This is a genomic window from Rickettsia endosymbiont of Rhinocyllus conicus (genome assembly GCF_964026465.1).
Taxonomy (GTDB): Bacteria; Pseudomonadota; Alphaproteobacteria; order Rickettsiales; family Rickettsiaceae; genus Rickettsia.
In genome coordinates this window covers 1,383,350-1,614,035 of the sequence record NZ_OZ032155.1, presented here as the reverse complement: position 1 = coordinate 1,614,035, position 230,686 = coordinate 1,383,350, and the positions used below count along the sequence as shown (strand labels likewise).

Sequence of the window (230,686 nt, the reverse complement as noted above, 5' to 3'; positions counted from 1 at the left end):
AACATTATAGTTAAAGGTAATACTAATCTTGGCCACAACTGGATTATCCGACTGTAACTAGGAAGACTAAAATATCCTCTATATTTACATGATAGATGATATAAATAATAATTCTTAAAATCTTTGCATGGAGATATATAAAAATATAATACTATAGTTATATAGTTCTGAAAGCCTTAAACTCCCTGATCTCCTACGCTTCCTAACGCTGGGTATTAATTTGCTTTCTTCCCATTCTTCGTAAACTTTACAATAATTATCTATTATACAAAATAGAGTTATGATACATCTTTTCATTGTTGAGTGCATATTTTTTTGATTCAAAATCTATGTAACTCAACACTCCTCTCTTGTAAATACCCTGCTTTATTATCTTTATTCCTTACACTCTTATCCTAAACTGGCGTTAGAAGAGCAAGTACGTAAGGATGCTGGGATACTTTTTAGGCTTATTACGGAAAGTTATAATGAAATTATCGGGAGAGGGAATTTAGATAAAGTATTGATGTTGTTTGGACTAGAAGAAGTTGGTAAAACAGTAATTGGGTGTCAATTAAGCGATTCTAAAACTGTAGAAAAATTTACAGTAACAGAATTAAATAAATTAAAACCTGTAGATTCTGAACATAATAAAAAGATAAGGCATAGCCAAATCATCGACAATAATCAAAATAACCCAGCTAATCAAAGCAGTCAAAATAATTTAGATAACCCAGCTAACCCAGATAATACAAATAAAGAAGATGATTATAAGCGTGTTAATAATTTTTTAAATAAAGATTTGGCAATAAATATTATGGAATGCTCTGGCATACATGGCGGGGTGATAAATCAAGTACAAGAAATTTTAGACTTATATTCTTATTGGCAAATAATTAAATTGGCAGCAAAAATTAAATTTGGAATAATTATCATAGATAACAGTTCGAAACCAATAATTACTGATACTATAAACGAATTTATCAAGTTTTTTAAAAATGAAACTAATGTATTAACTAAAGAAGTTCAAGAAAATCTCAATGATGCATTATTTTATATAGTAAATTTTGCAACTGATTGTGGAACAATAGAAAAAAAAGATAAGAAAGTTATAGAAATAAAAAAATATTTAGAAAACCTTATTAAGTACTCAAAAGATGCAGAGAAACTTGTAATATCCCAGTTAATTAAGTCTGTTCATTTATTCAAAAAAGCAACCTCTGAAGAACCATTTTCCGAATCACTGAATCTTAAGGATTTATTAGGAACAGATAAATGGTGGGGATTAAAAGAAGTATATATAAGTCCTATTTCGTATAAAAAAAGTGTAATAGAGTTACCAGAAGTTTTAGCTGAAATGATCAACTACAATATTGGGGTAGTAGGTAAAATTATCATAAAGTTTTTTAAAGCTAATAAAGAATTTATAGAGAATCCTATTTATTCGTTTTTCAGGCTTAATCTACAGCAAGAATTAGCTTCAGAAATGTTTTCCAAGCATTATGATTTGTTAAAAAGCTATCTACCAAAAACAATATTACCAGAAGCAATAAGCCCTATAGAAGTAGTTAATAAAAAAACTTTTTCAGCATTACAAGAAATAAAAGAATTGAAAGATGTTTATACTAACAACATTAATGAGCATTTTAAAATGATTTCTGCATTTCTGGAAATTATAAGGAAGTTTTATAATGTAAAAGGAACTACTAATGAAGAACAAAATCTTTTTCAAGAAAAATTAGGAAATTATGTATATTTTATAAAGCAGCAATTGGAAGCTCTATCATTCTGCAAAAAACTCTATAATGGTACCCAAAAACTGGACTACTAAAATGCTAGAATGAGATATAATTTTCAGATACAAAAGAGAAATTATATGTCCAAAAAAGCAAAACAATATAGTGCAGCAGAAAAAACAAAGATAGTTTTAGAAACAATAAAAGCTGAAATGACAATAGCTCAAATTAGTAGCAAATATGGAGTTCATCCGACACAAATACAAGCATGGAAGAAAAGAGGTATAGAAAATTTAATTAGTAGTTTTCAAATTAAGCCACAATCTAAGGATCCAGATCATCAGGATTTAATAAAACAATTGTATGAACAAATAGGCCAGTTAACTGTTGAACGTGACTGGTTGAAAAAAAAATCTACATTGTTTGGACTTGGCAATTAGAAAAAATATGGTAGATAAAGAGTGTAGTAATCTAAGTATCGCTAGGCAATGTACTCTACTGTTTATTAACAAATCTAGCTATTATTACAAGCCACAAGGCTTAACCCAAAAAGACTTAAAAATAATGCAAGTGATTGATGAAATATACACACAGCATCCTTACTTTGGAGCAAGAAGAATGTCTGAGCACCTTGTACCATTGGGCATCACAATTGGTCGCAAGGCAGTAAGTCGTTATTATAGAATAATGGCTATTGAAGCTATCTATCCTAAAATGAACTTAAGTAAGCGCAATCAAGCTCATAAAATATATCCATATCTTTTAAAAGGAGTTGAAATTATTAAAGTAAATCAGGTATGGAGTACAGATATCACTTATATTAGAATGGCACAAGGATTTGTATATTTGGTAGCAATTATTGATTGGTTTAGTCGTTATATTGTGAGCTGGAAGGTGTCTATTAGTTTAGAAAGTGACTTTTGTATTGATGCACTTGAAGAAGCAATAATAAAATATGGTCAGCCTGAAATCTTTAATACAGATCAAGGTTCTCAATTTACATCAAAAGATTTTACAGATAAACTAATTAAACGTGAAATCAAAATCAGTATGGATGGTAAAGGCAGAGCCCTAGATAATGTATTTATAGAAAGATTTTGGCGTTCATTAAAACAAGAAAAAATATATTTGATGGTTTTAAATACTGTCAAGGAGGCAAAAAATGCTATAACTGATTACATAAATTTTTATAATAGAAAAAGAATGCACCAGTCATTAGAATATCTCACTCCAGAACAGGTGTATTCTACAAAAATTATTGAGTAAAATTATAATACAATTTATATCTCATAAATCTTAATTTTTAGTCTAGACAAATTGGGCCACCTCACATCTGATTGTTTTTCTCCTTTATCAATTGCTCTTAATGCAACTTTTCTTAAAGCTGCTTGTGCACTCGTTGATAATGTCCTAAAATCTTCTTTTTTTAGCATTATTTCATTCTAACATTATATTTTAGTATTTGCAACTATTATGTCAGGTATTTAATTGGTGGGTTAATAGATATAAAATTAGAACCTTATAAAGCTACTAATAGCACAGAAAATAATCAACAGCAATTTGATTATTATGAAGAAGTGCTAAGTTGGCTTAATGATTTTAGTGCAGGCAAATTTTCAAAAACAGAACAATATAGTGCTAATTTTACTGCTAATGAAATGAAAGCTAAATCGCATTATTTTTTAGGTATGTTATATGAAAATAATATTGGTCTTGCGGGCAGTATTAAGGTTGATGATAAATATTTAGGCATATCATATAAAAATAATAATTGGCTTGCTGCAAACGAGAAAAAGCTATATTCGCTTTTAGCAGTTAGAGAATATATCGAAGCTTTAAAAATAGAACTAAAAGAATATTGTGAAAATACAAAAGCTGAAAAAGATTATAGTTTTATGTATGGTTCTGGGGAGTGTAAAACTACTTTTTCTGTTATTTGTTCAAAGATAGGTAATTTACTTTTAAACTTAGGTAAATCTTACGATAGCACAAATCAAAGCGAGCACTCCATCCCTTTAATTTTGGAAGCCATAAAATATTTTATGATAAGCGTAAATGTGCGTTATATTGAAGAATGCGATAAAATTCTTACAGGAATTTTCAATAAACAACCAAGAGATATAAAAGATGATTTTCAAAAACAATTATGCAAATTTTTAGGAGAATATTTATTAAAATTAGGTTTATTCAGAAAAGCAGAGTATAAATTTCAAGAAGCCCAGGGGCTTACTAACGATAGTAAAGAGCAAATAGAACTAGAAGTAAAAATTAATGAAATTAGAGGAATGGGGTCAAATCTTTCTTTCCTGAAAGCTAAACGTGAGAAAGGTGAGTTCGAAGATCTTAGTATATTTAAAGAGAAAACCTTAGGAAAGTTATTTTTGGTAGGAACTAAGAAGTTGCTTAATAATACTACTAAGATACCTCAAGAAACGCAATATAAAGATCTGTATGATGAAATTGATCCACCACAACCACAAGCAGTGATTCAGCCAGAGCCACAACCGCAGCAGTCACAAGCACCAGAGCCATCAGCACCAAATCCACCAGGAAATGAGAATGTACCACCACTTAATCCAAACGAAGTTGTGGCTTTAGGAGATAATAACGAAATACAGAGTCACATAGCTTGAAAAACACCCTTTGTGTCATGCCGTGGGAACCTTGTTGCGTGGATCAGTTTTCCAGTTGTCATCTAGCTCACTTGTAGCGGAATCCAGTTAAAAATACTAATAAAATTAGTATTTTTTATTATTTTTTGGATGCCGTGGTCAAGCAACTAGATGACATTGAAAGTGCTTTTCGATCCACGCGGGCAATGTCCCCCGTGGCTTGGGAACTAGGTCCAGCTAAAAAATACTAATAATATATTTTAGCTATATTCTTTTACGTATAAATAAATATAACCCTATTGATAAAGTAAAGAATATATTCAAGTAGCAAGCAGTAATAAAAGCTAAATTTTTTGAAGCAAAGTTTTGTAATGTAAAGTGAGCAGAAGTAGCTATTAATACTGATAAAGCAGCAAATAATATCGGCATGAAAGTTGTTTTTTTGCTGTAGGGATATTTTAAGAAAACTGCCAATGCTAAAAATGGTAATACAAAATTATATAAAGACCAGATGATTCGTTGGTGGGCTTCGGCAATTAATTTAATTTTTTTCATGGGATTTAAATCAACAGGAGGTTCAAGCAATTCTTCAATATAATATTCGTTTGCTTCCTTATTATGTGTTGTTCTTTGTGATATTAACGGATTATCATTTTGCAGCTTTATCATCAATGAATCAAAAGTTAGCTGCGTTATATTCCCATTTATGTCATATTCTTGCCTACTACCCTTACTAAGCTCAAAAATAGGATCATTCTCATACATATCAAGTATTCCAGAATTTGCAAATACTACAGATGGGTTATCAGCATTGCGGTTATCAAATATGATTACGCCTTTCATAACATTCCCTGCAGATTTTTTATCTATATAAACAGTAATATCTTTCGTTATTTTGTTAAAAGTTTTTTCCTCAATCATACTTGATATGTAGTTATTCTTTATAAAGCTTAAACGTGATTTTAAATTTATATGAGATAAAGGCATGACTGTAGAAGATATGTAGTAAGCAAGTAATGCGACTATCAATGCAACATATAAAGCAGGTAAGGCTAATTGTAGGTTACCTACTCCCGAAGTTTGTAATATAATTAATTGCCTCTCAATTTTTAGGTTATTATAAATATAAATTATTGTAATAACTGTTATGATGGGTAACAGAATAAATAGTAAGGTAGGCAGTACTAAAATTATTAAACTCAAGAAATCCATAACTTTTATACCTTTGTCAAATAAATATAAAAGCTTTAATACTTGAGTAATCCATACCAAGCTAGTCATTGAAAAAGTAATGACTATAAGCAGAGGTAGGATATTTTTTATAAAATATTTTCGATATAGTAACATATATACTTATTTTATTTGAAAATTGGTTGTGGTGTTATCCCCTGGTTTTTATGTCATTCCCGCATAGGCATAGTAGTGTCCGGAAAAAAATAAACGTTGTTATTATTAGGTTTTTTCGTCATTGCGAGGAAATTACGAAGTAATTGACGAAGCAATCCAGTAAAAAATGCTAACTTTATAACATTTTTTATTATTTTTTTCTGGATTGTCACGCTCCTTGCAGTCGCGTAGCTCAGACGATTTGGTATCCACGCAACAATACCTTGCGAGAAGCGTAGCGACGTGGCAATCTCATAAAGAAAAACTCCTGAGATTGCTTCGTCAAAACTTACAGTTTTTCCTCGCAATGACGAAGAATAAACCTGCCCACCCACTTTATTACATTATTTTTAAAAATTCGGTAAATTAGCTTACCAATTAATATTGTTATAAGCCCGGTGATAATACCATAAATTATATCGCTTGGATAGTGTATAGCAAGACTAATGCGAGATAGAGACACTAATATAATAACACAAATCATTAATATTTTAACTGGTAATTTTACATAATTCCAAATAAAATACGTTAATAAAACGCTAAGTGCTGCGTGACTACTTGGAAAACTCGATAAGCATCTTTCACTTGCAGTATTTAATATAGTGATAAAACTTCCCTCAGGTAGGCTACAATAAGGGCGTGGTAAATTAACAGTAAATTTAAGAGCAGTAAAGACCAAACCAAATACGCCATATACTATCCCGATTTCAACTAATTTATTATAATTATGCCAAAATTTATTTTGTCGCTCATTATCGTTTTTGATTTTCTTTAGTTGAATATAAAGATATATACAGTATAAAATATATATAATAGCAAAATTAGCGATATTAAAACAAAAAGAAAATATTCTTAAAAAATAGGCAAACAGCCCGATATTAGTAATTTTATTTAAGAATAAAAATATTTCTTGGTTTAAACCGCAAAAATTATAAAAAATTTCAAACATTATTTTATTAGTTTATGTTACAGGTGACAATACTGGGCTGCGGAGCATCTATAGGCGTACCGGTTATCGGATGCGGTTGCTCTGTATGTTTATCAGATTCAAAGTACAATAAAAGAACTAGATCAGCAATATATATCAACGATGAAAATAGTCAAATATTAGTTGATTTTGGCTTTGATATCAAAAATCAGTTAGTAAGAGAAAAGATAAATAAACTTGATTGTGCAGTATTAACGCATTATCATTCCGATCATGTTAACGGAATTGATGATTTACGAATATTTTCTTTTATGGAAAAAAAGGCATTAGAAATCTATACAGACGAGAATACAGCAGCAAATTTACATAAAAGTTTCGACTATTTATTTGGTTATAATTCATTTATGCAAGGTCCAGTTCTTGAAACTAAAAATATTGGTTTTTTTGATAAAATTAAGATTAACACAATTGAAATACAATTTTTTAGGCAAAATCATGGTCCTATCGATAGTTTAGGTTTACGGATAGGTGATTTTGTTTATTCGCCTGATGTTATTAATTTTCCGCCTGAGTCAGAGAAATTTTTGCAGAATATAAAAATATGGATTTTAGATTGTATGGATTATACTTCAAATAAAAACCATGCAGGGCTTGATAAAGTGTTAGAGTGGCGAGAGAAATATAAACCAGAGCAAATATTATTGACAAATATGCGTCATACTATAGATTATCACGAAATTATAAAAATACTTCCAGATAATGTTAAACCGCTTTATGACGGTTATAAGTTTAATATATGATTATTTTAGAAAAAGTTTGTAAGCGTTACGGCAAAAATTACGGCATTAAAAATATAGATTTAAGTTTTACTGCTAAAGAAACCACTGTAATAATTGGTCCGTCAGGAGGTGGTAAGACTACTTTACTACGTGTTTTAAATAATTTAGAAGAACCGACTAGTGGAACTTTGCTTGTAGACGGCAAAAAACTGCTGTCAAAAGATAGAAGAAAATTGCGGCTAAAGGTCGGGATGGTTTTTCAGAATTTTAACCTCTTTCCGCATTTAAGCGTAGGTGATAATCTGATTTATACACCGGTAAATGTTTTAAAAATTCCAAAAGATGAAGCTATATTAAAAGCAAAAGAACTACTTGAGAAATTTAGACTAAGTCAGAAATTTGACTCATATCCGGCAAATTTGTCCGGCGGGCAGAAGCAGCGTATTGCAATAGCAAGGGCTTTAATGATGAAGCCAGAAATTTTATTGTTCGATGAGCCAACATCGGCATTAGATCCTGAAAATATTAAGGATGTGATCGAGAATATTAATTTACTAAAAGAGCAAATGAGTATGGTGGTAGTAACCCATCACTTAAAATTTGCAAAACTGATAGCTGATCGTATTATTTTTATGGATCAAGGACAGATTTTAGCAAATCAGCCGGCACAAGAGTTTTTTAGCAAACCAGCTTCTCATAGGGCTAGGTTGTTTTTAGAGAATATCGGAGATTTTCTATAAAGAAGTGCATTTCTGCACCTCCTTATAGAAAAGAACAAATTAAAAAGTATCAAAAATAAAAGGCGGCTTCCACTTTTGATATTAATTGTTATACTTTCAATATGGACAGAAAATACATAAAACTTATATTTATAATTTGCAGTACTATATTTGTAACCGGCTTAGTATATAAATATATCAATCAGCACTATCCAAAGTTTTTCAAAGAGCCGCAAAATATCGGAAGTTTTTGTGCCTCATTACTAATATTATTTAGCATAATTTATAGCACTATAAGTCAAAATGAAATACGTAAATTTTGCTTGCAATTAGCAGCTTGGGCAGCAATTTTTTTAGTTATAATCATCGGCTATGCTTTTAGATTTGAACTAAATTATGCTTACCAAAGGGTAGCATCGGTGTTGATTCCATCATATAATTGGTCTACGGAAGCTGGCGAAATAATCATAGCTCGTAGCGGAGATGGACATTTTTATATTGATGCTGTTGTGAATAATGTTAAGATAAGCTTCATGATTGATACAGGGGCAAGTGATGTAGCTTTAACCAAAGAAGATGCTCAAAAATTAGGGTTTGATCTAACTCAGTTAAAATATACTAGAACCTATCTAACTGCTAATGGTGAGAATAAAGCCGCTCCTATAAAATTAGATAGTGTAATAATTAGGAAAAGAATTTAAGGATGTTAGTGGACATATCGGACTTGGTGATCTTGATGTTTCTCTTCTTGGTATGTCAGTACTTGAACGCTTTAAAGGTTTTAGAATTGATAAGGATCTACTAATTTTGAATTACTAGAATAAAGCTTATTTAAAGCCTATAATCCTCAAACTAATGGAATATGTGAACGATCCCACACCTTATAAGAATTACAAATTGATAGAGATAATTGACATTGAACATGAGAATATTAGTAACTGGAGCTAACGGTTTTATTGGATCATATATTACTGCTGCATTGTTAAAAAGTAATTATAAAGTAGTATGTGCCGTTAGAGATATTGAATCTACTAGAAAAAAATTCCCTACTGCAGAAATTATACATTGTGATTTTAATACAGATATTAGCTCCCAAGATTGGATAAATAAATTAGAGAAAATAGATATAGTAATTAATGTCTCAGGTGTGTTAACGTCTAGTCGTGCTAATAATATTGAAAATGTTCATATCAACGGTCCAAAAGCTCTATTTAAGGCGTGTACTCTTACTAACGTAAAAAGAATTATTCATATTTCAGCTCTTGGAATAGATGATGAAGAAAACACTGCTTATGCTTTAACTAAAAAAGCAATAGAAAGGTATTTACAAAAATTAGAAAATATAGATTGGGTAATTTTACAACCTTCTCTCATTTATGCGAGCGGTTGCTATGGCGGTACATCATTATTTAGGGCTTTAGCAGCATTACCGTATTTTATTCCTCTGATAGGTGATGGTTTACAACAATTTCAACCTATCCATATTGAAGATCTAGCGAAAGTAATCATTCATTGCGTAGAAAGAAAAGGAAAAATTTGTAGATTATTAAAAATAGTTGGACCTGATATAGTTACTATGAAAGACATCTTAATTGGATTTAGAAGATGGCTTGGAGTAGAACCTGCAAGACTAATAAAAATTCCTTTAATATTCATTAAAATAGCCTCTAAATTAGGGGGTTTTTTCAAAATAGGACCTATTAATTCTACAGCGTATAATATGTTGCTTCAACCTAATATTGCTAATAAAAAAGATTTTATTGATTTTACTTCTATAATTCCTAGAAACTTGCAGCAAGGTCTTACAACAGAACCTTTAACCGTACAATCTATATGGCATGCTAGGCTTTATTTTCTAAAACCTATAATAAAAATTGCCTTAGGGTTATTTTGGATAATGACAGGAATTATTTCAAGTATTTTTGCTTATGATGCTAGCAAGCAAATTATAATATCACTGGGTTTTAATAAGCAAATAGCACCTTACATATTATATGGAAGCTGCTTTATGGATATTATTCTGGGAATTTTACTAATTATCAAGAGTTAACCACCCTGCATTGCAAATGCAGGGCTTAAGATTATGGCATCAATGCCTTAGCTATAGCTAGTTTTCAACTTGAAAGTTTCCAAACTTATCATCTCTCGATTCATGTTTATCAATATAATCCTTGATCATTTGGTCAGTCACATTGCCTGTGGTTCTGACAAAATATCCAACAGCCCATAAGTGTTTACCCCAATACTGTTTCCGTAATTCTGGAAATTCCTGCTGAATCTTCCTTGAACTCTTTCCTTTTAGATACTGTACCACCTTACTAATACTTTGATAAGGTGGCACAGATACATAGATATGTACGTGATTTGAAGCTATCTTCCCTCTTAATATCTCTACTCCATTATCCTTACATATCTCTTGGGTTAGGTCCTTGACTCTCCTACCAATATCACCAACCAATATATTATATCGATATTTAGTCACCCATACTATATGATAAGTGCAATCGTAAACTGTGTGGCTTATCTTCTTGTAATACTGCATCTCTACATTCTATATGTTAAAACGACGCACTGCAAGTGCGGGGTTTTTCTCCCAAATTTGGGACAATAAAATTAACAATAAGCTTTATCAAAAGTATATTTATCCATTTTGTTATTTTAATCAAAAGCTTTAACATTATTCTTTTGATTCAGTTGAATCTGCTTTTTTTCTTGCTCTTGTTCCTTTGAACTCTTCATTAAGTCCTTTGCCTTGCCTAATAATGATTCAGGATGGTCTAGTGCCTCTTTCGCTGTATCTAATATTTTTTGCGTTGTATTTATTAGATTTTTTGCCCCTTCTAATAATGATTCTTTCGAATTATTTTCTGATTCAGACATAATATTTCTCCTTTGTTAGTTTGTGTTATGATATTAACAAAATATTTTTTAAATTCTAGGTAGAAATATTAAATTGTGTTAAATAAGTGATGTATAATTTATACCTTGAATATAAATTATATAGCTAAACCTAGATAAAATGGTTATACCGTTAATCTGTCATTCCGTGGCTACGACCACGGAATCCAGTGCTTTTAAAGGCTTTTCTGGATCCCGTGATCAAGTCACGGGATGACTGTCATTGTCAAATAAAAAGGGACCACTAAATTACGTAAAAAAGGGACCACTTTATTTAAAATTTTTTATGTCATATTACCTCCAGATTTATAGTTATTAATACGATAACTTTTACCTGTGATGTTTAGTATATGTGCATGATGTACTACTCGATCAATAATTGCATGAGTTAATAACTCATCAGCAAATATTTCATTCCATCTTTCAAAATCCTTGTTTGTGGTGATAATGGTAGATTTATTTTCATATCGTTTAGCAATAATATTAAAAAAATCATCTACTGAATGTTTTGGTAATTGCTTAAAACCTAACTCATCAAGAATTAATAAGTCAAATGATAAGAGTAATTTAACTTTTTTGTGATAGCTATTATCTGCTCTTGCAATATGTAAATTATAAAGCATATCCGATACCGTAGTAAAATATACAGAGTATTCTCGTGTTAAAGCTTTTAATGCTAATCCAATAGCAAGATGAGTTTTGCCAGTTCCAGAATTACCTATGAATATGACATTGCCCTTAGTATTAATATAATCACAAGTAGATAAATCACTTATTACTTTGGTATCAATACTTGGTTGGAACTGAAAATCAAAGTCTTCTAAATTTTTAGTTACCGGTAATTTAGCAGCATTTTTACGACGACGGTAATTATTATCCTTACGGTGAGATTTTTCATCTTCACATAATAGTGAGAGAAATTCTTTAAATCCTAGTTTATTATTTTGAGCATAAATAATCCTTTCATTTAAGCTATTGACTATACCTGATAATCTAAAACTACGTAGGTCATTAAGCAAGTTCTGCATTCTGACCTCCAAACTCTGGCAATGGTAAGTTTACTGCATTACTATTTAAGATATTCTTAATTTTAGAGTAAGAACTTATACCGTAATGTAATGCTCTATGACAGGCTTTATCTATTAACTCATCATTGTAAACCTTACGTAAAGAAATAATACCTCTGGCACAACGTTGCCAATCATTTACTCGTGTTTGTTGTAATAACTCTAATAATAAACTGCAATTATTGCCTATCTGCTGCATTTGTTGTTGATAATGTTCGCTATATTCTATAAAACCTGGGCATAGACGTTTATATTTGGCATAATGAGACGGATTAGTGGTAAATATTCCTTTGCCATCTACTCTAACGTGCCTTGCTATTAAATCATTTTGTATAGAAAATATTTGAACAAGGTTTGGTGATAATTGTACCAATACTTCACTGTATATATATTTTGCTGGTACGGAATAATAATTATTATCTATGGTGATATGACAATCTTTTGCTACTTTTCGATTATGCCACGATGATAAATCAAACGTTTCTAATGGTAAGGGCATTAAATTATTACTTTCTTCTTGCTCAAATAGTTCCTGAGGAATTTTTTTAGTAGTACCATGTATTCGGTTATTTGCTTTATTTAACCAGTTTGCAAGATCGTGTATTAATTCTTCATATCTATGAAATTTACGTCCAGCAAAAAAATTATTTTTGACATACTTTATGCCTGATTCTACTTTGCCTTTTTCTTGAGGTTGATATATACGACAAGGAGAAAGTAAAATCCCATAATGATCAGCTAAACGTTTGTATTCCTTCTGATATACAGGCTCATAGAAATTGCTATCTACCACCCCAGCTTTAAGATTATCAAGTTTTATTACTTTTGGACTACCAGCAAAATAATTAAATGCATTGATATGACATTGTATCCATGTTTTACAACTTTGATCAAACACTACTTCATAATAATCAAGGCGACTATAGCTTAAACGCATATTAAACACATATGCTTTAACTCTACGCCCTTGGGCATTATACTGTAAGCCTATGTCACCAAAATCTACTTGTGCTTCCTCTCCTGCTAAAGTATGAAAACGAATGCAACTGTTATTCTGAATCTTATATTTTTTGATATAACGGGTTAGCGAACCATAACTTTTTGTATAACCTTGAATTTTTAACTCTTCAAAAATTCTTATGTAACTTAGATTCTTTTCTAATAACTCAATTATTTGTTCGTGCCAAGAATCCAGTGCTGAAGATCGTTCATAGGGTGCAGGATATTCTGTACCAGACTCTACGTAACGATTTATTATTTTTCTTACTGTTTTACGGTCTATCCTTGTTAGTTTGGCAATATTTCTTTGACTGTTGCCTTGCTTATAAAGGGTGATAATTGTTGTGTACATATTTATTCTTATCATTGTATCACTAGATATTTATTTTAATTAATTATCTAGTGAATATTGCACATTATAACCTTATTAGGTTACACCAAATTCTCTGGTCCCTTTTTCGTGCAATTTAGTGGTCCCCTTTACTTTAGCAATGACATGACATACATATCCTTTTTATTCCGCTTCGGCTATACATTCTTAAACTTCTCTATCATGCGAGTAACGGAGCGTTCTAATTCTACACCTAGTTGTGGATAATCAGAAAAACTAAACCACTTTAGTTCATGTGATTCATTGTTTTTTATAAAATTATCATTATCTATTGTTTTTAATAAAAAACGTATATCATAATGATAATGAGAGGGATCTTTAGGCGTTTGGGGGATATAATGAACGTCTATATCAAAAATATTATTACTTACTGCCTCAATCTCATTAATGCCTGATTCTTCTTGTGTTTCTCTAATTGCTTCAGCTAGTATATCATCACTCTCACAATGCCCACCAAGTTGAAGCCATTTATTAAGCTTTTTATGATGCATCAATAGAAACTTAGTTTGATCATGATTGAGTAGGAACGCAGAGGCAGTAAAATGCCCTGCAACGTCATTCAAAAAGCTTGATACAAGCGAATTTTTTGATATTCGCCTTTGCTCACGTACCTTTGTACGCTCCGCAGGCTCATCTTCAAATTCATCTTGTCTGAAGCTTTTTGAATTTAGCTGCATTTTTAAGTCACTTGTAACCAAATTTAAGTGCTTATCCAAAAACTCTAGCATTTTTTCTTTGGAAAGAATTTCTTCGGGGTGGATGCTGTTATAGTTTTGTAATAAAGATTTAAGATGATTTAGCACGTTTTAAACTGTTCTTAAGCGTAATCTTGATTTGCTTTAATGAGCGAGGATTTGCATCCGTTACTTCAATTTCAATATTTTCTGAAACATTTATTTTAGTACCCACCGCTGGAACATTCCCCATTTTTGTCAGCACTAAACCACCTATAGTATCAAACTCATCATCATCTTTTAGCTTTTCGCCGATTATCTCTTCAAGCACCTCTACTTCAACACGTGCATTTGAAATAATTGTTGAGTTATTGATGACCTTATAGTTATCATACTCTGATTTCTGATCATGCTCATCATCGATTCGCCCAACTAATGCTTCCATAACATCTTCAATCGTAACTAAGCCATCAGTACCGCCATACTCGTCAATAACTATAGCAATATGGGTTTTCTCACGACGCATTTTTGCAAGCAAATCTAATAGCTTCATAGAGGGAGCAGCGATTATATGCTTACGTATTAGCTTTTTTAAGCGAAAATTTTGTTTCGTAACTAATGCTTTAAATAGATCTTTGATGTGAATAAAACCAACTATATTATCCAAAGTACCATCATATATTAGAGTTCTGGTATGTGGAATTTTTACTTTAATAGATTCGTTTAATTCTTCTATATTTGTAGTAAGTTTTATTGCTGCAATATCAGAGCGTGGTACCATTATGTCTTCAATGGTTTTGCCTTTTAATTTTAGCAAATTAGCTAAAATATTACGTTCATCTAAAGTCATTTTCTGACTATTAGTTTTTAAACGTTTTATAACGCTAAAGAAATCATCCGGTACTTTATTTGAAAATAAAGATTTTATCGGTGAGAATAATTTTCGTAAGTGAAAAATTGACTTATTATCGTGATTCTTTTTATTGTCATCTTCTTTTTTTGAAGATTTTAACATAAATTTTTTTATTTAGTTAATAAATAGGGCGAGGATATACCGAAATGTGCTAATATCTCGATTTCTAGATTTTCCATGATCTTTGTTTCTGTGTCATTTTGATGATCGAACCCGATTAAGTGTAAAATACTATGTATTAAAAGATGAATAAAGTGATTCTCAAAAGTTTTTTGTTGCTCGTATGATTCATTATATATTACATCATAGCAAAATGCTATATCCCCTAAATGCATATAATCAGAATCCCCTAAATTTTCAAGGATAATAGGCTGATTACTAGATACTACCTTGTTACCGCTAAAATGTAAATCTTGCCAATTTAATTCATTAGCAGGAAAAGAAAGAACGTTAGTTGCTTTTTCTATATTACGAAATTGCTTGTTTAAGGTCAATATTTCTTCGTTATTTGTCAGCAAAATCGATAGTTCGAATTGTTTTATTTCACTAAAATTTTCGAATTGCGATAAGGTTTTTTGAGTAATTTTTTTAATCAAAGCCTTATTTATTTGCTTATGCTCACGCCATTTGCTGTAGTTTTTTATAATCTCTACGTTTATCATTATTATATAATTTTTGTCGTCATTGCGAGGAAAATTACAAAGTAATTTGACGAAGCAATCTCAGGAACTTATACTGTTTTATGAGATTGCCACGTCAAGGCTTCGCCTTTCCTCGCAATGACGATGCCTATAATTTTCCTTTAACTTCTCAAAATCCTCGTCAGCATGGTATGAAGAGCGGGTTAGAGGGCTTGCTGAAACCATCAAAAATCCTTTTGTGCGTGCTACTCGCTCTAAATATTTAAACTCTTCAGGAGTAACATATTTTGCCACTTCTGCGTGATTCTTCGTAGGTTGCAAATACTGCCCAATAGTCAGGAAATCAACCTTTGCTTCCCTTAAATCATCCATAACTTGCACTACTTCGCTGATTTCTTCCCCAAGCCCTACCATCATACCGGATTTTGTAAAAACTTCCGGTGATAATTTCTTGATATTATGGAGTAAACTTAGAGAATTATAATATCTAGCTCCTGGTCTAATTGTCTTATATAAAGATGGGACAGTCTCAACATTATGGTTAAAAACATCAGGTTTTGCGTTCGCTATTATTTCAGCTGCTCCATCTTTTCTTAAAAAATCAGGGGTTAAAATCTCGATAGTAGTATTTGGTGAAGACTTACGAATTGCACTAATATACTCAGCAAAATGCGTAGCTCCGCCGTCCTCTAGATCGTCACGATCAACCGAAGTAATTACTACATGTTTAAGACCCAGCTTTTGTACTGCCTCCGCTAGTCTTTGCGGTTCATGCGGATCAAGTAAATCCGGTCTGCCAGTTTTAACGTTACAAAATCTGCAAGCTCTAGTACAAACCGAGCCGAGAATCATCACAGTTGCATGTTTCTTTGACCAGCATTCACCAATATTAGGGCAAGCAGCTTCCTCACATACAGTATTTAACTTGAGATTTTTTATTAAATCTTTTGTATTATAATATTCTGAAGAGTTAGGAGCTTTAACCTTAATCCAATCAGGTCTTTTAGACATCTTTCCAAATTCTACTTCTAGAGGTAATTTGGGCGTCAATCCGGTACTCGCATCCTCACGTACTTCTTTGTACGCTGCGGTGCTGCGTTCCGTGTTTCCTGCAAATTCCTCTCTATAAGCGAATTTGGAAAGATGTCTATCTAAATTAGTCATAAAATGGAAATAATTTAATTAATTTTGTTACTTCGCTTAATACTTTCTGCTCGGCTTTGCTATTATCTTCGCTATTCTTTAAGCCATCTAAAATATCAGCTATTAAATGACCAACTAGCACAAAATCTTTTTCCTTAAATCCTCTAGTAGTGCAAGCTGGTGTGCCAAGTCTAATACCTGAAGTAATAAAAGGCGAAGTTTCATCAAAAGGAATAGCATTTTTATTGCAAGTAATACCTGCTCTATCTAAAGAATTAGCAGCAATTTTACCGGTAATGCCGTCTTTTCGTAGATCCACCAGCACAATATGATTATCAGTGCCACCTGTTAATATATCATATCCTCGTTCTTGCAAACTACCAGCTAAAGCCTTAGCATTACTTATAACTTGTTTTATATAGTGTTTATATTCCGGCTGCAAGCTTTCTAAAAATGCTACGGCTTTTGCTGCTATTATATGCATTAATGGACCACCTTGCAAACCCGGGAATAAAGCAGAATTTATTTTTTTGCCGATCTCTTCATCGTTAGACAAAATTAAGCCACCCCTTGGTCCTCTAAGTGTTTTGTGGGTAGTTGAGGTAACAATATGAGCGTGCGGAATAGGGCTTTCATGCTCACCTGCCGCAACTAACCCCGCAATATGAGCGATATCAGCCATAAGATATGCTCCTACTTTATCAGCTATTTCTCTGAATTTAGCAAAATCAAGATTGCGTGGGTAAGCTGAAAAACCAGCTATAAGCAATTTTGGCTTGTGTAGCTCTGCTAATCGCTGAACTTCATCATAATCAATTAAGTAAGTCTCTTTATCGACGCTATAAGAAACTGCATTAAACCACTTACCTGATATATTAGCAGTTGAGCCGTGTGTTAAATGTCCTCCGCTATCTAAAGACATACCAAGCACAGTATCACCAGGCTGCATTAAAGCAAGATATACAGCTTGATTTGCTTGCGAACCGGAATGAGGTTGCACGTTGGCATATTTACAGTTAAATAGCTTTTTTGCTCGCTCTATCGCCAAATTTTCGGCTTTATCTACTTCTTCACAGCCATTATAAAAACGCTTACCTGAATATCCTTCAGCATATTTATTAGTCAGCACTGAGCCTTGAGCTTCAAGCACCGCAGGGCTTACGAAATTCTCAGAGGCAATAAGCTCAATCACACTATTCTGACGAGCTTTCTCGTGCTTAATTATTTCGAAAATTTCTTTATCTATTTCTTGTAACTTGTTATTAAAAATGTTCATTATGCCTCATGTATTTTTTGGTTCTGTTGTTGAGATATATAGTCGTCATTGCGAGGAAAAATTGAAAATTTTGACGAAGCAATCTCATGCCAAAGTCCTGAGATTGCCACGCAGCCTACGGCTGCTCGCAATGACATCCATTTACAAAATTAACGGCAATCTCAATCCCTTTACCATCTATTGAATGGCTAAGTCTTGTTAATTTATGCCCGCTATGAGGTATATGATATTTGGATAAATAGTGCGAGGCGTTATACATTTCATTAACGCTTACTACCTCATCTAGCTCTCCATGAATCAAACATATAGGTGTGGTCTTATTATTAATCTCAGCAGGCGGAATTAATGCACCCGAAAAACCTACAGTACAATAAAACGGGTCTTTTTGAATGAGAGTTAAATATAACCCGATCATAGTACCTTGAGAAAATCCAATAATTATCGTATCTTTATTGGTTAAATTTAGCTCTTCTTGTTTTTGCTTTATGATATCTTCAAGCTTAGAAATATTTTTTACCAGAAGCTTAGATATAATATCAGAGTTACGATCCTGTAAACTAAACCATTGTCTGCCATATGGAGCCATATCATAAGGCTCGATGCCATGTGGCGAAATAAAATGACAATCTGGTAAATCGTCTTTAATATATGGTACTAATCCTATTAAATCGTGACCGTCCGAACCGACACCATGTAGCAATACTACTAGCTTTTTTGCTGGTTGTTCTAAACTTGCTATTTCAGGATATTCAAAATTTTTGTTCATGATTCAAACCCGTCATACCGCGACTTGATCGCGGTATGACAATATTATTTCAGCATCTTCTCGAGTTCACCGCTATTATATAGTTCTGTTACGATGTCGCAGCCACCAACTAATTCGCCATTAACATATAATTGTGGGAATGTTGGCCAATCGCTAAAAATTTTTAAAGACTCACGCAATTCAGGGTCTGATAGAACATCAATATCACGAAATTCTGTTCCTAGCTTAGTCAAAATAGCAACTACTTTACCGGAAAACCCACACATAGGAGCTTCCTTAGTGCCTTTCATAAATAATACTACTTTATTATTTTTTATCTCATTTTCTATAAATTTAAAACTTTTATTTTCTAACATTAAAAACCTGATATGTTTAATTTTATTTGTAACATTATACACTATGCAAGCAGAAATAGTTAATAAAATCTTTGAAGTTTTTAGCAAGAATAATAAAAACCCAAAAACTGAGTTAGTTTATAAAAACGATTTTACCCTATTAGTAGCGGTAATATTATCAGCTCAAGCTACTGATGTGTCAGTGAATTTAGCGACTAAATCGCTGTTTGAAACTTATGATACACCAGAAAAAATTTTAGGGCTTGGTGAAGAGGGCTTAAAAAAATATATAAAATCTATTGGGCTATTTAATAGTAAAGCAAAAAATATCATCGCTTTATGTCAAATATTGATAAGCAATTATGATAGCAAAGTGCCAAATAATTTTGAAGAGTTAGTTAAACTGCCTGGTGTTGGAAGAAAAACTGCAAATGTTGTACTTAATTGTTTATTTGGCTTACCGACAATGGCAGTTGATACGCATGTATTTAGAGTAGCAAAAAGAATAGGGCTTGCTAAAGGTAACACTCCTGAAGCAGTTGAAAAGGAGCTACTGCAAATTATCGATGCAAAATGGCTAAGCCATGCTCATCACTGGCTAATTCTGCACGGCAGATATATTTGCAAGGCAAGAAAGCCCGACTGTGAAATCTGCCCTATCAAAAAATATTGTGAGTATTATAGATTAGCTGCTAAAATAATTTAGCAATTTGGGACATAGATAAAAACAGTTTATCAGGATTATCTAAAAATTCATTAAATCCATATTTTTTATAAAAGTTCCGTGCCTCTATATTTTTTGCTTCAACAATAACAGCAAAAGCTGCAATACCTGATTTGTAAGACTTATAAAGAGCATTCATTAAAAGTAACTTACCAATTTTGTTCTTTTGATATTTCTGATACATCAATTCTGTTAGAAGATAGAGTATAATAACCTATTACTTCTTTTTGATCTTCTGTGCTACAAATATATACCGAAGTTAAATATCTTTTTAAATCTTGAGAAGCATATTTTCTTAAATAATCATTTAGTATATTTTCCCCACAATCAAAATTTTTGAGATCAAAATTTTTATTAAAAGAAAATATTTTAAGTTCTGAAAGCAGTATCATTGTAGATTAGGTAATTTTAAGAATTCTTTTGCTGCTTTTTGTAATTCTTCACTTGGAGAAGAGTCGTTTATACAATTTTTAATTAAGTGTATTTTATCTTGTAATGTCAAATCGATTAATGTTTGCTGCTTAAAAGTTGCGTCTGCTTCTTTTTTAGCACTAGCAATGATAAAATTAGTTAAACTAGTACCTTGCATTTTTGCTGCTTTTGAAAATAAATTTTTTAACTCAGGGCTAATTCTAGCTTCTAATCGTGCTGAATGGTTGGTGTTACTATCACTAAATTCTTCTTTTATTTTAGCTTTCATAAATGACCTAAGAAACAATTTATACTTTTACAGTATACGGCAAATTGCCGTATTATTCAAGTGTATTTTAACTAAACCTATTATTCTTTGGGAAGCCCATAGGGGGTAGTTTACCGGTGCTACCTCGTTTACCTAAAAAGGCAATAATATTCTTCTCAAGTTTCACTTTCCCATTACTATTCCAGCTTAAGCCATCTGCCCTATTAAATATTTTAATATCTAAAAGCTTTGCGTTTTTAAACTTTTGTAGCGTTACGCCTTGTCCTTTCTTCATTTCCGGTATTTCATCGATATTAAACACCAACAACTTGCGGCTTTCACCAATGCAAGCAACGCTATCGCCATTAACCGGTAAACAGGCTATACATGTATGACCATCTGGCACATTCATAATTTGTTTACCACTTTTTGTTTGAGCCATTACCTCGTTTGAATTAACCACAAAGCCTTTACCTATGCTGCTTGCAAACAATAAAAGCTGATCTGGTTTATAGACTAAAATCTCAGTAATATCATTATTGCCTATATCTACAAGCAATTTTATAGACTCACCCGTGCCTTTGCCTTTAGAAATATTATCGGCAAGGAGGGTGAAAAATCTTCCTTCTGAGCTGATTATCAATATTTTATCGGTTGTGTAAGCCTCTAAAATAAACTTTTCTGCATCGCCCTCTTTATATTTAATACTAGATAAATCGTTATTATGACCTTTTAGCGAACGCACCCAGCCCATTTTCGAGCAGATAATAGTGATCGGTTCTTTAGTGATAAAAGCCGTTATGTCAACTACTTGATTCGTCAGCGTCACTTCTTCAAAACTAGTTCGCCTCGCTCCTATCGTAGTATTTAAGGCGAATTTAGCCTGCACAGCTTTTATTTCTTTTTTAACGACTTTCCATAGCTCTTTTGGATTATTTAAGATTTCTTCAAGTATTGCTTGTTGCTTTTGCAAATTACTATGTTCAGTTATAATTTCTTGCTCTTCAAGTTTACGAAGTGAACGTAGGCGAGTATTTAATATTGCCTCTACTTGAATTTCGGTTAGTTTAAAACGCTGCATCATTATCGCTTTCGGCTCATCCTCTTCACGGATAATTTTAATGATCTCATCAAGGTTCAGATAAGCTATTCGTAAACCCTCTAGGATTTCCAAACGATGCTTTATTTTGTTTAATAGATAAGTTGATCTACGAGTAATAATATTTTGTCTGTGGCTTAAAAACTCTTGCAGAACCTCTAAAATATTCATCACTTTCGGCACGTTATTACTACCGATGACATTCATATTTAGCTGGATACGGCTTTCAAGATTTGACAGCTTAAATAAGGACTCCATAACGATTTGCGGGTCACAGCTGCGATCTCTTGGCTCGATAACAAGCCTGATAATATCGGTTGACTCATCCCTGATATTGCTAACAAGCGGTATTTTTTTATCTTTTAGCAATATCGCAATTTGCTCTATAAGCTTTGACTTCTGAACTTGATAAGGTATTTCGGTTACAACTATCTGATATACGCCATAATTTAGCTCTTCTTTTTCCCACCTAGCTCTTACCCTAAAGCTACCGCGTCCCGTCATATAGGCACTAGTGATAACATCGCTTTTATCGATAATTATACCGCCGGTCGGAAAATCAGGTCCTTTAATGAAATTCATCATGTCGCTAATTTCGGCTTTCGGATGATCGATTAAATGCACTAAAGCATCACAAAGCTCATGCAAATTATGCGGTGGAATATTAGTTGCCATACCGACCGCTATGCCCTCTGAGCCATTAGCAAGCAAGTTCGGAAAGCTTGCCGGCATTATAACTGGCTCTAAATCGGAATCGTCGTATGTTGGACGGAAATCTACCGTATCCTTGTCAATATCTTCCATAAGAAGCGTACATATTTCCGTCATACGTGATTCGGTGTAACGCATCGCAGCCGCATTATCGCCATCAATAGAGCCGAAATTACCTTGTCCGTCAATTAATGGATAGCGGAGGGAAAAATGTTGAGCAAGACGCACTAAAGTATCATATACTGCAACATCACCGTGTGGGTGATATTTACCGATTACGTCACCGACTACCCTTGCACATTTCTTATAGCCCGAATTCGGTTCAAGTCTTAGCTGCAACATTGCGTATAATAACCGACGATGTACAGGCTTTAACCCGTCACGTACGTCAGGAAGCGAGCGGGACATGATCGTTGACAGTGCATAAGCAAGATAACGCTCGGATAAAGCACTACCAAAGTCAATATTTTCTATTTTAGCTTCTTTCATAATTTATTTAATTTTTTTGTTGCATGACTCTTAAAATTTCATTGCGAGCGACTATAAGGAGCGTGGCAATCTCATAAGGGTTTCTGAAATTGCTTAGTCGCTATGCTCCTCGCAATGACAGGAGGAGTTCCCCAAAAATCTTCGTGCTTTATCCAATGTTTAGTTTCTTCCAATCTTTTATCTGCGAGTTTTGAAAAATACATATCTTCTTCAAGTGTAATTTCATCAAAATCTTCTTCCTCTGTTGTCATAAATTATTCTTACTAAATATTAAATAAAGAGTTGGGTAGACGAGTATACTACTTCAACACACAGCTTTGTTTATTCTGTGCCAGTTTCTTACAAACTGCTTTTGCTTGACTAAGGTTATCATAGTTACCAGCTAATATTAAATAGAAAAATTTTCCATCGTCACATTTAACTTTTTGAGTAGTGATAACAGCGTTTTTTAGGATTTTTGGAAATTTCTTTTTTATTCTCTCACCTTCATTTATTGCATCTGCTTCCGATTTTACTGAGCCAAGCTGCACTTTATAGCTATTTGAATTATTAGAACTTTTTATATTTTTATTGCTATCTGTACTTTCTTTATCACGTTTTATTATATTTAAACCTGTATCCTCTTTTTGTGAAGTATTATTTGGTTCTATTAAAGAAAGTAGATTTGATATGTCATCCGAAGAATCTATATCAAAAGGGTCATCATTTTGATTGCGTGAATTTATATTAACAGGCTTTTCAGGTTCAGGAAGAAGTTTTGCATTTTTAGGGTTGGTATTTTTAGAAATAAGGTTTTCGTATATAGTGCTATGCACCGCAGACGGCATAATATCTTCTACTTTAGAGGGTTTTATTTTTGTAGGTAGTTCGTCTGCATAAATAGTAATTACCGGCTTGCTATCTTGATAATATTGATAAGCAAAATAAATAGCAGCAATACATATCAAAAACACCAAACATATTTTAGTAAAAATATTATTAATCATAATTAATTAGTAAATGATAAAGTAGGTACAGGTAGACGTCATTGCGAGCGACTGCAAGGAGCGTGGCAATCTCATAAAACCTCCTGAGATTGCTTCGTCTCTATGCTCCCCTCGCAATGACGATGGTATTACATCCTTTCCATCGGTTCTACGCCTATAACCTCAAGACCGCTAGCTATAATTTTCTGTATGGCTTTAGCAAGAGCAAGGCGTGCTGTTGTTAACTCTACATTATTTTCTATTATGAATCTATAATCGTTATTTTCCTTACCAAAGTTCCATAAAGCATGAAATTTTGAAGCTAGATTTATCAAATAAAATGCCACTCTATGTGGTTCAAAATATTTTGCTGCTGTTTCCAAAGTTTTTGTCCAGCTAGCTAAGAGCTTTATTATCTCAATCTCTTCTTCCGATGATAATAACGATAAATCATATGTGCCAGCTTCAAAGCTATTATAAGATTGCGGAATCGTTTCCATAGCTTTCGATAATATCGATAGCGTTCTAACATGTGCATATTGGACATAAAATATAGGATTTTCTTTAGATTGTTCTTTTACTTTTACTAGGTCAAAATCTAGCGTCTTATTATTTTCTCTTGTTAACATCATAAACCTTATAATGTCTTTGCCTACTTCATGATTTACGTCTTGCACGCTAGCGAAAGTTCCAAGACGTTTCGACATTTTAACCGGCACACCATTTTCAACAAAATTTACTAATTGGCAGATTTTAACATCAACTTTAACCTGCTCTTTGCCTAGAGCTTTAACAATCGCTTCAATTCTTTTGACATACCCGCTATGATCAGCACCAAGCACATAAATTAAGTGATTTGCTCCTCTATCTATTTTATCTTTTGCATATGCAAGATCGGAAGCGAAATATGTCCAACTTCCATCGGCTTTCCTTATAGGGCGATCTTGATCGTCACCGTATTTGGTAGACTTAAATAATTCTTGGGTTCTGTTTTCCCATTCTGCGTGGACTTTACCTTTGGGAGCAGGTACACTACCCTCATAAATTAACCCCATATCGGTTAGTAATTTAACAGTTTTTTCTATTTTACTATTATCGTGTAATGTCTGCTCGGAAAAAAATACATCGTGTTTAACGCCTAGCTCTTTTAAATCTTCTTTATTTAAATCTAGCATTTTTTGAATGGCAAAATTTTTAACTATTTTAAACCTTTTTGGCTCATCCATATTTAATAATTTATCACCGTATTCTTTAGCTAGGGCTTGCCCGACAGGAATTAGATATTCCCCTGGATATAACCCTTCAGTAATAGTAATTTTTTCGCCTAAAGCTTCCCTATAACGTAATATTACTGTGCTTACTAAATCATTTATTTGTGAACCGGCATCGTTAACATAATATTCTTTCGTAACAGGATATCCTACTTTTTTTAAGATATTTGCAAGCACATCTCCATATACTGCACCTCTTGCATGCCCTATATGCATTGGTCCGGTTGGATTAGCTGAAACATATTCGATATTGATATTTTTGTTTTTATCTATGTCAATTTCAAAAAATTTAGATTCGTTTTGTAAAATATCTTTAATTGCAGTGTGCCAGCTATCAGCTTTAATAGTAAAATTAATAAACCCGGGTCCGGCTATTTCTATACTTGCGATATATGGTAGTTCATTAAGAATTTCTTTGAATTTTAATGCAACTTCACGAGGAGGAACGTTTTCTTTGGCAGCAATAATCATTGCGATATTACTTGATAAATCGCCGTTAAAGCTATCTTTCGGAGTTTCAATACTAGCGTGATTTGCTATTTCAGAATTATTATATAACTGCGTACTTGCAGTAATTATATCGTGTTTTAGTTTGTTAAATATATTCATGATTAAGTTTTAAATATTATTAAAGTTCAGTGAACAAAGTTGGTTATACTCTTGAATAGCAAAGCGATCAGTCATACCGGCTATATAATCGGCAATAATTCTAGCTTTACTATTCAGATTGTTAGAATCTATTTGTATCTTCCAATTAACAGGCAGTAAATTAACATCTTCCATATAAACCTTAAATAAGCCTTGCACGATCTTAGTACATTTAAGGCTGATTGAAGTAATCCTATTACTTTTATAAACCCGCTCATGTAAAAACTTTTTAATCTCTTTAATACGCTCGTTAGTTTTTTCTGTAAAATCGACTATTTGATAATTTAGGTTACGTATTTCATCTATATGAGTAATTTTTTCTTTATTTATATTAGTCTTAGTTTGCCATAATAAATCGGTAATGAGTTCATGCATTAGCTTGCGTACTACTTCATAGATTAAGCAAGAGGAGCTTATATTTTTATATTTTGATTTAAGTTCAAAAACATGTTGGTCGATATATTTAAGCTCAGCAAGGTTATTAAAATCGATAATTTTAGCACCGATACTATCTTCCAAATCATGCGAAATATAGCTAATATCATCGGCGAGTGCTGCTATTTGAGCTTCAGCAGAAGCGTAAGTATTAAGCTCTAAATCATTTTGGCTATTATACTCTTCTATATACTCATTTACCTCGCCGCTTATAGGACCATTATGCTTTACTATCCCTTCTAAAACTTCCCAAGTAAGGTTTACTCCTCTATAAGCAGCATATCTTTTCTCAAGTAAAGTTAATATTTTCAGAGATTGAGCATTATGAGAAAAGCCGTTATGCTCTTTCATACACTCATTCAAAGCTCGCTCTCCCGTATGACCAAAAGGTGTATGACCAAGATCATGAGCAAGTGCTATGGTTTCGGCTAAATCACTTGAAAGATTTAAAGTGTTGGCAATCGAGCGAGCGACTGTTGAGACTTCTAAAGAATGAGTTAGCCTATTTCTATAATGATCGCCCTCATGGTTGATAAAAACCTGAGTTTTATACTGCAAACGCCTGAATGCGTTAGTATGGATAATACGATCACGATCACGCTCAAACTCGTTGCGGTAAGATGTCGGTATCTCTCTGTATAATCTTCCCCGACTTTTAAGCGGATCAGAAGCATATGAAGCTAGCATTGTTGTCCTTATCTCTATGTTATTTTATTGTGGTACTAGTGTTTCCTGCGTGGATCAGTTTTTCCGTCATTGCGAGGAAATTACGAAGTAATTGTACGTACGCAATCCAGTGAAAAATGCTAACTTATAGCATTTTTTATTATTTTCTCTGGATTGCCACGCTCATTTCATTCGCTCGCAATGACAACTCTCGATCCACGTTGGCAATGCCGCCACGGGATGACATCAAACATATTTCTTGAGCCATGCGGGCAAGACCAGTTCCTCGCAATGACGTTGAAGCTTAACCCACACAACAACGCTACCTTGAAAAAATATGAAATATTAGGTATATTATATAATTTATAAGATTTTTACAAGGTTATTTTAGTGACAATCACAATTACCGATAGAGCTTTTGAGCGGGTAAAGGAATTAATAGAGTTAGAAAAAGATAAGGATTTAGTGCTGCGAGTATCCGTTGATAGCGGTGGTTGCTCTGGGCTAATGTATAATTACGAACTAGTTTCCAAAGATACTATAGAAAAAGACGATTATGTTTTTACTAAACATAATGCTACTGTTATTATCGATCCTATTTCTCAAAAATTTATGTTAGATTGCACTCTTGATTTTATAGAAGAGCTAGGCAGTTCATATTTTAATGTTAGTAATCCGCAAGCTAAAGCAAAATGTGGCTGCGGCAATTCTTTTGCGGTGTAATGTTATCCAGTGGGTTGTTGTATAGATCAAGAATCGTCATTGCGAGGAGCGAAGCGACGTTGCAATCTTAGGAATTTTATACTACCTCATAAGATTGCCGCGTCGAAACTTGCAGTTTCTCCTCGCAATGACTTTTATTAGAACTTAAGTTTTGTACCAATCAGACCAACAGTACCTTTAGTTTTCTTGTTAGGAGCTTCAGGATAATATACTGGTTTACCTTTAGCTTGGAAATGTGAAATTTTTGCATATGGTAATAAACCTGGCATAATTTTATATTCTGTAGCTACAGTTATAGTATCCACAGTGTTCTTATATCTTGAAGATTTAAAATAGCTAAGGCTTGTTTTAATAGGACCTTGACCATAAGCGATAGCTCCGTTGTAATAATAAGTATTACGACCATTTTTATGGTATTCAGGAGTTGTTAAACTTTTTCCTAGATTGCCATAAGAAGCACCGCATGAGAAATTACCATATGTAAAAACTGCACCAAGATTATAAGCTTTTAAGTTAGATAGTTTATAAGGTTTTAATACAGTATATTTTTTACCTGTTCCTTTGGAACGAACAGCAAGGCGAGCAGGTTTACCATATTCACCGGTAACGGATAATTTTAAATCTGCATCTTCACCAAGTGCATGCTCATAAGTTAAACCACCAGATACTGAATCTGTAACATTTTGATTAATAGTAATAACTTCACTGTTTTCTACATTGTAACGCTTTATGCCAGTGTTAACTTTAGTAAGACCGGTAACTGAATTGTCAAATGCCACATTATTTATATTTTTATTACCACCTGTGTTAGCAGAATCAGGAGTATAAGATATACCGGCTTGAAAACCTTTCATTTTAGGGGTGTAGAAGCTAATCTTTCTAGCTGCCTCAGCTTTAACATTAAATTCATCAAAATTGTTAGAAAATGACTCTATATAAAAGCTAGGACTGGTATCAAAATCGGGTTTTAATTTTTCATATTGCATGTATTGACTACCAACGTTAATATATCTCCAATATCCACCTGTTCCAGCAGCTACTTGACCACCAGTAATACGAAGTTTATTACCTGCATCATAAGGAGAACCGAGTTCTACTTTACCGTAACTAGTTTCAATAAAGATGTGAGAACCATTATAAGATGTAGATGTTTTTGATCTTGTAGTAGGTTGTAATACTATTTTAACCCCACCTATTACATCATTTATAGTTTTAGTTATAGTAGCCGCAAATGCTGCCTCTGTATAAAACGCTGTTTTTTTCCTATTATCACTTAAATTTTCAAATTCACCTAAACGATTTTGATTCGAGAAACCACTTTCAAATAGATAAAAACCTTCTAATTTTATTTCAGAATCAGAACTAGAAATGACAGGAGTAGTACTTCCTGAGGCAAAACTGGTAGTAGATGCAAGACCAATAATACTTGCTAATAATAACTTTTTCACTTTAAAACCTCATATATTTGTGAAACTATATGCTATAATTAAGGTTATTATGTTATAGCGGCTAAATTAATTTATGCTAAGTATAATATAATTTTTAAAACTTACAATAAATAAACATATTTTAATTTGTAATTATTTATTTATAGATGTATAATGTTGTATTATTACAACTTATGTTATTATAAGTGGTTCAAAGTTAAAGCAATTACAATTTTAAATAAACATAATTACTTTGTATTAAAAATAATTATCAGTTATATTTTATAGTTTAACTAAATAATAAATTTATTATGTCTATAATGTCGGATAAATGGATAAGGGAAGCTGTTATAAATCATAAAATGATTGAGCCTTTTGCAGAAAAGCAAGTAAGGGTTAAAGATTCAGAAAAAATTATTTCATATGGTTTATCTTCTTATGGCTATGATGCTAGAGTATCAAATGAGTTTAAAATATTTACAAATATAAACTCTACTATGGTTGATCCTAAAAATTTTGATAAATATAATTTAGTTGATAGAGAAGTAGATGTATGCATTATCCCACCCAATAGCTTTGCACTTGGAAGAACTGTGGAATATTTTAAAATACCACGTGACGTATTAGTTATTTGTGTTGGTAAATCTACTTATGCAAGGTGCGGTATAATAGTAAATGTTACGCCTCTAGAACCAGAATGGGAAGGGTATGTAACGCTAGAGTTTTCAAATACTACACCGCTGCCGGCTAAGATTTATGCAAATGAGGGGGCTTGTCAATTTTTATTTTTAAAAGGTGATCAAATTTGCGACTTATCTTATGCAGATCGTCAAGGAAAATATATGAAACAATTAGGTGTAACTTTGCCCTTAACATAATTGTTACTTTTTTTGTTGCAAGATACATGTAAATTATTTTATATAAAAGCATGTTAATTTTTACTTTAAGATAACATAAAGTATAATTTTTTATAATATATTTAATAACCATTTTTCTTAATAAAGGATTTTATGAGTACAATAAATACCGATGCAAACGAGGCAATGCCTCATATTTCTGTTAATGCACAATATATAAAAGATTTATCTCTTGAAAATCCTGATGCTCCATCTTCTTTGGCAGCTTTAGAACATAGACCTCAAATTGATTTGTCTCTTGATATAAATATCACTAATCTATCAGAAGAAAATTTTTATGAAGTCGAATTAAATATTGAAGCAGTAGCAAGAAATGAGAAATATAAATTATTTCAAGTAGAGCTAAAATATGCAGGTGTATTTAACTTAATTAATATTGCTCCTGAGCAACATCAAATTTTGCTATCAGTCCATTGTCCGGCAATGATATTTCCATTCGCTAGAAAAATTATAACAAGTTGTACTCAAGATGCGGGATTTCAACCTTTAATGATTGATCCGATAGATTTTGGAGCTTTGTACCATAAGAAAATGTCTGAGCATCAGAACTAAGAACCTTTTAGTTATTAGGGAATCTTACCTTTTACTTAATTAATTGGCATGGTTTTTAAATCACAGATATACTTTAATAGTAAAAATTTTATCAATATAATTAAAAATTCTTTACTTACGTTGCTAATAAATGTATAAAGCACTAATAAAAAATTATAATTTAGTTAACAATAATTAACTGTAATTAAATTATAGCACGAACATAAAAATTGAATTTTAGGAGAAAATAAAATGAGAGTTTTATTAATTGAAGATGAACCAGAAATGGCTAATCTAATTGAGCTGACTTTAGCTTCAGAAGGAATAGTTTGCGATAAAGTTTCGGTTGGTTTAGAAGGTTTAAGATTAGGTAAACTTGGTAGGTATGATCTAATGATTTTAGATTTAATGTTACCTGATATTAATGGTTTCGAAATATTACTAAGATTGCGTGCAGCAAAAATAAAAACTCCTATCTTAATCTTATCTAGCTTAACTGATACAGATCAAAAGATTACTGGCTTTTCTTCAGGAGCTGATGACTACTTAACTAAACCATTTGTTAGAGAAGAGCTAATCACTAGAATTAAAGCTATAGTTAGACGTTCTAAAGGGCATGCTGCATCAGTATTTAGATTTGATAAAGTCAGTGTAAATTTAGATACTAGAAGTGTTGAAATTGATGGTAAAAAAGTACATTTAACCAATAAAGAATATGCTATTTTAGAACTATTAATATTGCGTAGAGGAACAATTTTAACTAAAGAGATGTTCTTAAATCATTTATATAGTAGTTTTGATGAGCCTGAAATGAAGATCATCGATGTATTTATCTGTAAATTGCGTAAGAAATTAAGCGATGCTGCTGGTGGTAAAGACTATATAGATACCGTTTGGGGACGTGGTTATATGCTAAAAGAGTATGATGAGAATGGACATAAGGAAGCTTTAGCCCAAGGAGCATAGTGTCTTTTCATTTAGAAATAGGTGTTGTTGTATGAATACTAAGTCGTCATTGCGAGCAGCTGTAGGCTGCGTGGCAATCTCATGAAGTAGTATAAAACTCCTGAGATTGCGGCATAAATGCTACGCATCTCCTCGCAATGACAAAAAAACTTTTCATTTACTTAATATATTATGACATTATCTAATTCCGCTCTTGGTAAAAAAAGTACTTATAAAGATACTTATGATCCAACCTTATTATTTAAAATCCCACGCATAGATAATCGTAAAGAATTAGGTCTAATTAATGATAAGCTTCCATTTTTTGGCATAGATATTTGGAATGCTTATGAGCTATCTTGGCTTGATAAAAAAGGTAAGCCTTGTGTTGCGATCTTTACTTTTTTTGTGCCAACAACTTCTTCTCATATTGTAGAATCTAAATCAGTAAAGTTATATCTTAATTCTTTTAATAATTTTGCTGTTGATTCCATCGATGAGTTAAAAAAAATTATTTTGCAGGATTTAAGTAATAATACACATGCTGAAGTAACAGGAGAAATATTTCCTATAAATACAAAAATAGAATTTGGTGAACCAAGCGGCATTAATATTGATGATTTAGATATAGAATGTAGTGATTATGGTCCACCTAATAATAGCTTGATTAAACATGAAGATGTTTTAGTAGAGGAAGAACTTAATTCTAATTTACTAAAATCAAACTGTTTAGTAACAGGGCAACCGGATTGGGGAACAATAATTATAAAATATAAAGGAAAAAAGTTAAAACACGATGCACTTCTAAAATATTTAATATCTTTTAGAAATTGTAATGAATTTGCCGAACAATGTGCAGAGCGTATTTTTACTGATATCAAAAATGCTATAAATCCTGAATTTCTTTCTATATATATAATATACACAAGACGAGGTGGAATTGATATTTGCCCATATCGTTCTACTGATTCAAACTATACTCTACCGAGTTCTAAAAGACTAATTAGGCAGTGATATAATAGTACCGGACAGTTTTTATTCTATGTCTCATTCCCGCTTCTGCGGGAAAGCATTACCCGTATGGATCGAAAAGTGTCCTAAGGTAGTCATCCCGTGGCGGCATTGTTGCGTGGATACCAAATCGTCTGAGCTACGCGACTGCAAGGAGCGTGGCAATCCAGAAAAAAATAGTTAACCACCCTGCATTGCAAATGCAGGGCTTAAGATTATGGCATCAATGCCTTAGCTATAGCTAGTTTTCAACTTGAAAGTTTCCAAACTTATCATCTCTCGATTCATGTTTATCAATATAATCCTTGATCATTTGGTCAGTCACATTGCCTGTGGTTCTGACAAAATATCCAACAGCCCATAAGTGTTTACCCCAATACTGTTTCCGTAATTCTGGAAATTCCTGCTGAATCTTCCTTGAACTCTTTCCTTTTAGATACTGTACCACCTTACTAATACTTTGATAAGGTGGCACAGATACATAGATATGTACGTGATTTGAAGCTATCTTCCCTCTTAATATCTCTACTCCATTATCCTTACATATCTCTTGGGTTAGGTCCTTGACTCTCCTACCAATATCACCAACCAATATATTATATCGATATTTAGTCACCCATACTATATGATAAGTGCAATCGTAAACTGTGTGGCTTATCTTCTTGTAATACTGCATCTCTACATTCTATATGTTAAAACGACGCACTGCAAGTGTGGGGTTTTTCTCCCAAATTTGGGACAATAAAAAATGTTATAAAGTTAGCATTTTTCACTGGATTGCGTACGTACAATTACTTCGTAATTTCCTCGCAATGACGACTCTCAATCCATGCAACAAAGCCTACTGTGGCTTAGGAACTAGATCCAGAAAATAATAAAAAATACTAATTTTATTAGTATTTTTAACTGGCTCTAGTTCATAAATCACGGGATGACAATTGGGAAACCGATCTATGAGGGCAAGCCTTAAGCGGGAATGACATAGAATAATATACCAATGATACCGGGTAATTACTTCCAAATTCGCTTGTATCGACCTTTATGGAATGCTATACTTTATCCATTAAATTCTTAGCTATGTCAGTTTCTGAGAGATTATTATTTTTGGTTGAGTGAAAATATTCTGAAACAAGTTTAACGACTTCATCAGAAAATTCATCTTGTAATTCTTTACTTGCTAATAATTTTTGGCTTTCAATTAATTTAATAGTTTCAACTTTCTTATGCTCTAAAAATTCTTCAATTTCTTTAGTTTTTTCTTGAACTATTTTTTCTGTGATTTCGTTATTTTCTTTTGTCATTTGAAGTTGCAAAGCTTCTAAATTTTTTATTTGCTCTTCAGTTTGTTCAAATAATAATTTTGCATCATCTTTTAATTTTTCAGCTTTTAGAACTCTCTCTTGTACTTCTAAAACTTTCGTATCCAAAGATTTTAAAATTGCTTTTTTTGCTGGTCTATAAATTAAATACACAAAAATTATAAAACTAATAGCAAGCCAAAAGCTTTCATCTAGAAAATGCATTATTATTGTATTTTTATATTTTTTAGTAAATTTATATCTGCTTTAGTGCCAGTGATTTTTTCGATAATACTAGCAGCAAGTATTATAGTCGCATCTACTTTACTAGTTCTAAATTTTTCTGCAACTAATTTTATATCTTTAATATTTTGATTTATCAGCTTTCGTAGGTTTTGTTCTAAATTAGTTTTTTTAATCAAAAATTCTGCCTCTAAAGAATCTATTTTTTCTTTTTTTAACCTATCTATTTCAGTACTTATTCTTGTTATTTCTTCATTATAGTATTTATTTAACTTTTCGATTTCTAAAGCTAATTCATCGGCTTTTGCAATATTATCTTGAATATTGGATTGTCTATTATTTAAAACTCTTTCAATTTTAGGAACTATAAATTTGTAGACAAAAATATATAATAAGCTAAAAGTAACTATTAGCCAAAAAATTTGTGAATAATATGTATTAATATCAAATTGAGGCATATTATTTAAAAGCAAATTTTAGGAAAAGATAAGTAGCATTGCGATTACAAAAGAAAACAGCCCCATTGCTTCAGCAAGACCTGCACCAATAAGTGCCATTCTCTGAAGCTGTTCGGTAGCTGAAGGATTTCTAGCTATTGAATTAAGTAGTGAACTAAATATATTACTGACGCCTAAAGCTGCACCAAGCATTCCAATAGCCATACAACCAACACCGATGAACTTTAAAGAAACCATATCCATAAAAAAACTCAACTTTAATTAATTAAAAAACTCTAGTGTAAATTAACTGCATCATTAAGATATACACAAGATAAAATAGTAAAAATATAAGCCTGAAGAATTGCAACAAAGATTTCAAACCCAATTAATATAACCATAAGAGGTATTGGTAGAAATTTCAAGTAAATCATCAATGTTACAACAAAGCTAGCAATTACTTTTAATAAAATATGACCTGCCATCATATTTGCCGCAAGCCTTAAGGATAAACTAGCCGGTCTTGCTAGATATGTAAATAATTCAATTATGATCATTAGTGGGGCAAGCCATAGAGGCGTACCGTGGGGCAAGAAAAGTGATAAGAAACGCATACCGTGCTTTACAAAGCCAACTATAGTCACCATTAAAAATACTAGAATTGCTAAAGCGAAAGTAATAATGATATGGCTGGTAATAGTAAACCCGTAAGGTATCATGCCAAATAAATTACAAAATAAAATAAAAACAAATAGAGTGAAAATTACAGGAACAAACTTGCGTCCTTTACTGCCTACATTCTGATTTAGCATATCAGTTACAAGGTTATAGATTATTTCGCCACTTATTTGTAACCTTGATGGTACTAACCTAGGATTTGAAAAAGCCAAGTAAAAATAAGTTAAAGCTAAAACACTAGCAAGTAGCATATAGGCAGCTGAATTAGTAAAGCTAATATCGAAATCCATAACTTTAATTTCTATCAGCTTTTTTATATCAAATTGTACTAAAGGATTATGAAGCATTTTGTTATTTCTTACTGATTAGCCTTTGCCTGACTATATTAAATCCTGCTATAATTCCGATTATAGTAAATATAATAATAAATAAAGGTTTAGAATGAAAGAATTTATCAGTTAATAAACCAATAACAAACCCTACCATTGTTCCCGAAACTAAGTCTATAGCTATAGTAAACGGACTTATTTCCTGTTGCAAGTTAGAATTAGGAGTTTTATCAATTTTTAACTGATTAATTCTTGTCTTAATATCTTTTAATTTATCATTATCCACTATAAATCTATTTTATTTTTTGATTCTTCTATGGCTTTATCTATTGCTGCTGAAATACTGTTTATGCTATAATTCTCAGTTTGTACTCCGTTAACAAAGAAAGAAGGAGTTCCTATAAATTTTGGTGCTTTTGTTATAAAATTAGTATTAGCAATTAAGGTTTCAGTAATTTTATCATCGCTCAAACATTTTTTATATTCTTCTGGAGTAACGCCGCCAAGCTGACCTATATCAGTTAATAACTCTCTATATTTATTGCTAACTGACCATTTATCTTGCTGCTTTAACATAATATCATGAAACAGCATAAAGCTATTTATATCACCTTTGCAACGTGCTAAAATAGAAGCATCTAAATCTTGTTTAGTAGCAATAAATTCTCTAGTAACATATGCTATTTTATTAGTATCTATATATTTTTGCTTAAGTTCAGGAAAAATTGTAGAGTGATAATAAGCACAATGTGGGCAAGTAGGAGAGAAATATTCAACTACAACTATTTTAGAGTCTTTATTCCCAAGAACCATATCATTTTCATCTATCTTAAAAGTAACCTTAAAAGTTTTTACTTCAGGCTTTTGCTCTATTTGTTCTTGCACAGCCGGAGTTATTACAGCTGGAGTTGTTGTTTCGGTTGTTTGATTGTTGTTTTCATCTGAAGTTGAAGCATGAGCTGGAGTTATGGATTCAGATGATTCTTGCTCTACTACTTTCTCTTTCTCTTCTGAGCAACCACTCAAAAGCAATAGAAATATTAACGTAATAAAACTATTTCGCATAATTTAAACCTTTATAATATTGATTTAACAATACAATAAGGTTTTATTTACTTTATTTCAATAGTAAATAAATTTGCTATTAACCCACCAATTAAATACCTGACTTAAGAGGCATATTTAACATCATCGGCTTGGAACAATTTTTGTATATGTTTAGGATTGTTCTGTAAGCAACGTAAATAAGATTTAAGATTGTATTTTAACTCATCTTTTGTAAGAGGTATATGTTTTCTACTTACATTTCTTTTTAAGTCATTATTTAAGTATTCATCTGGATTATGTTGTGGAGTATAAGGAGGCAAAAAAAACAAAGAAATTTTATCTTTATGCTTATTTGTCCAGCTGTATACTTTTTTACTATGATGTACTTTTAAATTGTCTAATATTAAAAAGATCTTCCTTCTTGCAGATTTCACTAATCTTCTTAGAAATTCTATAAATATATCTGTTTTTAGTGTATCTTCATATAACATGAACCTTAGTTTACCATTGTTCGTAACAGTTGATATCATATTTATAGTAAATCGTTTTGATTTATGAATAACTACGGGTGTTTTGCCTTTTAAAGAATAGCTCTGTAACACCTGACATTCTGATTTTATACCCACTTCATCACACCAGTGTATTTCAGCTTGTTCCATTTGTGCTTGTTTTACTATTGCGGGATATTCTTCATCTAGCCATACTTGAACTTGTTTTGGCTGTTGCTCATAAGCTAATTTCTTTGGTTTTTGTGCAGTATATCCCCATCTTCTTAAATATTCTCCAATCGTACTTAATGGCAAAAAGAAACCACAGCATTTTTTAATCAGGGCATTAATAGCTTTTCTTGACCATAGTGCAGATTTGATATTGTGATCTTCTGGTCTAGAGTGATTTATATAATCTTGTATTTTTTTACCCAGCATTTCATTTATTATTCTTTTCTCTCCTGTCTTTCTTCCTCTAGACTTGCCAGTTATTGCATATTTATCACCTCTTCTTCTTTTGTTAACCCAGTTACTAATAGTCTGACGTGTTACTCCTATAAGATTTGATACATCTGATTGTTTTTCTCCTTTATCAATTGCTCTTAATGCAACTTTTCTTAAAGCTGCTTGTGCACTCGTTGATAATGTCCTAAAATCTTCTTTTTTTAGCATTATTTCATTCTAACATTATATTTTAGTATTTGCAACTATTATGTCAGGTATTTAATTGGTGGGTTAATATATAAAATTATCTGCTTTATCATTTAAGCAAAATGTGTTATGCTAGACAGGATAATAGTCTAACATTGGATTCTTAAGCACTAAGAATTACTACGGAGGAATTAATAATGGTAAATATAGCACAATCCGAAGACAAAACAGAACAACAAAAATCTGAGTTTAAAATAGGACAAAGAATTGTTTATCCTGCACATGGAGTAGGTGAAATTACAAATATAGAGAACCATACTATCGCAGGTACTGAGATAAAGGTATATGTAATCTCTTTCCCTCAAGATAAAATGACTCTAAAAGTACCAGTTAGTAGAGCTACAGTTGTAGGACTTAGAGCAGTTGCGAGCAAAAAAGATCTAGATTTAATATATTCTACCCTTCAAGGCAAGCCAAAACAGGGTAATAGAATGTGGAGTAGAAGAGCTCAAGAATATGAAGGAAAGATTAATTCAGGTAATATTGTGGCAGTTGCTGAGGTATTACGTGACTTACATAAAAATGTCGATAATGACCGTTCTTATAGTGAAAGAACTCTTTATGAAGCAGCTCTAAATAGACTTGCAGGTGAACTTGCTATTCTTGAGAACATAGATTCATCTGAAGCTATTAACAAGTTAGTGGAAGTATTACGCGAAAAATTGGTGGCATAGTATACCTTTGATACTTCAAGATTTGGTAAGTCAAATTTCGGGATTCGTCTTTGCTCACGTATTAATATACGCCTAGCTTGACTCACCACTTATTTGACTACCAACTTTTGAAGTATCTGCGGTATATTCGATAAAATTGGCGTCGTCGTTTTATAAGTACTGCGGTACTCATGCCTTAAGTAACGGTTTCATTCCTCGTTTTATAAACGATAGTACCGGATAGTTGCTTCGAATGACATAGTAGCCATATAATAACATTAATTTTTCCTCGCAATAACGAAAAAACAATCTGATCTCGATTTGTGTAAGAAAAGCTTTTCAAAGAGTAGCTATTTCAAACAATCATTATCTATTCTTGCAAATGTTAAATAATCAAGTCATATTAAATAGTGAAGAAGAAACAAAAAATTTTGCTAGAGCTTTTGCTGCAACCTTAAAGCCTAATAATATTGTGTTATTAAATGGTGATCTTGGAGTAGGTAAAACATTTTTTTGTCGTGAAATTATTAAACATTTCTGTAGTGAAAACACCTCAATTATAAGCCCAACCTTTAACTTATTACAAACATATAAAGCACCTCATTTTACTATCTATCATTATGATCTTTATCGCCTAAAATCACCTGAAGAAATTTATGAATTAGGGCTTGAAGAGGCATTAAGCGGTAATTTAACCTTAATAGAATGGTCTAAAATTATTAAACACCTCCTACCTATGCCTTTAATTGAAGTAAATCTAGAACTATTAGATGATAATAAACGTTTATGTAATATATACCTTTGATACTTCAAGATTTGATACATCAAATTTCGAGATCCGTAGTAGCCACGTACTTCTGTACGCTGTGCAGGCTTACCGCTTATTTGACTTCTAGCTTTTGAAGTATTGCAGTATGATCATTTATACGGTATCAAATTTTATTTATTTCTTACAATTTATTCAGATGTAGGTGACCTTATATGTCATTCTTAGCAACGGTGCAGTAGTGTCCGGAAAAATTGGAGTATTATTAAAACCGTCATTGCGAGCGGTCGTAGACCGCGTGGCAATCCAGAAAAATAGTAAAAAATAACTAATTTTAGCATTTTTTACTGGATTGCTTCGTCAATTACTTCGTAATTTCCTCGCAATGACGACTCTCAATCCACGCAACAATGCCACGCGGGAATGACATAGAATAAAAACTGTCCGGTACTATTGGCTTGACCAAGGTATCTTATATTACGGACTGTGACTTAAGATCCCGCGATCAAGTCGTGGGATGACATTTTAAGGCTTCTGGCTCTAGTTCATAAATCACGGGATGACAGGGGAAAATGATCTATGCTGGCAATATTTTCTCGCAATGATGATTTTAATAATATTACAATTTTATCCGGACACTATCGTACTTCTGCGGGAATGTCATTGTAAGTATTTTTCGATTCGTACAACAAAAACAGGTGCTGCATGACAAAGGTAAGTATACTAGCCTTTCATTACAGCGGCTACTTCATCGGCGAAGTTTTTTTCTTCCTGCTCTATACCCTCACCAAGTTCATATCTGATAAATGTAGTAATTTGAATTTCTGCACCAAGTTCTTTAGAAGCATTTTTGATTACTTCAGCAACAGTTAGTTTATTATCAAATAAGAAATTTTGCTGTAATAGCACAACTTCAGCAAAGAATTTACGAATTCTGCCTTCTACCATTTTTTCGATAATATTGTCAGGCTTACCTTCTTCTTTTGACTTCTCAAAGAATACTTTTCTCTCACGTTCTACAAGGGCTTGATCTAAACCAGAATCATCTATACTTTGTGGATTATTTCCTGCCACGTGAACAGCGATTTGCTTAGCTAAAGCTTCTAGTTTTGCCGTATCTTTTGCACTTGATTGTAGACCTACCAATACAGAAATTTTACCTAAGTTTGGTGCAACTTCATTATGTACATAAGAGCCAATCGCTCCTTCAGATACTTTTAGTACTTCCATGCGGCGTAGTGTTAAGTTTTCACCTATTGTAGCAATATTTTCTACAACGTCTTCTTCTACTGATTTGCCGTTTGGCATTTTAGCTGCTTTTAGTTCTTCTACATCTTTAACATTTTTTGCAAGGTTAGCAATATTTATAACTAGATCTTGGAACTGCTCATTTCTTGCGACAAAATCGGTTTCAGAATTTATTTCAACGACAACTCCAGTTAATCCATCAACTTTAGCAGCTGTTAAACCTTCAGCAGCAACGCGTCCGGCTTTCTTTGCAGCAGTAGCAAGACCTTTTTTACGCAAAAAGTCAACAGCTTCTTCAAGATTGCCTTTAGTCTCGATTAAGGCTTTTTTACAATCCATCATTCCAGCACCAGTTTTTTCTCTGAGCTCTCTAACGTCACTAGCACTTATATTTACTTCACTCATACTTTATCTATCTCCATTTAATTATGCATTTTAAAAAGATGTCTAATTTTTGTCTTCATCAGCATCACTTAATGCTTGCTCAAATTCTGTATTTGCTTCTTCATTGATATTTTTTGTTTTAGAGAACTTTTTAGCTTGTTTCAATTTAGAAACATTTTTAGGAGCTAAATTTTTATCGCCATGTTCTTGGATGCTGCCTAAATCGACTCCTGATGCTTTCATTGATTCTTCTAAACCTTGTAGTGCAGCATCAGCAAATAAACTACAATAAAACCTAATTGATCTTATTGCGTCATCATTACCTGGAATTGGATAATCTATATGATCAGGGTTAGAATTAGTATCTACAACAGCCACGATAGGTATATCAAGTCTTACAGCTTCGCTAATCGCAATATGTTCTTTATTAGTGTCGATAATTACTATTAAATCTGGCTTAGAATGTAGTTCTCTAATTCCAGCAAGTGATAGAAGTAATTTATCTTTCTTGCGGTTCATATCAAGTATTTCTTTCTTAGTATAACCGATGCAAGCTTCTTCATTTTCTAAAGTTTGTTCTAATTTATTTAATTTCTCTATAGAACCTGAAATAGTTTTCCAGTTAGTTAGCATTCCGCCAAGCCATCTATGATTTACATAGTATTGTCCGCATTTTTCAGCATATTCTGCTATAATATCGCTTGCTTGTATTTTTGTACTTACAAATAATACTTTGCCATCATTTTTTACAGTTTCATATATTGCATTTAAAGCAACATTCATTAAAGCTGCTGTTTGTCTTAAATCAATTATATGTACCTCATCACGCTCACCATATATATAAGGTGCCATTTTAGGATTCCAACGTGAAGTCTTATGACCAAAATGCACGCCGGCATCTAATAAATCTTTAACATTAACTGGTGGTATTTTTGACATTTATTTCTCCTGATTATTGTTAGTTTATACCTCCGTAAAATTATTTTGTCATCCCGCGTGCTTGTAGCGGGATCTTGTATCACAGGCTATGTCCTAAGATCCCGCTACAAGCACGCGGGATGACATGCATGAACTAACATTTATCTTACGTGTGAATTTGCTTAAAAATATAAGCCTACAAATTATATACTTATATTCCGTAATTTACAAGTCCTTATTCTTTCCTCCATATAGTAGTGCCGTTTGGCTTATCTTCTAAAATTATTTTTTCATTTAATAATTTGTTACGAATTTGATCAGCTAATCCCCAATTTTTTTGCTTTTTTGCTTCTAAGCGTTCATTAATAAGATTATTTATATAATTTTCGTCTACATTTTTATTAAACCATTCATGTGGTGTTTCGTTCATTAATCCAATAAAATTAGCACAAGCAATAAGATTAGAGGCATTAAATTGCTTTTCTTCTTCGGTATTAGCTGTAAAAATGGCTTTGGCATAGTCGTTAATTATTTTAATAGCAAGCGGACTATTCATATCGTCAAGCAAGCTTTGCATAAAGTCGTTAGGCAGAGTATCTATTTTTTGTATATTTATATTTTGAATAGCTCTATACCAATAATCTAGAGTTTTTTTAGCATCCTCTATAGTCTTGTCGTTATAATCAAGAGGACGTCTATAATGGGCGGTTAATAAAAATAATCTTACTATTTCGCCTTTAATTTGTTTATCCATTAAATCCCTGACAGTAATAAAATTACCAAGAGATTTACTCATTTTTTCGCCGTTAACTGTTAAAAAGCCATTGTGAACCCAGTATTTTGCATAAGTGGAGTTCGAAAAAGCACATTTACTTTGTGCAATCTCGTTAGTATGATGTGGAAATATTAAATCAGCACCGCCGCCATGAATATCAAAATTTTTGCCTAAATATTTATAGCTCATTGCTGAACATTCAATATGCCAGCCGGGACGTCCTAGTCCCCATGGGCTTTTGAAGTTCATACGTACATCTTCATCTGGTTTTGCTGGTTTCCATAAAACAAAATCCTGTGGATGCTTTTTAGTTTTGCTATTTTCTACCCTTACACTCTCAAACATATCTTCTAATTTTTGGTTAGATAGTTCTGTATAATTAGGAGCTAATAAAACATCAAAATAAACATGATCATCTGCAATATATGCATGCCCAGATTTAATTAGCTTTTCTATTATTTCGATCATTACATCAATATGCTGCGTAGCCTTTGGTTCTATAGTAGGTGGTAAACAAAATAGATATTTCATATTCGTATGAAATTCTTTTGTAACTTTGTCTGTTAACTCGTTAATGCTAATACCTAAGTTTGCTGCTCTCTCAATTATCTTATCATCTACATCGGTAATATTCCGTACATATTTTACAGATTTAGCCTCAAATATATCTACAAGTATGCGATAAAGTAAGTCATATACCACTACCGATCTACTATTGCCAATATGTGGGTTATCATAAACAGTCGGACCGCATACATACATTTTTACATTAGTCTGATCTTCAGGTTCAAATAGTTCTTTGTTTTGGGTGAGGGTGTTAAATAAGTATATTTGCATAAGGTTTGGTTTATTTACAAAAAGTTAGATTTCCTCATATTATGAGGCTTTTTAGCCATAGTATAATTAAAAAATCCAATAGTTAATAGAAATTAATAATTTCTATTGACTCTAATTAACAAAAATTATATATTGCCACTCGTTTAAGTTAATATTAATGAGATAAATCTAATGAGTTTGAGATATAAGCTAAAATCTACATTGTTAAAATACTCTTTCGTTGTTGCCATATCAATAAATTTATTGGCAATTAATTCAGGAATATTATTGCTTACTTTAAATAATAAAGCAGAAGCTGCACCGCCGCCACCTCCACCGCCGCCACCTCCACCGCCGCCGCCGCCACCAAAAACACCACCTGTTGATCCTAAATCAGCAGCAAAAGATATTAATGCTGAATTAGGTGCAACATTTGATCCTTATGATACACTTAAAAAAAATAGGAAAAAAATAAAAAATAAAAAAGATAATTATGATTTAGAAGCCTTTTTAAATTTGAATGGAATAAGACAGATGTCTAAGCTATTTTCTATTGTTCTTACTCAACACACTGATAATGATGAATTACGTACAAGGTTTTTTAAAGATATTGTAAGGAATAATAAATTGTCTCCTACAGAAAAATTTAATTTGGCAAACCAAATTGCGGCTAATAATGGAATATATGAGAAAGATGATAAAGGTAACATTATAATTGATAATACAAACTTAAATAATAATATAATAGGTTCTACATCTTATATTTCTAATTTTAATCCAAATTATAGATATATAATTTTGTATAGTACGCCAACAGAGATTTTAGAAAAAGATCTCACCTCTGAAATTATCGATATTGCTAAAGGTTTTGAAAAAGATTCTAAAGGAAATTCTTATAGGAAGTTTGATGCAACAAAACTTAAGCAATTAGAACAAGAAAGAGTTTATAGTTTAATAAAATCAGAAGCTGAATCACTAATAAAATCAGCTTATGGTAATAATATAGATTATATTGACTATTATGATAATAATATAAGTAATAATAGTTATGAAAAATATTTTACAAAATATGAAAAAGACGTAATAACTAACGCTTTAGGTCATAAACGTGCCTATGAAGAAAAAAAAGAAGTATATAAAATTGAGGTAGATAAACTAGATAGATCGATCTTAAGTGAAGAAGAATATATTAAAAAGTGTGAAGAAATACTTGAAAAAATTGGAGAAAGTAGTTGGGCCACTTATCAAGTTTCTAAACCTGGTAGTAGCAGTAAAATAAGCTATGAAGAGTACGAAAAACTAGTGACAAATGAAGCAAAAAAACGAGCCGTAATCGCAAAATTTTTAATAGAAGATAATAATAAAATAAACGGAAAAAGACTAAAAATAGTAAAGGAAGATGGTTCTAAAGAATATGTAGATAATGCAGAATTTAATTTAATAATGGCTGAAAATAATTGGGATTTTACACCGGCAAATATACCACTTTCTCAAGTAATGAGGGCTGCAAGTAATTTATCTGAAAATGAAAGAATAAAAAAATTATTAGCTCGAATTGAATTTTTAGAAAATAATACTAATAACCTAGATATAATTAATGAGCTTGAAGATGCAAAAAGACAATTAGATGAATTAAAAAGTAAAAAAATTACTGGATTATTTGCTTTAAATAATAATGGTGAAAATGCATCAATATCTTTTGATCAAAATTTGATAGATATACTTAAAATTTTAAAAGAGGTCCCAGATTTTGTTAGTATAATAAGAGCACATCCCGATTTGTTTCCAACTATATTTAATGATCCTGATACTCTAGCATTTTTAGAGAAATGTTCACCAGAAGATTATGAGAATATAATAATAGAGTTAAGTTTATTAGATTCAAAATCTCAAGACCTAGAATCTTTAATTGTAAAAAAGCAAATATCTGAAGAAGTTACTTTGCATAATCAAGTAGCTTCTATTACTAATAAACCTATTCATATGGGTATTCATGGTAGATTGTTGTTGCCTACTGCTGCGATTACTGGCGGTGATGAAGAGGACGCAATAAATAGAGGAGTATGGATCAGTGGTTTATATGGAGTAAGCAATCAAAAAGCATGGAGAAGCATACCGAAATATCAAGGACGCACTAGCGGTGTAACTATCGGTATGGACACAGAGCTTAGTAATAGCTCTGACGTAATAGGTATAGCTTATTCAAGAATTGAGTCGCATTTTAAATATAATAAGAAGTTTGCTAAGACCGCACTTAATGGGCATTTACTTAGTATTTATGGTTTAAAAGAATTACCGAAAAATTTTTCATTGCAAGCTATAGCATCTGTTGGTCATAATTATATTAAAAATAAAGCTACAACTGCTAATAATATTATTGGTAAATATCAAAATAATAACTTTAATTTTGAAGCATTATTAAATTATAAATATCGTACAAATTATAATTTATACTTAATACCAAATATTGGATTAAAATACGATTATTCAAGAAGTAGTGGTTATAAAGGAAATAATTTTGTACAAAAATTAATGATTCAAAAGAAGTCAAATCGACTATTAACAACTAGTTTAGGCGGTAAGATAGAATTTAAATCGATAAAGGTTTTAAATGATATAACGCTGGTGCCGAGCTTGTATGGGAGTATAGAAAATCATTTTTATAATAAAGATACAAAAGTTAATGCTAAGGCAATTTTAAATAATCAAATAATAGAAGAGAAGATTATTATATCAAAACAGCCTAAATTTGCTTATAATATTGGAGGTAATGTTCTTTTGACGAAGAAGAATATAAATGTAATATTTGAGTATAATCATTACACCCATAAAAAATATAAAAGCCATCAAGGGTTAGTGAAGTTAAAAGTTAATTTGTAGAACAAAATAGATAAAGAGATAAGGCTTTATTCTCTTTATCTATTTGAATTTAAGTAAGTAATATTAGTAATTACTTCTTGACAGTATACAAGTATTACTTTATATTTTTTATCTATTATATAAGTTAAAGTTTGATAGGTTAAGCTTATGTCTCGTAAATGTGAACTCACTGGAGTGGGTGTTTTATATGGCAATAATGTATCGCATTCACAGCGTAAAACTAGAAGGCGTTTTGAGCCTAATTTAAGATCGGTTAAGTTTATAAGTGATATAACAACCGCAGAATATAGATTATCAGTTAGTGCTAGATGTATAAGTTCAGTTGAAAAAGCTGGCGGTTTTGATGCGTATATGTTAAAAGCTAATAATGATGCTTTATCCACTACAGCTAAAGCTATTAAGAAAAAAATAATTCAGACTAAGGTGGCAAAATCATTATGAAAAATGGGATACATCCAGACTATAAAAAGTTTTTAATTAAAGTTGGAAGTGATGTTTTTGAAACAATGTCAACTCATCCTGCAGGTGAGATTTTAATGGATGTTGATTTTAGAAAACACCCAGCATGGAATAAAGATATTGGAAATGTAGTAAATCAGTCTAACAAAAGCGTTAGTGATTTTAATAAAAGATTTTCCGGTCTTTCTTTCGGTAGTCAAAAAAAGGAAGCTAGTTAATTTCTATAATCGGGTGTAGGCATTTCCGCATAGATCAAGAACGTTTCCAGTGTGTCATCACGTTGGCGGCTTTTTTGCGTGGATCGAGAGTCGTCATTGCGAGTGAATGAAATGAGCGTGGCAATCCAGAAAATAATAAAAAATACTAATTTTATTAGTATTTTTAATTGGATCCCGTGAATAAATCACGGGATGACAGGGGGAGAATGATCCACGTAACACACATTACTATGGGGTAAAAACTTACTCTAATCATTTATGTCGCTAATCTTTGTTTATAATATTAATAAACAAAGTCATCAAATTTCTTTATTGCGGGGTGGAGCAGCTCGGTAGCTCGTCAGGCTCATAACCTGAAGGTCGTTGGTTCAAATCCAGCCCCCGCTACCATATATTTTATTTTAATTTTTTTATTGTTGCCTTGTAAATGAAGTTCTCGTGTGGATCGAGAGTCGTCATTGCGAGCGAACTTAAGTAGAGGGCGGCATCTCATGAAGTAATACAACATTCTTAAGATTGCTTCGTCGAAACTTACAGTTTCTTCTCGCAATGACGAAAAAACTGATCCACGAGGGTAATTTTGCTACAGGATGACACAGGACGTATAATATACAGGTTACAAAATTATGACTGATGAAAAAGTAATTAATAAAAAATTAGTAGGTGATAATAAGCTTTTTCGTCATCAAGCTAAATTTGTAGCTGGTGCTATGGATATAAAGCAACTTCCTAATTTTGCATTACCGCAAATTGCTTTTGTTGGTAAATCAAATGTCGGCAAATCAAGTCTAATAAATACTATATGTAATAACAAAAAACTTGCTAAAGTTTCTAATACCCCAGGGCGTACTAGGCAGATTAATTTCTTTAATCTTGTAGATAAACTTATAATAGTTGACCTACCAGGTTATGGTTTTGCAGAAGTTCCAAATCAAGTTAAAGATCAGTGGGAAATATTAATTAATCATTACTTACGCAAGAGTGATAATCTAAAATTAGTTAACTTATTGATAGATTCAAGAAGGGGAATTAAAGAGAACGATAAAAAAGTAGCGGAGTTATTACTTGCAAATAAGCGAGATTTCCAAATTATTTTTACAAAATCCGATAAAGTTACGGATCGTAAAAACCTTAACCTAGAAGCACAGAATTTTCTTGCAACTTTAAACTACTCATGTAATCTTATTTATGTAAGTAGTAGGAGTAAAGAAGGTGCAAGAGAACTTAAAACTAGTTTGGCAAAATGCATCAAACTTGAAAAGTAAAGAAATAGATAATATTTCTGAATTAGGCGACATTACTATAATTAGGGATATAATCACATGTAGTAACGAGCTTAGAAATCAAGCGATAGTTCTAAAGTTACCAATCAATATTATTATTAATGAGAAGTTGTTTGCTTCTTTTATAGAATCTATCAAACTGCTTGAGATGTGCGGTGCTAAAATCTATATAGTACATGACCATATAGATTTAGGTAATCTATCTTTAATATCACAATTAGATAAAAGTTTCAGTAAAAAATTTAATAAAGTAAGGGAAAATAGTTCCATAGATAATCCTATTATTATGGAAATTCTATCGAGTTATGTCAACAAACTTATTGTGACAAAACTTAGCAATAAAGGTTGTTATGCGGTTGGTATTTCAGGAAAAGATGCGAATTTACTACAAGCAAGAAAATCAAAATTATCACATAGAAGAGTTGCAAATCGTGACGTTATAGATATTGGCTTTGTAAGCGAGCCTATTATAGTTAACCCAGAAATTCTATTAAATTTTGAAGATAGTAATATTATACCTGTAATCACTCCTTTTGCTAATGATGACCAAGAAAAGACCCATTTACTAAATGTTAATTTAACTGCTGCGACAATTGCTGTTACTTTAGGAGCAGAGCATCTAATATTTCCATATGAAATGTCCCAGATATTTAGAGGATTTCAGTATAATATGAAAATACAAAATGCTAATTTGTTAAAATCAATGCTAAATGATAGTAATCATTATTTAGAAGAAGAATTAATCAAAATAGCAATTAAGGTGATTGAAAGTATAGGTAATAATGTGCATTTTGTTAATAGTAAGATACCAAACTCAATATTATTAACTATGTTTGCAAATAAAAATATAAATTTATATTAATAATTTTTAAGTTTATGTTTATTATTGAATAAAAAATATAAAAGAGGAAAAGTATATGGCAGGAACATTAGCAACCGATCTTTTATTCGTAGGGCTAACTAGACCACCCATGATATTTGGTGTGAGTATTAAATTTGCAGCATTAAATATGATCATGACTATGATAGTATTTATTTGGAATAACGGCATTATGATTTTATTCATCGCAGCAGGTCTACATTTAATAGCCTATATTATATGCTTTAAAGAGCCACGATTTATAGAGTTGTATATGAATAAAATGTCAAGGACTAGCCAATGTCCTAATAAATTTTATTATGGGGCAAATTCATACGGAATTTGAATTTGATATCATTCCTATTAGGGATTAGCCTATTGTGTGGATTATATGTCATTCCCGCTTAAGGCTTTGCCCGCGTGGATCGATTTTTCCCCTGTCATCCCGTGATTTATTCACGGGATCCAGTTAAAAATACTAATAAAATTAGTATTTTTTATTATTTTCTGGATACCGTGGACAAGCCACGGCATGACTACCTTAGGGTGCTTTTCGATCCAGGCGGGCAAAGCCTTAAGCGGGAATGACATTATAAGAACCAAAAATCAAAATAGTTAAGTTGAGTTACACAATGAAGTTATTTAGAACTAGAGCAGCTAATGAATTAAGAGCTAAACAAGATAGACCTACTTCGCATTTTATCCCTTATAAATGTCATTGGGATAGTAATACCATTTTAACTAAAGATAATTCGCTTCTACAAGTTATTAAAATAAATGGCTTTTCTTTTGAAACAGCCGATGATGAAGATTTAGATATTAAAAAGAATATAAGGAATGCCTTACTTAAAAACATGGCTTCAGGAAATATTGTTGTATATTTCCATACTATCAGAAGACGTAAAGCAGTAATATTTGACGATACTGAATTTACTTATGATCCTACTGTAAAAGTACCAAACGATTTTATTACGTATCTTGGAGCAGAATGGCGTAAAAAACACGCAGGTGCTAGATCGTTTTTTAATGAATTATATGTCAGTATTTTATACAAACCTGATACTGGTGGTGCAGCTATAGTTGAGTATTTTTTAAAGAAGCTTAGACAAAAATCTAATAAAAATGTTTGGGAAAATGACATGAAAGAGATGAAAGAAAATCTCCAAGAAATGTCAAACAGAATAGTTAATACATTTAGAAGTTATGGAGCTAGGATTCTTGGAGTTCGTAAAACTCCTACAGGTAATTATTGTGAAATGTTAGAATTTCTTTCATCTTTAGTTAATTGTGGCGACTCGCCAGGTCCAGTAGCATTGCCACGTAGTACTATAGATGAATATTTACCAACACATCGCTTGTTTTTTGATTCACGTACTATTGAGGCAAGAAGTTCGATTGGAACTAAATATGCTGGAATAATAAGTATTCTTGAATATGGACCTAATACTTCGGCAGGGATTTTTGATGGATTTTTGCAAATGCCTTTTGAGTTCGTAATGACTCAGAGTTTTATATTTGCTAACAGAACTGTAGCAATTGGTAAAATGCAATTACAGCAAAATAGAATGATACAAGCAGGTGATAAAGCTACTTCACAAATTGCTGAAATATCAACAGCACTTGATATGGCAACTAGTGGTGATATTGGCTTTGGAGAACATCATCTATCACTTTTATGTTCTGCAAATAGTATTAAAGCTTTAGAAGATATATTATCAATGGCATCTGTTGAGCTTTCTAACTCAGGAATTCAGCCTGTTAGAGAAAAAATTAATATGGAGCCTAGCTATTGGGGACAGTTGCCGGGAAATATGGAGTATATAGTTCGTACATCCACCATAAATACCCTTAATATGGCTAGTTTTGCCTCTCAACATAACTACCCTATTGGAAAGGTGAGAGATAACCATTGGGGCGAATATGTCACAGTGCTAGATACAACTTCAGGTACTCCGTTCTATTTTAATTTCCATGTAAGAGATGTTGGGCATACTTTAATCATAGGTCCGACTGGTGCCGGTAAAACTGTTCTTATGAATTTCTTATGTGCTGAAGCACAAAAATTCAAACCACGTATGTTCTTTTTTGATAAAGATCGTGGTGCTGAAATATTTATCAGAGCTTTAAACGGTGTTTATACAGTTATAGATCCAGGTTTAAAATGTAACTTTAACCCATTGCAGCTTGAAGATACTAGTGAAAATAGAACGTTTATTCTAGAGTGGTTAAGGGTGCTTGTAACTTCTAATGGTGAGAGTATAACAGCACAAGATAATAAAATATTATCGCAAGCAGTGAGTGGTAATTTTAGACTAGAAAAAAAAGATAGGCGGCTTAGTAATGTAGTAGCGTTTCTTGGAATCGATACACCAGATAGTCTAGCAAGTAGAATTGCGATGTGGGTTGGAAATGGTTCTCACGCTAAAGTATTTGATAATGAAGTAGATGATATTGATTTGCAAAAAGCTAGAGTGTTTGGCTTTGATATGACTGAATTACTTAAAGACCCAATAAGCCTTGCTCCGGTATTGTTGTATATTTTCCATCGCATAAATATTTCTTTGGATGGGCAAAAAACTATGATAGTACTTGATGAGGCTTGGGCTTTAATCGATAATCCAGTATTTGCTCCTAAAATCAAAGATTGGTTAAAAGTGTTGAGAAAACTAAATGCTTTTGTTATATTTGCTACTCAAAGCGTAGAAGATGCAGCAAAAAGTAGAATTAGTAATACGTTAATTCAGCAGACGGCTACGCAAATTTTCCTACCTAACCTTAAAGCTACCGATATTTATCGTAGTGCTTTTATGTTAAGTCAGAGAGAATATATTTTGATTAAAACTACCGACCCTACGACGCGTTACTTTTTGGTAAAACAAGGAGTAGACGCAGTAGTTGCTAAAGTGAATTTAGACGGTATGAATAATATAATTAGTGTTTTATCGGGTAGAGTGGAAACTGTTATACTACTCGATCAAATTAGGGAAAAATACGGGAATGATCCGGAAAAATGGTTGCCTATATTCTATGAAGCAGTTAAGACATTGTAGATTTAATGGATTATGGTTACTGGTTGTTGTAAGCCTAAAAAATCGTCTGAGCTACGCGACTGCAAGGAGCGTGGTAATCCAAAAAAATAATAAAAAATGCTATAAGTTAGCATTTTTTACTGCATTGCTTCGTCAAAATTTTCAATTTTTCCTCGCAATGACGTTTATCACACACGAGGCAAGTAGCTAGTCATGAAATTATTTCCTCGTACTTTACTTAAAATTTTAGTAGTCAGTTTTATCCTCAATTTTGGGGTTACAAGCAAGTCATATGCCGATGATACCCTTGATACTATTGTTAATACACTACAGAATTTAACTTGTGAAACACAAGGAGTCGGTGACTTATTACGTACCGAATTTTCTCAAACTTGCATTGTCGCTCCCTTTTTTACTTTTGCTATAATGAATCTTGTATCTCCTGTTTTATACATGAATACATTCTTAAAGCTTAGAATAAATGACAATGAATTATTTGGTACAAAATTTCCGGGAGGGCAATGTACGCGTGAAAACAGAGCTGACCCTGACCCTAAAAAACTTGAATTAACTTTTGGTTTATGTAGTAATGCAAAACTTACAGTAGTTAGAGCAAAAGCAGTTGCAGAATCAGCACTTGCTATTGCTAAAGCTGTATTAACCGGTACTGATCCATGGGATGATATAAAGGAAGCTTGGAAAAATAAGAAAGAAGATTATTATAATATATATACCCAAAAGCCTGAAGATAGCGGTACAATGTGGGATATGGGGGTGCCGATTTTTTGGAAAGTTGTTCAAGATAATGATCGTATATGTGTCGGAACATATGGTTTTACAGGTATAGTACCGGTGGGATGTAAATATATAAAAGAGCCATTTCCAAAATCTATGTATAATAGCTTTATGGATGTAAACGATACAGATTTTATTGACGATCCTAATAATAAAGCTGTTGATCCTTTAGCATTGGTTTCTTGTAGTGCAGCAGGTGGGGGGTGCTATCAAAAAGCTTATAACGCTTCAAGAACTGCAGTAGTTATGACTTCTCCGCTCATAGAATGCATAAGACAAATGATTGCAAGGCTATTAATCAGTCAAGATGTATGTAGCTTTGATGATGTAAACTCAGTAGTTAATTCAGCTTCAAGGCAGACTAGTGCTTTATTCCAGTTTCAAGTAGGAATGTATAGAATAGTTACGGCTTTCTTAACTTTATATGTTATGCTTTTTGGTGCTAAAATACTTCTTGCAGGTCAAGTTCCTCCAAAAAATGAGTATATAAACTTTATATTAAAAATAATATTTGTAACTTATTTTTCAATAGGATTGAACATAACGCCAGGTAGTACTTCCCCTTATGACCGTATGGATGGGATGATTCAATGGGCATTTCCTTTCTTGCTTAATGGTATAAACGGATTAGCAAGTTGGGTTATGAATGCTGCACCATCTGGGTTATGCAAATTTAATGGTCCGGATATTTCATATGACAATAGTGTTGCATATATTGCCTTATGGGATGCTTTAGATTGTCGGGTAGCCCATTATTTGGGGCTAGATATGTTATCTACACTATTAGTTGAGAATACTTATAGAAGCCATAATTTTGCAAATTTTGACTTTTTTAGCTTTAGTGCTCCTCCATATATCTACCTACTAATACCCGCTATAATATCTGGTAATATGATGCTAGTATCTCTAGCTCTTGCCTATCCGTTGCTTGTGATCTCAGTGGCTGCCTTTATGGTTAATGCCACTGTTATGTGCATGGTATCTATAGTAATACTTGGTATTTTAGCACCTCTTTTCGTACCGATGTTTTTATTTGATTATACACGAAATTATTTTGATAGCTGGGTTAAGCTAATGATTTCGTTTTTACTTCAGCCTATGGTAGTAGTTACTTTTATGATTACTATGTTTGCGGTTTATGATTTTGGTTTTTACGGAAAATGCCAATATGAAAGTAAATTGATTCATAATAGTGTAGAGGGTGCCTTACAGGGACAAACTTTTAAAAGGGATGTTTTAGTATTTTTTGTTGATAATGATTGGACAAAATATAGTAAAGAAGATGCAGAAAGTTGTCAAAATAGCTTAGGCTATATGTTAAATAATCCGATTTCAACAGCTTTTAACTTTGCCAAAGACAGTGTAGAACAAATAGTTAGTAGTAAACCAAACCAGACTTGCGATCCAAAGGCAGCCGATGCAGATACTAAATGTAATCCAAAACCTGGAGATAGTAGTACAAGTAGTTTCCTCTCTAAATTCCAGTTTTTATCAGGAGTAATTTTAGGTCCGGGAATGTTCTTTGTTTCTCCTAAATTACTTTTTGAGAAGATTAAAGATATTTTACTTGCTCTAGTTACAGCCTGTTTTACCTTATATTTAATGTATAATTTTAGCAGCCAGCTAGCTAATTTTGCAGCAGATATGACGGAAGGGGTAGCTCTTAGCAGCGTTGCCATAAAACCGCAAGCGATATTTAAAGCCGCAATGGCAGGGCTTGCTGCTGCAGGTGCTGCAACCAAAGGTCTTGACCAATTCGCTACCAAAGGTGGCGGCGGTGGTGATTTACTCAGCACTAAAGGTGGAAGAGCCGGTGATTTAGTAAAAGGTAGCGGTGGTGGTGGTGGTAGTGAAGGAGGTGATTCTTTCACATCAGGTGGTCTTAGAGAACCGTCTAGTACGGCTGCAACTCCATCTTCTGCACTAAGTTCTGTTGGTAAAAGTGTAGGCGGCACAGCAACACCAAGTAGTGCTTCTGAAGAAATGCTTGATACTAGCTTTAGCAATAGAAAACCTATAGAAGCACCTGTGTCTCAACCAACGACAGTTTCAACGCAAATTGATACTGCTATTAAAACTGAGCCACCGAAAGTAAGTGCAGCAGAAGTTGTAAGAAGTACTGCAGAAGATAAGCTTGAAGATTTATCAAGTAAGCTTAATGTTACAAAAGAAATTAAAGAAGCTGTGCCTGAATCTCAGAAAGAAGAACAAAAAGAGCCAAGAGTAAAACATACTACTGAGGTGGAACCGGAACTTAATTTAGACGAAAACCTTGGAGTTACACGTACTATCAGAGGGCTTGATAAGGACAGAAAATTTACCGAACAAGAAAGTCACGAATTAAAGATAGGTGAGGCAGGATACGTAAAGCAAGAGATGAGAAATGCTCAAATTCGTGATAGAAGAGCAGCATTTGAGAAAGAAACGGAAGAATTATATCGTAGTGGGGGTGGTAGAGCAAAAGATAAAGCAACCGAGCGAAATGATGGAACGATTGAAAATAGAAGCAAGAAAATAGATAGCGGTTCCGATGAAAATCCATAATATTATAAAAATTATTATTGTCGTTTGTTTGGAAGGTTTTGCTTTAACTAGTTTTGCCGGCTTTGGAGATTCTTGTGCCTCGTTGCCAACTACTACAGATGGGTATTTAGAATCTGATACGGCATATGGTTACATAATTCGTAGTATTGATATGAAAGCACCCGGAGGGAATTGTGATGCAAACAAGCCGGGTATAACTTTTTGCTTTAAGAATAAAGATGGTAGTAGTGACCCTTGTACTATGTATACTTTAAATCAAGGTGATTCTAAAAAAATTAGCGATTTAAGCAAGGATAATAATCCTGATCTTGGTGCAAATCCTATATTAAAAAATATAGTCTTAACAGTGCAAACATGGCAAAATGATATATGTTTGCTTATGCCAACGTCAAGAGGACCAATGCCGGTGGCATGTAAAGCATTAAGTAATACTCCTGCTCCTCCCACTGTTGATCCTGGCTGTAATAATATAGGGCAAAGTTGCTATACTGGAGCAAATTATAGTCAATCATTAATTAACTTTTCCGGTCTTGCTGTCCAGTGTTTAAAAGAAACTCTTGATAAAATATTTTTTGTAGGAAATAGTTGCGGTTCACAAAGTCAAAGTTCTGAAATAACTAATCTTACTGCTTTCCCTACCTTTCAAGGATATTTAAAAAATGCTATTGGTGCTGCTCTGATTCTGTACGTAATGTTTTTTGCATTTAATATGGTGCTTAATAAAGAATATGGCAACCCAGATAAAATAGCCCTTTTTATAATAAAACTTTTATTTGTTACTTATTTTTCTATAGGGCTTGGTCCTCTGAATTTTAATAGCAGTCAGCCAACTCAAGAGAATGGTATGTTAAAATACGGGTTACCTCTCTTAACAGGAATAGCACCGGAATTTGCACAAATTATTTTTAATGCTGCGGGTTCAAAAGGATTATGCGTATTTGATACTTCAAAATACCAAAGTGGGTATCAATTTTATGCTTTATGGGATTCTATAGATTGCCGTATAGGTTATTATCTTGGTTTAGATTTGCTTTATAATATAGATAAAAATGGCATATTGAGCAGTTTTGCAAGAGGTGATGGTGGTAATAGTAGCGGCAGTATACCTATACCAAATCTCGGAACTCCTGATAAAAACAGTCCAAATGCTTTAACTTCAGTAGGGTCTTTAAGGTTTTTTACTGTTATGTTTGGTTTCTTTATGGCAGGAAACGTCATTATTCTTATAAGTGGTTTAGTATTTGCGGTAATATTCCTTTCTATACTTTTATATTTTATCACACATTATTTAGTTTGTATGATTACTATTTATGTGATGACATATGTTTCGCCAATATTTATTCCTATGATGTTATTTAATCGTACAAAGGGTTATTTCGATGGATGGTTGAAAGTATCATTGTCATGTGCATTACAACCAGCTGTAGTAGCAGGCTTTATAGCTTTATTAATTACCATGTATGATTCAGCGATATTTAAAAATTGTGAGTTCTTAAGGTATGATTACGAAAAAAATAATGTAAAATTTAGTACTTTTGAACTAAGGTTGCCAGCTAGTAGTGCAGAGGTGTGTCAAGAAAGCTTTGGATATAAAATGCTAAATTATTATGCTGGTAAAGGTTGGGAAGAACATTTAGTCATACTTTTCCCTATAAAATCAATTGCTAAAGATGTTGTGTCCATTCTTGCTGAGCTGTTGTGCGTTTTGGTATTTTCGGTAATTTTCTATTATTTCTCTAAATCGATAAGTCAATTTGCTGCTGATTTAACTAATGGTCCAAAAATGGATGCGGTAACAGCAAGCCCAACTAAAATTGTTGATTTAGTAAAACAAGGAGCAGCTTTTATTAAGGATGCCGCACAAGCAACGCAAGGTAAACCTCCGGGTGGTGGTGATATGCCAGGCGATGGAGGAAGTAAACGGTCAGAAGGACAAAAAGGTGATGATTCATTTATCTCAAGCGGAGGAAATAGCAGCGGAGATTCACTATCATCGAGTGGAGGTAAATAAGGTAATATGCAAAGTAGCTTAATAAAAATTTTAGGTGTGCTTGCTATAGTAGCAACCCTTGTTTGCTTCGTTTTTGCAGCCCTTGGAATGATAGGAGCAGTAAGCGTTGGTAATGGTTGTTATATGAGGTATGCTCCAGGTGGTAAAGGAGGGTCAGATTCTATAACTAGTACAATTACTCTTAACGCTAATGCTAATTATGTTAATACCTCTACAATGTTACCAGATGGTACTATGCAGCTTACTCCTGATCCTGCTCATTATGGTGAGTGGTTAAATACCCAAGTAGAAGTAAAAGATAAGCAAGCAGTATCATTACAAGTAGTTGGTCAGATTAGTTTATGTCTTGCTTATGTGCCGAAAGATAATTTGCAATTTACTGAAAGTACAAGACCAGGTAAGTCTAATTTAGACGATAATGGCAAGATGATTCCTATTCCTCGTGTTACAGATGTTAATAAACCGCCGCTTTCCTTGATAATGGATGCAAAAAATAATGAGTGGCGTAATATTACTGAAATGTATGCTAATGATAGAATATTAGTTTCGGTGACGCCTAATTATTCTCCTGGGGCAGGTGGGACAGTAGGGGTTACGGATGCTTTTAAAGGCACTAATGTTACGGCTGATTGCTCAGAAAATAAAACTACCTATAGCCCAATTTGTGGAAGATACTCTATTTACTCAGGACCATATGTAAATGCTTGTGAATTAAAGCAAAATTATTGGCAAGGTAATAAAAAGCAAAAATGTCCAAATGGTTGCGTTTGGGGAACGATAGATTGGTGTTACACGGCCCCCTCAGCTTGGTGTACTTATTATTATGTATGCGATTCCTTACCGGCTTGGATAAATAATTATGGAACAATGCCGGAACCTTATAAGGATGATGGCACTTTTACTTTTAGTTGGGCAAGTAATTCTGGGGGTATATTTATTGATTATGCTAATCTTCAATGTTCTAATAATGTTAATATTCCGCCAAACGGCAAATGTCCTGATAGTGTAGATGATCGTAGTCCTAAAGATAAAGATTATATAGGCGGAGCTGGGTGTACTTCAGGTGTATGTAATGGAGGGGAATTTCAATCACAACGAAGATTTTGGTATACGTCAGATGGTAATGGTGGTAAGGGTCCAACAGGCTTAATATGGCAAATAAGTAATACAAGTAACGTAGATTCAACCCTACCTTCCACCTTACAATTTGCTCAATTTGTAACAGCTTCAGATCAGCCTACCGAATATGGTAATAAATATAAAGTAATATATAATATACCATTTAATAGTAATACTGATAAAGGCTATTTACAGTATAGGCTCTGGTGTCCTACTTCTCAGGATGCAAGTAAAAATACTGGTGGTTATGTTATGAACATCAAACAAACTAAATGCTATAGAGAAAATGGCAATAGTTTAACTGATGTTTTTAATAATCGTGGTCAGGTACAATATTTAGTAGTACCAAGTGCAGAAAATCCAAATACTAGCGGTAAGAATTATTCGCCTGAAGCTGCTATAGTAGATAGTAAGGGTAAAGCTAATTTTAATGCAGCTGGTGAAGGGTATATATGGATGAGAGTTCTAAACGATCAGAATGATTATAAAGATAGTGAGGGTAGTTATAAAGTACATTTTTCAACTTCTCAGTCAGTAGGAAGCTTTACTATTAAAGTAATGAATCCTCTACTTCAGTTATTTAAAGGTAAAGTTAAAGGGGCTGCTGAGTCTATTTTCCGAAATATAGTATGTTATGGAGGGGATACGTCTTCTTGTACTAACTTTTTTAATTATATTAAAGCACTTCTAATTCTTTATGTTATGGTTTACGGGGCAATGTTTTTACTGGGCTTTGCAAAAATAAACCAAAAAGATTTAGTAGTTAGAATAGTAAAAATAGGTATTGTTAGTGGACTTATGAATGGCAATACGTTTGAGTTTTTTAATAATTATCTATTTGACACTATTGCTAACTTTTCCGATGAAATTATTTCTAATATGAGCGGATATAGCTTATTTACTTCCACTAATGCGGTTTCAAATCCTTTCATGTTTTTAGATGCCGTAATGAGTAGAATATTGTTTAGCCAAACATTTATGGCACAATTACTTGCATTATTATCTTTAGGTCTTAGCGGTATTATATATTTTATAATTGCTGTTATTGCAGTAATGATTGTAATTATAACGGCATTTAGAGCAGCTGCCGTTTATATTATGGCATTTATGGCAACTTGTATACTAATTGGTATAGCACCTATATTTATTAGCTTCTTATTATTTGATTTTACTAGGTATTTATTTGATAATTGGGTTAGATTCACAATTAGATATATGATTGAGCCGGTTGTTTTAATGGCTGGTATTATCGTGCTGACTCAATTATTTACGATATATTTAGATTTTGTTTTAGGTTATAGCGTTTGTTGGAAATGTGCACTACCTATAAAAATTCCATTTATCGGTACTATTTTACCGGTTGCATTACTTAATGTACCAATCTTTTGTATAAACTGGTTTGCACCTTGGGGCATGGATTATATGTCGGGTATGATGGGTGTGAATATGCAAAATATAGTTGCATTAGTTATTATAGCTTATGGTATGTATGGTTATGTTGAGTTTTCCGGTAATATGGTAGCAAGACTGACAAGTGCGGCTGGTCCTTCAGCTACTAGTATGGGTGGAGCAATGTCAGGTGCTGCAGAGCAGGGAGCATTGAGCCAAGTAGGTATGGATGAAAAAACAAGAAAAGGTATTACTGGTAGAGCAAAAGAACGATTAAAGCAACGTAATGAAACTTTAAAGCAAGCTGAGAAAACTAGAAAAAATGCACCAAAAGAAGAGCCGCCTAAAGCGGAAATACCAAAATAAAAAATTATGAAAATTATTAAAAGTTTAATTTTATTAGTTTTATTTATGGCGTCGCCTGCCAAAGGTGATGACTTTACTTGGATGTCAAGTGGGCTTAGCGGTCTTAAAAGCATTTTTGGTTGTTTAGAAGTACCTACATTTACAAGTTTCCAAGAGGGTAAAATAGGTATTAGTTTATCGACTGCTGGAGATTGGCAATCAACTGGTAGTGTAGTTGACAAAGGTAAGCTGCTTAAGATTAAATGGTCTACTGCAGGTCTTACCCCAGAGCCTCGAAAATATCTAGTATTATATAGAATTGACCCAAGGTTTAGTGTTCCGCAAGTCTTTATAAAAACTTATAATTACAAAAACTCACAGTTTGAAGTTGCAGGATTCCCAGGTTTTAGTACAGCAAATGATGGTGTTATACCTCCTGATAAAAACCTTGATGCATTATCATTTACTAAGATGAATAATTATGTTAACTACTTTAATTATGCTAATGGTAATCCAAAAATTCAGGTTAATGTTGGTGATATAGTAAATATTAGTCTAGCTGATAAAGATGATTTTTTTAATCCAAGTACATCAAAAACTCCAAGCACCTTAAATAATATACTAGCTAAAGAACTCGATAGTTCTGTATTTGCCGCTTCTGCTCTTTACACTGAAAGCAATCTTGGTAATTTTGAAAATAGGATAGTTTACTCAAGTGCAGAGCAAGTTTGTAATATTATAGATGCCCAAAGAGCAACTTTATGTACTGGTACAGGTTCGGCTACAAAATATACTAATGTTAGTAATGGTGCATTAGTTGGTAAGCCAATGGCTGTAACTACACTACAAAATTTTATGAGCATGATTAACTCTTGCCCTGCTAATTCTAATTTAAATGCTAACCCTTCTTGTTATTATGATCAAGGTAGAGGAATGGTTATTAAAATAGGTGGACAAGTTATTAAAAATCGTGATCAAAGTTTTGTTAATAATGATAATACACAGAATGGTTTTATGTATTATCAAGCAACTAGCGGTGGTGCTATGGATTTTAGTAGCGATTGGCAGCCTACCGGTATGTTTAATAATTCTTTTTCAATGAGTGATTGGAGTAGAAATTTTTCTAATTATACTGATTTTGCAACTTATATAACTAATGGTAATTGGGCAACTAATTTTTTATATTTTGGTCGTTATGCAATGATTGTTGAGATAGGTAACGGTACAAACACCATCAGCCCAGGTGATCAACAAAATATAACTTTAGAGTATTTAATAACAGCTGATGGTACATTACCTAGTTCATCTACTCCCGGCACTACAGTCGGTTATGATTTTTCAGGTGATGCACCACAAGATGGATATTTATGGTTAAGAGTAAAAAATCCTAATAGTAATATACAGGGAACAATTAGTGTAGATTATGCTAATTATACTGGTACAACTTGGTTTTCAAATATAGTTTATAATGGGGCAATTAAACCTATTACAGATCAATTTAGAACTTATAGCGAGGATTTTTATTTTAAGTTAGTTGCAAATTCTGCAATACAAAATATAGCTAAAACCGCATTAACGCTTTACGTTACTATATTTGGTTTAATGTTTGTTTTGGGGGCTTTGAAATTAACTGCTGTAGAAGTAGTAACTCGTATATTTAAAATAACTATAGTAGCTATTTTACTTAGACCTGAAAGCTGGAGTTTCTTTAATAACAATTTCTTTAGTGCATTTATTAATGGTATAGATTTCTTTGCAACGAATGTTGTAGGTGCTACAAGCTCTAAATCTAATATTTTTGGTTTTATTGATCCTATATTTGATAAATATACTAATGGTAGGATTTGGGGATTACTGTTTATTCAGCTATTGCAAATACATAATGGTTTAGCATTTATTGCTATTATAACCATTTACTCACTTATTACTTATTTTAGAGCAGTACTTGAAGTAATTATAGGTTATGTTATAGCCTTTATAGGCTTGACAGTTATGATTTCATTAGCACCATTTTTTATAATATTAATGTTGTTTGAAAAAACAAAAACTATGTTTGATAGTTGGATATCAATTCTATTTAGCTATGTAGTGCAGCCAACGATATTATTGGTTTTCTTTTTATTAATAGATCAAATTTTATCAGAACAGCTATTAAAAGTAATTGTTAGAGCTTGCTGGGATACGCTCATACCGATTAAAATAGGGCTTGATTTGTCAAACCTTGGTATTCCGTTAAATTTTTCTTTTACTTTACCGTTTTTACCAGGAATACCTTTTTTTGTTCCACAAGTTCCAGATATTACTAGTTCTAATATTTTAACAAATGACACTAATACATTTTTAGTATTGTTCACTACAGCTTTATTATTTTATTCATATTGTCTAATGTCATATGGTTTAGTAAGTTTTGTAACTATAGTTGTTGGTATGTTAACGCAGGTTACTCCTGCACGAATAGAAGGTAATTATCAAGCTCCTTCTAATCCTACAGAATCTATTATGAAAGATATAGGTTCAGTAGCAGCCCCAATTAAGAAAGCTGCCCTTGCTCCAGCACGGGTTTTTAAAGATAAGGTAATTGATCAGAATTATGAAGCTAGAAAGCCGCAAGGTGGTGGGGAGCATACAGGTAAGTTTTTTCAAAATCGTAATGATGCGAAACCTGAGCAGACGGAAAGGAACGATTAGTGTCATTGCAAGGAGCCGTAGGCGACGTGGCAATCTTATGAAATATTTAAGAATCCTAAGATTGCTTCGTCAAAACTTGTAGTTTCTCCTCGCAATGATGTTGAAATTTAAAATAATAAAATTTTTATGGATTCCGTGGACAAGCCACGGAATGACAAATCGATTTAAAATGAACAGAAATATTTTTATTACATTATTAATATCGTTATTAGCACTGTCGGGGTGTACTGGGGATACTTGTATCGATCCGGATGATTTCGGTTTTATAAAATTTAATATTTCTTCTAGATATGATCCATCTGAAGTTACTTCAAGACAAGAGGGGGACCAGGTAGCACCATGGCGGGATAGTGCTTATAAAGTAAATGGTTATCCTTTAACAATTATGGTAAGACCTTGGGATTATATGTCTGGGGACAAGAATACTTCAGGGATGTTATCAGCATGGTGTCCATGGTATGGGCAGCAGAATAATTTTACTACCTTAGCTGAGTTTTGTGTTAGACTGCGACCATGTCAATTTACTGACGGTAAGATGTGTCCAACTCCTACGCCAAGAGATGCACCTATTAATAATGCTCCTTGTATACTTACAAACGGGGTAGGGCTTTATTTTTTAATTGCTGATAAAGGTTCTAATCCTAATATGTCGCCAGATTCACAGCGTAGCCCGAAAGGCATAACGCAGCATTTAGGTGAACCAGTTACAAGCCAAGGTTATGAATTTTATAGTATTAGCAGTACTGGAAAGTTTTTACAAGCCGGTGGTATAAATTACCAATATGGTTGTACTAGCTTACCTTGCGATCAAGCTTCAAATTATGCTCAATCTCCTCTATATTTTAAAATTTTAGACAAATTTTATGATGATAATAGTGGACAATATAGGGTAGTAATAAAATCCGGAGTCAGCGATACAAGACCTGATCCCCTACAATTTTTAACAAATTTAATAAAGAATGAGTTATTTGGTACTAGCGATAAAGATCCTGGAATTGTAAGACAAACTTATCAGCAAATAATTGAAACACCTGGCTATAGATTAAGTGTTTCGGCTCTTTTAACTCTTTATATAATGTTTACTGGATTTTCCTTTTTAATAGGAAACATAAACATGACTCATGTTGAGCTGGTAGTTAGAATACTAAAAGTCAGTGTAGTTTCAATATTATTAAGTACAAGTAAAGCTTGGACATTTTTCCATGATTATTTATTTGTATTTTTTGTTGAAGGGCTAGCACAGATATTACAGATAGTACAAGATGCTTCAACAGGTCAAAGTTTACTAAATCTTCTTATTTCCCCGCAAACTTTATCTAAGCTATTTTCTTTATTATTTGTAGACCCACTTGGGTTTATTTATATCATATTATATTTAATAGCTCTGTATTTTATTTTCTTACTTATATTCAAAGCTACAATTATTTATCTTACGGCACTAATAACTATTGGTATGATTATAACAATGGCACCGATATTTATTTGTTTCATGTTATTTAATATAACTAGATCATTATTTGAAAATTGGTTAAGGCAATTAATATCATATGCTATACAACCTATAATTTTATTTGTCGGTATTGCTTTTATCGGAATGATTATTAAAACGGAAATACAATCGACATTAGGTTTTGCTGTCTGTAAGAAAGATTTTCCCGATTTAGGACCTATAAATCAAATTTTTGGTAGTTTTACAGAAGATTTAGATTCAAGTATTGGTAATTCGATATTTTATTGGTGGTTTCCGGTACCAATGAAAGGAGGAATTAAGAATTTCACTCAAGCAGATATATTAGTTCCTGAAGATTATACCAAAAATGATGGTACTAAGTGTTTGGCATATCAATGTATAGATAAACGTTATATTCAATTACCGTTTTTAGACTTAGTTAAAGATGCAAATAGAATTAGTAATTTTATAAATGGTAAATTCGTCCAGCTTGATGGCTTGTTATTGATATTTGTTTCTATTTATTTGCTTAGTAAATTTAATGATACTACTATATCGACGGCTAGTTTTATTGCGGGTACTTCGGGTAATTTAACATCGATACAGGCTGTTAACCAGCAATCTTACGATTCTATCATGAAGCAGGTCAATAGACCGATAAATTATGCAACAGGAGTTATTAGTAAGCCGATAAACCGAATGCAAGAGCAAACGAGTATGTTTTTTGCTGAAAAATATCAAGGGCTTATGATGGGTAGGCTTGAAAATAAAGCCCTCAGTTCTTCAGCTAACAAAGCGGTGCAAAATGAAGTTAAAAGAAATTATGGTATAGACTATAAAGACGTTAATATGCAAGCTGGAGCAGATTATAAAAACGGCATTTCTAAATTGCTAGATAATAAAGCGTTTTTACCGAAAGGTGGTGATTTGGATGTGAAAAAACTAGCAACTATGAATTTTGCACGGCTTCGAGATGAATTTGCCAAAAATAAATATGGTGCAAAAAATTATAGCTCTTTAACTAGTGAACAAAAACTAGAGCTTGATAAATTCATGAAATCCGATTTAGGTGAGAAAGGTAAATCAGCAAAAAGCTTACGTGAGCTTGCAAGTGATGCAAACTTTACTAGAGATTATCAAAGTGCTTATAAATATGCTCATAAAGAAATGTCAGGAAGAGGAGTTGGGCTATTTGGTAAAAATATAGGAGTGCTTAGAAGCTGGCAAGAAATGGAAAATCGCGTAAAAACTAAACGTGAATTAAAAGAACAAAAACGTGTAGCTATAGGTGAGAAAATATATGCCGGCTATACAGGATTAAAAAGAGAAGCTCTTACTGCAATAGTTGGTAAAGATTTACGTGATAAATATGAGGGTAATCTAACTAGTGCCGAGTGGCATGACTTTGACTATAACGATCCACAGCTTAGAACTTATAGCGAAAGTCTAAAAGATAAAGAAAGAGCACGAGAAGTCAAAGAGCTTCAAATGCAGATTAATAAAGAAACGCTTGCTGTTCAAGAAGATATATTATCGCCTGAATATTTAGCAAGATTAAAAAGACCAAGTGATGTAGAATATTATCAGGAATTAGGTCAAAGAAGGCTTATTCATGAAGTGCGTGATAGATTATCTGAAGGAAGTGATCCAGTGATAATGGGTGATAGATTTATGCAAGAAAAAGCTACCGATGATCAAATGCGGACTATGATAGATAATGCTCATCAAAAACATGCAGAATTTATAGATCAAGATCGATATACTCGTCGTCAAGAGCATTACGATATTATGCATGAAAAAGCTCAAGAAAATATCGACAGAACTTATAAAGAGATTAAAGATCATTTCAAAAGAGAGGATATTAAGCTTGAGGAAATGCCAGCTTTAATAGCACAATATGAAAGAGAGAAACCAATAGAATCTTTTGATAGTAAGACAGAGCCTTCTCTAGATAAAAGGATTGAAGAAGCAGTTAGTAACTTTAATATCAACGCTAAAAATTATGAATATAGTGCATCGGTGCTTAATAATATAGAAGAAAGAAAGCAGGCTATTACTGATGAAGTAAATGCTCAAATTGATCGAATTAATAAATATAGAGAAAATGCTAAAATGCCGAAATACCAGAAACCGGTAGAGAATTCAGGAAGAAAGCTCAGAAAATTAGAAGACCATTTGAGAAATATGAAGTAAAAAACCGTCACCCCGTGGCGGCATTGCCCGCGTGGATACTAAGTCGTCATTGCGAGCGAATGAAATGAGCGTGGCAATCCAGAAAAAATAATAAAAAATGCTATAAATTAGCATTTTTTTACTGGATTGCTTCGTCAATTACTTCGTAATTTCCTCGCAATGACGGCAAAACTGATCCACACGGGCAATACCATCACTGGCTGACACCGAAAGCGTTTTCGGTTCTTGTCATCCCATAGCTATTACCAATTTCTATGATTTACCAAATATTGAAGTATCAAAGGTATAATTATATTTCTTCTAAGCTCCATCTAGCTTTAGGACAGAAATTTAAAGGCGTAAATAACCCATTATTATAACGCTCAAGCCCAGCATAAGCAATCATCGCAGCATTATCCGTACATAGCGTTGTGGGCGGATAAATAAGCTTATAGCCATGTATTTTGGTACGATTACTTAATATTTCTTGCAAATATTTATTAGCGGCTACTCCGCCGGCTATTACTATATTTCTATTAAAATCATTTGTTATTCGTTCATAAACTTTAATAGCTTCTAGTGTTTTGCTGCTTAAAATTTCCCCTATTGTAAACTGAAAGCTTGCTGCTATATCGTTAATTATAATATCGTTAATCTCTTGTAAGCTCATTATTAGAGTACGCACTGCCGTTTTAAGCCCTGAGAAAGACATATTACAATTACCGCTATTAATAATCGGTTTTGGGAGTTTATATTTATAAGGATCGCCCAGCTTTGCCCTTTTTTCGATTTTAGGACCACCTGGGAAAGGCAAGTCAAGCATCTTAGCCACTTTATCAAAAGCCTCACCTACTGCATCGTCTATAGTACTACCAAGAATTTTGTATTTTCCAAGCCCAAGTACTGCGACAAATTGACAATGCCCACCGGAAGCTAATAAAAGCAAATATGGATATGGGATATTATCGGTTAATCTTGCAGTTAATGCGTGTCCTTCTAAATGATTTACTGCAATAAAGGGCTTATTTAAAACGCTAGAAAGAGACTTTGCAAACATTGAGCCGACTATAACGCCGCCAATTAAACCAGGTCCTGAAGTTGCTGCTATTGCCGTAATTTCATCTAAGCTAGTATTGCTCTCAAGTAAAGCCTGCTTCATAGCTTTTTCGAGATTAGCTAAATGAGAACGTGCGGCTATTTCCGGCACTACTCCTTTATAGTCCGCATGTTCTGTATTTTGTGATATGACTATATTCGATAAGATTTCCCTATCTTCAGTTATTATAGAAACACTAGTATCATCACAACTTGATTCAATTCCTAAAATTTTTTTCATCTTGGCTTCACTCTTGTCATCCCGTGGCTTGTCCACGGGATCCAGTAAAAAAATTATAAATATAGTAAGTTTTTAAAGTTAAAAGCTCGATTTATCTCGCTTTATGCTGGATCCCGTGGACAAGCCACGGGATGACATCAAGATTTTTTACAATCTTCACAGTATAAAACTACGCAATAAAATCAAAATCTTTACCTAAGGCAATATACTCTCTAATACGGCTCATTAGGTTCTGAAAATATGTAAGATTATGCCAAGTCATTAGCATCGCTCCGAGTATTTCGCCTATTCTAACCAAATGATGCAAGTAGGCTTTGCTATAATTTTGACAAGCAGGGCAAAGGCAATCAGTTTCCAAAGGCTCGTTATCTTCAGCATATTTACTATTGCGGATATTTACCGTGCCATATTTTGTGAAAGCCTGACCATTACGACCTGACCTAGTCGGGATTACGCAGTCAAACATATCTACCCCTCTGCTGACTGCTCCAATAATATCAGCAGGCTTTCCTACCCCCATCAAATATCTAGGTTTATTTTGCGGTAGGAAATCAGGGGCATAATCCAGAACTTTAAACATAAGCTCTTGTCCCTCTCCAACTGCAAGACCGCCTATAGCATACCCTTCAAAATTAAGCTCTATTAAATCTTTAGCCGATTGCTTGCGTAACTCTTCGTAAGTGCTACCTTGAATAATACCAAACTGTGCATAACCATCTCGTTTAACAAATGCTTCTCTTGATCTATATGCCCATCTAGTTGTGAGCTGCATAGAGGTTTTTGCTTCTTCAAACGTTGCAGGGTAAGGAGTACATTCATCAAAAGCCATAGTAATAGTACTGCCGAGTAAATGCTGTATTTCGGTAGAACGTTCAGGTGTCAGCAAATATTTATCACCATTAATATGCGAGTTAAAACTTACTCCCTCTTCCGTTATCTTACGCAACTTCGATAGAGACATTACTTGATAACCACCGGAATCGGTTAGTATTGGCTTATCCCAATTCATGAATTTATGCAAACCACCAAGGCGTGCGATACGCTCAGCACTTGGTTGTAGCATTAAGTGGTAGGTGTTACCGAGCAGAATATCAGCCCCTGTTTCGCCTACCGATTCAGGCAGCATTGCTTTAACAGTTCCTCTTGTTCCGACCGGCATAAAAGCAGGAGTACGAATATTGCCGTGAGCAGTAGTAATAATCCCGCTTCTTGCTTTTTTATGTTGATGATTGATATTAAAGGAAAATTTTGACACTAATAACTGCCTTTTTATTTAAAGTATTAAAGACAGCATTTTAGCATAATATAGATTACAGATAAAGATTTATTGCCTGCGTGGCTTGTTTTTCCCTTATTACAAGGAAAAATTAATGTTGTTGTATGGTCCAGTTCAACCCTTGTCATGCCATGACGGCATTGCCCTAGTGGATCATTTTTTCCGTCTGAGCTAAGGAAATTACAAAGTAATTGTACGTACACAATCCAGCTAAAAAATGCTAACTTATAGCATTTTTTATTATTTTTCCTGGATTGCCACATTCGCTTCGCTCATTCGCAATGACAGCTTGGCATTCACGCAACAACGCCATCACTGGATAGAATCGATTCATGCCACAACGCTTCCTCGCAATAAGCAATGCAGAGTAACAGGAAAATACTTATACGCAAATAGCGAGTGATCTAACAAGCTCAATTATATTATTTTTCTAACATCTGGATTCTGTATTTTAGTAAACGCTCTAGTTAATGATAAAATTTCTCTCTCTAAAGTTCTAGTTAAGTCTTCTCTACTAAAAGGAATGTTATATTCATAATCTTCGTCTTCTTCAGCCACATTATTTAAAAGATGCTCATCTATTTCGTTAGATAAATATTCAATTTCATTATCAAAAATATTATCGTCAGTATTTAACCTTTCTTCTTCAGAAATAGAAGCGTTGAAAAAATGCTTTAACGGCGTATTTAAAATTTTTGCTAAAACATATAATCTACTTACTGGTATAGTACTTATTCCCTCTTCATATTTTTTTATTTGAATAGCACTAATGTCTAAAGTTTCGCCGAGTTCTTTTTGACTAAGACCTATTGCAATACGACGTTGCTTTAAGCGTTCACTTGCGATTTTATCTATGTGTTTTATTGTATTCATAATTAATAATAGGCTTAATATTAAAAATTGGTTATTGCAAAGTATATTCAACTTTAAATATACATTATACACATAGCACGTATTTAATCAAGCAACTTTATTAAAATTTAATACAATTAAACTAATCCCTTGAGTTAATAAGCTTTTTATCTAATAAATAGTTAACTAAAAATATAAAAAATACGATTAGCAGAATAGTAATATTTCCGAATTTCGAAAAAATTGTGGGAGAATCTAGTTTTTTAGGAATTAAACCATCAATATAATTTGTTTCATTTAAATCTAATTTTTTTATTACCCTACCAAGAGGATCTATTATTGCAGAAATACCATTATTTGCTACTCTAACCATCGGTAAACCATTTTCTACAGCTCTACTTTTGCTAATATGAAAATGTTGATATGGTCCGCTAGATTTTCCATACCATGCATCATTTGTAACGTTAATTAGTACACCAGCTGTTTCATTATTTGTTCGGACAAAATCAGGGAAAATAGATTCGTAGCAAATCAAAGGTTTTATTTTTAGGTCATATTTATCAAGATAGACAAGCCCGCCATTTCCTTCAGTATAATCAATAAAACCATGAGTTAGCTTTTTAAAAGGTAGTATTTTTTTAAATGGCATATATTCACCAAAAGGCACTAGATGAGATTTATGATATTCAAATAATTTATTGCCGTTCTTTTCAAGAGCATACATAGCAGTATAAAGTTCAAAATCCTCTCCCCGTTTTTTATTATCTGATATCCCACCTGTAATTAAAGTAGCATCTACCGAATTTAGTAGCCCTAACAACTCTGATTTAACCACAGGTATATCATAAGGTACTACTAAAGCTGCCTCCGACCAAATAACTAAGTCAATTGATTTAGGCTCGCTGACGATGTCACTCGTCGCTCTCCTATTACCTATAGGCTTCGCTCCTTGCTCCTTGTATCCAAGCCCAACTGAATTGACTATAGATTCTGAATTTTTCGATAAATTAATATGCAATATTAAATTATGCCAAAATTCTTCCTCATTCCATTTATCGGTTTGAGGGATTGATGGTTGCACTAAACGGACTTTTATATCAGTAAAATTTGTAGGATAATTATATAGCCTTACACTGCCATAAGTAATTATCACGGCTAGGGTTATGCTTGAAGTCAGTAATAAAACTTTTAGCTGATCAAATTGTTTAGTAAAAAACGGATAACAAGAAGTGGAAATATAGATTACTATAAAACTAAGCCCATATATTCCAATTATATTTAAAGGTTGGATTAAAATATCTGAGAATGAAAAAGCATAACCTATTAAATTCCAAGGAAGACCGGTAAATATCCACGATCTTACCCACTCAAATAACACCCAATATAAGCAAAATATAAAATGATCATATTTGTTATTTCTAACAAAAAAACTAAACACACAACTTGCAGATACGAAAAAAGCTAAAATTATAGGTAAGCCAAATAATGCGAAAGGAATAGCCCACCAGAAATCTGATATATAAACGCTAACACCGATGCTAATCCAATATATGCCACTTAAAAAATGCCCAAAACCGAATATATATCCAAGCTTTGCTGCCTCTTGCCAGTCTTTAGATTTTTGTACTAAATAACACAGATAAGATAAGGTTAATAATGCAGGTAATAGAAAAGTCGGAGCAAAAACCAAGCCGCTTAATAGACCTAATAATAAACAGCTAATCTTCGGTTTATACATTTTTTTATCAAAATTATTTTATTTACAAAATAATACATCATGCTATCATCCAGGCAAGTTATATTTAGCATTGCTGGTATGGATCATTTCCCCCTGTCACCCCGTGGCTTGACCACGGGGTCCAGCTAAAAAATACTAATATTATTAGTATTTTTTATTGTTTTTCTGGATCTAGTTCTCAAGCCACGGAATGACGGTGTGGGATTTTCAATCTACGCAAGCAATGCCATCTCATTTTATATTTATTTAGGAGCGTGTTTAATGACTACAGGATTATTACAGGGGAAAAGGGGTATAATTACCGGTATTGCAAATAATATGTCTATATCATGGGCGATAGCACAGCTCGCACGCAAACATGGTGCTGAACTTTGCTTTACTTATCAATCAGAAATCTTAGAAAAAAGAGTTAAACCTCTTGCTGAAGAAGTTGGTTGCAATTTTGTTAGCGAGCTTGATGTTACAAATCCAAAGTCAATTACTGATTTATTCGCTGAAGTAAAAGAAAAATGGGGAAGTTTTGACTTCTTACTGCACGGCATGGCTTTTTCCGATAGAAATGAACTTAAAGGACGTTATATAGATACTAGCCTTGGCAATTTCAATAATAGTTTGCATATATCATGCTACTCTTTAGTTGAGCTTGCAAGAGAAGCTGAAAAGTTGATGAATGATGGCGGTAGTATAGTAACATTAAGCTATTACGGTGCTGAGAAAGTTATACCAAATTATAACGTTATGGGCGTAGCTAAAGCGGCATTAGAGGCGAGTGTTAGATATTTAGCAAATGATATGGGTGAAAATAATATCCGTGTAAATGCTATTTCAGCAGGTCCTATTAAAACTCTTTCAGGTAGCGTTATTGGTGACTTTAATACTATGCTTAAATCTCATGCGGCAACTGCTCCGCTAAGACGCAATACTCTTCAGCAAGACGTGGCAGGAGCGGCGGTATATTTATTTAGCCAACTTGCATCCGGTGTTACAGGCGAAATTCATTATGTAGATTGCGGCTATAATGTTATGGGTAGCAATAAGATAGTGGGTTAGTTGCCACTCCATGGTGGCGTGGATTAAGAATTGTCATTGCGAGGATAAACTGTAAGTTTTGTACGTGTGCAATCTCAGGATGTTTGATGAGATTGCCACATCGTTTCGTTCCTCGCAATAACGTTTTTTAGCTCACATGGAATAAGAAAGAACTACTCTATAGCTTTTTCGATATTAACTATTATTGCAGGGGATTTATTAATTTCTTGTTTAAGAGTTTTTCGTATCGTAGATTTTATTTTTTCTTCTATCTGTTCCTTAGATAAAGCTTTTTTAGCTTGGCTCTGCTGAGTTTTAATAAGCTCTGCGATGTCATTTTTAATTATATTAATCAATTGCATATCTTCATTTGCGTCAAGTAAACCTGGCATAGATAATATGGGTTTTGCGGCAAGCAAGCCTTTTTGATCAATTACAATCGAGGCTATTACTATACCAGACTCACGCATACGTCTTCTAGCTTTAAAAATAGGTGATTCTACAGGGAGCAAATAGTTACCATCAACAGCTAAATAACTGCTTTCAACTTTTGCAATCACTTTAGCATTATTAGGTTCAAGTAGCACCACGCTACCATTCTCAACTTCCACTGCATTAGGTATGCCGTTTTTCTTAGCAAGTTTAACATGCTCATAAATATGTACTGGCTCACCATGTACAGGTATACAAATATTTGGTCTAATTAAAGAATACATTTTTTGTAGCTCATCAACAGAAGGGTGACCTGATACATGCACGAAATGATCACGTTCGGTAATAACTTCCACACCACTTTTAACAAATATATTAAACAGCCTAAATATTTTCTTTTCATTACCAGGAATAATTTTTGAAGAAAAAATCATAGTATCTTTAGGAGCAAGCTTTATTGACTGGTGAGAGTTAGAGGCTAGTTTTGCAGTAGCAGCTAGCGGCTCACCTTGACAACCAGTAGCAATTATTAATAGCTCTTCTCTTCTGAATCTACTAACATCACGTTCACTAATTAAAGGTGCAATATCTTTAAAATAACCGCTTTCTTCGGCTACAAGCTTAATGCGGTGCAAGCTTCTACCAGTTAGGGCTACTTTTCTACCTGCAAGTTGAGCAGCATGAATTATGGTATCAAGGCGGGCTAGATTAGAAGCAAAAGTTGAAACTACTACCATTTGCGGGCAGCCAGCTATAATATCTATTAAACTTTTTCTAACATCCCCCTCAGAACCGGAGCTTCCTTTATTAAAGACGTTGGTAGAATCACAAACTAACGCAAGTACTCCCTCGTCCCCGTAAGATTTTAAAAGCTCTTCATCGGCTTTTTTGCCTAGCACCGGATCGTTATCAAATTTCCAATCTCCTGTATGTAAAATATTACCGGCTTCCGTGCGGATCATAATTGCTTGCATCTCAGGTGCTGAGTGAGTTAATGGTACCATTTCCAGCGAAAAAGGAGATAAATCTATTTTACCTCCTGCTTTTACTTCATGAATTTTAATATTTTTAGCAAAATCATATTCGCTTAAATGAATTTTTAAAAAATTTGCTGTGAAAGTAGTAGTATAAATAGGACATTTGAGGCTATTCCATAGATATTGTACTCCGCCCAAATGATCTTCATGAGCATGAGTTATGATCATTCCGACTATATCTTTTTTATGTTTTTCAATGAAACTGCTATCTGCAATCATCATATCAACGCCTGGTAAATAATTATCAGCAAAACCGCTACCACAATCAATAATTAGCCATTTACCTTTATAATGATACAGATTAAAATTCATACCTATTTCGTTAGAACCACCAAGAGGTATAAATAGTAAATCATTTTTATGATTTTTGATATTGAATGACGACATATTAATTTCTATAATTATTATACTTATATATTTATCCTTATAACTTATTATTGCTTAAGCGTCTATCTTTAAAAAAGAAATTCACAATGAATATGAATAAAATAGCATTAGTTTATAACCAAAATTCTAAATCTTCAGATAATATAGAGGAAATAAAAAAACTTTATACTTATTGTGACGTAGAAGATGCGGACGTAATCATGGTAGCTGGAGGGGACGGGGAGTTATTGCATAATATACATCGTTATATGCATTTAAACATACCTTTTTATGGTGTTAATTTAGGCAGTCTCGGCTTTCTGATGAATCATTTGGATATTAAAAATATACTACAAAATATTCAAGAAAGTACTGCTTCTACTCTTAATCCTCTTTTAATGCAGGCTGAAGAAGTAGATGGTCAAATACATAAAGCTCTTGCGATTAATGAAGTATCAATATTTCGTAAAACTAATCAAGCAGCTAAATTTAAAATTGAAGTAAACGGCGTAGAGCGAATGAGTGAGCTAGTAGCAGATGGAGCTTTAGTTGCAACACCGGCAGGTAGTAGTGCCTATAATTTATCTGCTGGTGGTCATATTCTCCCTCTAGAGTCGAATATGCTATGCCTAACCCCTATATGTTCATTTAGACCGCGTAGATGGTATGGGGCATTATTGCCGTCTTCAGCTTCCATTAAATTTGAAATACTTAATACAAATAAAAGACCAGTAAACGCCACTGCTGATTTTCAAGAATTTAGTAATATAAAATCAGTTACTATTAAATCGACTAACGATAAATCTATCAAATTGCTCTTTAATAAGAATCATACTTTAGAAGATCGTATTATTAAAGAACAGTTCGGTGGATAGACTCGTTTTATTTGAAAAATTGGCTATCTGTATTAGACACCTAATAATTCTAACTCATGCTGAGTTGCTTCAGTATAGCTTATAGGCGGTTCTTCATTTGGTAAACCAGTATTATAACGTGTATTAAATACTTGAACAGCTTGAGCAGTGAATTTATCGAATATGCCAGTAGACTGTACTCCATAACCATATGCTTGTAAATTTCCTTGTAAAGCTTCAACCTCTGCTCCTGAGTCACCAGATGTTAATAATTTTTTACTTTTTTGTTCATCTGTAGTTTCAAAATATTTTCCAAAATCAGAATCTGCCAAATCTTTCCAAGGGAAAAATTTGCCTGGAGCTATATGATTATTAACCTCTCTATTTACAGTTATTTCACCCAAACCAACTAAATTTGCTTTTAGATCTATTTCTGGATATCTTTCTTGTATATCAGTAAGAAGATTTTTTAATTGAGAAATTTGTATAGTGGAAAATTCACTTTTTGCATCGTTAATAAGCATTATACCAATGCCAAAATCATTGACACTATCTGTTCCTTTCCAGCTACTTTTACCTGCAAAAAAAGTTTTATCAGTTAAATCATTATGATATTGATACTGTTTTCCATCTTGATCGATAATATAATGTACGCTTGTGCCGTTTTTTTTGTAGTGCGTTAATAGTTTGCTCTAAATTATTGCAGACAGAATAAGTAATTACTACGGTTGTAGGTTTTACTCCTTCTGGTCGTGGAGCCATAAATTTACTTTTATTTGAATTGCTTATACCATTGTTATTTAGCATAATGTCCCTCATATTTTTTTAATAAAAGTCCAAACTTGAATTGTATAAATTATTAACATTCTTTAACTTTTCAGTCAAGTTACTTTAGAGCTTATTAAAAAATATTAATAAAATCTTTACAAAAAAATAAATTACTATATACTATGCGTTCAAAAAATTTTAATGTAAAAAAATATGGAAGGAAAAATAAATTCTTTTAGACTTATTCAAGAAAAAGATTTTTTATGTTTACCTAATCAAGATAATAAAGCTCAAATATTCAAAAGCAATTTGCAAAATAAATTTATAGAATTATATAAATGTATGTTAAAAGAAATTGATTTTAAAGATTATTTGAGAATAATCCAAAACTTAAATGCTCCAGAATTAGCTTTAGAATTTGCTAATTTAGCTATTACAAGAATAGCTAATAAAAAAAATAATCTTCTAAAATGTTTATTAGAAAATTACCCTTATGAAAAACTTAAAAACCATAAATTGTTTATAGATTATGAAATTAGTGAAGATGGTTCATATTTAGAACATAAATTTTCTAAATCAGTTATATTTTTTGAATATAAATTTTTTTCTAATTCTTCTTGCTTACAAGATAAAATTTTTAACAACTTTCTTGCTAAAAAAAGCAGTTTTTATTTAGCCGCTATAGAACAAAATATTCAATTAATGGAAGCAGTATCTGTAGATATATTCAAGACGGGACATATAGTTTTAAATTTATTAAATACTATAGATCAAGAGAAATATAAAACAGCGTTTCATTTTATTATAGAAATTGTACATTTTATAAAACCTGAATTTCAATTTGATATTATTAAACAATTAGCAGATACAATAGCAGAAGATTTTAATGTTCTAGCCACTCTTACTAAACGCCAGTTTAGGATAAGAGTGTAAGGAATAAAGATAATAAAGCAGGGTATTTACAAGAGAGGAGTGTTGAGTTACATAGATTTTGAATCAAAAAAATATGCACTCAACAATGAAAAGATGTATCATAACTCTATTTTGTATAATAGATAATTATTGTAAAGTTTACGAAGAATGGGAAGAAAGCAAATTAATACCCAGCGTTAGGAAGCGTAGGAGATCAGGGAGTTTAAGGCTTTCAGAACTATATAACTATAGTATTATATTTTTATATATCTCCATGCAAAGATTTTAAGAATTATTATTTATATCATCTATCATGTAAATATAGAGGATATTTTAGTCTTCCTAGTTACAGTCGGATAATCCAGTTGTGGCCAAGATTAGTATTACCTTTAACTATAATGTTACAATTATTTACAGGAGATGAGACTGGTATATATTTTGTTGATTCAACCAAATTATCGATATGTCATGCAAAACGTACAAATAATAATAAAGTGTTTAGTGGCATTGCTAAAATAGGTATGAGTAGTTACGGATGGTTTATGGGATTTAAATTACATATTGTAATTAATAATAAAGGTCAGATTATGGCAATTAAAATAACAAAGGGTAATGCTAGTGATTTATCTGCTGTAGACTCAATTACCAAAGGATTATGGGGTAAATTATTTGGAGACAAGGCTTATATTTCTAAGGAAATGTCCGCTAAATTATTTAGTCGTGGGCTACGGTTATTTACTGGGATTCGCAAGGATATGAAAAATCATTTATTAGATATAGAAGATAAAATACTCTTAAAAAGCAGATCAATAATTGAATCAGTATTTAATGTACTAAAAAACAGCATGAACCTTGAACATTCAAGACATCGCTCCCCTATTAATTTCTTAGTTCATATACTTTCTTGCGTAAATGCTTTTAATTTCAATAAATCTAAAAAATTTCTAACACTACTTGCTTATCCTCAGACCTCCTTATCCTAAACTGGCGTTTCTAACGCAGAACGGGTTGTATTAACTCGTAAATTTTCATTTTCAATAGTATAGTCTAAATTTTTTTCTTGTAATTTTTTTAAATAAGCATTTATGGCTTCTTTATCAAAAATATTTATCGCCTTGCCGCTACTAGTTTTTATTTCAATTTTATCTGCAGCATTTTCCGTATAATGAAACTCCATGAGATTTTCATATTGACCTGGAAGATAAACTAATAATTCTTGTAATACCTTATTATATTCTTTTATATTTAATAAAGTTTTGATTCCAAACGCAGTTATTTTTTCATTATCTGCTAAAGAAAAATGCCTTATCTTATCATTATACCAGAAAATATTTGCAAAATATCTCGCATCTACATCATCAAAATCACAATATTTTAGCAATATTTTTTCAATAGTTATATCATTTCTTAAACAATCTGCTAAAAATTCTCTATCTTCTTTTTTTGAAAAATTATAACTAAACTCAAAAGATTTAGCAGGAATAAACTTTTCAATAGCACCAGCTGGCTTTTCTAATTTTTCATTGAACTTATTACGGAAATTATTAAATAGATAAGCAAAAACTTCTTTGTATGCAGGAGGGTTATGAGATTCTGATTTAGGGGTTAATATTTTTCCAATATTAATATGTTCTATCTTGGACTGAGCTGTAGCATCCTTACTTTTTTCTTTGCTAAATAAATCATTAAAATATTCTGGAAATTCATCTATATTATTTACTGTTTTCTCTATTTCTGTTTTATGTTCTTGCTTAGGACTTCCTACTATACTATTAAGCCACCACATAATATTTTACCTATGATATTTATTTCATTACAAATAAAATCATCTTTGATCTGTAAGTTGAATAAATAAATATTAACACTACTTAAAAAATTTTCATAAATAAGTAAATTTACAACAAGAATTAAAAGGATGTCATTGCGAGGAAAGTTTGTTGTCATCCCGTGGCTTGGGAACTAGATCCAGAAAATAATAAAAAATACTAATTTTATTAGTATTTTTAACTGGCTCTAGTTCATAAATCACGGGATGACAGGGGGAGAATGATCCACGCGGGTAATGTCTCCTCACAATGACAATTAATCCTTAATAGTCTGAAGGGCTAGTTTGATTATTTTTGTGATACCAGTATTGGTATAGGTAGAGATAGGGAAAATTTCTTTACCGGTGATTTTTTGCAACTGAGCTGTTTTTTCTTTTATTTCCTCATCAGTTAAAACATCGATTTTATTAAGGCAAATAATTTGGGTTTTATCTTTTAAATAATCTGAATAAGATTCAAGTTCTGTGCGTACTATATTATAATCAGCAACAACGTCTTCGCTACTGCCATCTATTAAATGAATCAGCACGTTACATCTTTCAATATGCTTTAGGAATTTATCGCCCAAGCCATGACCTTGACTAGCTCCCTCTATTAAGCCTGGAATATCGGCTATAACAAACTCTTCATCATCAATATATACTACTCCAAGATTCGGCACTAAAGTAGTGAAAGGATAATCGGCAATTTTAGGTTTAGCTGCCGATACTACTGATAAAAAGGTAGATTTACCGGCATTAGGCAAACCCACAAGCCCAACATCGGAAAGCAGCTTTAGGCTTAGCTGAACCCACATTTCTTCAGCAATTTCGCCCTCTGTTCTATGTCTTGGTGCTTGATTGACTGATGTTTTGAAATGGCTATTACCAAGACCGCCATTTCCGCCTTTAATTATTTCAAAAGTCTGATCATCTTCGGTAAAATCATGCAGCAATATATCGCTATCTTCTGCAAAAATTTGTGTACCGATCGGCACATCAAGAGTTAAAGATTTACCCGATTTACCGCTTTTATTTGAGCCTTTACCATTTTCACCACTATCTGCAATAAAATGCTGCTTATATCTATAATTTACTAGCGTATTAAGATGGTGATTGCTTCTAAAAATAATACTACCGCCACGTCCGCCGTCACCACCATCAGGACCACCTCGGTCAATAAATTTTTCACGGTGGAAACTAACGCAACCATTGCCACCATTCCCACCTTTTATATATATCTTAACTTCATCAATAAAATTCATATGCTCTTATTTTTTTGTTTCCAACGTCATTGCGAGGAGAATTACAAAGTAATTCGACGAAGCAATCTCAGGATGTTGGACAAGATTGCCACGCAAGCGATGCTCGCTCGCAATGACTATACGCTGTTTAAAAACGCATTATACCAAAATTTATCTCTCTTTAATAGTCTTATATTCTCTATGAACTTGACCAGTATAAAGCTGCCTTGGTCTGCTGATTTTCTGCTCAGGGTCTTCGTGCATCTCTTTCCATTGTGCCATCCAGCCTACTGTTCTTGCTGTGGCAAAAAGCACTGTGAACATCTGCGGGGGTATACCCATCGCTTTATAAATAATACCCGAATAAAAATCAACGTTTGGATATAATTTTCTCTCAATAAAATACTCATCTTTAAGAGCGATAGCTTCAAGCTCTATAGCTATTTGTAGTAATGGGTTGTTATCTAGCTGCCCTAATTCTTTTAACACCTCCTTGCAGGTCTCTTTAAGCACTGCAGCACGCGGATCATAGTTTTTATATACACGATGACCAAAGCCCATTAGCCTAAAATTATCATTTTTATCTTTAGCCTTCGCTATATATTTGGGTATATTCTCTACACTGCCTATTTCTTTCAGCATATTTATCACTGCTTCATTAGCCCCGCCATGAGCAGGTCCCCAAAGCGATGCAATACCAGTACTGACGCAAGCAAAAGGGTTAGCTCCCGATGAGCCGGCAATTCTAACTGTTGAAGTAGAAGCATTTTGCTCATGATCAGCATGTAAAATAAATATCTTGTTTAAGGCATTTTTTATTACTGGATTTACTTTATATTTTTCACAAGGTGTGGCAAACATCATATGCAAGAAATTTTCAGTAAAATCTAAAGAATTATCGGGATAAACAAAAGGCTGACCTATAGAGTATTTATAAGACATTGCAACAATAGTTGGTATTTTAGCTATCATTCTAATAGCTGTAAGTTCATAATCTGCTTCTTTAAAAAAATTCAGCAAATCAGGATAAAATGCCGAAAGAGAACCAACCGCCGCAAGCATAATAGCCATAGGATGCGAAGAGCTACAAAACGTTTGGAATAAATAATGTAATCTTTCATTAACTAACGCATGATGAGCAACCTTTTTAGTAAAATCATTATACTGCTTACTATTTGGTAATTCCCCATAAATCAATAAATATGCCACCTCTAAAAAATCGCTTTTTTCGGCTAAATCTTTTATATCATAACCACAATGCCGCAAAATCCCTTGATCACCATCTATATAAGTTATAGTTGATCTACACGAAGCAGTAGACATAAAACCCGGATCGTAAGTAAAGCAATCCGCTTCAGAATATACTTTACTAATATCAATTACATCCTGCCCAATACTTGCTTTCAGTATGGGTAATTTGAATATTTTATCTCTAATCTTTAATTCAGCAAATTCGGAATTAGTGTTTTCACTGGTCATATATCCATACCTCAATATATTTTTGTATACTAGAAGTATAAACCTACTTTAAGAAAATGAGAAATTATTTTTATCTTTATGGGATTCAAGCATTACTTTGTTGTGTGTATTAAGGATCGTCATTGCGAGGAGCATAGCAACGAAGCAATCTCAGAAGTCTTATAATACTTCCTAAGATTACCGTATCTATACTTTTCTTAGAAGTGTCATAAAGCAAGCAGTTAGGCACTTAATATATTCGTTTAAAGCTTTTTTAACTATTCCGTTTAAACTATCACCATGTTGCATAGCATATAAACTTACTTCTTTATGTAACTCAGGATCAATTCTAACATTAAAACTGCCTTTGAAAGGTTTATCCGGAGCTTTACCTAATATATTACAATCTTCTAGATAACTATCCACGGCTTCATGAAATGATTTTATTAAAGTTTTAGCATCTGAGGCTTCGTAACTTACTAAATCTCTTATAAATTCTATTTTACCAAAAAATATTTCTTCCGAAGCATTAAAATGCACTGACCCAAAATAACCTTTATAACTTATAAAATCGTTTTTTGTCATATTAACACTATTATTGTTATTATTGTCACCCCGTGGTGGCATTGCCTGCGTGGATCATTTTCTCGTCATTGCGAGGAAAAACTGTAAGTTTTGACGAAGCAATCTCATCATTATTTCCTGAGATTGCCATGTCGCTTCGCTCCTCGCAATGACGACTTGGCATCCACGCGGGCAATGCCTCCCGTGGTCAAGCAACTAGATGACACATCTATAATCAAAAGTTGAATATACACACCAATTAGTATAAAGCAACTAAAATTAACCAGTTACCAAATTCTTACTTTCAAGATAATCTTTGATCTTTAGCAAATCATACCAAGAGGTGCGTTTTTGGCTAGGTTGGCGGAGTAAATAGGCGGGGTGGAAAATTGCCGTAGTCTGGATAGGAGCGGTTAGATATTTATTGGTGTAAAAATAATATTCTTGTCTAATTTTAGTAATACCGGCATTTTTCCCAAGTAGACTAGTTGCAGCAGTGCTACCAACTAAAATAATGAGTTTTGGGTTAACTAAAGCAATATGTTTCTCAACAAAAGGTCTACAAATATCTACTTCCTCTAAAGTCGGCTGTCTATTAGCAGGAGGACGCCAAAACACTGTATTGGTAATATAAGCATTATCTTTTCGTGAAATCCCGATTGCACGCAGCATGTTATCAAGTAAATTACCGCTCTCACCACAAAATGGTATACCTTTTAAATCCTCATTACTGCCAGGAGCTTCACCTATTAACATGATCTTAGCTGCCGGATTACCATCACCAAATACAGTATTAGTCGCTAACTTCTTCAGCTCACAGCCATTAAAATTTAGTAGAGATTCTTTTAGTTCTGCTATATTATTTGCTTTATCGGCAAGTGATCTTGCAAGGCTTATATTATCATGTGTTTTATCGTTCATATTAAACCCGATTTCTTTTTGAGGCGTAGGTTTTGCTTGTGGCTTTTCGACCGGTTTGATATTATCACTTACTTTTAATTTTGGCGGATGCTCTGAGCAATAATATTCAACCCCAATTGCATTTAGCCATTTAAATGTATTATTCATTAAATAAATTAAATATGTTAGAATATTCTGTACCTACTGAACTAAGCGGCTTAAGGCTTGATAAAGCTTTATCTCAGCTTCTTGAAAATGTCTCACGCAACCAGATTCAAAAAGCAATTAAAAGTTCTTGTGTACAAATTAACAATGTGATTATTCTCGATTCTGATATTTTGGTCAAGGAGAATGATATTATATTATTCTCTTTCAAAGAACCAGAAGAGTTAACAATAGAAGCAGCTGACATAAAACTTGATATAGTTTATGAAGATGAAGATTTAATAGTTATCAACAAAGCTGCCGGTATGACTGTCCACCCAGGGGCAGGACATCATGATGATACGCTTGTTAATGCCCTACTCCACCATACAAAAAACCTATCCGATATCGGTTCATCAGAAAGACCTGGAATAGTGCATCGTTTAGATAAGGACACGACGGGCTTGATGGTAGTTGCTAAAAATAATAAAGCACATATGTTGCTTGCCAATCAGATTGAACAAAGGCAGGTCGTACGGAAATATAAGGCTTTAGTTTGGGGAGTAATTAATCCGTTAGAGGGAACGATTAAAAATAATATAGGTCGCAGTCGAAGCGATCGGCAAAAAATGACGATATTGAAGTATGGTGGGAAAGAAGCCGTAACTTACTACAAAACTCTAGAGCTATTTTATGGAGGTAGCATTAGTATGGTAGAATGTAAGCTTGCTACCGGCAGAACTCATCAGATTAGAGTGCAGCTAAGCCATTTAAAGCATTCAGTGGTTGGTGATCAAACATACGGCAATAACGACCGAAAAATTAACCATGCTCCACCTGAACTAAAGGCAAAGTTACTAGACTTCAAACGCCAAGCTTTGCACTCTTGGTATTTAAGCTTTACTCATCCAACCAGTAATGAAGTTATGGAATTCTCTTGCGATTTGCCCGAGGATATGAAAGTGGTTATATCTACTGATGCATTACACAAATTTATTGAACTTAAAAAACGAGCTCCTTTGGGTAATGAAGAAGATATTTTAGAAATGAAAAATCTAGGTAGAAAATAATTTCCATGCAATATTCTATACAAGAGTTTCTTAACGAAGGAGCTTATAAATTACAACAAATTGGGGTTAGTAATCCAAAATTAGAAGCACGAATTTTATTGCAGCATACTATCAATAAATCATATGAATATCTGCTTGCTAATCCTGAAAAACAACTAAACCAGCTAGAAATGGAAACTTTCGAAAAAGCATTAGAAAGAAGACTAAAGCACGAGCCGATAGCCTATATTTTAGGGAACAAAGAATTCTACTCACGTGAGTTTATCGTTAATAAGCACGTATTAATTCCAAGAAACGATACGGAAATTTTGGTGGATGCTGTTATAGGTTTATTCAAACCGTCATTGCGAACGAATGAAATGAGCGTGGCAATCTCAGGCAAAATTCCTGAGATTGCTTCGTCGACGCCTATAGCGTCTTCTCGCAATGACAATTTTCATATACTCGAACTCGGTATGGGTAGCGGTTGCATCTCTATCAGCTTATTACTCGAACTACCGAATAGTCAAATAACCGCAACTGATATAAGTGCTGATGCGATAGAGGTTACAAAAAGTAATGCCATAAAGCATGATGTAACGGACCGTTTGCAAATTATTCATAGCGATTGGTTTGAGAATATTGGAAAACAAAAATTTGATCTTATAGTTAGCAACCCGCCATATATATCTATAAACGAAAAGCCTGAAATGGCAATTGAGACAATAAATTATGAGCCATCTATTGCTTTATTTGCCGAAGAAGAGGGCTTGCTGAGCTATAAAATCATAGCAGAGAATGCTAAAAAATTTCTAAAGCAAAATGGTAAAATTATATTAGAAATAGGATATAAACAAGCAGATCAAGTTAGCCAAATCTTTTTAGATCATGGTTATGTTATTGATAATATCCATCAAGATTTGCAATCTCATAATAGAGTAATAGAAATATCTTTAATTCAGCTAAATCGCTCATATGCAAGACGCATCGGGAAGAGCCTGTCAGGAATACAACAAAATTTATTAGATAACGAACTGCCAAAATATTTATTTTCAAAAGAAAAGCTTATTAGTGAAAAACGTCAAATTTTTCTCGAGATTGGCTTTGGCATGGGCGAGCATTTCATCAATCAAGCTAAGATGAATCCAGATAAGCTTTTTATCGGCGTGGAGGTATATCTAAACGGTGTTGCGAATGTTTTAAAACTTGCAGAAGAGCAGAATATTACAAACTTCTTATTATTTCCCAATAATTTAGATTTTATATTACATGATTTACCAAATAATAGCTTAAACGGAATTTATATTTTATTTCCTGATCCTTGGATAAAAAATAGGCAGAAAAAGAAACGTATTTTAAATAAAGAACGCTTAACGATTCTACAGACTAAGCTGAAAAATAAAGGTAGCTTGATCTTTACTTCTGATATTGAAAATTATTTTGAGGAAGTAGTAGAATTAATTAAACAAAATAGTAATTTCCAAATTACTAATGAGGATAATTATTCAAAACCACACGATAATTATATAATAACCAAATACCACCAAAAAGCTATTAATGAAAGCAGAACACCCCAATTTTTAAAGGCTATATTTTCAAATATTATTTCTATAAATAGTAAAAAATACTAATAAAATTAGTATTTTTTATTATTTTCTGGATGCCGTGGTCAAGCCACGGCATGACATCGAGGGCGTTTTCCGATCTACGCAACAATGCCGCCACGGGGTGACAAGGGAAAAACTGATCTATGCAAGAACGCATAGACAAATTTTTATGAACGGCTTTGTAGGCTTTGCACTAAAGCATCAAAACCTTGGTCTTTTAAAGTCGAAGTAAAATCTTGTTGTTGAGCACCAATAAGACTTACACCTTCTGTAATAACGTCGGAAACTTTGAATTTTCCATTTTCCATTTTACGCACTAAATATTCTACTTTAATATCCTGTCCTTTATTATTAATATTCATGCTAACCATAGAATCTTTTGGGCTTAAAACACGCACTCCTGTTACTTGAGGCTTTTCACCTTTGTAATCTTTTATTAGATCAGTATAAGCTTTAGTAACATATTTAGAATAAACTTCTGTAAACTTTGCGATTTGTTCCTTAGATAAAGTTTGTACCCCGTTACGTCCTAATGTATACCTAGCCATCCAATCAAAATCTAGATTATTGTGCATTAGTTCACGTGCTTTGGTAACTTTTGCATCTTGGGATAGGTTAGGATTATTTAAGGTAGTAGAAGCTTCATTTACTAAGTTAGTAACATAATCATTTAAACCTGCGGGGGCATTATCGTCTGCATCATTATCGTCTGCATAAGAAGAAAATGTAAAAATCAATAAAAATAAGCTAGTAATAATTTTTTGCATAAGAACCTCTTTTAATTAGAATTTACGTTTTTAGGTTTAGGGCATTTAAAGTTTTTAGGATATTGAACAGATGCTTCACGAGCTTGGTGTAATGCCGATCTGATAGTAGCATAAGGGTCTAACGAATTCTTCATAACATAATCACTAAATGATAATACATTATATCTATCATTTATTTTACTCACTGCTAAAACACTTAATTCAAAATCTTTATGGGTATAATACATTAAAGGATTAAGTGCATAATTAGTAAATATTGGATCAGTCATATCCCTTGCATTAGTACTACCTATTATCGGTAACACCAAATAAGGACCTGGACCTACTCCATAATGTGCAAGAGTATTACCAAAAGTTTGACGATCTGATGGTAGCCCTACTTTACTAGCCACATCAAATAACCCACCAACGCCAAGCGTAGTGTTAATAATAAACCGCCATACGCTTTTCATAGTCTTATCATAATTTAGCTGAAGCCCATAATTTACAGCAGTAAGTGGCATATCAATATTACCAACAAAACTATTAACCCTTGCTTTCATATAATCATTTGTAAGGTTTTTATACCCAACAGCTAAAGGACGCAAGAATATATAATCTAATACTGAGTTAAACGCAAAAATTTTACGGTTAAATTTTTCGTATGGATCGTAAACTTCTCGACAACCATTAATATTACTGCTACCATTATAGTTATATATGTCATCATCTACATATTCAAGATCAGCTTTTGCAAATAATGAACATAGGATAATCGAAAGTATAATTAGTATTCTCATGATTTATTTTCAGTTTTCTTACAAATAATAATACCGTATTTATTATTTTCCGCTAGTATTATTTCTTCAGAAGTTAATATAACGAAATTATTTTTTTGTAAAATATTATTTATTTCATTTAAATTAAAAATAAATTCTTTACGTTTTATTGAAAAATGCGTATTCGAATTAGTAGGTAAACAAAAAGAAAAATACCCATCTTTGTTAAGCGATGAATATATTGCATTGAAATATGTAGAAAGATCTCTAGTAAAAGTTAATCCACAAAAGCTTAAAATAATATCAAATTTATTTGAATTTTGTTTCAGAAACTCACTTATGGAAACATTATATATCTGATCATAAATTTTAAGGTTAGCATAATATTCTTCTTGAATATCATTCATTAAATTAGAAATTTCTACAGCTGTTAAAGTAAAGCTTTCTGGAAAACGCTTTTCTAATTCGTATCCGACAAGTCCTATATTACTACCAAGCTCTAAGATAGAATAATCATCTGGCAGGTCAGTTATTTGCTTCAAGCTCTCATTCACAAATCTATAAGGCAAATGAATATTTTTATCATTGTTAAAAATACTTGGATAATTTTTTGCAGTTAAGTCCCTGTATTTTCCCCAAATTTCCACAGGTATTTCGGTAGCATTTTTATAATTTTTCAAAAAATTTACAAAAATTGTTTTATATTTTTCATTTGATTTTTCTAAATATTTTATGGCTTTTGGATAGTCATTTTTTAAAAAATAAGTCCAACCTAATTGGTAATATACTCTAGAATCATTAGGACTAAAAAAGTTATCGACTAATTTAAATCTAAGTAATGCATCGTTTAAATTACCTCTATATAAATGTTCAAGTCCAAGCTCATAATTGGTTTCACTTAAATGATTCATTTTATATTTACAATCATTTAAATATTTTTTAAATTCTAGAATTTTGTTTTTAATAAAATTTGGTATATTTATTATCGTTAAGCAAAAATGTTTGATTTTATCCTTTATTTTACTAAGCATAGCTATTTTTAAATTAAATATTATCTAATATAATAAAGCATATCTTTATAAATTTTAAAATCAATCACTTTCATCTGAGAGATGAAAGTTTGTCTATAGCGACTAGAAGTCGAGAATCAAGCTAAAGCTTATTCCAGTCTTATATTAGTAGTCATTGCTGGTTCATGAGCATCAGTATGTCTATTAATATATTCATTAATCATGTCATCAGTCACATTGCCACTAGTCGAACTAAAGTATCCTCTTGCCCATAAATGTCTACCCCAATACTTTTTTCTTAATATTGGAAATTCTTCTTGTATCTTTTTTGACGATCTTCCTTTAGCTTTTTGCACAAATTCACTTACTTTAATATGAGGTGGTATATTGGCAAATATATGTATATGATCGCTTGATATTACTCCATTTTCTATTTTAATATTGAGCTCTTCTGCAACTACTGCAATAATTTCTCTCACTCGCTTTTTGATATCATAGGTTAACACCTTGTATCGATATTTTGTAATCCACACTATATGATAGCGATGATAGTAAACTGTGTGTGATTTGTTGCTGTATTGAGTCATGGTGCTTATGATGCTAACGCATCATGGCGCACATGGCAAGCTAAAGCTTTTCCATCTGGAAGATGGAGGTTTTAACCACCAAAGGGACTATAAAATAATACTCTTATGCTTAGTTTTACTTGTAAATCAGTGAAATTTGTAGTAATGTGTACATGAAACATGTACAATATAGGTATTTTATGAAATCAATTAGTAGTTCTTCATTTAGAAAGAATCTAAGCACTGTCTTTGATACGGTGGAACGTGACCATATCCCTTATCTCGTAAAAAGAAGAAACCATACAAATCTTATTATTATAACAGAAGAAGAGTATGAATCTACAAAAGAAACATTATATTTATTATCTAATCCAGCTAATGCTGAATGGCTGCAAGAATCCATTGAACAAGCAAAAAGAAAGGAGTTCGTTGAAGTTAATTTAGATGACTAAAATTATATGGACATTAAATGCAACAAAGGACTTAGAATATTGGAAAAAATATGACATTAAAAAATATAAACGGATTAAACTCTTAGTAAAAAATATTCAGGAAACACCATTTAGTGGTATAGGTAAGCCAGAGCCTTTAAAATACTCAATGACTAATTTATGGTCTCGAAGAATTACTCATGAACATAGATTAGTATACTCTATTGATGATATAGAAATTATAATATACTCTTGTAGATTTCATTATAAAAAGTAAAAATTTTTCAAGTATCAGCTTGTGAATATGCTGCTAATAAATCAAGAGTTGGGTAGACGAAGTTTTATTGGGAAAAGAGGAATCGATCTTGAAGCTGATAACCGCAGCGTATTTTTAACATACGTGAGGATTATCAGCAAAAGATAACGCCGCCAATTTTTCAAATAAAACGAGTATACAATTTAAAACTTACTATATTATCATTTTCATCAATACGGACTAATATTATGTCAATTATTTCTACGCGATTAAATGCTATAAAACCGTCCCCTACTCTTGCAGTTGTTAGGAAAACGCTTGAGCTTAAAAGAGCGGGCATTGATATTATTGCACTTGGGGCAGGTGAGCCTGATTTTGATACGCCTGATAATATCAAAGAAGCGGCGATCAAAGCTATTAAAGATGGGTTTACTAAATATACAAACGTTGAGGGGATACCAGCTTTAAAAGAAGCAATACAAGCTAAATTTAAACGAGAAAATAATATAGATTATGATCTTGATGAAATAATAGTTAGCACCGGCGGCAAGCAAGTTATATATAATTTATTTATGGCATCTTTAAATAAAGACGATGAGGTTATTATTCCTGCTCCTTATTGGGTGTCCTATCCAGATATGGTTTTACTTGCTGAAGGTACTCCGGTTTTTGCAAATTGTGGTATTGAAAGTAACTTTAAACTAAGCGGTGAGGCTTTAGAGCAGTTAATTACACCTAAAACTAAATGGCTTATTATTAATTCGCCTAGTAATCCAACAGGTGCAAGCTATAGCCATTCAGAGTTAGAAAATATTGCTGAAATTCTAAGAAAGCATCCGCATGTAAACGTCATGTCTGATGATATTTATGAGCATATTACTTTTGATGGTTTTAAATTTTATACTTTAGCAGAAATAGCACCTGATTTAAAAGATCGGATATTTACTGTTAATGGCGTATCAAAAGCATATTCTATGACAGGTTGGCGTATAGGTTATGGTGCAGGTTCGAAAGCTTTAATCAAAGCTATGACTATTATTCAGTCACAAAGTACTTCAAACCCGTGTTCAATAAGCCAAGCAGCAGCCGTTGAGGCATTAAATGGCGTGCAAGGCTATATTGCACAAAATGCTTTAAATTTTGAGAAAAAACGTGATCTTGCTTTATCGATTTTACAAAGAGTGAAATATTTTGAATGCTATAAACCTGAGGGGGCTTTTTACTTATTTATTAAATGTGATAAGATTTTTGGAGCTAAAACTAAATCAGGAAAAGTAATTAATAATAGTAATGATTTCGGTGAATATTTACTTGAAGAAGCAAAAGTCGCTGTAGTCCCTGGTATTGCTTTTGGCTTAGAGGGATATTTCAGGATTTCCTATGCTACTTCTATGGAAGAGCTGGAAGAGGCTTGTTTGCGGATTGAGCAGGCTTGTAATTCTATAGCGTCATTGCGAGGAGATGTGTAACATCGACGCGGCAATCTTATCGAACTTCCTGAGATTGCTTCGTCAAATTACTTTGTAATTTTCCTCGCAATGACGTTACAACTACTAAACTAATAAAAAAACTAATGCGTAAAGCTTTTAAAAAATTTTTAAAACGTAATAAATTTGTCCTTAGTTTAATTACTATTTTACTATATTGGTATTTGCGGTTTATTTATTTTACTTCAAAGCAAAAATTTATATTTTATGATAATGGCAATAAGGAAAAGTTTTTAAATGAGCAAGGCGTAATTTTTGCATTTTGGCATAATATGCTTGCATTAAGTCCTGCTATGTTTAAAGGAATGCCAGATGTCTACGCATTAATATCTCCCCATTTAGACGGTAAGATTTTAAATGATTTAGTCGATAAATTTGGCTGCAAAGTTATAGTCGGTTCTAGCAATAAAAATCCACTTGGAGCATTACGGAGTATTATCGAAAAGCTTTCTCAAGGTGCAAATGTAATAATTACGCCTGATGGTCCTAAAGGTCCTGTATATAAAGTAAATAGCGGAATTACTGAAATTGCTTATAAATACAATAAAAAATTAATTCCGGTAGTTAGTACTACTTCTAGATGTTTTAGATTAAAAAGCTGGGATAAGTTGATAATCCCTTTGCCATTTGGTACGATTAAAGTAATAATAGGGTCACCTTTAGAGCTGACCGACAATAAAGTACAAAATCATATGAATCTTGAAAAATATTTAGTTAATTTAACTGAGAACTTAATAAAATGATGCGTTTATATTACTTTTTAAGTTTTTTGTTATTACCTATTTATTTTGTTATAATTTTCATTCGCTTATTAATAGGCAAAGAAGACATAAAGCGTGTTAAGGAGCGTTTTGCGATTGGTAAACACAGGCAAGATAATGGATTTTTAATTTGGATTCATGCGGCTAGCGTCGGCGAATCTATGATTGCTTTAAATTTAGTTGATAATATAAGCAAACATTTTCCTGAAGTCCGTTTTTTAGTCACTTCTTGGACACAATCTTCTGCTAAAATATTAAGCACTAAATTACCTAAAATAGCTACTCACCAATTGCTTCCGATAGATAATATTATTTTTACCAAAATTTTTCTAAATAATTGGAAGCCTGATTTAGGTATTTTCATAGAATCGGAATTATGGCCAGGTACTATTAATGAAGCAGCAAAGCAGTGTAAATTATTGCTTGTGAATGCCCGCATGTCTGATAAATCCTTTAAATCTTGGAAGAAAAGAAAAGGCTTTTTTCAGCTCATTGTTAAAAATTTTAGCGAAGTTATTGTGCAAAGTGAGCGTGATTTACAGAAATTTAATGAGCTTGGAATATCAAACACAACTAATTTAGGAAATATCAAATTTGCTAATGAAAAGCTTCCAGTTAATCAAGAAGAGCTTGTAAAGCTAAGTGAACATCTAAAAAATAAGCAAATTATCGTATTTGCTAGCACCCATCCGGAAGATGAGGAGATCATTTTACCTATTATAAAAAACTTAAAAAAACAAGTTACAGATTGTTATATTATCTTAATCCCAAGACATCCCGAGCGAGTTAAATCAATTCTTGATAATTGTATAGCACAAGATTTATCAGCTAATGCCAAATCACAAAATGACTTACCGATTTTAACCGATGATCTTTATATAGTTGATAGATTCGGTGAAATGGGTTTATTTTTCTCTATAGCATCAATTTCATTTATTGGCGGCTCTTTCAAACAAGGCGGACATAATATTTCAGAAGCGGCACATTTCTCTAATTGTATTATCTTTGGTCCTGATATGAGTAAAAACACTGATATTGCTAAAGGCGTGTTGCAAAGTAAAGCAGCTATTCAAATTAAAAGCGGTGAAGAGTTATTAAATATGCTGGAATATTTGCTTGATCCTAATAATTCTAGAGAATTAAAAAACTATCAAGAAAATTCACTAAAATTTGTTGAAGAAAACCAGAAAATACTTGATAAATATCTTCAAATAATTACAAAATTTTTCCCATAAAATATAACAAAAGTAGAATTTCTAAAAATAATATTTGGCTTTTGATTGTAAAATGATTAAATAGCTTTACTTGAATTACAAGTAATTTATTATTTTAAAGGAGAGCATTTTATGAATAGTGATGAAATGTGGGAACAAGGAAAAATTATTCATGCTGAAGCATACAGACAACAAGAATATGAAAAACAAAGAAGAAATGGCGGCAATTCTTCTAGTAATGATGGAGAACTACTTGGGACATTAATAGTAATTGGATGTTATGCAGCATATCAAGGAGCAAAATTCGCTGGAAAAGCTGCTATAGCAGGTGGAAAAATGGCTGTGGAAGGAGGAAAGATAGCAGGTAAAACGGTAATAAATGCTCGTAAATTACATAAAGGAGAAGTAGAAATTGTAAATACCGATAACCAAGGTAATATTATAGAAAAAGCTCCTGAATATGGTCCTATACTTACTGAGTCTCAAGAAAGCCCTACATTTTCCAAAAGAGAAAAAGTAAAAGAATGGATTGGAAAAGGAATTAAAAAGAGTCGATCAGCTAGCGAGCTATTGACAAGTGCTTATAAATTAACTACTAGCACAACAGAAGAAGTTGTGACAGATGCAGGAGATAAAACCAAAGTTATTATTAAACCTAATACTAGTAATACTGTTAATACTGAAGACCATAAGATTAGACCTCTTATTAATAAACAAAATAAATATTATGGCGAAATACAAGAAGATACTATAAATACTATGCTGAAATATAGATTTAATGGTAAAAAAATTGTTGAGGTAACAAAATATAAATCATTTACTATTCCGAGTACCATACTACCAGGGGAAAAATTTGAGCTAAGATTTGAGCTAAATTGTCCTAATGGTGAAAAAATACGTGCAGATGATACTGCTTATCTTCAAGTTAACTATGATATAAGCGGTAAATTAGTAAAATTAGCTATACCTAACCAACCTGTAGTTTGTCATAATCCTAGTTATCCTGCACTAATTGCTTATCATAATGAATTATATGTTCTACCGGTAAATAGTGGGCATTATAATTATTTAACGCGTGAAGTTTACGAAAATGGCGGAGTATTAAAAATAGGTAATGCCGATCCTAGCTATCATATAGAAGCTATCTCATAATAATATTAGCTATTTATTTAAAATCTGAATATAAAAGGTGGAAACCGCTTTTCGTCTTTTATATTCAATATTTCTAACCGAATAGCGGATTATTTAATAATATAACTAACTTAGTATGAAAATAATAGCCGGCAGTAATAATAAGCTACTTGCAACTCGTTTAGCTATAACATTAAATATCAAATATATTGAACCTAAAATCACTTATTTTAGTGACTCAGAAATAAAATTAGAAATTCAAGAACCGCTACATAATGAAGATATCATCATAGTACAATCCACTTCAAAACCTGTTAATGATAGTTTAATTGAGCTATTTTTACTTATAGATACTGCAAAAAAAGCAGGAGCAAATAAAATAATTTTAGTAATGCCTTATTTTGGTTATGCAAGGCAGGATAAAGCATCAAATCAAGCTGCTATCCAGCACAATTAATAGCTAATTTTCTAGAAAAATTAGGAGTAACTCACTTAATTACCATCGATTTGCATTCTGATAAAATAGAAAAACTTTTCAACATCCCTATTTCTAACGTCAAACCTATCAACTTATATTTACCATTTTTACAAAATTATAAAAATTGTATTATAGTTGCCCCTGATAAAGGAAGCACAAATAAGGTAGAAACCATTGGAAACTTGTTAAACATAGATTTAGCCTATATAACCAAAGAAAGAGATATTAATAATAGCTGCAATATGGTAGAAATAACAGGGAATGTTGAGGGCAAAAATTGTATATTAATTGATGATATTATAGATAGCGGTGAAACTATTTATAACGCCAGTTTAGGATAAGGAGGTCTGAGGATAAGCAAGTAGTGTTAGAAATTTTTTAGATTTATTGAAATTAAAAGCATTTACGCAAGAAAGTATATGAACTAAGAAATTAATAGGGGAGCGATGTCTTGAATGTTCAAGGTTCATGCTGTTTTTTAGTACATTAAATACTGATTCAATTATTGATCTGCTTTTTAAGAGTATTTTATCTTCTATATCTAATAAATGATTTTTCATATCCTTGCGAATCCCAGTAAATAACCGTAGCCCACGACTAAATAATTTAGCGGACATTTCCTTAGAAATATAAGCCTTGTCTCCAAATAATTTACCCCATAATCCTTTGGTAATTGAGTCTACAGCAGATAAATCACTAGCATTACCCTTTGTTATTTTAATTGCCATAATCTGACCTTTATTATTAATTACAATATGTAATTTAAATCCCATAAACCATCCGTAACTACTCATACCTATTTTAGCAATGCCACTAAACACTTTATTATTATTTGTACGTTTTGCATGACATATCGATAATTTGGTTGAATCAACAAAATATATACCAGTCTCATCTCCTGTAAATAATTGTAACATTATAGTTAAAGGTAATACTAATCTTGGCCACAACTGGATTATCCGACTGTAACTAGGAAGACTAAAATATCCTCTATATTTACATGATAGATGATATAAATAATAATTCTTAAAATCTTTGCATGGAGATATAGCTAACACGGGAAGGTTTGTACCATTGCTGCTGTTATTGCATCACGAAAATCTTTAAAGTTTTTAATAATTTTTCTCAGGTAATTTTTAAAATTAGCCCAACAGTGTTCGATAGAATTTAAATCTGGAGAATAGACCGGTAGATAAATAAGAGTACAACCCGCTTTTTCTATTAATTCCTTTACCAACAGTGACTTATGAATACTCGCATTATCCATTATTACAAATTGTCCAGGTTTGAGTGATGGGCATAATAGCTCACCTACCCACTGATTAAATAATTGCTTATCAATATAACCGGAATGCTCTAATGGAGCAATTAATTCTTTGGTGCCCTCATTATAACCAGCAACTATATTTACTCTCTCAGTAGCAAAACCTCCTTGCTCTGCGTAAGATCTGGCTCCTCTCTCTGACCATCCGTACAACATGGTTATATTATTACTTACCCCCATTTCATCACAATACACAAGTTTGTCAGATGCTATTTTATCAATATATTCTACAAATTGTTTTCTGGCTTCTTCATTCCTGCCTTTGTATTTTGGCTCTTTTTTTTATATGTAATCTTCATTCTATGAAGCGTGTCATAAAATGTGCTCATTGGTAGCTCGGGTGCTACTACATCTCTTATATCTATAGCTCGGCTATCAGGATTCTTTGCTAAAAATTCAATTATATGCTCCTTATTAGTAAACCTAGCATCACGTCCACTTTGCATATGTTGTCTTGAGCTGTAGTCTCCATTTTCTTTATAACGTCTAATCCAATTTGATATCGTATGACGCTCTATACCCAATAAGTCTGATATTGCTTTTATTCTATATTTAGAAGTATTGTGCAGACTGATTACCCTATCTCTTAAATCCTGACTGTATGCTTTCATCTCTACCATAATTAAAAGCTTTATCTTATATGATTCTAAGGAATAATGCTAGTCGCGTTAGCTATATATAAAAATATAATACTATAGTTATATAGTTCTGAAAGCCTTAAACTCCCTGATCTCCTACGCTTCCTAACGCTGGGTATTAATTTGCTTTCTTCCCATTCTTCGTAAACTTTACAATAATTATCTATTATACAAAATAGAGTTATGATACATCTTTTCATTGTTGAGTGCATATTTTTTTGATTCAAAATCTATGTAACTCAACACTCCTCTCTTGTAAATACCCTGCTTTATTATCTTTATTCCTTACACTCTTATCCTAAACTGGCGTTTATAAAGCTGCTAATTTTTTAAAGCAGCATGGAGCTTTATCGGTAAATGCTTTTATTACGCATGCTGTACTTTCAAAAAATTATGATATCGCATTATTGGATCGTATTTTTGTTACTGATACTATAGAAACAGATGACTTATCTTCTAAATTTCATATAATACCTATATTGCCTATCTTAGTAAAAGAGTTAAAAAATATAATATGAGTTTATGCACTCTTGAAATAAATTTGTCAGCTATAAAAGCTAATTATCATTTATTAAAAAATATTTGTGAAAATGCTCTGGTCGGGGCGGCAGTTAAAGCCAACTCTTATGGACTCGGTGCAATAGAAATTTCTAAAACCTTACTAGAAGAAAATTGCCGATATTTTTTTGTTGCCTCAAGTAATGAGGGAATTAGTTTGCGTAAAGCTATAGGCAACGAAGTAAATATTCTTATTCTTAATGGCGTATTTGAACATGATGCTTTAGAACTTATAGAATATAATTTAATGCCTGTTTTAAATAACTTAAACCAAATCAAGATTTGGCAAAAATTTAGTAGTCTAAAAAATCAATTACTATCTTGCTACCTGCATTTTAATACTGGTATTAATCGCCTTGGGCTAAACCATAATGAGATAGAACAGCTAATTAATAATCGTGATTTATTAAAGGGTTTGAATGTGGAATATATCATAAGCCACTTATCAGCTTCTGAGGATAGCGATAACCCTTATAATTTAGAACAACTAAACAAATTTAAAGCTTATTTGGAATATTTCCCAAATGCTAAAGCAAGTCTTGCTAACTCCGGCGGTATATTTTTAGGGAAAGATTATCATTTTAATTTAGTAAGACCTGGTGCTGCTTTATATGGTTTAAATCCTTTAGGCAGTAACAAACCGAATCCGATGCAAAACCCTGTAACCTTAAAAGCACCTATAATTCACTTACAAAATTTGACATATGGGAGTCGTATCGGCTATAATATGACTTTTACAACCAAGCGTGATAGCTTAATTGCAACTCTGCCTTTTGGCTATGCTGATGGGTTTAGTCGTAATTTTAGTAATCAAGGTACCGTATTTATTAATAGTCGTAACGTCCCAATAATAGGACGAATATCAATGGATTTAGTCAATATTGATGTTACTGATCTACCACCTTCAGATATTTTTCTAGGACAAGAAGTAGAAATTATTGGAAATAATTGCACTCCTGATAAAATAGCAGATATTATAGGTACTATAGGATATGAGATATTAACTAGCCTTGGTAATAGATATAAAAGAATTTATACTTGATAATGTTATAACCTTATTGTCATCTAGTTGCTTGTCCACGGCATGACTACCTTAGGGTGTTTTTCGATCTATGCGGACAATGCCACAGGATGACAGCAAAATAACCTTAATAATTTAAAATATAAAAAGAATAATACAGATGTTATTAAATATAGCTAATTCTATTGGTAAACGTACCATAAGACTAGCACAAAGTATCGGCAAATTTTCTATATTTAGCTTAGCTGCCATTACTAGCATTATAAGACCACCTTTATATTTTAGTTTAATTATCAAACAATTATTATTTATCGGCTTTTATTCTTTACCTGTTGTCGCCATGACTACCTTTTTCTCAGGGGCAGTATTGGCATTACAGAGTTATACAGGATTTTCTCGCTTTTCTGCTGAAAGTTCTATCGCAACTGTAGTGGTGCTATCCTTAACTAGGGAACTCGGACCAGTGCTTGCGGGGTTAATGGTAGCAGGAAGAGTAGGAGCATCAATTGCAGCGGAAATAGGTACTATGAGAGTTACAGAACAAGTAGATGCTTTATATACCTTATCTACTGATTCTATTAAATATCTCGTTTTTCCAAGAGTAATTGCAGCTATTATTACTATGCCTTGTCTAGTTCTAATCGGCGATGTAATCGGGGTTATGGGAGGTTACTTAGTTGGCGTATATAAGCTTGACTTTAACAGTAGCACTTATTTGACTAGCACTTTTCAATATTTAGAGCCAATAGATGTAATATCTGGTCTTGTTAAAGCTGGCGTTTTCGGCTTTATTATTTCTATAATAAGCTGCTATAGTGGTTATTATTCAGGTAAAGGAGCTAAAGGTGTTGGACGAGCTACTACTTCTGCGGTAGTAAATTCTTCCATTTTAATCCTAATTAGTAACTACTTAATAACCGAATTATTTTTTAAAGTATAAAAAAGATATGAGTGTAGAAGAAATAAAAATTAAAATTCGGTCATTATATAAATCTTTCAATAGTCATAAAGTATTAGATGGAATAGATTTAGATGTAAAAAAAGGTAGTTCTTTAGTCATTTTAGGCGGTTCAGGTAGCGGTAAGTCAGTCCTAATTAAAAATATAGTAGGGTTAATTAAACCTGATCAAGGTCAAATCTTTATTGATGGTGCAGAAATTCAAAATATCTCAAGCAAAAAAAGATTTGAGATTATGAAAGATATCGGATTTTTATTCCAAGGCGGAGCTCTTTTTGATTCTTTAAATGTACGTGATAATATTACTTTTGATACTAACAAATTATCTAAAAAAGAGAAGAACGATCTTGCAGGAGCAAAACTTGACTCAGTAGGTTTATCCCCTAGAATTCTTGACCTATATCCATCAGAATTATCAGGAGGTATGCAAAAAAGAGTAGCACTTGCACGAGCAATTTGTAGCACTCCATCGATTTTATTTCTTGATGAGCCAACAACTGGGCTTGATCCTATAATGGCTAATGTTATTAATGAGCTGATTATAAAAATCCAAGAGGAGTTAGGGGCAACTACAATCACTATAACTCATGATATGATTAGTGCCGAAAAAATAGCTAAAGAAATAGCTATGATTTATCAAGGAAAAATTAAGTGGTATGGTAGTAAAGATGAAATGCGTAATAGTAATAATCCTTACTTAAAGCAGTTCATAAATGGCTTAACTACCGGTCCTATTGAGGTATAATATGTTTAAAAATTTATTATTTATACTAACGATTTTAAGTATAAGTTTTAATGTTTATGCCATAAATAATAGAGCTTATACGACATCAGATATAGTAAAAATAGCGATCGTTCTTGGAATTGTTGCTTTAATTTTTAGCCCTGCAAAATTTCGTATTATAGTTATTGGTACGGCTCTAGGTCTAACTCTTGCATATTATACCTATAAATATATAGTACCTATCTTTATTTCTTCATTAAACGGTCCTTGAAAAATAAGATGAATTTAATCTATTTTATACCCAACTAACGCTTGTTTAAAAACTTCTATATCTATCTGCCAATCGTTGGTATCTAGGCTAGAGGGTAGAATCATTTGAGGTTTAATAGGAAAATAAGCTAACCTAAATCCCCATTTAATTCCCCCAATAATTTTTACAGTTTTATTTTGATTATCTATTTTCACTGCATAAGTATGGGCAGTCCAATAAGTTAAAGGCTTAGAAAAAATTGTATAAGACCATAAGGAGCATCGTAGAAATCTTGCTCCAAAGTATAAAAAGGATGTAATTCTACATTAGTATCTATAAATTTTTGTAATTTTTTATCTGAAGAATCAGTGCGAACAATCTGAAGCCAAGCATTATGCTCTTGCTTAATGTCATTGCTAAAGTAAAGGGGACCACTAAATTGCACGAAAAAGGGACCAGAGAATTTGGTGTAACCTAATAAGGTTATAATGTGCAATATTCACTAGATAATTAATTAAAATAAATATCTAGTGATACAATGATAAGAATAAATATGTACACAACAATTATCACCCTTTATAAGCAAGGCAACAGTCAAAGAAATATTGCCAAACTAACAAGGATAGACCGTAAAACAGTAAGAAAAATAATAAATCGTTACGTAGAGTCTGGTACAGAATATCCTGCACCCTATGAACGATCTTCAGCACTGGATTCTTGGCACGAACAAATAATTGAGTTATTAGAAAAGAATCTAAGTTACATAAGAATTTTTGAAGAGTTAAAAATTCAAGGTTATACAAAAAGTTATGGTTCGCTAACCCGTTATATCAAAAAATATAAGATTCAGAATAACAGTTGCATTCGTTTTCATACTTTAGCAGGAGAGGAAGCACAAGTAGATTTTGGTGACATAGGCTTACAGTATAATGCCCAAGGGCGTAGAGTTAAAGCATATGTGTTTAATATGCGTTTAAGCTATAGTCGCCTTGATTATTATGAAGTAGTGTTTGATCAAAGTTGTAAAACATGGATACAATGTCATATCAATGCATTTAATTATTTTGCTGGTAGTCCAAAAGTAATAAAACTTGATAATCTTAAAGCTGGGGTGGTAGATAGCAATTTCTATGAGCCTGTATATCAGAAGGAATACAAACGTTTAGCTGATCATTATGGGATTTTACTTTCTCCTTGTCGTATATATCAACCTCAAGAAAAAGGCAAAGTAGAATCAGGCATAAAGTATGTCAAAAATAATTTTTTTGCTGGACGTAAATTTCATAGATATGAAGAATTAATACACGATCTTGCAAACTGGTTAAATAAAGCAAATAACCGAATACATGGTACTACTAAAAAAATTCCTCAGGAACTATTTGAGCAAGAAGAAAGTAATAATTTAATGCCCTTACCATTAGAAACGTTTGATTTATCATCGTGGCATAATCGAAAAGTAGCAAAAGATTGTCATATCACCATAGATAATAATTATTATTCCGTACCAGCAAAATATATATACAGTGAAGTATTGGTACAATTATCACCAAACCTTGTTCAAATATTTTCTATACAAAATGATTTAATAGCAAGGCACGTTAGAGTAGATGGCAAAGGAATATTTACCACTAATCCGTCTCATTATGCCAAATATAAACGTCTATGCCCAGGTTTTATAGAATATAGCGAACATTATCAACAACAAATGCAGCAGATAGGCAATAATTGCAGTTTATTATTAGAGTTATTACAACAAACACGAGTAAATGATTGGCAACGTTGTGCCAGAGGTATTATTTCTTTACGTAAGGTTTACAATGATGAGTTAATAGATAAAGCCTGTCATAGAGCATTACATTACGGTATAAGTTCTTACTCTAAAATTAAGAATATCTTAAATAGTAATGCAGTAAACTTACCATTGCCAGAGTTTGGAGGTCAGAATGCAGAACTTGCTTAATGACCTACGTAGTTTTAGATTATCAGGTATAGTCAATAGCTTAAATGAAAGGATTATTTATGCTCAAAATAATAAACTAGGATTTAAAGAATTTCTCTCACTATTATGTGAAGATGAAAAATCTCACCGTAAGGATAATAATTACCGTCGTCGTAAAAATGCTGCTAAATTACCGGTAACTAAAAATTTAGAAGACTTTGATTTTCAGTTCCAACCAAGTATTGATACCAAAGTAATAAGTGATTTATCTACTTGTGATTATATTAATACTAAGGGCAATGTCATATTCATAGGTAATTCTGGAACTGGCAAAACTCATCTTGCTATTGGATTAGCATTAAAAGCTTTAACACGAGAATACTCTGTATATTTTACTACGGTATCGGATATGCTTTATAATTTACATATTGCAAGAGCAGATAATAGCTATCACAAAAAAGTTAAATTACTCTTATCATTTGACTTATTAATTCTTGATGAGTTAGGTTTTAAGCAATTACCAAAACATTCAGTAGATGATTTTTTTAATATTATTGCTAAACGATATGAAAATAAATCTACCATTATCACCACAAACAAGGATTTTGAAAGATGGAATGAAATATTTGCTGATGAGTTATTAACTCATGCAATTATTGATCGAGTAGTACATCATGCACATATACTAAACATCACAGGTAAAAGTTATCGTATTAATAACTATAAATCTGGAGGTAATATGACATAAAAAATTTTAAATAAAGTGGTCCCTTTTTTACGTAATTTAGTGGTCCCTTTTTATTTGACAATGACACTTAAGCTTAATATGAATAATAGGGAAAGATGAGTTTAAACAATTTCTTGGAGCATTCGGGATATAGGAAATGTTAAAATCTCTTTCTATAGAATTAAGCTCAAGATTTTTATAATTACTTTTGTATAAACAGTTTCCTATGTTTTCCGCTATTTCATTATTTATCCTGGGACTTTGCCACTGTAAAGCAAAAATAAATAAGAATATACTATAATGAAACCGATTAATTTAAGAATATTTTTAGGTTTCAACACAATTTTTGACCGTTAGGTACTTTAGGCTCAATTGTAACTAAACATATATCATTATTAGAATCAGGAAATCCTACTAATAAAAACTGAGACAAGAAGCCGGCTATATTCTTTTCTCCTAAATTTACACAGCCGACTATGGATTTGCCTATTAATTCTTGAGAGGTATAATGTTTTGTTATTTGTGCGGATGTTTGCAAAGTTCCAATTTCTGCACCAAAATCTGCCCAAACTTTAAATGCCGGCTTTTTGGCTCTTGGAAACTCTTCTACTTTGGTAATTGTCCCTGAACGTAACTCAACATTCTCAAATTCTTTGTAGGTTATCATTACTGTTTTTCTTTAGTAATTTCATCATATTTTTTGAGCTTTGTAAGGACACGCTCTAAATTATCTAACCTAATCATGCATGGACCATCACTTGGAGCATTATCCGGATCCTGATGTACTTCCATATAAAGACCAGCAACACCTACTGCAACTGCAGCTTTTGCAAGTAATTCTACATATTTACGCTCTCCTCCAGTGCTTCCTCCAAGCCCACCAGGTTGCTGCACGGAGTGAGTAGCATCAAAAATTACAGGAGTATTTAGCTCAGCCATTATTGCAAAACCACGCATATCTGATACTAAATTATTATAACCAAAACATGTACCACGTTCAGTTAACAATATATCTTTTGCTCCAAATGATTCTAACTTCTTGTGTACATTTTTCATATCCCAAGGAGCTAGAAACTGCCCTTTCTTAACATTTACTATTTTTCCGGTTGCAGCTGCAGCCTGAAGTAAATCTGTTTGTCTGCACAAAAACGCTGGGATTTGTAACATGTCAACTATTTTAGCTACCTCAGCACATTGATTTTCACTATGAACATCAGTAACTATAGGGCAGTTAAATGCTCTTTTTACTTCTGCTAAAACTTCCAATCCTTTATCAATTCCAAGACCTCTAGCACCGTTTATAGAAGTTCTATTAGCTTTATCAAAAGAAGACTTATATATAAATGGAATATTAAGTTTAGTAGTTAATTTAACAAGCTCTTCTGCCATAAACAAAGCGTGATCTAGCCCCTCAATTTGACAAGGTCCTGCAATCAGAGTAAAAGGTAGATCATTGCCTATTTTTAAATCTTTTAACTTTATTATTTTTTGCATAATTTTTTATTACAATTTATTTAGCTATAGGCAGACTATTATCTACTTGATTTTCTTCAATTTCATTGATTTTAGATACTAAATCTGGTTTCTTCTGAGAAGAAAGATTAGCAAGTATTATTGCATTTATTAAAAATAATGACGCAAGTATTACAGTGCTTTTAGTAAGAAAATTATTTGCTGTCTTAGCACTTATTACTCCCATATTTCCCCCACCGCTTATACTGCTAATTCCATCTGAACCACTACGTTGCATTAGAATAACTATAATTAATAATATTGCGATAGTAATATGTACAAAAAGAAGTATGTCTAACATAATATAAAATAACCATTAGTATTGTTTTAAGGAATTATATAATAATTTTATCTTATTTGCAATGTAGCTTTAAGTAATAGATCAAATGAACAAAAAATGTACTATTCATTGATATTATTTAAATCATTATTTATAACTGATTTGATTAATTTATTATACTTTTCTTTTATTGCAACTAAATTATAGTCACCATCATAGTACCCCTCTATGCTAATAATTTTTTGTATATAGAAATTTAATTGTTCCACTTCTGATGAAGCAACATTACTAAAATAAGATTTAATTTTTTTTATTTGATTGATAAGCATAGGAATATCATCAGGTTTTATTACAAACAATCCTATAAATAACACTATTAATGTTTGTGTTAGTGACATATTTAAATTAATTTTTTATGCTTATATTTTGGATTTAAAGTATTTTCTCCATTTATTTTTAACATATACTCGTGATAATCCTGATAATTTCCTTCAAACCAAGTGGCATTGCCTTTTATATCATATGCAATAATGTGAGTAGCTATCCTATCTAAAAACCATCTGTCATGACTAATTACTAATACACAACCTGCAAAATCTAAAATTGCATCTTCAAGAGCTCTTAACGTATCAATATCTAAGTCATTAGATGGTTCATCTAATAATATAACATTTGCTCCTTCTTTTAATAACTTCGCTAAATGCACCCTATTACGCTCTCCTCCAGAAAGTTGCCCAACTTTTTTTTGCTGATCACCTCCCCTAAAGTTAAAAGCTGCACAATACGCTCTACTTTTAACTATTCTGCTACCAAGCTGTAATTCATCTAATCCTTCTGCAATTTCTTCCCAAACAGTTTTATTACCATCTAAATGATCACGCGATTGGTCAACATATCCTAATTTTACTGTTGAACCAATTTTAATAGAGCCTTTATCAGGTTTTACTTTACCTGTAATAATATTAAATAATGTAGTTTTCCCTGCACCATTTGGTCCAATTATCCCTACAATCGCTCCACGTGGAACTTTAAAACTAAAATCCGATAAGAGCGTTTTATCATTGTATTTTTTGGCTATATGTTCTGCTTCAATAACTAAATCACCAAGACGTGGACCATTAGGTACAATTATTTGAGTAGGATCACTTTTTTGTTCCTGCTGTTTGTTTAACAACTCTTGATATGCTGTAATACGAGCTTTGCTTTTTGATTGTCTAGCCTTTGGAGCTTGACGAATCCATTCTAATTCACGATTTAATTGTTTTTTTCGCTCATCTTCTTCTTTACTTTCTAGAGCCAATTTTTCTTGTTTTTGTTCCAACCACGAACTATAATTAGACTTCCACGGTACACAATGACCTCTATCTATTTCTAATATCCATTCTGTAACATTATCTAAAAAATAGCGATCATGTGTAATAACTATTACAGTACCTTTATATTTTTTAAGATAGTTCTCAAGCCAAGAAACTGATTCTGCATCTAAATGATTTGTCGGCTCATCAAGTAATAACATATCAGGTTTTTCTAAAAGAAGTTTACACAAAGCAACTCTTCTTTTTTCTCCACCAGAAATTTCATTAATATTTGCCTCTTTTGATGGGCAACGCAATGCTAGCATTGCAATTTCTATTTCTCGCTCTAAATCCCACGCATCACAATTATCTATTTTTTCTTGTAATTCTGCCTGCTTATCAAAAAGTTGATTCATTTCTTCATCAGTGATTTCAGTAGCCAGCTTATTACTTATTTCATTAAATTCATCGATAAGCTTTTTTTTCTCATGCAGGCCTTCCATAATATTATCAAATACATTTTTATTTGGATTAAGATATGGTTCTTGAGGTAAATAGCCTACTTTTATATTTAGTGCTGCCATTGCTTTACCATCAAATTCCTTATCTATACCTGCCATAATTTTTAATAAAGTAGATTTACCTACTCCATTTGGTCCTATTATTCCAATTTTAGCACTTGGTAAAAAAGATAAATTTGTTTCTTTTAAAATTTTCTTACCGTTTATAGTTTTACTTAAACCATTTATTTCATAAATATATTGAGATGACATAAATTATTTATTTCCTTGTATTAACTTAACTCTAACAAAATTTTATCTAATTCTTTTAAATCCTTATAATGGAATATTAACTTTCCTCCTAAAGAATAATTTTCTATTGTCACTTTTATATTAAATTTTTCTGACAAAATTTTTACTAATGCTTGTAAATCATTATCTTCTGTTTTTTCTTTAAAAAGCTGTTTTCCTATTCTATTATTATCAGGATACTTCGTATATTCATTTTGAGACCATTGCCTTACTAACTCTTCTGTTTGACGCACATTCAAATCATTGTCTATAACATAATTTGCTATTACTTCTGCATGCTCATGATTTATTAAGCATCTAGCATGTCCCATACTAAGTATATTTTCATCTAATTTATTTTGAATAGATTGTGGTAAATTATTGAGTCTTAGTAAATTAGCTATATGACTACGGCTTTTACCAAGTCTTTCTGCTAATTTTTCTGCTGTATAATTAAAATTTTCTACTAAATATTTAAAGCCACGAGCTTCTTCCATGACTGTTAAATCCGATCTTTGTATATTCTCAATTAATGCTATTTCCATACTCTCTTTAGCATCTAAATTTTTTATAATTACCGGTATCTCAGAAATCTTTGCTAATTTACATGCACGCCAGCGTCTTTCACCTGCTATAATTTGAAAACTATTATCAATAATAATAGGCTGAAGTAAACCATTATTTAATATAGAATCTGATAATTCTTTTATTTTATCATATTCAAAATGTTTTCTAGGCTGATTTTCATTTGGTTTTATTCTATCAATATTTATAATTTGTACTATTTCTAAACTTTCTTTTTCTGTAGATATAACCTCTTCACCTAATAATGAAGACAAGCCTCTACCTAACCCTTTATTTTTCATTATATCTTCCCAAAATTTCTTTTGTAAGTTCCATATACGCCACTGCTCCTGCACATTTATAATCATATATAATAGCAGGTTTTCCATATGAAGGAGCTTCAGATAATTTAATGTTTCTAGGAATTACAGTTTTAAACACTAATTCTCCTAAACAACTTCTTACATCTTCTTCTACTTGCTCAGTTAAACGATTACGCCTATCATACATTGTAAATAATATACCTGCAATCTTTATCTTAGGGTTTAATCTTTTTTCTACAATTTCAACTGCCTTTAGCAAATGACTTAACCCTTCCAAAGAATAAAAATCACATTGCATTGGAATTAATACCTCATCGCCTGCAACTAAAGCATTTATTGTTAATAAATTTAACGAAGGTGGGCAGTCAATAATTATATAATCATATAATACTTTTATTTCTTCTAATAACTTCATTAAAATATATTCTCGTTCTTCTAATTTTACTAAATCTAGTTCAGCAGCAGATAAATTAGTATTTGAGGTTATTATTTCTAAATTTGGAATATTAGTAGAGATTATTGTATCTTTTAATTTGATTATATTTGTTAATGCTTGATATATAGTATTTTTTCGTTGTTGTTGACTAACGCCAAAACCAGTACTACTATTACCTTGAGGGTCAAGATCTATTACTAAAACTTTTTTATCCATAGCTGCAAGAGCAGTAGCTAAATTTACAGTGGTAGTAGTTTTAGCTACCCCTCCTTTTTGATTAACTACGGAAATTACTTTTACAGTCATATTATTTTTGTTAAGCCGCTAATTTCTAAAATTTTACTTTCTTTTGAAGTTATACTTTGGTTTATTAAACACTTAAATAACCATTTTTTTCTAGCTTCTTTTATTTCAGATAAATAGCTTTTTCCTTTTGGAAGCAAAAATTTATTTTGCACAGAGATATTTTTTGTGCAATCAAATATTGTATTTAAATTAGAAAAAGCTCTACAGGTTAATATATTACAACTTATTTCTGTTTTTTCAATTCTTTGATTAATTATTTGTATATTATTATTTGATATTTTTGCTGCTTTCTCTAAAAAGATGCACTTACGTAAATCAGCTTCTATTAAACTTGTCTTTGCTACTCCAGCGATAGACAATATTATACCTGGAAAACCTGCTCCACTTCCTATATCAACTAAATGTATTTCTTTATCGTTAATATACTGCATTAATTGCAAGGAATCTAATATATGACGTTTCCAAAAATTTTGCGTACTATTTTCTGATATAAGGTTAATAGCTTTATTCCACTTTTGTACTAATTCTTGAAAAATTTGTAATTTTTCAATTACTTCATGTGGAACTTCTATCATTATATTTAGTTTTTAAATAAATTATAATAGCAGTAATTGCAGCAGGAGTAACACCGGAAATTTGTCGTGCCGCAGCAATAGTAATAGGGTTATGATAAGAAAGCTTTTCCTGTATTTCTAATGATATACTTGGTATTGTAAAATAGTCAATATTTTTAGGAATTGGATAAGCTTCCTCGCTTTGGAATAAATTAATGTCAGCATGTTGCCTGGCTAAATACGAAGCATATTTAGCTTCAATATAAAGTAGTTGTAAAATATTATTATCTATATCTTTAAGTACAGGAAAAATTTTAATAGCTTGTTCAACATCAAAATTAGGTATTTTAAATAAATCTAACACTGTTTTATGTGTACCATCCTGTGCAACTTGTATCCCCATTTTAGCGAGTTTACTAGTAGTTAAAGATAAAGTATTTAATAATGATTTTGTACTTTCTATATTTTTACATTTTATTGTAAATATTTCTTTACGCTTTTCAGATATAACACCAATACTTATTCCCATCTCTGTCAAACGTAAATCAGCATTATCTGCTCTTATAGATAATCTATATTCTGAACGTGAAGTAAACATCCGATATGGCTCTAACGTTCCAAACGACGTTAAATCATCTATCATTACTCCAATATAACTATTTGCTCTTGTTAGTACAAAAGGTTGTTGATTTTTTACTGCTAAAGCGGCATTAATACCTGCTACTATACCTTGTCCTGCAGCTTCTTCATATCCTGTAGTACCATTAATTTGACCTGCAAAATACAAACCTGTTATTTTTTTTGTTTCCAGTGTACTACTTATTTCACGTGGATCAATGTAATCATACTCTATAGCATAACCTGGACGTAAAATTATTGCATTCTCTAAGCCTGGGATAGTTTTTATTAATTGATGTTGTACTTCTTCAGGTAAAGAAGTAGAAATTCCGTTTGGATAAATTGTATGGTCATCTAATCCTTCAGGCTCTAAAAAAATACGATGCTCTGATTTTGTACTAAATCTAACTATTTTATCTTCTATGGAAGGACAATAACGTGGACCTATTCCCTCTATTTGACCAGAATACATTGCGGATTTATCAAGATTTGCTCGGATAATATTATGTGTTTCTGGAGTAGTTTTTGTTACAAAGCAATTTATTTGGGGTACATTTACATTATCAGTCAATTCTGAGAAAGGTCTAGGCACTTCATCTCCAGGTTGTGATTCTACTTTACTGTAATCAATAGTACGCCCATCAATTCTTGGAGGGGTTCCTGTTTTTAATCGAGAGAGTTTAAAACCTATTCTTCTTAAGGTATTTGATAATCCATAAGATGGTTCTTCATCTACTCTACCAGCAGGGATTTTTTTTGATCCAATATGAATTAGCCCTGATAAAAATGTACCTGTAGTTAATATAATTTTTTGACACGGTATTTTACTACCATTATTTAAGATGACTGCTTTTATTTCTGAAGATTTAATTTCAATATCTTCTACTTTTGCATATAGTATTTCTAAATTTGGGTAGTTTGTTAGTATTTGATACATTGCTTTTTTATAAAGCTTTCTATCGGCTTGTGCCCTAGGCCCCCAAACTGCTGGTCCTCTAGTTTCATTAAGCATTTTATAATGTATACCAGCTTGGTCTATAACATATCCCATTAATCCATCAAGTGCATCAATTTCCTTAACTAATGTACCTTTTGCAATTCCACCAATTGCAGGATTACAGGACATTTCTCCCAAATTTTCGGGTTTTGGCGTAATTAATAGAGTAGAAACTCCAAGACGTGCAGAGGCAGCAGCAGCTTCAACACCAGCATGCCCACCTCCTATCACTATTACGTCATATTTTTGCATTAATTATTCTATAATTTCAGATTTTTTAAAGAAAAACTTAATTTCTCTTTTTGCACTATTTTCACTATCAGAACCGTGAATACTATTAGCTTCAATTGATTCACCTATATCCTTTCTAATAGTTCCAGCTTCAGCTTCTGCTGGATTAGTTGCTCCCATAACTTTACGGTTTAAAGTTATAGCGTCCATACCTTTAAGAACTTGAAGCACTACGGGACCTGAAGTAATATATTCAACTAAACTATCAAAAAATGGCCTTGCTCTATGTTCATCATAAAAACATTCTGCTTCATATTTAGTTAAAGTTGTCATTTTTTGAGCTACTATTTTTAAGCCCGCATTTTCTAAGTAGGTATTAACTTGCCCTATTTTATTCCTTTTTATAGCATCAGGCTTAATCATTGAAAAAGTATATTGTATTGTCATTTTTAACCTATTTATATAATTATTAAATTTATTTCTTTGCTGAACAATTCCATGTTAAAGCGAATAAGCTACTTCCTAAAAGAGCAGAAATACTAAAAAATATAAACACCCCATCCCATCCATAATTATCACTTATCCATCCAACACCGACTCCTGCAATTGCTGCTCCTAAATAACCAAACAACCCTGATAATCCATTAGCTGTGCCAACAGCTTGACGAGTACTAAAATCAGCCACGGCAATACCTACAAGTAGTTGTGGACCTGAGACAAAAAAACCAACAAGAGAAAGAATTACTATACTTAGCAACTCGCTTTGGATAGGAAGCTTCCAAAATAAGATTAGCAATAAACTAAGTGCTAGTATACATATTGTACTTACAGGACCACGTCTTCCTTGAAATAATTTATCAGATAAAAAGCCTGCTATTAACGCCCCTGGAATACTTATCATTTCATATAAACCTATTTGTAAACCAGCATTTAAGAGACTTATACCTCGTAAATCTTTTAAAAATGTAGGAGCCCAATAAATTACCCCTAAACGTATTATATATACAAACATGTTTGCTAAACAAACATACCATATTAATTTATTGCAAAATACTATTTTAAGTAATTCGGCAGTTGGCAGTTTATCATAATCGCTTATTAATTCAGGAGGGTAATTTTTATATTCTTCAACTGTAGACAAACCTACTTCTTTGGGAGAATTGCGAAGTCTATTATATAAAAAAATTGATACTACACAAGCAACCACGCCAGGTACAAAAAAAGCAGATCTCCAACCGAACTTATCAATCAGGTAACCACAGCTTACCATAGCAAGAGCACCACCTATTTGGTTAGAAGTTGCTCCCATTGCCCATTTAGTTCCTAGCTCTTTAGAAGCAAACCAGTGAGTTAACATTTTTGTAGCAGGAGGCCAGCCCATTGACTGAAACCAATTACTTGCTATCCACAAAATACCAATAAGGAATAAAGAATCTGAAAAGCCTATTAGAATAGTGATAATACCAACGAACAAAAGCCCCAGAACCATAAATATCCGAGCATTAGTCTTATCACTGATAAATCCATTACAAAATTTACTAACTCCATACATTATGGAAGAAGCAGTTAATATCCAACCGATTTGAGTTTTTGTAACATCAAAATATTCTCTAATAGCTGGCGTTGCTATATTAAAATTTTGACGACAAAAATAAAAAGTTGCATAACCTATAATGATAGAATACAAAATCCTTATTCGCCAACTGTTATATTTTTTGACATATGGTGTTCTTGGAATTTTAATTTCAGATTTTGTATTTCTCATATCATAAATCCTATAATTACAAAGAAAATAAGCTCTTAAAAACCTATTTTCTTATATTGATACTATTTTTCAGTATTATTTACTAAAACTTGATATTCTTTATTTAATCCCTTAACGGCATATATCCATAATATTACTATCACAAAAAATATAGAAGCAAAATATGGGGTTGCTTCAACAAACCCCAATGCCGGGAATATAATAAAAAATGTAGATTGAATAATAGCACCACCTGATTTACCAAATCTTCCACCGATAACTTCAACAGCAGCTTGACCTTTTACTCGTAAATCTTTATCAAGTGGAATATAAGCCATATTTTTAGTAGCATCAAATAGAGAATATTTTACACCTTTACTTAAAACATTTTGAATTGTACCGATCATAACCGCAAGTGCTAAAGGACCTGATGCTAAAATACCTGTTAGATACATAGCAATTACACTATCAAAAAAGATAAACGCAAAAAACGCAATACCGGTAATTAGCATCATTAAAGGCGTAATCATCGCAGCAGTTAACCAAGATACTTTCCTCAAAATATTACTTCCTATAATCATAAAAGCTATAGCAACCCAACCTTGATAAGCTTGAAACTGCCCCATATACATAGTATAAGCTTCTTTTGTCGGGTGTAATTCTTTTAACTTTGATTTCCAAACACCTTCAACTAGATTTACAGAAATACCATAAGCAATAAGTAATAATGCGATATAACCTACATATTTAGAAGTAAATATCATTTTAAAGCTTTCTATTAACGACATCTTAGCTTTAGCCTTTTTCCCTTTTACAAGTGCTGGATCATAAAGTTTAGGATCAGTTAAAACATTTTTATTCATCCATCTATATGTAAGTATTACAGCCAAACTACTTATTATCATAATAACAAATAATGGAGTAAACTTTAAATGCTCTGCTACTATTTGAGTTTTTTCATGTAAAAAATACCCAATAATTAGCGATGTTACAGGTAATGCTAAATTAGCAAGTAATCCAAACATTGAATAAAAACGCTTAGCTTCATCGGTTTTAGTAATTTGGTTAGCAAATTGCCAAAATAGTAAGCTTAGCATTAATGTTCCCCAAAGCTCAGCCATAGTATAGAAAGATGCAAAACTCCATTTCCCAACTATTCTTATAAACCATTTAAAATTAGGATATGCTAAACTTAAGGATTCTATAGTTTCAGGATTAGGGTGAACTAAATCAGGGTTAGGATAAAGAACAAATGCAAATAATGCAAAATATGCTAGGAAAAAAGAAGTAATTACATAAAATACGTTTTCTTGCTTTAAAATATCACATAGCTTAACGTAAACTATCATAGCAATTACCGCAGAAGGAAGTACTATATAAGTTTTTAAGAAGCTTATTGCTTCAGCTCCTATATCAGTTACTACAAAACCGTCTTTAATTGAACGAAGTGTTGAGTAATTTAGTAAAATACAAAACATCATAAATGCCATTGGCAAAAACTTTTTGTTCTCATACCTCTCAATAGGCCAAATTACTTTTCTTAGTTCCGAGATATAATTATCGCTTTTCGTAGTACTCATAAATTAAATTTTTCTATTTGTTTCAAAGATAAGTATTATACTAAAATATGTTAGAAAAGTCAAATATGATGATTATTTATAATAGGCTGCAATCAATATTACCCAAGAATTTTTATAAATTATTTCTTTAACCTCAAATCCTATTTTTTCATAAGCATCTCTAACATCTTCCAATTGATTATCAAGAAAACCTGACAATACTAAATAACCATTTTTATTCATAAGATTGCTAATCTGGGTAGATAACTCAATTAAAGGTAAAATATTACTTATGACTAAGTCAAACTTACTATTATAATAGTTACCCAATAAAATATTTTCAGAGGTATTTTGATAGAATTTTATATTAGAATTGTTAAAGCTAGCATTTTCTTTTGCAATTTCTACCGATGCATCATCAATATCACAGGCTAAAATCTCTGCCTCATTCCATAATTTTTCAGCTATAAATGAAAGAATCCCACTGCCAGTACCTATATCTAAAATTTTATTTGCTTTAATATCTTTAAGATATTCTAAAGCCTCTATACATCCTAATGTAGTCTCATGATTACCAGTACCAAAAGCTCTAGAAGCTTCAATTAATATAAGTGTTTTATCTTTGGGACATTTATCTTGATGTAATGTTGTGCAAATAAAGAAACGATTTGTTTGAATTGGTGCTAACTGGTTTTGATAAAGTGCTACCCAATCTTTATCTTCTATCTCTTCACTAATTATGTCACTAGTGATTTCTATATTGTTTAGTTTTGCTATTAACCCACCAATTAAATACCTGACATAATAGTTGCAAATACTAAAATATAATGTTAGAATGAAATAATGCTAAAAAAAGAAGATTTTAGGACATTATCAACGAGTGCACAAGCAGCTTTAAGAAAAGTTGCATTAAGAGCAATTGATAAAGGAGAAAAACAATCAGATGTATCAAATCTTATAGGAGTAACACGTCAGACTATTAGTAACTGGGTTAACAAAAGAAGAAGAGGTGATAAATATGCAATAACTGGCAAGTCTAGAGGAAGAAAGACAGGAGAGAAAAGAATAATAAATGAAATGCTGGGTAAAAAAATACAAGATTATATAAATCACTCTAGACCAGAAGATCACAATATCAAATCTGCACTATGGTCAAGAAAAGCTATTAATGCCCTGATTAAAAAATGCTGTGGTTTCTTTTTGCCATTAAGTACGATTGGAGAATATTTAAGAAGATGGGGATATACTGCACAAAAACCAAAGAAATTAGCTTATGAGCAACAGCCAAAACAAGTTCAAGTATGGCTAGATGAAGAATATCCCGCAATAGTAAAACAAGCACAAATGGAACAAGCTGAAATACACTGGTGTGATGAAGTGGGTATAAAATCAGAATGTCAGGTGTTACAGAGCTATTCTTTAAAAGGCAAAACACCCGTAGTTATTCATAAATCAAAACGATTTACTATAAATATGATATCAACTGTTACGAACAATGGTAAACTAAGGTTCATGTTATATGAAGATACACTAAAAACAGATATATTTATAGAATTTCTAAGAAGATTAGTGAAATCTGCAAGAAGGAAGATCTTTTTAATATTAGACAATTTAAAAGTACATCATAGTAAAAAAGTATACAGCTGGACAAATAAGCATAAAGATAAAATTTCTTTGTTTTTTTTGCCTCCTTATACTCCACAACATAATCCAGATGAATACTTAAATAATGACTTAAAAAGAAATGTAAATAGAAAACATATACCTCTTACAAAAGATGAGTTAAAATACAATCTTAAATCTTATTTACGTTGCTTACAGAACAATCCTAAACATATACAAAAATTGTTCCAAGCCGATGATGTTAAATATGCCTCTTAAGTCAGGTATTTAATTGGTGGGTTAATAGCTTGAACCAGTAGATGATTTGTAGCCGTTCGGACTGCTGCCAGTGCTACTTACTCCACCATTTGAACCAGCTGATGAGTTATAGTTGTAGTTGCCTGAGCTATTGCCTGTGTTACCACCATACGCATTATTACCTGTAGCACCTATATTACCACCAGATGCAGGGTTATAGTTGCTTGAGCTGTTACCTGTATTGCCACCTGTCCCTACTGATGGGTTATAGTTACTTGGGCTGTTACCTGTATTTCCTCCAGTTCCTACTGATGGATTGTAATTACTTGGGCTGTTACCTGTATTTCCACCTGTCCCTACTGATGGGTTATAGTTACTTGGACTGTTGCCGGTATTTCCTCCAGTTCCTACTGATGGGTTGTAATTACTTGGGCTGTTACCTGTATTTCCTCCACTTCCTACTGATGGATTGTAGTTGCTTGGGCTATTACCCGCACTTCCTCCAGTCCCAACTGATGGGTTATAGTTACTTGGACTGTTGCCGGTACTTCCTCCAGTTCCTACTGATGGGTTATAATTGCTTGGGCTATTACCTGTATTGCCCCCTGTTCCAACGGATGGATTGTAATTGCTTGGGCTATTACCAGTATTTCCTCCAGTTCCTACTGATCTGTCAACACTTTTCCGGACAGTTGTTTAAGCACATTTTTGTATTTTTTCATATTTTACTGGTGATAAATAATCGTTAGCAGAATGCATTCTTATACGATTATAAAATACCTCTATATATTCGAATATGGCATGTTTTGCTTCCTCCCTAGTTTTAAATTTATGTTGATACACTAATTCTGTTTTTATAGTATGAAAGAAACTTTCAGCAACAGCATTATCCCAACAATTGCCTTTACGACTCATACTCTGTTTAATACCATGTTGTTTTATAATTTTTAAATGACTATCAGTATAATGGACTGAAAAAAATGGACAAAAAAAGAGTCGGGATATCTTGGTAATAAGTTAGCATGAAGAAAATAACTTAAGAGGTAAAAATGACAAGAAAACAGGTTCGGAATTTCAGTACTGAAGAGAAGACAAAGATAGTGCTAGAATTATTAAAAGAGGATGTAACAATATCACAGTTATCATCTAAATATGAGGTTAGCAGCAATAGCATATCTCATTGGAAGAAGCAATTTTTATCAAATGCAGCGATAGCATTTGAGCCGGCCAAGGTAGTTAGTGAATATCAAGAGCAAATTAATAGACTTAAGGAGCAGAATGATGAACTAGCGAAGGCTTTGGGTAGGACTACAATTGAGAGGGATTGGGCAGTGGGAAAGCTAAGAAGCTTGGATTTATTAAATAGAAAGAGTCTTGTGCAGTCCAAGCTAGAACAATTACCAAAGACAAGACAATGTGAATTATTAGGGGTTAACCGTTCTTCAACATATTATAAAGTACAAGAGGTTAGTAGCTATAAATTAAATATATTAAATAGAATAGATGAGCTATTAACCCACCAATTAAATACCTGACTTAAGAGGCATATTTAACATCATCGGCTTGGAACAATTTTTGTATATGTTTAGGATTGTTCTGTAAGCAACGTAAATAAGATTTAAGATTGTATTTTAACTCATCTTTTGTAAGAGGTATATGTTTTCTATTTACATTTCTTTTTAAGTCATTATTTAAGTATTCATCTGGATTATGTTGTGGAGTATAAGGAGGCAAAAAAAACAAAGAAATTTTATCTTTATGCTTATTTGTCCAGCTGTATACTTTTTTACTATGATGTACTTTTAAATTGTCTAATATTAAAAAGATCTTCCTTCTTGCAGATTTCACTAATCTTCTTAGAAATTCTATAAATATATCTGTTTTTAGTGTATCTTCATATAACATGAACCTTAGTTTACCATTGTTCGTAACAGTTGATATCATATTTATAGTAAATCGTTTTGATTTATGAATAACTACGGGTGTTTTGCCTTTTAAAGAATAGCTCTGTAACACCTGACATTCTGATTTTATACCCACTTCATCACACCAGTGTATTTCAGCTTGTTCCATTTGTGCTTGTTTTACTATTGCGGGATATTCTTCATCTAGCCATACTTGAACTTGTTTTGGCTGTTGCTCATAAGCTAATTTCTTTGGTTTTTGTGCAGTATATCCCCATCTTCTTAAATATTCTCCAATCGTACTTAATGGCAAAAAGAAACCACAGCATTTTTTAATCAGGGCATTAATAGCTTTTCTTGACCATAGTGCAGATTTGATATTGTGATCTTCTGGTCTAGTATAATGGTACCCAAAAACTGGACTACTAAAATGCTAGAATGAGATATAATTTTCAGATACAAAAGAGAAATTATATGTCCAAAAAAGCAAAACAATATAGTGCAGCAGAAAAAACAAAGATAGTTTTAGAAACAATAAAAGCTGAAATGACAATAGCTCAAATTAGTAGCAAATATGGAGTTCATCCGACACAAATACAAGCATGGAAGAAAAGAGGTATAGAAAATTTAATTAGTAGTTTTCAAATTAAGCCACAATCTAAGGATCCAGATCATCAGGATTTAATAAAACAATTGTATGAACAAATAGGCCAGTTAACTGTTGAACGTGACTGGTTGAAAAAAAAATCTACATTGTTTGGACTTGGCAATTAGAAAAAATATGGTAGATAAAGAGTGTAGTAATCTAAGTATCGCTAGGCAATGTACTCTACTGTTTATTAACAAATCTAGCTATTATTACAAGCCACAAGGCTTAACCCAAAAAGACTTAAAAATAATGCAAGTGATTGATGAAATATACACACAGCATCCTTACTTTGGAGCAAGAAGAATGTCTGAGCACCTTGTACCATTGGGCATCACAATTGGTCGCAAGGCAGTAAGTCGTTATTATAGAATAATGGCTATTGAAGCTATCTATCCTAAAATGAACTTAAGTAAGCGCAATCAAGCTCATAAAATATATCCATATCTTTTAAAAGGAGTTGAAATTATTAAAGTAAATCAGGTATGGAGTACAGATATCACTTATATTAGAATGGCACAAGGATTTGTATATTTGGTAGCAATTATTGATTGGTTTAGTCGTTATATTGTGAGCTGGAAGGTGTCTATTAGTTTAGAAAGTGACTTTTGTATTGATGCACTTGAAGAAGCAATAATAAAATATGGTCAGCCTGAAATCTTTAATACAGATCAAGGTTCTCAATTTACATCAAAAGATTTTACAGATAAACTAATTAAACGTGAAATCAAAATCAGTATGGATGGTAAAGGCAGAGCCCTAGATAATGTATTTATAGAAAGATTTTGGCGTTCATTAAAACAAGAAAAAATATATTTGATGGTTTTAAATACTGTCAAGGAGGCAAAAAATGCTATAACTGATTACATAAATTTTTATAATAGAAAAAGAATGCACCAGTCATTAGAATATCTCACTCCAGAACAGGTGTATTCTACAAAAATTATTGAGTAAAATTATAATACAATTTATATCTCATAAATCTTAATTTTTAGTCTAGACAAATTGGGCCACCTCATAGAGTGATTTATATAATCTTGTATTTTTTTACCCAGCATTTCATTTATTATTCTTTTCTCTCCTGTCTTTCTTCCTCTAGACTTGCCAGTTATTGCATATTTATCACCTCTTCTTCTTTTGTTAACCCAGTTACTAATAGTCTGACGTGTTACTCCTATAAGATTTGATACATCTGATTGTTTTTCTCCTTTATCAATTGCTCTTAATGCAACTTTTCTTAAAGCTGCTTGTGCACTCGTTGATAATGTCCTAAAATCTTCTTTTTTTAGCATTATTTCATTCTAACATTATATTTTAGTATTTGCAACTATTATGTCAGGTATTTAATTGGTGGGTTAATATATACAGATAATCCCGAATTTGGATATCGTTATATATATCAGCAATTATTAGAAGATGGATTTAAGATAGGTCGAGACCGAGTACTAAAATATATGAGATTAATTGGCATTGAAGCGATATACCCTCATAAAAAGAAACTGACTACTATCAAAGATAGTGAGCATAAAATATATAGCTATCTACTTGATAAATACTGGATCAAAACAGATAAGCCTAAGAAAGTAGTGGTGCCTACTGTCAATGAGGTTTGGAGCGGGGATATTACATATATTCGAACTAAAGGCGGCTTTATGTATCTAGCAGCTATTATAGATTGGCATAGCAAAGCCATATTAAGCTATAAACTGTCGAATAGTATGGATGGTCTATTAGTTACTGATGTATTGAAGGAAGCATTAAGTAAGTATCAAGCTCCACAGATCTTTAACAGTGATCAGGGTAGTCAATATACCAGCAATGATCATATACGTATTCTCAAAAATCATAATATTCAGATATCAATGAATGGTAAGGGCAGAAGTATTGATAATATTGTTATTGAGCGTTTCTTTAGGACACTGAAATATAATTGTATATTTATTAATGAATATCAGAATATAGGAGAGAATATAGGAGAGCTTAAGAAGGGCATCAATGATTATATCAGTAAATATAATTATTAGAGATTTCATTCAAGTATTGGGTATAAAAAACCCATGAATGTCTATCTCGATAGTATACAACATCATACACAAATGGCAGCTTAATTTTAAACATAATTACCAAGCAAATTGCTCGAAATTTTATCTTGATTTTTCAGTCCATTATAGTCTAAAATACCGCCACCTGTTCCTGTAGTGCCATCTAAATTACCTCCAAAAGTTATAGCTTGTGCTTGTCCTGGTAGTATGTTTAATGTTGAACCCCGTTGAAACTAATAGATCCACCTACAGCAAGTAAACTTAATGCTGGTTGGTTAACTACTATATTAAGAGCATTCGGTGTGCCTAGCTGACCTATGTTAATTGTTTTTATCTCTCCAATAGATGCGTCAGTAGATGTTAAATTAGTATAAACATTTAATGTTCCAGTCTGACCATTTGTAACTGCACTATTAAATGAATAGCCGTCTGGATCTGTTCCTGAGAACTGTAAAATACCACCATTAGTACCGAAATTAAGACTACCAGTAAGCGATCCTTTTAAATCAGCTGTTCCCCCGTTAGTAAAGCTAAGAGAGGTTACTGATATATCATCGCCAAAAGTTACTTTTTGATTTGTTGCCCCCTCTATAACTATTGTCGAGATATTATTTATAGCACCTGTAACAGTGGCATTAGCTGTAAATCCTACATTACCTGCAGTAGTTGTTGTACTACTTGTAACGCTTGTTAAGCTACCATTATCAGCAACAGTAACTGTACTATTATTACCCGCAAAATCGATTGGTCCACCAACAGTAGTAGTATCAAGAGCTCCTCCTGCAGCTGTAAACGTGACACTACTACCAACATTACCGGCAACATGTCCTGCACCTAAAGATAAAGTACCGCCAGTATTACCAGTCATTTGTCCTGTAGTTACAGTTGTATTACCAGTTACATCACCTGTAAGCTCACCAGTGTCATTGTCAAATAAAAAGGGACCACTAAATTACGTAAAAAAGGGACCACTTTATTTAAAATTTTTTATGTCATATTACCTCCAGATTTATAGTTATTAATACGATAACTTTTACCTGTGATGTTTAGTATATGTGCATGATGTACTACTCGATCAATAATTGCATGAGTTAATAACTCATCAGCAAATATTTCATTCCATCTTTCAAAATCCTTGTTTGTGGTGATAATGGTAGATTTATTTTCATATCGTTTAGCAATAATATTAAAAAAATCATCTACTGAATGTTTTGGTAATTGCTTAAAACCTAACTCATCAAGAATTAATAAGTCAAATGATAAGAGTAATTTAACTTTTTTGTGATAGCTATTATCTGCTCTTGCAATATGTAAATTATAAAGCATATCCGATACCGTAGTAAAATATACAGAGTATTCTCGTGTTAAAGCTTTTAATGCTAATCCAATAGCAAGATGAGTTTTGCCAGTTCCAGAATTACCTATGAATATGACATTGCCCTTAGTATTAATATAATCACAAGTAGATAAATCACTTATTACTTTGGTATCAATACTTGGTTGGAACTGAAAATCAAAGTCTTCTAAATTTTTAGTTACCGGTAATTTAGCAGCATTTTTACGACGACGGTAATTATTATACTTACGGTGAGATTTTTCATCTTCACATAATAGTGAGAGAAATTCTTTAAATCCTAGTTTATTATTTTGAGCATAAATAATCCTTTCATTTAAGCTATTGACTATACCTGATAATCTAAAACTACGTAGGTCATTAAGCAAGTTCTGCATTCTGACCTCCAAACTCTGGCAATGGTAAGTTTACTGCATTACTATTTAAGATATTCTTAATTTTAGAGTAAGAACTTATACCGTAATGTAATGCTCTATGACAGGCTTTATCTATTAACTCATCATTGTAAACCTTACGTAAAGAAATAATACCTCTGGCACAACGTTGCCAATCATTTACTCGTGTTTGTTGTAATAACTCTAATAATAAACTGCAATTATTGCCTATCTGCTGCATTTGTTGTTGATAATGTTCGCTATATTCTATAAAACCTGGGCATAGACGTTTATATTTGGCATAATGAGACGGATTAGTGGTAAATATTCCTTTGCCATCTACTCTAACGTGCCTTGCTATTAAATCATTTTGTATAGAAAATATTTGAACAAGGTTTGGTGATAATTGTACCAATACTTCACTGTATATATATTTTGCTGGTACGGAATAATAATTATTATCTATGGTGATATGACAATCTTTTGCTACTTTTCGATTATGCCACGATGATAAATCAAACGTTTCTAATGGTAAGGGCATTAAATTATTACTTTCTTCTTGCTCAAATAGTTCCTGAGGAATTTTTTTAGTAGTACCATGTATTCGGTTATTTGCTTTATTTAACCAGTTTGCAAGATCGTGTATTAATTCTTCATATCTATGAAATTTACGTCCAGCAAAAAAATTATTTTTGACATACTTTATGCCTGATTCTACTTTGCCTTTTTCTTGAGGTTGATATATACGACAAGGAGAAAGTAAAATCCCATAATGATCAGCTAAACGTTTGTATTCCTTCTGATATACAGGCTCATAGAAATTGCTATCTACCACCCCAGCTTTAAGATTATCAAGTTTTATTACTTTTGGACTACCAGCAAAATAATTAAATGCATTGATATGACATTGTATCCATGTTTTACAACTTTGATCAAACACTACTTCATAATAATCAAGGCGACTATAGCTTAAACGCATATTAAACACATATGCTTTAACTCTACGCCCTTGGGCATTATACTGTAAGCCTATGTCACCAAAATCTACTTGTGCTTCCTCTCCTGCTAAAGTATGAAAACGAATGCAACTGTTATTCTGAATCTTATATTTTTTGATATAACGGGTTAGCGAACCATAACTTTTTGTATAACCTTGAATTTTTAACTCTTCAAAAATTCTTATGTAACTTAGATTCTTTTCTAATAACTCAATTATTTGTTCGTGCCAAGAATCCAGTGCTGAAGATCGTTCATAGGGTGCAGGATATTCTGTACCAGACTCTACGTAACGATTTATTATTTTTCTTACTGTTTTACGGTCTATCCTTGTTAGTTTGGCAATATTTCTTTGACTGTTGCCTTGCTTATTGTCATTGTCAAATAAAAAGGGACCACTAAATTACGTAAAAAAGGGACCACTTTATTTAAAATTTTTTATGTCATATTACCTCCAGATTTATAGTTATTAATACGATAACTTTTACCTGTGATGTTTAGTATATGTGCATGATGTACTACTCGATCAATAATTGCATGAGTTAATAACTCATCAGCAAATATTTCATTCCATCTTTCAAAATCCTTGTTTGTGGTGATAATGGTAGATTTATTTTCATATCGTTTAGCAATAATATTAAAAAAATCATCTACTGAATGTTTTGGTAATTGCTTAAAACCTAACTCATCAAGAATTAATAAGTCAAATGATAAGAGTAATTTAACTTTTTTGTGATAGCTATTATCTGCTCTTGCAATATGTAAATTATAAAGCATATCCGATACCGTAGTAAAATATACAGAGTATTCTCGTGTTAAAGCTTTTAATGCTAATCCAATAGCAAGATGAGTTTTGCCAGTTCCAGAATTACCTATGAATATGACATTGCCCTTAGTATTAATATAATCACAAGTAGATAAATCACTTATTACTTTGGTATCAATACTTGGTTGGAACTGAAAATCAAAGTCTTCTAAATTTTTAGTTACCGGTAATTTAGCAGCATTTTTACGACGACGGTAATTATTATCCTTACGGTGAGATTTTTCATCTTCACATAATAGTGAGAGAAATTCTTTAAATCCTAGTTTATTATTTTGAGCATAAATAATCCTTTCATTTAAGCTATTGACTATACCTGATAATCTAAAACTACGTAGGTCATTAAGCAAGTTCTGCATTCTGACCTCCAAACTCTGGCAATGGTAAGTTTACTGCATTACTATTTAAGATATTCTTAATTTTAGAGTAAGAACTTATACCGTAATGTAATGCTCTATGACAGGCTTTATCTATTAACTCATCATTGTAAACCTTACGTAAAGAAATAATACCTCTGGCACAACGTTGCCAATCATTTACTCGTGTTTGTTGTAATAACTCTAATAATAAACTGCAATTATTGCCTATCTGCTGCATTTGTTGTTGATAATGTTCGCTATATTCTATAAAACCTGGGCATAGACGTTTATATTTGGCATAATGAGACGGATTAGTGGTAAATATTCCTTTGCCATCTACTCTAACGTGCCTTGCTATTAAATCATTTTGTATAGAAAATATTTGAACAAGGTTTGGTGATAATTGTACCAATACTTCACTGTATATATATTTTGCTGGTACGGAATAATAATTATTATCTATGGTGATATGACAATCTTTTGCTACTTTTCGATTATGCCACGATGATAAATCAAACGTTTCTAATGGTAAGGGCATTAAATTATTACTTTCTTCTTGCTCAAATAGTTCCTGAGGAATTTTTTTAGTAGTACCATGTATTCGGTTATTTGCTTTATTTAACCAGTTTGCAAGATCGTGTATTAATTCTTCATATCTATGAAATTTACGTCCAGCAAAAAAATTATTTTTGACATACTTTATGCCTGATTCTACTTTGCCTTTTTCTTGAGGTTGATATATACGACAAGGAGAAAGTAAAATCCCATAATGATCAGCTAAACGTTTGTATTCCTTCTGATATACAGGCTCATAGAAATTGCTATCTACCACCCCAGCTTTAAGATTATCAAGTTTTATTACTTTTGGACTACCAGCAAAATAATTAAATGCATTGATATGACATTGTATCCATGTTTTACAACTTTGATCAAACACTACTTCATAATAATCAAGGCGACTATAGCTTAAACGCATATTAAACACATATGCTTTAACTCTACGCCCTTGGGCATTATACTGTAAGCCTATGTCACCAAAATCTACTTGTGCTTCCTCTCCTGCTAAAGTATGAAAACGAATGCAACTGTTATTCTGAATCTTATATTTTTTGATATAACGGGTTAGCGAACCATAACTTTTTGTATAACCTTGAATTTTTAACTCTTCAAAAATTCTTATGTAACTTAGATTCTTTTCTAATAACTCAATTATTTGTTCGTGCCAAGAATCCAGTGCTGAAGATCGTTCATAGGGTGCAGGATATTCTGTACCAGACTCTACGTAACGATTTATTATTTTTCTTACTGTTTTACGGTCTATCCTTGTTAGTTTGGCAATATTTCTTTGACTGTTGCCTTGCTTATAAAGGGTGATAATTGTTGTGTACATATTTATTCTTATCATTGTATCACTAGATATTTATTTTAATTAATTATCTAGTGAATATTGCACATTATAACCTTATTAGGTTACACCAAATTCTCTGGTCCCTTTTTCGTGCAATTTAGTGGTCCCCTTTACTTTAGCAATGACACTTATAAAGGGTGATAATTGTTGTGTACATATTTATTCTTATCATTGTATCACTAGATATTTATTTTAATTAATTATCTAGTGAATATTGCACATTATAACCTTATTAGGTTACACCAAATTCTCTGGTCCCTTTTTCGTGCAATTTAGTGGTCCCCTTTACTTTAGCAATGACATCATAAAAAATTGCAAAATCCCAGACCATGCTTTTTCTTTCAATTTTTCGTCCGGAATATCATGTACATTGATTAATTGATAGTCATTAGTCCATGTAGCCTTTACAAGTTCACTATTTTCAAATAATTCCCATAGATTTCGTGGAGCATTATATTTCTTTTGACTATTGTAAAATATCAAAGGATATATGAAAGGGAACTTTTTACTTTTTGTTGATTTCTTATGGTATTCAGCAATTTTAAACATATACCGAAATAACCTCAAAGCCATTTTATACTCAGGTGTGCTTTGGTGTTCTAAAAGTAGATATAAATAGCCCTTTTTCTCTCCAAACTTAGCAGAAAATAGAATATCTACTATAGATTTTTTGAGTCTTTTATCTACAAAGCTATCTTTTTCCATTTTTAGGTTTTCAAGAGAAATTAGATTCTGTATATAAGGGGGTAAATGCATTTGAAAAAACTCTTTAGAAACTAAAGGGTTTTCAAACGCACTTCTTATAATTTCGTCGTGTTTAGGTTTCTGGGACATAAGTAATAATGATATATTACACTATAAATATAGCATTATTACTGTCATTTCAATTAAAGATTGAATTTTTTATTACAACGAATTATAGTTCTCTGACTGGTTTTAGTACTAATTTTTTCTTGTTAAAAATATTTATTTTAGCTAATAAGCTAATTTTAGCTTTTTTCAAACTACGTTTATAGTTTTCACCTGTTACTGCATCATAGCTAGTGATTAACGATGGGATGACCTCATTATAATATATCTTATAAAGCTCATGCATAGTTTCCTTTGTTGTTAGATATCCCCATTTTATTGCTTGCTGAGGTACTCGTGCTAGTGCTTCAATGCAGGCTACTGCTTCTTCAATTTCAGGATTTTTATTTTTATATACATCAGCTGATGGTGATAAATTAGCTTGCATATCTTTAAACATAGCATCAATCATTAATGCCATATATTTATCTGATTTAAATTTCCTGACAAAAACCAAACCATGTTTATTGCTATATCTTAAAAGCTTAAATTTATATATAAAAATCATGAAGTTTATTGCTAGAATTTTTAAACCTCTTACTTTATTAGTATGATAAAATTTAAGCTTTGTCTCATAATCTAGCTGCTTTTTCATGCCTGCTATAAGCAGTTTATGCAGTAAATTACGGCAATGTTCTATATCTTTTTTACGAGCAATACGTGCATTATCCGTTGCTTTAGTGCCAGAAAAATTAGCCGAATGGCGGGTGATTTGCCTACCTCTATTATCCCTTTTTATATCAGCAAAATGCCCAAGTTCTTGAGCTGCTATAATCTGCAATCTTGCAACAGCAGCAAAGCCACCACCATACATAGGGTGATCCTTACTATTTTCAGCAAAAGGGTTACCACCACATGAGACAAAAATAGCCACATCTTTGCCGTTAGTGCTTTGCATTCCACTATTACCGCCTACTTTCTGCCAGTTAACCATATCCATCATATCACCAATATTATGAGAGTAGGTGATAAATATTTCTGTTTTATCAAGAAGTAGCCATCTTATGACAATCGGGTGAGCAGATTGTACAAAAATACGGGCTAACATTTCCATTACTTCTTTTTTGATTGGCTGTAGTTTATGGATTTGTTTTTTTAGATTATCAAAGACAGATTTTATTTTTTGATCGGTAGCAGAATTTCTATATAGATTTTGGAAAAGTTTTGTAGTTTCAGGGATTAAATGTGGATCTGTTAGCTCTTCTTTGCTAACCATCATACTAATATTAAAAGCAGGGTCACTAAATCTTGCAAAATTGCAACAATCATCGGTATCTATTCTTAGCTTCCCCGACTTAATTATCTGCATTGCTAAATTCTCATACTCTATTTCCATATCCTCTTTATAAATAGCAGGAACATGATCAAGAATATGGTATATAGTACTCATCCTTTCGCAACACCTAAATTTGAGACCTCATTATGCTCATCAGTATGCTTAAGTATCTTAAAAGTCATCAAATCCGCACCTATCGGTTCATATTTTATATTCAGTTTAGCTTTTTCAGCTTGAGCCTTTCTATACTCATCTAACTTAGGACATACTCTTTTTAAGCAACTTTCAACAAATTGGTCTGAAGATCTTAATTGTAATATCTCTTTTGCATCCTTTTTATGCTTTTCATCTTCAACACATAAATCAATATTACGCTCTGTAACAAATAATTGAGGAGCCTGAGTTCTTGCTAGTTCAATTATATCTTTATTCTTTTTTGCAAAATTACGAATATTTTTTTCATAAGGTCCCTGAACTCCAATCAATTCATCTATGACTATTTCCATACTTCCATGTTTCTCGTTATTATCATTAATTTCATCTTTTAAAGTACGGATATTTTCATCATTAAGCTTACACATTTTATATAATAGCAATAACATAAAATGATTAATTCCTCTTTGTTCACCTGACCAAGAAAGCTTTAAAAAATATAGAGACCAAGGGTTAATTGAAATATAAGATAATGGAATACTAGCCCATTGCCCTAGCTTCATTTTTTGAATTATAGTATTAAATTCAGATAAATTATTTTCTATTTGTGAAAATTTATATTCTACAATATTGGTAGGATTACTTTTTACTACTTCTTCCCATGTTTTTCCTAATTCGGTTTTTGCTCTGCTGCCAATTTGAGCTAAAAATGGTGCAGGTTCCTTTATCATCGTATCAGCATTATATTCTATATAATTTATCAAAGACACGATATCATTAAAGGCTAATTTTACTATATGGTCATCTCCTTTATCCTTATTTTTTTTTGCATGGGTAAGATTTTTTGTTTACAAAAATTCCAAAAATTATCCTTATTATTTTCTGATCCTATATTTAAAACCTCATCTTTTTTTAACTCAGTATAAAACAATGCTATTTGTTTCAAATGCCATTCAAAATCCATACTTTCATCATATTGCTTACTAACTATCATATAGAACTTTTTAAGCACCTCTGATACCTTACTTTCCACACGTGAGTTATAAATATTATCAGCAATATCATGAAAAACCGAAAGTCCTACAGTTACAAAAAGTTTAAACCATCCCGCCGTAACCATATCTAACACAATACATATTCCTTTTTCAATAGAAGTTGTACGCTCCATATGCCCAACATTTACTACTACTGCATCACTACTAGTAATACAAGAAGCCAAATATATAGACCGCAACCCTGAAAGAAAATGCTTATAATACTTATATAAATCGGAATCTTTCTTCTCTAGCTCTTTTATTTGTGTATTAATGCCATCTATAGTATCAATATTTGCATTAGATAACATTTTCTTTATCTTATCAATTTCTTGTTCTAATGCACCAATTCTTTGTCCTTGTTCTTGTTGTACTATATTTTGTCTTTGCTGTTCTAAAAATAAATGACGAATTGCTTCTTGTATAATTTGAGGCGATATATTATCATTATCTTGGATTGGATTAGCTATAACTAATTCTTGTGCAAGTTTATATAATCTAGTCTTTTGTAAAAATTGTAATGCTTTTTCTTCATTACCAGCGTTATTATATGCTGTTGCTATAAGCTGGTTTAGATCTTGCCCCCCTAAATATGTCGTTCCGAGAATTTGTCCGTGCTTCTTCAAAGCAATATGCTGCCATTTCATGATATCGCTTTTGTTGAATTGGCTCCACTTCTTTCTGAGCCAACTTATTATAGACTAAACCCGACTTATAGTCACAATGATGGACAAGTTTTTTCCGTTCAAATATATTTTCATGATTTGCGTCTAATTTTTTAGCATATTCAAATTGTTCAAGTGCTTCTTCATATTCCCCCCTTCTGTAAGATTCAACCCCTTTTGAAAGAAAAAAATTTATACCTTTTGTTGTATCAAAATCATGATACACCTCGTCATTATTATTCGGATCTACTCTTTCTTTGCTCATATTAAAATCCATTAAATTATTTATAACATATTATGACCACCATTGATTTAGATAGTTTCACCCGTGATAAATCCAGCATTTTCATCAACTAGAAATGCTACTGCTCTTGCGATTTCTTCAGGTTGCCCTAATCTTTTTTTCGGAATACTATTAACGATTTTTGCAAGCACGTCTTCAGGTACTGCCCCTACCATTTCCGTTGCAATATATCCAGGAGCTATACAATTAACCGTGATATTTTTAGAAGCAGTTTCACGTGCTAAAGCTTTAGTAAAACCTATAATTCCAGCTTTAGCAGCAGAGTAATTAGTCTGACCAATCTGCCCTGCCTGAGCATTGATTGAGCTGATATTTACTATACGACCGTAATTTTGATTTCGCATCGGCTCGATTACGTTACTTGACATATTAAAGCAAGAATTGAGATTAACGTTAATTACATCGTTCCAATCTTGATGACTCATTTTATGCAGCATTTTATCTTTGGTAATTCCGGCATTATTAACCAAAATGCTTACTGGCTGTTTATATTCCTCTTCAATTTCTTTTATCGCTCTTCTGCAATCTTCAAAATCTGCAACATTCCAACGTTTGGTTTTGATACCATATTGCTCTTCCATAGCTTTTGCAGCTTCATGATTACTAAAAAAATTAGCAATAACAGTAAAACCTTTATTTTTTAATTCTTTGGCAATAGACTCTCCTATTCCTCTAGTACCGCCTGTTACAACTGCTAAATGCGACATTATTACCTCCCTATATTATTATCTTTATTACGTTGATTTACTTTTTGTGCAGGTGTAACATTAGGAGTAATTCTTCCTCCATTATCTAATTCTACTGTAGGTTTATATATTATTTGTTGTTGGGCTTTATTTAAATCCGGTATTAGTTCAGTTAGTTCATTTTTTGGAGTAGTTACCACAACAGAAGGTGTTTGTATATTTGCAGCTATTTCATAATTTGTCGTTTGATACGGATTAGGCGTTTCTTTAGCTTTTTTCTGCTCTGCTGGTTCATTAACTACCTGACCTTTTTCAAGTTTCTTAATCTTATTATTGGCTTCCGATGGCTCAATCATACTTTTTAATGATTCTTGTCTAGATTCAGGAAAACCTTGTGCCGTTACTTTTAATGTACCGTAACATCCGATTGTAGCACCGCCTGCATAAACTCCGCCAGCTTGACCGGCAGTATGACCTGCTTTTAAAAGCTGTTCATCAGCAGCTTTTACTTCTATTCTTAATCTATTAGCTATAGCAGTACTAGTTTGGTCATGTTCGGCAAGACCTGTACGATCCTTACCACTTGCACACATAGTAAGCGTTTCGTGCTTTGGAACATCTTTAAAAATAGAGTCATTAGAATTTGAGATTTGGTTGCTTAAATAATTTAATTTTCGTGAAATGCTACTACTTATATTTTCTTTATCTGCACCTCTATAAAAAATTGCGTCAGCTTTTTCTATATCTTGTTTTAAACTAGCTGCATTGGTTAATATTTCATGAGCTTGCTTAGATAACCTACCTGCATTAAATTCTGTATTCAGCATTGTTTTTAGATCACCTTTCGGTTTATTAATACCAAATAATCTTTCTAATTTACCACGTGGTTTTAAATGGGTCGCAATATATTTGAAGTTAGTTTCTTTTGGTAAATTATTAGCCAAATCGTTAAGTTGTTCTTTTGTACCATCAAAATGATTAAAACCTGCGATTCTTCTAAATTTATTAAACGCTGTATTAGTATAACGACCTCCTACATGATCTATAGCTCTTTTAGTAAGAGTTACCAGTTTTGCATCAGGGTGCGGCACTACAAAATTTGCAGCTCCACTATTTAAAGTATTAGCATGCAATTTATGATCGCCCATCCATTCTTGAGCTTGCTTAGTATTTAAATCTGTAATTCTTTGTTGTGATTCTTTATCACGAGAAATAGAAGCAAGAGTTCCTGCATGTTTAGAGGCATGTATTATTTCAATAGGTTTATTTTCTTCAGCTATTGCTGTAATTTTCTCAAAAGCGTTTTTCATTCCTACTATTTGACGCAATTGAGTAGGGATAACATGCTCACCCTCTTTAATTGTTTCAGCATATTTATTAACTAACTGTCTTTCCCAACTAGGCATTTTCTTGAACCAATCTTTATCGGCTCTATTCTGATATTCTGCCTTTTGCTCATCGGTTATTCCCTTGAGTGCTACTTCTGCCTCAATAACAGTATGATCTTTACCATTTTTATCTTTAATATTTGAGAGCGTTACTATATTACAATGTTCATCATTAAAATTCTGAAAATCTTTTGCTACATTTAGCTTCTTATGCACTTCTTTAATGCCATTATTTTCTAGCAGTATGGCTATGTCATTAATCTTATCCTTTACATTAGGAGAGATTTGCATTTGAGAATTTTTTTCATTATCTTTATGAAAGTTATCAATAAAATCTACTGCTTGTTTTCTTAATTCTGTCTTAAGTGCTTCTGGTTTTCCTTCGATTTCAGCTATATCTATTGCTGCTCTTATGACATTTAAATATTGCATCTCAAAGCTTTCCATTCCAAGCTCTCGAGGATCTTTAGCATTTCGTGCATCACGAATTATTATCGGTGTTGTACCTTCTATCAACGGATCAATTTTAGTAAGTGTTATACCGGTTCTTTCTTCACGTAAAATTTCAAGTTTTTGTAATGCTTCAGTAAAATTACCGTTTTTAACTGCTTCTCTAACTTCATCTCTGTTTGTATGTAGAGGATCTTGTTTGTTATTTGCTAAAAATTCATTTGTTTGTGTTGTAAGAAAATATTTATCTGCGTCGAATTGTTCTTTTAATGAGGACATAGTGAAAGCTTTATATATTAATATTTAGTTTAGTTAGATAGTAGACGAAGTTTTATTTGGAAAAGAGCAAGAAGTTTATAAGCACGAGGAACGGAGCATAGATAAACTACGTGAGTACCTCAGCACCTGTAGGACGTCGCCGCCAATTTTTCAAATAAAACGAGTATACCCTTGTATTATAATTTTAAAGTAATTATATAAACAATATCTATTAAAAAATTTTAATCTTATTAATTAAAATATATTATTTATATGAATATTGATAAATTTACTGCACATGCTAAATCAGTAATAACAAACTGTCAACCCATTGCGGCTAAAAATGATCATCAGCAAATATTACCTTTGCACTTATTATCTAGTCTTTTTAATGAAGATACAGGGATCGTTAAAACACTTATTAGTAATAGCGGAGGTAACTTAAATATTTTAGCTGATCAAGTACAGGTAGAATTAAATAAAATTCCAAAAGTGCAAGTTGATGGCGGAGGAACAATTTATTCTTCTGCTGAATTTCTTAAAGTTTTAGAAAAAGCTAATAGTCTTGCTAAAGATAATGGGGATAGCTTTGTTACAATCGAGCGTATTTTGGAAGCTTTAAGTTTTGATAATACTATAGCTGGTAAAATTTTAACCAATAATGGGGTTAATAGCAAAAAACTAGCAGCTAGTATTTTGCAGCTTCGCAAGGGTAAAAAAGCCGATACTGAATCAGCAGAAAATAGCTATGATGCTCTAAAAAAATATGGCAGAGATGTAACTGAACTTGCTGAAAGTGGTAAGCTTGACCCGATAATCGGGCGTGATGAAGAAATCAGAAGAACAGTGCAAGTATTATCTCGTCGTATGAAAAATAATCCGGTATTGATCGGCGAACCTGGCGTTGGTAAAACTGCGATAATCGAAGGGTTAGCACAACGAATATTTAGCAAAGATGTGCCAGAAACTCTTATTAATTGCCGAATTATCGAGCTTGATATGGGAGCGTTGATTGCAGGAGCAAAATATCGTGGTGAGTTTGAAGAGAGGCTTAAAGCTGTTCTTGGTGAAATAAAAGAATCAAGTGGTGAGATTATTTTATTTATCGATGAATTACATTTATTAGTCGGTACTGGTAAGACTGATGGAGCTATGGATGCATCAAATTTACTAAAGCCGATGCTTGCACGCGGTGAACTACATTGTATCGGAGCTACCACTTTAGACGAGTACCGCAAATATATCGAGAAAGACGCTGCACTTGCTCGCCGCTTCCAGCCTGTTTATGTTAGCGAGCCGACAGTAGAGGATACGATATCCATACTTAGAGGTATTAAGGAAAAGTATGAACTGCACCATGCGGTACGGATTTCCGATAGTGCGATAGTTGCGGCAGCAACTCTATCAAACCGCTATATTACGGATCGTTTTCTACCTGATAAAGCGATTGATTTAATTGATGAAGCTTGTAGCCGTATGAAAATCGAGCTATCAAGTAAACCTGAAGAACTGGACGAACTAGATCGCCGTATTATTCAGATAAAGATAGAGCTTGCAGCTTTAAAGAAAGAGAATGATGAGCATTCTAAAAAGAAAATTGAGCATTTAACCGCAGAGTTAGAAAAGTTGGAATCTAAATCTTACGATATGAGTTCTAAATGGCAAGCCGAAAAATCCAAAATTCAAGGACAGCAGAAACTTAAAGAAGAGTTAGACCGTGCTAGGATTGATTTAGAGCGAGCAGAACGTGATGCTAATTTAGCCAAAGCTAGTGAGTTAAAATACGGAATCATTCCTGAGATTATGAAGAAAATTCAGGAATCCGAAAATGCTGACAGTAAAGGATTATTAAAGGAAATTGTTTCAGAAAGTGATATAGCAAGTATTATCTCTCGTATCACCGGTATTCCGATCGATACAATGCTATCAAGTGAGCGTGAACGTTTGCTTGTGATGGAGCAGAAATTACGTGAGTCGGTAATAGGGCAGGATGAGGCGATAAAAAGCGTTAGTGATGCTGTTAGAAGATCACGTGCCGGTATTCAGGATGTTAACCGCCCGCTTGGTTCTTTCTTGTTTCTCGGTCCGACTGGAGTTGGTAAAACTGAACTGACTAAGGCTTTAGCGGGTTTTCTTTTTGATGATCGTAACGCCATCTTACGTATTGATATGTCCGAATATATGGAGAAGCATGCTATTTCTCGTTTGATAGGAGCACCTCCCGGGTATGTTGGATATGATCAGGGTGGAGTGCTTACCGAAGCGGTAAGACGCCGCCCGTATCAAGTCATATTATTTGATGAAGTGGAAAAAGCCCATCCCGATATTTTTAATATTATGCTGCAAATATTAGATGAGGGAAGACTTACCGATAGTCAGGGTATCACAGTTGATTTTAAGAATACTATTATTGTGCTAACATCTAATTTAGGTGCTGAAATACTCGTTAACCAAAAAGAGGGCGAAGATACTTATAAGGTAAAAGACCAAGTTATGGAATATGTGAAGATGGTATTTAAGCCTGAATTCTTGAATAGGTTAGATGAGATTATATTATTCCATAGATTAAACCAAAATAATATTCACGATATAGTAAAGATTCAGCTAGAGGGTTTAAAGAAAATCTTATCAGCACAAAATATCACTCTTGAATTTGATGAACCAGCTTTAAACTATTTAGCCTTAAAAGGTTATGATCCGAGCTTTGGAGCAAGACCATTGAAGCGACTTATCCAGCGTGAAATACAAAATAACTTAGCTAAGATGATTTTAGCAGGCGAGGTAAGTAGCGGAAAAATAGTAAAAATAACTGCAAAGAAAGAAGAGCTACAGATACAAATAATTGATTAGTTTTCCTGTCATTTAGAAGAGGCGTTGCCTACGTGGATCAGCTTCCCGTCATTGCGAGCGACTGCAAGGAGCGTGGCAATCCAAAAAAAATAATAAAAATGCTATGCATTTTACTAGATTGCTTCGTCAAAACTTATAGTTTTTCCTCGCAATGACGATATCTATACTTAGTTAGGAATGCTAGCCACCCTCAATTCACTTACCGATTGACTTTTTTAGGAAATAGAATATAAAATTGTGTTTGAAATAGTTAAAGCTGTTTTGGGGCTTCGAAACCTCTTGTAGCATGGTTATACATTAACCATTATATAATGCAATCCTCAATACTTATGGTTGGGGGTGATAATAGACATGTCCAGAGCTTAGAATATTATTTTAAGCTTAAAATCTATTGTGAACTGTTGCTACGGTTTTTCGAACTCCCCAACCACCAAAGATTTTCTTCGGTGGTTAAAACTTGAGCAATTTAAGTTTATATTCAGCGGGGACACATGCTTGATACCAAAAAAATAATAATCTTCCTTACACCTATCTCAAATTCTAAAAATCGTAAACACCGCAAAGAACTTTATAAATAATTACTGTCAGCAAAATAATTTCCAAACATCAAAGATTATAGAGCAAAATTCATTCCATCATACTAATATACGTAAATTAATTGATGAAATAAGAAATGAGCCTAAAGGGACTTTTACTATTTTAATTGAGGATATAATACTAAACGATCCAAATAGTATAATTTTTACCTCAAGCCTTGGAACTTTATATTTGCTTGGGTTTATTCATACAGAAATATATAAAAAATCTTTCCAAGAGATAAAATTATATGATGGAATAAACATAAAAAATGATTTTTTAAGTATAGCAGATTTTTGCCTATACTATAATTTGGCATGTTATGGAAATAACTCGTTGGAGGATAAATATACAAATGAGTAATAAGCTTATAAACTTTAAGGAACGTCATATTACCGATGAGGAATTATATCTTGAGGGAATTGCTAAAAATGAGGAATATTTCCCTGAAGAACTAGTTCAGAAAATTCTAAGTGGTGAAAATCCTATTAAGGTTTATCGTGAACATAGAGGACTTTCCCAAGAACAGCTAGCTACTAAGATTGGTAAAACTAAACAATATATTTCTGCTATCGAGAAAGGATCACGTACCGGTACAATAGATACACTAAAAAAACTAAGCAACGTTTTAAATATAGATTTGGACATGCTGTAATTAGACCTAGTATATAATTATCTATATAAAGTATTTATTATTTACTTCCCCTCTTCTCTTTCTTCAATTTAAAAATTTTTTTTAATTTTATTTGTAACAATTTTATTTTTTAAGTTAAACTGGAATTCACGCCGTTGTTTTGTAATCTCATATAGTATAATACCAGATGAAGTACCTAAATTAAGGCTCTCAATAATGCCATACATTGGAATGTTAATACAAATATTGCTCCTTTCAACTGCAGTCTTACTAATGCCTATTCCTTCATTTCCAAACCAAATTGCAAGCTTTTTATACTTAGTATAATCGTGTTCATGAAGTACTACATTTTTGTATCCTTTCAAATGAGGAGAAGTAACAAGCGAAACAAAGCCTTGCTTATCTAAGTGATCCATACAACTATTTGTATCCTTAAAAATCTTTACAAAGCTCCATTTTATAGCCGAGACGGATATAGCATTAAGTTTTTGCTCCGCACGCATTTCTTCCCATGTATCAGGAAGCAATTTTTGATTAGTAACAATATAAGCTTTCTCAACACCGAGTGCATTAACATTTTGAATAATAGTACCAATGTTTTTTATATTATCAGGATTCTCAATTACAGCAATTAAGTTTTTGCATTTAAAATCTTTAATTTTATTAGCTCTGGCACGAAGTGTTGGTTTAGACTTTTTCTTTTCTTCCATATATTTAGACTATTTTGCTAAGATTATTATGGGATATGTGTGGCACGACCTAGTGTACGATTTGCTAACCTTAGGCACAAAAAGACAGTATATAAATGATGCTTTTTTTATGCAACAAAATTCACAAGCAGCATAAAAATTTTATGGTAGGGTGGCAAGAGATAGTATTTTACTTCCTTTCAAACTTCATTGGAATTTTGAAGAAGCTTATGAGTTTGAAGTGAAAAACATTATTGCTAAATTGTCATGAAGCAGGCTATATAATGAGTTAATTTCTAGCTTTTATATAGTTAGTAATAAATGATGTTGATTAATTTTTAAGTTCATCTTTATTAATTCCTCACTATTAAAAAAAACTTGCAGCTTCTCTCGAAGTTGTAGAGATTCTTCTTTAGTTATTAAACGAGCTAAAACAACTATGTCTTTAAATTCGTCATATCTAGCCAAGAGCAAGTCTTTATATTCATTAAAATCATAACTAGAAATATAATGTTCTACTTTTGAAAAAATATTTAAACTTTGACATATATTAGCTAACTTATTGCCTATGTCATAATGAACTCCGTTAATTTGCCCATAAGTCGTGACAAGCTTATAATAACGTTTGAAACTTTCATTAGTTTCCTGATTGTTTAGTTTTTGAAGAGTTGAATTTAGATCAGATTCTTGTAATGAAATTATCCCTTCTTTTTTTAATAAAGAACTCATCAGCTTTATAGCTTCAATAGGATTTTTCAGATGCATTAATAGTAATCTAGAATAGACAATATCGGCTTTGGGATAATCATTATTTGATAGTGAGTAAAGATCACTAACTATAAATGTAACATTTTTGAGTCCTGCATTCTTAATTCTTTGCTGGGCTATTTGGATTTGTTGCTCGCTAATATCAACTGCATATACTTGCCCATTATCACCTACTCTAGATGCCATGATCTCAGTCATTGTACCATTTCCACAACCAATATCCCAGATAATGGCGCTTTCTTTTAGACCAGCTTTTTCAAGTTGCTCTATAGAATGCCGCTTTAACATCTGGTGCTGAAAATCTAAATTTTTAGCTCCTGCTTTTCCTACACCTAATATGTAAGAATTCTTTTGTTTTAAATTGTTATCATGATTCATAGTTCAAGACGTTCGTACAAATAGCAAAAACTGAAGAGTGGCGCGCCCTAAAGGATTCGAACCTCTGACCTACGGATTAGAAATCCGTTGCTCTATCCAGCTGAGCTAAGGGCGCTGAAATGGGTGGATATGGTTTATGTGTTTCAAGCACAGTGTTTTTATGGCTCTGAAACCGTTATTATTAGTATCATCCCGTGGGGTCAAGCCGGCATTGCCCGCATAAATATCAAAAAACGTCCTATATGTCATTCCCGCTTAAAGCTTGCCCCGCGTGGATCAATTTTCTCGTCATTGCGAGGAAATTACGAAGTAATTGACGAAGCAAGGAAGTATAAAAAATGCTATAAATTAGCATTTTTTATTATTTTTCTAGATTGCCGCACTCACTTCGTTCGTTCGCAATGACGACTTAGCATCCACACAGGCAAGCCTCCACAATAATAACATCGGAGTCATGCAACAATGCCGGAAATTCTCAACTCGGCAATCTAATATTTTTACAATTTTTCACCTATAAAGGTGGTGCCGGATATCGGATTTGAACTGATGACCTACCGCTTACAAGGCGGTTGCTCTACCACTGAGCTAATCCGGCTTATTTTTTTAGATATTCAGCTAAGTAAATTTAAAGCTTTTAATTTTATACTGTAGCCTGACTAGTGTTGTTATATAGCTTAGTTTTACCCTCTGTCATCCCGTGGCTCGTCCACGGGATCCAGTAAAATCCAAGCATAGTAACTTAAAATTAAAAGCTCGATTTCTCTCGCTTTATGCTGGATTCCAGCCGTTGCTAAGAATGACATCGGAGGCGTTTCTAGAGCTATGCAACAACACAGGTACAAGCGACAATGCTAGATTTGACAACACTCTAAACTTTTTTACTGGATCCCGTGGATGAGCCACGGGATGACAGTGGTATAACTATGCTTCTTTTTTGCTTGGTTTAGCTTTACGGTTTTTTAGCTTAACTTCCATCTCTTTTTTGACTTTTTCAGGAAGAGCTATACCAGCTTGCTCGATAAATTTTGCAACTCTATCTGTTGGTTTAGCACCAGATTTAAGCCAATATTCTACACGATCCGCCTTTAGAACTACACGCTCATTACTATCTTTAGCAAGCATTGGATTATAAGTTCCAACTTTTTCTAAAAAATCACCATCACGTGGTGCGGTTGCGTTAGCTACTACTACACGGTAAAAAGGACGCTTTTTAGCACCGCCTCTAGCTAAACGAATTTTTACTGCCATATATTACTTCGATTATTTTATTTTTTCTTCTTTAAAAAGAACATGTTTTCTTACTTTTGGATCGTATTTACGAAAAGAAAGCTTTTCGGTTTGCGTTTTTGGATTACGCTTTTTCACTAAAAAAAAGCCTGTACCTGCTGTACTTACTAACCTTACCAAAATGTTTTTATTTTTCTTTGCCATTAGCTTATCGCCTAATCAAGATATTATAATATTCTAAGTAGAGCAGAATAAAACGAAATTAAAAAATAGTCAAGGAAAAAACCAGCCAAGGTGGTTTTTTGTTACGACCATTTTACTTCGGGTGGTAGAGACATCAATATTGCCTCAACATTGCCGTCAGTCATTAAGCCAAACTTTGTGCCTCTATCATATAGCAAATTAAATTCTACGTACCTACCTCGTCTTATGAGCTGATATTCTTTCTGCTCATCCGTCCACGGTAAAAATAGCTTATTTCTAACGATTTCAGGATATACTGATAATAACGCTTTGCCTACATCTTGCGTAAAAGAAAAATCTTGCTCAAAATTACCACTATTTAGATAATCGTAAAATATTCCGCCGACTCCTCTCGGTTCTTTTCTATGCTTCAAATAAAAATATTCGTCACATTGCTTTTTAAATTTAGGATAATAGCCAGAATCATATTTGTCGCATGCTTCTTTGAAAGCTACATGAAATTTTGCTGTCTCGTCTTCTTCTGGATAAAAAGGCGTTAAATCACCACCGCCACCAAACCAGTTTTTTGAGGTTTCAATATAACGAGTATTGAAGTGCATTGCAGGGATTAACGGAGATTTAAGGTGAGCAACTAATGAAATACCAGTAGCAAAAAACTTGCCGTCTAGCTCTGCTCCCGGGATTTCGGCACGAAACGCCTTTGAGAATTCACCGAATACAGTCGATATATTAACGCCAACTTTTTCAAACACTTCCCCTTTCATGACAGACATAACACCGCCATCACCGCCATCACGTTCCCAGGTTGAGCGGACAAACTTACCTGGCTTTAAACCTTTTGCCTTTGCGTATTCTTCTTCGATTTTCTCAAATTCCGTGCATAATAAATCACGTAAATTAGTAAACCAGCTACTTGTTACTTCTCTATTTTTTTTGTTCATAACTATTTAACAACTGTTTGATTACTCTTCTCATCATATACATAATAATTAAAAATATAGCTGCAATAATCATGATATAGAAAGCTGGAGCGTAAAATAATTTAGTATGCTCAACAAGCCAACGTGAAATAATCGGGGATGTACCGCCAAATATTGCTATCGCAAAGTTGTAGCTGAAAGCAACGCCGGTAAATTTTTGCTCTGCAGTAAATAGAGAAATAACGAATATATATGCCGTACCTGCTATACTTCCTGCAAGCATGCCAAGAATAGTAAGTGCTAGAATTTGCTGCCAAGTTTCTTCTGCCGACATAAGTAACATAGTCGGTAAGATCAATAACAAAATTGCAGTACCGACTAACATACTCATCTTAAACTTTCCGATAATATCGGCAGCACCGCCAGCAAGCGGCATCGCAACCATTGCAATAAACAAGCTATAAGCTGAATAGGATAAAGCAATAGCATTATCAAAATGCATAACATTGTAATAAAACACATTTATATATGTTTTTACTAAATACATAATACTGCTAGCTATGGCACCTATACATATGGTCAAAAACATAGATTTCCAAGCTGTTTTTATTACGTTGGAAAAAGGAGCTTTAAGAACTTTTTTCTTTTTCTCAAGCATTTTAAAAATCGGCGTTTCTGAAACACGCAGTCGCAAGTAAAATCCGGCAAGCCCTATAAATCCGCCGAGAAGAAAAGCAAACCGCCATGCAAAATCAATATGGGAAAAATAACGCTCGATTATAATACCAATAAAAATTGCTACTAATGTGCCAACAATATTGGAACCATGTACTAAACCTGCTGTAAAACCAGGTCTTAAATTTTGACGATGTTCTAAAATGAAAATAGCAGCTCCTGTTCCCTCACCGCTAATACAAAGTCCCTGAATAAGCCGCATTATGATTAGAGTTATAGGTGCATAAACCCCAATATCTGCATATGAGGGGATCAAACCCATGATAAAGGTCGGGATAGTCATACCAAGCATAGATATTATCAAGGCAATACGCCTACCATATCTATCACCGATATAACCAAATAATATACCACCGATAGGTCTTGTCAAAAACCCAACCGCAAATACGGCTAAGCTTAAAAGAATCTGGATAAATTCTGACTCCCCAGGAAAGAAAATTCGCCCTATAATCGGCGAGAAAACTGAATATACAGTAAAGTCATAATATTCAAGTATATTCCCTGAAATGGCAGATAGAAAAATGAATTTAGATTTATTCATCGAACTCTAAATAACTTAATTACTAATTAGTTATTATAAACAAGTTCTATCATTTATTAAAGTATAAATTTTTATCCAATAAAATTTGCCCTTTTTGCACGTCGTGCATTTGTAGCTAAATCTCCAGTAGCCTTTTCATTATCTTGCTTTCTTTTTAATAATGTATCTTTTAAATCTTTACCTATTGTTGCTGCTTGTGTTACTGCAGTTTTCTTAGAAACATTTTTTAACTTAGCTTGATATTCTTTAATTTTTGATATTCGGTTTTCACGCAATTGTTCATAATGAGTTTTGCCACCCGTTCCTTGAACCTTTTCTTCCATTTTTGCTACAAAATTCTTAAGAGGCTCAGGGTCTTTGTTCTGAATAAGAATTAAACAATTTTTGTCTAAAGCTCCTGGCATTTTTTCTTGTATCTTTTTTATCCCACGGTACATATCTAAAGGTTCTGGAGCATAATGCCCACTATTATCAGATATTAATTTTATTTTTCCAGCATCGTATAGATATCATTCCAGCCATTTCAGCTGGTATCCCACCTAAAAATGAAGCATGAGACAAGCTGGGATTTTCTGGATCAACAGGTTGTCCTTCATGACTTCCAATATATAAATTACCTTTCTTATCCATAATAAAAGCTTGTTGATCTTCTACTCCTTTACTTGTCTTACCAACAGTGCTAGCGTGTTTTCCCTCATGATCTAATAATGCTTCTAAAGATTTACTGTATGTTATCTGGTGATTGCGTAGTATCTCTTCCGACATTACTAGCATAGGAAATTCAAATGTATAACGACCTATACTTTTCACTAACTTACCAGTAGCTATCTCTTCCAGATAATCTGAATGATCTGATTTTTCAGATATTCTTACCCTTACTGAATCAACTGGATCTCCTAACTCATGTCTAAATTTATCAACAGCTTTTTTCCAACGATTTTCATTGCCACTACCATTATTTTTCATAATACATTCTCTATTTATTGACTATTATTAAAGATATTCATGTTTTTATTATTGTCAAATTATATCGTGACTAGTAAAACCTGAGTCGTCTGAATCATAATCTGGAAGCGGTTCATTTAGTTTTAAAATATCTTTAATAGATAGATTTTTAATCCCTTTGCTAGTATCAACATGCATATCTCTATGAATTTTTGTTTCCTTTCTTCAGTATTATGATACTTCTTAATATGATCAGCAGCATTAGTTTTTAGTTTAGGGCTCTTTTTAAATAATTCAGCCCTAAAATTACCTTTAAATCTTAATTTGTTTGTATAAAAATCAAAATTATCTAGTAGGAACTTTTGGGGTTTCTACTTTTTTAAGTGCGGCAGCTTTCGGTTTTTTATTAATTCCTGCAAAATTCTTTTCTTGCTCTTTACGTAATTCTTCACCTATTTTTTTTGCAACTTCTCTACTACCTTTTAAAGCACTTCTAGCTGGTTTTTTATCAAGACTTTTCTTGCCTTTTGAAGTATCAACCTTTTCATTTTTATGAAAAGTTTTAGTTGCTGCTTTTTCTGATATTTTTACAGTTCGTTTATCGCTTTTTAAAGTATTTTTAGTAGCTTGCCTTTCATTTCTAACACTTCCTAAATAATAAATTTTATTACTTTCTTGTTTAAACTGATTTTGATTTGGTATCGGTTTGCCTTTTAAATCTAAAAACTGATTATCTTTTTCTGCAGAAGCAGAAAATGATTTTAAAAACTCATTATTTTTCTTAATGGCAAATACTTTTCCATTTTTTTCAAGGATAGTTTCATCAAACTTAACACCCTCATCTAATATTATTTTTGCAAAATCACCTACCTCTCCAACTTTTTTACCATTAAGATCATAAGCATAAAGTTTTGTTTCATGAAAATCTAAATCGTCCAAAAAATTTTCTATTGATTTTTTATCTTTAGTAAAAGCACCTATAATTTGTTCTTCTTTTCGGACTGATTCTACTGGAAATATTTCATTCACAGTAATTTTTTCTGTACGTTTAATTATACCTAAAAAGGCTAGAATCTTTTTAAATTTACCTAAATCACGCTTTACTTCAATTTCTCATTTTCTTTCTAGGTTTATTTTTTCTTTATGTTCTACTTCTCCTACGATTAAATGCCCATCTACAGCTTTGCCGTGTTCATCTTTAAAATGTAGTATTTTAGCGTTTTTTATTTGATTTAGTTCGGTTGTTTGTGGATGCTCTTTTTGTGTCATAACTCCCTCTTAAAAATAAAAATTAATTTATTTTAGTGTAATAAGTTAAATAAGCACTTTTCAAGAAATTTCTAGCATTAGTTATTTCTTAATAGTTAATGTTTATTAAGAAATTTGGGTTATTGTGCTGTCCAGCCCCCATCTATCAAGAGTCCAGCTCCTGTTATAGATGATGCTTTTTCGTCACATAGAAATATTACTAAATCAGCTATTTCGCTTGCCTCCACGAATTTCTTTGTGGCTTGTGACTTTAATATTACGTCTTTTAAGGCTGATTCTTCGCTAATATGGCGAGCTTTTGCAGTATCTGCTATTTGGTTTTTTACAAGAGGAGTATTTACATAACCAGGACAAACAGCATTAACAGTGATATTATTCTCAGCTACTTCTAAAGCAACAGTTTTAGTTAATCCAAGGATTTCATGCTTTGCTGCCACATATGCCGATTTAAAAGGGGATGCAACATATGCGTGAGCTGAAGCGATATTGACGATACGCCCAAAGCCGTTCTTTTTCATTATAGGAATAGCGTATTTTGTAGTATAAAAAGAGGCTATTAAATCTATACGCAAAATCTGTTCCCATTTATCTTCTGGAAACTCATCGATAGGGGCAACATGTTGAATGCCTGCGTTATTCACTAATATATCTATTTTTCCGAATTCTTTTACTATATTTTCAAACATAGATTTTATTTCACTCGGCTTTTCAAGATTTACTCCTTGATAAAATATGTCAGCTGCACCAAGATTTTTTAATTCCGTAGAAATTTTTTGCACTTCATCATCTTTTGCAAAACCATTAATAACTAATTTTGTACCAAGTTTTGCAAAATGCTTGGCTATTTCAAATCCGATACCACTTGTTGAACCAGTTATAACTACTACTTTATCTTTCATTTTTACCTCCTGTTATGTTACTTCTAAAAAGACTTGTATGCAGTGTTCGATGTCATTCCCGTGCGGCATTGCCCGCGTGGATCGAAAAGCACTTTCAATGTCATCTAGTTGCTTGACCACGGCATCCAAAAATAATAAAAAATACTAATTTTATTAGTATTTTTAACTGGATCCCGCTACAAGCTCGCGGGATGACAACTGGAAAACTGATCCACGCAACAATGCCTTTAGCTAGGAATGACATAGGAATCATACAATAATGCCGCTGCGGAATGACACCAGAAATTAATTTGTCTTTTATTTAAAAGTAACTTATGTTAGATGTTACTAAAAGAAAAATGTGTAAATCTATGGAAATTGTTAATAGTGTTGATGCATCTGTATCTTGCTGCGGTAAAGAGCCGCCTTATGATCATCCGAAAGTTTATTTAGAAATTGATAAAGAAAAAAAGGAAGTTAGCTGCCCTTATTGTAGTAAAAAATTTAGATTAATAGAAACAAAATGACTATAAAGCTTCTTTCAGAAAGTACTATCAACCGCATTGCTGCTGGCGAAGTTATAGAGCGTCCCGCATCGGTTGTAAAGGAATTGGTTGAAAATGCCGTTGATGCAGGTAGTACCAAAATTTACATTATCTTAGAGCGTGCCGGCAAAAATCTAATCATCATTTCCGATGATGGCGTCGGTATGACGGATAAGGAGCTAGAGATTGCCGTTGAGCGTCATACTACTTCTAAACTTGATGAGACTGATTTCCTAAATATACATACTTTCGGTTTTAGGGGCGAGGCATTACCATCTATTGCCGCCATTAGTAAAATGCTGATTACTTCTAAAAAACGTGATAATCAAAAAGCTTTTCAAATTAAATTAATTGGTGGTGACGAAAAACAAATTGCTCCAGCTATTCATAATGAAGGTACTAAAATTGAGATAAGAGATTTATTTTTTGCTACGCCCGCACGTCTGAAATTTTTAAGAACTGATAAAACTGAGCTTGCAGCTACTGTAGATGTAGTTAAAAAGATTGCACTCGCACATCCTGAAATATCATTTAGCCTAACACATGATGGTAAAACCTTACTAAAGCTTAAAGGACAAAATAAGGACGCCGAAAACAACTTGAAACAAAGAATAATTGACGTAATAGGTGAGGATTTTATAAAAAATGCCTCTTATATAGATTTTAAATCTCCTGATTTTTCTATTTATGGCTATACGAGCATCCCAACATATAATAGAGCCTCCAGCGAAGATCAGTTTTTATTCATCAATAACAGACCGGTAAAAGATAAATTATTGCAAGTAGCTCTAAGGGTAGCATATCAAGATTATATGCCGCGTGATCGCTACCCTTTATGTGCCATATTCCTGCAAATCGATCCTCAACTTGTTGACGTAAATGTGCATCCGGCAAAAGCTGAAGTTAGGTTTCATGATCCGAATTATGTACGGAATTTACTTATAGATTCAATCAAAAATGCCTTGTCAAATAAAAGTCATATCGCATCCACCACCATTGCATCTAGTGCTATTGAATTATTTAAAAACCCATTCGTTAATAAAGAACCAGCTATAAGTAAATCCTTAAACGTGAATAGTAAACCTAGCGAATATCGACCTGCTATATCACCTACTGTGCCTAAATATAAGCCAAATAATAGCTGCCAAAAATTGATAGATACACTACCACATGCTAGGATCGAGCAGGAAGTAGAGCAGCGTATACAGAACGAGCCGCAAAAATCTTCACAATATAGGCTTGGAGCAGCTAAAGCCCAGCTTCACACTACTTATGTTATTTCACAGACGGAAGATAGTATAGTAATCACTGACCAGCATGCGGCACATGAACGCCTTGGATATGAAAAAATCAAAAATTATATTAAGAATGAAGAGTTAATAAAACAGCGTTTACTCATTCCTGAAATAGTCGAATTACCGGACGAGAAAAGAGCCGATATTTTATATGAGAACAAAGATAAATTATCTAAATTAGGCTTAAGCTTAGAAAAATTCGGCGAAAAATCTATTATAGTAACCGAAATTCCTAATATTCTTGGTGATATAAACGTACAAAAGCTAATTCAAGATTTGGCTGATCATTTAGCAGAATGCGGGGAAAATATAGCCTTAACCGAATTAATTGAGCATGTTACCGAGACTTACGCTTGTCACTATTCTATCAGAGCAGGACGAAAATTATCAGGAGAGGAAATGAACGCACTACTCCGCCAAATGGAAAATACACCATTTCCAGGACAGTGCAACCACGGCAGACCTACCTACATTGAACTTAAGCTTAAAGATATCGAACGTTTATTTGGTAGAAAATAGATAGCCTTATTGCGTGGACTGAAAACGCTTTCAAGGTAAAACCGGCGTCGTTGCATGACTCGGAAAGTGTATTCATTGTCATCCCGTGGCGGCATTGCTTGCGTGGATCGAAAAACGTCCTCGGCGTCATACCGTGGCTTGACCACGGTATCCAGTACTTAAAAAGCCTAAATACAGCAAATTTTAAAATTAAAAGCTCGATCTTTCTCGCTTTTTTCTGGATCCCGTGGTCAAGCCACGGGATGACATTCTTACTATAAGCTAATTCGTAGTTTATTCAAATCGCCATGCAATAAAATTATACTTATAATTGATAAGCAACTTTTAAAATCTTTCTTAGGTTTATTCCGCTCTATTATCTTTGGTACTTTATCATATCTCAAGTTAATTAAAATTTTCATCTATGATGAGAATGACTTTGCTCTAGATATAAAAGCCTTAAAAAGCAATGAAAATTACTTCTGGTCTTATAAAATTAATTACTTTAAAAAGCTGATTAATGGAGAGTGATTAGTTTTGCCTGCATGGATCGAGAGGCGTCATAAGCTATGCGACTGTAAGGAGCGTGGCAATCCAGAAAAAATAATAAAAAATGCTATAAATTAGCATTTTTTATACTTCCTTACTTCGTAATTTCCTCGCAATGACGTTCCAAACGAAAATCACACTCCGTGCCGTTCAGCAATTAGACCTTTTATCTCAGAAATAGCCTTAGCAGGATTTAGACCTTTCGGACAGGTTTTAGTACAGTTCATAATTGTATGACATCTATAGAGCTTGAACGGATCTTCTAAAGCCTCTAGACGCTCGCCTGTATGATCATCCCGTGAGTCGGCAATCCATCTATATGCCTGAAGTAAAATTGCAGGACCTAAATATTTATCCCCATTCCACCAATAGCTAGGACAAGAAGTAGAACAGCATGCACATAATATACATTCATATAATCCGTCAAGCTTCTCTCGATCTTTAATCGACTGTAATCTTTCAGCATTGGATGGAGCTGAACTATCGGTTTTAAGCCATGGTTCTATAGATTCATATTGTGCGTAAAAATGAGACATATCCAGCACTAAATCTTTTACCACTTTCATATGAGGAAGTGGATAGATTTTAATATCGCCTGAAATTTCTTCTATAGGCTTAATACATGCTAAAGTATTTGTGCCATCAATATTCATTGCACAACTACCACAAATTCCCTCACGACAAGAACGTCTAAAAGTTACAGTAGAATCAATTTCGTTTTTGATTTTAATTAAAGCGTCTAAAACCATCGGACCGGTTTTGCTTAAATCTATCTCGAAACTATCAATAGTAGGATTCTCATCAAGGTCAGGATCATATCTATAAATTTTTATTTTTCTAAGATTAGATACATCTCCTTTTGCTTTATGTTCCTTACCTTTTTTTACAACTGAATTTGGCGGTAACCTTAACTCTGCCATACTATATACTCTTTAATATTATGATTTAGCTTTTATCTTCCTTTTTAGCTTTAATTGGTTTTGCTTTCTTAAGGTCTTTTTCTTCGGCTATTTTTATGGTAGATGATGCCGCACCAAAAGGAAAGTTATTTTCTTCTTCAGAGTCTAGCTGTCTGCTGCTAAGTAAATTTTTAATTTGCTGACCTGATAATGTTTCATATTCTATTAAGGCTTTAGCAAGTATATGAAGTTGATCTAAGTGCTTAGTTAAAATGTCTTTTGCTAAATCATAGCCGGTAGTAACAATTTTCTTTACTTCTTCATCTATTAACTCTGAAGTACTTTCCGATCTATCACTAGAACTATTTCTATTAGTATACATATCTTCACTAGCACTTCCGTGATATACAGGACCGACCTTATCGCTAAGCCCCCAATCGGTAACCATTGCCTTTGCCATTCTGGTTGCCATCTTTATATCTGATGATGCTCCTGAGGTTACCTTTTCTTTACCAAATATAATTTCTTCAGCTACTCTACCAGCCATGGCTACCGCAATATCTGCTTCCATCTTATCACGTGGCATTGAAAAACGATCATTTTCCGGTAATCTCATAACCATACCAAGAGCTCTACCACGTGGAATAATCGTAGCTTTATGAATAGGATCAGAAGCGGGACAATATAAACCAACTAAAGCATGACCACCCTCATGATATGCTGTTAGTTTTTTCTGCTCATCGGACATAATCATTGAGCGACGCTCAACCCCCATCATGACCTTATCTTTGGCCTCTTCCAAATCATGCATTTCTACTTCTTTCTTATTGCGTCTTGCTGCAATAAGAGCAGCTTCATTAACTAAATTAGCGAGTTCAGCACCAGAAAATCCAGGTGTTCCTCTGGCAATAATTCTTGGTACGATTTTAGTGCTATATTTTACTTTCTTTAAATGCACTTGTAGTATTTTTTCTCGTCCATCAATATCAGGATTTGAGACAGTAATTTGCCTATCGAACCTACCTGGTCTTAATAAAGCGTTATCAAGAACGTCGGGACGGTTGGTAGCTGCAATAATCACAACTCCCTCATTTGCTTCAAATCCGTCCATCTCGACTAACATTTGATTTAATGTTTGCTCACGCTCATCATTGCCGCCGCCCATACCAATACCTCTATGGCGACCTACCGCATCAATCTCATCAATAAAGATAATACAAGGAGCGTTACGCTTGCCCTGCTCAAACATATCACGCACACGGCTAGCACCCACGCCTACAAACATCTCAACGAAATCAGAACCAGAGATGCTAAAAAATGGTACGTTAGCCTCACCTGCAATTGCTTTAGCAAGCAGCGTCTTACCAGTTCCTGGAGGACCTATGAGCAAACAACCTTTAGGTATTTTACCGCCAAGCTTTTGGAACTTGCTTGGATCTCTTAAAAAGTCCACTATTTCGGTTAATTCGTCTTTTGCTTCATCAATACCAGCTACATCTTTGAAAGTTATTTTTGGACCCTTATCCGACAAAAGTTTGGCTTTAGATTTACCAAACCCCATAGCTTTACCGCCGCCATGCATTTGTCGCATAAAGAAAACCCAAACACCGATTAATAAAAGCATCGGAAACCAAGAAATTAAGAAGCTTAAAAATGTGTTCATTCTTGTTTCAGGCGGCACGACTTCTATATTAACGTCATTATTATTTAGACGATTTACTAAATCAGGATAATCAGGAGCGTAAGTACTAAAACTAGAACCATCATTTGAAGTTCCTTCTATTATTCTTCCTTGAATTTTAACCGAGTTAACAGTTTTCTCATCGACTTTTGTTAAAAATTCTGAGAAAGATATATTATTTTTACTGCTGAGTAACCCATCAGACTGAAAAACATTAAAAAGCAGTATTACAAAAACAAAAATTACTGCCCAAACTATAATATTTTTACCTTGATTATTCATTGATACAAAACCTAACAAAAATCATTAATTATAAACAAAAACATTTTTACCAGTTTAATTAACTGACTCAGTAAAAATGTGTAAAACGAGATGTAAAATCCGGAGCAAAAGAGACGTTAAAACTCTTTATGTCGTTATCATAGTATGATATATGTGGTATTGCTACAACTTTTTCAAGTATTTTAATAATAGGTAAGGTAAATAAAATCGCATTGTGGTTTCCACAAGATAGGTTTTTTAAAACTTCTAGATCTAGTTCTTTCTTGATTATTTTATAATCTTCTAGCGATAAATATGTTGCTACACAATTTTCTATGTCATGGTTTTTTGTAATACGAAAACGATTATCCCAAACAACCTGCTTATCTAATAATAACTTACTTTCTGGTAGCTTTTTACCAAATTCCCGATATATTAATAATTTATTTTGCATACGCTTAATTACGCAACCATGCAGAGTATTCTTAAAATCCAAACTTTGCATAATTAATTTTAAAATAGGCTCTACCGAATAGAAACGAGCCGAGCGTTGCTGTCCGCTAATTATTATCAGTAAAAAGTTAATTAGCTGCACTCGTACTTCTTGTGAAAATCCGCTAAATTTAATTAAATCAAGAAAAGCAAAGCCATATTCAGATATCTTTACCGATTCGGCTATTGCGGATATTAATTCCGGTTTAAACTTATTTTCTACTAATTCATTAACTTTAATTTGCTGAGTAGTTATATCATCTTTAATATAAACTTCCTCTTTAGCTAATTTCTGCCTAACTGCATTACGTCTATATTTAGTCGATAAATTTGATTGATCTTCAAACCATTTAATATTATTTGTAACTAAATAATTTACTAATTCGCTTTTAGGAATATTAAACAGAGGTCTAATTACTTGTGTATTATTATGCCAGTTTATGCTGCTGCTGCTAAGTCCGAATACGCCGCTTTTACGCTCTAATCTAAGGCAAAAATTTTCTATATAATCATCTTCATGGTGAGCGGTTAATAGAACTAATACATCAAGCTTTTGGCACAATGAAGTCATTAAATCATAACGCCCTTTTCTTGCTCGCTCCTGTAAATTAGAAAAATTATTTTGATGATCGAAAGAAAGGCTATAAAACTTAAGCCCTAAATCGTTAGCAGTATTTTGGATATACTCAATTTCCTGCTTTGATTGCTCTCTTAAATTATGGTCAACCGATAAAACAAATAACTCTATATTATTTTTTTTAGCCCAGATACTTGCAAGGTAAAGTAATGTTACTGAATCACTACCGCCAGAAACCGCAATAGCTATTTTAGATAAGCCAAAACCACCTATTAAATTATTGATGTTGTGTTCAAATTTTTCGTATAGCATAAAATCACTTATTATATGGGATTGTTAACATGAGTATACTGCTAATAAATGAAGAGTTGGGTATACGAAGTTTTATTTGGAAAAGAGCAAGGCGGCTTGAAGCTGATAACCGCAGCGTACAAAAAGTACGTGAGGATTATCAGCAAAAGACTTTGTCGCCAATTTTTCAAATAAAACGAGTATATACTTTTTGAACACCAAGAAAGGCTAACAGAAGTAACAAAAGAAAACAAGGCATTTATTGGAATAGATTTGATGTAAATGTTTTTCAATTAAATTGTATTATTTGGCACTTTATAGCTTTTATGTTATAATAATTATTATTTCAGACAGATTACGTTTATGTCAATTACACGCTTCCTTGACCCAAAGAATAATTTTGCATTCATACAAATATTTGGAAGAGAAAAGAATAAGGATATACTCATCCATTTTTTAAATGATATTTTAGGTTATACAGGGGAAGAAAAAATTAAAGAAGTTACTTTTTTAAAAACCAATCAAGACCCTGATATTGCAGTTTATAGACAATCTATTGTTGACGTATTGTGCAAAGATGAAAACGGCACGCAATTTATTGTAGAGATGCAGATAAGTAAACATCCAGGTTTTGAAAAAAGAGCCCAACTTTATGCTGCAAAAGCCTATTCAAGGCAAATAATCAAAGAGGATGAACATCACAAAAAAATGGCAGTATATGCCAAGCTAAAAGGCGTCATATTCCTAGCCATTGCCGATTTTATCCTATTCCCAAATAAAGAGGACTGGAGATCAAACCATAGGCTACTTGATACTAAAACCTATGAGAATGATTTACAGGATTTTTATTTTATTTTTTTAGAATTAGAGAAATTTAACAAAGAACTAAATCAATTAGAGAATCTTCAAGAAAAATGGGCATATTTCTTTAAACATGCACATGAAAGTACATTAGAAGAAATGGAGCATTTAATAGGTCAGGATCTTATTATGAAGAAAGCTTTTTACGCTTTAGATCAAGCTAGTTGGTCGGAAGAAGATCTCAACACCTATGAAAAAATGGTTAAAACTGAAATGGATAATTTAGCTGTAGAAGAGCAGAAAATTGAAGATGCTAAAAATAAAGTAAAAACGCCAGTTTAGGATAAGAGTGTAAGGAATAAAGATAGTTAACCACCCTGCATTGCAAATGCAGGGCTTAAGATTATGGCATCAATGCCTTAGCTATAGCTAGTTTTCAACTTGAAAGTTTCCAAACTTATCATCTCTCGATTCATGTTTATCAATATAATCCTTGATCATTTGGTCAGTCACATTGCCTGTGGTTCTGACAAAATATCCAACAGCCCATAAGTGTTTACCCCAATACTGTTTCCGTAATTCTGGAAATTCCTGCTGAATCTTCCTTGAACTCTTTCCTTTTAGATACTGTACCACCTTACTAATACTTTGATAAGGTGGCACAGATACATAGATATGTACGTGATTTGAAGCTATCTTCCCTCTTAATATCTCTACTCCATTATCCTTACATATCTCTTGGGTTAGGTCCTTGACTCTCCTACCAATATCACCAACCAATATATTATATCGATATTTAGTCACCCATACTATATGATAAGTGCAATCGTAAACTGTGTGGCTTATCTTCTTGTAATACTGCATCTCTACATTCTATATGTTAAAACGACGCACTGCAAGTGCGGGGTTTTTCTCCCAAATTTGGGACAATAAAGCAGGGTATTTACAAGAGAGGAGTGTTGAGTTACATAGATTTTGAATCAAAAAAATATGCACTCAACAATGAAAAGATGTATCATAACTCTATTTTGTATAATAGATAATTATTGTAAAGTTTACGAAGAATGGGAAGAAAGCAAATTAATACCCACCAGCGTTAGGAAGCGTAGGAGATCAGGGAGTTTAAGGCTTTCAGAACTATATAACTATAGTATTATATTTTTATATATCTCCATGCAAAGATTTTAAGAATTATTATTTATATCATCTATCATGTAAATATAGAGGATATTTTAGTCTTCCTAGTTACAGTCGGATAATCCAGTTGTGGCCAAGATTAGTATTACCTTTAACTATAATGTTACAATTATTTACAGGAGATGAGACTGGTATATATTTTGTTGATTCAACCAAATTATCGATATGTCATGCAAAACGTACAAATAATAATAAAGTGTTTAGTGGCATTGCTAAAATAGGTATGAGTAGTTACGGATGGTTTATGGGATTTAAATTACATATTGTAATTAATAATAAAGGTCAGATTATGGCAATTAAAATAACAAAGGGTAATGCTAGTGATTTATCTGCTGTAGACTCAATTACCAAAGGATTATGGGGTAAATTATTTGGAGACAAGGCTTATATTTCTAAGGAAATGTCCGCTAAATTATTTAGTCGTGGGCTACGGTTATTTACTGGGATTCGCAAGGATATGAAAAATCATTTATTAGATATAGAAGATAAAATACTCTTAAAAAGCAGATCAATAATTGAATCAGTATTTAATGTACTAAAAAACAGCATGAACCTTGAACATTCAAGACATCGCTCCCCTATTAATTTCTTAGTTCATATACTTTCTTGCGTAAATGCTTTTAATTTCAATAAATCTAAAAAATTTCTAACACTACTTGCTTATCCTCAGACCTCCTTATCCTAAACTGGCGTTAAAAATGTCTATGGCAAAAAAAATGTTAGCTAATAATGAACCTACTGAAAGAATTACAGAGTATACAGGTTTAACTAGCGAAGAGATAGAGAAATTAAAATAATAGATTTTTTAATTTCATCATTTTAAAGTAACTTATTATTTTGATCAAATAAGAAAAAATTACCCACTTTCGGGATGATAAATTTATCGTCTTGGATGTTATGCTTTTTAATTGCTTGCTGTAACTCTAAAGGAGCTGCGTTAAAGGCTTCGTCAGCTAATTGAAAGACATCGAAATGGCTTGCTATAGAAAATTTAGATCGTAAATCTAGATGAGCAAGTACTGCTTCCTCAGGGTTCATATGTACCGGTTGCATGAACCATCTTGGTTCATAAGCTCCTATTGGAATAAGGCTAAGTAAAATATTATATTTTTCGCCGATCTCTTTAAAAATATTTGCATTATAACCTGAATCGCCTATAAAACAAATATCACCTTTCTTGGTTTTAATAATAAAAGTTCCCCATAACGCTTCGTTCTTATCAAATATTCCTCTAGCTGACCAATGTTGTGCTGACTCTAAGCAATATTCTATATTTTTATCTTTGTAAGATTCACTCCACCCTAAAGTAATAATTTCAGCATCTTTAATATGTTTTTTTATTATTATATCATTCTTAAGAGGAGTAATAATTTTAGGCTTATCCCGCAGCCATAAATCGTTAATCGTTTTAATATCTAGATGATCATAATGATTATGGCTTATTAATATAAAATCGATTTTAGGTAAATCAGCAAAATCGATACCGGGCTTTACTATTCTTTTCGGTCCTGCAAAGGTAAAAGGACTTGCTCTCTCCGACCATACCGGATCAGTTAAAATATTTAGACCTTGCACCTGAATTAAGAAAGTAACGTGACCTACATAGCTTACTCTTATATTCTTATCATGAGTTATTGGAGGAATATCGGTTGTGATAGATGCCGATAATGGTAACCTTTCTGACTTTTTTGAAGTCATTTTCCACTTTAAGATATCAAGCAAATTTTTAGGCTTAATATTAGGATCAAGGTTATAAAACATATTTTTATTTTAACGTGATCTTTCTGTTTGCTTATTAGATCGTTTAACTTGCTCTTTTTCTATAAAAGATTTTTTTGGCTCATTTGGCTTTTGTACTGATTTATGTGCAAACCCTGCTGCTTTTTCTCTTACTTCCATGACAGATTGCAGAGCTTCTTTTGGTAGTTGAGTTAAAAATGCTGGTATATTTGATTCTACTTCTTTCTTATTAATATTTATTTCTTTTGATTTCTTTAACTCTATTTCTTTAGCAAGATCTCTGCCAATAACATCATCTAATGCAGCTCCTATATAATCGGCAAACCGAACAATTGCTTCTGAGCTAGGTAATATTGTTTGTTCCTTTGTTATAAAATTTTTCCATAAAGTTTCATTGGTATTTGTTTCTGCAGCAAGTTTATATGCTGAAATACCTCTTTCTTTTAATTCTTCTTTTACCTTTTCTTTTAAATGATAACTTATATTATCTCTTAAATTTTCTTTATCGCTCATTATTTTTTCCCGTAAATATTCACTCCTAAAAGGCTTAAGAGTTATAACAATTTATTTCTAAATGATAAGAATTTATAGTTTATATAGATTATTTATTAATATATAACTAATAAATGACAAATAGAAGATATTTCACGATATAAGTAATAAGTTTTAAGATATTTTAATTAATTATACCGAAAATACTTCAAAATTTGGAAAGTTAAATAAGCGTTAATCCAAGATACATGTATTTAAGTGTTAACAGTGTTCTGTTTCAGATATTTTAAGAAGATCATATAAATCGAGAACTGTTTTCTCTACTTGTTTATCATTTATTAATAGAATAATCTTAATTTCCGATATTTGTACCATTTGAACATTGATATTATCTTTTGCTAATTTTGATAATATCACTTCAAGCAATTTCAAATCATTTTTAATCCCATGACCAATAATTGAAACTGTAGCAATTTCAGTATCAAAGGTAAAATTACTTATTTGATTATTATTTTTCAAATTAGTAAGTAGTATATGTAAACTATTTTTATCTGTTAAATCAGTAATAAAACTATATCTTTTGTTATGCTCTATTTCTTGCATCAACTCAATATGATTATTATTTTGTGCAATAACACTCGCAACTTGAATAAAGTTTAACGAACAGCTTTCTATAGTTATATATAATAAATTTTTATTAGAAGTAATGCCGCTAATTATTCTTTTTTCCATAATTTTATCTTTTGAAGTGATTAACGTGCAACCTGCTTCAGGTGCAAAAGTTGAAAGAATACGCATATCTATTTGATATCGCATTACTATTTCTGCTGCCCTTGTATGTAATACTTTTGCTCCACTTAATGCTAACTCTAACATTTCTGAAAAGTCTATCTCGTCTATCTTTTTTGCTTTTGGAATAATTCTTGGATCAGCAGCAAATACACCCTCTACATCCGTATAAATATCGCACCTATCTGCTTTCATGGCTGCAGCAATTAAAGCAGCGGTAGTATCAGACCCACCTCTACCTAATGTAGCTAATCTATTATGTTTATTGATTCCTTGAAAACCAGCAATTATAGGAATAATATTTTGTTGTAAACATTCGTTCAATAAGTTTGTATCAACTGATTCTACTAAAGCTTTACTGTGATTATCATCAGTCAAAATTGGTAATTGCCACGCCAAAAATGATCTGGCATTTATATTTTCTTCTTGAAGAGCAAGTGCAAGCAATGAAGCCGTAACTATCTCACCGCTAGAAAGTGCTACATCATATTCTGCAAGTTGAGATGATTTATTAAGACTTGATACTTCATTACATAATGTAACAAGTTGATTAGTGACCCCTGCCATAGCAGAAACTACTATAATTACTTGATTATTTTTAGCTATTTCAGCTTTTATAATAGGGATGATTTTTTTTATTCTGTCAATAGTTGCAACGGAAGTGCCACCGAATTTTTGAATTATTAAGGCCATATATAGAAGCCTATTACTGCTGTTTTTGTGGGGTATTAATATCGTTTAGTTTTTCGTCATTGCGAGGAGATGCATAGCTAAAGGTACGGTAGTCTAGTTAACTATAATGTCATTCTCGCTTAAGATTTACTTGCATGGATCAAAAGCACCCTAAGGGTAGTCATCCCCCCTCGTGGCTTGTCCACGGAATCCAGCTTAAAATACTAAAATTGTTGGTATTTTTTACTGTTTCCTGGATCTAGTTCCCAAGCCACAGGAGGCATTATTGCACGGATCGAAAAGCACTTTCGATGTCATGCCGTGGCTTAACCACGGCATCCAAAAAATAATAAAAAATACTAATTTTATTAGTATTTTTAACTGGATCCCGCGATCAAGTCGCGGGATGACAACTGGAAAACTGATTCACTCAACAAAGCCGCCACAGCATGACGAGAGAAAAAACGATTCACGCAGGCTATTATAAAATCTTAATTATGCACTAGCGATTTCTGTAACGTTTACTATTTTATGATCACGCTTAGTTAAAAACTCTACTCTTCCTGATGTTAAAGCAAAAATAGTATGATCCTTACCAATCCCAACATTTACTCCAGGGTGGATTTTTGTACCACGTTGTCTAACTATAATATTGCCAGGTATTACATATTGCCCATCAGCTTTTTTAACGCCAAGTCTTCGACCGGCTGAATCTCTTCCGTTCCTAGAACTACCACCAGCTTTTTTGGTTGCCATCTTATGATTCCTTTATTATTAACTTTTACAAAAAGTCTATTATTGTTTTGTAATATCTAATATTTTCAGCTCTGTCAATTCTTGACGATGACCGGCTTTACGACGATAATTTTTTCTACGTTTTTTCTTAAAAACTATAATTTTATTATCTCTAAGCTGGTTAGTAATTTCAGCTGTAACAACAGCTCCTTTTACTAATGGAGTACCGATAAAAGAAGGCTTTGAATATTCACCCATCATTAAAACCTGATTAAGCTGAATTTTAGAGCCAAGCTCACCTTCAATTTTTTCGACTTTAATAACGCTGTTTTGGTCTACTTTATATTGTTTTCCACCTGCTTTTATAACTGCGAACATGAAAAATATCTCTTTAAAAATTTATAAATATTTGTCGTATCATATTATTATATTGGCAATTAGTCAATGATAATTTGAAAGAGATCATCAGTATTTTTAACTTGAAAGGCATTGTGGTGCGGAATGAAAAATTGTCATTGCGAGGAGATGCAACGCATCGACGCGGCAATCTCAGGAATCCTATTTCATGAGATTGCCACGCTCCTTTCAGTCGCGTAGCTCATGACTACTGCCACCAATTTTTCAAATTAAACGAGTATACCCTCTATCTTTGCAGCTAAAATAAAATCGCTTTCAGTAAGACCATCAATTTTATGAGTCCATATTTCTACACTGCATGCTCCCCAAGATATAGTTAAATCTGGGTGATGTACTTCCTGCTCGGCAATTTCAGCTATTTTATTAGCAAATTCTATAGGTTGCATAAAATCAGGAAACTTATACTTTTTGTATAGATGTCCTGACTTATTCACTATCCATCCATTTTGTAATTCAGATAGTAATTTATCGATTTCTTTTTTCTCAAGAGGTGGAACACCTCCCTCGCATGGAATACATTTTTTATCACTTAGTGAACATGTTATTGTCATAATAAACCTCTTTTTTAATTATTATTGTTTTATATTTTTCCAGTCTAGCATACCCGCTTCAATGGCTTCTAAACCTTTTAGCCCAAATTGCTGCATAAAGTCAGCAAATACGGGATTTACAAGTAACGGCACATGACCGAAAACGTCATGGAATATATCGGGTTCTTCCAAATAATCAAGCTGATGAGGCTGACGAATAAAGCAGGTAGAAGGAAATTTACGCTGTGCTAGAAATTTAAAAAATCAATCACTTTCATCTGAGAGATGAAAGTTTGTCTATAGCGACTAGAAGTCGAGAATCAAGCTAAAGCTTATTCCAGTCTTATATTAGTAGTCATTGCTGGTTCATGAGCATCAGTATGTCTATTAATATATTCATTAATCATGTCATCAGTCACATTGCCACTAGTCGAACTAAAGTATCCTCTTGCCCATAAATGTCTACCCCAATACTTTTTTCTTAATATTGGAAATTCTTCTTGTATCTTTTTTGACGATCTTCCTTTAGCTTTTTGCACAAATTCACTTACTTTAATATGAGGTGGTATATTGGCAAATATATGTATATGATCGCTTGATATTACTCCATTTTCTATTTTAATATTGAGCTCTTCTGCAACTACTGCAATAATTTCTCTCACTCGCTTTTTGATATCATAGGTTAACACCTTGTATCGATATTTTGTAATCCACACTATATGATAGCGATGATAGTAAACTGTGTGTGATTTGTTGCTGTATTGAGTCATGGTGCTTATGATGCTAACGCATCATGGCGCACATGGCAAGCTAAAGCTTTTCCATCTGGAAGATGGAGGGTTTAACCACCAAAGGGACTATAAATCTTCAGGTATAAAGCCTTTTACCGGTATTATAGAAAAATTGGTTTCTTTCATTAATATTCTATTAAGCTCCGAAAATTTAGGAATTCGATCATTACAAATTTTTAGTTTTTCTATTCCTTCTACTAATTTCGTTTGTAGCTCTGTTTTTTAATAATTCGGTATGTCTGTTAAATAATGTTTTCCAAATTTCATGATCTATTTCAGTAAATTTTTCCCATTGCTCAGAACACACCATTGGGTGGTCTAATAAAGATGACATAGTTTCCTCGTAAGAATAATATTGTTTGATTTAATTTATTCTCTTTTGTAAGTATTAAAACGTCATAATTGTCATCCCGTGGCAGTATTGCCCGCGTGGATGTCAAGTCGTCATTGCGAGCGGTCATAGACCGCGTGGCAATCTCATTAAGCATCCTGAGATTGCTTCGTCGCTACGTTCCTCGCAATGACGTTTTTTAGTACTTAAAAGAGAATTTAGTTAATTGGTAATAATTTAGAATTCGATATTAATATCGATAATAAGAAACTTTAGTGTAGTAATATGAGAATGGGGTGGTGAAAGATATTAAATTAGCCGCAACACAACTAAATGTGAGGGATGGAATTTTTATAAGCTGGCTAATTGGTGAGATAGACATTGTTTAAACCTGTTTGTTAAATTACATAATCGAGATATTAACCCACCAATTAAATACCTGACATAATAGTTGCAAATACTAAAATATAATGTTAGAATGAAATAATGCTAAAAAAAGAAGATTTTAGGACATTATCAACGAGTGCACAAGCAGCTTTAAGAAAAGTTGCATTAAGAGCAATTGATAAAGGAGAAAAACAATCAGATGTATCAAATCTTATAGGAGTAACACGTCAGACTATTAGTAACTGGGTTAACAAAAGAAGAAGAGGTGATAAATATGCAATAACTGGCAAGTCTAGAGGAAGAAAGACAGGAGAGAAAAGAATAATAAATGAAATGCTGGGTAAAAAAATACAAGATTATATAAATCACTCTAGACCAGAAGATCACAATATCAAATCTGCACTATGGTCAAGAAAAGCTATTAATGCCCTGATTAAAAAATGCTGTGGTTTCTTTTTGCCATTAAGTACGATTGGAGAATATTTAAGAAGATGGGGATATACTGCACAAAAACCAAAGAAATTAGCTTATGAGCAACAGCCAAAACAAGTTCAAGTATGGCTAGATGAAGAATATCCCGCAATAGTAAAACAAGCACAAATGGAACAAGCTGAAATACACTGGTGTGATGAAGTGGGTATAAAATCAGAATGTCAGGTGTTACAGAGCTATTCTTTAAAAGGCAAAACACCCGTAGTTATTCATAAATCAAAACGATTTACTATAAATATGATATCAACTGTTACGAACAATGGTAAACTAAGGTTCATGTTATATGAAGATACACTAAAAACAGATATATTTATAGAATTTCTAAGAAGATTAGTGAAATCTGCAAGAAGGAAGATCTTTTTAATATTAGACAATTTAAAAGTACATCATAGTAAAAAAGTATACAGCTGGACAAATAAGCATAAAGATAAAATTTCTTTGTTTTTTTTGCCTCCTTATACTCCACAACATAATCCAGATGAATACTTAAATAATGACTTAAAAAGAAATGTAAATAGAAAACATATACCTCTTACAAAAGATGAGTTAAAATACAATCTTAAATCTTATTTACGTTGCTTACAGAACAATCCTAAACATATACAAAAATTGTTCCAAGCCGATGATGTTAAATATGCCTCTTAAGTCAGGTATTTAATTGGTGGGTTAATATTTTTAAATTTTGATAATAGTAATACATGATTTACTCCTTAATTAATCATAAATTAATTATAACATACTTAACATAAAGCTTCAATAGGTTTTATCAATTAACACAAATACAATCGCATATTGTGTTACTGCGGCGAAGATTGCAGCAGCTAGATCATCAACCATAACCCCAAGGCTACCTTTAATATTTTTATCAAGCCAATTAATAGGCCAAGGCTTTAATATATCAAAAAGACGGAATAGAGAGAAAGGTAATATAAAAAGTAATATTATACTAACTTTTAAAGTACTTAAATGTTTTATCACGTTTGATTCGTTAACAAAAACTGCTGAGAAAAATACTAAAATAACAGTTAATAACTGCCCTACTACCTCGTCGATTACTACCTCTTTTGGGTCTTTGGAATCCGTATAGTTTAAGTATATTTTAGTAAAATATGTACCAAGTATTAGGAGTAATAGACATATAACAGAGGCTATAATGACCACGCTGACAAGCTGAGCTTCATTAAGCGTAAGATTTGCAAAAGGAATAATTATTTTATTATCAACAACAAAATACATTATAGCGTAACATAAAGGAAAAGCAGCAAGAGAGCCGAAAGTACCAGGGCAATATTTTATTTTTCCGATATAAAAGAAAGTAACAAAGAATTCTGAGAATTGTTTTTTGGTAAACATTTTTGCTCTGGATTAGATTTATAATATATAATATAATAAAATTTTAACTTATATAGCAAGAAATACTATGGGAATGAGCTTCAGCCATTTATTAATAGTTCTATTAATTATTTTTGTATTATTTGGTGCTGGTAAATTACCACAAGTTATGTCCGACCTTGCCAAAGGTTTAAAAGCTTTCAAAGACGGCATGAAAGAGGATGACAGCACTAAAAAAGATTAGATGTTGCAATTAAATATAGAATTTGATATGACAAATTTATCTATTACTATACCTGATGATATAGCTAAAGCAAGTAATGAAGTTGCTAAAAAACTAGGGCTATCTAGAACAGCTTTTATCCGTCAAGCAATTATACATGAACTTGATAATCTTCAATCTAAATTTGAGCAGGAAGGTATTATAAAGAGTTTTAATGCAATGAAAAAATCCCCTCAATATTTAGAAGAAGCGGAAGAAATAATGAATGGCTTAAACTCTGAATTATTAGAGGAAGAAAGTTAAATCGAAAAACGTTTTCGGTGTTATTTAGTTGCTTGACCTAGGTTGCTGTATGACTTCGGTGTCATTCCCGCGTATGTGCAGTAGTGTCTGGAAAAAAGTTAACCACCCTGCATTGCAAATGCAGGGCTTAAGATTATGGCATCAATGCCTTAGCTATAGCTAGTTTTCAACTTGAAAGTTTCCAAACTTATCATCTCTCGATTCATGTTTATCAATATAATCCTTGATCATTTGGTCAGTCACATTGCCTGTGGTTCTGACAAAATATCCAACAGCCCATAAGTGTTTACCCCAATACTGTTTCCGTAATTCTGGAAATTCCTGCTGAATCTTCCTTGAACTCTTTCCTTTTAGATACTGTACCACCTTACTAATACTTTGATAAGGTGGCACAGATACATAGATATGTACGTGATTTGAAGCTATCTTCCCTCTTAATATCTCTACTCCATTATCCTTACATATCTCTTGGGTTAGGTCCTTGACTCTCCTACCAATATCACCAACCAATATATTATATCGATATTTAGTCACCCATACTATATGATAAGTGCAATCGTAAACTGTGTGGCTTATCTTCTTGTAATACTGCATCTCTACATTCTATATGTTAAAACGACGCACTGCAAGTGCGGGGTTTTTCTCCCAAATTTGGGACAATAAACCCAAATAGGATTTTGGCAATTGCTTATCAATTATAAGTATAATTTTATTGCATGGCGATTTGAATAAACTACGAATTAGAGTATAATAAGCATAGGATTTATAGGGTTTCTTAGCTAAAATAAACTCTATCATTAAATCCCTATCTATGCCATTTGGATAGATTTCCCGCAATAATTCTTCGTTTTTAATAATAAAATCTAAATATGGCTCGATAAGGGCTATTCTTTTTTCTACAATATTGTTCATAACGGTTTAATCTCTTTTGAATTAATTTTGATCACCAAGAAGCAAAGCTTTTTTGGTGACCGGGGAGTTAGAAACACCGTAAGAACAACAGCTATAATAGGCTTTAGGCTTAAAGCAAATGCTATAAGCCCTGAACATACCCTATTATCCCCCCGATCAAAAAAATCGAGGATTACATTTTTACGATAAAATGATAAATCGGTTCTTAAGAGGTTTCTACACTCCAGAACAGCATTTAGCTGCCCCAAAAAGATTCTAAGCAAAACTTTAAATAAGTCAATCTGATTTTGTAAGTCTTATTTAATGTATTAGTATAATAAACTCGGTTGAATTTTGTGGATTCCGTGGTGGGGTCACAGAATGACAGGGAAAAATGACCCATGCAACAAAGTCGACTTGTCCATGGGATGACAGAAGCCAATTTCATGAGGTAGTATAAAATTCCTGAGATTGCCTCCGCCCTATGCTATGCATTTCCTCGCAATGACGAAAAAATAAGCCATGCAACAAGGCTATACCATCAATGGAATATTATCTATTTAACTTCCAGAAACAGTAGAGTAATCCCCGTTCTCTTTCCTGATAATATCATATTGTCTTTGGGCTATTGAATCGATAAAATGGATATTACCAGATAGTCCTATATAATTTTGTCTACTATTTATTCTATTTAAAAATCTACTTAAATCGAATTCATTTCCTATGAAACTGGCAGTCATACGTCCTAAATCATAGGAAAGTAGATGCATAAAACCCATATGATTGATTCCGAGAGCTTTTGCTCGCTCAGGAACATTACTGTTAAGAGTATTCAACGAGCCAGTAAAGCTAATATCAATATTTTCTGGATAATCTACATCAATGCGGTTATCACCAATTAATATAGCTTTTTTATCTAAATTATATTTATTAATACTACCAGCAAGTAGGCTTAAATTTTTTGGATCATCCGATATATAAATAATAGGCTTTGTTGTATCGCTGCGTTCATTTATAATATCGGTATTATCCGAAACATTTTTTACAGCCTTTGCAATAGATTCAGGATTATCTTCATAAAATTCAGTAAGTGCTAAGGTGGCATTTTTCTGAATCAAAATATTTTGCATAACTTGGCTAACAGTTTGAGAGTGTTTGCCTGTAGGCAGTAATGCCATAAAATCCTTATGACTACTTCCATAATAATTAACGATCCGGATTAGCTGCTTTAAAGGTGCATGACCAAATATGAATAATTTATCATCTGCAAGAGCAGGGTTATTTGACATAGTTATTATAACAATATTATTGGCTTTGGCTTTTTCGGCTATTAAAGAAGTAAAGTTAGAATATAAAGGACCTAGAATAATTTTAGTTTTGCGTGCTACTATTTTATCCATAGCAGCTAATACATTTTTCTCATCTGAACCATCATATGACGTAACATGGATATAAGATTTTACTCCATCATTAAGACCCATTTTAATCAAATCTTTATATTGCTTACCAACAATACCATCAGGACCTTGGTTAGGCATTAAAATTGCAATCTCAATTTCTTTTTGTGCTTTTTTTATAGGTACAATAGTTTCTTCTTTGGAAGTTTGACAGGATGATAGATATAAGGAACAAAAAAACATTAAAATGATTTTTGCAAAGTTTCGTGTTATACTAGCCATAATATTACTACAAAATTAAAAAATTATGTTTTTAAAAGCGGGATTATATATTGTTTCGACACCGATTGGCAATTTTGAAGATATCACACTTCGTGCTATATCAACCCTAAAAAACTCGGATATTATCTTATGCGAGGATACTAGAATATCACAAAAATTGCTAGCAAAACATGACATTCGTACTAAATTACAAGTTTATAATGATCATAGTGACGAGAAAGACAGAGAAAATATTATAAATCTAATAAAAGCAAATAAGATAGTAAGTTTAATTTCTGATGCCGGCACTCCTTTAATTTCTGACCCTGGATATAAATTAGTACGAGATTTAAGATCCCTAAATTTCCACATAGATATAGTGCCTGGTGTCTCTTCACCAATCACAGCATTAACATTATCTGCCTTACCTACTGATCGCTTTCTATTTTGCGGATTCTTACCTAAAACTATCGGAAGCAAGAAAAAGCTCTTTACTGAATTTGCAAACATTCGTGCTACGCTAATTTTCTTTGAGGCTGCACCCCGCTTAATAAATACTTTATTAATAGCTAAGGAAATACTCGGAAATCGTGAAATATGTGTAGCACGTGAGCTTACTAAGCTTTATCAAGAAATTAAAACTGCAAATATTGATGAAGTAATAGCATTTTATCAAAATAATACTCTAAAAGGCGAGATAGTATTACTAATTTCAGGGATTTTACAAGAACAAGAAGAAAAGCTGGAGCTTGATTTAATAGGATTTATAGAATCATGTTTAAGTAAAGATTTAGGCTCTGTCGCATCTATACATCATGTCTAGTATTTTCACTAAAACCTAAGATTTTAGATATTATGCTGCCATTAACATTTTAAAGTTTTCAAAAGTAGATACCTGCTCATTAGCTCCTACTATTTGTCCTTTTTGAATCATACGAATATTTTCAATACCAGCAATAGTTATCTTAGCACTACGGAAACTCTTAAAACCAAGCATTGGCTTAGTTCGTTTCTTAACAAATCTATGATCTTGTTCTATCAAATTGTTCAGATATTTATTTTGAAGTATTTTTATCTTTTGTTCTTTAGGTGAGTTTTTATTAAAGTCAGTAAGAGCCGAAGTATTACTACCACTCTTATCTATTACTACCTTTTTAGGTATATCGTTACTCTTAAAGGCTTTTTTAAAAAACGCCTTAGCAGCTGCAGCATCTCTACGTTTTCTTAATAAGAACTCAATAGTATCGCCACAAGAGTCGATGGCTCTATATAGATATACCCATTTACCATTGAGCTTAATATATGTTTCATCCATTCTCCAGCTATTGCCAATCGGTTTCTTACGTTTTCTAACCTCCCTATCTATCAAAGGAGCAAATTTAATTAACCATCTTTGAAGAGTAGCGTGATCTATTTTAGCACCTCTGATACTTGCCATCTCCTCAAGTTCTCTGTAACTTAACGAAAATCTACATTTCATATACACAAATAACATGATTATCTCAGGAGATGAACAAAATCCTTTAAAATACTTCAAAAGTTTTGGTGATATTGCAAATGGCATACTGCTAATTTTTTGGCTCTTTATAGCCTATATTACGACACTTGGCAATAGATGCGACAGAGCCCCTTGCGATAATCAATATCGTTTTTCCATCTATAATTTTTATTGTCGAAATTTAAATAACTTGGCTTCTGCATAAAAAATGATATTTATATTTATTATTTATTTTAATTATTTTGTTAGATGTTAGCAAACCTAATAAAAAAGTTACTACCTTTAGTTCCTACTCTACCAGGAATATATTTAATGTATAATTCTGATAAGGAAATTATTTATATAGGTAAAGCTAAAAATTTAAAAAAACGTTTAAACTATTATAGTAAAAATAATTTGCGTGGCAGAATAGCTAGAATGGTGCATCAAGTTTATTTAGTTGAATATAAAGTTACTACTTCAGAAAGCGAAGCTTTTTGCTGGAAACACAATTAATTAGGCAACATCAACCACGTTTTAATATATTACTTAGACGAGATAAATCAGCTAGCTATATAAAGCTACGATCAGACCATGACTTCCCTACATTAGTAAAATGTTATGTAGATAATTCAACAGGAAATAAATTGTTTGGACCTTTCACCTCTGGACATCAAATCGACTTGATCATTACAGAGTTACAAAAAATCTTTAAGCTACGAACTTGTAGCGATAGCGATTTTGCCTTTAGAAAACGTCCGTGTTTAGAATATGAAATTGGCAAATGCTTTGCTCCTTGCACAGGTAATATTTCTAAAGAAGATTATGCCGAATTGATAGAACAGATTAACGATTTTTTATCAAGCAATATAGAAAAATTACTAGGAAAATTAGCTCTTAAAATGCAGACTCTAAGCGATGATTCTCATTTTGAAAAAGCAGCTTTGATTAGAGATAGAATTAATCTTATAAAATTATCTAAATTACGTATCGGAAAACAATATGAAAGGATAATAGATGCTGATGTGCTTATTATTACTGAAGAAAATGATAGATTTTATATTAAGGTTACACTTTACAGGGGAGGACAGAAATGGGAGGAGCAAAACTATTCCCCCATTTATAGCAGAACAAGCACTAAATTAAAAGTTTTAGAGTCTTTTATTGGGCAGTTTTATCAAACAAGAAAACCTGCTAAAGAAATAATAATTAACGTACCGATACAAAATTCTGAATCAATTATTAGTTTTCTTAAAAAACTATATAATATAAAAACTAAATTTATAATTCCAAAAAGAGGAAGCAAAGCCCAGATATTGAGGGATTTACTTACTACCGAATGAAGAAACAATTTTGTTAATTAAGGATTCGATATTAATTGCCGATTGAGTATATTTTATTTCCTCATTAGGTGTTAAATCATCATTATCGTTTCCTGGTACGATTGCAATATATTTACCTCCGAGTAAACCACTAGTAACTACTTGAGCTTTTGAGTCTTTAGGTATTTTAACATTCTCATTGACATTTAAATATACAGTAGCAAAATAGCTGGTTGGATCTAAAAAAATCTTTTTAACATTACCGATTTTTATACCTGAAATCATCACGTCACTTCCGACTGATATCCCTTCCGCACTTTGAAAGCTGGCAGTGAGCTGATAGCCTTTGGCATTAGTCATAGAACTGCCAGTTTTATAAGCAAAAATTAAGAATAGGAAAGCAATAATTAATACTGCAAAACCAATAATTGTTTCAATAATATTTTGTTTCATTGTTTTTTATACCAAATAGTTAATTTATGGTTGCCATCTACTATATCTAGCATTTGACGATTTAGATGATTTTTGGCTTATTTTGTTACTTTCTTGCCAAGAAAAAAGCTTAACATTTCTCGGCACTTCATTTACTAAATGATGCAGCCATGCATGCCAACTTGGCGAAATTTTTGTTGGTTCGTTAGCATTTTTATAAATAACAAATCTTTTAGGACGCCCTAAATAGTCAAGCTTCTTACTTTCGTAATATTGGTTTAGTAACTCATCTTCTCCTACTTTTTTATGAAAAAAAGTAATAAAAAACTTATTTATCCACGACATTTTAAAATTTCTATAGCAGTTTGTCTTCCTTGTACTGCAAGTTTATCAGCAGCAATATTACCGCTATTACTTGCATGTCCTTTTACCCATTTCCAAATGATAGTATGTTTGCTTAATTCTTCGTACAAATTTTGCCATAAATCAGCATTTTTAACGGGTTCATTGTTGCTTTTACACCAGTTGTTTTTTATCCAATTATGGATCCAAACGGTAATACCTTGTTGTAAATATTTACTATCAGTATAAATTTCCACATGACAAGGTTTTTTTAGAATTTTTAGTGCTTCAAGAGCTGCTGTAATTTCCATACGGTTATTAGTAGTCTCAAGCTCATGTCCAAATATTTCCTTATTCACCTCATTAAATTGAAGTAACGCTCCCCACCCTCCTGGACCTGGATTACCAGAACATGCACCATCGGTATATATAACTACTTTCGATATATCTTCTTTCAATATTTTAACTAGGTTTAATAGGTTTAGACTTAGAAGAGTTACGGAATTTATCTAGCATAATAACATTTTTTGACAATAAAGCTTCATCAATTTTATCATTATTTTCTTCTTCCAAAATTTGCTTTTCTATTTTCAATATTTCAGCTGTATTATTATTTTGGATATTTAATTGCTGATTAAAAGTAAAACTATAACTATTGCTTGAATCAACAAAACTAATAAGAGCATCAAATGGTATATAAATTGTTTCCTTAATGCCGCTAAAACTTAACATTACAGAAAATCCGGTATCTTTTACTATTATATTCTCAAATTGATTCTGAAGTACTATCGTTATTTCTTTTGGGTATGCTTGTCTAACTTTTAAAGGCAAAATGACAGCTGGATGATCGGTCTTATATGATATATATATTAATTGGTCCCAATATAAATTTTCATGCTGAATCCTTGCCAAAACCTTTTTTACAAATTCCAACATAGATTCATTTAAAAATTTTTTATATTCGATATTCATATATAAAAGAACTAAATAATAGTAAGTAAGTAGACGAAGTTTTATTTGGAAAAGAGCAAGGCGTTTTGAAGCTTTTAACCGCAGCGTATACTTAATACGTGAGGATTAAAAGCAAAAAACAACGACGCCAATTTTTCAAATAAAACGAGTATACATGAGGGTTTTTCTGTTGCCCGGTAACCCCCCCCCAAACCGCGCAGGTTTATGCTACAGCTAAAGCTGGAGTACCTGCAGAACGATAGTTATCGTTTGCGTTTCTTTGTTTTGACCCGTAAGGCAAAAGCCTGCGGCGGAATCATCCCGAGTAAAAGCAATTTTTTTATTAGGCACGTCGATCCTATTTCGCCCCCTCAAAATACTACTTATCTTTTAAAAATTGCTTTTTCATTTTATCAGGGATTCGTGATGCTCACGTATTAAGTATACGCTCCGCTCACTCACCCATCAAAATAAAATTCAATTTTTAAAATACAAGCAGTATTTGCATCATATTGTTATACGAAGATCAATTTCAAAAAGAGCAAGGCGTCCACAAGACGAGGAACGGAGCGTATACTTAATACGTGAGTACCGGAGTACTTGTAGGACAACGTAGCCAATTTTTGAAATTCATCGAGTATGAGTACTGGTGGAGGCGTCGGGTACTGCCCCCGAGTCCGCAACCTCTATTCTAAATTACGTTTATTACTATAGCTATATTAGCACTTACTATTATCGCTTAATTTGATTAATTTGTAAAGGTTTTATAGATTTATATTTAAAATACGCTTATAATCAATATTAGATTTTAAATTACAAACTATTTTATGCTCCCAAATCTTGGAATTATTGCTGGTAAAGGTTCATTACCTTCTTTAATAGCAGGTAATTATAGAAAACAAGGTGGTAATTGTTATATAGCTGCGATAGAGGGCGAAGCTGATATAGAGTTAATTAAAGACTTTGAGTATCAACCTCTTAAAATCGGTATGGTTGGAGCAGCTATTAAATATTTTACACAACATAACGTAAAAAATATTATTCTTATAGGAGGAGTCGATAGACCAAATTTTAAAAATTTAGCAGTGGATAAAATAGGTAGTTTATTACTTCTTAAAATAATTAGCCAAAAAATTCGTGGGGATGATAATTTATTAAGAATAGTAGCTAAATTCTTTGAGAATTATGGTTTTAAGATAATTTCAAGTAGTGAGATATATCAAAATCAACAATGTGATTCTAATATTATAACTGATACTAGCCCTACAAATTCTGATAAAAAAGATATTGAATTTGGGGTAAAATTATTAAATCATTTAAGTAAATTTGATATTGGTCAGTCGGTTATAGTTGAAGATGGTTATGTGCTTGGCATAGAAGCGGCTGAGGGAACGGATAATTTAATAGCTAGATGTGCAGACTTACGTAAAAAATCTTGCGGTGGAGTGCTTATTAAACTTTCAAAAATAGGACAAGATAATAGGCTAGATTTACCAACTATAGGCGTTAATACTATAAAAAATCTTGCTAAATATAATTACAAAGGCGTTGCAATTCAAAAAAACCAAGTAATTATAGCTGAAGAAGAGAAAACTATAAAACTCGCTAATGAACATAAAATTTTTATAACAAAATGTTAGCAATAGGTATTACCGGTAGCTATGCATCGGGCAAAACTTTTATTTTGGATTATTTAGCAGAAAAAGGATATAAGACTTTTTGTGCCGATAGATGTATAAAAGAATTATATCAAGATTCAAAGATCCAAACCGGTATTTTAAAATTATTGCCGGAGCTTGAAGCTTTTAACATTGGAAAGATTAGTAATTTAATTTATAACAATGATCTCGCACGTGAGAAATTACAAAACTTTATTTATCCACTCCTAATAGATAAGCTAATTCAATTTAAACAGGAAAACATAAAATCCAAATTCGGATTTGCCGAAATACCGCTATTATACGAAGCTAAATTTGATAAATATTTTGATTTTGTCGTGACTGTGCATTGCTCTGAAGAAATAAGAATGCAAAGAGCAACAACCAGATCTTCTTTTGATATGGAAATCTATAACAAGATAAAGGAAATTCAGCTTTCGCAGGAGAGTAAAATAGCAAAAGCAGATTTTGCTATAAATAGCGGCGTTGATATGTTAGAATTAGAAACTCAGATAGCAAAGTTAATAGAGGATTTGGAATGTCAAGTTTAAGAGAAATAATTTTAGATACCGAAACTACGGGACTTGATCCAAAAGGCGGTCACCGAATTGTTGAGATCGGTGCTATTGAAATGGTAAATAAGGTACTAACCGGCAGACATTTTCATTTCTATCTTAATCCAGAACGAGACATGCCATTTGAGGCTTATAGAATTCACGGCATTTCCGGCGAGTTTCTAAAAGATAAACCACTATTTCATACTATTGCAGATGATTTTTTAGAGTTTATTGCCGATAGTAAGCTCGTCATTCATAATGCACCTTTCGATGTTAAATTTCTAAATCATGAATTATCATTATTAAAAAGAGCTGAAATTAAACTCCTAGAACTTGAACATGCTATTGATACTTTAGTGATGGCTAGAAGTATGTTTCCTGGATCAAAATATAGCCTTGATGCTTTATGTAAAAGATTTAAGGTGGATAATTCCGGCAGACAACTTCATGGAGCTCTTAAAGATGCAGCTTTACTTGCTGAAGTATATGTAGAACTAACCGGCGGTAGGCAGTCAGCCTTTAAGATGCTTGATAAAGCTGCTAAGGTAAATAATTTTAGCTATAATCGCTTGGATTCTCAGGCACATAGGAATATTCCCGTTATTAAACCAACAAAAGAAGAATTACAAAAACATAAAGAATTCTTAAGCAAGATTTTAAAACCTGCTTCGTAAAGCGTCATTGCGAGGAGATGCATAGCATCGACGTGACAATCTCAGGAATTTTATACTATTGCATGAGATTGCTTCGTCAATTACTACGTAATTTCCTCGCAATGACGATTATTAACATTCCTAAAACCCAATTATGAAAACCAAACTCACCGTACTCATCACCTTTATAATACTCATCTCTTTAGGTTTTTGGCAGCTTAATCGCTTAAAAGAAAAGAAGCTATTTTTAGCATCGATGCAAGAAAATCTTACCTCCCCTGCAATCGATTTAGCTGAAATTCATGACAACTTACCTTATCAAAAAATAAAACTTAATGGGCATTTTTTACCTGATAAAGACATATATTTATATGGTAGGCGGTCAATGTCGAGTGAAAAGGATGGCTATTATTTAGTTACACCATTTAAGACCGATGAAGACAAAATTATTTTAGTAGCACGTGGTTGGTTTAGTAACCGCAATAAAAATATTATTACACAAGCAACCAATGACCAACCCCATGAGCTTATCGGCGTTACTATGACATCCGAAAAAACTCGTAGCTACTTACCTGCCAATGATATTAAAAACAACGTATGGTTGACCTTAGACTTACAAGAGGCATCTAAAGTTTTAGGATTAAATCTTAAAAATTTTTATCTCATTGAAGAGAGCAAAGATATTAGCAATCTAGATATTTTGCTACCGCTTTCAATAAATCATTTAGCAGCTATTAGAAATGATCATTTAGAATACGCTTTTACTTGGTTTGGACTCGCCGCATCTTTAGTTGTAATTTATGTAATATATAGAAAGAAAAATAACCTTTCCAAAATTTAAATTTTTACTTGCAAAAGCAAAACAAATAAATATTATGAGTATAATTTTTTGATTTTGCAGGAGTTTATGACTAATCATCTAATATCCAATCTTCTAGATTTTGATAAACAGCGGGAAGCTTATAAGTTAATTCGCCAATATAAATCGCAAATTAAAGAAAATCCTAGCTTAGCTAATTCAGATTTATATATTGAAATTGGTGATTTATATATTAAAAACGTAATGTTTGAATTTGCTTTAAAATTTTATAATAAAGCAAGATTTTTAGAAATTAATAATCTTGAAAAACAAGCTCTTATAATTCAGAAAATACAAGATTTACATGAAATACAATTTAAAATATATGTACAGAAAGCTTTGGAAAACAAATCTCTTTTTATAGAAAAAAAATCTTGATATAGAAAAATGTGCAAATGATTTTAGCAATATATTTAATATCAGTTCAACTGCTTTTTTAAAAAAATATACTATTCTTAAAGAACATAGAATGTCATTGTCAAATAAAAAGGGAGCACTAAATTACGTAAAAAAGGGACCACTTTATTTAAAATTTTTTATGTCATATTACCTCCAGATTTATAGTTATTAATACGATAACTTTTACCTGTGATGTTTAGTATATGTGCATGATGTACTACTCGATCAATAATTGCATGAGTTAATAACTCATCAGCAAATATTTCATTCCATCTTTCAAAATCCTTGTTTGTGGTGATAATGGTAGATTTATTTTCATATCGTTTAGCAATAATATTAAAAAAATCATCTACTGAATGTTTTGGTAATTGCTTAAAACCTAACTCATCAAGAATTAATAAGTCAAATGATAAGAGTAATTTAACTTTTTTGTGATAGCTATTATCTGCTCTTGCAATATGTAAATTATAAAGCATATCCGATACCGTAGTAAAATATACAGAGTATTCTCGTGTTAAAGCTTTTAATGCTAATCCAATAGCAAGATGAGTTTTGCCAGTTCCAGAATTACCTATGAATATGACATTGCCCTTAGTATTAATATAATCACAAGTAGATAAATCACTTATTACTTTGGTATCAATACTTGGTTGGAACTGAAAATCAAAGTCTTCTAAATTTTTAGTTACCGGTAATTTAGCAGCATTTTTACGACGACGGTAATTATTATCCTTACGGTGAGATTTTTCATCTTCACATAATAGTGAGAGAAATTCTTTAAATCCTAGTTTATTATTTTGAGCATAAATAATCCTTTCATTTAAGCTATTGACTATACCTGATAATCTAAAACTACGTAGGTCATTAAGCAAGTTCTGCATTCTGACCTCCAAACTCTGGCAATGGTAAGTTTACTGCATTACTATTTAAGATATTCTTAATTTTAGAGTAAGAACTTATACCGTAATGTAATGCTCTATGACAGGCTTTATCTATTAACTCATCATTGTAAACCTTACGTAAAGAAATAATACCTCTGGCACAACGTTGCCAATCATTTACTCGTGTTTGTTGTAATAACTCTAATAATAAACTGCAATTATTGCCTATCTGCTGCATTTGTTGTTGATAATGTTCGCTATATTCTATAAAACCTGGGCATAGACGTTTATATTTGGCATAATGAGACGGATTAGTGGTAAATATTCCTTTGCCATCTACTCTAACGTGCCTTGCTATTAAATCATTTTGTATAGAAAATATTTGAACAAGGTTTGGTGATAATTGTACCAATACTTCACTGTATATATATTTTGCTGGTACGGAATAATAATTATTATCTATGGTGATATGACAATCTTTTGCTACTTTTCGATTATGCCACGATGATAAATCAAACGTTTCTAATGGTAAGGGCATTAAATTATTACTTTCTTCTTGCTCAAATAGTTCCTGAGGAATTTTTTTAGTAGTACCATGTATTCGGTTATTTGCTTTATTTAACCAGTTTGCAAGATCGTGTATTAATTCTTCATATCTATGAAATTTACGTCCAGCAAAAAAATTATTTTTGACATACTTTATGCCTGATTCTACTTTGCCTTTTTCTTGAGGTTGATATATACGACAAGGAGAAAGTAAAATCCCATAATGATCAGCTAAACGTTTGTATTCCTTCTGATATACAGGCTCATAGAAATTGCTATCTACCACCCCAGCTTTAAGATTATCAAGTTTTATTACTTTTGGACTACCAGCAAAATAATTAAATGCATTGATATGACATTGTATCCATGTTTTACAACTTTGATCAAACACTACTTCATAATAATCAAGGCGACTATAGCTTAAACGCATATTAAACACATATGCTTTAACTCTACGCCCTTGGGCATTATACTGTAAGCCTATGTCACCAAAATCTACTTGTGCTTCCTCTCCTGCTAAAGTATGAAAACGAATGCAACTGTTATTCTGAATCTTATATTTTTTGATATAACGGGTTAGCGAACCATAACTTTTTGTATAACCTTGAATTTTTAACTCTTCAAAAATTCTTATGTAACTTAGATTCTTTTCTAATAACTCAATTATTTGTTCGTGCCAAGAATCCAGTGCTGAAGATCGTTCATAGGGTGCAGGATATTCTGTACCAGACTCTACGTAACGATTTATTATTTTTCTTACTGTTTTACGGTCTATCCTTGTTAGTTTGGCAATATTTCTTTGACTGTTGCCTTGCTTATAAAGGGTGATAATTGTTGTGTACATATTTATTCTTATCATTGTATCACTAGATATTTATTTTAATTAATTATCTAGTGAATATTGCACATTATAACCTTATTAGGTTACACCAAATTCTCTGGTCCCTTTTTCGTGCAATTTAGTGGTCCCCTTTACTTTAGCAATGACACTTAGCTTATTTACTTCTTTTTCAGTAAAGTCTAATACGATCTCATAAGTAGATTTTCTGTTTTGATTTGACATTTGATGACTCCCGATTAATTAAAACCACCAAACTATATAATTTTGGTGGTCGGGGCGTTCAAAAAACTGCCTAAGATCAGTCATAATAGCTTTTAGGTTTAAGGTTTACACCTTAAACCTTGAACATGACTATTATCACCCCGACCATAGAAGCCGAGGTTTGTATCATTTTATGGTTGATACTGTCCATCTTAAGTTTGGATTTTTGAAGTCCCAGAATAGCATTAACTATTCCGGTTACGATTCTATATATGACTATTAAAAAGTCAATAAGTTTATAGGTTGAATGTAATTTCTGCTTCTGTCATACTGTGGCTTGGGAACTAGGTTGTTGCACCCTTTATGTCATTCCTGCGTGAGGCTTTGCCTGCGTGGATCATTTTCTCCTGTCATCCCGTGGCTTGTCCACGGTATCCAGAAAAACAACTTTTAATACTAATAATTTTAGTATTTTAAGCTGGATCCCGCGATCAAGTCACGGGATGACAGTATTAGTTATTATTTAGCTCTTCTTCCTGCTGTTTATACCATAGTTCTGCATAATAGCCTTTTTGTTTCAGCAAGGTTTTATGGTTGCCACGCTCGACTATATAGCCATTATCTAAAACAATAATCTCATCAGCGTCGATTATTGTTGATAAACGATGAGCAATAATTAAGGTGGTATAATGCTCTGATATTTCTTTAAGACTTGCCTGAATTAGCTTTTCAGTTTTAGTATCAAGTGAGCTTGTTGCTTCATCAAACACATATATAGATGGATTTTTGAGTAACGTCCTTGCTATGGCAATGCGTTGTTTCTCGCCGCCTGAAAGCTTTAAACCACGCTCACCTACTTGGGTTTCATACCCCTCCGGCAGGCTAGTAATAAACTCATGAATATGGGCGTTCTTTGAAGCAGCTATAACCTCATCATAGCTAGCCGAATTATCACCATAAGCGATATTGTAATATATCGTATCATTGAACAAGACAGTATCTTGCGGCACGATTCCAATAGCTTTGCGAAGCGAGCTTTGCGTGACCTTTCTTATGTCCTGCCCGTCTATAGTAATACTGCCACTATTAATATCATAAAACCTAAAAAGCAAACGTGAGATGGTTGACTTACCGGCCCCGCTACTCCCGACTATCGCAAGCGTCTTACCACTATCTATAGTAAAGCTGATATTATGTAAAATTGGACGTTCTTGATTATAAGCAAAATTCACCTCTTTAAAAGCGACTTCGCCTTTTAATATAGTAAGCTCTTTAGCGTCTTTAGCATCCTCTACTTCTTCTGGTATGTCTAAAAGATTAAACATATCTTCCATACCAACTAAGGCATTCTTAATTTCCCTATAAGCAAATCCAAGTATTGAAAGTGGGATTGATAGCTGGAAAAGATAAGTATTAACCATGATTAAATCGCCGACAGTCATTTTACCTTGATTTATTTTAGTCGCCGATAGTATCATAAGAGCAACAAGCCCAAGGGATATTATAACATCCTGCCCTATATTTAAAATGGATAGGCTATTAGTTGTCTTCGTTGCTGATTTTTCATAAATTTGTAGTGCCTCATTAAATTTAGAGGCTTCATATTCCTCATTACTAAAATATTTAACAGTCTCAAAATTCAGCAGGCTATCGATTGCCCTATTATTTGCGGTATTGTCGCTTTGATTCATCTCTCGTGCAAACGAAATCCGCCAGGTACTAATTAGAAAAGTGTACAGAACGTAAATTGACATGGTTACTAAAATAGTGAAAGAAAACCAAATGCCATATACATACCATAATATCCCGCTTACAAGTATGATTTCTACACTTGTCGGAAGAATATTAAATAGTGAATAACGCAGCACCGCTTCTATGCCTTTAGTGCCACGCTCTATTGACCTACTTAAGCCGCCGGTTTTTCGTGTAATATGAAAACGCATGCTTAAATTATGCATATGTTTAAAGACATTAAGAGCAATAAGCCTAGTTGCCTGATGCCCTACTTTAGAGAAAATAATATTGCGTAACTCATTAAATATCTGAACAAATATTTTAGTCCCACCATATACCATAATCATGCCGATAATAACCGAAATGGCTAGATTTTTATTCAAGCCATCTATTACGTATTTATAAACTATTGGTACGAAAATATTTATTACTTTAGCAAGTAACAAACAAATAAGCGAAGTAACAATCCGCAAGCGTATGTTAAACTCTTTCGACCATAAATAAGGCAGAAGTGAATAGAATGAATTTTTATGTTGATTTTGATTAGGCATTGTTTGATGTATTGTTACGTGGATTAGTTTTGTTCTTGTCATCTCGCGAGCTTGTCCAGCAGTGTTTCATGACTTTTATGTCATTCCCGCGTAGGCGGGAATCCAGAAATACATTCGCCTAAATCGTTCCATTTAGGATTAATACTTTCTATCAATTTTATTTTCCAGCTACGATTCCATTTTTTTAAAGCTTTTTCTCTAGTAAGAGCTTCTTTGATATCAGCAAATTCTTCTGTATAAACAAGTTTTATAATATTATATTTTGATGTAAATCCTTTAATCACTTTTTGCTTATGTTCATAAGCACGACGCAATATATTATTAGTAACACCAATATATAAAGTACCATTGCGATCGGAACACAATATATATACCCAATACATTTTTATTGCTATAGTTTTATTTTTTTCTGGATTCCCGCCTACAGGCTTTGTTGCATGGCTTAAAAAGCAAGTACAATGTATCCCTAGCTAAAGGCGGGGATCCAGCATAAAGCGAGACAAAGCGAGCTTTTAGCTTTAGAAACTTGCTGCTTTTATGTTTATTTTTCTGGATTCCCGCCTACGCGGGAATGACATAAATGATCGGTACAGTAGAGTCGACGCTACGCCTCTCCTCGCAATGACGATAGGTTTTAAGCACCGGCAGCAGCTGAATCTTTCTTCGGCTGTCCTTCTAGCAACTTATCTAATCTTCCCTCTTTGTCAAGATCATATAAATCATCACAACCACCTATATGCATATTATCTATAAATATCTGCGGAAATGTTAATCTATCAGGATTATTTAACTTCTTTCTTAATTCTGCTACGTTTGGATCTTGAGAGTTTTGAACTTCGATTTCTTCATAAGCAACTTCTTTTTTATCAAGTAGTGCTTTAGCTTTCATGCAATAGGGACAACCAGCAAGGGTATAAATAATAATAGCGTGTAATATAGCTTTATTCATAATGTTGTACTCTTTTATTTAATTTTAATATATTATCTTAAACTATAATTATTAAAGCAAGAAAAAAGCGATGAGTAACTTTTCTATTATATCAGATTATAAACCAGCGGGTGATCAGCCAAAAGCAATTGATGAAATTATCAAAGGCTTAAACAACAAAAAGCGTTCGCAGATGTTACTTGGTATTACAGGCTCAGGTAAAACCTTTACTATGGCAAATATCATAGAAAGAACCAACCGACCGACGCTTATTATGGCACATAATAAAACACTAGCTGCACAAATTTATTCCGAAATGAAATCGATTTTTCCCAAAAATGCAGTTGAATATTTTGTCTCATATTATGATTATTACCAACCAGAAGCTTATATCCCGAAAACCGATGTTTTTATAGAAAAAGACTCCTCAATTAACGAGCAGATTGACTTAATGAGGCACTCAGCTACAAGATCGTTATTAGAGCGACGTGATGTTATAGTCGTGTCCTCTGTTTCTTGCATTTATGGTCTTGGTTCGCCGGATTTATACTATCAAATGACAGTCAATTTAGAGCCTGGTAAAAGCTACCCTCGTGATAAGCTACTTAATGATTTAGTGAATTTACAATATGAGCGTAATGATATTGGTTTTGAACGTGGTTGCTTTCGGGTTAAGGGGGATAATGTTGATGTTTTTCCATCACACTATAGCGATAAGGCTTGGCGTTTGTCATTTTTCGGTAACGAACTTGAGTATATTCACGAATTCGATCCGCTAACCGGTGAAAAGCTTGCTAAACTTGATAAAGCTATAATATATGGTAATTCTCATTTCGTAATGCCAAAAGAAACAGTAAATAAAGCAATATCGGAAATTGAAGAGGAATTGCAAAAACGTATTGCATTCTTAAAATCGCAAGACAAATTACTGGAAACACAAAGGATCAATCAACGCACTCAATACGATCTTGAAATGCTAACCGAAACAGGCAGCTGTAAAGGTGTAGAAAATTACTCCCGCTTTTTCACAGGTCGTAAAGCTGGAGAGCCACCACCCACTTTATTTGAATATCTCCCAAAAGATGCGTTATTATTTGTTGATGAAAGCCACGTATCCGTACCACAAATTAGAGCTATGTATAACGGTGATAGAGCAAGGAAAGAAGTGCTGGTAGAGCATGGATTTCGTCTACCGTCAGCTCTTGATAACAGACCACTAAAATTTGAAGAATGGGAGAATTTTAGACCGCAAACTGTTTTCGTATCAGCAACTCCATCACCTTTTGAGTTAAATGAAACTGGCGGCGAAGTTGTAGAGTTAATAATTAGACCTACTGGGCTGCTTGATCCAGAATGTATTATTAAGCCTGCTACTAATCAGGTTGAGGATTTAGTAGGCGAAATCCAAAGCACGATTGCCAAAGGTTTCCGTGTGTTAGTTACAACTCTTACCAAAAAAATGGCAGAAGATTTAACCAATTATTTACAGGAACTTAAATATAAAACCTCTTATTTGCATTCTAACGTTCATACATTAGAGCGTATCGAAATATTAAGGGATTTAAGGCAAGGAACAATTGATATTTTAGTCGGAATTAACTTGCTACGTGAGGGTTTAGACATTCCCGAATGCGGTTTAGTTGCCATACTTGATGCTGACAAAGAAGGGTTTTTGCGTTCGGAAGTATCGCTGATACAAACAATTGGTAGAGCTGCAAGAAATAGCGAGGGAAGAGTTATTCTCTATGCCGATAAAATGACTAAGTCCATTGACAAAGCTATTAGCGAAACGATGCGTAGACGGACAATTCAGCAAGAACATAACGAAAAATATGGCATAATTCCAAAAACCATCAACCGTACTATCCATGCTTTAGCAGAGCTTGAGAAAGTAGATAGTAAGCTTGATAAAAAACAAACGCATAATTTATTTGAAAATCCAGCTAAGCTAAAAGCTCATATTGATAAACTAAGAAAAGAAATGCTTAAAGCTGCAAGCAATCTTGAATTTGAACAAGCAGCAAAACTTCGTGATCAACTAAAAACTTTAGAAGAGGCAGCATTAGAATTGAGCTAAATTTATGACAAGTAAACCTCTTTATCTAATGTCCCTTCGCTATTATCAACAAGCATAGTAATTGTTGCATCACCTGTTATATTAATGGTAGTGCGTAACATATCAAGAATTCTATCTATTCCGGCAATAATTGCTACACCCTCAATCGGTAAATGTACAGATGAAAGCACCATAGGCAGCATGATTAACGAAGCTCCAGGAATACCAGCACCGCCAATTGAGCCAAGGGTTGAGGTTAAGATAATCACTAAATAATCATGCGGAGCAAGCGTTACGCCCATCATTTGAGCAAAAAAGATAGTAGTAAGCGATAAATTTATAGCAAACCCATCCATATTAATTGAAGCACCTATCGGCAATACAAACGAGGTACTAGACTCTGAGATCCCAAGTTTCTCACGACAAACTTGCATAGTAGTTGAAAGAGTTGCTTTGCTACTTGAGGTAGAAAAAGCAAGTATTTGATACTCAAAGCTTTTCTTATAAAAAGGTATAGGAGATACACGACAAAATATATATATAAGCAAACCGAATACTAGATATTGAAATGTCATTGCCACAACAACTGCTATAACAAGCTTTGAAAGGCTTATCATTACTTCTATACCTTGCGTGCCTATAATCCAAGCTGTTAAAGCAAAAGCACCATAAGGTGATAATTGAATAACAAAAGATATCATTTTTAGTACTAATTTTGACATTAAATGTACTAAATCAGTAATAGGTTCTGCTGCTGCTTTCATTTTATTTAAGGTAATACCAACAAAGACGGCAAAAAATACTACTTGCAAAACATCACCATTTGCAAAAGCACCGACAGCATTATCAGGTACTATATTTACAAAGAAATCTATTATATTAAAGGATGTTCTCTCAACCTTGCCAGAGCCAGAAGGAGAAAAATCTATATGCATGCCTACGCCAGGTTTCAATATTGCAGCAACAGCAAGACCAAAAACCGTAGCAAAAAAAGTAGTTCCTAAAAAGGCTACTACCGCTTTCATGCCTACCCTGCCAAGTGCAGAAGTATCATTCATACTAGTAATGCCTGAAACCAAGCTAAAGAAAATTAGTGGTGCAATGATCATTTTTATCAAACGTAAAAATATGTCACCGACTGGCTTAATATAATCAACATATTGCGGTAGGTAAATACCGAATATAATACCGAAGATTAGACCTAAGGTAACTTTTTGCCATAATTTCATTTTTTACTCCACGTATACTTACTTTATTTTTCGATTTAAATTATTCAACCATAGGTTTACTTGCTATTTTGATTAATCCATTCTAAGTATTTTTGAAGACCGCAGTCAATATTTATTTTTATTATTTGTGGTAATTCATAATTATGAACTTCAAGGATTTTATTTTCAATCTTTTTATAATTAGAAGATTTTGCTTTAATTATAATTCTGTATTCTTTTTCAAAGTTTACTTTTTTTTCCCATTTAAAGTAACTTTTCACATCATCAATTTGTATGCAAGCAGCAAGATCTAGCTCTAATAATAGAAAGGCTATTTTTTCAGCAATTTGTAAATCATTAGTCGTAGTTAAGATCAAGGCATAATCCTGCATGCTTAGACCTCAACAAAGCAATTAGGTGTCTCGAATAGTTTTATGCTAGTAACAAAGAATTTTTGACTTTCAAAAAGCTTAGGGAAAATCTCATTTTTTAAATGCAGAGCAATATTTTCTGCCGTCGGATTATTCTTTAAATAATATACTTTCTGACCTGTGTGACTTTCAATTTTCTGCCCGATTTCTTTATCATCCTGATGCAAGATTAGGCTATGGTCAAAATTTTTATCAACCCAGCCTTTAGCTAAATCTTTAATCAAGCCAAAATCCACTACCATACCAAGTTCATCAGTATTTTTTGCTGCTATAGTTATCTCGAGAACATAACGATGACCGTGCAGATATTGACATTTATTTTTATGACCGATAATTCTATGCCCTGCATCGAACTCAATACGACGAGTACATTTTATCATTAATTATAACTCCAAGCAAACTATAAGTTTAGCAGTAGCTTTTCAGGACTTTCTATTAGCTCTTTAATTTTTACTAAGAATGAAACAGCTTCCTTTCCATCAATTATGCGGTGATCGTATGATAGAGCTATATACATCATCGGACGTATTTCAATTTTACCATCTATAGCCACTACTCTTTCCTCAGTTTTATGTAGTCCTAAAATACCAGATTGAGGCGGATTAATAATAGGAGTAGATAAAAGCGAACCATATACACCACCATTAGAAATCGAGAATGTGCCACCTGATAAATCAGCCATAGAAAGCTTACCATCTCTTGCTTTTTTAGCGAGTCCCCCTATTGTCTTTTCAATATCAGCAAATCCCATTTTGTCAGCATCTCTAACAACCGGTACGACAAGACCTTGCTCTGTTCCAACTGCTACACCTATATCGTAATAATTTTTATATACTAAATCATCACCATCTATCTCAGCATTTACTGACGGAATAAGCTTTAACGCTTCGATAGTTGCTCTAACAAAGAATGACATAAAGCCAAGCTTTACGCCGTGCTTTTTCTCAAACTCATCTTTATACTTACCACGCAGAGCTATCACTTTTGACATATCAATTTCATTAAAGGTAGTCAAAATAGCAGCTGTATTTTGCGAGTCTTTTAAACGCTGTGCAATGGTTTTACGCAAACGTGACATACGCACACGCTCTACTCTTTCTTCACTAGTTTTAGCTGAAGAAGTGGTAGGAGTAGTGGCAGGAATAGGAGCGTTCATAGTCTCTAATACATCGCCTTTGGTAATTCTACCATCTTTGCCTGTTCCTTTTATATTATTTGGATCAAGCTTATTTTCAGTAACTAATTTCTGCACAGATGGAGCAAGGGTATTATTAGCAACTGCTGGCTTTTCTGGTACTTTTTCTGGAACAGGCTGGGAAGCTGTTTGAGGTTTTGCTGCTTCGTTACTATTTGTTGCTACAGCTTCCCCCTCATTTATATCGCCTATTTCTTCACCAACTGCAACATTTGCTCCGTCAGCTTTTATTATTTTACCTATAGTACCATTGCACGGGGAATTAACTTCTAATGTTACTTTCTCAGTTTCAATTTCCAATAATAATTCATCGGTTTTAACAGCGTCGCCCTCTTTCTTATACCATTTGGCAATAGTAGCTTCTGTTACCGATTCACCGAGAGACGGCACTATAATTTTAACACCCATATTTGTTTCCTTATTTTTATCCTAAATTATTATATAGTTTATGACTTTGGTGCGTGGCTTCAATGTCGTCATTGCGAGTGACTGCAAGGAACGTGGCAATCTCAGGACTTTTTTACTAGATTGCTTCGTCAATTACTTCGTAATTTCCTCGCAATGACGGTAAAACTGATACACACTGGTAAAATCGCCACGGAATGACACCAAATTTCAAAGCTATCTCTTAATTTAATGCTTTTTTTAGTATTTCTTCTTGTTGCTTATTATGTGCTTGTAATGAGCCAACTGCTGGAGATGCTGATTCTTCTCTACCTATATATTTGAATTTATTATTAATTCCTGCTTCTTTTAAAGCATTATTTAGGTGAGAGGTTATATATCTCCAAGCTCCCATATTCATTGGCTCTTCCTGACACCAAATAAATTCACTTGCTTTATTATATTTTTTTAACAGCTCTACTACAACCTTTTTTTCAAATGGGTATAATTGTTCAAGCCTAATAATTGCTATATTACTATTACTGCCACGCATTTCGAATAAATCATAATATACCTTACCACTGCATAAAATTACTTTAGTAACATTGCTTGCTTCCAGTTTATTTACTTCATCTAAAACCGGCGAAAAAGTAGTATTACCACCTAATTCATCAAGTTTAGAAACCACATTCTTATGACGCAACAAGGATTTCGGCGACATCACGATCAATGGTTTTCTAACATTATCAATTATTTGACGACGAAGCAGATGGAAAATTGAAGCAGGCGTAGTAGGATATGTAATATACATATTATCCTCTGCTGCTAGCTGCAGGAATCTCTCAAGCCTTGCTGAACTATGTTCCGGTCCTTGACCCTCAAAGCCATGCGGTAGTAAAACTACTAGTCCGCTCATGCGAAGCCATTTTGTTTCACTGCTTGAAATGAATTGATCGAAAATAATCTGAGCTCCGTTAGCAAAATCACCAAATTGAGCTTCCCATAAAACTAGATTTTTTGGGTTTGCGAGTGAATAACCATATTCAAAACCAAGCACAGCATATTCGGATAAATTACTATCTGCTACTTCATATGTTGCTTGCTCTTTGGACAAGTTATTTAAAGGTATATAGGTAGTATCATCAACTTGGCTATGTAACACTGAATGACGATGTGAGAAAGTACCACGTCCGCAGTCTTGCCCTGTTAATCTTATATTAGTACCGGATGTAAGCAGGCTTGCAAAAGCGAGCTGCTCAGCTGTTGCCCAGTCAATAGGCTGATCTGCTGTTAAAGCAACTTTTCTAGCATCAAATAACTTAACCAATTTTGGATTAACAGCAAAATTTTTCGGCATTTCGCATAGCTTAATCCCTAGATTTTGCAAAGTCTTTTTATCTACCCCAGTTACTGCTGCTTGTGTGCGAGTGCGGGTAATACCTTGCCATAAACCACCTAAGAAATGAGCCTCTGCCTTATAATTTTTAGCCTGCTCATATTCCTTATCCAGTTTTGCTTTAAACTGTTCTTTTAATTTAGCAAAATAATTATTATCGATTACGCCATTTTTCACTAGCTCATTTGCATAAATATTTCCAGGCGTTAGCTTACTCTTGATGATGTTATACATTTTACCTTGTGTATACATCGGCTCATCACCCTCATTATGCCCATATTTTCGGTAGCAAATGATTTCCACAATAACATCTTTACCGAATTTCTGCCTATATTCCACCGCAATATTTGTAGCTTTTAAGACTGCTTCTATATCATCACCATTAACATACAAAATCGGTGCTGCTATTATTTTTGCAAATTCTGTAGAATATCTGCTGGCTCTGGTATCGGCAGCATTCGCTGTAAAACCTAGTTGGTTGTTAATTACGAAATGTAGAACTCCACCAATATTATAAGCAGCTAGGGGTGACATAGATAAGCTTTCTGCCACAACTCCTTGACCGCAAAAAGCAGCATCACCATGGACTAAAATAGCTTTGACTTTACTGCGTTTAGGATCTTTAAGTATGTCCTGTTTTGCTCTTACTTTACCTGCAACTATTGGGTTTACAGCTTCTAAATGTGACGGGTTATCAGCTAGCGACAAATGTATCTTCTTATCACCTATGACCCTGTCCGATGAATAGCCTAAATGATATTTTACGTCACCTGAAACATTTAGCTCGTCAGGGAATACGCTACCACTTATAAAGCCTGCGATAACCGCTCTATAAGGTTTACCGACTACTTTAGTTAGCGTGTTTAATCTTCCACGATGAGCCATTCCTATGACGATCTCTTCCACACCTTGATGCAGAGATAAATCAATAGCTTTATTCATGGCAACTATGGAAGCATCACCGCCCTCTACCGAGAAACGCTTAGCCCCTGGGAATTTTGTATGTAGATATTGCTCAAATCCTTCTACTTCCACTAAGTCATTTAGGATATTTTTCTTTTCTTCCGAGGAAAATGAAATAACACCTGATTCTAATTTAGAATATAACCAATTTTTTTCCTCTTCATTTTCTACCTGCTCAAATTCAGTTCCAATAGAACCTGCATAAGTTTTATCAAGAAAATTAACCAACTCACCTAAGCTATACGTTTTATCTAAAAATTTATGCTCTATTACTTTACCAAGCTGATCATTTGTAAAACCAAAATTCTCTATACCAAGCTTTAAATCCTCTTTAGTTTTAGTAACTTCAAGCCCTAGAGGGTCTAGCTTTGCAAGATAATGGGCATATTTACGATAATTTTTTATCATCGCACCGACATTAAAATTATTTGGGGTGGATGTAGGATTTTCTGAAGTTTTGGACTCTTCTGCGGCAACGGCTTTTAAAATTATTTTAGCAGTACTTTTATTAAGAAGCTGATTGCTATCCTTAACGCCCACAAAAAACTCTTGCCAAGTTTGATCAACTGAAGCAGGATTTTCTAAATATTGTTTATATAGTTCTTCAATAAAAACAGCGTTCCCACCGAATAAAAAACCTGTCTTTTTTAAATTTTCTTCCATATTATTTTTATGATAATTTAATTTTTTAACGTCATTGCGAGGAGATGTTCTATGTCATTTCCACATAGGCATCGTTGCGTGAATACTAAGTCGTCATTGCGAGCGAATGAAATGAGCGTGGCAATCCAGAAAAAATAATAAAAAATGCTATAAGTTAGCATTTTTTTTACTAGATTGCTTCGTCAATTACCTCGTAATTTCCTCGCAATGACGGAAAACCTAATCCACGCAACAATGCCGCCACGGCATGACACCTCATTTATTACAAATACTTCTCTTCCAAGTACTTAATAAACACTTCAGGATTTATATTCTCCTCACCGCTAGCACTTTTTAGCAAATCAGGCGAATTTTTTAGTGAACCGAAATTTCTGAAATTTTTATTCAAATAATTATTTAAGTTACTAAAGTCACCTTTTAAAATATCATCTTTTACGTTTTTGTTTATCTCTTTTACTTTCTTCATTACCATTGATGCAATAATTGCCCCGTTTGTGTAAGCTGGAAAGTAACCGAACCATCCGCTAGACCAATGAATATCTTGCAAACATCCTTCGCTAAAACTTCTAGGTTTTATTCCTAAATATTCCTGCATCTTACTATCCCAAAAATTTGGCAATTCATCAAGATTTAATTCACCGCTAATAAGCAATTCTTCTATTTCAAAACGCAATATTACATGCATTGGGTAAGTTACCTCATCAGCGTTAACTCTGATAAAATCCGGCTCAACTTTCGTAATTGCCCTATATAAATTATCTGCCGAATATTCTTCCGACTTAAGGTTAAATTCATCACGAAGTAATTTTGCTAAAAACTCCGTAAACTCTCTTGACCTACCTACTTGCATCTCCATAAATAAAGACTGACTTTCGTGAAAAGCCATGCCTTTAGCACGTCCGACCGGCTGCCCCCCCTTGTACATTTCTGGTAAGTTCTGCTCATATAAAGCATGTCCAGTTTCGTGAATAATCCCCATTAAGCCGCTTATGAAATTATCTTTATCATATCTGGTAGTTAAGCGTATATCATTTGGTGTTCCACCGCAAAAAGGATGAGTAGATTCATCAAACCGCCCTCTGCTCCCATCAAACTGCATAATTTCCATTATACGCTTGCCGATATTTTTTTGTATTTCAGGGCTTAATTCAGTACTTTTTACCAGTTCTTTTTGACTTTTCTGCTTTTCTAAAACCTTACCAATAAGCTCAGAAAGATTTTCTTTAACATATAAAAAAACTTTTTTAATCTCGCTGCTTGTTCTACTTGGATCATACATATCAATTAATGCATCGTAAGGACTGCAATTAAATACACCTGCACGTACTTTAGCAACTTCTCTTGTATAATCTAAAACTTTCTGCAAATGAGGCTTAAATAAATTATAATCATTAGTCTTTCTCACTTTTCGCCAAACAAGTTCAGATTTAGTAGTTGCAGCTACTAATCTCTTTTGTAGCTCCTCATCGATACAATTTGCATCTAATATCTTCCGCTCAATTTCTCTTATATTAGCATTCTGCCATTCATCAAGATTTTTTGCCTCTTCCTTTGCTCTGCTAACTAACTCTTTAAGCAACGGGGATTTAACCAGAGAATGAACTAGCGAAGTTAAAGATACCATCTCGTTTGTCCTACTTTCCCCTGATCCTATAGGCATATTTACTGCTATATCCCAATATAATATGCTTAAGATATTTTCAAAATTTGAGATGGTTGAAAGTTCATTTTCTAGTTTTTTGTAATTGTTCATATATTCCTTGTTTTTTGTCATTGCGAGCGAATGAAATGAGCGCGGCAATCTCATGAAGCAATAAAAAAACTCCTGAGATTGCTTCGTCAAATTACTTTGTAATTCTCCTCGCAATGACGTTTGTCACGAACGCAGTAGTTCCTTAGCCGCCTTTAAGCTTGCCTCAGTAATTGTTTTGCCTGAAATCATGCGGGCAAGTTCCTGCTGTCTTTCGGCTAAATTTAAAGCTTTTACTGTTACCTTTGTTTCTTTTTCTAATTGCATTTTCTCAATTTTTATATGCAAATCTGCTTTTCCCGCTACTTGAGGCTGGTGCGTTATAACTATCACTTGCGTAGCTGAGCTAAGCTTTTTGAGCCTTTCACCAACTTTATCTGCAACCTCACCGCCAATTCCCACATCTATTTCATCGAATATAATAGCAGGTTTAACCATTTTATTAAATAAGGAAGTTTTTAAAGCAAGCATAAATCTTGATAATTCACCGCCCGAAGCGATTTTATTAATTGCCTCTGGAGACATCCCCGGGTTGGTGGAAGCTTTAAAAACTATATCATCTATGCCATATGCTGCCGCTTCTTTTCTTTCTGCTATATTAACATGAAAAGTAGCTTTTTCCATTTTTAATTGCTTTAATTCATAGTGCAGCACCTCTTCTAAACGCTTTGCTGCCGCAAGACGTTTGCCCGATAAATCCTTACCAAGCTTATAATATTCTGTACTTAATTTTGCTTCTTGCACTTGCAATTCTGCTTGATTTGCTATTTTCCCTTTCAAGCTATTTAGCTGATTTAAAGATTCCTCTAAAAATGTCTTAAGTGTGTCAGCAGAAACATTATATTTCCGACTAATCGCTTTTATTGCAAATAATCTTTCTTCTATTTCTTCAAGGTTATAATCTAACTTGCTAAAATTTTCTAGAAGATTCGATAAATTTTGTCTCGCCTCTTCCAAATTATTATAAGCTTCTTCAAGATTTGTCGAAATATTTACGAATTCTTCATTTTGACTTTGCTTTGCTAATAGTTTCTCCGCTTTACTAATTGAGCTATTTATTTCAGGATTATTAACCTGCTCTAGAATATCTTTGATTAGCTGCAAATCCTTATCTTTATTTTGCAAATCTTTTCGTATATTTGTTAGCTGCTCTTCTTCACCTATTTGAACATTAAGCTTAGTCAGCTCTTCGGTTACGAAGTTTAAATAATCAATTTCTTGTTCTATAGAATTTTGTTTAAGTGCTATTTCGGCTATTTCATTACGGATATTCTGCCACGCTTGATAACACTTGGCAAGCTGCATACGAAGTTCTAAAAGATCTCCAAAATTATCTAAAATATCACGCTGCGTATTGATTTCTAAAAGGGAAATATTATTGTTTTGTCCGTGAAGTTCAAATAAATAAGTAGCTAATTGTTGCATAATAGCTTTATTAACTACTTGATTATTGATAAAGAAATTTTTGCGTCCCTCTGCTTTTTGGATGCATTTTATAAACAGTGATTCTTCTAATTCAATAAAATTTTGAGTTAGGAAATTTTTTATTTCATCATTTAATGAAAAGACTATATTAACGGCTGCATAATCTTTTCCATGCTTTATTATACCGGCACTTGAAGTTTTATAGCCTAAACAAAATAAAATAGCATCAAGTAAAATAGACTTACCGGCACCGGTTTCGCCGGTAATAACGCATAAACCATTAATAAATTCGATTTCTAACTCGTCTATCAGGATAAAGTTTCTAACTGAAAGACTATGAAACATAGTCTACTCGATGAATTTCAAAAATTGGCTTCGTCGTCCTACAAGTACTCCGGTACTCACGTATTAATATACGCTCCGTTCCTCGTCTTGTGGATTCCTTGCTCTTTTTGAAATTGATCTTCGTATACATACTATTTATTTACCAATATTGTATCCTTTAATTAATTTATAAGCATAGCTATACCATTTACTATCTGGATAGTTATGACCAAGAACCGAAGCATATTTCATTGCCTCATCCGGTAATCCAAGCATCATATAGCTTTCTGTCAAACGATATAAAGCTTCTACGCAATGAGAGGTAGTTTGATAATTTTCGACTACTTCTTCAAATCGATTAATTGCTGCCATTGGATTCTTTTTCTTTAAATAGAATCTACCAATTGTTAACTCTTTACCAGCTAAATGATCATTTACTAAATCAATTTTTAAAGATGAATCAATAGCATATTTAGTATTTGGGAATTTTGTAATTAGATCTTCAAAACTATCTTTAGCCAAGAAAGTTCTAGATTGATCATGATTCACATCAGAAATTAGCATATAATATGAAAGAGCTTTAAGGTAATATGCATAAGCAATATCAACATTTGCAGGATGTAGATTAATGAAAATATCGAGTACATCAACTGCCTCTTCATATTGAGCAGCAAGGAATAATGAGTAAGCCTGCATCAACTCTGCTTGCGGCGTAAATTCATTACCCGGATGCTGATAAAATATTTTTCCAAATTCTTCAGCAGCATTTTTATACTTCTTTTTCTCAAGCAGAGTAACACCCTCATTATAAAGAGTAGAAATAGGAGTAACTAAATCATCGTTACTTTTTTTGCTTTTACATCCGTTTAGAATTAGCCCTAGGCATAAAAGGGCACTTAATATTTTTGCTAATTTCATAAGAACTTAAATTCAGTTAATACCTAAATATACATATAGGTTTAAAGGATTTCAAGAATTCAATTTCTAAAATTTTGTAAACTTATATATTTTTGCTAGGTTTTGTGTGTTTTTGATAAGGGTTTTTATTATTTTAATAGAAACTAGAATTTATAATGTTTGAGCTTTTAAATCTTAAAAAAAGAAAAAGTACCCATAAGAGCAAATCTTATGAGTACTTTATCTTTAGAACTTAAATGTTAACAATTACGAAGTAACGCTGGTGGTACCACAATTAGCATTACCAGTACTACCTGATACCATAGATACTATGTCTGGAGCTTTAAATAATATTATAATTGCCGCAACTATAACTAAAGCTACTTCCCATTGTAGTTTTCCTCTAAGTGTTTGAATACCTAACACGATTATACCAACAACAGCTATACCTCTTGCTGTATTACCTCTAAATATTAAAATTACATTACATAATGCCGCACCTACTGGATCACCAACGCTACCTGTAGCTAAACTATCCATGGACATTGTTATAATAGCTAAACCAAGTACCATAAATAATAGACGTAGCGACATGTTGTAATCAATTAATTCTTCATTTAATTTACGCAAATTCATATTTTTTACCTCAATTATGATTAGTTATTTAAAGATTAATGTATATTCTATATACATATAAATCAACCTATAAATATATGTAATTTAGATTAATATACCAAAATATTGCAAAAATACTTGTTTTAAGTAACATTATAATCACATATTATGGTCTATAGTCTATAGTCTATGACTAACTACCAAATATATATACAAAAGTAAATAAAAATAACCATACTACATCAACAAAATGCCAATACCATGCTGCAAATTCAAATCCTAAATGCCCATTATTTTTAATAGCAAAGTCACCTCTTCTCGCCCTGAAATAGCATACTATTAAAAATATAGTACCTATAATTACATGTGCACCATGAAAGCCAGTTGCTAAATAAAAATTAGACGGATATATACCATCAGTAAATTTAAAAGCAGCATGGTAATATTCATATGCTTGCATACAAGTGAAGAATATTCCAAGAATTATAGTAAGACCAAGAGCCGTTACACAATCTTTTTGATTACGTTCTTCTAAGGCATAATGAGCCCAAGTAACAGTAGTACCAGATAAAAGTAATATTAAAGTATTAATAAAAGGAATATCAAATGGATCAAAAACTTTAATGTTAGGTGGCGACCATACGCCTTGTTTTATTACCCATACACCATCTAAAAGACCAACAGGTGATAAACTTGATTTAAAGAAAGATGCAAAAAATACTCCAAAAAACATTATTTCAGTTAAAATAAATAAAGCCATCCCAATTCTTAGACCATGTCTAACAGGCTCGGTATGACTATGATCTATTATTCCCTCTTTTATTACATCTCTCCACCAAGAATATAAGCAATAAGCTACTGAAATAACTCCAAAAGCTAGTATGTAATGGTTAAATTTATAGCTATGCATAAATGAAACGCCACCCGCAACTAAAATAAGTAAAGCAAATGAAGTTAAAATAGGCCAAGGGCTTGGATCAACTATATGAAATAAATGAGATTTAGTATTAGGATGAGAGTTATTCATTTTTATTTTTTTATTTCTGATTACACATGTAAATATAAATTATTATTTATTTAAAAGCAAATTTTACTACAAAATATCACCCAAAAAATATAAAAAATAGTACTTATTAACTGAAAATTACATTTTTTATCAATATAACAACTAAAACCTCTTGACTATTTATATTATTCAACTAATATATGAAACGCTAATGATGTTTAAGCTCCATTGTTGCAAGACCAATCTGTCAAAAACTTATAAGTCAAGTTTATGCCAGGGGTCTGTTATTATAAGTGAGTAAAATCATGAAGTATAATGGAGGTTGTTATATTGTAACAACGGAGCTTAACCCCTGGCACCCTATTTTTTCTTAATTCCTAATACATGAAAAGTAAAAAACACGATTTAAGCAATTTAGAGTCATATACTGATGAAGATGCTAACGTAATTTTAGGCTTAACTCTACAAGAAATTGAAATAATTAAATTTTTTGGTAGCGATAACTATTGCTGCGATATGAAAGAAGCTCTCTCTAAGATTGGGTATTGCTATAAAAAACTTGGGAATATTGAAGAAAGTAAGAAATATTTTGAACAAGCAGAGTTGTATAAACAGCCTACCCAAGACATAGAAAATATATATTCAGAACTTCTTGGATATGATAGCATTGAGGATTAAATCTTTTTGCTTAGTTTAATAGCAATTCTACAAATCGCTTTTACTACACTACTTGTTGCTTTCGCAAATATTGCTTGCTCGCTATCATTTATTATAGCCGTGTCTTTATGTTCAATCTCATCTAACCGAAATTTTACAATATTATCTAATAATTCTGGTTCAATGTTTTTATTTTCCAAATAATTTATTTGCTGTGCATAATGCTTCTCTATTACTTCTTCTACACTCTCCGTAACTAACATTGCTGTTTTTGTACCAATTTTAGAAGATACAGCCCCAAGTAAAAATCCATAATGATGCCAAAAAGATAATAAGGCAGTAGGTCTTACTTTCTTCTCTAATAATTTTTTCTCAAAATAATTTAGATGCACTTCTTCTTGCTCTAGCATCTCTTTAATTAATACATAGTCATTTTGAGATTTAGTATACTTTAACTGTCCTTGATAAATCCTTTTTGCTCCATACTCACCAGCATGGTTAACTCTAATTATCTCTTGAATTTGTTTATCAGGATCAGAAAAATCAGGTCTTGGCATAATGATATATTCCTTTAATGTCATTCGTAGCTAAAAGCAGGGATGACATCAACGATTTTTTGTAAAAGATCAAACCCAGCAGGATTTAATTTATAATCCACTTCCGCTTGTTGCAATATTCTTAAAGTCTTCAAGCACTCAGCTAGACTAAGGCTATTTGCTATTTTGGTAAAATCATTAATATACTGATAAAAAATAGGCGGTGATAGCGATTTTATTGCAGAATCAACACGCTCCCCATTTTTTACTTTCGACAACACTATATATAAATTTAGATAATGCCTTATTAAGGCTCTAATCATCAGCACTTCATTTATATTTTGCTTTTTTAATATATCTAGTTCTTTTAAAAAACTGACGTAATTTTTTTGTGAAAAGTACATTGCTAAATCGCTACCATTAGCTATGATCTCACTACTTAGCACCTCTTTAATGTCATTTAAGGTAACTTCTTGTTTATCATGCACAAAATATATCAACTTATTTATCTCGTTGGAAACTAACTCATGATCCCCTTTTAAATGATTTTTTAAATAAATGAGTGCTTCCCTATCTATAATTTTATTACATTTAGCTAATTTTTCTAAAACTATCTTCTCAATTTTTGCTTCATCATCATGATAACAAGCAAGCGAAGCTAGTGATTCTTCAGTTTCAAAAAATTTTCTAAAGCTGCTGCTTGAGGTAATATCTTCACCAATAAATACAGGAAAATTAATATAATTATCATTTAGAATTACTTTTAAATTCTTATCAATTGAATTTTCCACACCTTTAATTCTAATTAATTCTTTCTGATTGAAGAAATTAGGCGAATTAAGTAATATCTCTAAAGAAGAAATATTAAGGTCACTATATTCTATAGAAGTTTGCAGCATGTTAAACTTTTTCACTAAGTGACGGCAAATTTTATCTATATAACCTTTATCAGGACCATATAATAATAGAGCCTTAACCTTACCACTGGCTATTAATTCAAATAAACGATTAATTTGCAAAAAATAGAATTTCATAAATTATTATTTCGAGTAAAGTATAAAATTAGTCTGCTGCGAATTTCTTCAGCTGCCGCATAGGCAAGGTCTATTCCTGTTTCATCTCTCTCAACACTTGAAGCATAAGGGGTAAAAATAGAATTATATGATGTTGATTGATAAAATTTTTCTTTGATTAATATTTTTTGGCTTTCTATATCAACTAATTGATATTTGACTAACTGATTAATATACTCCCTTAAAACATTCGAGTTTTTTTCTATGGTAGCAGGCGTAGTAGCTCCTGCTAATTCTGCCTTAAGAATATATTTTGCTTTTGTTTTTTGTGGCAAGATACTTGTTAATCGGTGATAAAATTCAGACCCTTCTATTGTTTTAATAGGCTCTACCTCAATAGATTCTAAATTTTTAACTACCTCACTATTACTATATTCTGTATTATAAACAGGTTTTAAATTACAACCATTTACAAATACGAGTAGGAAAACAATAAATAAATAACGCATAATTTTTTAGACTTTTTTTGATTATAAGATGCTGGTTGGATTATAAGTGTCATTGCGAGCGAATGAAATGAGCGTGGCAATCTCATGAGGTAGTATAATATTCCTGAGATTGCCTCTGCCCTCGGCATTGCCTCTCCTCACAATGACGATTCCCAATTCACGGGCAACTCTGCTCCAGGATAACAAATAATCCCCTAACATCTTTTTATATTAATATCAGTTTATTTTGCTTTTGTGAAAGGAAATTATGATAATTACTTTTTATTAATATTTAATATAAGATTTATTAATTTATGTTAACATACTTAAACAAGATTTGTATATTGCCGACTCGAAATAAATTTAGAGAAACATATGCACTTAAGATCATAATAATATGGTAAAAACCTTTAACACAACAGGAAAATGGCTTTTTAAGGCTATTAAAAATCTTACTAAACCAAATGATGAAATAAAGCTAGTAAATTATAAATTTCAATACGAAAAATTATTTGAAACAAAAAATTCAACAAATAAATTTGAGCTACCGTCATTACCAAAAGAAACAGCAAAGTTAGTAGTAACAGCAAAACAAGAATTATTGAAAGCACAACAATTAATGGGCTTTGACGCTGATGGTAAGCTCATATATTTTGATGAAATTCAAAATTATGCATATGAAGCAAATAGTGAAATAATTAAAATAACTGCTGCTAGCGGAGGTAAAAAAGTAGAAGTAATACAAGATTTTCCTCTACAAACAGCAACTAATATAGATTTTATTTCGGAGAGAGTAAAGTTAGTAAAAGAGGCAATGAAGCAGCCAGAAAATTTAATACGAACTGAATCTCATGACGGATATGAAACAAAATTTTATCAAGTTGAAAATTTAGGCGAAATGCCAGTCACCGAATTATAAATCTACGTATATCATTCCTGTTCTCACAGGAATGATATACGAACAACCACGATTTACCTTAGCCGAACTTCAACATATCAGCTATCCACTCCCATAGGCAGGACATAATAATTATTATCATCCATAAAACCTTTTTTATACATATAATTTTCTAAATCAGGTACTAGTTTTATCATTTCATCAAGTAATACATACTCTTCATTTTTAATTGCTAAACTTAATACCTTATCTAATATTAATTTCTCACTATACTTTAATTTATCCCTACTATTCTTGGTCATAGAGCATATATAATGCTTACAAAGATACAGTTTATCTTTAAAAAATTGTAACGTATTTTCAACTGTTATCCCATCATCACTATTATTTATGTTATATTGCTGTCCCATTAATCCCTCCTAAATCATCTATTTTATTATTCCCTAGTAATTCGTCCTCGCAATCTACCATTTTTTCATTAGGCGAATCAGACAAATACGAATTATAACTAATAGCATCTCTCCCATAGTCATTCAGTATTACTTTTATTTTACTAATTTCTTTCTTTGATAGCACTTTACTAAAGCCATATTTTTCTCCAAACATAAGAGGAGTCAAATTTTCCTTATTCTTTTCTGTTATTAGTTTAGGTTTACATTGCAGTAATATTTCTATCATTTCTGCATCTGCTTTTGCTTTATTTTTAAGTGCTATATGCAGTACATTATGACCTTCCGAATTAGTATAATCTATATATTCAGGATCATAATTTAATATTGTTTTTACTAACTTTTTTTTATTTGACATCACTGCTTGATGAAAAACATCTTTATTCTGTTTTAAATTAACAGCTATATAAAATTTTAAATTTTCTTCATTTCCTTTATCATATAAATATTGCAAAAACTTTAAACTATCTGGAGTTTCTTTAGTATCTTTAATAAATAATGATTTTGATTCTCTAATAGGTACTTTACCGCTAGCAACTTTTTTCTCATAACGTTTTATTACTTTTTTAATTTTACTATTTTGTTCATTTTGAGCTTCTATGCCAAAACCATATATTTCACCGAACATATAAGGATTTAGACTTTGATTGTCTATTCTTTCTACTAAATAAGGTTCATTTTCCAATAATATTTTTACCATTTCTGCATCTACTATACCAGCAAGAGCTTTATGCAGAATATTATGTCCCTCTAATTTAGTTTTTACGTCTATTAAATCAGAATTTATTGCCAATATATCTTTTACTAATTCTTTCTTATTTTGTTCTACTGCTTGACAAAAAATACTTTGATTATGTTCATTGATAGACTTAAAATATTTTTTTAATTCATTTTTATTTAAATTTTCACAATCTTTTAAATCTAATTCTTTACAATCTGAAAGAATTGGTGCTGAAGTAGGTGTAGTTATTCTATCTTCTTCAGAATTAGGTGGAGGTGGTAAATCTTCTGATTTGCTTTTTTTTGTAACACTTAAATCTAAACTAGGTACGGATAATTGTTTTTTTTGCTTCTTCATTTTTTTTCCTAAATTATAATAATTAGAGCTTAAAATAATAAATTATAATGGTTTAGGCTTTTTTAAACTTGATCTTGCGGGGGTTGGTCATCTCCTACTAATTCGAGTTCTTGTTTTTGGCAAAATCTTGCTAATTTAGGTTCTATTTCCAACATCTTTGCTACTAAATCCTTTTCGCCATTATCATGTGCTTAACGAAAAATATTTTCAATGATTTCTTTATCATAACTAGTAACATAGTGTTTTAGCATGTTAGAACTTTCAGAATTTTCTTTTTTAAGAAGACTTGCTGTTTTAAGAAATTGTAAATCTAATGGCTGAAATTTTTCTTGTAAAATTAAAGATTCTATAATTGCTTCTTCTTTTCTAGGAGTAATTGAATTATAGATATCATTTATATTACTATTGGGGGGTATGTTTAAGTTAGTTATATATTTAGTCATCATTTCTCCTAAATTGATAAAAATTAAATTCTTAGTAATTTAAAGTTTATAAATTTAGAAGAAACAACACAATAACCAGAGTTGAATTTGATATTATTTAATTGATTAACGATTGTTAATTTATCACAACTAAATTAGTTACTGAAGCTTTATATTTTCTGTATTCCATTCATGAGAAACATTATTATATTTAAGTATATACGGCTTAGTGTCTATGGAATCTAAAGTTATGTCTGCACTCATTTCATCATGAGACGAAATAATTTCATTGTAACCAAAATGAGCATAATATGGTTGGTAATTTTTAAACCTTATAGTTATAAATTTATCTTTAGTAATATTCGGCATAAGCTTTATTAAATCATCAAGATTATTTAGCTTTAAATCTTTCATCTCAAAAATTTGTAGTCTGTAAACATTTTTATAGTCTTTAGTAAAAAATGTTGGTATAGAGCTAAAACTACTACCGGACTGAACAGAAGCTATAGCTAGGGATTTAAGTGGAATGCCTGATTTATTACTAAAATAATCATCTACTTCAAAAAATATAGCACCGCCAAAATTTACCATTCTACTGATTTTATTATTATTGACGTTATATAGATTTACTGTTTGCTCAAGCTTTTTCCCATCACGGAATATAACAAGTTTCGTAACGGCGTTTTTAGAATTGTCCATTTCTCTATCAAACATCGCTAAATTACCACCTAGCTCTTTATCATTAATAGCCCAAATAATATCACCGGCTTTCAAGACTTTTTCAGCAGGCGAACCGGCTAAAACCGTCTTAACGCTTATAACTCTATTTCTACTATCGGGAAATTTCTTTATATATTTATCCATTTCTTCTTTAGGGAAATTATTATGTCTAACAGCTTTATTTAATGAATATAGATCGCTTATTATTCCCATATGCTGTCTTATCGGTTCTTTATTATTCTTTAAGCTTTCTAAAGTGCGGATTACATAATCGCCGTGCAACGCTAAAGAGTGGGTCTTACCACCACCATATAATACGCCTATAGCCTCAATTTTATCATTAAGCACTGGTGAGCCACTAGCACCACCAGTAATATTTAAATTAATTATATAAGTACCTTGCGGCATCATACCATCAATATTATATAGATCAGATAAATAACCTGTATGGAAAGAAAAACCTTGTGCTTCGGTGTTACCGACTACAAAAACTTTCTGATTTAATTTCGGAGATTCGCTAGAAAATGGTATTTCCATTGCCGACTCCGGTATATCGTTACTAACCACTTTTAAAACGGCATAATCTTGCCAAATATCATAATATATTAATTTTGCCTCAGCTTGCTCACCATTATAAAAGGTAACAAAATAAGTACCGATTGCACTAAGCCCAATAACGTGAGTGTTAGTAATTATATAACCATTTTTCTTATCATTAATAAATCCGGTTCCTGTCCAGCTATTTGTATCTTCATAAGCTGATACAGCAATTCTAGTATCAATCGTTACAATCGCTTTCTTAGCTTTTTCAAATATAGTACTACTTATTTCCGACGACGCTAAAACTATATTATTTAATAAAAATAGATTAACGATAAATAAAATTTTTGGTAAAATTAATAATTTTTTCATTCCCACCTCTTGTAAAATCATTAGATCAGCACTATATCAAATAAAAAGCAATAAACAAAATAAAAAATTAATAGAGGATTTATGGGAAAAGTAATAGGTATAGATCTTGGAACTACCAACTCTTGCGTTGCAGTGATGGAAGGTAAGGAGCCAAAAGTAATAGAAAACTCTGAAGGTGAGAGAACTACGCCGTCGATTATAGCTTTCGCAAATGGTGAAAAGTTAGTTGGGCAGTCCGCTAAAAGACAGGCTGTAACTAACCCACGTAATACTGTATATGCAGTAAAAAGATTAATCGGTAGAAATTTTACCGATCCAATGGTTAAAAAAGATCAAGAAATAGTGCCATATAATATAGTTAAAGCTGATAATGGTGATGCATGGGTTGAAGTTGAAGGGAAAAAACATTCACCTAGCCAAATTAGTGCTTTCATTTTACAAAAAATGAAAGAAACAGCTGAAAATTATTTAGGTGAAAAAGTAACACAAGCAGTTATTACTGTGCCTGCTTATTTTAATGATGCACAGCGTCAAGCAACAAAAGATGCTGGTAAAATCGCTGGGCTTGAAGTACTTCGAATAATCAACGAACCAACTGCGGCAGCTCTTGCTTATGGTTTTGATAAATCAGCAAGCAAAACTATTGCGGTTTATGATCTTGGTGGTGGAACATTCGACGTTTCAATCCTTGAAATTGGTGATGGTGTTTTTGAAGTAAAATCAACTAACGGCGATACATTCCTTGGTGGTGAAGATTTTGATACAAGAGTATTAGAGCATTTAATAAATACATTCAAAAAAGAAAGTGGGATTGATTTACGTAACGATCCACTTGCACTTCAGCGTTTAAAAGAAGCAGCTGAGAAAGCTAAAAAAGAATTGTCATCTGCATTAACTACTGATATTAATTTGCCTTATATCACAGCTGATAGTAGCGGTCCAAAACATTTAAATATTAAATTTACTAGAGCAGAACTTGAAAAATTAGTCGATGATTTAATTGAGAAAACCATAGAACCTTGCCGCAAAGCTTTAAAGGATGCAGGCTTAAAAGCTGCCGATATTCAAGAAGTAGTGCTAGTTGGTGGTATGACTAGAATGCCGAAAGTACAAGAAGCGGTGGAAAAATTCTTCGGGCGTGCTCCACATAAAGGCGTGAATCCTGATGAGGTTGTAGCTCTTGGTGCAGCGATCCAAGGTGGAGTATTAAACAAAGAAGTAACTGATATATTATTATTAGACGTTACACCTCTATCTCTTGGTATTGAAACTTTAGGCGGCGTATTTACAAGATTAATCGATCGTAACACCACAATCCCAAGTAAGAAAAGCCAAGTATTTTCTACTGCCGATGATAATCAGCATGCAGTAACTATTAGGGTATTCCAAGGTGAGCGTGAAATGGCAAAAGATAATAAAATGCTTGGTCAGTTTAATCTAGAAGGAATCCCTCCTGCTCCACGTGGCGTGCCGCAAATAGAAGTGACTTTTGATATTGATGCAAACGGCATAGTCCATGTTTCGGCTAAAGATAAAGCTAGTGGTAAAGAGCAAAGAGTAACAATACAGGCTTCCGGCGGTCTTAGCGATGCGGAAATCGAGCAAATGGTTAAAGATGCTGAGAAAAATGCCGATGAGGATAAAAAACGTAAAGAGCTTATTGAAGCAAAAAATGCTGCTGATAGCTTAATTTATTCTACTGAAAAAACCTTAACAGATTATAGCGATAAATTATCGTCTGAAGATAAAGGAGCGGTAGAAGATGCTTTATCTGCTTTAAAAGCTGTTTTAGATTCAGAAGATGCTGCATTAATTAAAGAAAAAACCGAAAGCTTAACCGCTGCTAGTATGAAAATCGGCGAAGCGATGTATAAAGCACAAAGCGATGCTGGTGCTGCTGGTAGTGCTTCTGAAGAAAATACTGCTAGCAACGAAAAAGTAGTAGACGCAGACTTTGAAGATGTAGAGAAGAAGTAAAGTAGAACGTCGTTGCGAGGAGCGTAGCTTTGTTGCAATCTCATTAAACATCCTGAGATTGCTTCGTCAATTACTTTGTAATTTCCTCGCAATGACGTTTTATTAGTTATACATAGCCCCAAACAACCATATAATATAATTTCATGTCACAAGATTATTATCAAATCCTTGGAGTTAGCAAAACAGCAAGCAGTGCTGATCTTAAAAAAGCCTATCACAAGTTAGCCAAACAATATCACCCTGATAATGCCGCAGCTGGTGATACAAACGCCGAGAAAAAATTTAAAGAAATCAATGCCGCTTATGAAGTTTTAAAAGACGAACAGAAAAGAGCAGCTTATGACCGATTTGGACATGATGCTTTCCAAAATCAACAAGCAAGAGGCGGAGCTGGCAGTCAGGGCGGTCATCCTTTCGGTGCTGATATCAACGATATATTTGGTGATTTCTTTAGCGACTTTATGGGCGGTGGTGGCAGAAGAAAGCCAACTTCAAGTAAGGTTAGAGGCTCTGATTTAAAATATAATCTTACTATTAATTTAGAAGAAGCATTTCATGGCGTAGAGAAAAATATCAGTTTTTCCAGTGAAGTAAAATGCGATACTTGTCATGGTAGCGGCTCTGAAAAAGGGGAAACTGCAACTACTTGCGATGCTTGTGGCGGCGTAGGTGCAACTAGAGTTCAGCAAGGCTTTTTTATGATTGAACAAACTTGTCATAAATGTCAAGGTAATGGTCAAATTATCAAGAACCCTTGTAAAAAATGCCACGGCTTGGGGCGTTACCACAAGCAGCGAAATTTATCTGTAAATATTCCCGCAGGTGTTGAAAATGGTACTCGAATAAGACATCCAGGCGAAGGTGAAGCAGGTATTAGAGGCGGCAATAATGGCGATTTATATGTTGATATCGCAATAAAACCTCATGATATTTATAAGGTAGATGGAGCAAATTTACATTGCAAACTACCTATTAGTTTTGTAAATGCTGCCCTTGGCGGAGAAGTAGCGGTGCCGGTAATTGAAGGCGGCAAAGTAAATCTAACCATCCCAGCAGGAACACAAAACGGTGATCAGCTAAGATTACGCGGCAAAGGTATGTCTAAAATAAGGTCAACTATTAGAGGCGATATGCTTGCACATGTGCATGTTGAAGTGCCTAAAAATTTATCAAAAAGACAAAAAGAATTATTAGAAGAATTGAGAAAAGAATCCGTAAATGAAAAAGAAAATGATGGCAGCTTTTTTAACAAAATGAAAAGTTTATGGTCATAAAATTAAGTTTAACTTTTTTCTAGAAATAAAACCTTTGATGTTATAAGATATCTTATATGTCATTCCATTCCCGCTTGATGCTGGTCTTGTTGCATGGCTCAAAAAACGTCATTGCGAACGAACGAAGTGAGTGTGGCAATCCAGAGAAAATAATAAAAAATACTATAAGTTAGCATTTTTTTACTTCCTTGCTTCGTCAATTACTTCGTAATTTCCTTAGCTCAGACGGAAAAACTAATCCACACGGGCAAACCTCACGCTAGAATGACACCAAACAATACTATATATCAGAGGTTTTTATGCCTTACAAAAACACAATACCGACCTACCCGATTCAGTCAAAAATCATCTTCCAAAGCACGCTCAAGATATTTATCGTGAAGCTTTTAACCATGCATTTGAACAATATAAATCTCCTGAAAAAAGACGGGATAACGATTCTAGAGAAACCGTTGCACATAAAGTAGCATGGTCAGCTGTGGAAAAGAAATATCATAAAAACGATAAGGGCGATTGGGTAAGTAATTAGATTTTAAATTATTTTTTTCACAGTCCCATAATAACATTTTAGATTAGATTCAATCATGCAAAGAAAAAAAGAAGAATATTCAAAATTAATCTATAACTCTTTCTTAATTTTTAAAATTAAAAAAGTAGCACTTCCTACTTTTAAAGTTTTTCAAAAAGAAGTAACTAAGAAATATCCTAATATTTCTATTAAAATTGATACTCAAACTATAATAAAAGAGATGGTTGACTCATTTTCAAAAGCTTTGTCTTCTTTATTTGAAGAAGATGATATAGAGTTTGATAATTTACGTTATGCCGGAGGATATGTTTTAGGTTTTTTTTCATCTAATTTATGGACTCATTGGAAAGGTGAATATCTCTATCCTAAAATTCCAGAATATCAAAATCTAATGTTTTTAAGATCAATGTATCTTTATAGTAAAATTGATTATATGCTTAATTACCAATATACTGATAAAATACAAAGAATTTATAATTATTTTACTCAATCCGATCAGAGTAATATTATCCATGCGAATGATTCTAAGGACAACCTAGTATCATTAGAAGATTTTAAAAAGCAAAAAAAAACTTATAATAATCAAAAATTTGCCGATTCGCTTACTAATTATTTAGAAAATTTACTTTTGCAAGAGCATTACAAAGCTTTTGATAAAATTAATATAGATAATAACTTAAACAACATAAGCAACCTTTTTGAAAGGAATGAGATAATGGAATTAATTAGTTCTATTAAATCATCAAATTGAACCGACTATAGTATACTCGTTTTATTTGAAAAATTGGCTATGTCGTCTTTGTAACCCTCAGATGCTCACGTACCTTTGTACGCTCCGCTCCTCGGCTTACAGACTCCATGCCCTTTTCCAAATAAAACTTCATCTACCCAACTTTTCATTTATTAGCAGTATATCCTGAATTGAGAGCAGGTAGCTAGTTGTTCGCCAGTTTGCCTATTAGTTATAAGCGTTTGTATTAATGCATGTTGCCAAATCCAATTGAGTTTAATTATGTAGGATTGTTAATAATTCATCTTGTGTTTAACGGTGCCAATGTGGGGATTTGAACCCCAGACCTACGCATTACGAATGCGCCGCTCTACCAGCTGAGCTACATCGGCAAGAATTTAAAATAAGAAAATTATTTTGAAAGTATTATTGTGGAAGTACTAGGAAATTAATTTAATTTTTTGGTATTACTAACCAAGTATAGATATCGTCATAAGCTATGCAACTACAAGGAGCGTGGCAATCCAGGAAAAATAATAAAAATGCTATGCATTTTACTAGATTGCTTCGTCAAAACTTATAGTTTTTCCTCGCAATGACGATATCTATTGCTTCGATGTCATTCCCGCATGAGGATTTGCTTGCGTGGATCGAAAAACGCCCTCGGTGTCATCTAGTTGCTTGGGAACTAGATCCAGAAAAACAACTAAAAATATCAATATTATTAATATTTTTAACTGGATGCTGTGGTCAAGCAATTAGATGACACCGAGGGCGTTTTTCGATCTACGCAACAACGCCGCCACGGGATGACAAGGAAAAACTACTTCACGCAAGTACAACGACTACGTTAGGATGACATTTTACACTTTTTTCAAGCTATACAATAAAGCCTGAAGTAAACTAGATTACAATACCACTAAAGATGCGTAGAAAACCTTAAGTGGAAATGCTGCGTATCGTCGTATTTCTTCTTTTTAACCGCAAAACCCCAGTCCATTCTAATTGGTGCAAAGCGTGTTACCCAAATAAATCCGAAACCAACTGAAGCCCTAAGTGACTTATCATTATAGATACCATTTGGACTTTGATATTTTGCTTTATTTAAGCCTACTCCCCATAAGCTTCCTAAATCCATAAATACCGCACCAGTGAGGTTAAATTCTTCAGGTACTGGAGTTGGGAAGTTAAGTTCAGTAGAAAATGTATAATATCTTTTACCGCCTAAACCTTCATTAGTAACTTTTTCACGCGGTCCAACACCACCGCTAGCAAAACCTCTTAAGCTATAATCACCTAAATTAAAGCGATCTGAAATTCTAATAACTCGTCCGCCAAGTGCTGCAATATCACCTCCAGAAGCAGATAGTTTTAAAGTAAGCTTATTTTGTATGAAAGATTTATAATATTTACCATCAACTTCATGTTTCAGATATTTATTATCACCTCCAATACCCGCATATTCTTGACTAATACTTACTAAATAACCATTCTTTGCAATAATTTTACTATCTCTTTGATCATAAGCAATAGTGTGACCAATAGCAGAAGTAATAAACTTACCCATTTGCTCCTGTAAAAATATTGAGCTTGATGGAGATGGAGCACTCAAGGTATCACGTTTAATTAAATAATCTATTTCGTGGCTTAAATCTTCTTTAATTTCATAACCTAAGGAAGTTTTACCACCTACAGAATGCTGTCTATAATTTTGATCTGTGTTGGAAAGTACACTCTGACCACGACCACTTTTATTTATAAATCCGCTTACACCTAGGGATAAATCACGATCTAAGAAATGTGGGTCAGTAATACCACCATAATAGCTAGTAGTATTTTTACTTACTTGCACACCAGCATTGAGTATTTTACCTGTACCTACTAAGTTACGCTCTAAGAAAGAGAAGCGTCCAAATACCCCACCTGTGGTGTTATACCCTAAATCAAAACCGACAGAAGAAGTAGATTTTTCATCAACCTCAACATTTAAGTCATATTTATCCTTGGTTTTTGCTTGAGCAAAAGTAATTCCTATCTTCTCAAAATAATCTAAGTTTCTAAGATTATGCTCTCCTGTTTCAATATAAGAACGGTTAAGTATATCATCTTCTTCAGATTTAAACTCTCTTCTTATAACATGATCTTCAGTTTTAAGATTATTAATAATATTAATTTTATTAATATAAACCTTATCGGCTTTTTCTATAATAAATTTAATATTAATTGTATGATCAGGGTTTTTTACAATATCAGGATAAACATTCACTGCTGGATAGCCTACTGCTGTAAAATATTCTCCAATTTTATCAGCAATATTTTCAACTGTTTTCATATTGAAAACACTACCTTGCTTAATATTGACAATTTTATTAACAGGAGTTATATCAATATTGGTTAATTTGTTTTCTATTGTAACATTACCGAAATTATATTTTTCACCCTCTTCAAGAGAATATGTAAGAACGAAATATTCTTTAGTATTATTTAACTCAGCTGATACCGAAATTACTCTAAAATCTGCAAAACCAACTGATTGATAGAATTCTTTTAATAATTCTTTATCATATTCAATACGATCAGGTTCATAAGTATCATTACTATCTAAGAAACGAAACCAACGAGATTCTTTAGTTAAAACAATAGATTTAAGCTCTGAATCGCTATAATTTTCATTACCACTAAAATAAATATATTTAATACCGGTTTTTGGTCCTTCTGCGATATCAAAAATAACCTTAACTCTGTTATTTTCTAAATCTTCAATTTTAGGTGTTACTATAGTAGCAAAACGACCGCTACGTTTATAGATTTCTGATATTTTTTTTACATCTAATTCAATTTTAGCTTGGCTTAAAGACTCACCTGCCATTGTATAAATCTCTTTAGATAGCATATTAGCTTTTATTTTAGAGTTACCTCTAAATACTACGCTACTTATAAATGGAGTTTCAGTAACGTTAACAATTAAATTACCATCGCTTGACATATCCATTTTGATGTTTCTAAAAAGTGAAGTAGCATATAAGCGTTTTATTGCTTCGTCTTCTTTTAAACTATTATAGCTTTCACCAGGTTTTAGCTTTAAATAGCTCTCAATAGTAGAGCGTTCAATTCTATGATTACCTTCTATAGTTATTTTACGAATAACTGAATCTGCTAAGGAAATGTTATAATAAAAAATTGTTACTGTTAAAATTGCTAATTTAATAATTGACCTGATTATCACCTAAAACCTTCTTATAAGATTTATTTAAAATTTTTGCGTTAAACGTACACTATAGTAAATAATATTAACTAGAGCAAGTAAATCTACCCACTTAAGAGAATAAATTTTTTATATCGTTAGAAAAAGAAATTACAGTAAGGAAAATTATTATCATTATACCTATTTGTAATAAAATATTTCTAGCTTTAATATTCGGTAATTTACCTGTAACTGCTTCATATAATATGAATAATAAATGACCACCATCAAGTACCGGTATAGGTAACAGATTAAGTAGTCCTAAATTTACTGAAAGCATTGCTATAAATAGTAAATACATCTCTATACTATGCTCTAAAGTTCTTCCTGATTCTTTTGCAATAGCTACCGGTCCACCTATTTCACTTACTGATCGCTTTCCTACAATCATTTGTGATGCTGCTTTTAAAGTTACCGCCGATACATCTATAGTATCAAATATTGCTTCCGATAAACTTGATAATATCCCTATTTTAGTATGAACAGGTTCATTTTTAGCCATAATACCAATACGCAGTATTTTTCTAGCTTTTTCTACAACTACTTCTTCAGGCATTATACTAACAGTAAATTCTTCACCTTTTCGCTCTATTAATAAAGTAGAAGAATTTAAACCATTAATTAGTATTTCTTTTTGTACATCACTAAAATCTTTAACTAATTTATTATTAACTTTAACAATTCTATCACCCTCTCGCAAATTAGCTTTTTCTGCTGGTGATTCAGCTATTACCTCCCCTATTACAGGCTGAACTTCTATTTTACCAAGACAAAAATAAAATCCAGCAAATATTATTATGGCAAGTAAATAATTAATTAAAGGTCCTGCTACAACTATTAAAAAACGCTCAAAACAGGATTTAGCATAAAACGCTACTTTTTCATTTATTTCTTGTGCTTTATCCATAATGTTTCGATCATAACCATAAATCTTAACATATCCCCCAAGCGGCAATAAACAAATTTTCCACCTAACCCCTTTTGAGTCTGTAATACCGATTAATTCTTTGCCGAAACCTATCGAAAATTCTTCGATTTTTACATTAAAGAATCTTGCAACTGCATAATGCCCTAGCTCGTGGATAAACACTAAGATACTAATTGTTATAATAAATCCGACTATAGATAACATAATTTTTTTATTATTAATATGTAGGTAGACGAAGTTTAATTTGAAAAAAAGTAATCAGTCCATAAGTGCAAGACACGGAGCGTATACTTAAATACGTGAGTACCGCAGTATTTATAGAACGATGTAGCCAATTTTTCAAATTAAACGAGTATACAAATAAGTAGTTTTAAAGTATAGTATACTAAATTTAAAACTTTATTTCTTTTTATGAGTTCAAATAAAATCAATAAGAAGTCGATTGCACGTATTGCAGCAATACAAGCTATATATCAACATATGTTACGGAACAATGATAATATAGATGATATAATAGAAAATGTACTTTCTTTTTATCGCAACGATACTTCTATGACTGATTCACCCATAAAAATATCACTAACTATAAGTCATTTTAAAATGTTGGTAAAGTTGGTATTTGAAAATATTGATAAAATAGATGAAATTATAAGTAATCATCTGGTAAATGATAAAAACCAAAATCACATACCTATTTTGCTACAGGCTTTATTACGCAGTGGTATATGTGAATTATTATTTTTTCCAGATATACCTACTAAAGTAATAATTAATGAATACACAGATATAGCAAATGATATGCTAAATGATCACGAAATAGGCTTTGTTAATTCTATATTAGATAAAATAGCACACGAAAATAAAAGATTTTATGACAAATAATTTAAGTGGTTATAGAAATAAGTTTGTTAGAGTTAAGACTTCTAAAAAACGCACTGTTTCTTCTAGTAACTGGCTAAGGCGTCAGTTAAATGATCCTTATGTTGCAAAAGCACGTATTGAAGGCTTTAGATCAAGAGCTGCATATAAACTCCTTGAGATTCATGAAAAATTTAAAATTTTCACCCCAAATATGAAAGTAGTTGATTTAGGGGCAGCCCCAGGGGGATGGAGTCAAGTAGCTTCTAAGCTCATTAAAGCTACGGATGGTAATTTAAAAAATAAAATAATTTCAGTCGATTTACTTGAAATCGAACCAATTCCTGGAGTAGAGTCTTTTCAAAAAGATTTCTTTGAAAAAGATACTGAAGAATTGATTATACAAGCTTTAAAAGGCAAGGCTGATATAGTATTGAGTGATATGGCATCAAATACTATAGGTCACAAAGCTACCGATCATATAAGAACTCTGCTTTTATGCGAGCAAGCTTTTGAGTTTGCTTTAAAAGTCTTAAACCCTTCCGGTCATTTTATTGCTAAAATCTTTCGTGGTGGGGCTGAAAATGAGCTTTTAAACAAAGTGAAACGTGAATTCTCTACTGTCAAACATTTTAAACCATCATCCAGCCGCAAAGAATCAACAGAAATTTACCTAGTTGCTCTAAATAAGAAATGAATTATTAATAATATTTAACTAAATGGTTGACATTTATTTACTTATGCTTTATGGTAGTTTTTACTTAACGCCAGTTTAGGATAAGGAGGTCTGAGGATAAGCAAGTAGTGTTAGAAATTTTTTAGATTTATTGAAATTAAAAGCATTTACGCAAGAAAGTATATGAACTAAGAAATTAATAGGGGAGCGATGTCTTGAATGTTCAAGGTTCATGCTGTTTTTTAGTACATTAAATACTGATTCAATTATTGATCTGCTTTTTAAGAGTATTTTATCTTCTATATCTAATAAATGATTTTTCATATCCTTGCGAATCCCAGTAAATAACCGTAGCCCACGACTAAATAATTTAGCGGACATTTCCTTAGAAATATAAGCCTTGTCTCCAAATAATTTACCCCATAATCCTTTGGTAATTGAGTCTACAGCAGATAAATCACTAGCATTACCCTTTGTTATTTTAATTGCCATAATCTGACCTTTATTATTAATTACAATATGTAATTTAAATCCCATAAACCATCCGTAACTACTCATACCTATTTTAGCAATGCCACTAAACACTTTATTATTATTTGTACGTTTTGCATGACATATCGATAATTTGGTTGAATCAACAAAATATATACCAGTCTCATCTCCTGTAAATAATTGTAACATTATAGTTAAAGGTAATACTAATCTTGGCCACAACTGGATTATCCGACTGTAACTAGGAAGACTAAAATATCCTCTATATTTACATGATAGATGATATAAATAATAATTCTTAAAATCTTTGCATGGAGATATATAAAAATATAATACTATAGTTATATAGTTCTGAAAGCCTTAAACTCCCTGATCTCCTACGCTTCCTAACGCTGGGTATTAATTTGCTTTCTTCCCATTCTTCGTAAACTTTACAATAATTATCTATTATACAAAATAGAGTTATGATACATCTTTTCATTGTTGAGTGCATATTTTTTTGATTCAAAATCTATGTAACTCAACACTCCTCTCTTGTAAATACCCTGCTTTATTATCTTTATTCCTTACACTCTTATCCTAAACTGGCGTTTTACTTAAGCTCTAGAAACCATAAAATATGGTAATTCAACTTAACAATGGAGAAAGTTAATGTTTTCTAAAATGTTTAATTATTTTGCTAGTAATAGTAAAACGCACCTTGATAATACTCAAGAATCAGCTATAAATTGTGGTCAGCATTCTGCTGAAGCAGCAAGTTACACCGTAAAAACTTTACCACAAATTCTTTTAGGTCTTATTACTTTTAAAGAAATATCTGGATCAGTAATGACAGGATATGCCTTTGGGTTTGCTTTACCAGAATTTGCAAAGGTAATAGTAAAAAGTCTTGCTAGTACAATATTTTTCCATCCTACAGCTAGTATGGTAGGTACTGTAGCAGTTACAGTAGCTGCTAATTCTGAAAATGTAGTAGAGTGCATAAAAAAGCATTATATGACGCAGGATCTACAGTTTATGAAGGTACTTTATGTGCAGTAAATGGAGCAGCCGCAGCTGTAACTTTTGCTTATGATAATGTTTATAGTACCGACGTGCAATTATCAGGAAATGCTATAGAAGCTGTATTATAAGTTTTCTATCAATTAAGTAAGGTAAAATTAAAGTTTCTTTACCTTACTTAATAATTCCTCTCGCCCTTTCCTCAAAAGCTATAATCGTTTTTTCGGTTATTTTAATAAAATAGCTACCAACTAATTTCTCAAGCATTCTAGACTTCATTTCGAAATCAATAAAAAATTTTAGCTCAGTCCCTATAGGATGAGAAGTAAATTGTCAAGTACTGTTTAAATAGTTAAAAGGACCCGAAATAGCCAAGGTATTAATGAAATATTCTTTATCATCTATTATTTTATTAGTAACATGAGAACGATAACTTTCTGAAAAACCTTTTAACTGAATCACAAGATCCGCGACGATTTCTTCACTATTTTCTGAAATAACTCTGCTAGCTACACACCAAGGTAGAAATTTAGGATAAGATTTTATATCCCAAACTAAATTAAATAATTCCTGAGGTTTATAAGGTAAGATTTTTGTTTGTTCAAATGATGGCATTATGTAGTTCTTTTCTTTTAAAATAGCAATTTTATACTCTTTTTAAAAGAAAAGAATAAAAGGAAATGATAATATAAACTTCAATAGAAAAAATATTAATTAACTAATATTTTTTTTCTCGGCGGGATATATACGGTTTCATCATCTTCTGCATGTGAAATTTTTTCCAAAAGACCAATGAAACGTCCCTTATTAGGCACTAGTTTTACTATTGCCCAGCCTTCTTCTATTGCTTGTTTTATACGCTCTATATCAGCTTTATGTTCTGAAAAAGATATAAATTTTTGTGTTGGATTTTCCATCTTGATCAATGAATATGTTAATAAAAATTAATAGTATAATAAATTTTTCTTAATAAATCAAATTAATTTTATTATTTAGTTTGATTATACTTGAAATAAGAGCATGTTATTATGATTTAGTCAAGATAATCTAGTTGAAAATTAAAAGTTGCAGCATTAATTTTGTATCGTAATAAAATTTTATTGACTTTTGATCGAAAAAACCCTAAATATTTACATCTAAAAATTAGAATTAGCAAAGATTATGAAAAAATATATATTACTGACTATCATACTCTTAATGAGTAAGAATATATTCGCAAGAGAACAAATATCTAATCTTGTTACACCTGTTAGCTATTTTATAGATCATACATTACAAATAAAAAAGATCAAAAGTAACTTAATCAAATATAAACAATCGGGCATATTAGGTGTGAGTGGTATGGGTAAAACTCAGGTTGCTAGGATGTACGCTTATGATAATAAGGCTGATTATGATCTTATTTGGTTTATAGATTGTAATTTAGATATTGATGGACAGTTAATGAAGCTTGCTAAAGTTATTAATGCTCAAGCAAATTCTGCAATCATTTTAGATAATATTAGTATGGTAAGAAAGGAATTAATGACTTATCTAGCTAGTAAAGATAAATGGTTATTTAGTGTTTGATAATTTAAAAGTAGGCGAGAATAAAAAAATAGCAGATTTTATTAATTGGGAACATAATGGCAATATTATATTTTGTTCACAGGACAGTGAATTATTACCAAATATCGTAAAAATTACTGCTTTTGAGGAAAAAGAATCTAAAATGCTTGTAGAAAATATTTTAGAAAGTAATAACCCGGAATCGATAGAATTTTTAGCCCAAGAATTTAAAGGATATCCGATTCTTATGGTTCAAGGATCACAAATATTAAATCAGGTACAGGGTTTAAGTTTAAATGAATATAAGAAGCAAATACAAGGAGCTAATGATAAAATTGAGCTAAATATTAGACTTGCTATTAAAGTGTTAAGCCCTTCTGCTCGAAAATTACTAAATGAAATAGCTTTAATTAACAATCAAAGTTTTTCAAAAGAATTTTTAAATTGTATCACTTCGGATAAGGATCATTTAGATGACGACATTTATAATATTTCCAAATTTGCTTTAATCACTAATATTGAGCCAAATGAAGATAATCCCACATTTGAAATGCATGATGTCATAGCTGAGAAAATACTAAAAATTAATGGATATACTAACAATAAAGAATCTATTGACCAGGTCGTTACTAACTATATAAGTTCTGTACCTTCAAGCGTGGTAAAGGCACGTATTTTTAGAAACGCTAAAACAGTATTAGGTAACATAGATATAATCACAAAAAATGCAGAAAAATATGATATACCCATAAATGTAATTTTAGGACTAAAAATAAATTTGATAACACAATATATAAATTCTTTAGATTTATATAGTGCTCAAAAATTAGTAGATTGGTTTAATGAAAATGATAGTAAAGGTAATTTTAAATTATCAAAAATGGATAATGATCAAAAATGCGATTATGCCTCATATTTAAGTCTTATAGGTGGATATTATAGGCATCTTGGAAACCATCATAAATCAATTGAATATGATATAAGAGCTAAAAAAGTTTATGAGGATATTCAAGGATATAATTCTTACCGATGTAATATAAATTATACTTTGGCACTGGCATATATTGAACTCGGTCAGCTTGAAGAAGCAAAAAATAATATTCAAATTATGGAGGATATGTTTAACGGTGGGTTGGTTGATAAAGCCGATATTATAACTTTATATTCTGCAAGAGCTAGATTGTTCGCCATGCAAGGTAAATATGATGACGCACTAGAACAAATTAATAATACTATAAATACAGCTGTAGAGAATGGAATAAATCCTCAAGATGTATTTCTAAGCAATATATATCTTATTAAAGCAGATATATTAAATAACCTTGGTAAATATGAAGAAGCTTATTCTCAAGCACAACAAATATATGATATGAATAAGTTAGTTAAGAAAGAAAATCATCTAATATTTGGGCGTGTTTTTACTCAAATTTCAAAAGCAAAACTTGGTCTTGGAAATGCTAAAGAAGCACTAGAATATGCAGAAAAAGCTAAAACAATTTTTATTAGCGATACAAATAGACCTAATAAGGAAATTATTACATCACCGGATACAAGCTTGGCTAAAGCATTTGTTGCTGAAGGTAATGCACTAGCTAGCCTTAATAAAAATGATGAAGCAGTAGAAGCTTATAGCACAGCAGAAAATATATATTGGAATAACTATAGAGAAAATATGAAAAATGTAGACGAGATAAGTATTATGTACTTAAACGCTGCTAAAGCAAGCTGCCATGTACCTCTTAGATCTTTCTATAAAAACTTTCGTGATCATCAAATAAAAAAATTCAGAGAGCAGCATCCAAAAAGTATAGAAATACTAAAGCTCAATTGCCATAATTTAAATAATTAAACTATTTGGTATTACTAACTAAATATAGAATCGTCATTGCGAGGAAAAACTATAAGTTTTGACGAAGCAATCTAGTAAAATGCATAGCATTTTTATTATTTTCCCTAGATTGCCACGCTCCTTACAGTCGTGTAGCTTATGACGATATCTATATACCGCGAATACTTCAAAAGTTGGTAAGTCAAACAAGCGGTGAGTCTGCACAAGCAGTAGATAAACTACGTGAGCACAGACGAATCCCGAAATTTGGCTTATACGAAGATCAGCTTCAAAAAGAGTAATCGGTTCATAAGACGAGGAGCGGCAGCAGTTACTTAATACGTGGCTACCTGCGTACTTATAGAACATTGTCACCAATTTTTGAAGTTCTATCTGAGTATTTACCAAATCTTGAAGTATTAAAGGTATACTTAGTTAGTAATGCCGACTATTTAGATAATTGTACAAATAGCTTTATTGCGTGGATTGTTTCCTTCTGTCATCCTATGGCTTTGTTGCGTAGATCAATTTTTCCTGTGTCATCCTGCGACTTGATCGCAGAATCCAGCTTAAAATACTAAAATTATTAATATTAAAAGTTGTTTTTCTGGATGCCTTAGGTACAAGCAACTAGATGACTACCTTAGGGCGTTTTTTGATCCACGAAACAATCCCTGCACAAGAATAATAATATAATCCTAATAAATGAAAAGTAGATGACGAAGTTTTGTTTTTATTATATTAATATCATAATAGTAGCAAAATAAAGCATGTAATTAAACTTTTTTATACAAATTTATATTTAAAAATTGACTTTTGATAGAAAAACTATAAAATTTTTCCCTAAAATGGATGTATTATTATATGATTTCGGTTTTTCCTTTATCATTAAAGGATTTAGTCGGCTTTGTTGAAAAGGTAGATTTCTCATTTCTAACTATGGCTCTATTGTGTGGATTAGTAGAACAACTGCGTCATACCATAACAACATTGTGGCATGGATACCTAATTTTCCTGAGCTTGACAAACGAAATGAGTGTGACAATCCAGTCAACTATAATATGTTATCTATTTATGGTATCTTGTGCCATAAGCTGCATCCTAATATAGAGGGCATTGCCCGTGTGGATCGAAAAGCACCCTAAGGTAGTCATCTAATTTCTTGTACCTAAGGCATCCAGAAAAATAATAAAAATACTAATAATATTAGTATTTTTCAGCTGGACCTAGTTCCCAAGCCACAGGGTAAGAAAATGATCCATGCGGACAATCCTAAAAGAGACCGCTACAACAAGTGAGCTAATGATATCAAGCGTTTTTTATAAATTGCCCCGTTCTTTTTAGCCGCTCGCAACAACACTACTCTAAAATAGATAAAGGTATTTAGTGAAACATACTATTATTAAGATAGTTTCTTGTATTATAGCATTTTTGATTTTTCTTATTTTTAATATTTCAGTTTATTATTGTTTAATATATTATCAAAAAAAAGAATATAAGGGATTACTCAAAGCTTATGCGAGTAGTATATCAAGCTTACTTACACAAGATCTAGAAAATGCTCTTAATAGCTCCATACCAAATAAAGAATTCTTCTTATTTAAAGGTTTTGAAGTTATTCCTAAATCTAAAACTACTGTGAATTTAATTACAGTAAGTGCCAATTCTATAAGAGTAAGAAATAAAAAAGAAGAATACATATTTAATTTACACAACTTAAAAGAAATCATAAATAAAATATTTCCTCCTTTTATAATTTATAAATTAAGCTTAAATAATCATGATATCTTTTCCGAAAGAATAAATATAGATCAATATTTAACTGAAAGTAAACTTGTAGAAGCAAATGGTATTTTAAATTTAAAATTGGGTATTAAGAAAGACTCACAATTTTATTTAGATGGAGCATATTTATTACGAAGAAATATGTTAATTTATAGTATCAGCTCATTTTTAACTCTTTCAATATTAGTCTCTATATATTTTAAAATATACAATACCATACAACAGAATTTTAGAATTTTACATCAAGAAATATATGAAGAAACTGAAATAAATACAGCATTGATAAATAATAATAAAGCCGATCATGAATTAAGAAAGCTCTTTATAAAAAAATTAACAGAAATATATTTAAAACAAGAATTAGGAGATACATACAATCCAAATGATTTTCCATTTAAGAATCAACTTTTTCCTATAAACTTAACTGATTTATCCCTTACTAAAATTAATATTGAAAATTTAATCAAGCTATTACAAGGATATTTCGCTCCTTATTTTGCTAAAATTGGTATTAGAACTACTAACAATATAAAAGAGATTGAAATTAACTGTTCTCTTGAAGTTTTTTATCAATTAATATTTAGCTTGGTATTTAATTTGGTAAAATTTATAGATAGGCAAAGCAATATTCCTCAAATAATTAAGATAGATTTTAACCAAGATAAAATTACTATTACTAACGATTGTTTTTCATTAGATGAAAAGAAAATGATTAAATTATCTGATATTATAATAGAAGAATATACAGATCTTTTTATTTTAAATTGTTACAAGATATTTAAATCGTTAAATGAACATAAATTTAAATATAATATCTTCTCGCATGATGGCTCACACTTAATAGAAATAGTGTATCCTCCATTAAATAACTCTAATTTAAATACAGGGAAGATATTAGATTTCACTAAATATTTAAACAATAAAAACTAAATATCATATTGAATATTTTTCTTGGACACGCTGATGTAATATCCATTCAATAATTTTATTATCAATAGATTCATCAGGTGTAGGGCGGTAGTAATTAAATACTTCATTTAAGGTTTGAGAAAATTCTGTTTCAGAAACTACTAGATTTAATTTTTTTATTGTTTTTATTATCTCAGGCAAGATTTTTTGAAATAAGATATAATCATCTTGACCAAGGTAATCATTAACTTTAATATTAGGATTATATAAATCCTTAATTGAAACACCTAAAGTATCAGCTATTGTTTGTAGAATCTCTACGGAAGGTTTTCTGGATAGACCTTTAATAATGTTATAAACACTATTTTTCTTTAGCTCTGCCTTTCTCTCAAGTTCTGTAATTTGAATATTACGTTCCTTTATGAATTTATATAAATTCTTTTGCAATACTGTATCTGACATGAGTTTCAAATTATAGTTGTATTTTTATAACAAATTAAAACTTTCTTTGTAAAAATTAAAACTAAAGAAATATTATAGTTGATATTTTATTTTAAAAGTGGTTATTATAATTACATGTATGTAATTGAGAAACATTATTGCTAAACTATAATCAATTTAGATAAGTTTTAAACTAGCTATAAATTTAATAAGTAAAAGCTAGTATCATTATTTTAACTAAAATAATGTTGTTAGAACATATCATATGTCTTTTAAAAAAGGCAAGAAGATAATCATACCTAAATATACTCTAGGTATCAATATATTGCATTTTGTTATGAGAATATAGAAAAACAGAATATCTATACATCAAAATTCATCTCAACTTAATTACTTACTATTTTTTTATGCCTTAGTAATTTAAGCTCTTACTTTAAAGGCACCTAAATATAGATAATAAGGAGAATATTTTTGTGAATTTTATAAGAAAAAATTTTCTTGGGGTTGGAAAAAATATAGACGTAAATTTAAAAAATATTTTTAGACAAGTAAATGAAACAACCGAAATATTTAATACATTTCTTATAGATAGAAATTTTACTGATGAGTGGGATGATGAAGATGATTTTGATGATGGTGTATGGATAGAAGTTCCATTAATAGAATCAAAAGAAATCTAAATCAATATATACTTTTGAAGTATCCGCAGTATATTATCATGTCACTAGTTAATTTAATTTTTAAAGTAAATTTTTGAAAATTCCTTATGCGTTAATGATAATTTAGTTAAACTATATTATTTAATTATGTCAAACGATAATTCTCAAGCTACCCCTCCTCTTTCTAAGCAACAATTATTTGCTTTTTTTGGTATGGTTGTTGGTATGTTTATGTCAGTGCTTGACATCCAAATTGTTGCAAGCTCACTATCCGTAATAGCAGCAGGACTTGCGGCTTCAAGTGATGAGCTTTCTTGGGTTCAAACATCTTATTTAATAGCTGAAGTTATCATAATTCCGATTACGGGATTCTTAGCAAGATTACTTTCCACTAGAATTTCTTACTTTGTTGCAGCTCTTGGCTTTACGATTATGAGCGTATTATGCTCACTTGCAACGAATATTGAATCAATGATTATCTTTAGAGCGTTACAAGGATTTTTTGGCGGTGCTATGATACCAACAGTTTTTAGTACTGTTTTTATAATTTTTCCACCATCACAACGCCCTAAAATTACTATATTAATTGGGCTTGTTGTAACAGTAGCACCAACTTTAGGTCCAACACTTGGAGGATATATTACAGAAATTTTATCATGGCATTTTATGTTTTTGCTGAATGTTATACCTGGTATTTTTGTATGTAGCGTAGTTTTTTTATATGGGCATTTTGATAAACCAAATTATAACTTATTGAAAAATTTTGATTTCCTTGGTATAGCAATTATGGTCTTGACTCTTGGTTTACTACAATATGTTTTAGAAGAAGGTAATAAAAAAGGCTGGCTGGAGGATAATTTAATATTATTTTTAAGTATTGCGGTAGCTTTAGGATTTATTTTGCTAATAATCAGAGAATTAACTTTTATAAACCCGATTTTAGATTTAAAAACATTTCTCTATAAAGATTTTACGTTTAGCTGTCTCTACTCTTTTGTTATGGGTATAGGATTATATGGAGCAGTATATATATTACCATTATTCTTATTTACCATAGCAGGTTATGATACGTTACAGATCGGTGCTACTATGATGGTAACGGGAATAGCACAATTTTTATCAGCACCACTAGCTGGAAGAATGCTAGGAGCGGGCGTAGATTTACGGCTAATGCTGATTATAGGGCTTGGAGGCTTTGCACTTGGATGTCATTTAAATAGCTTTCTAACACCTGATTCTAAATTTGCCGAATTTGTATTACCGCAATTTGTTAGAGGGCTTTCTTTAATGTTTTGCTTCATACCAACTAATAATATTGCTCTTGGTAATATGCCAAGGGAAAAAGTAGGGAATGCAAGCGGTCTTTATAACCTCACTCGTAACCTTGGAGGAGCGGTAGGACTAGCAGTAATTAGTACTATACTAACTAATGATACTAAAATTTTTATGCAATATCTATCGGAAAACATCCCCTCCACTTCTATAATGGCAATGGAGCAATTAGATTCATACACCGCATTATTAAGCGGAAAAATATTTAATCCAGAAAAAGCCTCATATTTATTATTGGCTAATAAAATAAATACGGATGCATTTGTAATTGCAATAAATAATATATTTAATATGATAGCGTTATTATTTATACTTATAATGCTGCTAATTCCTTTCACTTCAAATATCAAGCTATCAGGAAACACCAATGCCCACTAAAATTTCAATTATATTATATTTTCCTTGGTTATTTTGGGAAATATGCAAGTCAGCTTTTTCAGTTATTAAAATAATTTGGCAAAGAAATATAGTTGTAGAACCAGTTTTTGAATGGGTTGATGCAGAAGGATTAAAAGATATCGGTGAAATAATATATAGTAACTCAATTACTTTAACCCCTGGTACAGTGACATTAGATATAAATAATAATATGTTATTAGTGCATGCACTCGATAAATCATCGATTGATGATTTACACAATGGTAAAATGATTAAAAAAATTAAAAGAATTTTGAGGATATGACATCAAATTTAAAATATAAACGGGTTTTGTTGAAAGTTTCAGGTGAAGCTTTAATGGGTGATAAGCAATTTGGTCATGAATATGACACAATAAAAAAGATTGCTGGAGACATTAAAGAACTTATTGATTTAGGAGTAGAAGTTGCCATCGTAGTTGGCGGCGGAAATATTTATCGCGGGATTAATGCAGCATTAGTTGGTATGGATCGAGCATCAGCCGATTATATAGGTATGCTCGCAACTGTTATTAATGCTTTAACACTGCAAAATGTTATGGAAAGCCTAGACATCTATACAAGAGTTCTATCGGCTATTCCAATGATGAGCGTATGCGAGCCATATATTCGTCGCAGAGCTAAAAGACATATGGAAAAAGGTCGAGTAGTAATTTTTGCCGGTGGCACTGGTAATCCGTTTTGTACAACCGATAGTGCAGCAGTACTACGTGCAATAGAAATGAATTGCGATGTTTTGCTAAAAGCAACGCAAGTTGATGGGGTATATGATTCTGATCCGAAAAAAAATCCGAATGCTAAAAAATATTTCACTATTAACTATAAAAATGTTATAACTAACAACCTGCAAGTTATGGATTTAGCAGCTATAGCAGTTGCAAGAGAAAATAAGCTACCTATAAGGGTATTTTCAATAAAAGAAAAAGGTAACATTGCTAAGGTAGTTCAAGATCAAGGGGAATATACTACAATCGAAGAGTAGTATATTGCTCGTAAGAATTAACTGGAAAACGTCATTGCGAGGAGCGAAGCGACGCGGCAATCTTATCAAGCGTCCCGAGACTGCCTCCGCCCTCTACTATGCATATCCTCGCAATGACGATAATACCACAACTTATATAATAACATATGGATGAAAAATTATGGATAAAGTAACTCTTAAGAAAAATTTACAAGAAAAAATGGATAAGGCTTTAAAAGTTTTAGATCATGAGCTTAAAGGGCTTCGTACTGGTAGAGCTTCAGTTAATTTACTTGATAGCGTAACTGTAGAAGCTTATGGCGATAGAATGCCACTCTCACAAGTTGCCTCTCTGACAACTCCAGATGCACGAACAATTAACGTGCAGGTCTGGGATAAATCTATGGTATCATCAGTAGAAAAAGCAATTACAGTAGCAAATCTTGGTTTAACTCCATCATCAGATGGGCAATTAATTAGACTACCTATACCAGCTTTAACGGAAGAAAGACGTAAAGAACTTGCAAAACTTGCTCATAAATATGGTGAAGATACTAAAATTTCATTGCGTAATATTAGAAGAGACGGCAATGAAGAACTTAAAAAAATGGAAAAAGATAATATTATAGCAAAAGATGAACATCATAGTTTAGCAGAACAGGTACAAAAACTAACTGATGAATATAGTAGCAAAGTTGATTCGGCGATAAAGCAGAAAGAGCAAGAAATAATGACTGTGTAGTCCGATGAACTTCAAAAATTGGCTACGTCATCCTACAAGTACTGCGGTACTCACGTAGTTTATCTACGTTCCGTTCCTTGCACTTGTGGATTCCTTGCTCTTTTTGAAGTTGATCTTCGCCTACCCTAATTATTAAATGAGAATTAGAGACTAAAATATAAGAAAACAAAATAAATTATGATTACAAAAGAAGAAGTAAAAAAAATAGCAAAGCTTGCAAGGCTTAAATTTGAGGAAGATAAGGTAGAGGAATTCTCTAGCAGGCTTAGCTCTATAATGGATATGATCGATATTCTAAATGAAATAGATTGCACCGATGTTAAGCCTTTAACTTCTGTTTGTGATATGCAAGCAAGAATGCGACCTGATGAAGTTACAAGCAAAGACCATTCAAATGAATTATTTGATAATGTTCAAGGTGCTAGCCGGCAGCTTGCTAAAGAAGTGAAATATTTTATTACTCCAAAGGTTGTTGAATAATATGACGGAATTAAATAAGTTAAGTGTAGCAGATAGCCTAAAAGGCTTAAAAAATAAAGAATTTACCAGCAAAGAATTAGTTAATGCTCATATTAAGCAAATAGAAAAACATAAAAACCTAAATGCTTATGTTACAGAGACTTTTGATTTAGCTTTAAAGCAAGCAGAAGCAGCTGATCAAAATTATGCCAAGAATCAGCCGAGAACTCTTGAGGGAATACCTTTCGCTGCTAAAGATCTTTTTTGTACAAAAGGGATTAGAACCACTGCTTGTTCTAATATATTAAGAGAGTTTATTCCTAATTACGAGTCAGGTGTTACGCAGAATATTTTTAATAAAGGCGGCGTGATGCTCGGCAAAACTAATATGGACGAGTTCGCTATGGGATCAGCAAATATTACTAGCTGTTTTGGTAATGTAATTAGCCCATGGAAAGCAAACGACGATAATGCTGATTTAGTTCCAGGTGGTTCCTCGGGCGGATCAGCTGCGGCAGTAAGCGGCTTTATGGCTACCGCTGCTCTTGGTAGTGATACAGGCGGTTCGGTGCGTCAGCCAGCAAGCTTTACCGGTTTAGTTGGGTTCAAGCCTACATATGGACGCTGCTCAAGATATGGTATGGTATCGTTTGCAAGCTCTCTTGATCAAGCTGGTATATTTACTAGAAGCGTTTTAGATAGCACTATTATGCTTGAAGCAATGATGGGTTTTGACGAAAGAGATTCTACTTCTATTAAGGCAGAAGTACCGCAATTACAACCTGCTATCGGAAGTTCTATAAAAGGCATGAAAATAGGCGTACCTCTAAGTCTTGGAGAGGGCGGAATTATCGAACCTGATATTATGAAGATGTGGCACTCTACTATAGAGCTGCTTAAAAATGCCGGTGCTGAAATAATCGATATTTCTCTGCCGCATGCTAAATATGGCGTTGCTGTTTATTATGTTATAGCACCTGCTGAAGCCTCTTCAAACTTATCTAGATATGACGGCGTAAGATACGGGCTTAGAGTAGAGAAAGAAAATATGAGCTTAGACGAGATGTATGAAATAACGAGATCGTCCGGTTTTGGTGATGAAGTAAAACGCCGTATCATGATCGGGACATATGTACTTTCTTCTAGCTTTATGGATGCATATTATTTAAAAGCACAAAAAGTGCGTAGGCTTGTTGCTGATGATTTTAATAATGCTTTTGCAAAAGTAGATGCTATTTTACTGCCATCTGCTCCAACAGAAGCATTTAGAATCGGTGAAAAACAAAATGATCCAACTATTATGTATTTAAATGATCTATTTACCATTCCTGCAAGTTTGGCAGGGCTGCCTTGTGTTTCAGTACCGGCAGGCTTATCAAACAGAGGGCTACCGCTTGGTATGCAAGTTATAGGTAAGCAATTAGACGAATATAATGTTTTAAGAGTAGCATCTGCTATAGAGTCAGGGGTGTTAAACATATTAAATTTGAGCCGAAAGGATTTTAATTATGGCATATATTGAAGGTAGTAGCGGAAAATGGGAATATGTAATTGGGCTTGAAATTCATGCTCAAATTTCCTCAAAATCTAAGCTTTTTTCAGGCAGCGGTACAACATTTGCAGCAAGCCCAAATTCACAAGTATCTTACGTTGATGCGGCAATGCCAGGTATGCTACCAGTGCTTAATAAGTATTGTGTTCATCAAGCGATTAAAACAGGTCTTGGACTTAAGGCAAAGGTAAATAAATATTCGGTATTTGACCGTAAAAATTATTTTTACGCTGATCTGCCGCAAGGTTACCAGATCTCTCAGTTTTATTATCCGATAGTGCAGGATGGTACTATGGAAATACCAACAAGTACTGGTGAGCTGAAAACTATCCGTATTAATCGCCTGCATTTAGAGCAAGATGCTGGCAAGTCTATGCATGATCAATCACCGCATTATAGCTTTATAGATTTAAACCGTGCAGGTATTGGACTTATGGAAATCGTAACTGAACCTGATATATCTTCACCCGATGAAGCAGCAGAGTTTGTTAAGAAGCTCAGAAGCTTGCTTCGTTATGTTGGTAGCTGTGATGGGGATATGGAAAAAGGTTCTATGCGTTGTGATGCTAATGTGTCGGTAAGACGCAAGGGAGAGCCGCTTGGGACGAGATGCGAAATTAAGAATATCAACTCAATACGTAATATTGTCAGAGCTATAGAGTTTGAAGCTAAAAGGCAAGTAGATTTGATTGAAAATGGTGAATCTGTAATTCAGGAAACACGTTTATTTAATGCTGATAGCGGTGAGACAAGAACTATGCGTTCGAAAGAAGAAGTAGCTGATTATCGCTATTTCCCTGATCCTGATTTATTGCCGGTTATTCTTTCTGATGAGCTGATAAATGAATTAAAAGCAAGCTTGCCTGAGCTACCGGATCAGAAAATAGATAAATATATAACCAAATTCGGTTTAAGCAAATATGATGCTGAAGTAATCGTAGCTGATGAGTCGGCTGCTAAATATTTCGAAGAAGCAGCAAATAAATGTGATCCTAAACTGCTTGCTAACTGGTTAATTAATGAATTGTTTGGACAGCTTAATAAAGCTTCGACCGAAATAAGCGAGTGTAAAATTACGCCTAACGATTTTGCAAAATTAATTAAATTGATAGAAGATAATACCATATCCGGTAAAATTGCTAAGACTGTTTTCGAAATTATGTTTGAAACCGGTAAAGCAGCTGATAAAATTGTAGAAGAACAAGGCTTAGTACAAGTTTCAGACTCTAATGTACTAAATGCTGTAATTGACGAAGTAATCAGCGAAAACCCTGATTCGGTTGAAGGATATAGAGGCGGTAAGGATAAATTATTCGGCTTTTTCGTTGGTCAAGTAATGAAAAAAACCGGCGGTAAGGCAAACCCTGGGCTTGTGAATGAGCTGTTGAAGGATAAGCTTGGTTAGCGTCATTGCGAGCGACTAAAAGGAGCGCGGCAATCTCATGAGACTTTCTGAGATTGCTTCGTCGCTACGCTCCTCGCAATGACAGGATACACGATAAAAAACATTCAAATTAAAATATTACTTTTTATGAATTTTCTTAAAGTACTTTTATTATCTTTATTATTAATTTCTTGTGAAAAAAAAGAGCAAGAAGCAACTTTAATCGTTGGAACTTCAGCAGACAATCCACCCTATGAATTTATTCAAAATGGTGAAATTGTTGGGATTGATATAGATATTATCAACGCAATAGGCGAGCGTTTAAATAAAAGAGTCATTATAAAAAACTTTGACTTTAATGGCTTACTTGCAGCTTTGGTAAGCGAAAATATCGATATTGCAGTTGCAGAACTTTCAGTAACACCAGAACGTGCGGAATATATCAGCTTTTCCGATAATTATGCTACAGCAAAATTTGCTGTATTATACAGGTTAGAGGACAATGTACAAAGTATTGGTGATTTAGATAACAAAATAATTGGTGTGCAATTAGGTAGTGTATTAGAAAAAAAAGCTGAAGAGCTTTCTAAAACAATGAATATTAAAGTTCATTCCTTAGCAAATAGTTTAATGTTAGTTGAAGAATTAAAAGCTAAAGTCGTAGATGTTATTATTTCCGAAGAGTTTCAAAATAAAAAGTTACAAGAAGCAAATCCAAATTTAGCAAGTTATACTTTAGAGGAATTTTCTTCGGAATTTGCTTTAGGCTTGTCTAAACATTCAGGGTTAATTAAAGAAATTAATGAAGCAATAGATTCATTGAAAAAAGATGGTACTATCAATAAAATTATGAAGAAATGGCTGGGACAGTAACAGAAAATCAATTTAAAGATGCTATGAGCTGTTTCCCTGCCGGAGTGACAATCATAACTACTAATTTAAATAATAAGTTTTTTGGCTTTACTGCTAGTTCTTTCACCTCTGTATCTTTAAAACCTCCATTAATATTATTTTGTCTCAATAAAAATTCTTTTAGCATAAAAGGTTTTGAAAACAGTAGTAAATTTGCCATTAGTATTTTAGCAGACAATCAAGTTGATATTTCAGAACATTTTGCAAAATCACATACTGATAAATTTGCAGCAATTTCCTATGAACTTGGACCTGCTACTTCTTGTCCTTTAATAAATGGAGCTATTTGTCATATAGAATGCCTAAAACATGCCACCTATGATGGCGGTGATCATGTTATATTTATTGGTAAAGTAATAAATACTGCTATTAAAAACGACTCAAAACCTTTAATATATCATCATAAATCTTACATAAAATTAATATGATTATAAATATAGGTCTTAGCGGTGCTACCGGTAAAATGGGTAGAACTATTTTAGAGAGAATAGATAACTTTAAAAATTGTAAAATTTCAGCAAAATTTAATAGCACCCGTGATTTACATGAGCTAAATGATTTATGTAAAAATTCTGACATAGTTATTGATTTCTCTACTCCTGAAATATTAGAAAAATTGGTTGATAGTGCTTTAAAATATGATACCAAATTAGTAATTGGAACTACCGGTCTTACTTCCTCACAGTTTAAACTTTTAGAAAAAGCAGCAAAAACCTTACCTATTTTATATTCTGCAAATATGAGTATAGGTGCTAATTTACTCGGTTATTTAGCAAAAGAAGCAACAAAAATATTGGATGATTACGATATCGAGATTTTAGAAGCTCATCATCGTGCTAAAAAAGATGCTCCTTCAGGCACTGCTATTATGCTTGCTGAAATGATTACAGCTGAAAAAGAACTAGATATAACATTTAACCGAGGTAATAAAACAAGAAGAAATAATGAAATTGGTATTTCTTCGCTTCGTGGTGGTAATGTACACGGCACTCATGAAATATTTTTCTTAGGCGATGATGAAACTATCACTTTGAAGCATGAAGCTCTTAACAAGAATTCTTTTGCCGATGGGGCAATAAGGGCGGCAATCTGGCTACAAGATAAACAAGCTGGTTTATATTCTATGCTCGATTTTTATAAAAATTTAATTAATTATCACTTGAAAAAGCCCATTTAAAGGACTATATTTATACTATATAAACATAATCTTAAGGTTTCTTATGATCGATTATACAAAAACTTTGACAGCTTCATCATCTAAAAACAAAACTTTTGATGAAGGTCTAAGAAAATATATGCTTAAAGTATATAATTATATGGCTTTAGCATTATTACTAACCGGCATAGCTGCGGTAACAACTATATCAGTTGAGCCTTTATATAATTTAATGTTTCAAACAGGTTTTGGAACGCTTATAATGTTTGCTCCTCTTGGCATCGCTTTATATTTCTTTATGGGATTTGGGCGTATGAACTTGCAAACAGCACAAATATTATTTTGGGTTTATGCCGCTTTAACAGGTATGTCTCTTGCATATTTAGCTCTTGTCTATACTGGTGAGTCAATAGCTCGTACTTTCTTTATTTGTGCTTCTGTTTTTGGAGCAATGAGTCTATATGGCTATAGCACAAGTAGAGATTTAACATCTATGGGTTCATTTTGTGCAATGGGTCTTATAGGTCTTATAATTGCTTCATTAGTTAATATGTTCCTAAAAAGTTCAGGTCTTTCTTTTGCTACTTCTCTCATAGGAATAGTTGTATTTATGGGTTTAATTGCTTGGGATACTCAAAAAATTAAATCTATGTATTACATGGCAGGAAA

At 32.4% G+C, this 230,686-nt stretch carries 236 protein-coding genes, 4 tRNA genes, 1 other RNA gene and 12 pseudogenes (2 of these 253 cut by a window edge); 101 read left to right on the top strand and 152 right to left on the bottom strand.

All coding sequences use genetic code 11. The annotated features are described in order from the left end of the window. Positions 1 to 137, bottom strand: the 5' end (the start) of a protein-coding gene (locus tag AAGD54_RS08705; protein WP_341795139.1) for an IS982 family transposase. Its footprint begins 580 nt before the window's first position; only the first 137 of its 717 coding nucleotides appear in the window; it begins with the start codon at positions 135 to 137; its stop codon lies off the left edge, out of view. Positions 138 to 505: 368 nt separating this feature from the next. On the opposite strand from AAGD54_RS08705, the gene AAGD54_RS08700 reads away from it, so the two are divergent. From AAGD54_RS08700 to AAGD54_RS08690, 3 genes are read left to right on the top strand one after another with little or no spacing between them, the layout of a single operon-like run. Then, entirely contained in the window at positions 506 to 1,810 is a 1,305-nt protein-coding gene (locus AAGD54_RS08700; RefSeq protein ID WP_341794617.1) for a hypothetical protein, read from the top strand. 45 nt (positions 1,811 to 1,855) lie between these two features. After that, positions 1,856 to 2,155, top strand: a complete 300-nt coding sequence (locus AAGD54_RS08695) for a transposase (RefSeq protein WP_341794552.1) — start codon at positions 1,856 to 1,858, stop codon at positions 2,153 to 2,155. A 7-nt stretch (positions 2,156 to 2,162) separates the two neighbouring features. After that, positions 2,163 to 2,981, top strand: coding sequence for an IS3 family transposase (locus AAGD54_RS08690; RefSeq protein ID WP_341794310.1), 819 nt, complete (start codon positions 2,163 to 2,165; stop codon positions 2,979 to 2,981). A gap of 14 nt (positions 2,982 to 2,995) precedes the next feature. On the opposite strand, the gene AAGD54_RS08685 is transcribed toward AAGD54_RS08690, so the two are convergent. Then, positions 2,996 to 3,148, bottom strand: coding sequence for a hypothetical protein (locus AAGD54_RS08685; RefSeq protein WP_341794616.1), 153 nt, complete (start codon positions 3,146 to 3,148; stop codon positions 2,996 to 2,998). 144 nt (positions 3,149 to 3,292) lie between these two features. Here AAGD54_RS08685 and AAGD54_RS08680 point away from each other — a divergent pair, with 144 nt between their 5' ends. Continuing rightward, positions 3,293 to 4,348, top strand: coding sequence for a hypothetical protein (locus AAGD54_RS08680; protein ID WP_341794615.1), 1,056 nt, complete (start codon positions 3,293 to 3,295; stop codon positions 4,346 to 4,348). Between the two features lie 243 nt (positions 4,349 to 4,591). Here the strand turns inward: AAGD54_RS08680 and AAGD54_RS08675 are convergent, their stop codons facing one another. Both AAGD54_RS08675 and AAGD54_RS08670 read right to left on the bottom strand, forming a co-directional pair. Further along, entirely contained in the window at positions 4,592 to 5,674 is a 1,083-nt protein-coding gene (locus AAGD54_RS08675) for an LptF/LptG family permease (RefSeq protein ID WP_341794614.1), read from the bottom strand. A gap of 328 nt (positions 5,675 to 6,002) precedes the next feature. Continuing rightward, the gene (locus AAGD54_RS08670; protein ID WP_341794613.1) at positions 6,003 to 6,662 is read right to left on the bottom strand and encodes a phosphatase PAP2 family protein; all 660 of its coding nucleotides are present in this window, start codon (positions 6,660 to 6,662) and stop codon (positions 6,003 to 6,005) included. 14 nt (positions 6,663 to 6,676) lie between these two features. Here AAGD54_RS08670 and AAGD54_RS08665 point away from each other — a divergent pair, with 14 nt between their 5' ends. The 5 genes and pseudogenes from AAGD54_RS08665 to AAGD54_RS09485 form a co-directional block, all read left to right on the top strand. Beyond that, the gene (locus AAGD54_RS08665; protein ID WP_341794612.1) at positions 6,677 to 7,441 is read left to right on the top strand and encodes an MBL fold metallo-hydrolase; all 765 of its coding nucleotides are present in this window, start codon (positions 6,677 to 6,679) and stop codon (positions 7,439 to 7,441) included. Further along, the gene (locus AAGD54_RS08660; protein ID WP_341788495.1) at positions 7,438 to 8,160 is read left to right on the top strand and encodes an amino acid ABC transporter ATP-binding protein; all 723 of its coding nucleotides are present in this window, start codon (positions 7,438 to 7,440) and stop codon (positions 8,158 to 8,160) included. The genes AAGD54_RS08665 and AAGD54_RS08660 overlap by 4 nt, the downstream gene beginning before the upstream one ends. 101 nt (positions 8,161 to 8,261) lie before the next feature. Continuing rightward, positions 8,262 to 8,958 (top strand): annotated as a pseudogene (locus tag AAGD54_RS08655) (TIGR02281 family clan AA aspartic protease). Between the two features lie 103 nt (positions 8,959 to 9,061). Continuing rightward, positions 9,062 to 9,688, top strand: a pseudogene (locus AAGD54_RS09490) (NAD-dependent epimerase/dehydratase family protein); the annotation flags it as partial. Positions 9,689 to 9,859: 171 nt separating this feature from the next. Then, a pseudogene (locus AAGD54_RS09485) lies at positions 9,860 to 10,186 on the top strand (DoxX-like family protein); the annotation flags it as partial. 60 nt (positions 10,187 to 10,246) lie between these two features. On the opposite strand, the gene tnpA (AAGD54_RS08645) reads toward AAGD54_RS09485, so the two are convergent. From tnpA (AAGD54_RS08645) to grxD, 11 genes are all read right to left on the bottom strand, one after another. After that, positions 10,247 to 10,681, bottom strand: coding sequence for an IS200/IS605 family transposase (tnpA, locus tag AAGD54_RS08645; protein ID WP_341794258.1), 435 nt, complete (start codon positions 10,679 to 10,681; stop codon positions 10,247 to 10,249). 116 nt (positions 10,682 to 10,797) lie between these two features. Further along, positions 10,798 to 11,019 carry a hypothetical protein gene (locus tag AAGD54_RS08640; RefSeq protein WP_341794610.1) on the bottom strand — a complete coding sequence of 74 codons (222 nt, stop codon included), beginning with the start codon at positions 11,017 to 11,019 and terminating at the stop codon, positions 10,798 to 10,800. Between the two features lie 302 nt (positions 11,020 to 11,321). Then, positions 11,322 to 12,065 (bottom strand): IS21-like element helper ATPase IstB, encoded by a 744-nt coding sequence (gene istB / locus AAGD54_RS08635; protein ID WP_341794290.1) that lies wholly within the window; start codon positions 12,063 to 12,065, stop codon positions 11,322 to 11,324. Then, a complete protein-coding gene (gene istA / locus AAGD54_RS08630; protein ID WP_341794291.1) occupies positions 12,049 to 13,455 on the bottom strand; it encodes an IS21 family transposase in 1,407 nt (468 codons plus the stop codon). Before istA (AAGD54_RS08630) ends, istB (AAGD54_RS08635) begins: the two co-directional genes overlap by 17 nt. Positions 13,456 to 13,631: 176 nt before the next feature. Further along, complete coding sequence (locus tag AAGD54_RS08625; protein ID WP_341788491.1) at positions 13,632 to 14,297, bottom strand: palindromic element RPE3 domain-containing protein; 666 nt, start codon at positions 14,295 to 14,297, stop codon at positions 13,632 to 13,634. Then, on the bottom strand, positions 14,281 to 15,183 hold the full coding sequence (tlyC, locus tag AAGD54_RS08620; RefSeq protein ID WP_341794609.1) for a hemolysin C: 903 nt from the start codon (positions 15,181 to 15,183) through the stop codon (positions 14,281 to 14,283). The genes AAGD54_RS08625 and tlyC overlap by 17 nt, the downstream gene beginning before the upstream one ends. Positions 15,184 to 15,191: 8 nt before the next feature. Continuing rightward, complete coding sequence (gene ybeY, locus AAGD54_RS08615) at positions 15,192 to 15,743, bottom strand: rRNA maturation RNase YbeY (RefSeq protein ID WP_341788489.1); 552 nt, start codon at positions 15,741 to 15,743, stop codon at positions 15,192 to 15,194. Between the two features lie 78 nt (positions 15,744 to 15,821). Further along, the gene (gene lipA / locus AAGD54_RS08610; protein ID WP_410525921.1) at positions 15,822 to 16,733 is read right to left on the bottom strand and encodes a lipoyl synthase; all 912 of its coding nucleotides are present in this window, start codon (positions 16,731 to 16,733) and stop codon (positions 15,822 to 15,824) included. A 145-nt stretch (positions 16,734 to 16,878) separates the two neighbouring features. Continuing rightward, positions 16,879 to 18,141 (bottom strand): serine hydroxymethyltransferase, encoded by a 1,263-nt coding sequence (gene glyA, locus AAGD54_RS08605; protein WP_341788487.1) that lies wholly within the window; start codon positions 18,139 to 18,141, stop codon positions 16,879 to 16,881. A 115-nt stretch (positions 18,142 to 18,256) separates the two neighbouring features. After that, positions 18,257 to 18,907 carry a dienelactone hydrolase family protein gene (locus AAGD54_RS08600; RefSeq protein ID WP_341794608.1) on the bottom strand — a complete coding sequence of 217 codons (651 nt, stop codon included), beginning with the start codon at positions 18,905 to 18,907 and terminating at the stop codon, positions 18,257 to 18,259. A 44-nt stretch (positions 18,908 to 18,951) separates the two neighbouring features. Next, entirely contained in the window at positions 18,952 to 19,263 is a 312-nt protein-coding gene (gene grxD / locus AAGD54_RS08595; protein WP_341788485.1) for a Grx4 family monothiol glutaredoxin, read from the bottom strand. Positions 19,264 to 19,306: 43 nt separating this feature from the next. On the opposite strand from grxD, the gene nth reads away from it, so the two are divergent. Then, complete coding sequence (gene nth / locus AAGD54_RS08590; RefSeq protein ID WP_341788484.1) at positions 19,307 to 19,948, top strand: endonuclease III; 642 nt, start codon at positions 19,307 to 19,309, stop codon at positions 19,946 to 19,948. On the opposite strand, the gene AAGD54_RS08585 is transcribed toward nth, so the two are convergent. The 8 genes from AAGD54_RS08585 to AAGD54_RS08550 form a co-directional block, all read right to left on the bottom strand. Further along, the gene (locus tag AAGD54_RS08585) at positions 19,935 to 20,105 is read right to left on the bottom strand and encodes a hypothetical protein (RefSeq protein WP_083198498.1); all 171 of its coding nucleotides are present in this window, start codon (positions 20,103 to 20,105) and stop codon (positions 19,935 to 19,937) included. The genes nth and AAGD54_RS08585 overlap by 14 nt on opposite strands. 10 nt (positions 20,106 to 20,115) lie before the next feature. Next, positions 20,116 to 20,358, bottom strand: coding sequence for a hypothetical protein (locus AAGD54_RS08580; protein ID WP_341794607.1), 243 nt, complete (start codon positions 20,356 to 20,358; stop codon positions 20,116 to 20,118). Continuing rightward, positions 20,355 to 20,666, bottom strand: a complete 312-nt coding sequence (locus AAGD54_RS08575; protein WP_341794606.1) for a DUF1778 domain-containing protein — start codon at positions 20,664 to 20,666, stop codon at positions 20,355 to 20,357. Before AAGD54_RS08575 ends, AAGD54_RS08580 begins: the two co-directional genes overlap by 4 nt. Before the next feature lie 67 nt (positions 20,667 to 20,733). Then, complete coding sequence (gene parC / locus AAGD54_RS08570) at positions 20,734 to 22,944, bottom strand: DNA topoisomerase IV subunit A (RefSeq protein ID WP_341794605.1); 2,211 nt, start codon at positions 22,942 to 22,944, stop codon at positions 20,734 to 20,736. A 71-nt stretch (positions 22,945 to 23,015) separates the two neighbouring features. Continuing rightward, on the bottom strand, positions 23,016 to 23,195 hold the full coding sequence (locus AAGD54_RS08565; RefSeq protein ID WP_341788479.1) for a hypothetical protein: 180 nt from the start codon (positions 23,193 to 23,195) through the stop codon (positions 23,016 to 23,018). Between the two features lie 48 nt (positions 23,196 to 23,243). Next, the gene (locus tag AAGD54_RS08560) at positions 23,244 to 23,930 is read right to left on the bottom strand and encodes an SPOR domain-containing protein (protein WP_341794604.1); all 687 of its coding nucleotides are present in this window, start codon (positions 23,928 to 23,930) and stop codon (positions 23,244 to 23,246) included. A 128-nt stretch (positions 23,931 to 24,058) separates the two neighbouring features. Beyond that, positions 24,059 to 25,789 carry an arginine--tRNA ligase gene (gene argS / locus AAGD54_RS08555; protein WP_341794603.1) on the bottom strand — a complete coding sequence of 577 codons (1,731 nt, stop codon included), beginning with the start codon at positions 25,787 to 25,789 and terminating at the stop codon, positions 24,059 to 24,061. A gap of 9 nt (positions 25,790 to 25,798) precedes the next feature. Then, complete coding sequence (locus AAGD54_RS08550) at positions 25,799 to 26,950, bottom strand: deoxyguanosinetriphosphate triphosphohydrolase (protein WP_341794602.1); 1,152 nt, start codon at positions 26,948 to 26,950, stop codon at positions 25,799 to 25,801. 369 nt (positions 26,951 to 27,319) lie between these two features. Between AAGD54_RS08550 and AAGD54_RS08545 the strand changes: the two genes are divergently transcribed. Further along, positions 27,320 to 27,652: an iron-sulfur cluster assembly accessory protein gene (locus tag AAGD54_RS08545; RefSeq protein ID WP_341788475.1), complete on the top strand. Its 333-nt coding sequence runs from the start codon at positions 27,320 to 27,322 to the stop codon at positions 27,650 to 27,652. Positions 27,653 to 27,789: 137 nt separating this feature from the next. Here the strand turns inward: AAGD54_RS08545 and AAGD54_RS08540 are convergent, their stop codons facing one another. Continuing rightward, complete coding sequence (locus AAGD54_RS08540) at positions 27,790 to 29,100, bottom strand: porin (protein ID WP_341794601.1); 1,311 nt, start codon at positions 29,098 to 29,100, stop codon at positions 27,790 to 27,792. Positions 29,101 to 29,390: 290 nt separating this feature from the next. Here AAGD54_RS08540 and dcd point away from each other — a divergent pair, with 290 nt between their 5' ends. The 4 genes from dcd (at position 29,391) to queF (ending at position 32,486) form a co-directional block, all read left to right on the top strand. Beyond that, on the top strand, positions 29,391 to 29,957 hold the full coding sequence (gene dcd / locus AAGD54_RS08535; RefSeq protein ID WP_341794600.1) for a dCTP deaminase: 567 nt from the start codon (positions 29,391 to 29,393) through the stop codon (positions 29,955 to 29,957). Between the two features lie 132 nt (positions 29,958 to 30,089). Next, on the top strand, positions 30,090 to 30,548 hold the full coding sequence (gene secB, locus AAGD54_RS08530) for a protein-export chaperone SecB (RefSeq protein WP_341794599.1): 459 nt from the start codon (positions 30,090 to 30,092) through the stop codon (positions 30,546 to 30,548). A gap of 231 nt (positions 30,549 to 30,779) precedes the next feature. After that, entirely contained in the window at positions 30,780 to 31,493 is a 714-nt protein-coding gene (ctrA, locus tag AAGD54_RS08525) for a response regulator transcription factor CtrA (protein ID WP_341794598.1), read from the top strand. 171 nt (positions 31,494 to 31,664) lie between these two features. Continuing rightward, positions 31,665 to 32,486: an NADPH-dependent 7-cyano-7-deazaguanine reductase QueF gene (gene queF / locus AAGD54_RS08520; protein ID WP_341794597.1), complete on the top strand. Its 822-nt coding sequence runs from the start codon at positions 31,665 to 31,667 to the stop codon at positions 32,484 to 32,486. Between the two features lie 238 nt (positions 32,487 to 32,724). Here the strand turns inward: queF and tnpA (AAGD54_RS08515) are convergent, their stop codons facing one another. From tnpA (AAGD54_RS08515) to AAGD54_RS08480, 8 genes are all read right to left on the bottom strand, one after another. Next, positions 32,725 to 33,159 carry an IS200/IS605 family transposase gene (tnpA, locus tag AAGD54_RS08515; protein WP_341794258.1) on the bottom strand — a complete coding sequence of 145 codons (435 nt, stop codon included), beginning with the start codon at positions 33,157 to 33,159 and terminating at the stop codon, positions 32,725 to 32,727. A gap of 373 nt (positions 33,160 to 33,532) precedes the next feature. Beyond that, positions 33,533 to 34,006, bottom strand: coding sequence for a F0F1 ATP synthase subunit B (locus AAGD54_RS08510; protein ID WP_016948594.1), 474 nt, complete (start codon positions 34,004 to 34,006; stop codon positions 33,533 to 33,535). Between the two features lie 2 nt (positions 34,007 to 34,008). After that, positions 34,009 to 34,482 carry an ATP F0F1 synthase subunit B' gene (locus AAGD54_RS08505; protein WP_341794596.1) on the bottom strand — a complete coding sequence of 158 codons (474 nt, stop codon included), beginning with the start codon at positions 34,480 to 34,482 and terminating at the stop codon, positions 34,009 to 34,011. Positions 34,483 to 34,500: 18 nt separating this feature from the next. Continuing rightward, positions 34,501 to 34,725, bottom strand: a complete 225-nt coding sequence (locus AAGD54_RS08500; protein ID WP_011477942.1) for a F0F1 ATP synthase subunit C — start codon at positions 34,723 to 34,725, stop codon at positions 34,501 to 34,503. A 32-nt stretch (positions 34,726 to 34,757) separates the two neighbouring features. Further along, positions 34,758 to 35,486, bottom strand: a complete 729-nt coding sequence (locus AAGD54_RS08495) for a F0F1 ATP synthase subunit A (protein WP_341788471.1) — start codon at positions 35,484 to 35,486, stop codon at positions 34,758 to 34,760. Positions 35,487 to 35,490: 4 nt separating this feature from the next. Further along, a complete protein-coding gene (locus tag AAGD54_RS08490; RefSeq protein WP_341788470.1) occupies positions 35,491 to 35,754 on the bottom strand; it encodes an AtpZ/AtpI family protein in 264 nt (87 codons plus the stop codon). Continuing rightward, complete coding sequence (locus AAGD54_RS08485; RefSeq protein ID WP_341794595.1) at positions 35,754 to 36,533, bottom strand: DsbA family protein; 780 nt, start codon at positions 36,531 to 36,533, stop codon at positions 35,754 to 35,756. The genes AAGD54_RS08490 and AAGD54_RS08485 overlap by 1 nt, the downstream gene beginning before the upstream one ends. Before the next feature lie 104 nt (positions 36,534 to 36,637). Beyond that, complete coding sequence (locus AAGD54_RS08480) at positions 36,638 to 37,675, bottom strand: IS630 family transposase (protein WP_341794594.1); 1,038 nt, start codon at positions 37,673 to 37,675, stop codon at positions 36,638 to 36,640. Positions 37,676 to 37,851: 176 nt separating this feature from the next. On the opposite strand from AAGD54_RS08480, the gene AAGD54_RS08475 reads away from it, so the two are divergent. Beyond that, the gene (locus AAGD54_RS08475; protein ID WP_341788468.1) at positions 37,852 to 38,388 is read left to right on the top strand and encodes a CarD family transcriptional regulator; all 537 of its coding nucleotides are present in this window, start codon (positions 37,852 to 37,854) and stop codon (positions 38,386 to 38,388) included. Here the strand turns inward: AAGD54_RS08475 and AAGD54_RS08470 are convergent. Beyond that, positions 38,388 to 38,517 (bottom strand): annotated as a pseudogene (locus AAGD54_RS08470) (palindromic element RPE5 domain-containing protein); the annotation flags it as partial. The gene AAGD54_RS08475 and the pseudogene AAGD54_RS08470 overlap by 1 nt on opposite strands. Positions 38,518 to 38,749: 232 nt before the next feature. On the opposite strand from AAGD54_RS08470, the gene tsaE reads away from it, so the two are divergent. After that, complete coding sequence (gene tsaE, locus AAGD54_RS08465) at positions 38,750 to 39,172, top strand: tRNA (adenosine(37)-N6)-threonylcarbamoyltransferase complex ATPase subunit type 1 TsaE (protein ID WP_341788467.1); 423 nt, start codon at positions 38,750 to 38,752, stop codon at positions 39,170 to 39,172. A 684-nt stretch (positions 39,173 to 39,856) separates the two neighbouring features. Here the strand turns inward: tsaE and tsf are convergent. The 3 genes from tsf to cysS all read right to left on the bottom strand — a co-directional run bounded on the left by tsf (position 39,857) and on the right by cysS (position 43,295). Then, a complete protein-coding gene (gene tsf / locus AAGD54_RS08460; protein ID WP_341794593.1) occupies positions 39,857 to 40,786 on the bottom strand; it encodes a translation elongation factor Ts in 930 nt (309 codons plus the stop codon). Between the two features lie 42 nt (positions 40,787 to 40,828). Beyond that, positions 40,829 to 41,704 (bottom strand): 30S ribosomal protein S2, encoded by an 876-nt coding sequence (rpsB, locus tag AAGD54_RS08455; protein ID WP_011477933.1) that lies wholly within the window; start codon positions 41,702 to 41,704, stop codon positions 40,829 to 40,831. A 214-nt stretch (positions 41,705 to 41,918) separates the two neighbouring features. Beyond that, a complete protein-coding gene (gene cysS / locus AAGD54_RS08450; protein ID WP_341794592.1) occupies positions 41,919 to 43,295 on the bottom strand; it encodes a cysteine--tRNA ligase in 1,377 nt (458 codons plus the stop codon). 171 nt (positions 43,296 to 43,466) lie between these two features. Between cysS and AAGD54_RS08445 the strand changes: the two genes are divergently transcribed. The 13 genes from AAGD54_RS08445 to AAGD54_RS08385 all read left to right on the top strand — a co-directional run bounded on the left by AAGD54_RS08445 (position 43,467) and on the right by AAGD54_RS08385 (position 66,536). Next, complete coding sequence (locus AAGD54_RS08445) at positions 43,467 to 46,154, top strand: autotransporter outer membrane beta-barrel domain-containing protein (RefSeq protein ID WP_341794591.1); 2,688 nt, start codon at positions 43,467 to 43,469, stop codon at positions 46,152 to 46,154. Positions 46,155 to 46,301: 147 nt separating this feature from the next. Beyond that, the gene (gene rpmB, locus AAGD54_RS08440; RefSeq protein ID WP_341788463.1) at positions 46,302 to 46,595 is read left to right on the top strand and encodes a 50S ribosomal protein L28; all 294 of its coding nucleotides are present in this window, start codon (positions 46,302 to 46,304) and stop codon (positions 46,593 to 46,595) included. After that, the gene (rpmE, locus tag AAGD54_RS08435; protein ID WP_016948660.1) at positions 46,592 to 46,831 is read left to right on the top strand and encodes a 50S ribosomal protein L31; all 240 of its coding nucleotides are present in this window, start codon (positions 46,592 to 46,594) and stop codon (positions 46,829 to 46,831) included. The genes rpmB and rpmE overlap by 4 nt, the downstream gene beginning before the upstream one ends. Positions 46,832 to 47,144: 313 nt before the next feature. After that, positions 47,145 to 47,221: transfer RNA gene (locus AAGD54_RS08430), tRNA-Met, on the top strand. A 236-nt stretch (positions 47,222 to 47,457) separates the two neighbouring features. Then, positions 47,458 to 48,096 carry a ribosome biogenesis GTP-binding protein YihA/YsxC gene (gene yihA, locus AAGD54_RS08425; RefSeq protein ID WP_016948318.1) on the top strand — a complete coding sequence of 213 codons (639 nt, stop codon included), beginning with the start codon at positions 47,458 to 47,460 and terminating at the stop codon, positions 48,094 to 48,096. Then, the gene (locus tag AAGD54_RS08420; RefSeq protein ID WP_045799127.1) at positions 48,044 to 48,976 is read left to right on the top strand and encodes an acetylglutamate kinase; all 933 of its coding nucleotides are present in this window, start codon (positions 48,044 to 48,046) and stop codon (positions 48,974 to 48,976) included. The genes yihA and AAGD54_RS08420 overlap by 53 nt, the downstream gene beginning before the upstream one ends. 55 nt (positions 48,977 to 49,031) lie before the next feature. Continuing rightward, complete coding sequence (locus AAGD54_RS08415; RefSeq protein ID WP_011477926.1) at positions 49,032 to 49,319, top strand: type IV secretion system protein VirB3; 288 nt, start codon at positions 49,032 to 49,034, stop codon at positions 49,317 to 49,319. 286 nt (positions 49,320 to 49,605) lie between these two features. Next, positions 49,606 to 52,023, top strand: coding sequence for a VirB4 family type IV secretion/conjugal transfer ATPase (locus tag AAGD54_RS08410; RefSeq protein ID WP_341794590.1), 2,418 nt, complete (start codon positions 49,606 to 49,608; stop codon positions 52,021 to 52,023). A gap of 192 nt (positions 52,024 to 52,215) precedes the next feature. Next, positions 52,216 to 55,341 (top strand): type IV secretion system protein, encoded by a 3,126-nt coding sequence (locus AAGD54_RS08405; protein ID WP_341794589.1) that lies wholly within the window; start codon positions 52,216 to 52,218, stop codon positions 55,339 to 55,341. Continuing rightward, on the top strand, positions 55,328 to 57,352 hold the full coding sequence (locus AAGD54_RS08400; RefSeq protein WP_341794588.1) for a type IV secretion system protein: 2,025 nt from the start codon (positions 55,328 to 55,330) through the stop codon (positions 57,350 to 57,352). The genes AAGD54_RS08405 and AAGD54_RS08400 overlap by 14 nt, the downstream gene beginning before the upstream one ends. A gap of 6 nt (positions 57,353 to 57,358) precedes the next feature. Continuing rightward, positions 57,359 to 60,226, top strand: coding sequence for a type IV secretion system protein (locus AAGD54_RS08395; RefSeq protein WP_341794587.1), 2,868 nt, complete (start codon positions 57,359 to 57,361; stop codon positions 60,224 to 60,226). Positions 60,227 to 60,232: 6 nt separating this feature from the next. Further along, a complete protein-coding gene (locus AAGD54_RS08390; protein WP_341794586.1) occupies positions 60,233 to 62,893 on the top strand; it encodes a type IV secretion system protein in 2,661 nt (886 codons plus the stop codon). Positions 62,894 to 63,062: 169 nt separating this feature from the next. Further along, positions 63,063 to 66,536: a type IV secretion system protein gene (locus AAGD54_RS08385; RefSeq protein WP_341794585.1), complete on the top strand. Its 3,474-nt coding sequence runs from the start codon at positions 63,063 to 63,065 to the stop codon at positions 66,534 to 66,536. 289 nt (positions 66,537 to 66,825) lie between these two features. On the opposite strand, the gene tsaD is transcribed toward AAGD54_RS08385, so the two are convergent. The 4 genes from tsaD to lnt all read right to left on the bottom strand — a co-directional run bounded on the left by tsaD (position 66,826) and on the right by lnt (position 71,717). Next, positions 66,826 to 67,851: a tRNA (adenosine(37)-N6)-threonylcarbamoyltransferase complex transferase subunit TsaD gene (gene tsaD / locus AAGD54_RS08380; protein ID WP_341794584.1), complete on the bottom strand. Its 1,026-nt coding sequence runs from the start codon at positions 67,849 to 67,851 to the stop codon at positions 66,826 to 66,828. A 169-nt stretch (positions 67,852 to 68,020) separates the two neighbouring features. Continuing rightward, positions 68,021 to 69,106, bottom strand: coding sequence for a tRNA guanosine(34) transglycosylase Tgt (tgt, locus tag AAGD54_RS08375; protein ID WP_341794583.1), 1,086 nt, complete (start codon positions 69,104 to 69,106; stop codon positions 68,021 to 68,023). A 438-nt stretch (positions 69,107 to 69,544) separates the two neighbouring features. Further along, the gene (locus AAGD54_RS08370) at positions 69,545 to 70,000 is read right to left on the bottom strand and encodes a helix-turn-helix transcriptional regulator (RefSeq protein WP_341794582.1); all 456 of its coding nucleotides are present in this window, start codon (positions 69,998 to 70,000) and stop codon (positions 69,545 to 69,547) included. A 121-nt stretch (positions 70,001 to 70,121) separates the two neighbouring features. Further along, positions 70,122 to 71,717 (bottom strand): apolipoprotein N-acyltransferase, encoded by a 1,596-nt coding sequence (lnt, locus tag AAGD54_RS08365; RefSeq protein ID WP_341794581.1) that lies wholly within the window; start codon positions 71,715 to 71,717, stop codon positions 70,122 to 70,124. 261 nt (positions 71,718 to 71,978) lie between these two features. Here lnt and fabI point away from each other — a divergent pair, with 261 nt between their 5' ends. Further along, complete coding sequence (fabI, locus tag AAGD54_RS08360) at positions 71,979 to 72,767, top strand: enoyl-ACP reductase FabI (RefSeq protein WP_341794580.1); 789 nt, start codon at positions 71,979 to 71,981, stop codon at positions 72,765 to 72,767. 152 nt (positions 72,768 to 72,919) lie between these two features. Here the strand turns inward: fabI and AAGD54_RS08355 are convergent, their stop codons facing one another. Beyond that, on the bottom strand, positions 72,920 to 74,602 hold the full coding sequence (locus tag AAGD54_RS08355) for a ribonuclease J (RefSeq protein WP_341794579.1): 1,683 nt from the start codon (positions 74,600 to 74,602) through the stop codon (positions 72,920 to 72,922). 86 nt (positions 74,603 to 74,688) lie between these two features. Between AAGD54_RS08355 and AAGD54_RS08350 the strand changes: the two genes are divergently transcribed. Beyond that, entirely contained in the window at positions 74,689 to 75,456 is a 768-nt protein-coding gene (locus tag AAGD54_RS08350; protein ID WP_341794578.1) for an NAD kinase, read from the top strand. Positions 75,457 to 75,488: 32 nt separating this feature from the next. On the opposite strand, the pseudogene AAGD54_RS08345 reads toward AAGD54_RS08350, so the two are convergent. Beyond that, a pseudogene (locus AAGD54_RS08345) lies at positions 75,489 to 76,254 on the bottom strand (N-acetylmuramoyl-L-alanine amidase). Between the two features lie 162 nt (positions 76,255 to 76,416). Between AAGD54_RS08345 and AAGD54_RS08340 the strand changes: the two are divergent. Continuing rightward, on the top strand, positions 76,417 to 77,136 hold the full coding sequence (locus AAGD54_RS08340; RefSeq protein WP_341794577.1) for a hypothetical protein: 720 nt from the start codon (positions 76,417 to 76,419) through the stop codon (positions 77,134 to 77,136). Positions 77,137 to 77,357: 221 nt separating this feature from the next. Next, positions 77,358 to 78,098 carry an IS982 family transposase gene (locus AAGD54_RS08335; protein ID WP_341795150.1) on the top strand — a complete coding sequence of 247 codons (741 nt, stop codon included), beginning with the start codon at positions 77,358 to 77,360 and terminating at the stop codon, positions 78,096 to 78,098. Here the strand turns inward: AAGD54_RS08335 and AAGD54_RS08330 are convergent. The 6 genes from AAGD54_RS08330 to AAGD54_RS08305 form a co-directional block, all read right to left on the bottom strand. Next, positions 78,095 to 78,901, bottom strand: a complete 807-nt coding sequence (locus tag AAGD54_RS08330) for a hypothetical protein (protein ID WP_341794576.1) — start codon at positions 78,899 to 78,901, stop codon at positions 78,095 to 78,097. The two genes, AAGD54_RS08335 and AAGD54_RS08330, sit on opposite strands and share 4 nt — an antisense overlap. Next, positions 78,880 to 79,059: a hypothetical protein gene (locus tag AAGD54_RS08325; protein ID WP_341794575.1), complete on the bottom strand. Its 180-nt coding sequence runs from the start codon at positions 79,057 to 79,059 to the stop codon at positions 78,880 to 78,882. Before AAGD54_RS08325 ends, AAGD54_RS08330 begins: the two co-directional genes overlap by 22 nt. Positions 79,060 to 79,197: 138 nt before the next feature. Next, on the bottom strand, positions 79,198 to 80,184 hold the full coding sequence (obgE, locus tag AAGD54_RS08320; RefSeq protein WP_341794574.1) for a GTPase ObgE: 987 nt from the start codon (positions 80,182 to 80,184) through the stop codon (positions 79,198 to 79,200). A gap of 150 nt (positions 80,185 to 80,334) precedes the next feature. Then, positions 80,335 to 81,642 carry a citrate synthase gene (locus AAGD54_RS08315; RefSeq protein WP_341794573.1) on the bottom strand — a complete coding sequence of 436 codons (1,308 nt, stop codon included), beginning with the start codon at positions 81,640 to 81,642 and terminating at the stop codon, positions 80,335 to 80,337. Between the two features lie 186 nt (positions 81,643 to 81,828). Beyond that, positions 81,829 to 82,248: a type II toxin-antitoxin system HicB family antitoxin gene (locus AAGD54_RS08310; protein ID WP_341794572.1), complete on the bottom strand. Its 420-nt coding sequence runs from the start codon at positions 82,246 to 82,248 to the stop codon at positions 81,829 to 81,831. A 216-nt stretch (positions 82,249 to 82,464) separates the two neighbouring features. Beyond that, positions 82,465 to 83,253, bottom strand: coding sequence for a uracil-DNA glycosylase family protein (locus AAGD54_RS08305; RefSeq protein WP_341788505.1), 789 nt, complete (start codon positions 83,251 to 83,253; stop codon positions 82,465 to 82,467). 14 nt (positions 83,254 to 83,267) lie between these two features. On the opposite strand from AAGD54_RS08305, the gene AAGD54_RS08300 reads away from it, so the two are divergent. Together AAGD54_RS08300 and trmB are read left to right on the top strand one after the other, a co-directional pair. Next, a complete protein-coding gene (locus AAGD54_RS08300; RefSeq protein ID WP_341794571.1) occupies positions 83,268 to 84,299 on the top strand; it encodes an RluA family pseudouridine synthase in 1,032 nt (343 codons plus the stop codon). 5 nt (positions 84,300 to 84,304) lie between these two features. Further along, a complete protein-coding gene (trmB, locus tag AAGD54_RS08295) occupies positions 84,305 to 85,909 on the top strand; it encodes a bifunctional peptide chain release factor N(5)-glutamine methyltransferase PrmC/tRNA (guanosine(46)-N7)-methyltransferase TrmB (protein WP_341794570.1) in 1,605 nt (534 codons plus the stop codon). Positions 85,910 to 86,052: 143 nt separating this feature from the next. Here trmB and AAGD54_RS08290 read toward each other — a convergent pair whose 3' ends face one another. From AAGD54_RS08290 to tnpA (AAGD54_RS08275), 4 genes are all read right to left on the bottom strand, one after another. Beyond that, positions 86,053 to 86,652, bottom strand: coding sequence for a phospholipid-binding protein MlaC (locus AAGD54_RS08290; protein WP_341794569.1), 600 nt, complete (start codon positions 86,650 to 86,652; stop codon positions 86,053 to 86,055). An 11-nt stretch (positions 86,653 to 86,663) separates the two neighbouring features. Further along, the gene (locus tag AAGD54_RS08285) at positions 86,664 to 87,431 is read right to left on the bottom strand and encodes a VacJ family lipoprotein (RefSeq protein WP_341794568.1); all 768 of its coding nucleotides are present in this window, start codon (positions 87,429 to 87,431) and stop codon (positions 86,664 to 86,666) included. Continuing rightward, positions 87,428 to 88,441, bottom strand: coding sequence for a methyltransferase domain-containing protein (locus AAGD54_RS08280; protein ID WP_341794567.1), 1,014 nt, complete (start codon positions 88,439 to 88,441; stop codon positions 87,428 to 87,430). Before AAGD54_RS08280 ends, AAGD54_RS08285 begins: the two co-directional genes overlap by 4 nt. Before the next feature lie 128 nt (positions 88,442 to 88,569). Next, positions 88,570 to 89,007 (bottom strand): IS200/IS605 family transposase, encoded by a 438-nt coding sequence (tnpA, locus tag AAGD54_RS08275; protein WP_341794341.1) that lies wholly within the window; start codon positions 89,005 to 89,007, stop codon positions 88,570 to 88,572. Between the two features lie 7 nt (positions 89,008 to 89,014). Here tnpA (AAGD54_RS08275) and AAGD54_RS08270 point away from each other — a divergent pair, with 7 nt between their 5' ends. From AAGD54_RS08270 to prs, 9 genes are all read left to right on the top strand, one after another. Next, positions 89,015 to 89,140, top strand: coding sequence for a hypothetical protein (locus tag AAGD54_RS08270; protein WP_341794566.1), 126 nt, complete (start codon positions 89,015 to 89,017; stop codon positions 89,138 to 89,140). A 19-nt stretch (positions 89,141 to 89,159) separates the two neighbouring features. Beyond that, positions 89,160 to 89,438 (top strand): type II toxin-antitoxin system Phd/YefM family antitoxin, encoded by a 279-nt coding sequence (locus AAGD54_RS08265; RefSeq protein WP_341788511.1) that lies wholly within the window; start codon positions 89,160 to 89,162, stop codon positions 89,436 to 89,438. Then, positions 89,431 to 89,694 carry a Txe/YoeB family addiction module toxin gene (locus AAGD54_RS08260; protein ID WP_341788512.1) on the top strand — a complete coding sequence of 88 codons (264 nt, stop codon included), beginning with the start codon at positions 89,431 to 89,433 and terminating at the stop codon, positions 89,692 to 89,694. The genes AAGD54_RS08265 and AAGD54_RS08260 overlap by 8 nt, the downstream gene beginning before the upstream one ends. A 227-nt stretch (positions 89,695 to 89,921) precedes the next feature. Continuing rightward, positions 89,922 to 91,142, top strand: coding sequence for a pyridoxal phosphate-dependent aminotransferase (locus AAGD54_RS08255; protein ID WP_341788513.1), 1,221 nt, complete (start codon positions 89,922 to 89,924; stop codon positions 91,140 to 91,142). Positions 91,143 to 91,246: 104 nt separating this feature from the next. Beyond that, positions 91,247 to 91,903 carry a lysophospholipid acyltransferase family protein gene (locus AAGD54_RS08250; protein WP_341794565.1) on the top strand — a complete coding sequence of 219 codons (657 nt, stop codon included), beginning with the start codon at positions 91,247 to 91,249 and terminating at the stop codon, positions 91,901 to 91,903. Then, positions 91,900 to 93,156: a lipid IV(A) 3-deoxy-D-manno-octulosonic acid transferase gene (gene waaA / locus AAGD54_RS08245; protein ID WP_341794564.1), complete on the top strand. Its 1,257-nt coding sequence runs from the start codon at positions 91,900 to 91,902 to the stop codon at positions 93,154 to 93,156. Before AAGD54_RS08250 ends, waaA begins: the two co-directional genes overlap by 4 nt. Before the next feature lie 111 nt (positions 93,157 to 93,267). Further along, a complete protein-coding gene (locus AAGD54_RS08240; protein WP_341794563.1) occupies positions 93,268 to 94,287 on the top strand; it encodes a hypothetical protein in 1,020 nt (339 codons plus the stop codon). Between the two features lie 115 nt (positions 94,288 to 94,402). Next, positions 94,403 to 94,723 (top strand): ribose-phosphate pyrophosphokinase-like domain-containing protein, encoded by a 321-nt coding sequence (locus AAGD54_RS08235; RefSeq protein ID WP_341794562.1) that lies wholly within the window; start codon positions 94,403 to 94,405, stop codon positions 94,721 to 94,723. Then, positions 94,693 to 95,085, top strand: a complete 393-nt coding sequence (prs, locus tag AAGD54_RS08230) for a ribose-phosphate diphosphokinase (RefSeq protein WP_341795210.1) — start codon at positions 94,693 to 94,695, stop codon at positions 95,083 to 95,085. Before AAGD54_RS08235 ends, prs begins: the two co-directional genes overlap by 31 nt. On the opposite strand, the gene AAGD54_RS08225 is transcribed toward prs, so the two are convergent. Genes AAGD54_RS08225 through AAGD54_RS08215 form a run of 3 tightly spaced genes read right to left on the bottom strand, consistent with a single transcriptional unit; the run spans position 95,077 to position 96,688 of the window. Then, a complete protein-coding gene (locus AAGD54_RS08225; RefSeq protein WP_341794561.1) occupies positions 95,077 to 95,802 on the bottom strand; it encodes an IS982 family transposase in 726 nt (241 codons plus the stop codon). The two genes, prs and AAGD54_RS08225, sit on opposite strands and share 9 nt — an antisense overlap. Next, on the bottom strand, positions 95,796 to 96,290 hold the full coding sequence (locus AAGD54_RS08220) for an IS630 family transposase (protein ID WP_341795144.1): 495 nt from the start codon (positions 96,288 to 96,290) through the stop codon (positions 95,796 to 95,798). Before AAGD54_RS08220 ends, AAGD54_RS08225 begins: the two co-directional genes overlap by 7 nt. Positions 96,291 to 96,295: 5 nt before the next feature. Then, the gene (locus AAGD54_RS08215) at positions 96,296 to 96,688 is read right to left on the bottom strand and encodes an IS630 transposase-related protein (RefSeq protein WP_341794381.1); all 393 of its coding nucleotides are present in this window, start codon (positions 96,686 to 96,688) and stop codon (positions 96,296 to 96,298) included. Positions 96,689 to 97,220: 532 nt separating this feature from the next. On the opposite strand from AAGD54_RS08215, the gene AAGD54_RS08210 reads away from it, so the two are divergent. The 4 genes from AAGD54_RS08210 to AAGD54_RS08195 all read left to right on the top strand — a co-directional run bounded on the left by AAGD54_RS08210 (position 97,221) and on the right by AAGD54_RS08195 (position 100,238). Next, positions 97,221 to 98,306, top strand: coding sequence for an alanine racemase (locus tag AAGD54_RS08210; RefSeq protein ID WP_341794560.1), 1,086 nt, complete (start codon positions 97,221 to 97,223; stop codon positions 98,304 to 98,306). Between the two features lie 139 nt (positions 98,307 to 98,445). After that, entirely contained in the window at positions 98,446 to 99,225 is a 780-nt protein-coding gene (locus AAGD54_RS08205) for an ABC transporter permease (protein ID WP_341791884.1), read from the top strand. A 7-nt stretch (positions 99,226 to 99,232) separates the two neighbouring features. Beyond that, complete coding sequence (locus tag AAGD54_RS08200; RefSeq protein WP_341788520.1) at positions 99,233 to 99,988, top strand: ABC transporter ATP-binding protein; 756 nt, start codon at positions 99,233 to 99,235, stop codon at positions 99,986 to 99,988. 1 nt (position 99,989) lies between these two features. Beyond that, positions 99,990 to 100,238: a DUF5510 family protein gene (locus AAGD54_RS08195; RefSeq protein WP_011477992.1), complete on the top strand. Its 249-nt coding sequence runs from the start codon at positions 99,990 to 99,992 to the stop codon at positions 100,236 to 100,238. Positions 100,239 to 100,252: 14 nt separating this feature from the next. Here the strand turns inward: AAGD54_RS08195 and AAGD54_RS08190 are convergent, their stop codons facing one another. Both AAGD54_RS08190 and AAGD54_RS08185 read right to left on the bottom strand, forming a co-directional pair. Next, positions 100,253 to 100,432, bottom strand: coding sequence for a hypothetical protein (locus AAGD54_RS08190; protein ID WP_341794559.1), 180 nt, complete (start codon positions 100,430 to 100,432; stop codon positions 100,253 to 100,255). 26 nt (positions 100,433 to 100,458) lie between these two features. Next, positions 100,459 to 100,662 carry a hypothetical protein gene (locus AAGD54_RS08185; protein WP_341794558.1) on the bottom strand — a complete coding sequence of 68 codons (204 nt, stop codon included), beginning with the start codon at positions 100,660 to 100,662 and terminating at the stop codon, positions 100,459 to 100,461. A 108-nt stretch (positions 100,663 to 100,770) separates the two neighbouring features. Between AAGD54_RS08185 and istA (AAGD54_RS08180) the strand changes: the two genes are divergently transcribed. Beyond that, on the top strand, positions 100,771 to 102,177 hold the full coding sequence (gene istA / locus AAGD54_RS08180) for an IS21 family transposase (RefSeq protein WP_341794291.1): 1,407 nt from the start codon (positions 100,771 to 100,773) through the stop codon (positions 102,175 to 102,177). Then, positions 102,161 to 102,904, top strand: a complete 744-nt coding sequence (istB, locus tag AAGD54_RS08175) for an IS21-like element helper ATPase IstB (RefSeq protein ID WP_341794290.1) — start codon at positions 102,161 to 102,163, stop codon at positions 102,902 to 102,904. The genes istA (AAGD54_RS08180) and istB (AAGD54_RS08175) overlap by 17 nt, the downstream gene beginning before the upstream one ends. 313 nt (positions 102,905 to 103,217) lie before the next feature. Here the strand turns inward: istB (AAGD54_RS08175) and AAGD54_RS08170 are convergent, their stop codons facing one another. The 13 genes from AAGD54_RS08170 to AAGD54_RS08110 all read right to left on the bottom strand — a co-directional run bounded on the left by AAGD54_RS08170 (position 103,218) and on the right by AAGD54_RS08110 (position 114,819). After that, positions 103,218 to 103,550, bottom strand: a complete 333-nt coding sequence (locus AAGD54_RS08170) for a tRNA-binding protein (protein WP_341788522.1) — start codon at positions 103,548 to 103,550, stop codon at positions 103,218 to 103,220. Continuing rightward, the gene (kdsA, locus tag AAGD54_RS08165) at positions 103,550 to 104,377 is read right to left on the bottom strand and encodes a 3-deoxy-8-phosphooctulonate synthase (protein ID WP_341788523.1); all 828 of its coding nucleotides are present in this window, start codon (positions 104,375 to 104,377) and stop codon (positions 103,550 to 103,552) included. The genes AAGD54_RS08170 and kdsA overlap by 1 nt, the downstream gene beginning before the upstream one ends. 16 nt (positions 104,378 to 104,393) lie before the next feature. After that, complete coding sequence (gene secG / locus AAGD54_RS08160; RefSeq protein ID WP_011477996.1) at positions 104,394 to 104,696, bottom strand: preprotein translocase subunit SecG; 303 nt, start codon at positions 104,694 to 104,696, stop codon at positions 104,394 to 104,396. A gap of 101 nt (positions 104,697 to 104,797) precedes the next feature. After that, complete coding sequence (locus tag AAGD54_RS08155) at positions 104,798 to 105,073, bottom strand: DUF2672 domain-containing protein (RefSeq protein ID WP_341794557.1); 276 nt, start codon at positions 105,071 to 105,073, stop codon at positions 104,798 to 104,800. Between the two features lie 2 nt (positions 105,074 to 105,075). Continuing rightward, positions 105,076 to 106,743 carry an energy-dependent translational throttle protein EttA gene (ettA, locus tag AAGD54_RS08150; protein WP_341794556.1) on the bottom strand — a complete coding sequence of 556 codons (1,668 nt, stop codon included), beginning with the start codon at positions 106,741 to 106,743 and terminating at the stop codon, positions 105,076 to 105,078. A 20-nt stretch (positions 106,744 to 106,763) separates the two neighbouring features. Further along, a complete protein-coding gene (locus tag AAGD54_RS08145) occupies positions 106,764 to 107,630 on the bottom strand; it encodes a ParB/RepB/Spo0J family partition protein (protein ID WP_341789244.1) in 867 nt (288 codons plus the stop codon). Continuing rightward, a complete protein-coding gene (locus tag AAGD54_RS08140; RefSeq protein WP_341788526.1) occupies positions 107,617 to 108,390 on the bottom strand; it encodes a ParA family protein in 774 nt (257 codons plus the stop codon). The genes AAGD54_RS08145 and AAGD54_RS08140 overlap by 14 nt, the downstream gene beginning before the upstream one ends. Next, positions 108,387 to 108,965, bottom strand: coding sequence for a 16S rRNA (guanine(527)-N(7))-methyltransferase RsmG (rsmG, locus tag AAGD54_RS08135; RefSeq protein WP_341788527.1), 579 nt, complete (start codon positions 108,963 to 108,965; stop codon positions 108,387 to 108,389). Before rsmG ends, AAGD54_RS08140 begins: the two co-directional genes overlap by 4 nt. Beyond that, complete coding sequence (gene mnmG / locus AAGD54_RS08130) at positions 108,946 to 110,811, bottom strand: tRNA uridine-5-carboxymethylaminomethyl(34) synthesis enzyme MnmG (protein ID WP_341794555.1); 1,866 nt, start codon at positions 110,809 to 110,811, stop codon at positions 108,946 to 108,948. Before mnmG ends, rsmG begins: the two co-directional genes overlap by 20 nt. 3 nt (positions 110,812 to 110,814) lie before the next feature. Continuing rightward, positions 110,815 to 111,237: a nucleoside-diphosphate kinase gene (gene ndk / locus AAGD54_RS08125; protein ID WP_341788529.1), complete on the bottom strand. Its 423-nt coding sequence runs from the start codon at positions 111,235 to 111,237 to the stop codon at positions 110,815 to 110,817. Positions 111,238 to 111,265: 28 nt separating this feature from the next. Further along, positions 111,266 to 112,555 carry an MFS transporter gene (locus AAGD54_RS08120; protein ID WP_341794554.1) on the bottom strand — a complete coding sequence of 430 codons (1,290 nt, stop codon included), beginning with the start codon at positions 112,553 to 112,555 and terminating at the stop codon, positions 111,266 to 111,268. Positions 112,556 to 112,617: 62 nt separating this feature from the next. Then, positions 112,618 to 114,114, bottom strand: coding sequence for an ATP/ADP exchange transporter Tlc1 (gene tlc1 / locus AAGD54_RS08115; protein ID WP_341788531.1), 1,497 nt, complete (start codon positions 114,112 to 114,114; stop codon positions 112,618 to 112,620). A gap of 72 nt (positions 114,115 to 114,186) precedes the next feature. Next, the gene (locus AAGD54_RS08110) at positions 114,187 to 114,819 is read right to left on the bottom strand and encodes a 50S ribosomal protein L11 methyltransferase (protein ID WP_341795209.1); all 633 of its coding nucleotides are present in this window, start codon (positions 114,817 to 114,819) and stop codon (positions 114,187 to 114,189) included. 117 nt (positions 114,820 to 114,936) lie between these two features. Here AAGD54_RS08110 and AAGD54_RS08105 point away from each other — a divergent pair, with 117 nt between their 5' ends. Then, positions 114,937 to 115,974, top strand: coding sequence for an IS630 family transposase (locus tag AAGD54_RS08105; RefSeq protein WP_341794233.1), 1,038 nt, complete (start codon positions 114,937 to 114,939; stop codon positions 115,972 to 115,974). Between the two features lie 675 nt (positions 115,975 to 116,649). On the opposite strand, the pseudogene AAGD54_RS08100 reads toward AAGD54_RS08105, so the two are convergent. Continuing rightward, a pseudogene (locus tag AAGD54_RS08100) lies at positions 116,650 to 116,883 on the bottom strand (IS3 family transposase); the annotation flags it as partial. A 119-nt stretch (positions 116,884 to 117,002) separates the two neighbouring features. Between AAGD54_RS08100 and AAGD54_RS08095 the strand changes: the two are divergent. Further along, positions 117,003 to 117,488, top strand: a complete 486-nt coding sequence (locus tag AAGD54_RS08095; RefSeq protein WP_341794553.1) for a transposase — start codon at positions 117,003 to 117,005, stop codon at positions 117,486 to 117,488. Position 117,489: 1 nt separating this feature from the next. Here AAGD54_RS08095 and AAGD54_RS08090 read toward each other — a convergent pair whose 3' ends face one another. Next, complete coding sequence (locus AAGD54_RS08090) at positions 117,490 to 118,194, bottom strand: IS630 family transposase (RefSeq protein WP_341795208.1); 705 nt, start codon at positions 118,192 to 118,194, stop codon at positions 117,490 to 117,492. A 137-nt stretch (positions 118,195 to 118,331) separates the two neighbouring features. On the opposite strand from AAGD54_RS08090, the gene AAGD54_RS08085 reads away from it, so the two are divergent. Then, the gene (locus AAGD54_RS08085) at positions 118,332 to 118,631 is read left to right on the top strand and encodes a transposase (RefSeq protein ID WP_341794552.1); all 300 of its coding nucleotides are present in this window, start codon (positions 118,332 to 118,334) and stop codon (positions 118,629 to 118,631) included. Positions 118,632 to 118,638: 7 nt separating this feature from the next. Beyond that, positions 118,639 to 119,457 (top strand): IS3 family transposase, encoded by an 819-nt coding sequence (locus tag AAGD54_RS08080; RefSeq protein ID WP_341794310.1) that lies wholly within the window; start codon positions 118,639 to 118,641, stop codon positions 119,455 to 119,457. 14 nt (positions 119,458 to 119,471) lie between these two features. On the opposite strand, the gene AAGD54_RS08075 is transcribed toward AAGD54_RS08080, so the two are convergent. Further along, entirely contained in the window at positions 119,472 to 119,795 is a 324-nt protein-coding gene (locus tag AAGD54_RS08075) for a helix-turn-helix domain-containing protein (protein ID WP_341794551.1), read from the bottom strand. 66 nt (positions 119,796 to 119,861) lie between these two features. Between AAGD54_RS08075 and AAGD54_RS08070 the strand changes: the two are divergent. Beyond that, a pseudogene (locus AAGD54_RS08070) lies at positions 119,862 to 120,611 on the top strand (IS3 family transposase); the annotation flags it as partial. A gap of 145 nt (positions 120,612 to 120,756) precedes the next feature. Here the strand turns inward: AAGD54_RS08070 and AAGD54_RS08065 are convergent. From AAGD54_RS08065 to AAGD54_RS08010, 12 genes and pseudogenes are all read right to left on the bottom strand, one after another. Continuing rightward, positions 120,757 to 121,413, bottom strand: a complete 657-nt coding sequence (locus AAGD54_RS08065) for a hypothetical protein (RefSeq protein WP_341794550.1) — start codon at positions 121,411 to 121,413, stop codon at positions 120,757 to 120,759. Between the two features lie 119 nt (positions 121,414 to 121,532). Next, the gene (gene istB / locus AAGD54_RS08060) at positions 121,533 to 122,276 is read right to left on the bottom strand and encodes an IS21-like element helper ATPase IstB (protein WP_341794375.1); all 744 of its coding nucleotides are present in this window, start codon (positions 122,274 to 122,276) and stop codon (positions 121,533 to 121,535) included. After that, a complete protein-coding gene (gene istA, locus AAGD54_RS08055; RefSeq protein ID WP_341795207.1) occupies positions 122,260 to 123,597 on the bottom strand; it encodes an IS21 family transposase in 1,338 nt (445 codons plus the stop codon). Before istA (AAGD54_RS08055) ends, istB (AAGD54_RS08060) begins: the two co-directional genes overlap by 17 nt. Positions 123,598 to 123,707: 110 nt before the next feature. After that, on the bottom strand, positions 123,708 to 124,451 hold the full coding sequence (istB, locus tag AAGD54_RS08050; protein WP_341794290.1) for an IS21-like element helper ATPase IstB: 744 nt from the start codon (positions 124,449 to 124,451) through the stop codon (positions 123,708 to 123,710). Next, the gene (gene istA, locus AAGD54_RS08045; protein WP_341794291.1) at positions 124,435 to 125,841 is read right to left on the bottom strand and encodes an IS21 family transposase; all 1,407 of its coding nucleotides are present in this window, start codon (positions 125,839 to 125,841) and stop codon (positions 124,435 to 124,437) included. Before istA (AAGD54_RS08045) ends, istB (AAGD54_RS08050) begins: the two co-directional genes overlap by 17 nt. A 321-nt stretch (positions 125,842 to 126,162) precedes the next feature. Then, a pseudogene (locus tag AAGD54_RS08040) lies at positions 126,163 to 126,693 on the bottom strand (Rpn family recombination-promoting nuclease/putative transposase); the annotation flags it as partial. An 82-nt stretch (positions 126,694 to 126,775) separates the two neighbouring features. Then, positions 126,776 to 128,098, bottom strand: a complete 1,323-nt coding sequence (locus tag AAGD54_RS08035) for a DUF2748 family protein (RefSeq protein WP_341794549.1) — start codon at positions 128,096 to 128,098, stop codon at positions 126,776 to 126,778. Continuing rightward, the gene (locus tag AAGD54_RS08030) at positions 128,095 to 128,907 is read right to left on the bottom strand and encodes a hypothetical protein (protein WP_341794548.1); all 813 of its coding nucleotides are present in this window, start codon (positions 128,905 to 128,907) and stop codon (positions 128,095 to 128,097) included. Before AAGD54_RS08030 ends, AAGD54_RS08035 begins: the two co-directional genes overlap by 4 nt. Positions 128,908 to 128,930: 23 nt before the next feature. Continuing rightward, a complete protein-coding gene (locus AAGD54_RS08025; RefSeq protein WP_341794547.1) occupies positions 128,931 to 129,818 on the bottom strand; it encodes a hypothetical protein in 888 nt (295 codons plus the stop codon). Next, positions 129,718 to 130,101, bottom strand: coding sequence for a hypothetical protein (locus tag AAGD54_RS08020; RefSeq protein ID WP_341794546.1), 384 nt, complete (start codon positions 130,099 to 130,101; stop codon positions 129,718 to 129,720). The genes AAGD54_RS08025 and AAGD54_RS08020 overlap by 101 nt, the downstream gene beginning before the upstream one ends. 47 nt (positions 130,102 to 130,148) lie before the next feature. Further along, positions 130,149 to 130,847, bottom strand: coding sequence for an SDR family oxidoreductase (locus AAGD54_RS08015; RefSeq protein WP_341794545.1), 699 nt, complete (start codon positions 130,845 to 130,847; stop codon positions 130,149 to 130,151). A gap of 2 nt (positions 130,848 to 130,849) precedes the next feature. After that, positions 130,850 to 132,943, bottom strand: a complete 2,094-nt coding sequence (locus AAGD54_RS08010; protein WP_341794544.1) for a hypothetical protein — start codon at positions 132,941 to 132,943, stop codon at positions 130,850 to 130,852. 252 nt (positions 132,944 to 133,195) lie between these two features. On the opposite strand from AAGD54_RS08010, the gene clpB reads away from it, so the two are divergent. Beyond that, complete coding sequence (clpB, locus tag AAGD54_RS08005; RefSeq protein ID WP_341794543.1) at positions 133,196 to 135,772, top strand: ATP-dependent chaperone ClpB; 2,577 nt, start codon at positions 133,196 to 133,198, stop codon at positions 135,770 to 135,772. A 931-nt stretch (positions 135,773 to 136,703) separates the two neighbouring features. Further along, a complete protein-coding gene (locus tag AAGD54_RS08000; protein ID WP_341788639.1) occupies positions 136,704 to 137,003 on the top strand; it encodes a helix-turn-helix transcriptional regulator in 300 nt (99 codons plus the stop codon). 68 nt (positions 137,004 to 137,071) lie between these two features. Here AAGD54_RS08000 and AAGD54_RS07995 read toward each other — a convergent pair whose 3' ends face one another. The 3 genes from AAGD54_RS07995 to AAGD54_RS07985 all read right to left on the bottom strand — a co-directional run bounded on the left by AAGD54_RS07995 (position 137,072) and on the right by AAGD54_RS07985 (position 138,932). Beyond that, positions 137,072 to 137,692, bottom strand: coding sequence for a TrmH family RNA methyltransferase (locus AAGD54_RS07995; protein WP_341794542.1), 621 nt, complete (start codon positions 137,690 to 137,692; stop codon positions 137,072 to 137,074). Positions 137,693 to 137,974: 282 nt separating this feature from the next. After that, positions 137,975 to 138,817: a methyltransferase domain-containing protein gene (locus tag AAGD54_RS07990; RefSeq protein WP_341794541.1), complete on the bottom strand. Its 843-nt coding sequence runs from the start codon at positions 138,815 to 138,817 to the stop codon at positions 137,975 to 137,977. Between the two features lie 38 nt (positions 138,818 to 138,855). Beyond that, positions 138,856 to 138,932 (bottom strand) — tRNA-Arg (locus tag AAGD54_RS07985). A gap of 23 nt (positions 138,933 to 138,955) precedes the next feature. On the opposite strand from AAGD54_RS07985, the gene AAGD54_RS07980 reads away from it, so the two are divergent. Continuing rightward, positions 138,956 to 139,222, top strand: coding sequence for a hypothetical protein (locus AAGD54_RS07980; protein WP_341794540.1), 267 nt, complete (start codon positions 138,956 to 138,958; stop codon positions 139,220 to 139,222). Positions 139,223 to 139,337: 115 nt separating this feature from the next. Here the strand turns inward: AAGD54_RS07980 and AAGD54_RS07975 are convergent. From AAGD54_RS07975 to AAGD54_RS07925, 11 genes are all read right to left on the bottom strand, one after another. Then, positions 139,338 to 139,412: transfer RNA gene (locus tag AAGD54_RS07975), tRNA-Thr, on the bottom strand. A gap of 326 nt (positions 139,413 to 139,738) precedes the next feature. Further along, positions 139,739 to 140,065, bottom strand: coding sequence for a 30S ribosomal protein S16 (gene rpsP / locus AAGD54_RS07970; protein WP_341794539.1), 327 nt, complete (start codon positions 140,063 to 140,065; stop codon positions 139,739 to 139,741). 12 nt (positions 140,066 to 140,077) lie between these two features. Then, entirely contained in the window at positions 140,078 to 140,248 is a 171-nt protein-coding gene (gene rpmG, locus AAGD54_RS07965) for a 50S ribosomal protein L33 (protein ID WP_011478029.1), read from the bottom strand. 101 nt (positions 140,249 to 140,349) lie between these two features. Then, positions 140,350 to 141,189, bottom strand: a complete 840-nt coding sequence (gene hemF, locus AAGD54_RS07960; protein ID WP_341788634.1) for an oxygen-dependent coproporphyrinogen oxidase — start codon at positions 141,187 to 141,189, stop codon at positions 140,350 to 140,352. Next, on the bottom strand, positions 141,173 to 142,444 hold the full coding sequence (locus tag AAGD54_RS07955) for an MFS transporter (RefSeq protein ID WP_341794538.1): 1,272 nt from the start codon (positions 142,442 to 142,444) through the stop codon (positions 141,173 to 141,175). Before AAGD54_RS07955 ends, hemF begins: the two co-directional genes overlap by 17 nt. Positions 142,445 to 142,515: 71 nt before the next feature. Continuing rightward, complete coding sequence (locus AAGD54_RS07950; RefSeq protein ID WP_341794537.1) at positions 142,516 to 142,881, bottom strand: hypothetical protein; 366 nt, start codon at positions 142,879 to 142,881, stop codon at positions 142,516 to 142,518. A gap of 34 nt (positions 142,882 to 142,915) precedes the next feature. After that, on the bottom strand, positions 142,916 to 143,410 hold the full coding sequence (locus tag AAGD54_RS07945) for a hypothetical protein (RefSeq protein ID WP_341794536.1): 495 nt from the start codon (positions 143,408 to 143,410) through the stop codon (positions 142,916 to 142,918). 54 nt (positions 143,411 to 143,464) lie between these two features. Then, the gene (locus tag AAGD54_RS07940) at positions 143,465 to 143,587 is read right to left on the bottom strand and encodes a hypothetical protein (protein ID WP_341788631.1); all 123 of its coding nucleotides are present in this window, start codon (positions 143,585 to 143,587) and stop codon (positions 143,465 to 143,467) included. Between the two features lie 147 nt (positions 143,588 to 143,734). Beyond that, positions 143,735 to 144,418: a hypothetical protein gene (locus tag AAGD54_RS07935; protein WP_341794535.1), complete on the bottom strand. Its 684-nt coding sequence runs from the start codon at positions 144,416 to 144,418 to the stop codon at positions 143,735 to 143,737. Between the two features lie 84 nt (positions 144,419 to 144,502). Next, positions 144,503 to 144,658: a hypothetical protein gene (locus AAGD54_RS07930; RefSeq protein ID WP_341794534.1), complete on the bottom strand. Its 156-nt coding sequence runs from the start codon at positions 144,656 to 144,658 to the stop codon at positions 144,503 to 144,505. 119 nt (positions 144,659 to 144,777) lie between these two features. Further along, complete coding sequence (locus AAGD54_RS07925; protein ID WP_341794533.1) at positions 144,778 to 145,557, bottom strand: 3-hydroxybutyrate dehydrogenase; 780 nt, start codon at positions 145,555 to 145,557, stop codon at positions 144,778 to 144,780. A 338-nt stretch (positions 145,558 to 145,895) separates the two neighbouring features. On the opposite strand from AAGD54_RS07925, the gene AAGD54_RS07920 reads away from it, so the two are divergent. Beyond that, positions 145,896 to 146,063 carry a zinc-finger domain-containing protein gene (locus AAGD54_RS07920; protein ID WP_341789249.1) on the top strand — a complete coding sequence of 56 codons (168 nt, stop codon included), beginning with the start codon at positions 145,896 to 145,898 and terminating at the stop codon, positions 146,061 to 146,063. Beyond that, positions 146,060 to 147,895, top strand: coding sequence for a DNA mismatch repair endonuclease MutL (gene mutL, locus AAGD54_RS07915; RefSeq protein WP_341794532.1), 1,836 nt, complete (start codon positions 146,060 to 146,062; stop codon positions 147,893 to 147,895). The genes AAGD54_RS07920 and mutL overlap by 4 nt, the downstream gene beginning before the upstream one ends. A gap of 662 nt (positions 147,896 to 148,557) precedes the next feature. On the opposite strand, the gene AAGD54_RS07910 is transcribed toward mutL, so the two are convergent. From AAGD54_RS07910 to tilS, 3 genes are all read right to left on the bottom strand, one after another. Then, positions 148,558 to 149,343 carry a succinate dehydrogenase iron-sulfur subunit gene (locus tag AAGD54_RS07910; protein ID WP_341788627.1) on the bottom strand — a complete coding sequence of 262 codons (786 nt, stop codon included), beginning with the start codon at positions 149,341 to 149,343 and terminating at the stop codon, positions 148,558 to 148,560. A gap of 25 nt (positions 149,344 to 149,368) precedes the next feature. Then, positions 149,369 to 151,285 carry an ATP-dependent zinc metalloprotease FtsH gene (ftsH, locus tag AAGD54_RS07905; protein WP_341794531.1) on the bottom strand — a complete coding sequence of 639 codons (1,917 nt, stop codon included), beginning with the start codon at positions 151,283 to 151,285 and terminating at the stop codon, positions 149,369 to 149,371. Between the two features lie 67 nt (positions 151,286 to 151,352). Continuing rightward, positions 151,353 to 152,645: a tRNA lysidine(34) synthetase TilS gene (tilS, locus tag AAGD54_RS07900; RefSeq protein ID WP_341794530.1), complete on the bottom strand. Its 1,293-nt coding sequence runs from the start codon at positions 152,643 to 152,645 to the stop codon at positions 151,353 to 151,355. 29 nt (positions 152,646 to 152,674) lie between these two features. Here tilS and AAGD54_RS07895 point away from each other — a divergent pair, with 29 nt between their 5' ends. Both AAGD54_RS07895 and AAGD54_RS07890 read left to right on the top strand, forming a co-directional pair. Next, positions 152,675 to 152,839: a hypothetical protein gene (locus AAGD54_RS07895; RefSeq protein WP_341794529.1), complete on the top strand. Its 165-nt coding sequence runs from the start codon at positions 152,675 to 152,677 to the stop codon at positions 152,837 to 152,839. A gap of 148 nt (positions 152,840 to 152,987) precedes the next feature. Then, a complete protein-coding gene (locus tag AAGD54_RS07890; protein WP_341794528.1) occupies positions 152,988 to 153,767 on the top strand; it encodes an Rpn family recombination-promoting nuclease/putative transposase in 780 nt (259 codons plus the stop codon). Between the two features lie 87 nt (positions 153,768 to 153,854). Here AAGD54_RS07890 and tnpA (AAGD54_RS07885) read toward each other — a convergent pair whose 3' ends face one another. Continuing rightward, a complete protein-coding gene (gene tnpA / locus AAGD54_RS07885; protein ID WP_341794258.1) occupies positions 153,855 to 154,289 on the bottom strand; it encodes an IS200/IS605 family transposase in 435 nt (144 codons plus the stop codon). Positions 154,290 to 154,566: 277 nt separating this feature from the next. Between tnpA (AAGD54_RS07885) and AAGD54_RS07880 the strand changes: the two genes are divergently transcribed. Next, a complete protein-coding gene (locus AAGD54_RS07880; protein WP_341795150.1) occupies positions 154,567 to 155,307 on the top strand; it encodes an IS982 family transposase in 741 nt (246 codons plus the stop codon). A 134-nt stretch (positions 155,308 to 155,441) separates the two neighbouring features. On the opposite strand, the gene AAGD54_RS07875 is transcribed toward AAGD54_RS07880, so the two are convergent. The 8 genes from AAGD54_RS07875 to tnpA (AAGD54_RS07840) form a co-directional block, all read right to left on the bottom strand. Next, positions 155,442 to 156,320, bottom strand: a complete 879-nt coding sequence (locus AAGD54_RS07875; protein WP_341789248.1) for an MBL fold metallo-hydrolase — start codon at positions 156,318 to 156,320, stop codon at positions 155,442 to 155,444. A gap of 72 nt (positions 156,321 to 156,392) precedes the next feature. Beyond that, positions 156,393 to 156,875 (bottom strand): hypothetical protein, encoded by a 483-nt coding sequence (locus tag AAGD54_RS07870; protein WP_341788623.1) that lies wholly within the window; start codon positions 156,873 to 156,875, stop codon positions 156,393 to 156,395. 240 nt (positions 156,876 to 157,115) lie between these two features. Further along, positions 157,116 to 158,336, bottom strand: a complete 1,221-nt coding sequence (locus tag AAGD54_RS07865) for an aspartate kinase (protein WP_341788622.1) — start codon at positions 158,334 to 158,336, stop codon at positions 157,116 to 157,118. A 474-nt stretch (positions 158,337 to 158,810) separates the two neighbouring features. Further along, positions 158,811 to 159,071: a 50S ribosomal protein L27 gene (gene rpmA, locus AAGD54_RS07860; RefSeq protein ID WP_011478055.1), complete on the bottom strand. Its 261-nt coding sequence runs from the start codon at positions 159,069 to 159,071 to the stop codon at positions 158,811 to 158,813. Positions 159,072 to 159,110: 39 nt separating this feature from the next. Further along, the gene (rplU, locus tag AAGD54_RS07855) at positions 159,111 to 159,428 is read right to left on the bottom strand and encodes a 50S ribosomal protein L21 (RefSeq protein ID WP_011478056.1); all 318 of its coding nucleotides are present in this window, start codon (positions 159,426 to 159,428) and stop codon (positions 159,111 to 159,113) included. 248 nt (positions 159,429 to 159,676) lie between these two features. Continuing rightward, positions 159,677 to 160,018, bottom strand: coding sequence for a 4a-hydroxytetrahydrobiopterin dehydratase (locus AAGD54_RS07850; protein ID WP_341788621.1), 342 nt, complete (start codon positions 160,016 to 160,018; stop codon positions 159,677 to 159,679). Positions 160,019 to 160,039: 21 nt separating this feature from the next. Then, positions 160,040 to 160,216 (bottom strand): hypothetical protein, encoded by a 177-nt coding sequence (locus AAGD54_RS07845; protein ID WP_341795206.1) that lies wholly within the window; start codon positions 160,214 to 160,216, stop codon positions 160,040 to 160,042. A gap of 113 nt (positions 160,217 to 160,329) precedes the next feature. Further along, positions 160,330 to 160,767 carry an IS200/IS605 family transposase gene (gene tnpA / locus AAGD54_RS07840; protein WP_341794341.1) on the bottom strand — a complete coding sequence of 146 codons (438 nt, stop codon included), beginning with the start codon at positions 160,765 to 160,767 and terminating at the stop codon, positions 160,330 to 160,332. 7 nt (positions 160,768 to 160,774) lie between these two features. On the opposite strand from tnpA (AAGD54_RS07840), the gene AAGD54_RS07835 reads away from it, so the two are divergent. Both AAGD54_RS07835 and AAGD54_RS07830 read left to right on the top strand, forming a co-directional pair. Further along, complete coding sequence (locus AAGD54_RS07835; RefSeq protein WP_341794527.1) at positions 160,775 to 161,014, top strand: hypothetical protein; 240 nt, start codon at positions 160,775 to 160,777, stop codon at positions 161,012 to 161,014. A gap of 591 nt (positions 161,015 to 161,605) precedes the next feature. After that, positions 161,606 to 162,643 (top strand): IS630 family transposase, encoded by a 1,038-nt coding sequence (locus AAGD54_RS07830; protein ID WP_341794233.1) that lies wholly within the window; start codon positions 161,606 to 161,608, stop codon positions 162,641 to 162,643. A gap of 108 nt (positions 162,644 to 162,751) precedes the next feature. On the opposite strand, the gene AAGD54_RS07825 is transcribed toward AAGD54_RS07830, so the two are convergent. Continuing rightward, positions 162,752 to 163,351, bottom strand: a complete 600-nt coding sequence (locus AAGD54_RS07825) for a phosphatidylglycerophosphatase A (RefSeq protein WP_341788619.1) — start codon at positions 163,349 to 163,351, stop codon at positions 162,752 to 162,754. A gap of 67 nt (positions 163,352 to 163,418) precedes the next feature. On the opposite strand from AAGD54_RS07825, the gene AAGD54_RS07820 reads away from it, so the two are divergent. Together AAGD54_RS07820 and AAGD54_RS07815 are read left to right on the top strand one after the other, a co-directional pair. Next, positions 163,419 to 163,574, top strand: a complete 156-nt coding sequence (locus AAGD54_RS07820; protein ID WP_016947907.1) for a Sec-independent protein translocase subunit TatA — start codon at positions 163,419 to 163,421, stop codon at positions 163,572 to 163,574. Next, positions 163,575 to 163,856: a ribbon-helix-helix domain-containing protein gene (locus tag AAGD54_RS07815; protein ID WP_341788618.1), complete on the top strand. Its 282-nt coding sequence runs from the start codon at positions 163,575 to 163,577 to the stop codon at positions 163,854 to 163,856. It abuts the gene before it with no gap. Between the two features lie 159 nt (positions 163,857 to 164,015). On the opposite strand, the gene tnpA (AAGD54_RS07810) is transcribed toward AAGD54_RS07815, so the two are convergent. The 3 genes from tnpA (AAGD54_RS07810) to AAGD54_RS07800 form a co-directional block, all read right to left on the bottom strand. Next, positions 164,016 to 164,450: an IS200/IS605 family transposase gene (gene tnpA / locus AAGD54_RS07810; protein WP_341794258.1), complete on the bottom strand. Its 435-nt coding sequence runs from the start codon at positions 164,448 to 164,450 to the stop codon at positions 164,016 to 164,018. Positions 164,451 to 164,459: 9 nt separating this feature from the next. Further along, on the bottom strand, positions 164,460 to 164,768 hold the full coding sequence (locus AAGD54_RS07805) for a hypothetical protein (RefSeq protein ID WP_341794526.1): 309 nt from the start codon (positions 164,766 to 164,768) through the stop codon (positions 164,460 to 164,462). Positions 164,769 to 165,307: 539 nt separating this feature from the next. Next, the gene (locus tag AAGD54_RS07800) at positions 165,308 to 166,426 is read right to left on the bottom strand and encodes a penicillin-binding protein activator (RefSeq protein WP_341794525.1); all 1,119 of its coding nucleotides are present in this window, start codon (positions 166,424 to 166,426) and stop codon (positions 165,308 to 165,310) included. A gap of 25 nt (positions 166,427 to 166,451) precedes the next feature. On the opposite strand from AAGD54_RS07800, the pseudogene rsmI reads away from it, so the two are divergent. Beyond that, positions 166,452 to 167,225 (top strand): annotated as a pseudogene (gene rsmI / locus AAGD54_RS07795) (16S rRNA (cytidine(1402)-2'-O)-methyltransferase); the annotation flags it as partial. Between the two features lie 33 nt (positions 167,226 to 167,258). On the opposite strand, the gene AAGD54_RS07790 reads toward rsmI, so the two are convergent. Continuing rightward, a complete protein-coding gene (locus AAGD54_RS07790) occupies positions 167,259 to 167,969 on the bottom strand; it encodes an IS6 family transposase (protein WP_341794245.1) in 711 nt (236 codons plus the stop codon). 65 nt (positions 167,970 to 168,034) lie between these two features. Continuing rightward, a pseudogene (locus AAGD54_RS09480) lies at positions 168,035 to 168,106 on the bottom strand (DUF4385 domain-containing protein); the annotation flags it as partial. Between the two features lie 46 nt (positions 168,107 to 168,152). Here AAGD54_RS09480 and AAGD54_RS07785 point away from each other — a divergent pair. Then, positions 168,153 to 168,398 (top strand): GIY-YIG nuclease family protein, encoded by a 246-nt coding sequence (locus AAGD54_RS07785; protein WP_341794524.1) that lies wholly within the window; start codon positions 168,153 to 168,155, stop codon positions 168,396 to 168,398. Beyond that, entirely contained in the window at positions 168,380 to 169,225 is an 846-nt protein-coding gene (locus tag AAGD54_RS07780) for a UvrB/UvrC motif-containing protein (RefSeq protein WP_341794523.1), read from the top strand. Before AAGD54_RS07785 ends, AAGD54_RS07780 begins: the two co-directional genes overlap by 19 nt. On the opposite strand, the gene mlaD is transcribed toward AAGD54_RS07780, so the two are convergent. The 5 genes from mlaD to ssrA all read right to left on the bottom strand — a co-directional run bounded on the left by mlaD (position 169,208) and on the right by ssrA (position 171,693). Beyond that, positions 169,208 to 169,657 (bottom strand): outer membrane lipid asymmetry maintenance protein MlaD, encoded by a 450-nt coding sequence (gene mlaD, locus AAGD54_RS07775; protein WP_341788892.1) that lies wholly within the window; start codon positions 169,655 to 169,657, stop codon positions 169,208 to 169,210. The genes AAGD54_RS07780 and mlaD overlap by 18 nt on opposite strands. 24 nt (positions 169,658 to 169,681) lie before the next feature. Further along, complete coding sequence (locus AAGD54_RS07770) at positions 169,682 to 169,981, bottom strand: NADH-ubiquinone oxidoreductase subunit NDUFA12 family protein (RefSeq protein ID WP_068041416.1); 300 nt, start codon at positions 169,979 to 169,981, stop codon at positions 169,682 to 169,684. Then, entirely contained in the window at positions 169,969 to 170,436 is a 468-nt protein-coding gene (gene rnhA / locus AAGD54_RS07765; RefSeq protein WP_011477056.1) for a ribonuclease HI, read from the bottom strand. Before rnhA ends, AAGD54_RS07770 begins: the two co-directional genes overlap by 13 nt. A gap of 4 nt (positions 170,437 to 170,440) precedes the next feature. After that, positions 170,441 to 170,950, bottom strand: a complete 510-nt coding sequence (locus AAGD54_RS07760; protein WP_011477055.1) for a ClpXP protease specificity-enhancing factor SspB — start codon at positions 170,948 to 170,950, stop codon at positions 170,441 to 170,443. A 154-nt stretch (positions 170,951 to 171,104) separates the two neighbouring features. After that, positions 171,105 to 171,693: a transfer-messenger RNA gene (ssrA, locus tag AAGD54_RS07755) on the bottom strand. A 63-nt stretch (positions 171,694 to 171,756) separates the two neighbouring features. Here ssrA and AAGD54_RS07750 point away from each other — a divergent pair. From AAGD54_RS07750 to AAGD54_RS07730, 5 genes are all read left to right on the top strand, one after another. Next, positions 171,757 to 172,569 (top strand): LpxI family protein, encoded by an 813-nt coding sequence (locus AAGD54_RS07750; RefSeq protein WP_341788891.1) that lies wholly within the window; start codon positions 171,757 to 171,759, stop codon positions 172,567 to 172,569. Next, positions 172,563 to 173,138: a dephospho-CoA kinase gene (gene coaE / locus AAGD54_RS07745; protein ID WP_341794522.1), complete on the top strand. Its 576-nt coding sequence runs from the start codon at positions 172,563 to 172,565 to the stop codon at positions 173,136 to 173,138. The genes AAGD54_RS07750 and coaE overlap by 7 nt, the downstream gene beginning before the upstream one ends. After that, positions 173,126 to 173,818 (top strand): DNA polymerase III subunit epsilon, encoded by a 693-nt coding sequence (dnaQ, locus tag AAGD54_RS07740; RefSeq protein WP_341788889.1) that lies wholly within the window; start codon positions 173,126 to 173,128, stop codon positions 173,816 to 173,818. Before coaE ends, dnaQ begins: the two co-directional genes overlap by 13 nt. Positions 173,819 to 173,951: 133 nt before the next feature. Then, positions 173,952 to 174,638 carry an SURF1 family protein gene (locus AAGD54_RS07735; protein WP_341788888.1) on the top strand — a complete coding sequence of 229 codons (687 nt, stop codon included), beginning with the start codon at positions 173,952 to 173,954 and terminating at the stop codon, positions 174,636 to 174,638. Between the two features lie 66 nt (positions 174,639 to 174,704). Then, positions 174,705 to 175,034, top strand: coding sequence for a hypothetical protein (locus tag AAGD54_RS07730; protein ID WP_341794521.1), 330 nt, complete (start codon positions 174,705 to 174,707; stop codon positions 175,032 to 175,034). Positions 175,035 to 175,192: 158 nt separating this feature from the next. Here the strand turns inward: AAGD54_RS07730 and istB (AAGD54_RS07725) are convergent, their stop codons facing one another. The 6 genes from istB (AAGD54_RS07725) to grxC all read right to left on the bottom strand — a co-directional run bounded on the left by istB (AAGD54_RS07725) (position 175,193) and on the right by grxC (position 180,758). Next, on the bottom strand, positions 175,193 to 175,936 hold the full coding sequence (gene istB, locus AAGD54_RS07725) for an IS21-like element helper ATPase IstB (RefSeq protein ID WP_341794290.1): 744 nt from the start codon (positions 175,934 to 175,936) through the stop codon (positions 175,193 to 175,195). Further along, positions 175,920 to 177,326, bottom strand: coding sequence for an IS21 family transposase (gene istA / locus AAGD54_RS07720; protein ID WP_341794291.1), 1,407 nt, complete (start codon positions 177,324 to 177,326; stop codon positions 175,920 to 175,922). The genes istB (AAGD54_RS07725) and istA (AAGD54_RS07720) overlap by 17 nt, the downstream gene beginning before the upstream one ends. A gap of 75 nt (positions 177,327 to 177,401) precedes the next feature. Next, on the bottom strand, positions 177,402 to 177,545 hold the full coding sequence (locus tag AAGD54_RS07715) for a hypothetical protein (RefSeq protein WP_341794520.1): 144 nt from the start codon (positions 177,543 to 177,545) through the stop codon (positions 177,402 to 177,404). 491 nt (positions 177,546 to 178,036) lie between these two features. Continuing rightward, on the bottom strand, positions 178,037 to 179,809 hold the full coding sequence (locus tag AAGD54_RS07710) for an ABC transporter ATP-binding protein/permease (RefSeq protein ID WP_341789240.1): 1,773 nt from the start codon (positions 179,807 to 179,809) through the stop codon (positions 178,037 to 178,039). 80 nt (positions 179,810 to 179,889) lie between these two features. Then, positions 179,890 to 180,192 (bottom strand): GIY-YIG nuclease family protein, encoded by a 303-nt coding sequence (locus AAGD54_RS07705; RefSeq protein WP_341794519.1) that lies wholly within the window; start codon positions 180,190 to 180,192, stop codon positions 179,890 to 179,892. Positions 180,193 to 180,443: 251 nt separating this feature from the next. Further along, positions 180,444 to 180,758, bottom strand: coding sequence for a glutaredoxin 3 (gene grxC, locus AAGD54_RS07700; protein ID WP_341788321.1), 315 nt, complete (start codon positions 180,756 to 180,758; stop codon positions 180,444 to 180,446). 70 nt (positions 180,759 to 180,828) lie between these two features. On the opposite strand from grxC, the gene uvrB reads away from it, so the two are divergent. Further along, a complete protein-coding gene (gene uvrB, locus AAGD54_RS07695) occupies positions 180,829 to 182,814 on the top strand; it encodes an excinuclease ABC subunit UvrB (RefSeq protein WP_341794518.1) in 1,986 nt (661 codons plus the stop codon). A 2-nt stretch (positions 182,815 to 182,816) separates the two neighbouring features. Here the strand turns inward: uvrB and AAGD54_RS07690 are convergent, their stop codons facing one another. The 10 genes from AAGD54_RS07690 to AAGD54_RS07645 form a co-directional block, all read right to left on the bottom strand. Further along, positions 182,817 to 184,022 carry a dicarboxylate/amino acid:cation symporter gene (locus tag AAGD54_RS07690; RefSeq protein ID WP_341788323.1) on the bottom strand — a complete coding sequence of 402 codons (1,206 nt, stop codon included), beginning with the start codon at positions 184,020 to 184,022 and terminating at the stop codon, positions 182,817 to 182,819. Between the two features lie 56 nt (positions 184,023 to 184,078). Further along, complete coding sequence (gene cutA / locus AAGD54_RS07685; RefSeq protein ID WP_341788324.1) at positions 184,079 to 184,393, bottom strand: divalent-cation tolerance protein CutA; 315 nt, start codon at positions 184,391 to 184,393, stop codon at positions 184,079 to 184,081. A 2-nt stretch (positions 184,394 to 184,395) separates the two neighbouring features. Continuing rightward, entirely contained in the window at positions 184,396 to 184,812 is a 417-nt protein-coding gene (locus tag AAGD54_RS07680; protein ID WP_341794517.1) for a 6-pyruvoyl tetrahydropterin synthase family protein, read from the bottom strand. Between the two features lie 20 nt (positions 184,813 to 184,832). After that, positions 184,833 to 186,035, bottom strand: a complete 1,203-nt coding sequence (odhB, locus tag AAGD54_RS07675; protein ID WP_341788326.1) for a 2-oxoglutarate dehydrogenase complex dihydrolipoyllysine-residue succinyltransferase — start codon at positions 186,033 to 186,035, stop codon at positions 184,833 to 184,835. 220 nt (positions 186,036 to 186,255) lie between these two features. Then, a complete protein-coding gene (locus tag AAGD54_RS07670) occupies positions 186,256 to 189,033 on the bottom strand; it encodes a 2-oxoglutarate dehydrogenase E1 component (protein WP_341794516.1) in 2,778 nt (925 codons plus the stop codon). A 262-nt stretch (positions 189,034 to 189,295) separates the two neighbouring features. After that, positions 189,296 to 190,786, bottom strand: coding sequence for a carboxypeptidase M32 (locus tag AAGD54_RS07665; protein ID WP_341794515.1), 1,491 nt, complete (start codon positions 190,784 to 190,786; stop codon positions 189,296 to 189,298). 123 nt (positions 190,787 to 190,909) lie between these two features. Further along, a complete protein-coding gene (recN, locus tag AAGD54_RS07660; RefSeq protein ID WP_341794514.1) occupies positions 190,910 to 192,553 on the bottom strand; it encodes a DNA repair protein RecN in 1,644 nt (547 codons plus the stop codon). Between the two features lie 135 nt (positions 192,554 to 192,688). Beyond that, complete coding sequence (locus AAGD54_RS07655; RefSeq protein WP_341788330.1) at positions 192,689 to 193,450, bottom strand: outer membrane protein assembly factor BamD; 762 nt, start codon at positions 193,448 to 193,450, stop codon at positions 192,689 to 192,691. Positions 193,451 to 193,696: 246 nt separating this feature from the next. Further along, positions 193,697 to 194,065 (bottom strand): TrbC/VirB2 family protein, encoded by a 369-nt coding sequence (locus AAGD54_RS07650; protein WP_341788331.1) that lies wholly within the window; start codon positions 194,063 to 194,065, stop codon positions 193,697 to 193,699. A 172-nt stretch (positions 194,066 to 194,237) separates the two neighbouring features. Continuing rightward, on the bottom strand, positions 194,238 to 195,071 hold the full coding sequence (locus AAGD54_RS07645) for a cytochrome c oxidase subunit 3 (protein ID WP_341794513.1): 834 nt from the start codon (positions 195,069 to 195,071) through the stop codon (positions 194,238 to 194,240). 363 nt (positions 195,072 to 195,434) lie between these two features. On the opposite strand from AAGD54_RS07645, the gene AAGD54_RS07640 reads away from it, so the two are divergent. Further along, the gene (locus tag AAGD54_RS07640; protein WP_341788333.1) at positions 195,435 to 195,728 is read left to right on the top strand and encodes a tetratricopeptide repeat protein; all 294 of its coding nucleotides are present in this window, start codon (positions 195,435 to 195,437) and stop codon (positions 195,726 to 195,728) included. On the opposite strand, the gene AAGD54_RS07635 is transcribed toward AAGD54_RS07640, so the two are convergent. The 3 genes from AAGD54_RS07635 to AAGD54_RS07625 are packed head-to-tail and all read right to left on the bottom strand — an operon-like array spanning position 195,725 to position 197,765. Continuing rightward, entirely contained in the window at positions 195,725 to 196,264 is a 540-nt protein-coding gene (locus tag AAGD54_RS07635; RefSeq protein WP_341789241.1) for a demethoxyubiquinone hydroxylase family protein, read from the bottom strand. The two genes, AAGD54_RS07640 and AAGD54_RS07635, sit on opposite strands and share 4 nt — an antisense overlap. 20 nt (positions 196,265 to 196,284) lie before the next feature. After that, positions 196,285 to 197,277 carry a DNA polymerase III subunit delta gene (holA, locus tag AAGD54_RS07630; protein ID WP_341794512.1) on the bottom strand — a complete coding sequence of 331 codons (993 nt, stop codon included), beginning with the start codon at positions 197,275 to 197,277 and terminating at the stop codon, positions 196,285 to 196,287. Beyond that, complete coding sequence (locus tag AAGD54_RS07625) at positions 197,274 to 197,765, bottom strand: hypothetical protein (RefSeq protein WP_341788335.1); 492 nt, start codon at positions 197,763 to 197,765, stop codon at positions 197,274 to 197,276. The genes holA and AAGD54_RS07625 overlap by 4 nt, the downstream gene beginning before the upstream one ends. 376 nt (positions 197,766 to 198,141) lie before the next feature. Here AAGD54_RS07625 and AAGD54_RS07620 point away from each other — a divergent pair, with 376 nt between their 5' ends. Then, on the top strand, positions 198,142 to 198,663 hold the full coding sequence (locus AAGD54_RS07620; RefSeq protein ID WP_341788336.1) for a hypothetical protein: 522 nt from the start codon (positions 198,142 to 198,144) through the stop codon (positions 198,661 to 198,663). Between the two features lie 77 nt (positions 198,664 to 198,740). Here AAGD54_RS07620 and AAGD54_RS07615 read toward each other — a convergent pair whose 3' ends face one another. The 4 genes from AAGD54_RS07615 to AAGD54_RS07600 all read right to left on the bottom strand — a co-directional run bounded on the left by AAGD54_RS07615 (position 198,741) and on the right by AAGD54_RS07600 (position 202,244). After that, entirely contained in the window at positions 198,741 to 199,052 is a 312-nt protein-coding gene (locus AAGD54_RS07615) for a hypothetical protein (RefSeq protein ID WP_341788337.1), read from the bottom strand. Then, positions 199,036 to 200,169: an ankyrin repeat domain-containing protein gene (locus AAGD54_RS07610; protein ID WP_341788338.1), complete on the bottom strand. Its 1,134-nt coding sequence runs from the start codon at positions 200,167 to 200,169 to the stop codon at positions 199,036 to 199,038. Before AAGD54_RS07610 ends, AAGD54_RS07615 begins: the two co-directional genes overlap by 17 nt. 191 nt (positions 200,170 to 200,360) lie before the next feature. Further along, positions 200,361 to 200,615: a hypothetical protein gene (locus AAGD54_RS07605; RefSeq protein WP_341794511.1), complete on the bottom strand. Its 255-nt coding sequence runs from the start codon at positions 200,613 to 200,615 to the stop codon at positions 200,361 to 200,363. 135 nt (positions 200,616 to 200,750) lie between these two features. After that, positions 200,751 to 202,244 (bottom strand): S1C family serine protease, encoded by a 1,494-nt coding sequence (locus AAGD54_RS07600; RefSeq protein WP_341794510.1) that lies wholly within the window; start codon positions 202,242 to 202,244, stop codon positions 200,751 to 200,753. A 60-nt stretch (positions 202,245 to 202,304) separates the two neighbouring features. On the opposite strand from AAGD54_RS07600, the gene dnaK reads away from it, so the two are divergent. The 4 genes from dnaK (at position 202,305) to AAGD54_RS07580 (ending at position 206,754) form a co-directional block, all read left to right on the top strand. Next, entirely contained in the window at positions 202,305 to 204,200 is a 1,896-nt protein-coding gene (gene dnaK, locus AAGD54_RS07595) for a molecular chaperone DnaK (RefSeq protein ID WP_341788341.1), read from the top strand. Between the two features lie 143 nt (positions 204,201 to 204,343). Then, positions 204,344 to 205,474: a molecular chaperone DnaJ gene (gene dnaJ, locus AAGD54_RS07590; protein WP_341794509.1), complete on the top strand. Its 1,131-nt coding sequence runs from the start codon at positions 204,344 to 204,346 to the stop codon at positions 205,472 to 205,474. A 277-nt stretch (positions 205,475 to 205,751) separates the two neighbouring features. Then, on the top strand, positions 205,752 to 206,003 hold the full coding sequence (locus tag AAGD54_RS07585; protein ID WP_341795205.1) for a ChaB family protein: 252 nt from the start codon (positions 205,752 to 205,754) through the stop codon (positions 206,001 to 206,003). A gap of 55 nt (positions 206,004 to 206,058) precedes the next feature. Next, positions 206,059 to 206,754: a hypothetical protein gene (locus AAGD54_RS07580; protein WP_341794508.1), complete on the top strand. Its 696-nt coding sequence runs from the start codon at positions 206,059 to 206,061 to the stop codon at positions 206,752 to 206,754. Between the two features lie 298 nt (positions 206,755 to 207,052). On the opposite strand, the gene AAGD54_RS07570 is transcribed toward AAGD54_RS07580, so the two are convergent. The 3 genes from AAGD54_RS07570 to rseP form a co-directional block, all read right to left on the bottom strand. Further along, positions 207,053 to 207,125 (bottom strand) — tRNA-Thr (locus AAGD54_RS07570). A gap of 527 nt (positions 207,126 to 207,652) precedes the next feature. Further along, complete coding sequence (gene bamA / locus AAGD54_RS07565) at positions 207,653 to 209,959, bottom strand: outer membrane protein assembly factor BamA (protein WP_341794507.1); 2,307 nt, start codon at positions 209,957 to 209,959, stop codon at positions 207,653 to 207,655. Between the two features lie 91 nt (positions 209,960 to 210,050). Then, positions 210,051 to 211,109, bottom strand: a complete 1,059-nt coding sequence (gene rseP, locus AAGD54_RS07560; protein ID WP_341788346.1) for an RIP metalloprotease RseP — start codon at positions 211,107 to 211,109, stop codon at positions 210,051 to 210,053. A 207-nt stretch (positions 211,110 to 211,316) separates the two neighbouring features. On the opposite strand from rseP, the gene nusB reads away from it, so the two are divergent. Beyond that, entirely contained in the window at positions 211,317 to 211,787 is a 471-nt protein-coding gene (gene nusB / locus AAGD54_RS07555) for a transcription antitermination factor NusB (RefSeq protein ID WP_011477778.1), read from the top strand. Beyond that, the gene (locus AAGD54_RS07550) at positions 211,777 to 212,460 is read left to right on the top strand and encodes an RlmE family RNA methyltransferase (protein WP_341794506.1); all 684 of its coding nucleotides are present in this window, start codon (positions 211,777 to 211,779) and stop codon (positions 212,458 to 212,460) included. The genes nusB and AAGD54_RS07550 overlap by 11 nt, the downstream gene beginning before the upstream one ends. A 75-nt stretch (positions 212,461 to 212,535) precedes the next feature. On the opposite strand, the gene AAGD54_RS07545 is transcribed toward AAGD54_RS07550, so the two are convergent. Further along, positions 212,536 to 213,252: an IS982 family transposase gene (locus AAGD54_RS07545; RefSeq protein ID WP_341795139.1), complete on the bottom strand. Its 717-nt coding sequence runs from the start codon at positions 213,250 to 213,252 to the stop codon at positions 212,536 to 212,538. A gap of 330 nt (positions 213,253 to 213,582) precedes the next feature. Between AAGD54_RS07545 and AAGD54_RS07540 the strand changes: the two genes are divergently transcribed. Continuing rightward, a complete protein-coding gene (locus AAGD54_RS07540; RefSeq protein WP_341794505.1) occupies positions 213,583 to 213,972 on the top strand; it encodes a hypothetical protein in 390 nt (129 codons plus the stop codon). A 135-nt stretch (positions 213,973 to 214,107) separates the two neighbouring features. Here AAGD54_RS07540 and AAGD54_RS07535 read toward each other — a convergent pair. After that, positions 214,108 to 214,548 (bottom strand): annotated as a pseudogene (locus AAGD54_RS07535) (type II toxin-antitoxin system RatA family toxin). Between the two features lie 95 nt (positions 214,549 to 214,643). Next, positions 214,644 to 214,850, bottom strand: coding sequence for a DUF2674 domain-containing protein (locus AAGD54_RS07530; RefSeq protein ID WP_011477782.1), 207 nt, complete (start codon positions 214,848 to 214,850; stop codon positions 214,644 to 214,646). A gap of 244 nt (positions 214,851 to 215,094) precedes the next feature. On the opposite strand from AAGD54_RS07530, the gene AAGD54_RS07525 reads away from it, so the two are divergent. The 3 genes from AAGD54_RS07525 to AAGD54_RS07515 all read left to right on the top strand — a co-directional run bounded on the left by AAGD54_RS07525 (position 215,095) and on the right by AAGD54_RS07515 (position 220,024). Next, positions 215,095 to 215,502 (top strand): hypothetical protein, encoded by a 408-nt coding sequence (locus AAGD54_RS07525; RefSeq protein WP_341794504.1) that lies wholly within the window; start codon positions 215,095 to 215,097, stop codon positions 215,500 to 215,502. Then, positions 215,495 to 217,330: a tetratricopeptide repeat protein gene (locus tag AAGD54_RS07520; protein ID WP_341794503.1), complete on the top strand. Its 1,836-nt coding sequence runs from the start codon at positions 215,495 to 215,497 to the stop codon at positions 217,328 to 217,330. Before AAGD54_RS07525 ends, AAGD54_RS07520 begins: the two co-directional genes overlap by 8 nt. Before the next feature lie 1,365 nt (positions 217,331 to 218,695). Continuing rightward, entirely contained in the window at positions 218,696 to 220,024 is a 1,329-nt protein-coding gene (locus AAGD54_RS07515; RefSeq protein WP_341788351.1) for a hypothetical protein, read from the top strand. A gap of 3 nt (positions 220,025 to 220,027) precedes the next feature. Here AAGD54_RS07515 and AAGD54_RS07510 read toward each other — a convergent pair whose 3' ends face one another. Next, entirely contained in the window at positions 220,028 to 220,465 is a 438-nt protein-coding gene (locus tag AAGD54_RS07510) for a helix-turn-helix transcriptional regulator (protein ID WP_341794502.1), read from the bottom strand. A 452-nt stretch (positions 220,466 to 220,917) separates the two neighbouring features. Here AAGD54_RS07510 and AAGD54_RS07505 point away from each other — a divergent pair, with 452 nt between their 5' ends. The 12 genes and pseudogenes from AAGD54_RS07505 to AAGD54_RS07450 form a co-directional block, all read left to right on the top strand. Further along, positions 220,918 to 221,124 carry a hypothetical protein gene (locus AAGD54_RS07505; RefSeq protein ID WP_341788353.1) on the top strand — a complete coding sequence of 69 codons (207 nt, stop codon included), beginning with the start codon at positions 220,918 to 220,920 and terminating at the stop codon, positions 221,122 to 221,124. A gap of 126 nt (positions 221,125 to 221,250) precedes the next feature. Next, positions 221,251 to 222,813: a DHA2 family efflux MFS transporter permease subunit gene (locus tag AAGD54_RS07500; RefSeq protein WP_341794501.1), complete on the top strand. Its 1,563-nt coding sequence runs from the start codon at positions 221,251 to 221,253 to the stop codon at positions 222,811 to 222,813. Next, positions 222,803 to 223,117, top strand: coding sequence for a monovalent cation/H+ antiporter subunit E (locus AAGD54_RS07495; RefSeq protein ID WP_341788355.1), 315 nt, complete (start codon positions 222,803 to 222,805; stop codon positions 223,115 to 223,117). The genes AAGD54_RS07500 and AAGD54_RS07495 overlap by 11 nt, the downstream gene beginning before the upstream one ends. Then, a complete protein-coding gene (gene pyrH, locus AAGD54_RS07490) occupies positions 223,114 to 223,833 on the top strand; it encodes a UMP kinase (protein WP_341788356.1) in 720 nt (239 codons plus the stop codon). The genes AAGD54_RS07495 and pyrH overlap by 4 nt, the downstream gene beginning before the upstream one ends. Positions 223,834 to 223,993: 160 nt before the next feature. Next, positions 223,994 to 224,554 carry a ribosome recycling factor gene (frr, locus tag AAGD54_RS07485; RefSeq protein WP_011477791.1) on the top strand — a complete coding sequence of 187 codons (561 nt, stop codon included), beginning with the start codon at positions 223,994 to 223,996 and terminating at the stop codon, positions 224,552 to 224,554. A 177-nt stretch (positions 224,555 to 224,731) separates the two neighbouring features. Next, positions 224,732 to 225,034, top strand: a complete 303-nt coding sequence (gene gatC / locus AAGD54_RS07480; RefSeq protein WP_341788358.1) for an Asp-tRNA(Asn)/Glu-tRNA(Gln) amidotransferase subunit GatC — start codon at positions 224,732 to 224,734, stop codon at positions 225,032 to 225,034. 1 nt (position 225,035) lies between these two features. Next, positions 225,036 to 226,519 (top strand): annotated as a pseudogene (gene gatA / locus AAGD54_RS07475) (Asp-tRNA(Asn)/Glu-tRNA(Gln) amidotransferase subunit GatA). A gap of 2 nt (positions 226,520 to 226,521) precedes the next feature. Next, positions 226,522 to 227,970 (top strand): Asp-tRNA(Asn)/Glu-tRNA(Gln) amidotransferase subunit GatB, encoded by a 1,449-nt coding sequence (gene gatB, locus AAGD54_RS07470; RefSeq protein WP_341794500.1) that lies wholly within the window; start codon positions 226,522 to 226,524, stop codon positions 227,968 to 227,970. A 126-nt stretch (positions 227,971 to 228,096) separates the two neighbouring features. Continuing rightward, positions 228,097 to 228,822: an ABC transporter substrate-binding protein gene (locus AAGD54_RS07465; RefSeq protein ID WP_341788361.1), complete on the top strand. Its 726-nt coding sequence runs from the start codon at positions 228,097 to 228,099 to the stop codon at positions 228,820 to 228,822. Then, positions 228,807 to 229,289, top strand: a complete 483-nt coding sequence (locus tag AAGD54_RS07460; RefSeq protein ID WP_341794499.1) for a flavin reductase family protein — start codon at positions 228,807 to 228,809, stop codon at positions 229,287 to 229,289. The genes AAGD54_RS07465 and AAGD54_RS07460 overlap by 16 nt, the downstream gene beginning before the upstream one ends. Beyond that, the gene (dapB, locus tag AAGD54_RS07455; protein WP_341789242.1) at positions 229,289 to 230,038 is read left to right on the top strand and encodes a 4-hydroxy-tetrahydrodipicolinate reductase; all 750 of its coding nucleotides are present in this window, start codon (positions 229,289 to 229,291) and stop codon (positions 230,036 to 230,038) included. The genes AAGD54_RS07460 and dapB overlap by 1 nt, the downstream gene beginning before the upstream one ends. A 43-nt stretch (positions 230,039 to 230,081) precedes the next feature. Next, positions 230,082 to 230,686, top strand: the 5' portion of a protein-coding gene (locus AAGD54_RS07450; RefSeq protein ID WP_341788363.1) for a Bax inhibitor-1/YccA family protein. Its footprint extends 109 nt past the window's final position; 605 of the gene's 714 nt are visible here — the first part of the coding sequence; it begins with the start codon at positions 230,082 to 230,084; the stop codon falls past the right edge of the window.

Bases quoted from the DNA above. Each gene is read 5' to 3' on its own strand.
- AAGD54_RS08105 (WP_341794233.1), top strand. From the start codon at position 114,937: ATGCTAAAAAAAGAAGATTTTAGGACATTATCAACGAGTGCACAAGCA.
- AAGD54_RS08235 (WP_341794562.1), top strand. From the start codon at position 94,403: ATGAAAATAATAGCCGGCAGTAATAATAAGCTACTTGCAACTCGTTTA.
- istB (WP_341794290.1), top strand. From the start codon at position 102,161: ATGCAGAACTTGCTTAATGACCTACGTAGTTTTAGATTATCAGGTATA.
- AAGD54_RS08600 (WP_341794608.1), bottom strand. From the start codon at position 18,907: ATGAACAAAAATTTTGAATATCCTGAAATAGCAAGTTTAGAACAACCA.
- AAGD54_RS07785 (WP_341794524.1), top strand. From the start codon at position 168,153: ATGTTAGCAAACCTAATAAAAAAGTTACTACCTTTAGTTCCTACTCTA.
- AAGD54_RS07945 (WP_341794536.1), bottom strand. From the start codon at position 143,410: ATGAAAAATAATGGTAGTGGCAATGAAAATCGTTGGAAAAAAGCTGTT.
- AAGD54_RS07760 (WP_011477055.1), bottom strand. From the start codon at position 170,950: ATGAATATCGAATATAAAAAATTTTTAAATGAATCTATGTTGGAATTT.
- AAGD54_RS08485 (WP_341794595.1), bottom strand. From the start codon at position 36,533: ATGCGAAATAGTTTTATTACGTTAATATTTCTATTGCTTTTGAGTGGT.
- tilS (WP_341794530.1), bottom strand. From the start codon at position 152,645: ATGCTATACGAAAAATTTGAACACAACATCAATAATTTAATAGGTGGT.
- istA (WP_341794291.1), bottom strand. From the start codon at position 125,841: ATGTACACAACAATTATCACCCTTTATAAGCAAGGCAACAGTCAAAGA.
- AAGD54_RS08550 (WP_341794602.1), bottom strand. From the start codon at position 26,950: ATGCTAGCTTCATATGCTTCTGATCCGCTTAAAAGTCGGGGAAGATTA.
- waaA (WP_341794564.1), top strand. From the start codon at position 91,900: ATGATGCGTTTATATTACTTTTTAAGTTTTTTGTTATTACCTATTTAT.
- tsf (WP_341794593.1), bottom strand. From the start codon at position 40,786: ATGAGTGAAGTAAATATAAGTGCTAGTGACGTTAGAGAGCTCAGAGAA.
- AAGD54_RS07825 (WP_341788619.1), bottom strand. From the start codon at position 163,351: ATGTTTACCAAAAAACAATTCTCAGAATTCTTTGTTACTTTCTTTTAT.
- AAGD54_RS07655 (WP_341788330.1), bottom strand. From the start codon at position 193,450: ATGAAATTAGCAAAAATATTAAGTGCCCTTTTATGCCTAGGGCTAATT.
- AAGD54_RS08315 (WP_341794573.1), bottom strand. From the start codon at position 81,642: ATGACCAGTGAAAACACTAATTCCGAATTTGCTGAATTAAAGATTAGA.
- AAGD54_RS08085 (WP_341794552.1), top strand. From the start codon at position 118,332: ATGTCCAAAAAAGCAAAACAATATAGTGCAGCAGAAAAAACAAAGATA.
- dcd (WP_341794600.1), top strand. From the start codon at position 29,391: ATGTCTATAATGTCGGATAAATGGATAAGGGAAGCTGTTATAAATCAT.
- coaE (WP_341794522.1), top strand. From the start codon at position 172,563: ATGTTAGCAATAGGTATTACCGGTAGCTATGCATCGGGCAAAACTTTT.
- AAGD54_RS07735 (WP_341788888.1), top strand. From the start codon at position 173,952: ATGAAAACCAAACTCACCGTACTCATCACCTTTATAATACTCATCTCT.
- AAGD54_RS08560 (WP_341794604.1), bottom strand. From the start codon at position 23,930: ATGATTAATAATATTTTTACTAAAATATGTTTGGTGTTTTTGATATGT.
- AAGD54_RS08640 (WP_341794610.1), bottom strand. From the start codon at position 11,019: ATGTCTGAATCAGAAAATAATTCGAAAGAATCATTATTAGAAGGGGCA.
- nusB (WP_011477778.1), top strand. From the start codon at position 211,317: ATGAGTTCAAATAAAATCAATAAGAAGTCGATTGCACGTATTGCAGCA.
- AAGD54_RS08310 (WP_341794572.1), bottom strand. From the start codon at position 82,248: ATGCCACCACGGGGTGACAATAATAACAATAATAGTGTTAATATGACA.
- rseP (WP_341788346.1), bottom strand. From the start codon at position 211,109: ATGTTATCTATAGTCGGATTTATTATAACAATTAGTATCTTAGTGTTT.
- AAGD54_RS08255 (WP_341788513.1), top strand. From the start codon at position 89,922: ATGTCAATTATTTCTACGCGATTAAATGCTATAAAACCGTCCCCTACT.
- AAGD54_RS08475 (WP_341788468.1), top strand. From the start codon at position 37,852: ATGGTAAATATAGCACAATCCGAAGACAAAACAGAACAACAAAAATCT.
- AAGD54_RS07995 (WP_341794542.1), bottom strand. From the start codon at position 137,692: ATGGAAGAAAAGAAAAAGTCTAAACCAACACTTCGTGCCAGAGCTAAT.
- AAGD54_RS08075 (WP_341794551.1), bottom strand. From the start codon at position 119,795: ATGCTAAAAAAAGAAGATTTTAGGACATTATCAACGAGTGCACAAGCA.
- AAGD54_RS08500 (WP_011477942.1), bottom strand. From the start codon at position 34,725: ATGGATATGGTTTCTTTAAAGTTCATCGGTGTTGGTTGTATGGCTATT.
- AAGD54_RS07890 (WP_341794528.1), top strand. From the start codon at position 152,988: ATGTCAATTACACGCTTCCTTGACCCAAAGAATAATTTTGCATTCATA.
- mlaD (WP_341788892.1), bottom strand. From the start codon at position 169,657: ATGAAACAAAATATTATTGAAACAATTATTGGTTTTGCAGTATTAATT.
- AAGD54_RS08585 (WP_083198498.1), bottom strand. From the start codon at position 20,105: ATGAATGCTCTTTATAAGTCTTACAAATCAGGTATTGCAGCTTTTGCT.
- secB (WP_341794599.1), top strand. From the start codon at position 30,090: ATGAGTACAATAAATACCGATGCAAACGAGGCAATGCCTCATATTTCT.
- rpsP (WP_341794539.1), bottom strand. From the start codon at position 140,065: ATGGCAGTAAAAATTCGTTTAGCTAGAGGCGGTGCTAAAAAGCGTCCT.
- AAGD54_RS07930 (WP_341794534.1), bottom strand. From the start codon at position 144,658: ATGACACAAAAAGAGCATCCACAAACAACCGAACTAAATCAAATAAAA.
- AAGD54_RS08330 (WP_341794576.1), bottom strand. From the start codon at position 78,901: ATGTGGTGGCTTAATAGTATAGTAGGAAGTCCTAAGCAAGAACATAAA.
- AAGD54_RS08690 (WP_341794310.1), top strand. From the start codon at position 2,163: ATGGTAGATAAAGAGTGTAGTAATCTAAGTATCGCTAGGCAATGTACT.
- parC (WP_341794605.1), bottom strand. From the start codon at position 22,944: ATGAAAGAAGCTAAAATAGAAAATATTGACTTTGGTAGTGCTTTATCC.
- rpmA (WP_011478055.1), bottom strand. From the start codon at position 159,071: ATGGCAACCAAAAAAGCTGGTGGTAGTTCTAGGAACGGAAGAGATTCA.
- AAGD54_RS08350 (WP_341794578.1), top strand. From the start codon at position 74,689: ATGAATATGAATAAAATAGCATTAGTTTATAACCAAAATTCTAAATCT.
- gatB (WP_341794500.1), top strand. From the start codon at position 226,522: ATGGCATATATTGAAGGTAGTAGCGGAAAATGGGAATATGTAATTGGG.
- odhB (WP_341788326.1), bottom strand. From the start codon at position 186,035: ATGGGTGTTAAAATTATAGTGCCGTCTCTCGGTGAATCGGTAACAGAA.
- AAGD54_RS07500 (WP_341794501.1), top strand. From the start codon at position 221,251: ATGTCAAACGATAATTCTCAAGCTACCCCTCCTCTTTCTAAGCAACAA.
- AAGD54_RS07870 (WP_341788623.1), bottom strand. From the start codon at position 156,875: ATGAGCGATAAAGAAAATTTAAGAGATAATATAAGTTATCATTTAAAA.
- kdsA (WP_341788523.1), bottom strand. From the start codon at position 104,377: ATGCAAAAAATAATAAAGTTAAAAGATTTAAAAATAGGCAATGATCTA.
- glyA (WP_341788487.1), bottom strand. From the start codon at position 18,141: ATGAACATTTTTAATAACAAGTTACAAGAAATAGATAAAGAAATTTTC.
- AAGD54_RS08285 (WP_341794568.1), bottom strand. From the start codon at position 87,431: ATGAGAATACTAATTATACTTTCGATTATCCTATGTTCATTATTTGCA.
- rpmG (WP_011478029.1), bottom strand. From the start codon at position 140,248: ATGGCAAAGAAAAATAAAAACATTTTGGTAAGGTTAGTAAGTACAGCA.
- AAGD54_RS08305 (WP_341788505.1), bottom strand. From the start codon at position 83,253: ATGAATAATACATTTAAATGGCTAAATGCAATTGGGGTTGAATATTAT.
- AAGD54_RS07950 (WP_341794537.1), bottom strand. From the start codon at position 142,881: ATGTACCGTGGGATAAAAAAGATACAAGAAAAAATGCCAGGAGCTTTA.
- hemF (WP_341788634.1), bottom strand. From the start codon at position 141,189: ATGAACAAAAAAAATAGAGAAGTAACAAGTAGCTGGTTTACTAATTTA.
- AAGD54_RS07940 (WP_341788631.1), bottom strand. From the start codon at position 143,587: ATGCATGTTGATACTAGCAAAGGGATTAAAAATCTATCTATTAAAGAT.
- AAGD54_RS07990 (WP_341794541.1), bottom strand. From the start codon at position 138,817: ATGAATCATGATAACAATTTAAAACAAAAGAATTCTTACATATTAGGT.
- rpmE (WP_016948660.1), top strand. From the start codon at position 46,592: ATGAAAAATGGGATACATCCAGACTATAAAAAGTTTTTAATTAAAGTT.
- rpsB (WP_011477933.1), bottom strand. From the start codon at position 41,704: ATGTCAAAAATACCACCAGTTAATGTTAAAGATTTATTAGATGCCGGC.
- gatC (WP_341788358.1), top strand. From the start codon at position 224,732: ATGATTACAAAAGAAGAAGTAAAAAAAATAGCAAAGCTTGCAAGGCTT.
- ettA (WP_341794556.1), bottom strand. From the start codon at position 106,743: ATGTCATCTCAATATATTTATGAAATAAATGGTTTAAGTAAAACTATA.
- AAGD54_RS08665 (WP_341794612.1), top strand. From the start codon at position 6,677: ATGTTACAGGTGACAATACTGGGCTGCGGAGCATCTATAGGCGTACCG.
- grxD (WP_341788485.1), bottom strand. From the start codon at position 19,263: ATGTTAGAAAATAAAAGTTTTAAATTTATAGAAAATGAGATAAAAAAT.
- AAGD54_RS08510 (WP_016948594.1), bottom strand. From the start codon at position 34,006: ATGCATTTTCTAGATGAAAGCTTTTGGCTTGCTATTAGTTTTATAATT.
- AAGD54_RS08565 (WP_341788479.1), bottom strand. From the start codon at position 23,195: ATGACAACAGAGGAAGAAGATTTTGATGAAATTACACTTGAAGAAGAT.
- cutA (WP_341788324.1), bottom strand. From the start codon at position 184,393: ATGCAGGATTATGCCTTGATCTTAACTACGACTAATGATTTACAAATT.
- AAGD54_RS08575 (WP_341794606.1), bottom strand. From the start codon at position 20,666: ATGAAAGCTAAAATAAAAGAAGAATTTAGTGATAGTAACACCAACCAT.
- AAGD54_RS07530 (WP_011477782.1), bottom strand. From the start codon at position 214,850: ATGGAAAATCCAACACAAAAATTTATATCTTTTTCAGAACATAAAGCT.
- AAGD54_RS07550 (WP_341794506.1), top strand. From the start codon at position 211,777: ATGACAAATAATTTAAGTGGTTATAGAAATAAGTTTGTTAGAGTTAAG.
- tnpA (WP_341794341.1), bottom strand. From the start codon at position 89,007: ATGACTCAATACAGCAACAAATCACACACAGTTTACTATCATCGCTAT.
- AAGD54_RS07865 (WP_341788622.1), bottom strand. From the start codon at position 158,336: ATGGCCTTAATAATTCAAAAATTCGGTGGCACTTCCGTTGCAACTATT.
- istA (WP_341794291.1), bottom strand. From the start codon at position 177,326: ATGTACACAACAATTATCACCCTTTATAAGCAAGGCAACAGTCAAAGA.
- mnmG (WP_341794555.1), bottom strand. From the start codon at position 110,811: ATGCAAAAATATGACGTAATAGTGATAGGAGGTGGGCATGCTGGTGTT.
- AAGD54_RS07645 (WP_341794513.1), bottom strand. From the start codon at position 195,071: ATGAATAACTCTCATCCTAATACTAAATCTCATTTATTTCATATAGTT.
- AAGD54_RS08390 (WP_341794586.1), top strand. From the start codon at position 60,233: ATGAAAATTATTAAAAGTTTAATTTTATTAGTTTTATTTATGGCGTCG.
- AAGD54_RS08095 (WP_341794553.1), top strand. From the start codon at position 117,003: ATGACAAGAAAACAGGTTCGGAATTTCAGTACTGAAGAGAAGACAAAG.
- AAGD54_RS08080 (WP_341794310.1), top strand. From the start codon at position 118,639: ATGGTAGATAAAGAGTGTAGTAATCTAAGTATCGCTAGGCAATGTACT.
- AAGD54_RS08495 (WP_341788471.1), bottom strand. From the start codon at position 35,486: ATGCTTCATAATCCTTTAGTACAATTTGATATAAAAAAGCTGATAGAA.
- AAGD54_RS07790 (WP_341794245.1), bottom strand. From the start codon at position 167,969: ATGCCATTTGCAATATCACCAAAACTTTTGAAGTATTTTAAAGGATTT.
- AAGD54_RS07460 (WP_341794499.1), top strand. From the start codon at position 228,807: ATGGCTGGGACAGTAACAGAAAATCAATTTAAAGATGCTATGAGCTGT.
- AAGD54_RS07715 (WP_341794520.1), bottom strand. From the start codon at position 177,545: ATGTCAAATCAAAACAGAAAATCTACTTATGAGATCGTATTAGACTTT.
- AAGD54_RS08700 (WP_341794617.1), top strand. From the start codon at position 506: ATGTTGTTTGGACTAGAAGAAGTTGGTAAAACAGTAATTGGGTGTCAA.
- AAGD54_RS07705 (WP_341794519.1), bottom strand. From the start codon at position 180,192: ATGTATTGGGTATATATATTGTGTTCCGATCGCAATGGTACTTTATAT.
- istB (WP_341794290.1), bottom strand. From the start codon at position 12,065: ATGCAGAACTTGCTTAATGACCTACGTAGTTTTAGATTATCAGGTATA.
- tnpA (WP_341794341.1), bottom strand. From the start codon at position 160,767: ATGACTCAATACAGCAACAAATCACACACAGTTTACTATCATCGCTAT.
- AAGD54_RS07690 (WP_341788323.1), bottom strand. From the start codon at position 184,022: ATGAAATTATGGCAAAAAGTTACCTTAGGTCTAATCTTCGGTATTATA.
- lipA (WP_410525921.1), bottom strand. From the start codon at position 16,733: ATGTCTAAAAGACCTGATTGGATTAAGGTTAAAGCTCCTAACTCTTCA.
- tsaD (WP_341794584.1), bottom strand. From the start codon at position 67,851: ATGAAAAAAATTTTAGGAATTGAATCAAGTTGTGATGATACTAGTGTT.
- istB (WP_341794290.1), bottom strand. From the start codon at position 175,936: ATGCAGAACTTGCTTAATGACCTACGTAGTTTTAGATTATCAGGTATA.
- AAGD54_RS08415 (WP_011477926.1), top strand. From the start codon at position 49,032: ATGGCAGGAACATTAGCAACCGATCTTTTATTCGTAGGGCTAACTAGA.
- AAGD54_RS08170 (WP_341788522.1), bottom strand. From the start codon at position 103,550: ATGATAACCTACAAAGAATTTGAGAATGTTGAGTTACGTTCAGGGACA.
- argS (WP_341794603.1), bottom strand. From the start codon at position 25,789: ATGAATATATTTAACAAACTAAAACACGATATAATTACTGCAAGTACG.
- AAGD54_RS08140 (WP_341788526.1), bottom strand. From the start codon at position 108,390: ATGACTGTAAAAGTAATTTCCGTAGTTAATCAAAAAGGAGGGGTAGCT.
- AAGD54_RS08400 (WP_341794588.1), top strand. From the start codon at position 55,328: ATGAAAATCCATAATATTATAAAAATTATTATTGTCGTTTGTTTGGAA.
- AAGD54_RS08300 (WP_341794571.1), top strand. From the start codon at position 83,268: ATGTTAGAATATTCTGTACCTACTGAACTAAGCGGCTTAAGGCTTGAT.
- AAGD54_RS07830 (WP_341794233.1), top strand. From the start codon at position 161,606: ATGCTAAAAAAAGAAGATTTTAGGACATTATCAACGAGTGCACAAGCA.
- AAGD54_RS07895 (WP_341794529.1), top strand. From the start codon at position 152,675: ATGAGTATACTGCTAATAAATGAAGAGTTGGGTATACGAAGTTTTATT.
- AAGD54_RS07670 (WP_341794516.1), bottom strand. From the start codon at position 189,033: ATGGAAGAAAATTTAAAAAAGACAGGTTTTTTATTCGGTGGGAACGCT.
- grxC (WP_341788321.1), bottom strand. From the start codon at position 180,758: ATGAATAAAGCTATATTACACGCTATTATTATTTATACCCTTGCTGGT.
- AAGD54_RS08120 (WP_341794554.1), bottom strand. From the start codon at position 112,555: ATGAGAAATACAAAATCTGAAATTAAAATTCCAAGAACACCATATGTC.
- pyrH (WP_341788356.1), top strand. From the start codon at position 223,114: ATGACATCAAATTTAAAATATAAACGGGTTTTGTTGAAAGTTTCAGGT.
- AAGD54_RS08340 (WP_341794577.1), top strand. From the start codon at position 76,417: ATGGAAGGAAAAATAAATTCTTTTAGACTTATTCAAGAAAAAGATTTT.
- AAGD54_RS08195 (WP_011477992.1), top strand. From the start codon at position 99,990: ATGTTTAAAAATTTATTATTTATACTAACGATTTTAAGTATAAGTTTT.
- AAGD54_RS07770 (WP_068041416.1), bottom strand. From the start codon at position 169,981: ATGTCGTGGATAAATAAGTTTTTTATTACTTTTTTTCATAAAAAAGTA.
- AAGD54_RS08260 (WP_341788512.1), top strand. From the start codon at position 89,431: ATGACTAAAATTATATGGACATTAAATGCAACAAAGGACTTAGAATAT.
- queF (WP_341794597.1), top strand. From the start codon at position 31,665: ATGACATTATCTAATTCCGCTCTTGGTAAAAAAAGTACTTATAAAGAT.
- AAGD54_RS07665 (WP_341794515.1), bottom strand. From the start codon at position 190,786: ATGAACAATTACAAAAAACTAGAAAATGAACTTTCAACCATCTCAAAT.
- holA (WP_341794512.1), bottom strand. From the start codon at position 197,277: ATGAAATTCTATTTTTTGCAAATTAATCGTTTATTTGAATTAATAGCC.
- AAGD54_RS07650 (WP_341788331.1), bottom strand. From the start codon at position 194,065: ATGAATTTGCGTAAATTAAATGAAGAATTAATTGATTACAACATGTCG.
- AAGD54_RS07680 (WP_341794517.1), bottom strand. From the start codon at position 184,812: ATGATAAAATGTACTCGTCGTATTGAGTTCGATGCAGGGCATAGAATT.
- AAGD54_RS07805 (WP_341794526.1), bottom strand. From the start codon at position 164,768: ATGAACAATATTGTAGAAAAAAGAATAGCCCTTATCGAGCCATATTTA.
- trmB (WP_341794570.1), top strand. From the start codon at position 84,305: ATGCAATATTCTATACAAGAGTTTCTTAACGAAGGAGCTTATAAATTA.
- AAGD54_RS08405 (WP_341794589.1), top strand. From the start codon at position 52,216: ATGAAATTATTTCCTCGTACTTTACTTAAAATTTTAGTAGTCAGTTTT.
- AAGD54_RS08025 (WP_341794547.1), bottom strand. From the start codon at position 129,818: ATGAAATGGCAGCATATTGCTTTGAAGAAGCACGGACAAATTCTCGGA.
- AAGD54_RS08035 (WP_341794549.1), bottom strand. From the start codon at position 128,098: ATGAGTACTATATACCATATTCTTGATCATGTTCCTGCTATTTATAAA.
- AAGD54_RS07525 (WP_341794504.1), top strand. From the start codon at position 215,095: ATGAAAAAATATATATTACTGACTATCATACTCTTAATGAGTAAGAAT.
- AAGD54_RS08505 (WP_341794596.1), bottom strand. From the start codon at position 34,482: ATGCCTCAATTTGATATTAATACATATTATTCACAAATTTTTTGGCTA.
- AAGD54_RS07750 (WP_341788891.1), top strand. From the start codon at position 171,757: ATGCTCCCAAATCTTGGAATTATTGCTGGTAAAGGTTCATTACCTTCT.
- tnpA (WP_341794258.1), bottom strand. From the start codon at position 164,450: ATGCAGTATTACAAGAAGATAAGCCACACAGTTTACGATTGCACTTAT.
- istA (WP_341794291.1), bottom strand. From the start codon at position 13,455: ATGTACACAACAATTATCACCCTTTATAAGCAAGGCAACAGTCAAAGA.
- secG (WP_011477996.1), bottom strand. From the start codon at position 104,696: ATGTTAGACATACTTCTTTTTGTACATATTACTATCGCAATATTATTA.
- AAGD54_RS08290 (WP_341794569.1), bottom strand. From the start codon at position 86,652: ATGCAAAAAATTATTACTAGCTTATTTTTATTGATTTTTACATTTTCT.
- rplU (WP_011478056.1), bottom strand. From the start codon at position 159,428: ATGTTCGCAGTTATAAAAGCAGGTGGAAAACAATATAAAGTAGACCAA.
- AAGD54_RS07615 (WP_341788337.1), bottom strand. From the start codon at position 199,052: ATGGGACAGCAATATAACATAAATAATAGTGATGATGGGATAACAGTT.
- AAGD54_RS08240 (WP_341794563.1), top strand. From the start codon at position 93,268: ATGAATAGTGATGAAATGTGGGAACAAGGAAAAATTATTCATGCTGAA.
- AAGD54_RS08355 (WP_341794579.1), bottom strand. From the start codon at position 74,602: ATGTCGTCATTCAATATCAAAAATCATAAAAATGATTTACTATTTATA.
- AAGD54_RS07835 (WP_341794527.1), top strand. From the start codon at position 160,775: ATGATGCTAACGCATCATGGCGCACATGGCAAGCTAAAGCTTTTCCAT.
- dnaJ (WP_341794509.1), top strand. From the start codon at position 204,344: ATGTCACAAGATTATTATCAAATCCTTGGAGTTAGCAAAACAGCAAGC.
- dnaK (WP_341788341.1), top strand. From the start codon at position 202,305: ATGGGAAAAGTAATAGGTATAGATCTTGGAACTACCAACTCTTGCGTT.
- yihA (WP_016948318.1), top strand. From the start codon at position 47,458: ATGACTGATGAAAAAGTAATTAATAAAAAATTAGTAGGTGATAATAAG.
- lnt (WP_341794581.1), bottom strand. From the start codon at position 71,717: ATGTATAAACCGAAGATTAGCTGTTTATTATTAGGTCTATTAAGCGGC.
- AAGD54_RS07620 (WP_341788336.1), top strand. From the start codon at position 198,142: ATGGTAAAAACCTTTAACACAACAGGAAAATGGCTTTTTAAGGCTATT.
- AAGD54_RS08000 (WP_341788639.1), top strand. From the start codon at position 136,704: ATGAGTAATAAGCTTATAAACTTTAAGGAACGTCATATTACCGATGAG.
- AAGD54_RS07465 (WP_341788361.1), top strand. From the start codon at position 228,097: ATGAATTTTCTTAAAGTACTTTTATTATCTTTATTATTAATTTCTTGT.
- AAGD54_RS08670 (WP_341794613.1), bottom strand. From the start codon at position 6,662: ATGTTTGAAATTTTTTATAATTTTTGCGGTTTAAACCAAGAAATATTT.
- cysS (WP_341794592.1), bottom strand. From the start codon at position 43,295: ATGCAAATATACTTATTTAACACCCTCACCCAAAACAAAGAACTATTT.
- AAGD54_RS08010 (WP_341794544.1), bottom strand. From the start codon at position 132,943: ATGTCCTCATTAAAAGAACAATTCGACGCAGATAAATATTTTCTTACA.
- tnpA (WP_341794258.1), bottom strand. From the start codon at position 33,159: ATGCAGTATTACAAGAAGATAAGCCACACAGTTTACGATTGCACTTAT.
- AAGD54_RS07710 (WP_341789240.1), bottom strand. From the start codon at position 179,809: ATGCCTAATCAAAATCAACATAAAAATTCATTCTATTCACTTCTGCCT.
- mutL (WP_341794532.1), top strand. From the start codon at position 146,060: ATGACTATAAAGCTTCTTTCAGAAAGTACTATCAACCGCATTGCTGCT.
- AAGD54_RS08370 (WP_341794582.1), bottom strand. From the start codon at position 70,000: ATGAATACAATAAAACACATAGATAAAATCGCAAGTGAACGCTTAAAG.
- AAGD54_RS08385 (WP_341794585.1), top strand. From the start codon at position 63,063: ATGAACAGAAATATTTTTATTACATTATTAATATCGTTATTAGCACTG.
- recN (WP_341794514.1), bottom strand. From the start codon at position 192,553: ATGTTTCATAGTCTTTCAGTTAGAAACTTTATCCTGATAGACGAGTTA.
- AAGD54_RS08155 (WP_341794557.1), bottom strand. From the start codon at position 105,073: ATGTCACTAACACAAACATTAATAGTGTTATTTATAGGATTGTTTGTA.
- AAGD54_RS07925 (WP_341794533.1), bottom strand. From the start codon at position 145,557: ATGAAAGATAAAGTAGTAGTTATAACTGGTTCAACAAGTGGTATCGGA.
- tnpA (WP_341794258.1), bottom strand. From the start codon at position 154,289: ATGCAGTATTACAAGAAGATAAGCCACACAGTTTACGATTGCACTTAT.
- AAGD54_RS08210 (WP_341794560.1), top strand. From the start codon at position 97,221: ATGAGTTTATGCACTCTTGAAATAAATTTGTCAGCTATAAAAGCTAAT.
- AAGD54_RS07600 (WP_341794510.1), bottom strand. From the start codon at position 202,244: ATGATTTTACAAGAGGTGGGAATGAAAAAATTATTAATTTTACCAAAA.
- rsmG (WP_341788527.1), bottom strand. From the start codon at position 108,965: ATGATAGAAGTTCCACATGAAGTAATTGAAAAATTACAAATTTTTCAA.
- AAGD54_RS08675 (WP_341794614.1), bottom strand. From the start codon at position 5,674: ATGTTACTATATCGAAAATATTTTATAAAAAATATCCTACCTCTGCTT.
- AAGD54_RS08015 (WP_341794545.1), bottom strand. From the start codon at position 130,847: ATGTCGCATTTAGCAGTTGTAACAGGCGGTACTAGAGGAATAGGAGAG.
- AAGD54_RS07495 (WP_341788355.1), top strand. From the start codon at position 222,803: ATGCCCACTAAAATTTCAATTATATTATATTTTCCTTGGTTATTTTGG.
- AAGD54_RS07800 (WP_341794525.1), bottom strand. From the start codon at position 166,426: ATGGCTAGTATAACACGAAACTTTGCAAAAATCATTTTAATGTTTTTT.
- clpB (WP_341794543.1), top strand. From the start codon at position 133,196: ATGAATATTGATAAATTTACTGCACATGCTAAATCAGTAATAACAAAC.
- AAGD54_RS07875 (WP_341789248.1), bottom strand. From the start codon at position 156,320: ATGACTTCAAAAAAGTCAGAAAGGTTACCATTATCGGCATCTATCACA.
- AAGD54_RS07820 (WP_016947907.1), top strand. From the start codon at position 163,419: ATGGGAATGAGCTTCAGCCATTTATTAATAGTTCTATTAATTATTTTT.
- AAGD54_RS08395 (WP_341794587.1), top strand. From the start codon at position 57,359: ATGCAAAGTAGCTTAATAAAAATTTTAGGTGTGCTTGCTATAGTAGCA.
- AAGD54_RS07815 (WP_341788618.1), top strand. From the start codon at position 163,575: ATGTTGCAATTAAATATAGAATTTGATATGACAAATTTATCTATTACT.
- fabI (WP_341794580.1), top strand. From the start codon at position 71,979: ATGACTACAGGATTATTACAGGGGAAAAGGGGTATAATTACCGGTATT.
- rpmB (WP_341788463.1), top strand. From the start codon at position 46,302: ATGTCTCGTAAATGTGAACTCACTGGAGTGGGTGTTTTATATGGCAAT.
- AAGD54_RS07910 (WP_341788627.1), bottom strand. From the start codon at position 149,343: ATGGCAGAGTTAAGGTTACCGCCAAATTCAGTTGTAAAAAAAGGTAAG.
- AAGD54_RS07635 (WP_341789241.1), bottom strand. From the start codon at position 196,264: ATGCCAAGACCTGATTTTTCTGATCCTGATAAACAAATTCAAGAGATA.
- AAGD54_RS07955 (WP_341794538.1), bottom strand. From the start codon at position 142,444: ATGAATAAATCTAAATTCATTTTTCTATCTGCCATTTCAGGGAATATA.
- AAGD54_RS08445 (WP_341794591.1), top strand. From the start codon at position 43,467: ATGAGTTTGAGATATAAGCTAAAATCTACATTGTTAAAATACTCTTTC.
- AAGD54_RS07580 (WP_341794508.1), top strand. From the start codon at position 206,059: ATGCAAAGAAAAAAAGAAGAATATTCAAAATTAATCTATAACTCTTTC.
- AAGD54_RS08270 (WP_341794566.1), top strand. From the start codon at position 89,015: ATGATGCTAACGCATCATGGCGCACATGGCAAGCTAAAGCTTTTCCAT.
- AAGD54_RS08695 (WP_341794552.1), top strand. From the start codon at position 1,856: ATGTCCAAAAAAGCAAAACAATATAGTGCAGCAGAAAAAACAAAGATA.
- AAGD54_RS08280 (WP_341794567.1), bottom strand. From the start codon at position 88,441: ATGCTTAGTAAAATAAAGGATAAAATCAAACATTTTTGCTTAACGATA.
- AAGD54_RS07510 (WP_341794502.1), bottom strand. From the start codon at position 220,465: ATGTCAGATACAGTATTGCAAAAGAATTTATATAAATTCATAAAGGAA.
- AAGD54_RS07850 (WP_341788621.1), bottom strand. From the start codon at position 160,018: ATGACAATAACATGTTCACTAAGTGATAAAAAATGTATTCCATGCGAG.
- ctrA (WP_341794598.1), top strand. From the start codon at position 30,780: ATGAGAGTTTTATTAATTGAAGATGAACCAGAAATGGCTAATCTAATT.
- AAGD54_RS07540 (WP_341794505.1), top strand. From the start codon at position 213,583: ATGTTTTCTAAAATGTTTAATTATTTTGCTAGTAATAGTAAAACGCAC.
- AAGD54_RS07920 (WP_341789249.1), top strand. From the start codon at position 145,896: ATGTGTAAATCTATGGAAATTGTTAATAGTGTTGATGCATCTGTATCT.
- istA (WP_341794291.1), top strand. From the start codon at position 100,771: ATGTACACAACAATTATCACCCTTTATAAGCAAGGCAACAGTCAAAGA.
- AAGD54_RS08580 (WP_341794607.1), bottom strand. From the start codon at position 20,358: ATGATACTGCTTTCAGAACTTAAAATATTTTCTTTTAATAAAAATTTT.
- AAGD54_RS07640 (WP_341788333.1), top strand. From the start codon at position 195,435: ATGAAAAGTAAAAAACACGATTTAAGCAATTTAGAGTCATATACTGAT.
- ftsH (WP_341794531.1), bottom strand. From the start codon at position 151,285: ATGAATAATCAAGGTAAAAATATTATAGTTTGGGCAGTAATTTTTGTT.
- uvrB (WP_341794518.1), top strand. From the start codon at position 180,829: ATGAGTAACTTTTCTATTATATCAGATTATAAACCAGCGGGTGATCAG.
- frr (WP_011477791.1), top strand. From the start codon at position 223,994: ATGGATAAAGTAACTCTTAAGAAAAATTTACAAGAAAAAATGGATAAG.
- tsaE (WP_341788467.1), top strand. From the start codon at position 38,750: ATGTTAAATAATCAAGTCATATTAAATAGTGAAGAAGAAACAAAAAAT.
- ndk (WP_341788529.1), bottom strand. From the start codon at position 111,237: ATGACAATACAATATACTTTTTCAATGATTAAGCCTGATGCTATAAAA.
- AAGD54_RS08215 (WP_341794381.1), bottom strand. From the start codon at position 96,688: ATGGTAGAGATGAAAGCATACAGTCAGGATTTAAGAGATAGGGTAATC.
- AAGD54_RS08020 (WP_341794546.1), bottom strand. From the start codon at position 130,101: ATGAGCAAAGAAAGAGTAGATCCGAATAATAATGACGAGGTGTATCAT.
- nth (WP_341788484.1), top strand. From the start codon at position 19,307: ATGCAAGCAGAAATAGTTAATAAAATCTTTGAAGTTTTTAGCAAGAAT.
- AAGD54_RS08065 (WP_341794550.1), bottom strand. From the start codon at position 121,413: ATGACTGGTAATACTGGCGGTACTTTATCTTTAGGTGCAGGACATGTT.
- istB (WP_341794290.1), bottom strand. From the start codon at position 124,451: ATGCAGAACTTGCTTAATGACCTACGTAGTTTTAGATTATCAGGTATA.
- AAGD54_RS07730 (WP_341794521.1), top strand. From the start codon at position 174,705: ATGACTAATCATCTAATATCCAATCTTCTAGATTTTGATAAACAGCGG.
- AAGD54_RS08480 (WP_341794594.1), bottom strand. From the start codon at position 37,675: ATGCTAAAAAAAGAAGATTTTAGGACATTATCAACGAGTGCACAAGCA.
- AAGD54_RS07625 (WP_341788335.1), bottom strand. From the start codon at position 197,765: ATGCGTTATTTATTTATTGTTTTCCTACTCGTATTTGTAAATGGTTGT.
- AAGD54_RS08265 (WP_341788511.1), top strand. From the start codon at position 89,160: ATGAAACATGTACAATATAGGTATTTTATGAAATCAATTAGTAGTTCT.
- AAGD54_RS08685 (WP_341794616.1), bottom strand. From the start codon at position 3,148: ATGCTAAAAAAAGAAGATTTTAGGACATTATCAACGAGTGCACAAGCA.
- AAGD54_RS08410 (WP_341794590.1), top strand. From the start codon at position 49,606: ATGAAGTTATTTAGAACTAGAGCAGCTAATGAATTAAGAGCTAAACAA.
- AAGD54_RS07610 (WP_341788338.1), bottom strand. From the start codon at position 200,169: ATGAAGAAGCAAAAAAAACAATTATCCGTACCTAGTTTAGATTTAAGT.
- AAGD54_RS08205 (WP_341791884.1), top strand. From the start codon at position 98,446: ATGTTATTAAATATAGCTAATTCTATTGGTAAACGTACCATAAGACTA.
- istB (WP_341794375.1), bottom strand. From the start codon at position 122,276: ATGCAGAACTTGCTTAATGACCTACGTAGTTTTAGATTATCAGGTATA.
- tnpA (WP_341794258.1), bottom strand. From the start codon at position 10,681: ATGCAGTATTACAAGAAGATAAGCCACACAGTTTACGATTGCACTTAT.
- AAGD54_RS08325 (WP_341794575.1), bottom strand. From the start codon at position 79,059: ATGACAACAAACTTTCCTCGCAATGACATCCTTTTAATTCTTGTTGTA.
- AAGD54_RS08250 (WP_341794565.1), top strand. From the start codon at position 91,247: ATGCGTAAAGCTTTTAAAAAATTTTTAAAACGTAATAAATTTGTCCTT.
- AAGD54_RS08660 (WP_341788495.1), top strand. From the start codon at position 7,438: ATGATTATTTTAGAAAAAGTTTGTAAGCGTTACGGCAAAAATTACGGC.
- AAGD54_RS08200 (WP_341788520.1), top strand. From the start codon at position 99,233: ATGAGTGTAGAAGAAATAAAAATTAAAATTCGGTCATTATATAAATCT.
- dnaQ (WP_341788889.1), top strand. From the start codon at position 173,126: ATGTCAAGTTTAAGAGAAATAATTTTAGATACCGAAACTACGGGACTT.
- AAGD54_RS07605 (WP_341794511.1), bottom strand. From the start codon at position 200,615: ATGATGACTAAATATATAACTAACTTAAACATACCCCCCAATAGTAAT.
- tlc1 (WP_341788531.1), bottom strand. From the start codon at position 114,114: ATGAGTACTACGAAAAGCGATAATTATATCTCGGAACTAAGAAAAGTA.
- ybeY (WP_341788489.1), bottom strand. From the start codon at position 15,743: ATGATAAACGTAGAGATTATAAAAAACTACAGCAAATGGCGTGAGCAT.
- obgE (WP_341794574.1), bottom strand. From the start codon at position 80,184: ATGAATTTTATTGATGAAGTTAAGATATATATAAAAGGTGGGAATGGT.
- tlyC (WP_341794609.1), bottom strand. From the start codon at position 15,183: ATGTTAAAATCTTCAAAAAAAGAAGATGACAATAAAAAGAATCACGAT.